We start from the raw sequence: 230,686 nt of genomic DNA on the forward strand, positions 1-230,686 counted from the left end.
CCCATGAACAGCGCCGTGAAGCCCGATGCCACCCTGGACGCCGAGTACTTCGAATACAGCAAGGCCGCCAACCCCATCAGCGCCAAGCTGATCAGCCGCGTGCCCTACCACAGCTTCCCCGCCGCCCTGTGCACCGACGGCCCGTCGCGGGTGGTGCCGCTGGACCTCAGCGAGGCGCTGGGCTGCCAGGGGCCGGCCACCGGCCCCGGCCTGTGCGCCCATTTCATTCGCCTGAACGCCGGCGACAGCCTGCGCCTGGCGCCCACTGCCACCTCCCAGGTGCTGTACGTGATTGCCGGCGACGGCCAGTTGCAGCAGGGTGACAGCCAGTTCGCCTGGAACAGCGGCTGCTTCATCGCCCTGCCCGGCCTGCAGCCCACCGTGCTGACTGCACGCGCCGACAGCCGTTTCTATTACGTGCACGACGAACCGCTGCTGCGCTACCTGGGCGTGCGCCCGGCCGAGGACCGCTTCACCGCCACCCTGTACCCCGCCGAGGTGGCCAACGCCAAGCTGCGCGAGGCCGCCGATGACCCGCGCGCCCAGGACCGCAGCCGCATCAGCATCCTGCTGGGCAACCGCCACTTTCCCCAGACCCGCACCGTCACCCACGTGTTGTGGGCCATGTACGGCATCCTGCCGGCGGGCTCGGTGCAGAAGCCCCACCGCCACCAGTCCATCGCCCTGGATTTCATCATCGATGCGCCCCAAGGCTGCTACACCCTGGTGGGTACCGAGCTGGACGACGACGGCCAGATCCGCAACCCCACCCGCGTGGACTGGACCCCGGGCCTGGCCTTCGTCACCCCGCCCGGCTACTGGCACGCCCACTACAACGAATCGGGGCGCGAGGCCTACCTGATCCCGATCCAGGACGCCGGCCTGCAAACCCACCTGCGCGCCCTGGACATCCGCTTCAGCTGAGCCAGTACGGCGGCGTGCCGATGCGCTCGAGCATGAAGTCGATGAAGCTGCGCACCTTCGACGAGACGATGCGCTTGGGCGGGTAGACGAACCACAACGCCGCCTCGGCGTCGGCGACCTGCCAGTCTGGCAGCCAGCGTTGCAGGGTGCCGCTGCGCAGGCCGTCGGCGGCCAGCCACAGCGGCAGCAGGGCCATGCCCAGGCCTTGCTCGACGGCCAGGCGCCGGGCGTCCAGGTCATTAAGACGCAGCGCGCCTTGCAGGGTGACCGTCGCGTGCTGGTCGCCCTTGCGCAGCACCACTTCATCACTGCTGCCCAGTATCGCCGGGAAATCACTCAGGGCTGCCGGGGCTGTCGGTGGCGCGGCGAAGTCCTTGGCCGCACACAACACCCACTGCTGGTCGGCGATTCGGCGCGCCTTGAGGCCCGAGTCCGGTAGGGTGCCGATGCGAATCGCCAGGTCCATGCCGGCGTCGATCAGGTTGACCCGCGCCTCGTCCAGCACCAGCTCCACGCGAATGTCCGGGTAGGTTCGCAGGAAGTCGCCCAGCCACGGCAGCACATGGTGGCGGGAGAAGGCCGGTGGCACGCTGACCTTGAGCAGGCCGCGCGGCTGTTGGTTGAGCGCCGAGGTGGCGGCGCGCGCCTGGTCCAGTTCCGCCAGCACGCGGCGGGCGTGGTGCAGGAAGGTCTGGCCGCCCTCGGTCAGATGCAGGGTGCGGGTGGAGCGGTTGAACAGGGCAATGCCCAGGTCGTGCTCCAGCTCCTTGATGTAGCGCGACACCGTCGACGCCTTGATATTCAGGCGTTCGGCGGCGCGGGAGAAGTTGTTGCCTTCGGCAGCCTCGACGAAGGCGGTGAGTGCGGCGAAGTAATCCACGGGCAATTCCCATCAGCCGGGGTTGGCACCTGGATAATACACAACACGGACCCCGTAGCCGCTGCCGCCAGGCTGCGCTGGCCATCGTTTACGCTGCACATCTCCAGCGTGACGTGGGGCCAGCGCAGCCTGCGGCAGCGGCTACGAGATTGCGGTTGGTTCGGAATCAACGATTGCGGCGGCGCCAAACGACTATCAGGCCCAGCAGCACCAGCACCGCAATCACCATCGCCGGCACAATGAACGGCTGCACCACCGCCAGCAGCGGTTTCTCGCCGCCCTGGCGCGCAATCATCACGTCATGGGCGCTGATCTCGTGGGACGGGTTGCCGAAGTTGCGCAGCACGTAGTTGGCGATGTCGGCGACCTGCTGGTCGTTCAACTGCGCCACGTAGCTGACCTCGTCGAAACGCGGCATCAGCACGTGGTGCCCGGCCTCCTGGCGGTCGACGCCGTAGAGAATCGCCGCGATCAGGTTGGCCGAGTTGGCCATGCCGGTGGCGGTGTTGTGGAACAGCGACGGGTAGGCCTGGTTGGCACTGCCCTGCCCGCCCGGCTGGTGGCAGCTGGCGCAGTAGCCGCTGTACAGCTGGGCGCCGGTCTTCACGCTGTCATGGGCATTGGACGGGGCCGTGCCGCGCACCTGGTCTTCGCCGCTGTGCTTGGCGCCGAACTCGTAGGCGGGGCGCACTTCGCCTTCGCTGCGCACCGGCGCGGTGCTTTTCAGGTAGGCGGCGATGGCCGCCAGGTCGCTGTCGGGCAGGAACTGCAGGCTGTTCTGCACTGCTTCGGCCATGCCGCCGGCGGCCTGGTTCTTGCCCTCGGCGTGGCCGGTGCGCAGGTACTGCACCAGCTCGTCGTTGCTCCAGCCGCCGATGCCGCTGACCTTGTCGGAGGTGATGTTAGGCGCGTACCAAGGCCCCACCATGCCGCCGGACAGGGCCTTGTCCTTGATCTCGGCCATCAGCGGGTTGCGCGGGGTGTGGCAGGCGCCGCAGTGCTCCAGGGTGTTGGTCAGGTACTCGCCGCGCACCAGTTCCGGGGTGGGCATGGGTGCTGGCGTGGCGGTGCGGCTGTCGAGGAACAGCAGGTTCCAGCCGGCCATGGACAGGCGAATGTTGAACGGGAAGTTCAGCGCCGTGGTCGGCGCCGGGGTGTCCACCGGCTGCACCGCGTGCATGAAGTAGGCATAAAGGGCCGCCACGTCACTGTCGCTCATGTGCACGTAGGAGGTGTACGGCATGGCCGGGTACAGGTAGCTGCCATCGGCGCGCACGCCGTCGCGCACCGCATGGGCGAACTGCGCCTCGGTGTAGTGGCCGATGCCGGCCGTTTTCGACGGCGTGATGTTGGTGGAGTAGATCGAGCCGAACGGCGAGTTGATCGCGTAGCCGCCGGCGAACGATTTGCCGCTGTCGGGCACGGTGTGGCAGGCCATGCAGTCGCCGGCCACCGCCAGGCGGCGGCCCTGCTCTTCCTGGGACAGCACGCCGCCCACCGGCGTGACTGCCGGCGCCGGTACGGTTTCTTCAGCCTGGGCCAGGCCACTGGCCGCCAGCAATGCCACCAGCAGGTGGGCTTTGATCGAGAAAGTCATTCGCTCAACCCCGCGCCAGTGCTTTGCTCATGTCGTCGGCGGCCTTGATCGCCAGCGCCGCCATGGTCAGGGTGGTGTTGACGACGCTGGCCGAGGCCATGGCGCCGCCACCGGGCAGCCACAGGTTGGCGTGGTCGTGGGTGCGGCAGTCGCCGTTCACCACCGAATCGCGCGGGTCCTTGCCCATGATGGTGCCGCCCATGATGTGGTTGTTGGCGTTGAGGCTGGTGGTGATGTTGAACTCGGTGGCGCCGAACAGGCTGCCGATGTGTTCCAGCTGCGCATGCGCCGCTTCCGCGCCCTTGCGCACGTAGTCGCCGACGTCGTAGTAGATGTCCGGGCAGGCCAGGCCGTGGGGGTCCTTGCGGGTGGTGCTCAGGGTCAGGCGGTTGTTGGGGTCCGGCAACGGCTCCAGGCTGATCGACAGGTCGACGCCATGGGTGGAACGGCGGCGGATCTCGGCCTCCAGCGCCTTGCCCACCAGGCCCATGGCCAGGGCCTGCTCGGTGGCCTTGGCGACCTGGGTGATGTTGTTGAGGATCATCTTGTTGGCCGAGTACTTGGCGCGGAACTCGCCGTCACGCGGGCCGACGATGCAGCTGCTCTGCGCCGGGCCGCGGCCGATCCACAGCGGCTCGTTGGCAATGAACGAGCAGTGGAAACCGGAGTGGTCCATCATGTTGCGCCCCACCTGGTCGGAGGAGTTGGCAATGCCGTGGGGGTTGCGTTCGTTGGCTGCCAGCAGCAACAGGCGCGGGGTTTCCAGGGCGTTGCAGGCCAGGGCGAAGACCTTGCCGCTGGCCTTGTGGGACTTGCCGTCGGGGCTCAGCCAGTGCACGGCGGTGACGCGGTTGCCCTCGTCGGTGTCGATCTTGTAGACCACTGCCTCGGTCAGTGCCAGGGCGCCGTTGCGCTCGGCTTCCTCGATGGTGTGGATGGCGTTGTACATGGCGCCGATCGGGCAGATCGGCTGGCAGTTGTTGTTGCCACAGCAGGTCGGCCGGCCTTTCCACGGGCGCGTGCTGCGGCCCTGGGGAATGGGGATGTGCTTGTAGCCGTGGGCGTTGACCACTTCGGCGAAACGCTTGTCGCCGTAGCCCCACGGCACCATGTCCATGGGGTATGGCTGGCTGCGCTCGCGCGGGCTCTGCATGTCCGGGTCGCTGGGGCCGGCCACGCCCATGGCTTCCTCGGCGCGGCAGTAATAGGGTTCCAGCTCGTCGTAGCTGATGGGCCAGTCGCGGCCCACGCCGTATTCAGACTGCATGCGCATGTCCACCGGCAGGTGGCGCCAGCACGACGCCGCCCAGTGCCAGGTGGTGCCGCCCAGGGTGCGCAGGTAGCCCTGCTGGAAGCTGCTGCCGCTCGGGCCGCTGAGGCCCACGTAGTTGTTCTTCGGGAAGTACAGCGGCGCCGGCGCGTGCTCGGCCTGCGGGTACAGGCCCTGGAAGTCGGAGCCGATGCGGTTGTCGAACGGCATGTTGCGCCAGTTCTCCACGGCCTGGGCGCGCTGGATGCGCAGGCCGGCCTCAAGGATCAGCACCGAGTGCCCTTCGGCCACCAGCTGATTGGCGATCAGCGCCCCGGCCACGCCGGAACCTACCACCACCACGTCGGCGGTCACGTCGCCATTGGCGTCAAATACGGGCTTTCTCATGCTGCGTTCCTCGGGCCATAGATGGATGCGTTCGCGTCAGGTACAGCGGCGGTCCACCACAGCGGGCCGTTGCCGCAGTAGGTGGGCACGATCAGCCCGTCACTGGCGGGGCGGTACATCAGCGCATCCTTGTAAGTGATCAGCACCGCGTCCTGGCCATGGCCAACGGTGCCCTTGAACCAGGCAGCCACCACGGCCAGCGCGGCGTCACCCTCGTTGATCCCCTTCGCCGCGGCCAGCAGCGCCTCGGCGCTGTCACGGTTGGCCGGCACGGCGGCCAGCTTGCACAACGCCGCCAGCGAACCGGCCATGGCCGGCTGCCTGGCAATCAACGCGCGGGCAATGCGCCCGGCAATCAGCGCGTCGAGGTCGTCGTAACCGGTCAGCACCTGGGACAAGGTGAAGAAGCCTTGCGCGTCCACGTCCGGCCCATCGGCCAGCGCCAGCGGCGACCAGCCTAGGGTGCTGGCCATGCCGGCCTGCACGGCGGCCACCGCCAGGGCGGTGAGCACGGTGCGGCGTTTGAGCGGCGCATGCCACGGGGAAGGTTGCGAAGGATCGGGATCAAGGGGTTGCATGGTTTTTTTCCTGTCAGGCAGTGCACGGCTGCGTCGAGCTCTGTTTTATCTGGTCTGAAACCGGTTTCAGACACACACCAAAAAAAACCTGCACGGGTCTCCGGGCAGGTCGTCCTTGGGGTGTGAGGTGGCATCCAGCCAGCTGCCGCGCGGTTGTGTGCGGCAGAGTGTCGCGAGTGTATAGGAAAGTGCCATCAGGCCAGGAAAGATTTGGTTACACATCCTGTAAAACATTGTTTTCAAAGGCGTAACAATTGCCCCCCTTCGGTCTTAGGCCATGCGCCAAGGCCACCAACGCCGATCCATCAGGCCATGGCACGTTGCAACAAATGTAGATGCTGCCGCCAGGCTGCGTCGCGCCGCGCGGGCGGCGCTCGATCTCAAGCACGCCAAAACACCCAAGACATGCACCTGCACGCCACACCGCAGTCACGTAGCTGCTGCCTTCGTGTGCACTGGAGATCTACAGCGAGGCGCAGGGCCAGCGCAGCCTGACGGCAGCGGCTACGCGGACTTTTGCGGGGGGCCCCGGCGGCCTGTCGCAAGATTGCATCAAGGCCACCAGGCGCATGCCATTGCCTCTCCGGCGCCCTCAAGACCGAGCGCCGCCCACGCGGCGCGACGCAGCCTGGCGGCAGCATCTACATCTGTTGCAACGTGCCATGGCCTGTGGGATCGGTGTCGCCAGCCTTGGTGTATGGCGGTAGATGAGTAGCGCAGCTAAAAGGCAACAACCCCTGCCTAGGAAACATCCCACAAAGTCTGCGATAATCACCCTACAGCATTGAAATACTTACAAAATATTTCAAATTCGCCGATACATTTCGCCGCTTGTACTGGACCACTGCTACTCCTACTCTCCGCTCGCCGCTGCCTTCAGCGGCCGGGTTTAGTAGCCCGAGCGACTTCAGTGCAAATGCCTCCGCGTCATGGTGGCTGTGCGCAGGGCACCTCGTGTGCGCTGGGTTCCTGAAGTATCCCCGGTCTACTAACCTGTCGCACAGCCGCCACCCTTCGTTTAGTAGCGAAGGAGGACGGCTCTGATACTTCAGGAGTTGTAGATGCTCAAGCCGCCGTTGAATTCACCACAGACCACCACTGACCATCTCTTCGCGCCCTGCCCAGGAGACGCACCGATATTTACTGTGCGCGCAGGCATGCCGCTGGATGAGGCTCTCACCCAGGCCAGCGAATACTTGAGGGGAGCTAGCGCGGTTGCGGAGGAGTTGGTCGAGAACTCCTCGACCCATTTGCGTGCATTGGCACGGAATGTCGAACATACGATTGAGATTGCCAAAGCTTTGGTGGATGCTTCGGTGGCTGGACTGGCCAGGGAAGCTGTGACGGATGAGGCCTGGACTCGCAGGGCACCCCATCCGCAGCAAGAGGACTGAAATATCGCTCTCAGCCTCAGAATCGTCCTACATTTTTAATCGCGACAGTTGAATAGCCTGAGCGGCCCTTCCTTCCGGACCGCTCACTATGGCCCCAATCGAACTACGCCCCATCCCCCACCAAACAATTCCACGCTCCTCGCAACGCTTCAAGCGCGCTGGCGGGGTTGCCCCATGAGGCCGCTCACCCCGGAAGACCAGGGCAGCAATCTTGAATCCTGGGAAATTTCACGGGCCGCGGGCTCCCTGACAAACCAGGCTTGCACTGTCAGCGACAAGCATCTGCAAGACGGTATTCTCCGCCTGCAATTCAATCGGGAGGTGGCCGATTACGTTGCAATGATCGTAAACGACTACAAGCAAGGCAAGATAACTCCGGACCGAACGTTGCGCCTGCTCAAGGATGAGCAGACCAGCCTCATCAATCAATCGATGGAGCTAACCCAAAAAGGAATTGGTGTGATTGCAGGAATTGCTCAAATCGCAAGCGGGGCAAGTGTCTGTTATGCCTCTGCGGGGACGCTATGCGCCTTTTTTGGGGTTCCTCTGATTGCGCGTGGCAGCAACAACATCTATGAAAACGGCCGCAATTTTATCGAAGGGCGATCCGATACACAGGGCCCTGTAAGGCAAGCCTACCACGCAGCCTCCAGTGCCATGGGGGGCGGCGAACGCGAAGCAAATCTTGCGTACGGCGCTATAGACTTAAGCATTTCCGCATATGGGCTAGGCAGAATGATGCTCAAGCCTGATTCATGGCGTCTGTTTCGATACATCAGGAGTGACTATGTGCGCGCTTACTCCAAGCTCGGCAAGGGGGCACTGACTCTAGAAGCACTGTCGAACGGATTGACCATGAATGCCTTGCGGCAGGAGTTCGAGAAACGTGACAAGCAGTGAACTCATCACGGCAGCCTTCTACCTGACTCTATCTATCACAGGATTCGCAGCCTGCCGGTGGCTCTCGATTGTGCTGTCAGGCCCCAAAGCCTCCACCGGATGGTACTGGCTGAGTATAAGCGTCACGTTTTTCTGGGGCATGGTTCAGCTCAACACCGCGCGCAACGGATCGATTTTGTTCCTTGACCCTACCGGCGATACCTTCCTGGCAAATGAGCCCGTGAGGTGGTCAGCTTTTGTTGGCAGCTTGCTGCAAGCGCTCTGTATTCCCCACGCAGAAAAACCGAGGCGGTGGTATTGGTTCTAGGCACGTTGGGATCGGCGTTGGCAGCCTTTGGCGCATGGCGAAGGAATCGCGCGGCCCACCGGCGGCAATCCCTGTTCGGCAACGGCCAGCTTCTGCCGCCCCACTTGGCGGTTCGCATGCCCGTTGCGCAAGCGCAAGCCCCGTATTCATTGGCCTTTGCGCCCAGCCCCAGCCCCTGGCACCCATCTTGCTGTAAATCCCCACCACCTACACTCAACAGGAGGTGAACGGTGATTATCAACAGTACCAACCGCACCACCGCAACAACCGTCACGCCGGCCATTGCGTCGCTGTCGTCGCAGCAGCCGGATCAATACACCACGATCGCCACCTCGGCCACGCCGGTAGCGGCGACGTCGAGCAGCACCGATTCGTCGTCGCAGTCCAGCACCGACAGCTCTTCGTACGACGAAGCCTTCGCCCGGATGATGGTGAATCTGAAGGCAGCGATGGCCAGCACCGTCGACGACGCCACCGCCACCCAGGCGGCGACGGCGTCGGTGGCTTCGGCCGTGGCGGCAGCGGACAACAGCGGCACGGCGACCACCACCGCCGCCACGTCGGACTCGCAGGCCAATTCGGCCAGCGTGGCCATTGCCGCCTCCGACCTGTCGGGCAGCAGCACCACCACCGCGTCCTCCGCCGCCCAGGAGTTCTCGGACTACATGAGCCAGAGCGACGCCGAAAAAGCCCGCCAGCAGCTGACCGGGGTGACCAAGGAAGAGTACGACGCCATGACGCCGGAGCAAAAAGCCGAAGTCGACAAGAAGGTGGCGGACCTGACCAAGGAAAAGGCCCAAGTAGCCCAGGAAAACATCAACACCAAGATCGCCATGATCAAGTCCGAACTGGCGTGACCCCGTGCGCGGCGGCCGGGCAGTTCAGGCCCGCCGCGCCTCCGCGTGCTCGCGGATCACCTGGATCAGCGCGCGCAGCCCCGCCGGCGCATGCCGCCGCCCCGGGTAGTACAGGCACAGGCCATCGAGCGGTGGCGTCCTCTCTTTTAGCACCCGCACCAGCGTACCGGCCGCCAGCTCTGCTAGCGCCTGGATGAATGCGCGCGGCTGATCGCCCGTCCTGGACTCGCCGCCCCGTAGCAGCGGCCGCCAGGCCGCGTCAGCGGTGTGCCTGGAGAACCGCAGCGCGCAGGACGCGCCCTTCGGGCGCTGCTACGGAATTTTCTGTGTACCCTACAACTAATTTCCCACGCAACTGTCACTGTTTGACTAATAATCAGTGCGGCGCACGGCGCCCACCGAAAAGAAAAAACCATTCTGGAGCACATGGACATGGCAGCACTGCAGCAACGTACCCTCGACGCACTCAACAAGGCTCACGCCGAGCTGCTGGCCCAGTGGTTCAGCGAACAGGAAGCCAGCGGCGCGACGCGCAATCTCAAGGACGAGGACGTGCGCCAGCAGCAGGGCGAATTCCTCAGCCTGCTGGTCAGCGGTTCGCAGAACGGCGACTCGAAAAACCTCGGCGCCGGCAACTGGGAAGCCACCCGCCAGTTCCTCGAAAAACTTTCCCACACCCGCGCCATGGCCGGGCAGGACTCGCAGCAGACCGCCACCTTCATCTTCGCCCTCAAGGGCCCACTGTTCGCCCTGCTGCAGCGGGAATACGAAGCCAGCCCCGCCACCCTCGCCGAGCAGACCTGGGAAATCTCGCAGCTGCTGGACGGCCTGGGCCTGCACACCATCCGCACCTTCCAGAAGTCCCGCGAGGCGGTGATCAAGCGCCAGCAGGAAGAACTGCTGGAGCTGTCCACCCCAGTGGTCAAGCTGTGGGAAGGCGTGCTGGCCCTGCCGATGATCGGCACCCTGGACAGCCAGCGCACCCAGGTGGTGATGGAATCGCTGCTGCAGCGCATCGTCGACACCGGTTCGGAAATCGCCATCATCGACATCACCGGCGTGCCCACCGTGGACACCCTGGTGGCCCAGCACCTGCTGAAAACCGTGACCGCCATCCGCCTGATGGGCGCCGACTGCATCATCAGCGGCGTGCGCCCGCAAATTGCCCAGACCATCGTGCACCTGGGCCTGGACCTGCAAGGCGTGGTCACCAAGGCCAACCTGGCGGACGCCCTGGCCCTGGCCCTGCGCCGCCTGGGCATGACCGTCAGCAAGGCGGTATAAGCCCATGGAGCGCATTCCCATCCTGCAAATGGGCAACTGCCTGCTGGTGACCATCCAGGTCGACATGCATGACCAACTGGCCCTGACCCTGCAAGACGACCTCTCCGAGCGCATCAGCCGCACCTCGGCGCGCGGTGTGCTGATCGACATCTCGGCGCTGGACATCGTCGATTCGTTCATTGGCCGCATGATCGGCACCATCTCCGGCCTGTCGCGCATCATGGACGCCGAGACCGTGCTGGTGGGCATGCAACCGGCCGTCGCCATCACCCTGGTGGAACTGGGCCTGACCCTGCCCGGGGTGAGCACCGCCCTCAACGTGGAACGCGGCATGAAGCTGTTGCGCGAACGAGTGGACCTGCAATGACCCAGCTCAGCAGCGGTACCCAACCGGTTCGCATCGAGCAAGACGTGGTATTGGCGCGCCAGACCGCGCGCAAGCTGGCCCAGGACTGCGGCATGCGCCTGATCGACCTGACCAAGCTGGTGACGGCGGTCAGCGAGCTGGCGCGCAACACCATGGTCTACGGCGGTGGCGGCGACATGGACTGGGAAATCGTCGAAGAGAACCACCGCACCGGCCTGCGCCTGGTGTTTCGCGACGAAGGCCCGGGCATTGCCGACATCAAGCTGGCCATGACCGACGGCTGGACCTCAGGCAGCGGCCTGGGCCTGGGGTTGACCGGGGCCAAGCGCCTGGTGGACGACTTCGAGCTGGACACCGCGCCAGGCAAGGGCACACGGGTGACCATCACGCGATGGACCTGACCTTCCCGAGTTCGATCACTCAAGTGTTACTGATCGAAGACAGCAGCCAGATCGGCCACGCCCGCCGCACCGCCCAGAAGCTCGCCGAGCGCCTGGGCTTCGACGACGCCGACGCCGGCCGCGTGGCGCTGGTGGTGACCGAGCTGTGCAGCAACATCCTCAAGCACGCCAGCCATGGCGAGCTGCACCTGCGCACCCTGCCCCGGCCCGAAGGCCAGGGCCTGGAGGCCATTGCCGTGGACCGCGGCAACGGCTTCGACGTGCACGCCTGCCTCACCGACGGCTACTCCACCGGCGGCACCCAAGGCATTGGCCTGGGCGCCGTGGCGCGCCAGGCCGAGGTGTTCGACGTGCACGCCGACAGCCGCGGCGCGGTGCTGCTGGCGCGCTTCTTCCGCCGGGGCGACAAGGCCCGCGACCTGGCCGTGGGCGTCACCCAGCACTCGCTGCACAACGACCCCGCCTGCGGCGACGCCTTCCAGGTCAACATCGGTGAACAGGGCATCAGCGCCCTGGTCATCGACGGCCTGGGCCACGGCGAGGACGCCGAACGCGCCGCCCGCGCCGGGGTGCGCGCCTTCGCCCTGGCGCCGTTCGCCAGCCCGACGCTGCTGATGGACGACCTGCACCAGGCCATGACCGGCAGCCGCGGCGGCGCCGTGGCCGTGGCGCAGTTCAACCCGGGCGCCGACCGCCTGGCCTTCATCGGCATCGGCAACATCGGTGCCAGCCTGCTCAGCCGCAGCCATGACCGCAGCCGCGGCCTGGCCTCGCACCCGGGCATCGTCGGCGCCCAGTTCCGCAAGGCACAGAGCTTCGACTATGCTCAGGTCAGCGGCCATATCCTGATTCTGTATAGCGACGGCCTGCAATCGCGCTGGAACCTGCACGATTACCCGGGCCTGATTTTCCGCCACCCCGCCGTGATTGCCACGGTGCTGCACCGTGACTTCTGCCGCGGCAGAGACGACGTCACCGTGCTGGTCATAGACCTGGAGATGCCCCATGCCTGACCTCACCTCCCTGGCCGCCAACGCCCAGGCCGCGCGCGTGGCGCAGCTGGAACGCGAAGCCGAGGCCCTGCGGGTCGAGCTGGAAGAGACCAACCAGGGCGTGCTGGCGTTGTATGCGGAGCTGGACAACCAGGCCGAGCAACTGCGCCAGGCCTCGGACCTGAAAAGCCGCTTCCTGTCGTACATGAGCCACGAGTTCCGCACGCCCCTGGGCTCGATCCTGAGCATCACCAGCCTGCTCAAGGACGAACTCGACGGCCCGCTGAGCGCCGAGCAGCACAAGCAGGTGGCCTTCGTCAGCGGCGCCGCCCGCGAGCTCAGCGACATGGTCGATGACCTGCTGGACCTGGCCAAGATCGAAGCCGGGCGCATCACCATCTCGCCCGCCTGGTTCGACATGTTCGACCTGTTCTCGGCCCTGCGCGGCATGTTCCGCCCCATCGTCGACGCCACCGCGGTGGACCTGGTGTTCGAGGAGCCGGTGGGCCTGCCACGGCTGTACAGCGACGACAAGAAGCTGGCGCAGATCCTGCGCAACTTCATCTCCAACTCGCTGAAATTCACCCAGCGCGGCCATGTGCGGGTGTCGGCCAGCCTGGAGAACGAGCACGAGATACGCTTCGCCGTGAACGACACCGGTATCGGCATTCCCGCGGAAATGCACGGCACCCTGTTCGAAGACTTCAGCCAGGTCGACTCGCCGCTGCAGAAACGCCTGCGCGGCACCGGCCTGGGCCTGTCACTGTGCAAGCGCTTCGCCGAGCTGCTGGGCGGGCGCGTGGGCGTTGCCAGCGAGCCGGGCGTGGGCTCGACCTTCTACGTGATCATCCCATTGGCCTTGGCCCAGGACACCCCCGATGAAGGCTGACAGCTGCCTGCTGATCGTCGATGACAACGCGGCCACCCGCTACGCCCTGCGCCGGCGCCTGGAGCGCCACGGCTACCGCATCCTTGAAGCCGGCACCGGCACCGAGGGCCTGGCGCTGCTGGCCGAGCAGTTGTTCGACGCGGCGATCCTGGACGTCAACCTGCCGGACATGAGTGGCTTCGACATCGTTCGCCAGCTCCGCGCCGAACCGCGCACCGCGCTGCTGCCGGTGATCCACGTGTCGGCGGCGTCGATCCAGACCGGCGACATCATCACCGGCCTCGACAACGGCGCCGATGCCTACCTGACCCACCCGGTGGACCCGGACGTGCTGCTGGCCACCCTGCGCACCCTGCTGCGGGTGCGTGACACCGAGCACGCGCTGCGCGAGAGCGAGGCGCGCTTCCGCGAGATCTTCCTCAACATCGGCGCGCCCATCGCGGTGATGGACACGGCGCTGAACGTGATCGAATGCAACCAGGCCTTCACTGACCTGGTGCAGGACAACCGCACCAACGAACAGCTGCAGGGCTGCTTCGCTCCTGACCAGGAAGGGGTGCTGGCCGAACTGCGCCTGCGCCTGGCCATCGGCGAGCGCTGGCGCGGCACCCTGAACATGTTGGTGGAGGGCGTGCTGCGCGAGACCGAATGGCAGATCTCGCCGTACCGCACCCCAGGCCACAGCCTGGTGTTCATCGAGGACGTCACCGAGCACCGCCAGCGCGAACGCTCGCACCGCCAGGAACTGGACAGCGCCAACGACCAGCTGGCCAAGGAGGTGGCCGAACGCGCACGCACCGAGGCGCAGCTGCTGCAGGCGCAGAAGATGGACGCCCTGGGCAAGCTCACCGGCGGCATCGCCCACGACTTCAATAACCTGCTGACCGGCATCATCACCGGCCTTGAGCTCATCAAGAAACGCGTCAGCGAAGGCCGCAGCGACGCCGTGCTGCGCTACACCGACGCCGCCCTGGGCTCGGCCACCAGCGCTGCTTCGCTGACCCACCGGCTGCTGGCCTTCGCCCGCCAGCAGCCGCTGGACACCCGCCCCACCGACGTCAACGAGCACATCCTGTCGCTGGAAGACCTGCTGCGGCGCACCATCGGCGAGCGGGTGCAGTTGACCCTGGAGCTGACCAGCAAGGCCGCCATCGCCCTCGTCGACCCCATCCAGCTGGAAAGCGCGGTGCTCAACCTGGTGATCAACGCCCGCGACGCGCTGCCCCAGGGCGGGCACATCCGCCTGAGCACCTTCGCCGCCCACTCCCACGGCGACATGAAACTGGCCGACGGTGCCTACGTGGTGCTGAGCGTGCAGGACGACGGCGTGGGCATCGAACATGGGGTGATCGGCAAGGTCTTCGACCCGTTCTTCACCACCAAGCCGCTGGGCCAGGGTACCGGGCTGGGGTTGTCGACCATTTATGGTTTTGCCCGCCAGTCGGGGGGCGACGCGCGGATTCGCAGCGTGGTCGGCCATGGCACCGAGGTCACCCTGCTGCTGCCGGCCGGCCTGGCCAACCAGCACCCCGACCTGCCGGCGCTGCTGCCGACGCGGCCGGGCAGTGGCGAGCACATCCTGATCGTCGAAGACATGCCGGCCGTGCGCCTGTTCGTCACCGAGGTGCTGGAAGACAACGGCTACCGCTGCACCCAGGCCGACGACGTGCACCACGCCGTGAGCCTGTTGCAGGAGGATGGCAGCATCGACCTGCTGCTCACCGATGTCGGCCTGCCACAGATGAACGGCCGCGACCTGGCCGACATCGCCCGCCGCTACCGCGCCGAGTTGCCGGTGCTGTTCATGACCGGCTACGCCGAGGACGCCGTCAGCCGCCAGGATTTCCTCGGCGAGCGCATGGACATGGTGATCAAGCCGTTCCAGATCAGCGACCTGGTGGGCAAGGTACAGCGCATGATCGACACCCGCCCCTGACCCGGACGCAGCCTTCGGCAGCTGCTACGCCGCAACCCCCGTAGCAGCGGCCGCAGGCCGCGTCCAAGGACGCCGCGCCATTCCACCGACACTGCGTTGGCGCCGGACGCCCCCCCGTAGCAGCGGCCGGAGGCCGCGTCCGAGGGCACCGCGGCGTCAGGGCTTACGGCTTGAGCAGCTGCATCTGCTGCCGGTAATCGTCGGTCACCTGCCGGGCCTGGCTGTTGCTGGTGACCACGCGCGGGGTGATCAGCACCAGCAGTTCGGTGCGATCCTTCGACTTGGTGGTGCTGCCGAACAGCCAGCGCAGGCCCGGAATGCGGCCCAGGTAGGGAACGCTGGAGGCCGTTTCGCTGTTGTCCTGCTTGATCAAGCCCCCCAGCAACACTGTCTGGCCACTTTGCACGGCCACCTGGGTCGACACCGAACGCGTCGAGATATTCGGGTTGGTCTGGGTCGTGGTCTCGCTGCTGGTGTCCGCATCGCTGACCTGCTGCTGCACATCCAGGTACACCAGGCCGCCCGGATTGATACGCGGGGTCACGTCAAGGATCACGCCCGTCTGCACGTATTCAACGCTGCTCAGGGTGGTGTCCGAGGTGCTGGTGTTCACGGTGGTCTGGCTGATGGGAATGTTGTCGCCCACCTGAATCTGCGCCTGCTGGTTGTTCATCACCACCAGCGACGGCGCCGACAGCACCTGGGTGCGGCCGTTGGTTTCCAGCGCATGCAGCGCCACCTGGAAGTTGCTGCTGACGAAGGAATAAAACGCCGTGTCCGTGGACCCCAGCCCAGCCCCGCCGCTGCCCAGCGCACCCTGGCTGCCCTTGGTGTTGGCCACGGTGGTGCTGGAGGAGTTGCCTGCCAGCTTGCCCAGGTACCACTGCACGCCCAGGTCCAGCTCGCCGCTGAGTTTCACTTCCAGAATGCGCGTCTCGATCTGCACCTGCATGGGCGGGTTGTCGAGGCGCTTGATGGCCGATTCGATCTCTTTCCATTGCGCCGGGCGCGTGCGCACCAGCAGCTGGTTGCTGGCCTTCTGCGCGGTGATGCGGGTGCTGTCGTCCAGGCTCTTCTGCTGGCCGCCGCTGGCGCTGCCGGTGCCGCCGGTGTCGTCCGCGCCCTCGTCGCTGTCCTCGTCAGGGCTTTGCAGGGAGTTGTTGTTCAGCGAGTTGCCGCCGCTCAGGCCTTGGGTGCCGGTGCTGGACAGCCCGGTGGTACCAGTGCTGCCGATACCCGAACTGTTGCTGCCATTGAGCGACGATAGCGTGGTGGTGCGCAACCCGGGCGCGACCTTGGCGGCGCTGTCGTCCTTGATCTGGCCGTTGCCGTAGATCTGCCGCAGGTACTTGGCCAGGTCCGTGGCCTTCATGTTGCGCACGTCGTACACGTACATCTGCGGTTCGTTGCCGCCGCCCTCGTCGATGGTCCTGATCCAGTCACCCACCTCACGCAGGTACTCGGGCTGGGCCGAGATGGCGACCACCGAGTTGGTGCGTTCGTTGGGCAGGAATTTGACCATGCCCGCCAACGGCATGCCGCTGTCGGGACCGAACATCTTCTGCAGCTGCGGCATCAGCTCGGCCACCGAGGCGCGCTGCAGGCCGTACACGCCAATGGACATGCCCTTCAACCAGTCGACGTCAAAGGTGTCGATGGTGTCCTGATAGTTGGCCAGTTCCTCGGGGGTGCCGGACATGCTCAACACGTTGCGCGACGGGTCCACCAGCAGGAAGGCGTTGTCACGGGCGAAAGGCTTGAGCAGCTTCTGCATCTCGGTGGCCGAGATGTACTTGAGCGGGTACAGCCGCGCCGACAGGCCGTTGGACGGCTGCGACACGGTCATCTCCGGCACCAGCTTGCCGGCCACCGCCTGGCTGGCGGGCAGGATCACGTAGCGGTTGCCCTGGCGGATCATGGCGTTGTTGGTCCAGGACAGCAGGGTCTCCAGAATCGACAACGCTTCTTTCTTGTTCACCGGCTTGGAGGTGGAGAAGCTGACGTCGCCGCTCACGCCCTGGGCGATGCTGTAGTTCTCGTGCAGCAGGTCACCCATCACCGTGTTGATCACCGCCTCGATGGGCTGGTTGGTGAAGTTGAAGACGATGTCGCCGCTGCCCTGTTCATCCTCGCCCTTGACCGGCGCCGGCGGCCGTACGAAGCGCTGGTTGCCGCTGATGATCTGCCGCTTGGGCATCACCGCGGCGTTGCTGCTGGCAGGCTGCGCCACCGGCGCCTCGGCCACGGGCTGGCGCTGGTCGCCGGTGCCGTTGAGGGCCTCGTGCATCAGCGCCGGGTCATTTTCAAAGGTGTGGGGCGCGGTCGCACAGCCGCCGAGGGCGACGGCGGTGGCCAGGCAGAGCAAGGGGGTGCGCAACGGTGTGACTCCAGGGAACAGTGTTTTCAAGGTTCGGTTACCGGCGGCAGCGTGAGCATGGCCGCGCGTGAAGGGGCTGGAAGACGCGGCGCCGGCAAGCGCAGGCTGCGGGTTTGGCCCTGGTAGGCGAACTGCGCCTCCAGGGGAGAAAGCTGTTGCAGGGTCCAGCCGTTGGGCAGGGCCTGGCCCTGGTGGACGCGCAGGGGGTGGCCGCTGGCGTCGCGCAGCAGCGCCAGCTTGAGGTCGCCGTTGACCACCACGCCGGTCAGCACCAGGCCGGCCAGGTCGGCGCTGGGCCCCTGGGCGCTCTGGTCCGGGGCGCGGTTGGGGCTGAACAGCGGCGTGTGCCAGGCGGCGTCGAGGCTGTCGAGGCTCACCTGCGGCAGCTCGCTGGCCGCCACATGGGCTGTCGCCAACGGGTGCGCGGGCCCAGGGGGCAGCCAGCCCGGCGCGCTGCCCAGGCCGCTGGCAATGCCGACGGCGGTGGCGGCCAGGGTGCCGGCGCACAGCAGCAGCGCCGCGCGCAGGGGCGTGAGGCGCAGCTTCATGGCGCTTCCCCTTGCGCCGCAGCCGCCTTGGCCAGGTAGCCGCGCACCAGCAGGTGCACGGTCAGCCGCCCCGCGCCGCCCGTGGCCGGCGCGCTGCTGGCGCGGCGCACGCTGAGGTTGTCGACGAACAGGAACGGCCGGTGGAATTCCAGGGTGTGCAGCAGCGCCATCAGCGGCTCGATGCTGCATTCCAGGGTCAGGCTGACCTTGATCTGCCGGTACGGCTGGGCGCTGTCCTGCTCGGGGGTGATGGGCATGCGCTGGGTCAGCGCACAGCCGGCGCCATCGTCGGCCTTGGCCTTGATCAGGTCGGCGATGCGCTGCATCAGGTCGGCGGCCACGGCGCTGGGGTCGCTGCCAGGCAGCAGGCTGAGGCTGCTGGCAGGGTCATGGCGGGCGGCGGCCAGCTGCTTGTCGAGCAACGGCCGTTGGGCCAGCTGGCCGGCGTAGCGCTGCTGCTGTTCGCGCAGTTGCTCGATCTGCGTGTTCACCTCGCCCAGCGGGCCGGTGAACCAGCTCTGTACCAGCAGCCAGTACAGCGCCGCCAGCATCAGCGCCAGGGCGATCAGCGCGGCGCCACGGCGCTCACGTTCAGTCAGCGGACGAGCCATGGGCGGCCTCCTGATGCAGGTGGGCGCGCAGGCTGAAATGGTCCTTGCCGGTGTCGCCGTCGGGCTGGATCACGCCCTGGAACTGCGGGTCGTCCAGGCTGTGGCAGGTCTTCAGCTGGCCGATCAGGGCGCTGGCCTGGGTGCTCTGGCCGGTCAGCGTGACCTGGCCGCCGTCGTCCACTTCCAGCTGTTCCAGCCAGGTGCCCTCGGGCAGGCAGTGACTGAGGTCGGCGATGACGCTGGCCAGCGCCGGCTGCGCGGCCTTGCGCTGGATCAGGTAGCGCGCCGCGCCCTGGGTATTGGCCAGGGTCTCGCGCACCTGCTGCAACTGGCCGATCTGCGCCTGCTGCTGGCGCACCTGGGCCTGCATTTCGATCAACAGCGCCTCGCGCGATTGCAGCCACATGACCATCACCGTCAGCAGCAGGCCGGCGCAGGTCAGCAGCAAGCCACGGTTGAGGCGCCCGCCGCTGCTGGCTTGCGGCCGCAAGGCATCGGGCAGCAGGTTGATGCCCAGGCGCTCGCCGTCGCGCACGTCGACGCCGTGCAGGGTGAAGCCGGCGCAGGCGGCGAGGATCTGCTCCAGGCGCTCACGCACGATCACCACCAGGCGCACCTTGATGGTGCTGCCGCCCTGCCCCAGCACCTGGGCGCAGAAGCTCACCTGCTCGGCGCGGTAGGGGGTGTATTTGTCCAGCTCGAAACCCAGCACGTTGTGCAGGTCGCGGGCTGCCGCCGCCGGCAAGCTCAAGGTCTGCACCAGCACCTCGCTGCGCGGCAGCACCAGCACCCGCGGCGGCGTGGTGTCAGCCGGCTCGTCCAGCGGCCAGTGCAGCACCTGCAACGGCGCACCGCCCGCCAGCCGTGCGCGCCAGCGTGGCGGCAACAGGCCCAGCAACTCGGCCAGCCAGGCCTGCCACAGGCGCTGGGCGCCGCTGCCGCGCCAGTGCCGCTGCAAGGCGGCGCGCCCTTGGGCGTAATAGGTGTTCAGGTTCATTCTTGCCAATGCAGGACCCGATATGGTCGGGCCCCCTCCGTGGAAGGGTTGAGAAGCAGGGTCACGACCAGCGTTGCGTTGAAGCCGCCAGGCAACTGCGCGACGCTGGCCAGGGTTAGGATGGGGCCGGGGTCGGCGCCGCTGACTTTGAGGCTGGGCAGGCTCAGCAACCGCCGCAGCAGCGGCGTGGCGAACGCCGGGTCGGGCTGCTCCTGGCCGCTCCACAAGGTGACCTGCGGGGCGGCGCAGGCGAACACGCTGCGGTTCATGCCGGGCAGCTGGCGCAGTTCCTCCACCACCCGCAGCGGTGGCTGGCCGTTGCCACGGCGCTGGTCCAGGGCCGCTGCCACGCCGCGCGCGCCGCCGCACGCCTGCATCAGCCGGGCGATGTCGGCGGTGCTGGCGCTGTTGAGGTCGAGCTTGCCGCGTTCGCTGAACAGGCTTACCTGCACGGTGGCGCGCTCGAAGGCCAGCGCGTGGGGACGACCGTCGGCGGGCCAGGCGTTTTTCTGCGCCGGGTCGCTGAGGGCCGCCACTGTCAGGTTGATGCCAGCCTCGGCGGCCAACAGCGCCTCGGTGTGCTGGCGCTGCCACAGGGCCTGGCGGCTTTCCAGCTGCACCCAGCCGGCCAACCCGGCCAGCAGAATGCTCAGCAGCGCCAGCACCCACAGCACCAGCAGCAACGCCACGCCTTGTTGTTGCTTCATTGGCCCGCCACCGTCGACAGGTCCAGGCGCAGGGTCACGCTTTCCGCGGTCCACGGCACCGGGCCGCCCAGCTGCGCGTCGATCTGCACCGTGCGTGGCAGCCGCCCCGGCCACGGCCAGGTGGCCAGCCAGGTGCTCAGCTCGCCCTTGGGCGAATAGCCGCGGTAAGTGAATTGCAGGCTGCGCACCTGGTGCAGCAGCACTTGGGGTTCGCCCCAGGGCTGGCCGCCCTGGCTCAACGCCACTTCCAGGCGCCGGCCGTGCAGGGCCAGGCTATGCAGCACGATGCCGCCGCCGAGGTTGGCCGACAGCGGTGCCATGAACGCCATGGCCTGGGCGCCGCCGACGAATACCCGCTGCTGGCCGTCGTCCAGCGGCAGCGCCTGGCCGATGGCGCGGCGCAGGAAGTCCTGCGCCGCGCGCACTTCGTCCAGGCGCTCGGTGTAGTGCTGGGCCTTGGCCACCGCGCGGTTGGCGCCCAGGATCGCCCCGCCCACCAGCGCCAGCAGCACGCCCAGCAGGCTCAGCACCAGGAGGATTTCCAGCAGCGTGAAGCCGCCCTGGCGCCGGCTCATGGCTGCGCCCCCCGCACGGTCAGCGTGGCGAAGTGCGCCTGGCGCTGGTCTTCGCGCACGCGCAGGTCCAGCTGGAACAGACGCAGGTGGTTGGCCGCCGGCAGCTGGCGCACGTCCAGGTGCCAGCGGATACCCGCCCAGGTGCCGTCGCGGCTGCCCGGCTGCAAATCGCCGTCAGCCTGCTGGTCGAGAATGGAGCGGCCGGCGGCGGTCAGCCGGTCGCTGGCCTGCACCTGCTTGAGCGAGCGCGCCGCCTGCCCGAAGGCCATCAGCAGCACGGCGCTGCACACGGCCAAAATGGTCAGTGCAGCGAGCATTTCCAGCAGCGTGAAGCCCTGCTGCGCCTTCATCGCAGCGCCTGCAGGTTGACCGTGCCGGTCAGCCACGACACGTCGATGCGCCAGCGCTGGCCGCCATCGCTGAGCAGCAGGTGGCCGCCGCTGGCACCGCCATCGGGGTAGAACTCGAACGCCGAGCCCAGTTCTGCAGCGGTATGCAGTTGCACCTGCAGGTCCGCCGGCCATGCCTCCACGGCTTTGCCCGGTGCCTGGAAACGCCGCGCCGCGAGGTCGAATTGGGTGCGCGCCGGCTGCCCGGTGACGATGGCGCGCACGCGGGTGGCGCGCAGGGCCTCCACCACTTGCACCACCGCCTTGCGCTCGCCGGCGCTGTGCAACCCACGCTGCAAGCCATAGCCCACCAGCCCCGCGGCCACGCCGATGAGCACGATGACCACGAGCATTTCCAGCAGGGTGAAGCCGCGGGCGCGCTGCATGGTTATTCCCAGTTGCCCAGGTCGGCGTTGTAGCCTTCGCCGCCTGGCTGGCCGTCCTGGCCGTAGAAGATCAGGTCGAAGCTGCCGTGTTCGCCGGGGAAGCGGTAGCCGAACGGATGGCCGAACGGGTCTTTCAAATCCGACGGCTTGGCGTAGGGGCCGGCCCAGTTGCCCGCCGTGGAAGGCTTGGTCACCAGCTGGTTGAGGTTGGCCGGTGGCGCGCCCATGTCCAGGGCGTAGCTCTCGACCTTCATGCTCAGGCTGGCCAGCTGCGCCTTGCCGGCGCCGTACTTGCCCTTGTCGACGTTGCCGCCAACTTGACGCACGACGATGGTGGCGACGATGCCCAGCAGCACGATCACCGCGAGCATTTCCAGCAAGGTGAAACCGCCTTGGCGGCGGCCCGTGTTCATGGTTTTCATGGGGTGTGGTCCTTTAAATGTTACTGGTGAGGCTCATCAGCGGCAGCATGATGGCGAGCATGATCACGGCGACCATCGCCGCCATGACCACCGTGAGCGTGGGCACGAGCGCTGCGAGCAGGCGGTCGATGCCGCGCTTGGCTTCGACGTCGAACACCTCGGCGACTTTCAGCAGCATGCCGTCCAGCTCGCCGGCCTGTTCGCCGACGTCGATCATCTGGATGGCCAATTCGGGCAACAGCAATTGCGACCTGCCTTGTGGGAGCTGGCTTGCCAGCGAGCTTTGGGGCCCTGAAAGGCTCGCTGGCAAGCCAGCTCCCACAGACAGCTCCTGGCTCAGGCCGCTGGCCAGGGTGCCGCCGCCCTTGACCCAGTCGGTGGCCTGTTCCACCTGGGCGACGATGGCGCGGTTGCTGCACACCTGGCGCACGATCAGCAGCGCCTGCAACAGCGCCACGCCGTTGCTCAGCAGGGTGCCGAGGGTGCGCGCCAGGCGCGCGGCCTCGATGCGTTGCAGCAGCGGGCCGATGATTTTTATCTTCAGCAGGCGCAGGTCATTGCGCTGGCGCCGGGCCGGGTCGCGCAGGGCGATGGCGCTGCCCCAGATGACGACGATGAGGCCGGCTAGAACGACCAGCCCCCAGGCGCTGAGAAACTCGCCCATGGCCAGGATCACCTGGGTAATCAGCGGAATCGGCACGCCAAGGTCGCGGAAAATCGGCACGAACTGCGGCACCACGTAGGCCAGCAGCAGGGCCAGCGAACCCAACACGCCAACCACCAGAAACGCCGGGTAGATCAGCGCGTTGATGACCTCGCCGCGCAGGGTCTGGCTGCGTTCGAGATAGTCGCTGAGCTGCCTCAAGGTGTTCTCTAAAGCACCGCCCGCCTCGCCGGCGCGGACCATGCTGATGTACAGCGTGGAGAACTGCCCGCCCTCTTCTTCCAGGGCCTGGGACAGCGGCTTGCCGGCCTTGACCTGTTCGCGGATGCGTTCGATCAGGGCGCGGGCCTTGGCTTCCTGGGTCTGCTTGAGCAGGATGCCCAGCGAACGTTCCAGCGGCTGGCCGGCGCCCAGCAGGGTCGCCAGTTGTTGGGTGAAGCTGACCAGGGCTGCGCCGTTCAACGCCCCGCGGTTCAGCGCCCGGCGCAGGCCCGGCCCGCCCAGTGCTTCCACCTGCAGAATCAGCAGGCCACGCTTTTGCAGCAGCGCGACGGCGGCCTGCTGGTCGCTGGCCTCGATGCTGCCCTGCTGGCTGGCACCCTCGGCGTCGAGCGCGCGGTATTTGAAATAGGCCATGGGTTATTCGCCGCGCGTCACGCGCAGCACCTCCTCTAGCGAGGTGATGCCGGCCACCGCCTGGCGCAGGCCCTCTTCGTACAAGGTGCGCAGGCCGCCACGGCGGGCCGCCTGTTCCAACGTCGAGGCATCGGCCTGGCGCATCAGCAGGCTGCGCAGCTCTTCGTTCATCACCAGCAGCTCGGTGATGGCGCTGCGGCCGAAATAGCCGCTGCCGGTGGCGGACGCCGCAGGTTGGTAGAGGATGATCGGGCGCTGCTCGGTGAAGCGGTCGAGGCCGTGTTCGGCGATCAGTTCCGGCGGCGCTTCAAAGGGAATGCGCGTGGCCGGGTCGAGGCGCCGCACCAGGCGCTGGGCGAGAATGCCCTTCACCGTCGAGGCGATCAGGTAACTCTCCACGCCCATGTCCAGCAGCCGGGTGATACTGGCCGCGGCGCTGTTGGTGTGCAGGGTCGATAGCACCAGGTGGCCGGTGAGCGAGGACTGGATGGCAATGCGGCAGGTTTCCAGGTCGCGCATCTCGCCGATCATGATCACGTCCGGGTCCTGGCGCACGATGGAGCGCAGCGCGCCGGCGAAGTCCAGGCCGATGGCCGGCTTGACCTGGATCTGGTTGATGCCTTCCAGCTGGTACTCCACCGGGTCTTCGACGGTGATGATCTTGCGCTCGGCGGTATTGAGCCGCGACAGCGCGGTGTACAGGGTGGTGGTCTTGCCCGAGCCCGTGGGCCCGGTCACCAGCAAAATGCCGTGGGGGTTTTCCAGCACGTCGAGGAAGCCTTCCAGGCGCTCGCCATCGAAGCCCAGGCTCTGGAAGTCGAAGCTCACGGTCTGGCGGTCGAGCAGGCGCATCACCACCGATTCGCCGAAGCTGGTGGGCACGGTGGACACCCGCAGGTCCAGCTCCTTGCCCTGGATGCGCAGCATGATGCGGCCGTCCTGGGGCAGGCGCCGCTCGGCGATGTCCAGGCGCGCCATGATCTTCACCCGGCTGACCACCGCTGCCGACGAACTGGCCGGCGGCGCCTCGGCCTCGTGCAGCACGCCGTCGATGCGGTAGCGCACCTTGAGCTGGCTTTCGAACGGCTCGATATGAATGTCGGAGGCGCGCTGTTCCACCGCGCGCTGCAGGATCAGGTTGACCAGGCGGATCACCGGCGCCTCGGACGCCAGGTCCTTGAGGTGCTCGATGTCTTCCAGCGCGCCACTGTCTTCGTCCAGGGTCTCGATCAGGCTGCCCATGGCCGAACGCCCTTGGCCGTAATAGCGCTCGATCAGGCTGTCGACCTCGTTGCCCGGGCCGATGGCCAGGCGCACCGGCGCGTCGCAGGCGTGGGCCACGGCTTCGAAGGGGTACGGGTCGCCGGGGTTGGCGGTCAGCAGGTGCACGCCCGCCTCGTCCCAGGCCACCGGCACCACGCGGTAATGGCGCAGAAAACGTTCGGTCAGGGGCGGCACGCGGTCCAGCGATGCCGGCGCCTGTTCGGCCAGCAGCAGCGGCACGTCCATCAGCGCCGACCAGGCGCGCGCCAGTTCCAGTTCCGAGACCAGGCCCAGGCGCGTCAGCAGCGCCGGCAGTTCGCTGTCGTCGTCTTCGGCGGCCAGGCGCCGGGCACGGTCGAGGTCCACCGGCTTGAGGCCGGAATGGCGCATCAGCCATTGGCAGACCAGGGCGTCGTCGGGGGCAGTGAGGGGAGTATCGGGCACGGTGCGCTACTACATGAACCGGGGAAAGGGCATCAGGCGATGCCCTTTCCGGGGTGAAGCCTGAGAAGGATCAGTTGGCGGTTTTCTTCGCCGTGGTGCTCAGCGGGCGGCCGCCCTTTTTCGATTCGTTCTTGTGCTTCTGGGTGGCCTTGGCGTCGTGGCTCTGGGTCATGACGGTGGAGTCGCTGGCGCCCGAGGCGGTGTCGGTGGCATCAGCGGCAAAGGTGGCGCCGGCGAACGACAGGCTCAGGGCGGCGCAGGCGGCCGCGAAAGACAGTTTCATCACAAGTAACTCCATCAACGGGAAAGTTTGAAAGTTCAAATTGCCATCACTTTAAAGATGCCTGCGACAATAGCGCACAGCGGATGACAATTTAACTTGCGAACCCGGCACAGGGGCCAGAATTCGCTAAACCCATCGACCAGTAGGTTTTGCAAAGGTTCACACATCCGGACACAAAATCGCAAAAACGCGCGAAAAAAACCTTTCGATTGACAAGTTCAGGCAACAATTGTCTTAATTTGGCCGCTTATCGCCGCCCCATCCTGGTACAAACGATAGCGTAATAATGGCACCTCCTATATAGACAGAACAAACTTTCACGATAATTAAACGTGATTGAAACATGGCCATCAGTTAGCCGTTACTGCAACTAAGCAGTTTCGGCCACGGCCAACTTTTGTCTGGAGAAAAGTACGCGGCAGCCTGCCGTGTACCGCCGCAAATGGACCACCATTGGCTGTTGGAGTAACACATGAACACACGTAGACACCTGGGTGCGCAGTCGGCGCTCGCCCTGCTGGCCCTGGCCATTTCGCAAGTGCATGCGGCCGACTCGGTTCAGCAACAACAGGCCCGGCAGCAGGCCCTGGAAGCCAAGGCCGACAAGGCGGCCCAACAGACCCTGGCGAAGATGACCCAGGAAGAGAAACTCAACTACCTGGCCGGCACCGGCGGCTGGGACCTCAAGCCCCTGACCCAGTACGGCGTGCCGGAAATCTACGGTGCCGACGGCGGCGCCGGGGTGCGCTACACCAGCAACGGCAACGACCAGGGCGTGGTCTACCCCGCCGGCCCCAACATCGCCGCCACCTGGAACCCGCGCCGCGCCATGGACTACGGCCGCGCCCTGGGCTATGACACCGCCAGCGGTGGCTACCAGTACGTCACCGGCCCGGGCATGAACCTGTACCGCACCCCGTACGGCGGCCGCGCGTTCGAATACCTGTCCGGCGAAGACCCGTTCCTGGGCGCCAGCCTGGGCCCGGCCTTGATCAACGGCATCCAGTCCCGTGGCGTGTGGGCCGAGGCCAAGCACTTCGCCGCCAACGACCAGGAAACCAACCGTTTCACCCTCAACGAGACCATCCCCGAGCGCGTGCTGCGCGAGATGACCCTGCCTACCTTCGAATCGGCGTCGAAGAACGGCAACGTGGCGATGATGATGTGCTCGTTCCAGAAGGTGAACGGTGACTACGCCTGCGAAAGCAAGCACATGATCGCCCAGATCCTGAAGAAGGAATGGGGCTACAAGGGCTTCGTGCAGAGCGACTACAACGCCATCATCACCGGGCTCACGGCCGCCAACGCCGGCACCGACCTGGACATGATGGGCTACCAGATGAACGCCACCGCCCTGACCCCGTACGTGGAAAGCGGCGCGCTGAGCATGACCACCGTCGACGAAAAAGTGCGCCGCATGCTGCGCCAGGTGTACCTGTTCCAGTTCGACAGCAAGACCCCGTCCACCGCCCACGACATGAACAGCGCCGCCAGCAACAAGACCGCGCTGAACGTCGCCCGCGAAGGCATCGTGCTGCTGAAGAACAAGGGCGGCCTGCTGCCGCTGGACGCAAAGAAGGTGAAGAAGATCGCCGTGGTCGGCGACCTGGCCAAGTACGCCCCGCCTACCGGTTTCGGCAGCGCCAACGTCGAGGCCACCCAGTACATCAGCGAGCTGTCGGGCATCGCCCAGACCGCGCCGAACGCCAAGGTCGAGTTCCTCGACGGCCTGTCCCTGGACCCGACCGCCTCGGTCTGGACCCACACCGACAGCAGCACCGGCAAGAGCTCCGCGGGCCTGACCGCCGAGTTCTTCACCAACGCCACCTGGTCGGGCACCGCGGCCGCCACCCGCACCGACACCCACGTGAACATGGACTGGTCCAGCGACACCGACCTGCCCACCAACGGTGACACCGCCAACACCTCCGTGCGCTGGACCGGCCAGGTCACGCCCACCACCAGCGGCGACCAGGTGTTCAAGGTGCGTGCCGACGGCGCCGTGCGCCTGTGGGTCAACGGCCAGGAGATCATCAACAACGGCGACGGCACGCACCTGCCCGACAACAGCATCCCGCCGACCATTCCGGTGTCGGGCAAGATCAAGCTGGAAGCCGGCAAGGCGTATGACGTGAAGCTCGAGTACTCGCGCCGCGACGGCTACCTGTCGACCATGGGCGGCATGGTCGGCGTGCAGATGGCCTGGGCCTCGCTGGCGGCGCCGCAGGACCTGTCCAAGTACGACGCGGTGGTGGTCGCCGTGGGCAACAGCAACGAATACGAAGGCGAAGGGTTCGACCACAGCTTCGACCTGCCCGAGTACCAGAACGAGCTGATCAACAGCATCGCCAAGGTCAACCCCAACACCGTGGTGGCCATGCACGGCGGCACCGCGCTGAAGATGGCTGACTGGGTGGACAACGTCGGCGCCGCACTGCACGCCTTCTACCCGGGCCAGAACGGCGGCCAGGCGCTGGGCGAGATTCTGTTCGGCAAGGTCAACCCGTCGGCCAAGCTGCCGATCAGCATCGAGCGCAGCATTCAGGACAACCCGCTGTACGCGGACTTCCCGAACTACGACAACAACGGCTCGTTGACCGAGATCAGCTACAAGGACGACCTGTTCCTGGGCTACCGCGGCTACGACAAGAAGCACACGCAGCCGCTGTTCCCGTTCGGCTTCGGCCTGTCGTACACCACCTTCGGCTACAGCAACATCAAGGTCACCCCGGGGACCGCGGTGGGCAATGTGCCGATCAAGGTGTCGTTCGACCTGACCAACACCGGCAAGCGCGCCGGCGCCGAAGTGGCCGAGCTGTACGTGGGCCAGCAGCACCCGCACGTGGACCGCGCGGTGAAGGAGTTGAAGGGGTACAAGAAGGTGTTCCTGCAGCCGGGTGAGCACAAGCGCGTGACCATTGAGCTGAACGATCGCTCGCTGGCCTACTTCGATGAGAAGAGCAAGCAGTGGGTGGTCGATGCCGACACCTTCGACTTGTCGCTGGGCGCCTCGTCCCAGGACATCCGCCTGCACGCCAAGCTGGTCAACCCGTTCCGCCAGGAGCTGTCGACCACCACCAGCAACCCGCTGCCCCGTGCGGCGCTGAAGGCCACGCAAGTGACCGAGTCGACCGTCAACACAGGCGGCCTGTACGACCAGGCCAGCAGTGACGACAGCGACACCAGCGACAGCGGTGACTACGGCACCACGTCGACCACCACCCAGGGGTCGGCGAGCGGTAACTGACGCTTTACACCCGCCCCTGACGCGGCCTGCGGCCGCTGCTACGAAGGTCAGCGTTATGCCCTTCCGTAGCAGCGGCCGCAGGCCGCGTCAGGGCTTGGTCACTCCTTCCAACCACCCCCCAGCGCCTTGTACAGGTTCACTTCGGCCGTCAATTGCGACAGCCGGTCGGTGATCGCCGACTGCTGGGCGCTGAACAGCGAGCGCTGGGCGTCGAGGAAGGTCAGGTTGCTGTCGATGCCGGTGCGGTAGCGGCGCTCGGCCAGGCGGTAGTAGTCCTGGTTGGCTTGCACCAGGTCCTTCTGCGCCTGCAACTGCTGCTTGTAGGTCTGGCGCGCGGCCAGGCCGTCGGCAACTTCCTGGAAGCCGGTCTGAATGGCTTTCTCGTAGCTGGCCACGTCCACGTCCTTCTCGATCTTCGCGTAGTCCAGGCTGGCCTTCAGGCTGCCGGCGTTGAAGATCGGAATGTTGATGCTCGGCGCGAACGTCCACGTACCCTGCCCGCCCTTGAACAGATGGCCCATGTCGGCGCTCTCCGAACCGGCACTGGCCGTGAGGGTGATGCTGGGGAAGAACGCTGCGCGCGCCGCGCCGATGTTGGCGTTGGCGGCCTTGAGGGTGTGTTCGGCCTCAAGGATATCCGGGCGCCGCTGCAACAGGTCGGACGGCAGGCCCGCCGGCACTTCGGCCACCAGGTCGTTGGCCAGCGGTTGCGCCGCCGGCAGGTTGTCCGGCAGGTGCGTGCCCAGCAGCAACACCAGGTTGTCCATGTCCTGGGCCACGGCGCGCTGGTACTTGGCCAGGCTGACCTTGGCGGTTTCCACCGAAATGCGCGCGGTGCTGACGTCCAACGCGGTGGAGATACCCACCTCGCCGCTGTGGGCGGTGAGCTTGTAGCTCTGCTCGTACGTGGCCAGGGTGTCCTGGGTCAGCTTCAGCAATTCCTTGTCCGACTCCAGGGTGAACCAGGCATTGGCGACGCTGGCCACCAGGCTGATCTGCGTGGAACGGCGACCTTCATCGCTGGCCAGGTAGGTTTCCAGGGCCTCCTTGCTGAGGCTGCGCACGCGGCCCCACAGGTCCAGTTCATAGGCGCTGACGCCGAGGGTGGCGGTGTATTCGCCGCCCACGGTGGTCTTGCCGGTGGTGCTCAGGTCAGCCGGGGTGCGCGTGCGCTCGGCGGTGCCGCCGGCGGTCACCGCCGGGAACAGGTCAGCCCGCTGGATGCGGTACTGGGCACGGTAAGCCTCGACGTTCAGGGCCGCCACGCGCAGGTCGCGGTTGTTGTCCAGGGCGGTGTGGATCACCGCCTGCAGCGCCGGGTCACGGAACACCTGTTTCCAGCCCTGCTCGGCGGCGGCCTGGGCGGCCGCCTCCTGCGCCGGGGCGTAGGCCGCCCCTTGGGGAAATTGCGCGGCCACCGGGGCGGCCGGGCGGTCATAGTGCGGGATAAGCGAGCAGCCGCCGAGCATGAACGCCGCCAGGGCCAGGCACGTCAGGGGACGGATCATTGTGCGGTCTCCTCTTCAATGGCAGGTGCGGGCTCGTCCTTGGCCTTGCGCTTGTCGCCAAACAGCGACGAGATGGTGACGAAGAACAACGGCACCCAGAACACGGCCAGGGTGGTGGCGGTGAGCATGCCGCCGATCACGCCGGTACCAATGGCGTGCTGGCTGCCGGCGCCCGCGCCGTGGGAAATGGCCAGGGGCACCACGCCGAGGATGAACGCCAGCGAGGTCATGATGATCGGCCGCAGACGAATCCGGCAGGCCTCGATGGCCGCCTCGGTGTAGCTGCGGCCCTGCTCGTGCAGCTCCTTGGCGAATTCGACGATAAGGATGGCGTTCTTCGCCGCCAGGCCGATGGTGGTCAACAGGCCCACCTGGAAGTACACGTCGTTGGACAGCCCGCGCAGGGTGGTGGCCAGCAGCGCACCGATGATCCCCAGAGGCACCACCAGCATCACCGCGATCGGGATCGACCAGCTTTCATACAGCGCCGCCAGGCACAGGAACACCATTAGCATGGAGATCGCATACAAGGCCGGCGCCTGGGAGCCGGACAACTTCTCTTCATACGACAGGCCGGTCCAGGAGTAGCCGATGCCGCTTGGCAGGGTGGCAGCGATGCGCGCCACTTCGGCCATGGCCTCACCGGTACTGTGGCCCGGGGCCGGGGCACCGAGGATTTCCACCGCCGACACGCCGTTGAAGCGCGACAGCTTCGGCGAGCCATACACCCACTTGCCGCTGGCGAAGGCCGAGAACGGCACCATGGTGCCGGCGCTGTTGCGCACGTACCACTTGTTCAGGTCTTCAGGGTTCATGCGCGAGTCGGCCTTGCCCTGGATGTACACCTTCTTCACCCGGCCACGGTCGATGAAGTCGTTGACGTAGCTGCCACCGAAGGCATACGACAGGGTGTCGTTGACGTCGGCGACAGTGACGCCCAGCGCCTCGGTGCGCTCATCGTCCAGCACCAGCTGGTACTGCGGCTCGTCGTCCAGGCCGTTCGGGCGCACCTGGGACAGGATCGGGCTCTTGGCCGCGGCGGCGAGGAACTTGTTGCGCGCCTCCATCAGCTTGGCGTGGCCGACGCCGGAACGGTCCTGCAGGTACACGTCGAAGCCGGTGGCGTTGCCCAGTTCCATCACCGCTGGCGGCGCGAAGGCGAACACCATGGCGTCGCGGAAGCTGGCGAAGTGTTTCTGCGCACGGGCGGCCAGGGCGCTGACGCTGTTGGAGGCGTCGCGCTGGTCCCACGGCTTGAGCATGACGAAGCCCATGCCCGAGTTCTGGCTGCGGCCGGCGAAGTTGAAGCCGGTCACGGTGAATACCGAGCTGACAGCGCCCGATTCATCCTTGAGCATGTAGTCGCGCATGCGGTCGATGACCTGCTGCGTACGCTGGGCCGGGGTGCCCGGTGGCGTGGTGACCTGGGAGAACAGCACGCCCTGGTCTTCCTCGGGCAGGAACGAGGACGGAATGCGCGTGAACAGGAAAATCATGCCGCCGACGATCAGCGCGTAGGCCAGCAGGTACGGCACCTTGTGGCGCAGGATGCTGATCACGCCCTGCTCGTAACGGTGCACGCCACGGTCGAAGGTGCGGTTGAACCAGCCGAAGAAACCGGTGGTCTTGCCGTGGCTGCCCTTGGCAATCGGCTTGAGGATGGTGGAACACAGGGCCGGGGTGAAGATCAGCGCCACCAGCACCGACAGGGCCATGGCCGAGACGATGGTGATGGAGAACTGGCGGTAGATCACGCCGGTGGAACCGCCGAAGAAGGCCATGGGCAGCAACACGGCCGACAGCACCATGGCGATACCCACCAGGGCGCCCTGGATCTGGCCCATGGATTTTTTCGTGGCCTCTTTCGGTGACAGGCCCTCCTCGGCCATCACCCGCTCGACGTTTTCCACGACGACGATGGCGTCGTCGACCAATAGCCCGATCGCCAGCACCATGCCGAACATGGTCAGGGTGTTGATGCTGAAACCGGCGGCGGCAAGGATGCCGAAGGTGCCCAGCAGTACCACGGGCACGGCCATGGTGGTGATCAGGGTGGCGCGGATGTTCTGCAGGAACAGCAGCATCACCAGGAACACCAGGATGATGGCTTCCACCAGGGTCTCGACCACGCCGTGGATGGAGCCGGTGATCACCGGGGTGGTGTCATACGGGTACACCACCTTCACGCCTTGCGGGAAGAACGGTTGCAGCTGGTTGACGGTTTCGCGGATGGCCTTGGCGGTGTCCAGGGCGTTGGCGCCGGTGGCCAGCTTGATGGCCATGCCCGAGGCGGGCTTGCCGTTGTACTCGGAGCTGATGCTGTAGCTTTCGCCACCCAGGCCCACGTCGGCGACGTCGCCGATGCGCACTTGCGAGCCGTCGGTGTTGACCTTGAGGAGGATTTTCTTGAACTGCTCGGCGGTCTGCAGGCGGGTCTTGCCGATGATGGTGGCGTTGAGTTCCTGGTGCGCCACCGACGGCAGGCCGCCCAGTTGCCCCGAGGACACCTGCACGTTCTGGTTGGTGATGGCGGTGGAGACGTCGGCCGGGGTCAGCGCGTACTTGTTGAGCTTGGCCGGGTCCAGCCAGATACGCATGGCGTACTGGGCACCGAACACCTGGAAGTCACCGACGCCGCTGGTGCGCGAGATCGGGTCCTGCATGTTGGAGACGATGTAGTTGGCCAGGTCATCCTTGGTCATGCTGCCATCGGTGGACACCAGGCCGATCACCATCAGGAAGTTCTTCACCCCCTTGGTCACGCGGATACCCTGGTTCTGCACTTCCTGGGGCAGCAACGGGGTGGCCAGGTTGAGCTTGTTCTGCACCTGCACCTGGGCCATGTCCGGGTTGGTGCCCTGGTTGAAGGTGGCCTCGATGGTCATCGAGCCGTCGGAGTTGCTGTCCGAGGAGATGTAGCGCAGGTTGTCGATGCCGTTGAGCTGCTGCTCGATCACCTGCACCACGGTGTCCTGCACGGTCTGCGCCGAGGCGCCCGGGTAGGTCACGGTGATGTCGATGGCCGGCGGCGCGATGCTGGGGTACTGGTTGACCGGCAGGTTGAGGATCGACAAGGCGCCGACCAGCATGATCACCAGGGCGATTACCCAGGCGAAGATGGGCCGGTCGATAAAGAATCTGGACATGGGTTACTCCCCTTTCGCCGCGACGCTGGCCTGGGCGTTCGCCGGGGCCTCGACGTTGCTGGCCGCGGTGACTTTCACCGTGTCACCCGGGTGCACGTACTGCAGGCCCTCGGTAATGATGCGGTCGCCGTCGTGCAGGCCGTCCTGGATCAGCCAGTCGTTGCCGGCGGTGCGGTCGGCCTTCAGCTCACGCAACTCGACCTTGTTGTCGGCGTTCACCACCAGCGCGGTCGGCGTGCCCTTGAGGTCGTGGGTCACGCCCTGCTGTGGCGCCAGGATGGCAGTGGCGGCGACGCCGGCCTGCAGCTGCGCATGCACGAACATGCCCGGCAGCAGGGTGTGGTCGGGGTTGGCGAACTTGGCACGCAGGGTCACCGAACCGGTGCTTTCATCCACCGACACTTCGGAGAATTCCAGGGTGCCGTCCTGGTTGAAGCTGCTGCCGTCTTCCAGGGTCAGCTTGACCTTGGCGGCGTTGTCGCCGGCCTTCTGCAGTTGCCCGCTGGCCAGCTCCTTGCGCAGTTTCAGCAGGTTGGCCGAGGACTCGGTGACGTCGACGTAGATGGGGTCCAGCTGCTGGATGGTGGCCATGGCGTCGGTCTGCGCGCTGGTCACCAGCGCGCCTTCGGTGACGCTGGAGCGGCCGATGCGGCCATCGATCGGCGCCAGCACCTTGGTGTAGCGCATGTTGATCTGCGCGGTCATCAGCGCGGCTTCGTCCTGCAGCTCGGTGGCCTTGGCGTTGTCGTATTCCTGGCGGCTGACGGCCTGCTCGGCGATCAGCTGCTTGTAGCGGTCCGCCAGGGACTTGGCCGAAGCCAGGCTGGCCTTGGCGCTGGCCAGGGTGGCCTCGTACACCGACGGGTCGATCTGGTACAGCTGCTCCCCGGCCTTGACGTCGCTGCCCTCCTTGAACAGTCGCTTGAGGATGACCCCATCAACCTGCGGGCGCACTTCGGCGACGCGGAACGCGGTGACGCGGCCGGGTACTTCGGTGGTCAGGGCGTAGGGCTGCGGGTGAAGGGTCACCACGCCGACCTGGGGCGTCTGCTGGGCGGGTGCGGCCGCCTCTTTGTTACAGCCGGCGAGCAGGCAGGCAAGGGCCGCCGCCGAGACCAGTGTGGTCACGCAAGGCTTGAGTTTCATGAAAGGTCCTCGTTGCGACTAGATAGATAGCTTGCTAACAAATATACTTACATCCATGAACGTATGTAAAGTACGAATCCGAATCAAAATCACTACAGAGCAGCGTTTTGTGTCGAAAAAACATAAAGATGCAGCGAACATGAGGAATTTTTAATGGTTCGCAAAACCCGGGAAGAAGCGCTCCTCACCCGTGCGCAGATCCTTGACGCTGCGGAATGCGTCTTCCATGAGAAAGGCCTGGCCACCACCTCGATGCTGGACATTGCCCAGCACGCGGGGCTGTCCCGCGGTGCCATCTACTGGCACTTCAAGGACAAGACCGGCCTGGTGCAGGCCCTGCTGGATTCGCTGGACGAACCCATCGACCACCTGCTGGCTGCTTCGGCCGATACCCGCCGCGACAACCCCCTGGGTTGCCTGCGGACCCTGCTGGTGGCGCTGCTGCAGCGAGTGGCCAGCGACGCCCGGACCCAGCGGATATTTGAAATCCTATTGCACAAATGTGAACTGACTGTGGAGAGTTGCGATTTGCGTGCGCAGCGTTGCGCGCGCCAGCGCGAGGCGCAGCGCAAGCTGGAAGGGTTGCTTGAAGAGGCCAGGCTCAAGGGCCAACTGGCGCCCGGCACGCCCCTGCCCCTGGCGGCCAGTAGCCTGATTGCCTGCGTGGAAGGCACCATCAGCCATTGGCTGCTCAACCCCGACAGCTACGCCTTGAAGGTGGAAGCACCGCGGCTGGCCGATGCGATGTTGCGGCTGCTGGCACCTGCGACGTGATGTCAGGACGGTAAGCGGCGTCGTACCCAGTGCTACACGAAATTCTTGAACCCTGCGGGCTAGAGCGGTTCTCAGGGGTTGCCAGTATCACAAGGAGTGAGCGATGAACCTTCCGGCCTTTTTTCTCAATGCAGTGGTTTGCACGACGCCGGCCCACGACAATTGCATGCCTGCCCAGTTTCTGTGGATGGCGCCCAAGTTCCTCAATGACGAAGCCCGGGCGCAGAAGTGCGCAGCGCGGGCAGGCGAACTGAACAAGGCGCAGACCGACCCGACCATTTTTTACCGCTGCGATGTGCGGCGCGGCGCTTGAAGTTGTGGGAGCTGGCTTGCCAGCGAGTTTTTTGGGCCCACCAAAAGCTCGCTGGCAAGCCAGCTCCCACAAAAAACGTCACACCGCCAGCTGGGCCTCGATGGCCTGCAGCAAGCGCGGATCATCCGCCGCCACGTCCGGGGCAAAACGCCCGACCACCTCGCCCGTGCGGCTGACCAGGAACTTCTCGAAATTCCACTGCACCTCCGGCACCGGGTTCACCGGGATGCCCTTGCCGGTCAGGCGCTCGCGCCAGGGGCCCTCGCCGGTGGCAGCGGGAATGGCCTGGGTCAGCGCCTGGTACAGCGGGTGCTTGTCGTCGCCGGCCACCGAGATCTTCGAGAACAGCGGGAACTGCACGTCATAGGTCAGGCTGCAGAACGCCTTGATCTCTTCATCAGTGCCCGGCTCCTGGGCCTTGAAGTTGTTGGCGGGAAAGCCCAGCACTTCCAGGCCCTGGGCGCGGTGGGCTTCATAGAGCTTTTCCAGGCCTTCGTACTGCGGGGTCAGGCCGCACTTGGAGGCGACGTTGACCACCAGCAGCACCTTGCCGGCATAGGCCTGGAGGGTCTGTGGCTGGCCGTCGATGGTGGTGACGGGGATGGATTGAACGTTACTCATGACAGGGCTCCTGAGCCAGATGGGCGGTGCATAGACTCTACCACCGCCACTGGCCATCATCCTGGTTGATAGCAACCATCAATAACGACATGTTCCCTGACCCGGGAATCAGGTTCACCATGATTGCACCTGATGAAGCCCTGGGAGTCACGCATCATGAAAGGTCAAAACGCTGCCCTGCTCGCCCTTGTCATCACCCTGGCCGGTTGCTCGGTCCCCGGCGCCCCGCGCTACAGTGACAACCCCGACGGCATGCTGCGACCGGCCACCCAGGTGTCCACCCTCACCCTCAAGCACTCGCAACGCGTGGCGGTGATCTTCAACGCCAACACCCAGGCCGACCTTGCCTACCTGGCAGCCTACAACGCCCAGGCCCGCAACGGCCTGGAACAGAACCAGCTGCAGGCGCCGATCCAGCAGGCCTATATCGACAGCTCCAACCCACGCCTGGCCATCGACACGGTGCGCAGTTCGCTGCAGCAACAGTTCGCCTCGGTGGCGTTCTACCCCAACCTGGATGCAGCCATGGCAGCCCGGCCGGAGGTGATCATGGTGCTGGACACCCGCAGCACCCTGGCCACCGAACGCAGCTCCGACGTGCAGGCCAGCGTGCGCGCGCAGTTCTATGACGCCAACCTCACCTACATTGGCGAGGCGCGCGGCATGGACGGCCGCAACATGACCCCGGTGTGGACCCACACCAAGCGTGCGCCGGAAATCGCCGACCAGGTGAACGCCCAGCGCCAGGTGCAGGTCAACGCGCTGCAACGCTTCGATGCCTCGCTGAAGGCGTTGGTGGCCAGCAACCCGTAGCCGCTGCCGGTCATCACCCCGGTCAATAGCGACCATTGACAATCACAGGTTCCCTGACCCGGCGATCAGGTTCACCATGGCTTCACATCCAAGCATTCCAGGAGTACATGCCATGAAAGGTCCCCTCGCCGCCCTGCTCGCCCTCGTCCTGGCCACCGGCACTGCCATGGCCGCCGACGAAGGCATGTTCAGGCCGGCGACGCAGGTGTCGAACGTGGCGTTGCAGCATTCGCAATCGGTGGGGGTGATTCTCAACGAAACCACCCAGGCCGCCCTGATGCACCACGACGTCGCTACCCGCAAGGCGTTGGAAGCGGTGCGGGGCTCGTTGCAGCAGCAGTTTGCCTCGGTGCAGTTCTACCCCAGCCTGGACCGGGTAATGATGGCCCGCCCACAGGTGATCGTGGTGCTCAAGACCGCGTCGCGCAGCGGCGGCGTGGTGCAGGCGCAGTTCTTCGACGCCAACCTGACCTACATCACTCAGCTGCACGCTCCGGACGCCCAGTTCGACGCCTCGCTGAAGGCGCTGGTCGTCGCCAATCCGTAACGGCTAGGTCAGCAGCCCCGGGGCGTTGCCCTTGCGGTATTCGTCCGGGGTGGAGCCGGTCATGCGCCGGAACATGCTGATGAACGCCGAGGCGCTGCTGTAGCCCAGGTCCAGGCCGATGGCTTCCACGGTGTGGCCCTGTTCCAGTTGCGCCAGCGCCTCCACCACCTTGAGGCGCTGGCGCCATTCCGCGAACGACATCCCCAGGTCACGCTGGCAGCGCCGCACCAGCGTGCGCTCGGTGGTGTTCACCGTGCGCGCCAGTTCCGGCAGCGAGCGCGGGTCCGCCGGGTTGGCTTCCAGCGCCCGCAGCACCGGGCCCAGCAGCGCGTCGCTGGAACCGGGCAGGTAGCTGCCGGCATGGGGCGCGCGGGCCAGGCGGTCCACCAGCACCTGCAGCAGGCGCTCCTGCTCGGGGGTCTGCGGCAAGCCCGGCGGCTCATGGCGCAACTCCTCCAGCAACGCGCGAATCAGCGGCCCCAAGGTCAGCGCGCAATGCCGCACCGGCATCCGCGCGCACAGCTGCGGCGCCACGTACACCGAGCAATGGCAGGCCTCGTGGCGGTTGAAGCCCATGTGCTCGACGTCCGGCGGCAGCCAGATGCCGTACTGCGGCGGCGCCAGGTAGTGGTGGTTGTCGATCTCGATTTCCATCACGCCGCTGAACGAATAGACGAACTCCCCCCAGGCGTGGCTATGCCGCGGGTAGGTGGCGTGCGCCGGCATGCACGCGGTGCGGAAAAACACCGGCGCCGGCAACGCGTAGTCGAACGGCGCCAGTTGCAGGTGTTGGGCAATGTCGCGCTTCATGATGGCAACCTGGCAAGACGTGGCGGAGTACAGCTATAGGCTGTCAGATAAAAACTATATCAATAAAACCCGCCAGCCTCATAATGCCCACCATTACTTCCGACGACAGGGGAAACTCCATGCAACAGCGCAGCGCGCTGGACGGCCGGGCCAGCGGCATGATGCTGATATTGTGCGCGATCTGGGGCTTGCAGCAGGTGGCCATCAAGGCGATTGCCAGCGACATCGCGCCCATCCTGCAGATTGGCGTGCGCTCCGGCGTAGCCGCGCTGCTGGTGGCCGCCGTGATGTTCTGGCGCCGCGAACAGCCCAAGGCCGGGCAGACCGCGTGGCTGCCGGGCCTGGCCATCGGCGGCCTGTTCGGCCTGGAATACCTGCTGGTGGGCGAAGGCCTGCGCCACACCAGCGCCTCGCACATGGTGATTTTCCTCTACACCTCGCCAATCTTCGCCGCCCTGGGCCTGCACTGGAAGCTGCCCGCCGAGCGCCTGAAACCGGCGCAATGGGGCGGCATCGCGGTGGCGTTCCTGGGCATTGTGGTGGCCTTCAGCGGCCATGGCGGCGCCAGCACCCTGCTCGGCGACGCCCTGGGCCTGGCCGCGGGCGCGGCCTGGGGCGCCACCACGGTGGTGGTGCGCACCACACGGCTGTCCAGCGCGCCAGCCAGCCAGACCCTGCTCTACCAACTGGTGGGCGCCTGCGTGCTGCTGGTAGCCGCGGCACTGGTGCTGCACCAGGCCAGCGTCAATGTCACCCCCACGGTCATCGCCAACCTGACCTACCAGGTGCTGGTCATGTCGTTCGCCAGCCTGCTCGCCTGGTTCTGGCTGCTGCGCAACTACCTGGCCTCGCGCCTGGGGGTGCTGGCGTTCCTCACGCCGCTGTACGGCATCGGCTTCGGCGTATGGCTGCTGGACGAGCCGCTGGAGGCCAACTTCCTGATCGGCGCGGCGCTGGTCACCGCCGGCATCCTCTGCGTCAGCGGCTATGAATGGTTCAGCCAGCGCCAGGCCAGGGCTGCGAAAGCCTGACACGGGGCTTGCAGCGCGCGCGATAAACCCCGAAGCTCAAGGCCAACCATGCTTTCAGGAGAAACCGCCTTGGATTGGCCTACCCTGCTCAACCGCGAACGCCTTGGCAAGATCCTCCACAGCCCCGAGGAGCTGGGCCGCAGCCCCTTCCACAAGGACCACGACCGGGTCATCTTCTCGGGCGCCTTCCGCCGCCTGGGGCGCAAGACCCAGGTGCACCCGGTCACCAGCAACGACCACATCCACACGCGCCTCACCCACTCGCTGGAAGTCAGCTGCGTGGGCCGTTCCCTGGGCATGCGCGTGGGCGAGACCCTGCGCGAGCGCCTGCCGGCCTGGTGCGAGCCCAGCGACCTGGGCATGGTGGTGCAGTCGGCGTGCCTGGCCCACGACATCGGCAACCCGCCCTTCGGCCACTCCGGCGAAGACGCCATTCGCCACTGGTTCCAGCAGGCCGCCGGGCGCGGCTGGCTGGACGGCATGACCGCGGCGCAGCAGCAGGACTTCCTCAACTTCGAAGGCAACGCCCAGGGCTTCCGCGTGCTCACCCAGCTGGAATACCACCAGTTCGACGGCGGCATGCGCCTGACCTATGCCACCCTGGGCACCTACCTCAAGTACCCCTGGACCGCGCGCCACGCCGACTCCCTGGGCTACAAGAAGCACAAGTTCGGCTGTTACCAGAGCGAATTGCCGCTGCTGGAGCAGATCGCCCACAAGCTGGGCCTGCCGCAGCTGGAAGAACAGCGCTGGGCGCGCCACCCGCTGGTGTACCTGATGGAGGCCGCGGACGACATCTGCTACGCGCTGATCGACCTGGAAGACGGCCTGGAGATGGAGCTGCTGGACTACGCCGAGGTGGAGTCGCTGCTGCTGGGGCTGGTGGGCGACGACCTGCCGGAGACCTACCGCCAGCTGGGCCGCGAGGACTCGCGCCGGCGCAAGCTGGCGATCCTGCGCGGCAAGGCCATCGAGCACCTGACCAACGCCGCCGCGCGCGCCTTCGTCGAGCAGCAGGACGCGCTGCTGGCCGGCACCCTGCACGGCGACCTGGTGGAGCACATGCATGGCCCGGCCAAGCGCTGCGTGCTCAGCGCAAAGGACATGGCGCGCAAGAAGATCTTCCAGGACAAGCGCAAGACCCTGCAGGAAATCGGCGCCTACACCACCCTGGAAATTCTCCTCAACGCCCTGTGTGGCGCAGCGCTGGAGCAGCATGGCGGCAAGACCCCGTCGTTCAAGAACCGGCGCATCCTCGACCTGCTGGGCAACAGCGCCCCCGACCCGGCGGGCTCGCTGCACGGCTCGTTCATGCGCATGATCGACTTCATCGCCGGCATGACCGACAGCTACGCCAGCGAAATGGCCCGGGAAATGACCGGCCGCTCCGCACCGCTGTAAACCTGGGGGCCCACCGTAGCAGCGGCCGCCAGGCCGCGTCACGGCCCCTGCGGTGCAACTGCGGGCGCCGGACGCCGCCTGGCGGCAGCTGCTACGGGTTGGGTGGCTCGGAAAAAGCCTACAAGACTTTCGGAATCGTCTGCTCCCCACCAACTGCCGGTTAGGGGAATAATCATCTGCACCTGTAAGGAAAGTTACCCAAACAGTGTAAGAAGCATTAAAGCCGTATATTAATTATCATCACAACCACCCCTAAATACATACTTTCAAACTGCAACAAGACGAACCAATGACGCCCTTGACACTTCACAAACTCATAAACTGGCGTATCCTAAAACTTCAATCTCTGTAGGAAATTTCCTATATAGCGCGGATGGCGCGGTTGCTTATATGCCACCCCCAGCAACTGGGCTAATGTGCGCCTTTTCTTCATCGCCTGTATGGGAAGTTATATATGAGCACTGCCTTTATAGTTGACGACCACCCGGTCATACGCCTCGCCGTTCGCTTTATCCTGGAAAAGCAGGGCTACACCGTGATCGGTGAATGCAACAACGGCGTCGATGCCATGCAGATGATCCGCGAGAACCCGCCGGACCTGATCATCCTCGACATCAGCATTCCAAGGCTGGACGGCCTGGAAGTGCTGGCGCGCTTCCAGACCATGAACATCGGCTCGCGGATCCTGGTGCTCACCGCCCAGACCCCGCCGCTGTTCACCCACCGCTGCATGCAGTCGGGGGCTGCCGGCTATGTGTGCAAGCGCGAGGCGCTGGCAGAATTGAAAAGCGCCGTGGCCGCCGTCATGACCGGGTACAGTTATTTCCCCAGCACCGTGCTCAGCTCACCCAAGGTCGAAGACGGCCAGCGCGACGAAATTGAATTATTCAAAGGGGTGAATGACCGCGAGTTGATGGTGCTGCAACTTTTTGCCCAGGGCCACTCCAACAAGGAAATCGCGAAAGGCATGTTCCTCAGCAACAAGACCGTCAGCACTTATAAAAAGCGCCTGATGCAAAAACTGCAGGTGGCCTCGCTCGTCGACCTGATCGATATTGCCAAGCGTAATTACCTGGTATGAATGCCCTGCCCCGTCGCCTGGCCGTGATCGGCATGTTGTGCTGCCTCGCCACCGGGGCTGCGGCGCAGGACACCCAACGGCTGGTGCTGCTCGATCACAATGACGTGCGCCTGGGGCCTGCGCTGCCTAACAACGAGGGGACGCCCCTGCGCCTGGGTGTGTCCGCCCCTGACTACCCACCGTTCGATATCAGCAACGCCCAGGAATACCAAGGGCTGAGCGCCGACTACGCCGCCCTGGTGGCCCAGGGCCTGCGCCGCCCGCTGACGGTGCAGCGCTACTCCAGCCGCGAGCAGGCCATCCAGGCGCTAAGCGAAGGGCGCATCGACCTGCTGGCCAGCGCCAACGGCTACGAAGCGGTCCGCAGCGGGCTGGCGCTGTCCACCGCCTACGCGCTGGACCGCCCGGTGCTGGTGACCCGCGTGGACGACGACCGCCCGCTGGACGAACAGTTGGCGGGGCGGCGCCTGAGCGTGGTCAACCACTACCTGCCGGCCAGCTACATCCAGGCGCATTACCCCAAGGCCCAGGTGCAGTATTTCCCCTCCTACCAGAACGCCCTGAACGCGGTGTCGTTCGAGCAGGCGGACGTGTTCCTGGGCGATACCATCTCCACCCACTACCAGATGGACCAGGGGCTGCTGAACAACCTGCGCATGGCCAACTTCAGCCGCGACGAACCCACGGGCTTCAGCTTCGCCTTGCGCGGCAACGACCAAACGCTGCGAAACCAGGTCAACAGCGCCCTGGCCGCCATCAGCCTGGAGCAGCGCCAAAGCATTTTCCAGCGCTGGAGCGGAGCCAGCGACCTGCTGCTCACCGACCGCAAGCTGCAGCTCAGCCCCCGCGAGGAGCGCTGGCTGGCGGCCCACCCCAGCGTGCGGGTGGTGGTGGATGAATCCTTCGCACCGCTGACCTTTTTCGACCGCCACGGCAACCTGCGCGGCATCAGCGCCGACGTCCTGGAACTGATCCGCCTGCGCACCGGGCTGCAGTTCGAGATCCAGCGTGCCACCGGCGTGGGTGACATGCTCGAGCGGGTGCGCCAGGGCCGCGCCGACATCATCGCCGCCATCATCCCCAGTGACGAGCGCGAGCAGGCCGTGCAGTTCAGCCGTCCGTACCTGAGCAATTCCTATGTGCTGGTGACGCCCGCCAACGCCAAGGGCCCCTTTGAGCTGGGCGCCTTCACCGGGCGCCTGGCCATTACCCGCGGCAACCCGCTGGTGCCCTGGCTGCGCCAGCATTACCCGCAGGCCAGCCTGGTGCAGACCGACGACGCCTTCAGCAGTCTCGACCTGCTGGCCCAGGGGCAGGCCGAGGCCGCGGTCAGCGCCCTGGTGGTGGCCCGCCACCTGCTGGCCTCGCCGCTGTTCCAGGACCGCCTGGCCATGCGCAGCACCGTCGGCACGGTGCCCGCCACCTTCAGCCTGGCCACGGCACTGGATGCGCACGAACTGGGCAGCATCCTCGACAAGGCCCTGCTGGGCATCGGCCCGGCGGAGATGACCGCCATCACCGCGCGCTGGCGCAACGCGCAGCCGGCCGGCAATGGCTACTGGCGCAACTACCACCGCCTGATCCTGCAGATTGTCGCGGCGGCGGGCGGGCTGCTGGCCCTGTCCCTGCTGTGGATTCTCTACATGCGCCGGCAGATCCGCCAGCGCGTGGCCGCCGAACGGGCCCTGGGCGACCAGTTCCAGTTCATGCGCGCGCTGGTCGACGGCACCCCGCACCCCATCTACGTGCGCGACCGCGACGGGCGCCTGCTCAGTTGCAACGACAGCTACCTGCAGACCTTCGACGCCCGGCGTGAAGACGTCATCGGCAAGACCGTGGAGCAAGGCGTGCTGCTGGACGCCGAGCAGGCCCGGGCCTACCAGCTTGACTACCTGCAGGTGATGGCCCAGGGCAAGCCGCTGCTGATGGACCGGCCGCTGCGCCTGGGCGAACGCACCCTGAGCATCTACCACTGGATACTGCCGTACCGTGATTCGGCAGGCCAGGTACAGGGCGTGATCGGCGGCTGGATAGACATCAGCGAGCGCCGCCAACTGCTCGACGACCTGAGCCAGGCCAAGGACCAGGCCGACCAGGCCAACCGTGCCAAGAGCACCTTCCTGACCACCATGAGCCACGAGATCCGCACGCCCATGAATGCCCTGATCGGCATGTTGGAGCTGGCGTTGCGCCGCGCCGAGCACAACCAGCTGGACCGCGGCGCCATCGAGGTGGCCTACGGTTCGGCCCGTGACCTGCTGGCGCTGATCGGCGACATTCTCGACGTGTCGCGCATCGAGGCCGGGCACCTGGAGCTCAACCTTGCGCGCGCCCAGCCCATGCGCCTGGTCAGCGACGTGGCGCGGGTGTTCGAGGGCCTGGCACGCGACAAGGGCCTGCAACTGTTGGTGCAGGTGCCGGCGGGCGAGCAGCCGGATGTCACCCTCGACCCGCTGCGCTTCAAGCAGGTGCTGTCGAACCTGGTGAGCAACGCCATCAAGTTCACCGACCGCGGCCAGGTGACCATCGACCTGCGCATGGACCCCGGCCCCCGCCCCGGCACCCGCCAGGTGCAGGTGCTGGTCAGCGACACCGGCATCGGCATCGCCGCCGCCGACCTGAAGCGGCTGTTCCAGCCCTTCGTGCAGGTGGACCCCGGCAGCCGCCGGGCCCGCAGCGGCACCGGCCTGGGGCTGATGATCAGCAAGAGCCTCGGCGAACTGATGGGCGCCAGCCTCACCCTCGACAGCCAGCCAGGCCAGGGCACCCAGGTGCGCCTGACCCTGGTGGCCGAACAGCTGCCCGCGCTGGCCAGCGCCCCGGCACCTACCCCGGCACCGGCCGCCCAACTGCACGGCCTGCGCGTGCTGGTGGTGGACGACCACCCCGCCAACCGCCTGCTGATGACCCAGCAGCTGGACTTCCTGGGCCTAAGCGCCACCACCGCCGACAACGGCGAAGCCGGCCTGCAGGCCGCCCTGGCCAGCGCGTTCGACGTGCTGCTGGTGGACTGCAACATGCCCGGCATGGACGGCTACGAGCTGACCCGGCGCCTGCGCCAGCACGAGCAGAGCCACGGCCAGCACCCGCGGGTGATCCTGGGCTATACCGCCAGCGCCCAGCACCAGGAGCGCGAACGCTGCCTGGCCGCCGGCATGGATGACTGCCTGTTCAAGCCCATCAGCCTCACCGACCTTTCCCACGCACTGGAAACCATGACCGTGAACGCCCGAGACCACATCATCGACCTGAGCCAACTGGCTTCCCTGACTGGCGGCGACCCTGCCATGGAGCGGCGCCTGCTCGAGCAGGTGCGGCGCAGCTGCATCGACGACCGCGAGGCCCTGCTGGCCGCCAAGGGCAACGCCGCGCTGTTCGACCTGGCGCACCGCATCAAGGGCGCCGCGCGAATAGTTGCCGCCAGCGCCCTCACCCAGGCCTGCGAAGCCCTGGAAGCGGCGTGCAAGCACCGCGACCCGCACGTTTCGCCGAACCAGGTGATACGGGCCATGGACATGCTCGAAAAGGCCCTCGCGCACCATTTGGCCAACCCGTCACAGCGCTGACGCGCCGGGCTTGTAAAGCGTTATCCGGTTCGCCATTATCGGCTCGCAAGGGCTGCGGTGATCAGGCTCTGCACACCGCCGTGCCTCGGCTGCCGGGCACGCGGTGCACGCATCCTCAAGGAGTGATTCATGATGCCCAGGCTCACAGACCGCCGCTTCCCGCTGCACGTGCACATCAGCGCCATGTTCACCCTGCTGCTGGTGCTGACCGGCACCGTGCTGGGCCTGTTCAACTACCGGCAAACCTCGCAGATCATCCTGGCCAGCAGCCAGGCGCTGTTCTCGCGCATCGACCAGGACGTGCGCCTGGACATCGACCACACCTACCTGCCGATCCGCCACCTGCTCAGCCTGCTGGCCCTCAACGACGCGGCGCAGACGCCCACCCTGGAACAGCGCCTGGCGCTGCTCGAGCCCATGGCCCAGTCGCTGGTCGACAACCCCAACCTGGCGTCGCTGTACATCGGCTACGGCAACGGCGACTTCTTCATGGTGCGGCCGCTGCGCACCGACACCCTGCGCCAGCACTTCGCCGCTCCGCCCGACGCCCTGTACCAGGTGTGGAGCATCGAGCACGACGGCACCGGCGCCACCCACTCGCAGTCACTGATGTTCGACCGCGCGCTGAACCTGATCAGCCGCCACGACATCGCCGACGACCCGTACGACCCGCGCAGCCGCGACTGGTTTGGCCGGGCGCTGACCGACCGCGCGCAGATCACCACCGACCCCTACGTGTTTTTCTCCAGCCACGCCGTGGGCACCACCCTGGCGCTGCGGGTCAACGACCACGCGGTGATCGGCGCCGACCTGACCCTGGACGACCTCAGCGCCACCCTGGCCAAGCACCGGGTCACGCCGCACACCCAGATCGCGCTGTTCGACCATGAAGGCAACGCCGTCGCCTACCCCGACAACCAGCGCCTGATCACCCAGAGCGGCACCGCCCAGCTGGTCAAGGTCGCCGACCTGGACCCGGCCCTGGCGGCGCTGCTGGCCAACGGCAGCGGCACCGGCAACCGCCTGCACGCCAGTGGCCGCGACTGGGTGGTGGCGCGCAGCAGCATCGACCAAGGTGCGCCCGACGGCCTGCAACTGGCCCTGCTGGTGCCCGAGGACGAGCTGCTGGCCGACGCCTATCGCCTGCGCTGGCAGGGCGCGCTGGTGACCCTGACGATTCTGCTGCTGTGCCTGCCGGTGGGCTGGCTGACCTCGCGGTTGCTGGTGAAACCGCTGTACGCGCTGGTCAAGGAAGCCGACGCCATCCGCCGTTTCGATTTCAAGCGCCCACCGCCGCGCCGCTCGCCAGTGCTGGAGGTGGACCAGCTGACCGATTCCATGCACCGCATGAAGCAGACCCTGGCCAGCTTCTTCGAGATCACCGCCAGCCTGTCCGCCGAGACCCGCTTCGAGCCGCTGCTCAAGCGCGTGCTGCAGGAAACCGTGAGCCTGAGCAGCGCCCAGGCCGGCATCATCTACCTGTATGACAACGCCAGCGGCGAGGTGCGCCCCAGCGGCCTGATCATCAACGACAAGCGCCGCAACCTGGCCAACTACGGCCTCGGCGCCCACGCCCTTGCCGCCGACGACACCCCCGAATGGCTGCGCACCCTGGGCAGCGAGCGCGACAGCGTGGTGACCTCCATCGGCTTCGACCAGGCCGGCGAGCTCAAGCAGGTCATGCTCAAGCTCGACAGCCCGCGCCTGGACCTGATCAGCGTGCGCCTGCACAACCGCCGCGGCGAGACCATTGGCGTGCTGGTGCTGCTGCACCGCGACACCGGCAGCCGCAGCGACCTGGCCAAGTTCAGCCCCGACCGCATCGCCTTCATCCAGGCCGTGTCGGGGGTGGCCGCCGCCAGCATCGAGGGCCAGCGCCAGCAGGTGCACCAGCAGCAGTTGCTCGACGCGTTCATCCAGATCATCGCCGGCGCCATCGACGCCAAGAGCCCCTACACCGGCGGCCACTGCCAGCGCGTGCCGGTGCTGACCAAGATGCTCGCCCGCGCCGCCGCCGACAGCCAGGCCGAGCCGTTCGCCGCCTACCAGCCCAGCGAGGAAGAGTGGGAGGCGCTGCACATCGCCGCCTGGCTGCACGACTGCGGCAAGGTCACCACGCCCGAGTACGTGGTGGACAAGGCCACCAAGCTGGAGACCCTGTACGACCGCATCCACGAGATCCGCACCCGCTTCGAGGTGCTCAAGCGCGATGCCTGGGTCAGCTACTGGCAACAACGCGCCGAGGGTGGCGACGAACTCGTGCTGGCCAGCGCCCGCGACGCCGAGCTGCAGGCGCTGGACGATGATTTTGCCTTTGTCGCCCGCTGCAACCTGGGCGGTGAGTTCATGGACGCCGCCAGCCTGGAACGCCTGGCGCGCATCGCCCAGCGCAGCTGGTTGCGCACCCTGGACGACCGCCTGGGCGTGTCCTGGGAAGAAAACCACCGCCAGGCGCGCAGCCCGGCGCCTGTGCTGCCGGTACTCGAGACGCTGCTGGCCGACCGCCCCGAGCACCTGTTCGAGCGCCCGGAGGCCGAACGCATGCCCGCCGACAACCCCTGGGGCTTCAACATGCAGGTGCCGGCCTACAAGTTCAACCGCGGCGAACTGTACAACCTGAGCATCGGCCGCGGCACGCTGACTGCCGAGGAGCGCTACATCATCAACCACCACATGGTGCAGACCATCCTCATGCTCGGCCGCTTGCCCTTCCCCAGCCACCTGCAGCACGTGGTGGAAATGGCCGGCGGGCACCACGAGAAAATGGACGGCAGCGGCTACCCGCGCGGCCTCACCCGCGAGCAGATGAGCCTGCCGGCGCGGGTCATGGCCATCGCCGACATCTTCGAAGCCCTGACCGCGGCCGACCGCCCCTACAAAAAGGGCAAGACCCTGGGCGAGGCGCTGAACATCATGGCCTTCATGTGCCGCGACGCGCACATCGACCCGGAGCTGTTCGAGCTGTTCCTGCGCAGCGGCGTGTACCTGGACTACGCCCGCGAATACCTGCCGGCGCAGCAGCTGGACAGCGTCGACATCGAGCAGATCTTGGCCAAGGCCGCGTCCAAGGCGCCGCGCTGAACCCGGACGCCGCCTACGGCAGCTGCTACGCAAAACGCCTGTAGCAGCGGCCGCAGGCCGCGTCCAAGACGCTGCGGTGAACCCGGACGCCGCCTGGCGTGTACCCCGTCGCGGCCAAGGGCAGGCAAACGCCAGGCACAAAAAAGCCGCTGGCTGGCAGCGGCTTTTTCGTTGACTCGGATCAGGCGACCGGATTGATCGGCTTTTCCGGGTACCAGGCGTCCAGCAGCGGGCTGACTTCAATGGTGGTCAGCTCGTCGCGGCCCTTGAGCCAGGCTTCAACGGCAGCGCGTTGCTCTTCGTTGACCGAGCCACGCTGAACGGTGCATACCAGGCCCACGTCATCGGTACCGACGTAGTCCAGGCCGTTGGCGTCCATGGCTTCAGCCAGGAAGGCGTCGAGGAAAGCGTCGATTGCCTGGTCGTCCAGGTCTTCCTTGAAGCCCAGGTTCAGTTCGAAACCCAGCTCCTGGAATTCATCCACGCAGAGTTTTTTGCGCAGACGGCGGGAACGGTTAGTGGCCATGAAACAATCCTCTTGAGTATTAACGCGCGGCACTTTACCAGTTTCGGCAGCCGCCTGCCCCGTTTCCTGCGGCCAAACCCGCCCAAGCGTCGAAAAAAACATGAATTAGCGGTCAGCCCGGGCCAACGCACTAAAACCTTGGGGCATAATGCCGACACTTTTATGTCCGGGGGCCTTCATCTTTTCCTGCCCTCATTTTTTTCACCCCTCGCCCGCAGGGTCTTTTTCGTCATGATCAAATCGTTCCGCCCCCTTCTGCTCGCAGGTCTCATGCTGCCCCTGGCCCTGCCCGCCCACGCCGCCGCGCTCAACACCACTCTGCCGCCCAAGGTGGCCCAGGCGTTGAAGACCAGCAAGATCGGCGACAACTCGCTGTCGCTGGTGATGGTGCCGCTCAACGGCCCTGGCACCCCCACGGTGTTCAACGCCGACGTGTCGGTGAACCCGGCCTCCACCATGAAGACCATCACCACCTTCGCCGCCCTGGAACTGCTGGGTCCCAACTACCAGTGGAAGACCGAGTTCTACACCGACGGCACCCTGAGCAACGGCGTGCTGCACGGCAACCTGTACCTCAAGGGCGGCGGCGACCCCAAGCTGAACATGGAAAAGCTCTGGCTGCTGATGCGTGACCTGCGCGCCAACGGCGTGCAGCAGGTCACCGGCGACCTGGTGCTGGACCGCAGCTACTTCATCCAGCCGACCCTGCCGGTGTTCGACGACGACGGCGGCGACGAGAACGCGCCGTTCCTGGTGCGCCCGGACGCGCTGATGGTCAACCTCAAGGCCCTGCGCTTCGTGGCCCGCAACGACGGCGGCAAGGTGTCGGTGTCGGTGGAACCGCCGATCGCCAGCATCCACGTCGACAATCAGGTCAAGGCCCTGGCCAGCAAGGACTGCGGCGGCGACGTACGCTACAACCCGGTGACCGCGCCGGACGGCATCAGCGTGGTGGTCAGCGGCAACCTGGGCGAAGGCTGCAGCTCGCAGACCTACCTGTCGCTGCTCGACCACCCCACCTACACCGCCGGCGCCGTGCGCGCCATCTGGAACGAGCTGGGCGGCAGCATCGCCGGCCGCGACCGCGAGGCCGTGGTGCCCAAGGATGCCAAGCTGCTGGCCCGGGCGTTCTCGCCGGACCTGGCGGAGATCATTCGCGACATCAACAAATACAGCAACAACACCATGGCCCAGCAGCTGTTCCTGACCATCGGCGCGCGCTACCGCACCGATGCCGACGCTGACGACGCCAAGGCCGCCCAACGCGTGATTCGCGCCTGGATGGCGCGCAAGGGCATCCCCGCCAGCCACCTGGTGATGGAGAACGGCTCGGGCCTGTCCCGTGGCGAGCGCGTCAGCGCCCGCGAGCTGGCGACCATGCTGCAAGTGGCCTGGAAAAGCCCCTACGCCGCCGAGTTCATGAGCTCGCTGCCGATCATCGGCACCGACGGCACCATGCGCAAGCGCCTGAAAACCACCGCGCTGGCCGGCGAAGGCCACGTCAAGACCGGCACCCTGAACACCGTGCGCGCCATCGCCGGCTTCAGCCGCGACGACAACGGCAACACCTGGGCAGTCGTCGCCATCCTCAATGACCCGAAACCCTGGGGCGCGTCCTCGGTGCTGGACCAGGCGCTGCTGGACCTGTATCGCCAGCCCAAGGGCGCCAGCCAGGGTGTCTCGCTGAACCCCTGAGCGTGAACGACGCGCCGCACTGCTACGCTTGATTCCATAAAGGAGGCCCAGGCGATGTGCGGACGTTTCTCACAGGCAGCACGGATGGACCAGTACCTGCTGGAACTGGAATTCATCACCCGCGCCGTGCACGGCGACCCGCCGGCCACGGCGCGCTACAACGTGGCGCCCACCACCCGGGTGCCACTGCTGCGCGCCGACGGGCAAGGGCTGCACATCGATACTGCCCGCTGGGGCTGGTCCCCGGCCTGGGCAGCCGACAAGCGCCCCGCCCCTATCAATGCCCGCGTCGAGACCGTCGCGAGCAGCCGCTTCTTCAAGGCCCTGTGGCCATCCGGCCGCGTGCTGGTGCCCGCCGACGGCTGGTACGAATGGGTGAAAAACCCCGCGCAACCCAAGCTCAAGGAACCCTGGTTCATCCGCCTGAACAACGGCGCGCCGCTGTTTTTCGCCGGCCTTGCGCAGGTGAGCGGCGACCATGACGGCTTCGTCATCATCACCGACGCCAGCGACCAGGGCATGGTCGACATCCACGACCGCCGCCCCGTGGTGCTGGCCCCCGACGCCGCCCGCGCCTGGCTCGACCCCCGGCTCGACGCCGCCCAGGCCGAGGCCCTGCTGCGCCACGAAGGCCGCCCCGTGGCTGACTTCCAGTGGTACCGCGTGGGCCGCGAGGTAGGCAACGTGCGCAACGAAGGCCCCGGGCTGATTGCACCGTTGAGCACGCCCGACTCGGCAGGCGACCTCTTTATGTGAGAAAATCAGCATTGATTTCAAATGCTTGGAGAAACACGGTTTGGTTACACACTACTCACCGAACGGCAGCGACATCGCCTGTGGCCGCAACACCCCCAACGTCGTCAGCTGCGCGAACCCTGAGGAAGTTTCCTGCAAATCCTGCCTGAAATCCCTGGGCAAGACCGATGCAGCGCCCAAGGCGGCGAAGAACACCACCCCCTCGCTGGCCGAGATCCGCCAGCAGCGCATGCAGGCCCAGGCCGCCGCCAAGGCCCAGCCCAAGCCCGGCTTCTGCTTCCACGCCAACTGGCGCCAGCGCCTGACCGCCCTGCCCAACACCTGCCGCCTGCCGCGCGGCAGCGCGAACGCCCAGCCGTTCGTCTGAGGCCTGCGTGCTGGACGCGGCCTGCGGCCGCTGCTACAGGTTTTTTGCAGCAGCGGCCGCCAGGCCGCGTCACGGCCAAGACCATCTAAACTCTGGCTATCACCTTGCAATAAAATGAGTGACCAGACGTGTCGTGGCGCGGCAATCGCGTTGACACTACCCCTCAGTCATCCATAATCGCGGTCCAGCCCTACGGATACCCCAGGAGCCAACGATGAATCCGGCAAACCACCACCCACTGGCTTATGCGCTCTCTACCGCAGAGCTCATGGGCGCCGGAGCGGTGCGTTCACTGGACCTGCTCCGGGTCATCGATGGCACCCTCGACAGCCTCCTGCACCACACTCGGCTGTTCGAAACGGCCCAGCAGGCGTTCACGAACATCACCCATGCGATCCAGTCGGGAAGCTCGGAAAACGTCATTCCCGAAGCAGAGCTCATCCCCGTGCTGGAAAAACTGCAGAACAGCCTCGTCGCGTCGCATGCCGATTGCACACGCAAGATGAAGGCTGCGATATCGGACCCGCGACTCTGTGACGACGATGGCGTTGCCGACGCGTACGCCGCCCTGCTCCAAGCGCTTGACGCCCTTAATAGCGCCACCGAAACGCTGCGCTGGAGCGTGCTGGAGAGCAACGCAGAGGCTGAAAAGGGTCATACCCCCAAGGTGCTCAGTAAACCTGAGGAAATAGACAGTTTTCTCGACTCGCTGTGAGGCTGAACATCACCGCCATTGACGTCGGCCGGACATCATTCCAGAACTCCTACCGCAGGCTTCCGGATGACGTAAAAGCAGCATTCAAGCAAGCCTATCGGCAATTGATGACCGACCCGCAGCCCAAAAAGCTTCGGCTTGAAAAGCTTTCCGGCCTGAAACGGCCAGGCATCTACACCATCCACATCACCGCGAATCACAGCCACAAGCTCAGCTTCGAGTTGGTCGGAACGACGGCCGAGCTGCGGCGAATCGGCACCCACAAGGAAATTGACCGCTGCCCGTGAGTTGATCCGCGCTTCACGTCCGGCACATTTGCGCTCGGCAGGCGCTGCGCTGACGCCCCAGCTATGAGACAATGGCCGCAACGTCCGGTATGACTCCCGCACTCCTCTCCCCGCAGCTCGGCCCCACGGCCTGATGCTGCTGTTGACGTTTGCGCCCCAAGTTATTGATAGGTAAGTCTTTTGATCTCCACAGCCAACATCACCATGCAGTTCGGCGCCAAGCCGCTGTTCGAGAACGTCTCGGTCAAATTCAACAACGGCAACCGCTACGGCCTGATCGGCGCCAACGGGTGCGGCAAGTCGACCTTCATGAAAATCCTCGGTGGCGACCTGGAGCCGTCGGCTGGCCAGGTGATGCTGGAGCCGAACGTGCGCCTGGGTAAACTGCGCCAGGACCAGTTCGCCTACGAGCAATTCACCGTGATCGACACTGTGATCATGGGCCACGAGGAGCTGTGGAAGGTCAAGGCCGAGCGCGATCGCATCTACTCGCTGCCGGAAATGAGCGAAGAAGACGGCATGGCCGTCGCCGAGCTGGAAACCGAGTTCGCCGAGATGGACGGCTACACCGCCGAATCCCGTGCCGGTGAACTGCTGCTGGGCCTGGGCATTCCCCTGGAACAGCATTTCGGCCCGATGACCGAAGTGGCGCCAGGCTGGAAGCTGCGCGTGCTGCTGGCCCAGGCGCTGTTCTCGGACCCTGAAGTGCTGCTGCTCGACGAACCGACCAACCACCTGGACATCAACACCATCCGCTGGCTGGAAACGATTCTCACGGCGCGCAACAGCACCATGATCATCATTTCCCACGACCGTCACTTCCTCAACAGCGTGTGCACCCACATGGCTGACCTGGACTACGGTGAGCTGCGCCTGTTCCCGGGCAACTACGACGAATACATGACCGCGGCCACCCAGTCGCGCGAGCAGCTGCTGGCCGACAACGCCAAGAAGAAGGCGCAGATCTCCGAGCTGCAGACCTTCGTCAGCCGCTTCTCGGCCAACGCCTCGAAAGCCAAGCAGGCCACCTCCCGCGCCAAGCAGATCGACAAGATCCAGCTGGCCGAGGTCAAGCCATCGAGCCGCGTGAGCCCGTTCATCCGCTTCGAGCAGACCAAGAAGCTGCACCGCCAGGCCGTGACCCTGGAACACGTGTCCAAGGGCTTCGACGGCAAGACCCTGTTCAAGAACTTCAGCTTCACCGTCGAAGCCGGCGAGCGCGTGGCCATCATCGGCCCGAACGGCATCGGCAAGACCACCCTGCTGCGTACCCTGGTGGGCGAGCTGGCCCCGGACGCCGGCACCGTGAAATGGACTGAAAGCGCGGAGCTGGGCTACTACGCCCAGGACCACGCCCACGACTTCGAAGCCGACGTCACACTGTTCGACTGGATGGGCCAGTGGACCCAGGGCGAGCAGATGATCCGTGGCACCCTGGGCCGCATGCTGTTCTCCAACGACGAGATCCAGAAGTCGGTGAAGGTGATCTCCGGTGGTGAGCAAGGCCGCATGCTGTTCGGCAAGCTGATCCTGCAGAAGCCGAACGTGCTGATCATGGACGAACCGACCAACCACCTGGACATGGAATCCATCGAGGCGCTGAACCTGGCGCTGGAGAACTACCCGGGCACGCTGATTTTCGTCAGCCACGACCGCGAGTTCGTGTCGTCCCTGGCCACCCGCATCATCGAGCTGAGCGACAGCGGCGTGGTGGACTTCAGCGGCACCTACGACGACTACCTGCGCAGCCAGGGCGTGACCTTCTAAGCCGTTTGTGGGAGCTGGCTTGCCAGCGAGTTTTTTGGGCCACCCCAAAAGCTCGCTGGCAAGCCAGCTCCCACACTGCTTGATTCGTTAGCCTGCTTCCATTTCCTGCCCCACCCCGCCATCATGAGCCAACTCTCCAACCGCCCGCCCGCGAACGAGTTGCCATGACTGCCGCCGAACCGCTCCCGCCCGCCAGCAACCTCAGCATCACCCTCAAGATCGTCTCGATCGTGTTCTACACCTTCATCGCCTTCCTCTGCATCGGCCTGCCGATCGCGGTGCTGCCCGGCTATGTCCACGATCAGCTGGGCTTCAGCGCCGTGGTGGCCGGCCTGACCATTGGCTCGCAGTACCTGGCCACCCTGCTTAGCCGGCCCATGGCCGGGCGTGCTGCCGATGGCCTGGGCACCAAGCGCGCCATCGTGCTGGGGCTGGGCGGCATTGCCGTCAGCGGGCTGCTGACCCTGGTGTCGACGCTAATGCAGGCCCTGCCCCTGGCCAGCCTCGGCATCCTGGTGCTGGCGCGGGTGCTGCTGGGTATCGCCCAGGGACTGATTGGCGTGGGCACCATCAGCTGGGGCATCGGCCAGGTGGGCAGCGAGCAGACGGCGCGGGTGATTTCCTGGAACGGCATCGCCTCCTACGGCGCCATCGCCCTGGGCGCGCCGCTGGGGGTGTGGATGGTCGACATCGGCGGTTTCAATACCCTGGGCGTGGCCTTGTCGGCGCTGGCGGTGCTGGCCCTGCTGTGCATTCGCCGCAAGCCCTCGGTGCCGGTAGTGCGCGGCGAGCGCCTGCCGTTCTGGGCGGCGTTCGGCCGGGTGGCGCCGTATGGGGTAAGCCTGACCCTGGCGTCCATCGGCTACGGCACCCTGACCACCTTCATCACCCTGTACTACCTGGACCGCGGCTGGACCGGCGCCGCCTATTGCCTGAGCGCCTTCGGCTTGAGTTTTATCGTGTCGCGGCTGGTGTTCATCAACGCCATCAACCGCCTGGGCGGGTTTACCGTGGCGGTCACCTGCATGGCCATCGAGACCCTGGGCCTGGCCCTGGTGTGGCTGGCGCCATCGACGACGGTCACCTTGCTGGGTGCTTGCCTGGCCGGGTTCGGCCTGTCGCTGGTGTACCCGGCCCTGGGCGTATTGGCCATCAGCCAGGTGCCCAGCAACAGCCGAGGGGCCGGGCTGAGCGCGTTCGCGGTGTTCTTCGACCTGGCCCTGGCGCTGGCCGGGCCCTTGATGGGCATGATCGCCCTGCACCTGGGCTACCCGTGGATCTTCTGCTGCGCAGCGCTGCTGTCGCTGGGCGGCCTGGGCCTGGTGCTGTTGCTGGCGCGCCGTTCAGCGGCTCACTGATCGGCGGTCTGCATGCCGGCGTGGCTCGGTTCGTTCAGGGTCTGGCTGAAGAACTGCCCGGCCTGGCGCACCAGGTCGCGGTGGATGTCCACGCGGTTGACGCCCTCGGCGTCGTTGCACAGGCCTGGCATGCGCGCCTTCTGCTCGTCATCGCAGGGCGCCATGAAGACAAAATGCCCAGCCCCGGCCAACAGCTTGTAGTCCGACACCTTGGGCAGCTTGCGCGCCAGGGCGGCGGCGTTCTTGTCCAGGGCCAGCAGCTTGTCGCTGTCGCCGCTGTAGATCAGCGTGGGCACCTGCACCTGGGACAGCGCCTGGCGGTTGAACATCAGGCCCAGCGGCGCCATCAGCAACAGCGCCTTCACCCGCGGGTCGGCGGCGGCGTGCAGGTCGTCGCGGTCCACCACCAGCTCGCCATGGGTCTGGCAGGCGTCGGCGTCGTTGGGAAATTCGGCGCAGTATTTGCGCAGGCGGTCGAGGTTGGGCTGGGCACCGGAGAGGATCAACGCAGTCTCGCCACCTGCCGAGTAGCCGATCACACCGATCTGGGCCGGGTCGATGAAGGGCGACAGCATCGGCGCCGACAGCGCCGAGGTGATGGCCTCGGAGATCTGCAGCGGCCGGCCGTACAGGTTGCTCACCGCGCCCAGGCGGCTGTGGTCCTTGTAGTTGTCACCGGGGTGGTAGACGGCCACCACCACGAAGCCCTTGCGGGTCAGCGCAGTGATCAGGTCATGCAGCGCCAGCGGCGTGCCGGCGTTGCCATGGGAGAGCATCAGCAGCGGGTAACGCCCCATGGCGATGCGCGCATCCTCCGTGGCCTCGACCTTGTAGCCCTCGATGGCCGTGACCTGCTCGCGCTGGTTCGAGGGGTAGAAGGCCAGCGCCTGCATGGGCTTGTGGTCCAGCGGGTCGAGGAACGTGAGGCGATGGAAGCCCACGCTCCAATGCACAGGAGGGGCCGCGGACACTTGCACCGAAACCAGGCCAATGGCCAGGCACATGAGAAGATTTGCACAAAGACGCATCATGGGATGCCCACCTTTGCTACCCGCCTGATAGGAACCTTTCGCAGTGATCACAGTGTACGTCCAGTCTGGGCCGCCACCGAATGAAAGGTTAGTCAGCTATGCACAAGCATAACCCGGGCCAAAAGCCGCGCATCATACGCGAATGCCGCGCAAAACAAAGCGCCCGTGGTGCTTTGAGCAGCCACGGGCGCCGGGGTTCAGCGTGTTTCGTTGTAATCAGGCAGCGAACAATTTCGAATCGATCTTGGCCTGGGCACCGGCCAGGGCCTTGGTGCGAACTTCGTCACCGTAGGCCAGGCCTTCGGCGCGAACGATTTCGATGTCGGTGATGCCGATGAAGCCCAGCAGCACTTTCAGGAACTCTTCGTGGGCCACGCCCGATGGCTGGCCAGCGTGGATGCCGCCCGACGTGGAGACGATCACCACTTTCTTGCCACCGCACAGGCCTTCAGGGCCGGCTTCGGTGTAACGGAAAGTTGTGCCGGCCACACAGATGCGGTCGATCCAGGCTTTCAGCTGGGTAGGAATGGAGAAGTTGTACATCGGCGCGCCGATCACAACCACGTCGGCAGCCAGGAACTCGCCCAGGGTGTCAGCCGACAGCTTGGCTTCCACTTCGCCGCCAGCCAGGGTAGCGGACGAGAAGTGAGTCAGGGCTTCGGCAGCCAGGTCACGGTAGGTGACTTCAGCGCCTTCGAAGGACTGGACCACGGCGCGGCTCAGCTGACGGGAAGCGGAATTGTCGCCGAGAATGCTGGAATCGATGTGCAACAGTTTCATGGAAATCTCCTGTCTATGAAGCCGCCGTGGCAGCTGGAATGGTGATCATCCTACCGGGAAGTGGAATAGATGATTAGTCCATTGATATGCGTTAGATTGTCCCACACATGAGACAGTCGGGAAAACGCTCCATGCAAGATCTCAACGACCTGTACTACTTCGCCAAGGTGGTGGAGGCCGGCGGTTTCGCCGCCGCCGGGCGCCAGCTGGGCGTGCCCAAGTCGCGCCTGTCGCGGCGCATCGCCGAACTGGAGGAGCGCCTGGGCGCGCGACTGCTGCAACGCACCACGCGGCAACTCAAGCTCACCAGCGTGGGCGAGCGCTACCTGCGCCATTGCCAGGCCATGCTGCTGGAGGCGGAGATGGCCGACGAGGTGGTGGCCAGCCTGTCCAGCGAGCCGCGCGGGCGCCTGCGGGTGTCGTGCCCGGTGGGCCTGGCCCACGAGTTCCTGCCCAAGGTGATCAGCAGCTTTCTGCAGGAATACCCCCACGTGCAGCTGGACATGGTGCTGCTCAACCGCCGGGTCGACCTGATCACCGAGGGCATCGACGTGGCCCTGCGCGTGCGCGAGCCGTGGGACGAAGACCCGGGGCTGGTCACCCGGCGCCTGCGCGAGGCCCGCGCCATACTGGTGGCCAGCCCGGCGCTGCTGGCCGGCAACACCATCGCCAGCCCCGACGACCTGGTGGTGCTGCCGGTGATGGGCGCGCTGGAGGCCGACCGCATGGTCCATTTGCGCCTGCTGGACGAACAGGGCAACAAGCGCGACCTGGTGCTGGAGGCGCGGCTGGGCATCGAGGACTTCGTGGTGCGCAAGGCCACCGCTATCGCCGGCCTGGGCTTTACCATGCTGCCGCTGATGCACTGCGAGGCGGAGCTGGCCAGCGGCGAGCTGGTGCAACTGCTGCCCGACTGGTCGCTGGGCGGTGGCTGGCTGCAGGCGGTGTACCCGCACCGGCGCGGCGTGCTGCCGGCGGTAAGGGCGTGGATCGACCACCTGGTGAAGACACTCGAGGAATGTGGGGAGCGCTTCATATGATGAACGAGCAACAGCTGGCCGCGTATTGCCTGGGCCTGCCCGGCGCGCAGGAAGACTACAAATGGGGCGGCATTCGCGTGCTGTCGGTGGCCGGCAACAAGATGTTCGCGGTGTTCGGCCTGGCCGGTGAGAGCCTGTCGTTGAAGGTGGGCAAGGAGCTGTTCCTGGGCTATGTCGACCGCCCCGGCTTTCGCCCGGCGCCCTACCTGGCACGGGCACACTGGGTGAGCCTGGCGCTGCCGCTGGCAGTCAGCGACGACGAGGTGCGCGAGCTGCTGCGCCGCTCGCACCAGCTGGTGGTGCGGCGGTTGCCGAAGAAGACGCAGGTGGGGTTGTTGTTGGACCTGTGACGCGGCGGCGCCTGGGACGCGGCCTGCGGCCGCTGCTACGGGGCGGCGTCACAGCGCGTGCTGGGTGAATACGTACAACCAGCCAAGCTCATGGGCCGCCACGATCAGCCAGAACACCACCTGGTAGCTGACCTTGCGCGTCTTGTGCCGGAACGCTTGCTGCGCCAGCAGCGCACCGGGCCAGCCGCCCAGCAGCTCGGCGGCATGCAGCAGCTTTTCCGGGGTGCGCTGGCCTTCGCGGCGGGCCTGGTGCTTGTCGCGCCAGTACAGGCCGAAGGTCATCAGGCTCATTACCAGGTACACCAACAGTACCACCGGCCGGCCACCGCGCAGCCACTGCATCACCACGCCGCTGGCCGGCAGTGCACACAGCACCACCAGCGCCAGCAGCTTCAACTTGAGGTAACGCACCCCAGGCCCCTTCACCGGTTGCGACGCCCGTTGGGCGCCGGCGCTACGGCTGGACATGGTCCCAATCGATCCAGCCGAACCACCAGGTGGCCAGGATCAGCATGCCGAAACCGATGCGGTACCAGGCGAACAGGTCGTAGGTGTGGTTGGCGATGAACTTCAACAGGCCTTTCACCGCGACCATCGCGAACACGAACGCAGTGACGAAGCCCAGGGCGAACACTGGCAGGTCACTGGCCTGGAACAGGTGGCGGTACTTGAACCCCGAATACACCGCCGCGCCGACCATGGTGGGCATGGCCAGGAAGAACGAAAACTCGGTGGCCGCCTTGCGCGACAGGCCGAACACCAGGCCGCCGATGATGGTGGAGCCGGAACGCGAGGTGCCGGGGATCATCGCCAGGCACTGGGCGAAACCGATTTTCAGGGCGTCGTGCCAGCGCATGTCGTCCACGTGCTCCACGCGCACCACGTGTTCGCGCTCTTCGGCCCACAGCATGACGATGCCCCCCACTACCAGGGCCACCGCCACGGTCACCGGGTTGAACAGGTACTGGTGGATGGCGTCGGCGAAGATCACCCCAAGCACCACCGCCGGCAGGAAGGCAATCAGCAGGTTGGCGGTGAAGCGCCGCGCCTGGGGCCGGGTGGGCAGGCCGGTGACGATCTCGATGATCTTCTGGCGAAACTCCCAGACCACCGCCAGGATGGCACCCAACTGGATAATGATGTTGAAGGCCATGGCCCGCTCACCACCAAAGTTCAGCAGGTCAGCGACAATGATCTGGTGCCCGGTGCTGGAAATGGGCAAAAACTCCGTGAGCCCCTCGACTATCCCTAGAATCAATGCCTGTGCGGCGGTCCATAAATCCATCAATTCCCCCAAATGGACGCCTGCTCATGGGCAGGTTCCTGATTTTCTTTATAAGTGAAACAACACGCCGAAAAAGCGGCGAAATGCTATCAGAAGACAGTAGCCCACTCCGCTGACAAATCGATGAAAACCGCTCTATTGCCGCACTTTCGTGTATCAAGGTGCGAGCAAAGCCTGCCTCGTTGGCCCGGCCACGGTTACAATCGCCACGTTTGTCCCACGGAATCGGTAAATGTTCCCCACCCCACGCCCGCGCCGGCCCGCCGGCCCATGAAAATCCTGGTACTGACCGGCCCCGAATCCACCGGCAAGAGCGTGCTGGCCCAGGCCCTGCAGGCCAGGTTCGGCGGCCTGGTGGTGGGCGAATACGTGCGCCACTTCATCGACAGCCAGGGCGGCCGCGACACCTGCCTGGCCGATATCACCGCCATCGCCCGTGGCCAGCTGGCCTGGGAGGATGCCGCCCGTGCCCAGCAACCGTCGCTGCTGATCCTCGACACGCACCTGCTCAGCAACCTGCTGTGGAGCCACACCCTGTTCGGCGCTTGCCCGGCCTGGATCGAACCCGCGCTGCTGGAGCGCGACTACCACCTGCACCTGTTGCTGTCGCCCCGGGGCGCCACCTGGGTGGATGATGGGCAGCGCTGTCAGCCTGACCTGGAGCAGCGCCTGGCGTTTTTCGCCGACTGCCAGCAGTGGCTGGAAGCTCACCAGCGTCCCTACGCCGTCATCGAGGGAGACTGGCCACAACGGCTGGCCGCCGCCAGTGCCCGAGTGGAAAGATTGCTGGGCTGACGGCAACAAGTGTCCACTTCTGAAACACATGCCGCAGGTGCAAGGCCCGCCGGCAGCGGTTGCAGCGAAACGCCAGCCCACTTGTTAGGCCAGCGTTACACCCAGGTGTGGGGGGAACAACGGCCACTGGCCATTGTCTGAGACCGCTTTTCATTTGGAACTGTCTCAGCGCTGTTACAGCAAAAATCCGGCACTGCCCGCTTAAAAGGCCAACACCTTGATTTAACAGCCATTCTCAAAACTGGCACACGCCCTGCTCTCTTCCTCGCAACGCCAACAAGGCCGGCGCACACAAGAAGAGGGATGGCCATGATCGGGACTACCAAACAAGGCATTGCCTGCCTGCTCCTGCTGGGATGCTGCTACAACCTGGCGGCCCAGGCCGCTGGCGACGGCGTCATCGTCATCCAGCGCGAAGTACAGCCACGCATCGCCACACGCCCGACCATGCGCCCCGACCCCAACCCGGTCACCGTCAACACCAACATGTCCCGCGAAGTGAACGCCGCGGTCAACACCGAGTTGAGCGACGGCGACATCGCCGGCATCAACACCGGCAGCAGCGTCACCCGCCTGATGATGCCCGATGGCAACCTGCGCGGCCTCAGCGCAGTCACCGGCAGCGCCCTGCCAGGCGTCTCCGCAGGCCACTCCGGCGGCGCTGGCGGCGGTATCTCCAACACCGTGAACTCGGCGCTCAGCCAGGGCCTGGCCCCGCTGCAGATGATGACCGGAGGCAAGTGAGATGAAACCTACCCTGCTCTTCATCGCCCTGCTGGGCTGCGCCAGCGCCTTCGCCGACAGCAGCGTGCCCGTGGTCAACAACGCCGTGATCAGCAATGCCGGCGTCGGCTACAACGGCAACATGGCCGTCAACCAGGCCGCCGGCGACCAGCAACAACAGGCCAACGCCCGGGCCATCGCCAACGGCACCCAGGCCAGCGCCACCACGCACATCAAGCAGGTTTCCAAGGCCGTGGTCGACCCGGTGATGAACGCCCGGTCGTCGATACAAGGCAACTCGTTCAGCAACGGCAACGGCGCCCTGGGCATCAACCAGACCGCCGGTGCCAACAACCAGCAAGCCAACGCCATGCGCCTGACCACCAGTGCGCAGCCGCTCAGCGTTGACGACAGCGCCCTGTCACAACAGAACGTGGCGCTGGCAAGAGGCTCCGACTCAGCAGGTTCACTCGGCTCCCGCCAGGTCAACACCGATGACCAGGCCTTCACCGGAAGCCGTGGACTGATCCAGCTGAACCAGAGCGCCGGGGTGGGGAACCGCATGGGCAACACCCTGAGCGTAAGGGTCGCTGACTGACCCTCCAAGACAGAAACAACACTTAACTAAAATAAAATAAGTACGGAGAAACACCATGAAACCTACAATGGCCCTCAAGCCTCTGGTCTTCGCCCTTGCTGCCGTCATGGCCGTCGCCGCTCACGCGGGCGACGATCGCAACCAAGGTGGGCATGGCGATCCGCACCATGGTGGTCATCAGCAGCAACCCGATCCCATGCTGCAAATCCAGCTGACCGCTGGTGCTGCCGCCGTGGTGTCCGACGCACAAACCAGCTCGGGCAACGCCGTAGTCAACGAAGGCACCAAGAACTCGGCCTCGGTGAATAACTCTGCTGGCAGCTCCAACGGCAACCTGGGCGTCAACGTGGCTGGCGGCGACGCCAACCAACAAGACAACGCCGCTGCCATCGCCACCGCCGACGAAAGCTTCATCTTCGGCAGCGCCTACTCGCAAACCTCGGCCACTCAAAGCAACACCGGCAACGCCGTGGCCAACTACTCCACCAGCACCAACACCAGCCTCAACGGTACCGCCAACGGCAGCTCGGGCAACATTGGCATCAACGTGACCTCGGGCGACTACAACCAACAGAAAAACAACCTGGCCATTGCCGTCTCCGGCGGTCGTGTAGCCGGCGCCAGCGCCTCGGCCAACCAGACTTCGACTGGCACCGTGGTGGCCAACGCCGCCGACCGTACCTACACCAAGGACACCCTCACCGCCTCCTTCCGTGCCACTGGCTCCTACAAAGGCACCGGCACCGGCACCGTGGGCGACGACTCCCATGGTGGCTGGGACAACCGCGGCGGCAGAGACCACGACAAGGTCGAGCCTCTGAAATTCAAGGAAAGCGGCAGCTTCGAGCTGGGCGGCGTAGCCTCCTATCAAGTGCTGACCCCAAGCGGCTGGGCCAACCCTGTGACCAACACCGCTTCGCTGAACAACTCGCTGAACAACGTGTCCGGCAACGTCGGCGCCAACGTCTCGGCAGGTATCGGCAACCAACAAAGCAACTCGCTGTCGATTGCTGCCGGCAAAACCAGCATGTAATCACGACGGTCTCGAGGGCCCCCGCAAGGGGGCTCTTTTTCAGCTCCACCAAGCAAGGCGACTCGACCATGCGCACTTCTGCCCTCCTGACACTGCTGCTGTTGGCTGGCCCTGCCTGGGCCTCGAACATGTCCATACCCGCCCTGCCTGGCGGTACGGTGATTCACAAGTCGATCCAGAGCATGCGTGAGCGGCACTTTTCCGACCTGGTCCAGCAGAAGACCGACTTCAGTTGCGGCGCCGCCGCCCTGGCCACGGTCCTGCGCCAAGCGTACTGGCTGGACGTCGACGAGAAACAGGTGATCGAAGGCATGCTCGCCCATTCCGACCAGGACACCGTCAAGGTGCAGGGCTTCTCCATGCTGGACATGAAGAAGTATGTGGAAAGCATCGGCATGCGTGCCCGTGGCTACCGCATACCCGCCGACAGCCTGGACAAGGTCAACATTCCCGTCGTGGTGCTGATGGACATTCGTGGCTACAAGCATTTCGTTGTGATGCAGCGCGTGCAACGCGACTGGGTCTACGTCGGCGACCCGGTGCTGGGCCACAAGCGCTACGCCCGTGAAGACTTCGTGAAAGGCTGGAACGGGATCATTTTCGCCGTCATTGGCCAGGGCTACGACAAGACCAACACCTTGCTCACCCCGCCCGTGCCACTGACCGCCAAGGGCCAGCTGGATCAGTTCAAGCCCGTGCAAGACGCGGATCTCATGGACTTCGGCTTCATCCAGAGTGATTTCTTCTAAATAAATAGGGGCATGAAGCTCCAGGAGCACCCGATGAATACTCAACAGTGGCTGCTGGCCGTGTGCCTGGCTGCCAGTGTGCCGGTGCACGCCGCGCCGGCATTCCAACCGATAGAGGTCAAGGACTCCGAGCTTTCCACCTTGCGCGGCCGCTTTGTCATGCCCGGGCGCATCATCAGCTTCGGCGTGGTGATGTCCACCACCTGGCAGAACGCCAACGGCGACATGCTGGGCGCGCGGGCGAACATGCAGGTGCAGTCCACCACCATCACCCCGCAGTTCTACGTGCAAACCTTCAATAGCAAGGGCAGCGGCACCGCTGACCTGGCGCAGAACCCCGGCACCGGCATAGTCACCGGCGGCGCCGGCCTGACCACCACCCAGGGCGTGACCCAGTCGGTGCGCGCCGCAGGCGATAACAACAGCGCCTATAACAACGTCGACATCAACGTCTCCCAAGCGAGCGCCGCCCCCACCCCGGCGGCGCCGCAAGGGCAGGTCCTGGCCCCGGGCAGCACCATTACCGGCACCAATGGGGCGGGCAGCCTGACCGTGGCCAGCAATGGCAGCGGCGTGCAGATGTCGATCCAGGCCAACAACAACCAGGGCACCACCAGCCAAGCCCTGGGCCAGGGCGGCCTGTCGCAACTGACTACCCTGCTGGGGGGCTCCAACCAGGTCAGCAACCTGACCCAGCTCAACGTGGTGATGCGTAACAACGTGCCCGCCAGCGGCAATATCGACTCGGGCCTGAGCCAGCTCAGAGGCCTGCGTAACATGGGGTACTGACCTACGCTGCATGAAAATCTGGACTACGCTTCGTCTCAAAATAATGCAGTCAACAGGGACGGCTCACCATGCAACGATCGTTTTCGTTCAATGCGGTTGTCTGCTTAAGCGCTCTGCTTCCCGCAACGCTTTTGCAGGCAGCCCCCGACCCCCAGGTCGAGGAACTCAAGGCAGAACTGCTGCAACTCAAGCAACGTTACGATCAACAGCAACAGGCACTGATGGTGCTGGAACAACGGGTCAAGCAGGTCGAGGAAACCCCGGGCACGCCACCGCCCAAGCGCCTGAGCAAGTCGCCGGCCGAGCCCAGCAAGGCCCAGACCATCGCCACCGGCGCCCCGGGCACCAGCAGTGGTGGTGCCGCAGGCGGCGCCTCGTACGGCCAGTCGCTCAAGGACGACTCCACGCCGGCGCAGAGCGTCAACAACCTGTACGATGAGAACACCGGCTTCTTCGGCGGCGGCAAGTTCAGCCTCGAGACCGGCATCACCTATTCGCACTACGACACCCGGCAACTGGTGCTCAACGGCTTCCTGGCCCTGGACTCGATCTTCCTCGGCAACATCAACATCGACCGCATCAAGGCCGACAGCTGGACCCTGGACGTGACCGGCCGCTACAACATCAACAACCGCTGGCAGTTCGACGTCAACGTGCCGGTCATCTACCGCGATTCCACCTTCCAGTCCGCAGGCGCAGGCGGTTCCACCACTGCCATCTCCCAGGAATCGGTCAGCCGCGACCCCACCATCGGCGACATCAACGCCGGCGTCGCCTACAAATTCATGGACGAGGGCCCCTACCGCCCCGACGCGGTATTCAGCGTGCGGGTGAAAGCACCTACCGGCAAGGACCCATACGGCATCAAACTGGTAAAATCGGCGAACAACGACAACCTTGCCGTGCCAGACTCACTGCCCACCGGCAACGGCATGTGGTCGGTCACCCCGGGCATCTCGCTGATCAAGAGCTTCGACCCGGCCGTGCTGTTCGGCAGCTTCTCCTACACCCACAACTTCGTGAACAGCTTCGGCGACATCGACCCCAACGTCGGCACCAGCATCGGCGGCAAGGTGGACCTGGGCGACAGCTTCCAGGTAGGCATGGGCGTGGCGTTCGCCTTGAACGAGAAGATGAGCATGTCGTTCTCGCTGTCCGACCTGATCCAGCGCCGCGCCAAGATCAAGCAGGACGGTGGCGACTGGCAGGGCGTGCCCTCCAGCGACGCCAACGCCGGGTACTTCAACATCGGCATGACCATCGCGGCCACCGATGCGCTGACCATCGTGCCGAACCTGTCCATCGGCATGACCGATGACGCGCCGGACTTCACCTTCAGCCTGAAATTCCCGTATTACTTCTGATGGTAATGGACGCGGCCTGTGGCCGCTGCTACGAAACCCCGTAGCAGCGGCCATAGGCCGCGTCCCGGCACACTCAACGAATCTGGTGCTTGTGCAGCAACCGGTAAAACGTCGGCCGCGAGATGCCCAGCACCCGCGCGGCAATGCTGAGGTTGTCGGAATGGCGGTTCAGCACGTCGCACAAGGCCTGCCGCTCGGCACGGTGCTTGTAGTCCTCCAGCGTGCCCATGGGCACCACCACCGCGGTCTGGCTGGCCAACCCCAGGTCCTGGGCCTCGATCTGCCGCCCCTCGGCCAGCACCAACCCACGGCGCACGCGGTTGGCCAGCTCGCGCACGTTGCCCGGCCAGTCATGCTTGCCCATGGCAATCAGCGCGTCCTCGCTGAAGCTGCGCGGCCGCCGGCCGGTTTCCTGGCTGTAGAAGTGGGCGAAGTGGTTGGCCAGCATCGCCAGGTCGCCATGGCGCTCGCGCAGCGGCGCAGTCACCACCTGCAACACGTTCAGACGGTAGTACAGGTCTTCGCGGAAACGCCCGGCGCTGATGGCCGACTCCAGGTTGACGTGGGTCGCCGCCAGCACCCGCACGTCCACGGCGATGGGCTGGCTGCCGCCCACCCGTTCGATGTGTTTTTCCTGCAGGAAGCGCAGCAAGTTCGCCTGCAGTTCCAGCGGCAGGTCGCCGATTTCATCGAGGAACAGCGTGCCGCCGTTGGCCGCCTCGATGCGCCCGACCTTGCGCTGGTGGGCGCCGGTGAACGCGCCCTTCTCGTGGCCGAACAGCTCCGACTGGATCAGGTGCTCGGGAATCGCCCCGCAGTTGATCGCCACGAACGGCTTGGCATGGCGCTGGGACTGGCGGTGCAGGGTGCGCGCCACCAGCTCCTTGCCGGTGCCGCTCTCGCCGCGGATCAACACCGGCGACTCGGTGGGCGCCAGCTTGCTCAGCAGCTTGCGCAGGTCGCGGATCGGGCGGCTGTCGCCCAACAGCTCGTGCTCGGGCTGGTTGACGTGCACCGCCCCCTGCCCGCGCAGCCGCGCCATGCCGAACGCGCGGCCCAGGGTGACCTGCACCCGCGACACGTCGAACGGCAGGGTATGGAAGTCGAAGAACCACTCGCAGACGAAATCACCGACGTTCTGCATGCGCAGCACGTCCTGGTTGAGCACCGCGATCCACTCGGTGTTGCTGCGGCTGATCAGCTCCTTGACCGCCTCCGGGCGCTCCAGGTGAAAGGGTTGCAGGCGCAGCAAGCCCACGTCGCAAGGGTGGTCGCAGGCCTGGTCAAGCTCGCAGCTGTCCACCTCCCAGCCCACGGTGCGCAGGCCGGGCAACAACTGATGGCAGTCGTCGCAAGGGTCGACAATTAGCAGGCGTCGCGTGTTTGCCATATCGAGCATGACCGGCTCCTTGGCGCCAATAATATAAAAGTTATTAGAAACAGCGAGTTGGCGACCCCGTCTGTAACAGTAGCAATTAACTTGACGGTGCCAAGGACCGTTGGTCTACAAAACTGTTACACGTTTTTACGATCGGGAATTTCGTTGATTTTTCAACGTCAAAACGAACGCTAAAAAGGCCATGAGCAAAAAAGTTTGATCATTTTCCTGCCCGCGTGTGACTTGTTGCCCGGTTGGCAGCATCAGTACAGACAAGCAGACGCAATCGGTAATGACCTTGCCGCCGCCCTGCATACTTTTTCGGGCACACTAGAGAGACTGACCCCATGAACGCCCCACTGCGTGTCAACGAAGCACTTCTGATTGCCGGCCACGCCTTCGAACCCTTCCAGTGCGTGGCCTGGGCCCCACAGGATGGCAACGGCGAACTGAGCCTGACCGTGGTAGATCGCACCCGCAACAGCATTGGTCGCAAGCAAGTACCGAGCAGCACTTATTCGGACCCTGCGCAATGGGCCCACCTGCTCGAAGAAGTACGCGCCGAACTGCGCCAGGACGGTTACGACCTGCAACCCTGGAGCATGCCACAACAATAAGTGGCACTTTGCACCGTGGCAGTTGTGGCAACTACGGATAGCTGGCTAATTAATTAAAATCCGAGTTGCCTTGCCTGCGGCATAACAGCGCAGCACTTATAAAGTGCCTGGCAAACTGTCTATATGTCGATACTCCGCGCCTAGCTGTTTCGCCAATTCAACGGCACGGCCCAGGCGAATCGCCCCCCTTTCCATATCGATCAGCAGCGCCGGGCACGGCAGCGGCTCGATGCCCTCTGCGCGCTTGATCCGCCCGTCGGTGATCACCAGGCAGCGCTGCTGCTCATGGGGGAAGGCCTTGGCCCGGCGCGCCAGGAACTCGCCCGCCTGGGCCAGCGCGGCCACCAGCGGCGTGCCGCCGCCAGCGCCCAGGGCCTGCAACCAGGGCTGCAAGGCCTGGGAAGCTTTCAGGCCATGGCGCTGCCAGTGCGGCTGCTCGCCGCTGGCGGTGAGCAGGGCCAGCCGGGCGCGGCGGCGGTAGGCCTGGTCGAACAGCTCGGCCAGCAGGCCCTTGGCGTCGGCGAGGGCCCGGTGCTTGCGGGTGGACGCCGAGGCGTCGACGACCACCAGCCACAGCTCATGGGCGCTGGCCCGGCGCTGCTGCCAGCGCAGGTCGACAGCCTTGCGTGGCCGCCCCTGCAACAGCGTGGCGGCCCAGTCCACCCGGCCGAAAGCCGCAGCCCGCGCGGCGCCACGGCGCCCCTGCTGCTGCCCGGCCTGGGGTCTGGCACCCGCCCCGGGGCGCGGGCGAATGCTCAGGGCTTTTTTGGCCAGCTCGGCACGTCACGCCGCGCGCCCATGGGCGTGGCCTGGGGCGGCAGGCCGCCCCACTGGCCTTCGCCGCTGGCGGCCTGGGGCGCTTGCGCGCCGGCAGGCGGCGGCTCACCCTGGGGCGCCTCGGGGGGCTGGCGACGGCGATGGCGCAGGGCGAACTCGGCCACTGCATCGATATCCATGGCCTCGATACCCAGGGCCCCGCGCCAGGCGGCGTGGGCCCGTGCCGCGCGCAGCCACACCAGGTCCGCGCGCATGCCGTCGACGCCGGCGGCGAAACAGCGTTCGGTGATGACGGCCAGCGCCTGGTCGTCCAGCGGCACCTCCTCCAACACCTCCCGCGCCAGCTGGCAGCGCTGGCGCAGGGCGTCCTGGCGGCTGGCCCACTCGTCACAGAACGCGTAAGGGTCGGCGTCGAACGCCAGGCGCCGACGAATGATCTGGCTGCGCTCCTCTGGCGCCGGCTGGCCGTCCAGGGCCACGTTGAGGCCGAAGCGGTCGAGCAGCTGCGGGCGCAGTTCGCCCTCCTCCGGGTTCATGGTGCCGATCAGCACGAAACGTGCGCTGTGGCGGTGGGAAATGCCGTCGCGCTCCACGCGGTTGACGCCGCTGGCGGCCACGTCCAGCAGCAGGTCCACCAGGTGGTCGGGCAGCAGGTTGACCTCGTCCACGTACAGCACGCCGCCGTCGGCCTTGGCCAGCACGCCAGGGGAAAACTGCGCGCGGCCCTCGCCCAGCGCCGCGTCCAGGTCCAGGGTGCCCACCAGGCGTTCCTCGGTGGTGCCCAGGGGCAAGGTGACGAACTGGCCGCTGGCGAGCAGGTCGGCCAGGCCACGGGCCAAAGTGCTCTTGGCCATGCCGCGCGGGCCTTCAATCAGCACGCCGCCGATTTTCGGATCGATGGCGCTCAGGCACAGGGCCAGTTTCAGCGAGTCGGCGCCAACCACGGCAGCCAGGGGAAAATGCGGGGTATCGCGCATGTCAGGCATCTTCTTCTATATCCAGCAGCAGTTCTTCCAGGGCCTGGCGGTAGTCGCCCGGTTCGCCCCACAGGCCGCGTTGCTGGGCCTCCAGCAGGCGCTCGGTGATGTCGCGCAGGGCATGGGGGTTGTGCTGCTGCATGAAACCTCGGGTGTCGGCGTCCAGCACGTAGGCATCGGCGAGCAAGGCGTACTGGTGGTCGTCGATCAAATGGGTGGTGGCGTCGAAGGCGAACAGGTTGTCCACCGTCGCGGCCAGCTCGAACGCTCCTTTATAACCGTGGCGCTTGGCGCCGTCGATCCATTTGGGGTTCACCGCACGGGCGCGCACCACGCGGTTGAGTTCTTCCTTCAAGGTGCGAATGCGCGGCAGGTCGGGCTGGCTGTGGTCGCCGTGGTAGCTGGCGGCCGCCTTGCCGGCCAGGGTTTCGGCAGCCGCGAGCATGCCACCCTGGAACTGGTAGTAGTCGTTGGAATCGAGCAGGTCGTGCTCGCGGTTGTCCTGGTTCTGCACCACGGCCTGCACCTGGCCCAGGCGCTGGGCGAACTGCGCCCGCGCCGGCGTGCCGTCGTCGGTGCCGCCGTAGGCGTAGCCGCCCCAGTTCAGGTAAGCCTCGGCCAGGTCTTCGCGGGTCTGCCACAGGCGGCCGTCGATGGCGCCCTGCACACCGGCGCCGTAGCTGCCGGGCTTGGCGCCGAAAATGCGCCAGCCGGCTTCGCGGCGCGCCTGTTCGGCGGCGATGCCCTGGGCCAGCAGGGCCTGCTGCTCGCTGCGCACCTTGGCCGCCAGCGGGTTGAGGTCGTCCGGTTCGTCCAGCGCGGCCACCGCCTGCACGGCGGCGTCGAACAGGCGCAGCAGGTTGGCGAAAGCGTCGCGGAAGAAGCCCGACACCCGCAGGGTCACGTCCACCCGCGGGCGGTCGAGCAGGCTCAGCGGCAGAATCTCGAAGTCGTCGACGCGCTGGCTGCCAGTGGCCCACACCGGGCGCACGCCCATCAGCGCCATGGCCTGGGCGATGTCGTCACCGCCGGTGCGCATGGTGGCGGTGCCCCACACCGACAGGCCCAGCTGGCGCAGGTGGTCGCCGTGGTCTTGCAGGTGGCGTTCGAGGATCAGGTTGGCCGAGGCGAAACCGATGCGCCAGGCGGTGGTGGTGGGCAGGTTGCGCACGTCCACCGAGAAGAAGTTGCGCCCGGTGGGCAGCACGTCCAGGCGGCCCCGGCTGGGCGCGCCGCTGGCGCCAGCAGGCACGAAGCGCCCGCCCAGGGCCGCCAGCAGGCCGCCGATCTCGGCCGGGCCGCACGCGTCCAGGCGTGGCGCCACGGTGTCGCGCAGGCTGTCGAGAATCAGGTCGACGTCAGCCCAACCAGTGGCGGCAGGCGTGTGCAGCGCCTGTTCGATCAGTTGCGCGGCATACAGCTCCAGGCGTTCGCGGGTGTCACCGGCGGTGCGCCAGCTGTCCGCGCTGACCGCCTGCAGGCAGGCCGGGCGGGCGCCGTCCCAGCTGTCGCCAAGGTTGCAGTCCAGCGGGTCGAAGCCCAGCTGCAGCGCCCGCCCGAGGGTGCGGATCAGACTGGCGTGGGCGCCGCGGCCATCGCCACGCGGGATGCGCAACAGCGACGCCAGGGTGTCGATGCGCAGGCGCCCGGTGGGCGACTCGCCGAAAATGTGCAGGCCGTCGCGGATCTGCGATTCCTTCAGGTCGCACAGGTAGGTGTCCAGGCGCGGCAGCCACAGCGCAGCGTCGGCGTCGCTGTCCCAGCCGGCATCCAGTTGCAGCTCGCGGTCGATCTGCGCGTCGCGCACCAGCGCCAGGATCTCGCGTTGCAGCTCGCGGGCGCGGCGCGGGTCCAGCAGCTGGGCGTCGTAGTATTCGTCGGCCAGGCGCTCCAGGTCGCGCAGCGGGCCATAGGTTTCGGCACGGGTCAGCGGTGGCATCAGGTGGTCGATGATCACCGCCTGGGTGCGGCGCTTGGCCTGGGCGCCCTCGCCCGGGTCATTGACGATGAACGGGTAGACGTTGGGCATCGGCCCCAGCAGCGCGTCCGGCCAGCAGTGCTCGGATAGGCCCACGCCCTTGCCCGGCAGCCACTCCAGGTTGCCGTGCTTGCCCACGTGCACCACGGCGTCGGCGCCATAGGCGTGGCGCAGCCAGAAATAGAACGCCAGGTAGCCGTGGGGCGGCACCAGGTCGGGGTCGTGGTACACGGCGCTGGGGTCCAGCTGGTAGCCACGAGCCGGCTGGATGCCGACGAAGGTCAGGCCAAGGCGAAGGCCGGCGACCATCATGCGGCCGCTGCGGCACATGGGGTCGGCGCTTGGCTCGCCCCAACGCTCGCGCACCGCCTGCTGGTTGGCCAGCGGCAGGCGCGCGAACGCCGCCAGGTAGTCGTCCATGGCCATGCTCTGGGCGCAGGGGCGCAGGTCGAGGCTGTCGAGGTCGTTGCTGACGCCACCCAGCAACTGCTGGATCAGCGCCGTGCCGCTGGCGGGCAGGCCCTGCACTGGGTAGCCCTCGACGTGCAGGGCACGCAGGATGTTCAGCGCCGCCGCCGGGGTGTCCAGGCCCACGCCGTTGCCGATGCGGCCGTCGCGGGTCGGGTAGTTGGCCAGAATCAGCGCGATGCGCTTCTGGTCGTTGGGCAGGCGCGCCAGCTCGGCCCAGCGCCGCGCCAGTTCGGCGACAAAATCCATGCGCTCGGGGTGCGCGCGGTAGCAGACCACGTCGGACTGGCTGCGCTCGCTGCGCCAGGCCAGGTCCTTGAAGCTGATGGGGCGGCTGATGATGCGCCCGTCCAGCTCCGGCAGGGCGATGTGCATGGCCAGGTCGCGCGGGCCCAGGCCCTGCTCGCTGGCTTCCCAGCCGGGCTGGTTGTCCTGGGCGCAGATGGCCTGGATCACCGGGATGTCGCGGCGGAACGGCCGCAGGTGCGGCGCTTCCGGGCTGGACTGGGCAAAGCCGGTGGTGTTGAGAATCACCGCCGCGCCGACTTCGTCCATCCAGGCCTGCACCTGGCTCAGGCAGCCGGCCTCCTTGAGGCTGGCCACGGCCATGGGCAGCGGGTTCAGGCCGGCCGCCAGCAGGCGCTGACAGAACACGTCGACGAAACCGGTGTTGGCCGCCTGCAGGTGCGAGCGGTAGAAAATCAGCGGCACCACGGCCTGGCCGGGTTGCCAGTCGGCCTGCCAATGGGCCAGGCCGGCATCGTGGTGGGCCGGGTGATAGATGGCGGTGCGCGGCAGCGCCTGGGGCTCTGCCCAGGCGTAGTCGCGACCGAGAAACTGGCTGGCCAGGCAGTTGAACAACGACAACGCGTTGCCCATGCCGCCCTGGCGCAGGAAGTGCCACAGGCGTTCGCCCGCCTCGCGGCCCACGGTGCCCAGGTCACTGAGCTCGGGGTCGGGGCGGTCGTCGCCGGGCACCAGAATCAGCTGCACGCCGCGTTCCGCCAGCGCCACCAGCTGCTCGACGCCGTAGCGCCAGTAGCCGATGCCGCCGTGCAGGGAAATCAGGATGACCTTGGCGTGGCGCAACACCTCGTCCACGTACAGGTCCACGGAGGCGTGGTTCTGTACCTGCATGGGGTTGGCCAGGCGCAGGCTGGGGAAATCGTCCGGCAGTTGCCGGGCGGCCTCGGCCAGCAGCGCCAGGTGCGAGTCACCGCTGCAGAGAATCACCAGCTCGGCCGGTGTCTGGCCCAGGTCGGCGATGCTGTCGTCCGGCACGAAACCGCCGGGCTGGGTTCTCAGCAGGTGCATGGCTTAACCGTTCAGGGCAGCGCGCAGCTGGCTTTCCAGCAGGGCCGCGTCCAGCTCCTGGCCGATCAGCACCAGGCGCGTGCTACGCGCTTCTTCGGCGCGCCAGGCGCGGTCGAAGTGCTTGTCGAAGCGGGTGCCCACGCCCTGGATCAGCAGGCGCATCGGCTTGCCCGGAATGGCCGCGAAGCCCTTGACCCGCAGGATGCCGTGCTTGACCACCAGGGTGGTCAGGGCGTCGAGCAGCTGGGCTTCCGGCGCTTCGGGCAGCTCGATGGAGATGGAGTCGAAGGCATCGTGGTCGTGGTCGTCGTGATCATCGTCGTCGTGGTGATGATCATGGTGGGTCAAGCGGCCGTCGATGTGTTCTTCCGACTCGGCGCCCAGGCCCAGCAGCACGTCCAGCGGCAGGCGGCCGCTGCTGGCTTCGATGACCTTGACCGCCGGCGGCAGTTCCTCGGCCACTTCGCGGCGCACGGCGGCCAGGGCCTCGGGCTCGATCAGGTCGGCCTTGTTGAGGATCACCAGGTCGGCGCTGGCCAGTTGGTCGGCGAACAGCTCGTGCAGCGGCGATTCGTGGTCCAGGTTGGGGTCCAGCTTGCGCTGGGCGTCGACCTGGTCCGGGAAGGCGGCGAAGGTGCCGGCGGCCACGGCCGGGCTGTCGACCACGGTGATCACCGCGTCGACGGTGCAGGCGCTGCGGATTTCCGGCCACTGGAAGGCTTGCACCAGCGGTTTTGGCAGGGCCAGGCCGCTGGTCTCGATGAGGATGTGGTCGAGGTCGCCACGGCGGGCCACCAGTTCGCGCATCACCGGGAAGAATTCTTCCTGCACGGTGCAGCACAGGCAGCCATTGGCCAGTTCGTAGACGCGGCCGGTGGCCTCTTCCTCGGTGCAGCCGATGGTGCACTGCTTGAGGATTTCGCCGTCGATGCCCAGCTCGCCGAACTCGTTGACGATGACCGCGATGCGGCGGCCCTGGGCGTTGTCCAGCATGTGGCGCAGCAAGGTAGTCTTGCCCGAGCCCAGGAAGCCGGTGACGATGGTGACGGGAAGCTTGGCCAGTGTTTTCATCGGATGCCCTTGGCAATATGGCGGGCAAACGGGACGAGAACCGCGGGTGCCGGGCACGCGGGGGCATTCGCCACCGGATCACCCCGCCCGGTTGTAGTGGAAGTCTGTCGAGGCAGGTCTCCTGGCTTGCGGCGTGGGCTCGAAAGCCGACCCTGGCGCCTTCCCGCGTGGAACGCAGTGGCATTGCCGGGGTGCGCACCGCTTACAGTTGCGGGGGCAGCTGCGGCTTGGACCGCATTCCCATCTTGGCTCCGCGTGGCGGAGAACCTCGAAGTTGCAAGGCTACGCAGTGTGGGGGGGAAGGTCAACATCGCCCCGTAGCCGCTACCTGCGGCAGCGGCTACGGGTATAGTGGTGGCTTGCAATGTGCGGACGCCTCCCATGCCTGACCTCTACGCCGGCTTCGGCTGCCAGCGCGGCTGCCCCGCCAGCGTGCTGGCCGACCTGCTCGACACCACCCTCGCCCACCACGGCCTGAGCCGCGGCGACGTGACGGGCGTGGCGAGCATTGACCTGAAGGCCGACGAGGCCGGGCTGCTGGAACTGGCGCAGGCGCTGGACGTGCCATTGACGCTTTTCAGCGCCGCGCAGCTCGCGCCTTTCGAGCCCCGGCTGACCCACCGCTCCGCCGTCGCCTTCAGCCACACCGGCTGCCACGGCGTGGCCGAAAGCGCCGCGCTGGCACTGGCCGGGGCCGGCAGCCAGCTGCGCGTCAGCCGGCAAAAAAACGCCAAAGCCACCCTGGCGTTGGCACAAGCGGGCCCGATTCCCGGATAATCACCGCCTCGCACTTGAATTTCGCTCAAGCAGCATTCGTTTTCTTCAGGATTTGCACATGACCGTCTACTTCATCGGCGCCGGCCCCGGCGACCCGGAACTGATCACCGTCAAGGGCCAGCGGCTGATCCGCCAGTGTCCGGTGATCATCTACGCCGGCTCCCTGGTGCCCGCCGCCGTGCTCGAAGGCCACCAGGCCGAACAGGTGGTCAACAGCGCCGAGCTGCACCTGGAGCAGATCATCGACCTGCTGGCCGCCGCCCATGCCCGCGGCCAGGACGTGGCGCGGGTGCATTCGGGCGACCCGAGCCTGTACGGCGCCATCGGCGAGCAGATCCGCTGCCTGCGCGCACGCGGCATTCCCTTCGAGATCATCCCTGGCGTCACCGCCACTGCCGCCTGCGCAGCCCTGCTGGGCGCCGAGCTGACGCTGCCGGGGGTGTCGCAGACAGTGATCCTGACCCGTTATGCCGACAAGTCGCCGATGCCTGAAGGCGAAGCCCTGCACGACCTGGCGCGGCACGGCGCGACCATGGCCATTCACCTGGGCGTGCAGCATTTGTCGAAAATCGTGCTGGAACTGCTGCCCCACTATGGTGCCGACTGCCCCATCGCCGTGATCCACAAGGCCAGCTGGCCGGACCAGGATTGGGTGACCGGTAGCCTGGCGGACATTGAAGCCAAGGTAGCGGCGAAGGGTTTCCGCCGCACGGCGCTGATCCTGGTCGGGCGGGTGCTGGACACGGACTGTTTCGGCGAGTCGGCGCTCTACCGCGCCGGCCACGCGCACCTTTACAGACAACCCCTGTAGCAGCGGCCGCAGGCCGCGTCCCCCCAGGTGCACCGCGTTGACCCGGACGCGGCCTGTGGCCGCTGCTACGGGAATCACCAGGAGTTTTTATGCGCCGGATTGCCTGTTTGATTTATCCCGAGGTGATGAGCCTGGACGTCACCGGGCCGATGCAGGTGTTCGCCTCGGCCAACGAGGAGCTGGCGCGCCTGGGCCGGGCGCCCGCCTACACCCTGCTGATGCTGGGGGAACAGGCCGGCCCGGTGGCGACCTCGGCAGGTTTCAGCCTGTATGCCGAGCAGCGCTACCACGACACCGACCCCGCCAGCCTCGACACCCTGCTGGTGCCCGGCGGGCGCGGCGAGGCGGCGCAATTCGCCAACCAGCCGCTGCTGGACTGGCTCAGCCGCGCCGCCGCGCAGGTGCAACGCCTGGGCTCGGTGTGCTCCGGCGCGCTGATCCTGGCCCACGCCGGCCTGCTGGATGGCCACCGCGCCACCACCCATTGGGCCGACGTGGAAGCGCTCAAGGCCTTCCCGGCCATCGATGTACAGGGCGAACGCCTGCACACTTACAGCCGCGCCAGCCGCCAGCGCTTTACCTCGGCGGGGGTCACGGCCGGCATCGACCTGGCGCTGGCCCTGGTGGAAGACGACCTCGGCCGGCCCATCGCCCTGGCCGTGGCCCGGCGCCTGGTGATGTTCCTCAAGCGCCCCGGCGACCAGGCGCAGTTCAGCCCGCACCTGGCGCCCCAGGCCTGCCGCGCGCCGCGCCTGGGCGCGCTGCTGGAGTGGATACCCGGGCAGCTGGGCGGCGACCTGTCGCTGGAAGCCCTGGCGGCACGGGCGTACATGGCCCCGCGCACCCTGTACCGGGTGTTCATGGCCGAACTGGGGGTCACCCCGGCGCGCTACGTCGAGCAGGTGCGGCTGGAATCAGCCCGCGCCCTGCTGCAAGGCGGCCAGGCCTCGGTGCAGAGCGTGGCGCGGCTGTGCGGCTTCGGCCACCCCGAGAGCATGCGCCGCAGCTTTCACAAGGCCCTGGGCGTCAGCCCGCAGGATTACGCCGAGCGCTTCGGCGTGCAGGCATAAAAAAACGGCGCTCACGGGGCGCCGTTTTTCGGGTGCGCAGCGTACGCCTTAGTAGTAGGCGTTTTCTTTCTGCGAGTGGTCGGTCACGTCGCGTACGCCCTTGAGTTCCGGGATGCGCTCGAGCAGGGTGCGCTCGATGCCTTCCTTCAGGGTCACATCGGCCTGGCCGCAGCCCTGGCAGCCGCCACCGAACTGCAGCACGGCGATGCCGTCCTCGACCACTTCGATCAGCGTCACCTGGCCGCCGTGGCTGGCCAGGCCGGGGTTGATCTCGGTCTGCAGGTAGTAGTTGATGCGCTCGTTGATCGGGCTGTCTTCATTGACCATCGGCACCTTGGCGTTCGGCGCCTTGATGGTCAGCTGGCCACCCATGCGGTCGGTGGCGTAGTCCACCACGGCATCTTCCAGGAACGGCACGCTGACCGCGTCCAGCCAGGCCGTGAAGTTCTTCAGGCCGATGGCGGTGTCTTCCGGCTTCTCTTCGCCCGGCTTGCAGTAGGCAATGCAAGTCTCGGCGTAGGTGGTGCCCGGCTGGGTGATGAAAATGCGAATGCCGATACCCGGGGTGTTCTGCTTTTCCAGCAGATCGGCCAGGTAATCGTGTGCCGCGTCGGTAATCGTTATGGCGCTCATGTAAGTTCCTCACAGACTTGCCGGCAGTTTACGCCAAACCGGGCGCGGCACAAAGTCCCAGTATTTTTGTCAGGTTATGGATGGGCGCTCCACCGGCGCCAGGCGCGCCTCCGCCCAGCCCTTCATGCGGCGGTACAGGCGGGTCTCGATCCACACGTAACTGGCCCACGAAGCCAGGGCGATGACCGGCACGCAAACGGCGAAAACCAGGTACGGGTTGATGTTCAGGCGCTCGCTGGCGAACCAGCCGGTGTACAGCACCATCACGTGAATCAGGTACACCGAGTAGCTGCAGTCGCCCAGGGTCTTGAGCACGCGATTGCCCTTGAACCACGGCTCCATGGCCACGCAGGCCAGCACGATCAAGGCACTGGGCACACCCCAGTTCAACAGCCGGTCGCTGGCCGGCAGGTTGTAGATGGCCACCAGCGAGGCGCCGATCACCAGCAGCGGCACCCACAGCGCCTGGGCGATCCAGCCACGACGGTAGGCCCAGCCGATGGCGATGCCGAGCAGGAATTCATAGATGATGTTGTTGGCGTAGAAGCGGCTCAGCACCCCATAGTGGCCGACCATTTCGCACACCGCGAACAGCGCCAGGCCTACGACTAAAGGACGATGCCGCTTGGGCACCACGAACACCAGCGAGAACATCAGGTAGAAGAACATTTCGTAGTTTAGGGTCCAGCCGACGTTCAGGGTGGGGTACAGGCCGTAGCCGCCGGGGTTCTCCGATGGGATGAACAGCAGCGACAGAATGAAATGCGGCAGGTCCACCACCTGGTGCGGCATCTGCTGGCCGACGGCGACGATCATCAGTCCCATCAGCAGGGTGTAGAACCAGTACGCGGGCACGATACGGATGGCGCGGTTGAGGAGGAAACGCCCGGCGGGCATGTCCTTGTCCTGGGTGGAGAGGTAGATCACCAGGCCGCTGATGACGAAGAAAATGTCCACGCCGACGGCGCCGCGATCAACGAAGAATTGGCCGATGGGGCCGCTGGCATGGAAGTCGAAGAAGATCTGCATGAAGTGATGGCAGACAACCGTCCAGGCTGCCAGTGCCCGGAGGGCTTGAAGCGAAATCAGCATTGTTTACCGCCTTTTTTGGAACCTGACCGTGCGCACTTTCGGTGCACTCTCAAAGGGTCGGACTTCAAAAAGGGGGCAAAGGTCATCCGGATTGACGGGCGGTGGTGCGGCCACGGGGATATGGGGGAATCCGTAGCAGCTGCCGAAGGCTGCGTCGCCCTTGGACGCAGCCTGCGGCAGCTGCTACGGAATTGCGATATTCCCCGGTAGCTTGTAGTTACAGGTTCTCGTAGCGGTTCATGTCCAGCACCCCCGCCTCCACCGGCTCGGTCTCCTGGATGTAGCGCGTCAGGTCATGGAAGAAATCCCAGAACTGCGGGTTGGTGCGGCGCACGCCCCAGCGCTCGACGATCTTGTCGAAGCTGGCCTGGTCCCTGGACTGCTGCATGGCATCGACGAACGCCGGCACCTGGTCGGCCGGCACGTTGAACATGAAGTTGGGGTAGCTGCTCAGCACGCCGGGCCACAGGGTCAGGGTGTCCAGCCCCGGGATGTAGCGGTAGGCCTCGCCCAGCAGGAACGCCACGTTGGTATGGGCGCGGTTGCGCAGCAGGCTATAGACCATGCGCCCGCTCTTGCCCTGGATGCGCAACATGGTGGCCTCGGGCATGCGCTCGATCACCGGCAGGCCGGCCTCGGGGCGCGAGACCAGGCGGCTCAGCGACTGCTCGACGTTCTTGAACTCCTCGCTGATGCCATCGCGCGAGCAGTAGGCGCCGGTGCAACGGTTGATCGGGTCGGGGCTGGCGTTGAGGCTGCCGGCGCGCTGGATCAGCTTGAGGCCGAAATCACGCTTGGGGTCGTGCTCGCTGAGCTTCATGGTGCTAGGCGTGCTGGTGTCGATCTTCTGGTAATCGAGCCACATCTTCACCTTGCCGCTGTTCTGGTACCAGCTGTCCAGCAGCTTTCCGCGCTTGTCGGCCGGCATCAGGCGCAGGAAGTTGATTTCCGCGCCGTTGCGGATCAGGTCGAAGTACAGCCGGGTCTGCGCCTGGTGGGCGACGTTGCCGTAGACGTCGAAGTTCACCGCCAGCTGGTAATAGGTGCGCTCCAGCAGCGGGTAGTCGAACAGCCACATGGTGGTCGGCACGTCGCCGATCAGGCCCTTGTTCACCGAAGCGCTGTCGAAGTGGCGGAAGATGGTCAGCAGCGCGTTGTCGTTGCCGGCCCACAGGGTCGACCAGCTGGGCGGCGGCATGTCGGCGTAGGCGTCGCGGCGCAGGTCTTCATAGGCGTTGCGCTTGTCGCGGTAGGCCAGCCACAGCGACAGGATGCTGCCGACGTTGTCGTCCTGGCCCGGCATCTCCAGCAACGGCGTGGCCTTGGCGCGGTACACGGCGTCGGTGACGTAGCGGTCGTGGGCCGGCTCCTGGAACAGCGCCCAGAAGTGGTCGCGGATCACGTCGGTGGCGATCTGCCCGCGGCACACCGGGCCACGGATGAAGGTGCGCACGAAGTATTCGGCGTTATCCAGCATGAACTGGTAGCGCGCCACCGCCGGAATGGCCTGGAAGGTCTCGAACGGGTTGGCGCGGTGGCGCGGGCCGTAGCCAGGCAGCGAGGTGGCGTGCCAGTCGCCGCTGTAGAACAGCTGCTTGACCCGCGCCAGCTTGGCCGGGCCCATGGGGTAAGTGATGTGGGTCTTGTGCACGATCACGCCCTGCACCGCCATCAGCCGGTAATAGAAGACGGCGCCGGGGTCGTCGTCGGGGCGGCGGGTGGCGATCAGGTCGATGGGCTTGCCGCTGGGCGTGCGCGAGCGCACCCACTGGAAGTAGTGACCAGGCTCGCCGCCAACGAAATAGATGTGCGCCAGGAACAGGTGTTCATACAGCCAGCGGGCCACCAGGGCCTCGGTGGACCCAGGGCGGTTGAGCAGCGCTTCCCACTCGGCGATCTGCGCGGCCTCTTTCGGGCTGGCCTTCACGGCCTGCTGGTCGACCGGCGCGCCGGCGGCGATCCAGCGCTGCACGGTGGCGTACTGGGCATCGGTGAGGCCGGTGACACCCAGGGGCATGCCTTCGTGCACGTGGGCAGCGGCGTAGGCGTCGAACTCGCCGGGCATGGGGCACATGTTGGTGCGGTTCAGGCCCAGCATGATGTTGTCCGGCAGCTTGGAATTGGCCGGCAGCGGGTTCTTGTGCCCCAGTTCCAGCATGCGCGCCATCAGCGCGGCCTGGCTGCCCTGGGCGTCGAGCACCGAATAGAAGCCCTTGCGGCGCCACTCTTCCTCGCCCTGGGCGTCATAGAAGATCCGCGACGGCGCCACGGCCGTGCTGCGGTCGCCCTGGTACACCGGCACCTTGCTGGCGCCACGGGTGGCCCCTTCGGCGCTGCCCAGGTTGAGCTGGCAGGCGGCGTCGTTGCAGGCGTGGCAGGCCACGCACTTTTCGGTGAGGATAGGCTGGATGTCACGGGTGTACGAAATCGCCGGGCTGGCGACGGGGGCTTGCGCGTGGGCAGTCAGGCAGGCAAAAAAGATGACTGCGGCGGCAAGGAGGCGATGCACCATGTGGCGGTGTCCTGATTGTGTAATAGCAGTGGCAATTCTACCTGTGGCGGCGCCCCTTCAACATGAGCCGAATTCATGTAAAAGGTAGAAGCGTTTAAAAGCGCGCAGGTTTGTTATGATTTCGCACCTTATCTATCCGCTTTCTTTTTGTTTTTGTCCTGACAGGTAGCCCTATGTCTGACCGCAGCGCTCGTCTCCAAGCACTTCAGCAAGCCCTCAAAGAGCGCATCCTGATTCTCGATGGCGGCATGGGCACTATGATCCAAAGCTACCGCCTGGAGGAATCCGACTATCGTGGCACGCGCTTCGCCGACTGGCCCAGCGACGTCAAGGGCAACAACGACCTGCTGCTGCTGAGCCGCCCGGACGTGATCGCCGCCATCGAGAAGGCCTACCTGGACGCCGGCGCCGACATCCTCGAGACCAACACCTTCAACGCCACCCAAGTGTCCCAGGCCGACTACGGCATGGAATCGCTGGTGTACGAGCTGAACGTGGAAGGCGCGCGCATCGCCCGTGAAGTGGCCGACGCCAAGACCCTGGAAACCCCGCACAAGCCGCGCTTCGTCGCCGGCGTGCTCGGCCCTACCAGCCGCACCTGCTCGATTTCCCCGGACGTGAATGACCCCGGCTACCGCAACGTCACCTTCGACGAGCTGGTGGAAAACTACACCGAGGCCACCGAAGGCCTGATCGAGGGCGGCGCCGACCTGATCCTGATCGAGACCATCTTCGACACCCTCAACGCCAAGGCGGCGATCTTCGCCGTGCAGGGCGTGTTCGAGAAAATCGGCTTTGAACTGCCGATCATGATCTCCGGCACCATCACCGACGCTTCGGGCCGTACCCTGTCGGGCCAGACCACCGAGGCCTTCTGGAACTCGGTGCGCCACGCCAACCCGATCTCGGTGGGCCTGAACTGCGCCCTGGGCGCCAAGGACTTGCGGCCGTACCTGGAAGAGCTGTCGACCAAGGCCGGCACCCACGTCTCCGCGCACCCCAACGCCGGCCTGCCGAACGCCTTCGGCGAGTACGACGAGACCCCGGCCGAGATGGCCGTGGTGGTCGAGGAGTTCGCTGCCAGCGGCTTCCTGAACATCATCGGCGGTTGCTGCGGCACCACCCCGGGCCATATCCAGGCCATCGCCGAGGCCGTGGCCAAGCACAAGCCGCGCGCCATTCCGGACATCCCGCGGGCCTGCCGCCTGTCGGGCCTGGAGCCGTTCACCATCGATCGCAACTCGCTGTTCGTCAACGTCGGCGAGCGCACCAACATCACCGGCTCCGCCAAGTTCGCCCGCCTGATCCGCGAAGAAAACTACACCGAGGCGCTGGAAGTGGCCCTGCAGCAGGTCGAAGCCGGCGCCCAGGTGATCGACATCAACATGGACGAGGGCATGCTGGACTCGAAGAAGGCCATGGTCACCTTCCTCAACATGATCGCCGGCGAGCCGGACATCTCCCGCGTGCCGATCATGATCGACTCCTCGAAGTGGGAAGTGATCGAAGCCGGCCTCAAGTGCATCCAGGGCAAGGGCATCGTCAACTCCATCAGCATGAAGGAAGGCGAAGAGGCCTTCATTCATCACGCCAAGCTGTGCAAGCGCTACGGCGCCGCCGTGGTGGTGATGGCCTTCGACGAAGCCGGCCAGGCCGACACCGAAGCGCGCAAGAAAGAGATCTGCAAGCGCAGCTACGACATCCTGGTGGATGTGGTGGGCTTCCCGCCGGAAGACATCATCTTCGACCCGAACATCTTCGCGGTGGCCACCGGCATCGAGGAGCACAACAACTACGCCGTCGACTTCATCAACGCCTGCGCCTTCATTCGTGACGAGCTGCCCTATGCCTTGAGCAGCGGCGGCGTGTCCAACGTGTCGTTCTCGTTCCGCGGCAACAACCCGGTGCGCGAGGCGATTCACTCGGTGTTCCTGCTGTACGCGATCCGCAACGGCCTGACCATGGGTATCGTCAACGCCGGCCAGCTGGAAATCTACGACCAGATCCCGCAGGAACTGCGCGACGCCGTGGAAGACGTGGTGCTCAACCGCACCCCGGAAGGCACCGACGCCCTGCTGGCCATCGCCGACAAGTACAAGGGCGACGGCAGCGTCAAGGAAGCCGAGACCGAAGAGTGGCGCACCTGGGACGTCAACAAGCGCCTGGAACACGCGCTGGTCAAGGGCATCACCACCCACATCGTCGAAGACACCGAGTTGTCGCGCCAGTCGTTCAAGCGCCCGATCGAGGTAATCGAAGGCCCGCTGATGTCGGGCATGAACATCGTCGGCGACCTGTTCGGCTCGGGCAAGATGTTCCTGCCGCAGGTGGTCAAGTCCGCCCGCGTGATGAAACAGGCGGTGGCGCACCTGATCCCGTTCATCGAAGCGGAAAAGGGCGACAAGCCCGAGGCCAAGGGCAAGATCCTGATGGCCACGGTGAAGGGCGACGTGCACGACATCGGCAAGAATATCGTCGGCGTGGTGCTGGGTTGCAACGGCTATGACATCGTCGACCTGGGCGTGATGGTGCCGGCAGAACGCATTCTGCAGGTGGCCAAGGAAGAGAAGTGCGACATCATCGGCCTGTCCGGGCTGATCACGCCGTCGCTGGACGAGATGGTCCACGTGGCCCGCGAGATGCAGCGCCAGGGCTTCCACCTGCCGCTGATGATTGGTGGCGCCACCACTTCCAAGGCGCACACGGCGGTGAAGATCGAGCCCAAGTACAGCAACGACGCCGTGGTCTACGTCACCGACGCCTCGCGCGCCGTGGGCGTGGCCACCCAGCTGCTGTCCAAGGAACTCAAGCCCGGCTTCGTCGAGCGCACCCGCCTGGACTACGTGGACGTGCGCGAGCGCACCGCCAACCGCAGCGCCCGCACCGAGCGCCTGAGCTATGAACAGGCCATCGCAGCCAAGGCCACCTTCGACTGGGCCAGCTACCAGCCGGTCAAGCCGACCTTCACCGGTGCCAAGGTGCTGGATGACATCGACCTCAACGTGCTGGCCGAGTACATCGACTGGACGCCGTTCTTCATCTCCTGGGACCTGGCCGGCAAGTTCCCGCGCATCCTCACCGACGAGGTGGTGGGCGAAGCGGCCACGGCCCTGTATGAAGACGCCAAGGTGATGCTGCGCAAGCTGATCGACGAGAAGCTGATCAGCGCCCGCGCGGTGTTCGGCTTCTGGCCGGCCAACCAGGTGGACCACGACGACATCGAAGTGTACGCCGACGACGGCCGCGCCCTGGCGCGCCTGCACCACCTGCGCCAGCAGACCATCAAGCCCGACGGCAAGCCGAACTTCAGCCTGGCTGACTTCGTCGCGCCCAAGGACAGCGGCGTGACCGACTACGTGGGGGGCTTCATCACCACCGCCGGCATCGGCGCCGAGGAAGTGGCCAAGGCCTACCAGGACAAGGGCGACGACTACAACTCGATCATGGTCAAGGCCTTGGCCGACCGCCTGGCCGAGGCCTGCGCCGAGTGGCTGCACCAGCAGGTGCGCAAGGAGCACTGGGGCTACGACAAGGACGAGGCGCTGGACAACGAGGCGCTGATCAAGGAGCAGTACAAGGGTATCCGCCCTGCCCCGGGTTACCCGGCCTGCCCGGATCACACCGAGAAAGGCACCCTGTTCGAGCTGCTGGACCACAACGGCCAGAGCGGCGTGACACTGACCGAGCACTTCGCCATGTTCCCGGCGGCGGCCGTCAGCGGCTGGTACTTCGCCCACCCGCAGGCGCAGTACTTCGCCGTGGGCAAGGTCGACAAGGACCAGGTGCAGGCGTACAGCGCCCGCAAGCGCCAGGACCTGACCATCAGCGAACGCTGGCTGTCGCCGAACCTGGGCTACGACGCCTAACTCCCCCTGTAGCAGCGGCCGCAGGCCGCGTCACACCGCCCGGTGGATCACCTGATCCACCGCGCGCGCCCGACGCAGCCTGCGGCAGCTGCTACGCTTGGGCATATCCGTCCGGAAATGCCCGTCATGGCCGACTCCAAGCCCCCTACCCTCTGGCAGATGCTGCACAGCATCATCGCTGCCGCCTTCGGCGTGCAGAGCCACAAGAACCGCGAACGCGACTTCACCCACGGCAAGCCTGCGCACTTCATTGCGCTGGGCATCCTCTGCACGGCGGTGTTCGCATTGGCGTTGTTCGGCCTGGTAAAGCTGGTCATCCACCTGGCCACGTAGCAGCGGCCGCCAGGCCGCGTCCGGGGCCTGACGCCGCCTGGCGGCAGCTGCTACGGGGAAGTTACTGGTGGCTTACCCAGAACACGGCGGCAGAAACAACGAGGATAATCAAAAACAGAATCGCCCAGGCATCGACGCTGCTGTCGGGTTTGCGGCTTTTCACGGGGTTGCTCATGGTGCGTTCGCCTCTTTATGATTTTTATCAGGACGCTTGTGCAGTAAAGTTCAGCCTTGCCCCCACGGCAAGTAAGGACTTGAGACTAAAGTACTAAGGTTAGTACTTTTGGTTCTTTCCTTATATTCAAACATCACTTTTGCGCATAACCCGAAACTGGTATCTTTCGTCGGCTCCGCTGGGAGTGCGCGGCCGTGCGCGCAGATTTGCTGTAAGCAGCCTGAGAACAGGACACCTATGTACGTTTACGACGAGTACGATCAACGGATCATCGAGGACCGCGTCAAGCAGTTCCGTGACCAGACCCGACGCTACCTGGCCGGGGAGCTCAGCGAAGAAGAGTTCCGCCCGCTGCGCCTGCAAAATGGCCTCTATATCCAACGCTTCGCGCCCATGCTGCGGGTGGCCGTGCCTTACGGCCAGCTGACCTCGCGCCAGACGCGCATGATGGCCAAGATCGCCCGCGACTACGACAAGGGCTACGCCCACATCAGTACTCGCCAGAACGTGCAGTTCAACTGGCCGGCGGTGGAAGACATCCCCGACATCCTGGCCGAGCTGGCCACCGTGCAGATGCACGCCATCCAGACCAGCGGCAACTGCCTGCGCAACGTCACCACCGACCAGTTCGCCGGCGTCGCCGCGGACGAGGTGATCGACCCGCGCCCATGGTGTGAAATCGTCCGCCAGTGGACCACCTTCCACCCTGAATTCGCCTACTTGCCGCGCAAGTTCAAGATCGCCGTCAACGGCGCCAGCAGCGACCGCGCCGCCATCGAAGTGCACGACATCGGCCTTGAGCCGGTGCACAACGAAGCCGGCGAACTGGGCTTCCGCGTGCTGGTGGGTGGCGGCCTGGGCCGTACCCCGGTGGTGGGTTCGTTCATCAACGAATTCCTGCCCTGGCAAGACCTGCTCAGCTACCTGGACGCCATCCTGCGCGTGTACAACCGCTATGGCCGCCGGGACAACAAGTACAAGGCGCGCATCAAGATCCTGGTCAAGGCCCTCACCCCCGAGGTGTTTGCCCAGAAGGTCGATGCCGAAATGGAACACTTGCGCGGCGGCAGCACCACGCTGACCGAAGCCGAGCTGCAACGCGTGGCCAAGCACTTCGTCGACCCCGAGTACAAGGCCTTGCCTGACTTCGCCGCCGAACTGAGCGCCCTCGACGCCGAGCACCCAGGTTTTGCCCGCTGGCGCGTACGCAACACCCTGGCGCACAAGAAGCCCGGCTACGTGGCCGTGACCCTGTCGCTCAAGCCTACCGGCGTTGCCCCTGGCGACCTGACCGACAAGCAGCTGGACGCCGTCGCCGACCTGGCCGACCGCTACAGCTTCGGCCAGCTGCGCACCTCCCACGAGCAGAACATCATCCTCGCCGACGTCGAGCAGAGCCGTCTGCACGCGCTGTGGCTGGAACTGCGCGAAGGTGGTTTCGCCACGCCGAACATCGGCCTGCTGACCGACATCATCTGCTGCCCGGGCGGCGACTTCTGCTCGCTGGCCAACGCCAAGTCGATCCCGATCGCCGAATCCATCCAGCGCCGCTTCGACGACCTGGACTACCTGTTCGACATCGGTGAGCTGGACCTGAACATCTCCGGCTGCATGAACGCCTGTGGCCACCACCACGTGGGCCACATCGGCATCCTGGGCGTGGACAAGAAAGGCGAGGAGTTCTACCAGGTGTCCCTGGGTGGCAGCGCCAGCCGCGACGCCAGCCTGGGCAAGATCCTCGGCCCTTCGTTCGCCCAGGAAGCCATGCCCGACGTGATCAGCAAGCTGATCGACGTCTACATCGAACAACGCACTGAAGATGAACGCTTCATCGACACCTACCAGCGCATCGGTATCGATCTGTTCAAGGAACGCGTCTATGCAGCGAATCATTAAGAACAACGCCGTCGTCGACGAAACCTGGCACCTGCTGCCCAAGGACGCGACGCTGGACGGCATCAGCAACTGCGACGACCTGATCGTGCCGCTGGCCCTGTGGCGCGAGCACGCTCACGCCCTCAAGGCCCGCGACGGCGGCCTGGGCGTGTGGCTGGACAGCGATGAAGAAGCCGAGGAAATCGGCGAGGACGTCGACCAGTTCCAGGTCATTGCCCTGAACTTCCCGGCCTTCACCGACGGGCGCAACTACTCCAACGCGCGCCTGCTGCGTGACCGCTACCAGTTCAAGGGCGAGCTGCGCGCCATTGGCGACGTGCTGCGCGACCAGTTGTTCTACCTGGCCCGTTGCGGCTTCGATGCCTTCGCCCTGCGCGCGGACAAAGACCCGTACGAGGCGCTGGAAAGCCTGAAAGACTTCTCGGTGACCTACCAGGCCGCCACTGACGAACCGCTGCCGCTGTTCCGTCGTCGCTGACCGCAACACCCCCGGTAGGAGCCGGCCTTCGCCGCGATGACGCCCGTAAGCGCACATCGCGGCCAAGGCCGGCTTTACCACAAGCGGACGCTTACCAGAACCGCTGCTGGCCGACCTTCTCCCACACCTTCCCCGCCACGTGCTCGACCGAATGGCTCGCCGCCAGGCCTACGCGTTCCTGCAGGCTTTTGCGCTCGGCGTAGTGCAGGTGGAACACCTCGGCCTGCTTGGCGCGCTCGGCCAGGTATTCGTCGCTGGTCTTGAGTTCGTCCACCAGCTGTTTCTCCAGCGCCGCCACGCCCAGCCACACTTCACCGGTGGCCACTTCGTCGATAGGCAACTGCGGGCGGTAACGGGCCACGAAGTTCTTGAACAGGCGGTGGGTGATGTCCAGGTCTTCCTGGAACTTCTCCCGGCCCTTCTCGGTGTTTTCGCCAAACACGGTCAGGGTGCGCTTGTATTCGCCGGCAGTCAGCACTTCGAAGTCGATGTCATGCTTCTTCAGCAGCTTGTTGACGTTGGGCAACTGCGCCACCACGCCAATCGAGCCGAGGATGGCGAACGGCGCGCTGATGATCTTCTCGCCGATGCACGCCATCATGTAGCCGCCGCTGGCGGCCACCTTGTCGATGCACACGGTTAACGGCACGCCGGCCTGGCGGATGCGCGCCAGTTGCGAGCTGGCCAGGCCATAGCTGTGCACCATGCCGCCGCCGCTTTCCAGGCGCAGCACCACTTCGTCCTTGGCCGTGGCCAGGGTCAGCAGCGCGGTGATCTCGTGGCGCAGGCTCTCGGTGGCGGAGGCCTTGATGTCGCCGTCGAAGTCCAGCACGAACACCCGCGGCTTGGCCTCGGCTTTCTTCTTGCCCTTTTTCTCGGCCTTGGCTTCCTGCTTGCGCAGGGCCTTGAGCTGGTCCTTGTCCAGCAGGGTCGATTCCAGGCGCTCGCGCAGGCCCTTGTAGAAATCGTTGAGCTTGCTTACCTGCAACTGGCCGGCTGTCTTGCGGCGCCCCTTGCCGCGCTGGGCGGCGATGGCGGTCAACACCACGATGATCGCCAGGACCAGGGTGACGGTCTTGGCGAGAAAACTCGCGTACTCGGAGAGAAACTCCACGGTGACTCCTTACATGCATTGCGCCCCTCGTGAGTGAAGGGCCAGGACAGACTTCCAGCATACCGGTGCGCCCCTGCGGCTACCAGCCTAGGTGACTTACAGGTCATGTCAGGCAATTCAAACAAGCGTATGTTTTTTCATTGACAGGCCCCCGGCATCCTCATAACCTCCAAGGCACTTTCAACGTACCGGGACGACGCGGACGTGGGCAGCATCTATCTGATTCGACATGGCCAGGCCAGCTTCGGCGCCGATGACTACGACGTGCTGTCGCCGCTGGGCATGCGCCAGGCGCAGGTCCTGGGCGCGCACCTGGCCGACCTGGGCCTGCACCTGGACCGCTGCGTGGCTGGCAGCCTGCGGCGCCAGCAGGCCACCGCGCACCTGGCGCTGGAAGCCATGGGCGTGGCCGACCTGGTGGTGGAGACCGACCCGGCCTTCAACGAATTCGACGCCGAGGCGGTGATCCGCGCGCTGCTGCCCGACCTGTTGCCCGACGAGCCCGAGGCGCTGCACATCCTGCGCAACGCGGCGCACAACCGCGGCGAGTTCCAGCGCCTGTTCGCGCTGCTGATGGGCCGCTGGCACGGCGGCCAGCATCCCACCCCGGAAACCGAAAGCTGGGCCGCCTTCGTCGCCCGCGTCGAGGCCGGCCTGCAGCGCCTGCTGGCCCAGGCCGGCAGCGGCACCAACATCGCCGTGTTCACCTCGGGCGGCACCATCGCCGCCCTGCTGCACCTGATTACCGGCGTCTCTGCCGCCCAGGCTTTCGAGCTGAACTGGCAGATCGTCAACACCTCGCTCAGCCAGCTGAAATTCCGCGGCCGCGAGGTAGCCCTGGCTTCCTTCAACAGTCACACTCACCTGCAACTGCTGAAGGCGCCGGAGTTCATCACCTACCGATGAGCCCGGCCCACTGCAATACCTGTCGTTAGCCCCATTGAGAAAAAGGATCGAAGCATGAGCACCCTAGAGAAAGCCCAAGAAGCAATGCAGGCCAAGTTCGACCCGTCCGCCGCTGCCGGCCTGGACCTGGTCTTCGGCTTCCGCATCGACGACACCAAGAACTTCTCGCTGGTGGTGAAGGACAAAACCTGCCAACTGCTGCAGGGCGAAAACCCTGACGCCCAGGTGACCCTGGTGATGGACGAGGAAACCCTGAAGGGCATCGTCAGCGGCGAGACCGACGGCATGCAGGCCTTCATGGGCGGCAAGCTGCGCGCCGAAGGCGACATGATGCTGGCGATGAAGCTGAGCGAACTGTTTCCAGGCTGATACATCTCTGGTAACAAAAAAGCACCCGGCTCAATAGCCGGGTTCTTTTTGCCTGTCACAACCGCGTAGCAGCTGCCGCAGGCTGCGTCACTCTCCAGCACTCCACCCCGATATTTCGGGCATGAAAAACAGCGGACGCCACCTGGCGGCAGCTGTTACGAGGCGCATTTCAATGCAAGGGCTTTGCCAATTGCGGAGATAAATTTTCGGGGAAAACTATCCAAAATGATGGCCCCTGTATTCAATAATAAGTCTCATTATGTTACAAGTTAGCATCCTTCTTAAGATTGTGGTGCGAAGTGCTGGTTCCATTTTTGATCATGCTGCGCGAAGGGATTGAAGCCGCGCTCATCGTTGGCATCATTGCCAGTTACCTGAAGCAGACCGGTCGCGGTCAGTGGATGCCTGCCGTGTGGATCGGCGTGTTCCTGGCGGCCGCCCTGGCGCTGCTGGTCGGCGGCGGCCTGGAAATGGTCAGCGCCGAGTTCCCGCAGAAGCAGCAGGAACTGTTCGAAGGCGTGGTCGGCCTGGTGGCCGTGGCCATCCTCAGCTCCATGGTGTTCTGGATGCGCAAGGTGGCCCGCTCCATCAAGCACGCCCTGCACGAGTCCCTGGACCAGGCCCTGGCCGGCTCCAACAACCAGGTCTTCGCCCTGATCGCCATGGTGTTCTTCGCCGTGGCGCGCGAATCGCTGGAAACCGTGTTCTTCCTGTTGGCCGTGTTCCAGCAGAGCGAAGGCGCCGGCGCGCCACTGGGCGCCCTGCTGGGCCTGATCGTCGCCGTGGCCGTGGGCATGGCCATCTATAGCGGCAGCATGCGCCTGAACCTGGCCATGTTCTTCCGCTGGACCGGCCTGTTCATCCTGGTGGTGGCCGCCGGCATCCTCGCCAACTCGGTGCGCTCGCTGCACGAGGCCGGCCTGTGGAACCACCTGCAGGACGTGGTGTTCGACATCAGCGCCATCCTGCCCATGGACGGCCCGACCGGCTCGGTGCTGGCCGGCATGTTCGGCTACCAGGACGCGCCAACCGTCAGCGTGCTGGGCGCCTACCTGTTCTACCTGGTCTTCGCCCTGGTGATCTTCTTCCTGCCGGCCAGCGCCCCCGTGGGCCGCAAGCCAGCTCCCGCTACTCACTCCTAAGGCTTTTTCAGTCAATGTCCAATCAAGCCCCAGGCCTGTCGCCGCGCGTCCTGCGCGCGGCCGTGGCCGGCTCCGTGGTGGTGATGCTCGCCGCCGGCGCACTGTTCTACTACGCCTCCCAGGTGGCCTCGTCCAAGCGCCAGGCCAACCATGACGAAATCGTCGTCAACATTCACCCGCACAGCTGCGAGCCCAACGCCCTGACCGTGCCGGCCGGCCGCGCCAGCTTCCGCATCGTCAACAAGTCGGAACGCGCCGTGGAATGGGAAATCCTCGACGGCGTGCTGGTGGTGGAAGAGCGCGAGAACATCACCCCGGGCATGAGCCAGGTGATCAACGCCAACCTGGCGCCCGGCGACTACGCCATCACCTGCGGCCTGCTGAGCAACCCGCGCGGCACCCTCAAGGTCACCCCTACCGCCGAGTCCGACGCCAACGCCAAGGCCCGCCCGTCGATGGTGGCGTTCGTCGGCCCGCTGTCTGAATTCCGCGTGTACCTGAGCCTGCAGGGCAGCGCCCTGGTGCGCGCCGTGGACACCCTGAACCAGGCCATTACCGCCGGTGACCTGGCCGCGGCCCGCGCCGCCTACGTGCCGGCCCGCGTTGCCTACCAGGGCCTGGCTGCCGCCTCCCAGCGCTTCTCCGAGCTGGACAACGGCATCAACGCTCGCGCCGACTACTACGAGAAACGCGAGCAGGACCCAGGCTTCGGCGGCTTCCACCGCATTGAATACGGCCTGTTCCAGCAGCAGAGCCTGGACGGCCTGGCGCCGGTGGCGCAGAAGCTGGCCAGCGACGTCGCCGAGCTGAAAACCCAGCTGCTGGCGCAGAACCTGCCGCCAGAGCAGCTTGTCGGCATCGTCGCCCGCAACCTGCACAGCCTGGCCGACGTGCGCACCAACGGCGAGGAAGAGCGCTACAGCCACGCCGACCTGAACGGTTTCGCCGCCAACCTGACTGCCGCCCGCAAGGTGGTCGACCTGCTGCGCCCGGTGCTGGCCAAGTCCGCCGCCGACCTGCTGGTGAAGATTGACGCCGCTTCTGCTGACCTGGACAGCCAGCTGGCCAGCCTGCGCGACGGCGACAGCTACCTCTCGTATGACAAGGTCGGCCCGGATCAGCGCAAGCAGATCGCCGACAAGGCCAAGGCACTGGCCGACGCACTCGACGGAATCGATCCCGCCCTCGGCCTTTCGGCCCTGTAAAGACAGACGACGACACTGATGAGCGATACCAAGAACAGCAACACCCCGGTCGACGCGCAACGCCGTCGCGTGCTGATGGGCATGGGCGCCGCCGGCGTCGCCCTGGCCGGCAGCGCCCTGAGCTGCCCGGCCATGGCCGCCGCCCAGGCGCAGGTGGCCGAAGCGCCGAAAAGCGAAAAAACCCAGGACCGCCACGACTACCATGGCCAGCACCAGAGCGGCATCGTCACGCCGCGCCCGGCAGCCGGCATGATGGTGGCCTTCGACGTGCTGGCCAGCGACCGCAAGGACCTGGAGCGGATGTTCAAGCTGCTGGACAGCCGCATCAAGTTCCTGATGACCGGCGGCGAAGTCGAGCAGGTAGACCCCAAGCTGCCGCCGGTGGACTCGGGCATCCTCGGCCCGGTCGTGACCCCGGACAACCTGACCATCACCGTGTCGGTGGGCGCCTCGCTGTTCGACGAGCGCTTCGGCCTGGAACATGCCAAGCCCAAGCACCTGATCCAGATGGTCGGTTTCCCCAACGACGCCCTGGAGCCGGGCCTGTGCCACGGCGACCTGACCCTGCAGTTCTGCTCCAACACGCCGGACACCAACATCCACGCCCTGCGTGACATCGTCAAGAACATGCCCGACCTGCTGCTGGTGCGCTGGAAGCAGGAAGGCACCGTGCCTGCGCAGGCGCCGAAGAAGGCCGACGCGCCCGCCGAGAGCGCGCGCAACTTCCTCGGTTTCCGCGACGGCTCGGCCAACCCCGACTCCAACGACAACAAGGCCATGGACGCCATTGTCTGGGTGCAACCGGGCAGCGAAGAGCCGGCCTGGGCCGCCAACGGCAGCTACCAGGCCGTGCGCCTGATCCGCAACTTCGTCGAGCGCTGGGACCGCACCCCGCTGCAGGAACAGGAAAGCATCTTCGGCCGCAAGAAGACCACCGGTGCACCGTTCGACGGCGCCACCGAGCACGACGTGCCCGACTACCACAAGGACCCGGCCGGCAAGCTCACGCGCCTGGACTCGCACATCCGCCTGGCCAACCCGCGCACCCCCGAGTCCCAGGCCAACCTGATCCTGCGTCGCCCGTTCAACTACTCCAACGGCGTGAACAAGAACGGCCAGCTGGACATGGGCCTGCTGTTCATCTGTTACCAGGCCAACCTGGAAAAAGGTTTCATCACCGTGCAGACCCGCCTCAACGGCGAGCCGCTGGAGGAATACCTCAAGCCCATGGGCGGCGGTTATTTCTTCACCCTGCCGGGGGTAAAAGACGACCAGGACTACATCGGTCGTTCGCTGCTGCAAGCTACCAAAACCAAAAACGCTTAAGTCTTTGACACCATCGGGGATCCCTTTCATGAAGAAGTCGCCACTCGCTTTGCTGCTGTCGCTTGGCCTGCTCCACGCACCGGTCTCGGCCTTCGCCGCCGACAACTCCCCGCTGGACCTGGTTCAGCCGATCTCGGACTACAAGATCTACGTGACCGAAGAGCTGGACAAACTGGGCGCCGAAACCCAGAAGTTCACCGACGCCATCAAGAAAGGCGACCTGGAAACGGCCAAGAAGCTGTACGCCCCGACTCGCGTGCACTATGAGTCCATCGAGCCGATTGCCGAGCTGTTCAGCGACCTCGACGCCTCGATCGACTCCCGCGTCGACGACCACGAGAAAGGCGTGACCGCCGAAGACTTCACCGGCTTCCACCGCCTGGAATACAGCCTGTACTCGGAAAAGACCACCAAGGGCCTGGAAGGCCTGGCCGACAAGCTGAACACCGACGTCAAGGACCTGCAGGCCCGTGTGGCCGGCCTGACCTTCCCGCCTGAGAAAGTCGTGGGCGGCGCTGCCGCACTGATGGAAGAAGTGGCAGCCACCAAGGTGTCCGGCGAAGAAGACCGTTACAGCCACACCGACCTGTACGACTTCCAGGGCAACGTTGACGGCGCGAAGAAAATCTTCGACCTGTTCCGCCCACAAGTAGCCAAGAAAGACGCGGCCTTCGTGAGCAAGGTCGACAAGAACTTCGCCACCGTGGACAAGATCCTGGCCAAGTACAAGACCAAGGACGGCGGCTACGAGACCTATGACAAGGTCAAGGACGCTGACCGCAAGGCGCTGATCGGCCCGGTCAACACCCTGGCCGAAGACCTGTCCACCCTGCGTGGCAAGCTGGGCCTGAACTAAGCCCTGCACCGGCCCCTCCCTCTGGGCAGGGGCCATTGTGGGAGCTGGCTTGCCAGCGAGCTTTTAGTTGACCCTGAAAAGCTCGCTGGCAAGCCAGCTCCCACAATCTGCCTTACTGATCCCCCTGCAACACCCCCGCCTATAACGCCCTCCTCCCCTTGTCCGCTGCCCTGCCGCGCATTAGATTGTTCAATGATCTGACGCCTCCAGAATAAGCAAAAGGGATAACCATGGCGCTTACCGACCAGTCCACTGCCGTGCGCAGCGGTGAAGAGCTCGATGCCGCACGTATCGACCCGTACCTCAAGGCGCACATCCCCGGCCTTGCCGGCACACCGGTGATCAGCCAGTTCCCCGGTGGCGCGTCGAACCTGACGTACCTGGTGAAATACCCCGAACAGGAATTCGTCCTGCGCCGGCCGCCGTTCGGCCACAAGGCCAAGTCGGCCCACGACATGGGCCGCGAGTACCGCATCCTCAACCAGCTCAACGCCGGCTTCCCGTACTGCCCCAAGGCCTACGTGCACTGCACCGACGAGGCAGTGATCGGCGCCGAGTTCTATGTGATGGAGCGGGTCAACGGCATCATCCTGCGCTCGGAGATCCCCGCCGAACTGGGCCTGGACGCCGGCAAGACCCGCGTCCTTTGCCACAGTTTCATCGACAAGTTCGTCGACCTGCACCAGGTGGACTACCAGGCCTGCGGCCTGGGTGACCTGGGCAAGCCCGAGGGCTACGTGGCCCGCCAGATCAGCGGCTGGAGCGACCGCTACGACAAGGCCCGCACCCCCGACGCGCCAGCCTGGGACACGGTCAAGGCCTGGCTGGCCGACAAGCAGCCGGCCGACCACGCCAAGCCGGCCATCGTCCACAACGACTACCGCTTCGACAACGTCATCCTCGACGCCCGCGACCCGATGCAGATCATCGGCGTGCTGGACTGGGAACTGACCACCCTCGGCGACCCGCTGATGGACCTGGGCAACACCCTGGCCTACTGGATGCAGGCCGACGACCCGGCGCCGGTGCAACTGATGCGCCGCCAGCCCAGCCACGCGCCGGGCATGCTCACCCGCCGCGAGTTCGTCGACTACTACGCCGAGCGTGCGGGCATCCGCATCGACAACTTCGACTTCTACTACACCTATGGCCTGTTCCGCCTGGCCGGCATCGTGCAACAGATCTACTACCGCTTCTTCCACGGCCAGACCCAGGACAAGCGCTTCGCCCAGTTCATCCACATGAACAAGCTGCTGGAACAGATGAGCCTGAACGTCATCAAGCACTCCACCCTGTAAGGAAACCGAGATGTCCAAGACGCAATTGTTCGACCTCGACGGCAAGATCGCCTTCGTTTCCGGCGCCAGCCGCGGCATCGGCGAGGCCATCGCCAAACTGCTGGCCCAACAGGGCGCCCATGTCATCGTCTCCAGCCGCAAGCTGGACGGCTGCCAGCAGGTGGCGGACGCCATCATCGCCGACGGCGGCAAGGCCACCGCCATCGCCTGCCACATCGGCGAGATGGAGCAGATCCACCAGGTGTTCAGCCGCATCCGCGAAGAGTTCGGCCGCCTGGACATCCTGGTCAACAACGCGGCCACCAACCCGCAGTTCTGCAACGTGCTGGACACCGACCTGGGCGCGTTCCAGAAGACCGTGGACGTCAACATCCGCGGCTACTTCTTCATGTCGGTGGAAGCCGGCAAGCTGATGCGCGAGCACGGCGGTGGCAGCATCATCAACGTCGCCTCCATCAACGGCGTGTCGCCGGGCGTGTTCCAGGGCATCTACTCGGTCACCAAGGCGGCGGTCATCAACATGACCAAGGTGTTCGCCAAGGAATGCGCGCCGTTCGGCATCCGCTGCAACGCGTTGCTGCCGGGCCTCACCGACACCAAGTTCGCCTCGGCGCTGGTGAAGAACGACGCCATCCTCAACACCGCCCTGGCGCAGATCCCGCTCAAGCGCGTGGCCACCCCCAGCGAAATGGCCGGCACCGTGCTGTACCTGGCCAGCGACGCCTCCAGCTACACCACCGGCGTGGCGCTGAACGTGGACGGCGGCTTCCTGGCCTGACCCCAACAGCTCGCTGGCAAGCCAGCTCCCACATGGGCGCACTGCCAGCGAGCGCTTCACATCAAACTGGCAGGCTGCACTGGCCTTGGTAAGAGAGCTATCCTGCGAGCCAGCCATTCACACTAGACCAGCAGGCTGCACTGGCCCTTGTGGGAGCTGGCTTGCCAGCGAGCTCTTAAACCCACACCGCGTCCCACAGCGGGTAGTCCCCAACGCGACTCACGAGCCCCGCCCGCACTGGATTTCGGACAATGTACCGTGCCAAAGCCAGCAGATCTTCCTCCTTGCGAATAGCCCGATCATGAAACCCCTGCTGCCAAAGTTGCCCCGAGCGACCCAGCAATCGATTTACAGCCTGGCTTGATCGTGACTTGGTCCTGCGCATGACTGCCGCCAAACTGCCTGTACGCAATTGAACCAGCCAATGAAAATGGTCCGGCATCACCACCCATGCCAAAGAATCCAGCCACGCTTCTTCCTCGGTTCGCATCAGCTCACGCACTACCAGTCGCCCCACCCGCCAATCAGCGAAGAACGCTTCGCGGTCAAAGGTATTGGTAGTCAAGACGTAGATTTGCCCCTCTCCTGAAAAGCGGCCTTTGCGTAATATCACTGAACAAGGCATTCCATTGCCTCCTTGGGAAAAATGGCAACGGTAACCACAGGTGCCCGGTGCGGGAAACATCGGTTGTGCTTCAGATTGTTAAAGCTCGCTGGCAAGCCAGCTCCCACAAAGGTGGGAGCTGGCTTGCCAGCGAGCTTTTTGGGACTCAAAGGGCTAAAATGCGCGCCCTGCCAAAAACAACGATCTGCCCCATGCCTTTCGAACTGAGCACCGACCCCACCACCCTCGCCATCCTTGCCGTGGTTGCCTTCGTGGCCGGCTTCATCGACGCCATCGCCGGCGGCGGCGGGCTGCTGACCACCCCGGCCCTGCTGACCGCCGGCCTGCCGCCGCACCTGGTGCTGGGCACCAACAAGCTGAGCTCCACCTTCGGCTCGGCCACCGCCAGCTTCACCTTCATCCGCCGCAAGCTGTTCCACCCCAAGGAATGGTGGCCTGCCATCATCTTCACCCTGGTGGGCTCGCTGCTGGGCGCCGTGGCGGCGCACTACATGCCCTCGGAATGGCTGAACAAAATGCTGCCGGTCATTGTGTTCGCCTGCGGTGTGTACCTGCTGTTCGGCGGCACGCCCAAGGGGCCGGTGGACAGCCACGCGCAGATCAAGCAGAAACGCCAGGTGCCCCAAGGCCTGGCGCTGGGCTTCTACGACGGCGTGGCGGGCCCGGGCACGGGCGCGTTCTGGACGGTCAGCTCGATGCTGATGTACCCCATCGACCTGGTCCGCGCCAGCGGCGTGGCGCGCACCATGAACTTCGTCAGCAACGCGGCGGCGCTGGCGGTGTTCATCATCAATGGCAGCGTGGACTGGCTGATCGGCCTGAGCATGGGCACCTGCCTGATGGTCGGTGCCTTCTTCGGCGCGCGCAGCGCCATCAGCGGTGGGGCGAAGTTCATTCGCCCGGTGTTCATTACCGTAGTGCTGGGGCTGACCGTGCGCCTAGCCTGGCAGCACTGGTTCAGCCAGGCCTAAACGCTCTGCCACGTAGTGGTCGATCAAGTACCGCGCGATCGACCGCGACGCCGGCAACGGCGGCAGTTCATGCACGTTGAACCACTGGGCGTCCTCGATCTCGTCGACCTGGGGCACGATCTCGCCGCTTTCATACTCGGCGTGGAAGCCCAGCATCATCGAGTGCGGGAACGGCCAGCACTGGCTGCCCAGGTAGCGGATGTTCCGAACCTTGACCTGCACCTCTTCCATCACCTCGCGGCGCACGCAATCCTCGGCCGACTCGCCCGGCTCGGCGAAGCCTGCCAGGGTGCTGTAGACGCCGGTGACGAAGCGCGGTGAGCGCGCCAGCAGGATCTCGTCGCCACGGGTGATCAGCACGATCATGCTCGGCGAGATGCGCGGGTAGCTGCGCAGGTCGCACGGCTGGCAGTACATGGCGCGTTCCCAGTGGATCTGGCTCATCGGCTGGCCGCAGCTGCCGCAGAAGCGGTGCTCGCGGGCCCAGGTGCCGATCTGCGCAGCGTAGGCCAGCAGCTTGTAGGTGTCGAAGTCGCCCTGCAGCATGAATTGGCGCAGGCCCTGCCACTGCACGCCGTCGATGTCGGCGGGGCCGTGCAGCTCCAGCAGGTACACCGGCTCGCCGTCGAAGTGGCCGATGCCGTGCTCGGCCAGCACGTCCAGCCCCTGTTTCTTCAGCCATTCACGGGGGAACAGCACGCCGTTGGCGTCGAAGGCAAAGCCCTGGGCGCAGCGGGCCACGGCCCAGCCCCCGGGCAGGCTGGTATCCAGTACAGCGGTGGTCCAGCGTTGAGACATCAGGGGCTCCTTATCGAATGTCAGTCATCGAACTGCGGTGTCTGTTTGCTCATGCTCGCGGCCATGGCCACGCGCAGGTCAGTGCTCTGCAGCATCGCCGCGTTCCAGGTGGCGATGTATTCCAGGCCGTCGGCAATGCTGTGATCGCGCATGTAGCCGATCATGGTCTTGGTGCCGGCGATGGCGATCGGCGACTTGCCGGCGATGTCGGCAGCGATGGCAAATACGCCATCGAGCAGGCTCGCGGTGTCGGGGTACACGCGGTTGACCAGGCCGATGCTGCGCGCTTCCTCGGCATCGACCTTGCGCCCGGTGTAGGCCAATTCCCTGAGGATGCCATCACCGATGATGCGTGGCAAACGTTGCAGCGTACCGACGTCGGCGGCCATGCCCATGTCCACCTCCTTGATCGAGAAGTGCGCGTCGGCGGCGGCGTAGCGCATGTCGCAGGCGGCGATCAGGTCGATGGCGCCACCGATGCAGTAGCCCTGCACCGCCGCCAGCACCGGCTTGCGGCAGCGGTCCACGGCGTTGAACGAGGCCTGCATCTCGAGGATCTTGCGCCGCAGGGCGCGGGCGTTGCGGCCGGTGTCCTTGCCCAGTTCGCTGGCCACCGAGGCCAGCAGGCTCAGGTCGATGCCCGCGGAGAAATGCTTGCCGGCGCCGCTGAGCACCACCACGCGCACGGCCTCGGTGTCGTCCACCCACTGGAAGATCTCGATGATCTCGCGCCAGAACGCCGCGTTCATGGCGTTGACCTTGTCGGGGCGGTTGATCTGCACGTGGGCGACGTGGCCCTTGAGTTCGACGTGGAAGGCCTGGTACTCGGTCATGGCGGGCGTCCTTTGTTATTGATGGGTAGGACTATACCAAGACAATGCGTCAGGAAAAGCGCGCTCCACAGGTTGGCCGAAATGCCCTGTTGTGGGAGCTGGCTTGCCAGCGAGCTTTTGAATGCCTCAACAGCTCGCTGGCAAGCCAGCTCCCACATTTGGGCTCATGAGGCCTTGGCGCGCTCCTGGGCCGGGCATTGGGCACGGTGCAGGTTGAGCGCCGTATTGATAATGCCGATGTGGCTGAACGCCTGGGGGAAGTTGCCCAGCATGCGCCCGCCATGGGGGTCGTACTGCTCGGCCAGCAGGCCCAGGTCGTTGCACAGGCCGCTGAGGCGTGCGAACAGCGCCTGGGCGTCGTCCATGCGGCCGAGCATGGCGTAGACGTCGGCCAACCAGAACGAACAGACCAGGAAGGTCCCCTCGCCCGGCTCCAGGCCGTCGCAGCCGGTGGCGGTGTCGTAGCGCAGCAGCAGGCCATTGCGCATCAGCCGCTGTTCGATCTGCGCCAGGGTGGCCAGGAAGCGCGGGTCGTCCACCGGCAGGAAGCCGGTCAGGGCGATCTGCAACAGGCTGGCATCGGTCTGGCCGGAGCCGTAGGCCTGCACGAAGCCGCCGTGCCGCGGGTCCACGCCCTTGGCGCAGACGTCGGCATGTATGCGGTCGGCCACCGCCCGGTAGTGCTGGCTGCGCTCGGCATCGCCGCCGTCACCGGCCTGCAGCTTCGCCGAGCGGTCGAACGCCACCCAGGCCATGACCTTGGAGTGCACGAAGTGCTGCGGCTCGCCGCGGATCTCCCACAGGCCTTCGTCGGGCTGCTGCCAGATGCTTTCCAGGTACGGCATCACCACCTGGAAAATCGCCCGGCTGCGCGGGTGCCGTGGCAGGCCGCCACGAATGGCCTGGGTCAAGGCATCAGCTACCTCGCCGTACACGTCCAGCTGCAGCTGGGTGGCCGCCGCGTTGCCGATGCGCACCGGCTGCGAGCCTTCATAGCCGCTCAGCCATGGCAGGGTGTATTCGGGCAGGCGGCGCTCGCCGCCCAGGCCGTACATGATCTGCATCTGCTCCGGGTTGCCGGCCACCGAGCGCATCAGCCATTCGCGCCAGGCGCTGGCCTCCTCGAAATAGCCCAGGTTCATGAACGCCAGCAACGTCATGGTGGCGTCGCGCAGCCAGCAGAAACGGTAGTCCCAGTTGCGCTCGCCGCCCAGGAACTCCGGCAGCGAGGTGGTGACGGCGGCGACGATGCCGCCGGTGGGCTCGAAGGTCAGCGCCTTGAGCACAATCAGCGAGCGCTTGACCTGCTCGGTGTAGGGCCCCACGTCGGGGCAGCGTTCGGAGAACGCGCGCCAGAACGCCTCGGTCTCCGCCAGCGCCGCCTCGCCGTCGAAGGCCTCGCGCACCGGCAGGATCGAGTCCTGATAGGTCAGCACGAACACCCGGCGCTCGCCAGGGGCCACGCTGAAGCGGCTGCCGGTGGCGTGGTCCACCGCCTCCAGAGCCGTGGCGCTGTGCAGCACGAGCATTTCCGGGCCGGCCACGGCGGTGAGAATCTGCGCGTGGGCCTGCTCCACCCACGGCACGCTGCTGCCGTAGTCGAAGCGGATGATCAGCTCCATGTCGAATGCCACCTCGCCGCTCAGCCCTTCGACAATGCGCACCACGCTGCTGTGCTCGCCCGGCGGCATGAAATCGATCAGCCGCGCCTGGCCGTTGGCAGTGGTGAAGGTGGTGTCCAGCACCAGGGTGCCGTCGCGGTAGGCGCGGCTGGCCTCGAACGGCTCGCTGGGCGCCAGGCGCCAGCGGCCGTTGTGCTCATCGCCCAGCAGCGCGGCGAAGCAGGCCGGGGCGTCGAAACGGGGGAAACACAACCAGTCCAGCGAGCCCTGCTTGTCGACCAGCGCGGCAGTCCTGCAATTGCCGAGCAAGGCATAGTCTTCAATCAATGCGGCCATGGTGGGGTCAACCTTGTGCGGGAGAATTCAGCGGGTGTGCGGCGCCCTCGGCAGGATCAGGTCACGGATGGCGTCGGCCACCCCCTGCTCGCGGTTGCTGGCGGTGACGTGGTCGGCGTGGGCCTTGACCGCGTCCTCGGCCTGGCCCATGGCAACGGACAGCCCGGCGCGCTTGAACATCGCCACGTCGTTGCCGCCATCACCCAGCACCGCCGTCTGCGCCAGCGGCACCTTGAGGTGCTCGGCCAGTTCGGCCAGGGCCTCGCCCTTGTTGGCCAGCAGCGCGGTCACGTCCAGGTAGTAGTTCTGCGAGCGGGCGGCCAGGGCCTGGCCCTTGATCAGCCCGCTGAGCTGCTGCTCCAGCCGCGCCAGCAGGTCGAAGTCGGCGCAGGTGGCGACGATCTTGTCGACGCGGTCCAGGTACGGGGTGAAGTCATCGACCTGCACGTAGCCATAGCCCAGGGCATCGAGTTCCTTGCCCAGGTACTGGGTGTCGGGGTTGGTCAGGTACCACTCGTCGTCAGCGAACAGCCACACCGCCACCGGGTGCTGGGCGAACAGCGCCAGGCTGGTCTCCACGGCGCGGCGGTCCACGCAGTGCTGCGCCACCACGCTGCCGTCGGGGTTGGCCAAGGTGCCGCCGTTGAACGCGGCGAACGGCACGTCGATGCCCAACTGCTGGACGATCGCCAGCATGGCCCGCGGCGGCCGCGCACTGGCCAGGCTGAAGGCAACGCCCGCCTCGCGCAGTTGCCGGACGGCGGCCAGCACGCGGTCGCCGACGCTGTGGTCGGGCAGCAACAGGGTGCCGTCCATGTCGCTGAGCACCAGGCGGATGAGGTCGTTCGGCGCGTCACTCATCCCAGGCTATGCCAGGAGCGGCCATCACGGGCCAGCAGTTCCTCGGCCGACTCCGGGCCGTCCTCGCCGGCAGCGTAGGTGTCGATCTTGCCGCCGTCGCGCCAGGCGTCCAGGAACGGCTGCACCGCACGCCAGCCGTTCTCGATGTTGTCGGCGCGCTGGAACAGGGTCTGGTCGCCGGTCAGGCAGTCGTAGATCAGCGTCTCGTAGCCGGTCGACGGCTGCATCTGGAAGAAGTCCTTGTAGGCGAAGCCCAGCTCGACGTTCTCCATCACCAGCGCCGGCCCGGGCCGCTTGGCCATCAGGTCGAACCACATGCCCTCGTTGGGCTGGATCTGGATGCGCAGGTAGTTGGGCGCCAGGCGCTCCACCTCGGTATCGCGGAACTGCGCGTAGGGCGCCTGCTTGAAACAGATGGCGATCTCGGTGTCGCGCACGCTCATGCGCTTGCCGGTGCGCAGGTAGAACGGCACGCCCACCCAGCGCCAGTTGTCGATCATCACCTTGAGGGCGACGAAGGTCTCGGTGCGGCTTTCCGGGTCGACCTTGGGTTCCTGGCGGTAGCCGGGCTTGCCGCCCTCGCCCGCCGTGTACTGGCCGCGCACCGAGTTCTTCAGCGCGTCGGCCTTGGACCAGGGGCGGATGGCACCCACCACCTTGGCCTTCTCGCCACGCACCGCATCGGCGCCAAAGGCGGCCGGCGGTTCCATGGCGACCATGGCCAGCAGCTGGAACAGGTGGTTGGGCACCATGTCGCGCAGGGCGCCGGTGCTGTCGTAGAAATTGCCCCGTGTTTCCACCCCGACGGTCTCCGCCGCGGTGATCTGCACGTGGTCAATGTAGTGATTGTTCCAGAAGGCCTCGAAGATGCCGTTGGAAAAACGGCTGATGAGGATGTTCTGGACGGTTTCCTTGCCCAGGTAGTGGTCGATCCGGTAGATCTGCTTCTCGCTCATGACGCTCAACAGGCAGGCGTTGAGGGCCTCGGCGGTGGGCAGGTCGGAACCGAAGGGTTTTTCGATCACCACGCGGCGGAAGGCGTCGGGCTGCTCCTGGAGCAACCCGGCATGGCCCAGCCGCTGCGCCACTTCACTGAAGAAGCGCGGCGAGGTGGCCAAGTAGAACACGGCATTGCCGGTGCGGTTGGCGGCTATGCGCTCGCCAATCGCCTGGTAGGTGCCATCGTCGAGAAAATCGCCACTGATGTAGCTGATGCGCTTGGCAAGCTTGGCCCACAGCACCGGGTCGAGGGCCTTGTCGGCCCCCTCCGGGTTTTTCGCGCGGGCCTGCTCGATGATGAAATCGTGCAGCTTGGCAGCGAAGTCAGCATCGCTGACCTCGTTGTGGTCGACACCGACGATATGCAGGCCATTGTCCAGCAGACCGTCGCGACTCAGGTTGTACAGCGCCGGCATGAGCAGGCGCTTGACCAGGTCGCCATGGGCGCCAAAGAGAAACAGCGTGGTGGGGGGTGCTGCGTCTACCTTGGACTTTGCCCGTGTCATTTAGGAACCTCGATATGACCGCCGAAACCAAAGCGCATCGCCGACAGCAGCTTGTCGCCGTAGGTGCTTTCCTGGCGGGAACGGAAACGTGCGAACAGCGAACCTGCCAGCACCGGTACCGGTACTGCCTGCTCCACTGCCGCGTCAATGGTCCAGCGACCTTCACCGCTGTCCGACACCGAGCCCGAGTAGCCGTCCAGCGCCGGGTCACCGACCAGCGCGTCGGCGGTCAGGTCCAGCAGCCAGGAGGAGACCACGCTGCCGCGGCGCCAGACTTCGGCGATCTCGGCCAGGTTCAGGTCAAAGCGCTGGTCTTCCGGCAGCGCGGTGCTGTTCTTGGTCTTCAGAATGTCGAAGCCTTCGGCGAAGGCTTGCATCATGCCGTATTCGATGCCGTTGTGGATCATCTTCACGAAGTGGCCGGAACCGGCCGGGCCTGCGTGGATGTAGCCATGTTCGGCGTTGTTGTGCTCACCTTCGCGACCCTTGGTGCGCAGGATGTCGCCCACGCCGGGGGCCAGGCAGGCGAACAGCGGGTCCAGGCGCTGGAAGATCGCGGCTTCGCCACCGATCATCATGCAGAAGCCACGGTCCAGGCCCCACACGCCGCCGGAGGTGCCGACGTCGACGTAGTGCAGCTGGCGCTCGGCCAATTGCTTGGCGCGACGGATGTCGTCCTTGTAGAAGGTGTTGCCGCCGTCGATGATCACGTCATCGGGCTCCAGCAGGTCAGCCAGCTGCTGGATGGTGTCTTCGGTTGGCGCGCCCGCAGGCAGCATGACCCAGACTGCACGGGGTGCGTCCATCTGACGCACCAGGTCTGCCAGGTCAGTCGCCGTCACGGCGCCTTCTTCACCCAGTTTTGCCACGGAAGACTGATCGCGGTCCCAGACCACGGTCTGATGGCCTCCGCGCATCAGTCTTCTCGAAATATTGCCGCCCATGCGGCCCAGTCCCACGATTCCCAATTGCATGCCGGTGCTCCACTGATGCGTAAATAGGTGTGTCACACCTTCAAAGCGCTAATGGTCTCAAAGCTTAGTACAGGGTTGCCAGAGTTAGTTTCGACTTTAGCCGTTCGTCGCTGCACTTTTTTCTTCAAACCCACTGTCATCAAGCGTTCTTCAACGTCTGCGGGCACTTGCCGGCACATGAAGAAAAAGACACGCCGACCATGAAAAATAAAAAAGTTCCCTTGGCGCGTGAAAGAAATCAGAATCCGCGCCGACAGAGGTACAGACAGGCCTGGCAAACGCTCAAGGTCGGCTATCCTCACTGTGAGACATGCCATTTGCGAGGTGAGCAATGGGAACTTTACTGCCAGCAACACCCCCCCAAACCCTCTATGTCACGGTGCGTCGTGACGAACTGCGCGAATTGAAAGAAGAACGCGACCAGCTGCAGAAAAAGGTCGCCCACCTGACCATGATGCTCTTGCAGTCCCAGCAGGACACCGGCCTGGCCGGTGGCGCCCAGGCCAAGATCGCCTGATTCGCTGTCCCTCCCCGTCCCGGCAGGGTTTCGCCCTGCCGGCCAACGCTGGAACCCTTTCCCGCTACCCACCCTGCCTGCCCCGCACCTAGAGTGCCTGGCCCCGGCGCGCCGCATTCGGCGGCCGCCAGCTGCAGAGGATTGGTACGTGAAAGGATTCGCATTGGTTGCACTGCTGTTGACCCCGGTTGCTGCCCAGGCCTGCCAGACCGCCAGCGAGGCGGACGCTGCGCAGCTGTTCGAGCGCTGGAACAGCGCCCTGCAAAGCGGCGACCCTGGCCTGGTGGCTGCCACCTACCAGATCGACGCGGTGCTGCTGCCCACCCTGTCCAACCAGGTGCGCCTGACCCCGGCCGAACGGCTGGAGTACTTCCAGCAGTTCCTGCAGAAACGCCCCAGCGGCCGCGTCATCAGCCGCAGCGTGCGCAGCCAGTGCGACACGCTGCTGGACGCCGGGGTCTACGAGTTCACCTTCGCCGCCAGCGGCGAAACCGTGCAGGCGCGCTACAGCTACACCTGGGACTGGGACGGCAAGCAGTGGCTGATCGGCAGCCATCATTCGTCGCTGATGCCCCAGGGCTGATGTCTTTGTGGGAGCTGGCTTGCCAGCGAGCTTTTAGGGCCTCAACAGCTCGCTGGCAAGCCAGCTCCCACAACAACGTCGTACAACCCAACGTTCTGATGTGTTTCTAGAAATTTCATTCTAACCCCGCCACCCCGCCAAACCCGCGTATTTCAAGGCCCCGCCCCAACCGCTCCACCCCACAACAGCATCCCGACCTTCCGTCAGTCGTGCCGTGACCACGGAGTCTGAATTTTTTCCTACACTCAAAACTCAGCCCGCACACCGCTCGGGAGGCGCGACCGTAAAAAGTCGAAACTTCCGTATTAGCGGCAGGTCAGGTTAAAGGTAGGCCGCGGATATGGAGTGCATTTCAGCGGCTGGCCAACCCCACCCCGTCAATTCGCCACCGGCAGGATCGCCGGCGTGCGTCGCGCTTGTGCGCTTGGCCGTGGGGTCGCTGGATCAAAATCAGGTGCTTGCCACACATGCATTAATGCACGGGAGAGAACAATGATCAGTGCCGCTGTCGAAATCCATGGAGAGCGTTTTAAACAGCAGGAAAGCGAACCGACTGAACTGGCGCAGATCGCATCGACGGGCAAGGTACTTCTACCCGAAGCACGTCATGATTCTCAGCGCCAGAAAGTATTGTTCGTCACGTCGGAAATCGCTGATCTGGTCAAGACCGGTGGCCTGGGTGACGTTTCCCAGGCGCTACCCCGCGCCATGAGCCCCCTGCACGATGTGCGGGTGTTGATCCCCGGTTACCCGCAAGTGCTCAACAGTGACAACCCCATCCACATCGTCGGAGAACTGGGCGGCCACGCGGCCCTGCCGCCGTGCAAGATCGGGCGCATGGACCTCAAGGACGGGCTGGTCATCTACGTGCTGATCTGCCCCGAGCTGTACGAGCGCGACGGCACCCCCTACGGCGCCAACAACGGCCGCGACTGGCCGGACAACCATATCCGCTTCGCCCGCCTGGGCCTCGCCGCCGCCGACATCGCCGCCGGCCTGGGCATGGTGCACTGGAAGCCCGACCTGGTGCACGCCCACGACTGGCCCGCCGGCATGGCCCCTGCCTATATGCACTGGCGCGGCCTGAGCACCCCTACCCTGTTCACCATCCACAACCTGGCTTACCAGGGCGTGGTCAGCCGTGCCTGCTGCCCCGAGCTGGGCGTGCCCGAGCATGCGCTGCAGCAGGAAGGCATGGAGTTCTACGGCAAGCTGTCGTTCCTCAAGGCGGGCATGGCCTATTCCAGCCACATCACCACGGTCAGCGCCACCTACGCCGAGGAAATCACCACCCCGGAATTTGGCTGCGGCCTCGACGGCTTCCTCAGCAGCAAAGCCTACCAGGGCCTGCTGGGCGGCATTCCCAACGGCATCGACGACAGCTGGGACTCGGCCACCGACCCGCACCTGATCTGCCCCTTCAGCCTCAATGACTGGGAAGGCAAGCAGGTCAACGCCGACCACGTGCGCCAGCTGTTCGAGCTGGACGACTCCGACGGCCCGCTGTTCGCCGTGGTCTCGCGCCTGGTGTACCAGAAAGGCCTGGACCTGACCCAGGGCGTGGCCGAGTACATCGTCAACCAGGGTGGCCAGATCGCGATCATCGGCCGCGGCGAGCCGGAAGAGGAACAGGCCATGCGCGAACTGGCCCAACGCTTCCCGGGCAAGATCAGCGTGCGCATCGGCTTCAACGAGACCGACGCCCGGCGCATGTTCGCCGGCAGCGACTTCCTGCTGATGCCTTCGCGCTACGAGCCCTGCGGCCTGAGCCAGATGTACGCCCAGCGCTACGGCTCGCTGCCGGTGGCGCGCAACACCGGCGGCCTGGCCGACACCATCGAGGACGGCGTCACCGGCTTCCTGTTCAACGAGTCCACCGTGGCCAGCTACGAAGAAGCCCTGAGCCGGGCCTTCTACGTGTTCAGCAAGCCCGACCTGCTCAACGCCATGCGCTGCCTGTCCATGACCCAGCCGTTCAACTGGAGCCAGGCGGTGGAACCCTACGCCAAGCTTTACTCGGAACTCGTGCACAAATCGGTGGCCGTATCAGGTAGACACTAACGGAAGAGGTTTCATCGATGCCGCTACCGACACCTGAAACCTGGTCACATGGTGCACTGCTTCTGGATTCGGGCCTCACGCGCTTCGCGCTGTGGGCGCCCGACGCCTTCCACGTCAGCGTCGAACTGGGGGATGGGCAGTCACTGCCCATGCTGCCCCAGGACGACGGCTGGTTCGTGATCAAGGCGCATTGCCCACCCGGCACGGCCTACCAGTACCAGATCGACGGCGAACTGCGCGTGCCCGACCCGGCGTCCCGCGCCCAGCAGGGCGACGTGCACGGCCCCAGCCTGGTGGTCGACCCCAACGCCTACCCCTGGCAATTCACCGAGTGGGCCGGCCGCCCCTGGCACGAGGCGGTGATCTACGAACTGCACGTGGGCGCCCTGGGCGGCTTTGGCGGCGTGGAGAAACACCTGGCGCGCCTGGCCGAGCTGGGCGTGACCGCCATCGAACTGATGCCCCTGGCGCAGTTCCCCGGCACCCGCAACTGGGGCTATGACGGCGTGCTGCCCTACGCGCCGCAGTCCTCCTACGGCACGCCCGAACAGCTCAAGCACCTGATCGACGCCGCCCACGGCCATGGCCTGATGGTGATCCTCGACGTGGTGTACAACCACTTCGGCCCCGACGGCAATTACCTGGGCCGTTATGCCAAGGGCTTCTTCCGCCACGACCAGAAGACCCCGTGGGGCGACGCCATCGACTTCCGCCGCCCGCAGGTGCGTGACTTCTTCATCGACAACGCGCTGATGTGGCTGCTGGAATACCGCTTCGACGGCCTGCGCTTCGACGCCGTGCACGCCATCGAAGACCCCGATTTCCTCAAGCAGATGGCCGCGCGCATTCGCCAGCAGGTCGACGCCCCGCGCCACGTGTGGCTGACTCTGGAGAACGAGCTGAACCAGGCGCACCTGTTGGAAGAAGGCTACGACGCGCAGTGGAACGACGACGGCCACAACGCCCTGCACGTGCTGCTGACCGGCGAGACCGAGGCCTATTACGGCGACTTCGCCGAGCAGCCCACGCAGAAACTGGCGCGCTGCCTCAGCGAGGGCTTCATCTACCAGGGCGAGCGCAACCGCCACGGCGAGCCGCGTGGCGAGCCCAGCGGCCACCTGCCGCCCAACGCCTTCGTGCTGTTCCTGCAGAACCACGACCAGGTCGGCAACCGCGCCTTCGGCGAACGCCTGTCGCAGCTGTGCAGCAGCGACGCCCTGCGCGCGGCCACCACCCTGCTGTTGCTGTCGCCCATGGTGCCGCTGCTGTTCATGGGCGACGAAGGCGCGGCCAGCGAGCCGTTCCTGTTCTTCACCGACCACCACGGCGAGCTGGCCAAGGCCGTGCGCGAAGGGCGGCGCAACGAGTTCGCCAGCTTCGCGGTATTCGCCGACGAAGAAAAACGCGAACACATCCCCGACCCCAACGCCGAACAGACCTTCGCCGCCTCGCGCCCCAGCGTCCCCGACGCGGACGCGCCCTGGCCGGTGCTCCACCGGACCCTGCTGGGCCTGCGCCGCGAGTACCTCACCGAGCACCTGCCCGGCAGCCGCTCGCTGGGCGCGCAGGTGCTCGCCGAAGGCGCGGTCAGCGCGCGCTGGCAGCTCAACGATGGCAGCGAACTGCGCATCGACCTCAACCTGAGCGCCGAGCCCGTGGCCGCCGAACTGCCCGCCCCACGCCATCGCCTGTTCGACAGCCGCCTGGCAGCCGCCGAATCGGCCCCGGCACACCGCCTTCCCCCTTATAGCGCCCTGGTCAGCCTGACCCCTGCCGGAGATGATGCATGACTGATGAGCGACTGCGGACATTGGCGCAACACGCTGGCCTGGCCGTGCACTGGACCGACGCCAACGGCCGGCCACAGACCGTGGCCGACCCGGTGCTGCGCAAGGTGCTGGCCGGCCTCGGCCACCCTGCCGACACCGACGAGGCCGTGGCGGCCAGCCTTGAAGACCTGAACCGGGTGCGCCGCGACACCCACCTGCCGCCGCTGCTGACCGTGGACCACGGCCAGCCCCTGGACCTGGGCCGCTACTTCCCGGCCCACACCCCGTGCCAGGTGTTCCTGGAGGACGGCGCCACACTGGACCTGCGCCTGGACGCCCACGCCGCCCTGCCCGGCCTGCTGCCGCCCGGCTACCAGGACGTGCGCATCGAAGGCCAGCAGTTCACCCTGGCCGTGGCCCCGCAGCGCTGCTACAGCGTCGGCGACGCCGTGGGCGAAGCCGCGCCGCGGGCCTGGGGCCTCAGCGTGCAGCTGTACAGCCTGCGGCGCAGCGGCGACGGCGGCTTCGGCGACACCCAGGCACTGGAAGCCTTTGCCCGCAGCGCTGGCGAGCGCGGTTGCGACGCCCTGGCCATCAGCCCCATGCACGCCATGTTCAGCAGCGACGCCCACCGCTACAGCCCCTATTCGCCGTCCAGCCGGCTGTTCCTCAACTGCCTGTACGCGGCGCCCGGCGCCATTCTGGGCGAGCGCGCGCTGCGCGTGGCGCTGGATGACACCGGCCTGGCGGAAACCCTCGGCCACCTCGAGCAGCTGCCGCTGGTGGACTGGCCGGCGGCCGCCGATGCCAAGTTTGCCCTGCTGCGGTCGCTGTACAACGGTTTCAGCCACGGCGACCACCCGCTGACCGCCGACTTCGCCAGCTTCCGCCACGCTGGCGGCGAAGCCCTGGAAAACCACTGCCGGTTCGAGGCCCTGCAAGCCGACTGCGCCGCGCGCGGTGCCAGCCAGGACTGGCGCCAGTGGCCCGCCGAGTGGCACGACCCACAAAACCCCGCCATCGCCGAGTTCGCCCGCGAGCACAGCGACCAGGTCAGTTTCTACGCCTTCTGCCAATGGCTGGTGGCGCGCAGCCTGGAGCGCGCGCAAAACGCCGCCAGGGCCAGCGGCATGCGCATCGGCCTGATCGCCGACCTGGCCGTGGGTGCCGACGGCGCCGGCAGCCAGGCCTGGAGCCGCCAGGACGAGCTGCTGGCCGACCTCACCGTGGGCGCGCCACCGGACATCCTCAACCGCTCCGGCCAGGGCTGGGGCATCTCCGCGTTCAGCCCCGAAGGCCTGGTGCGCAATGGCTTCCGCGCCTTCATCGAAATGCTGCGGGCCAACTTCGCCCACGCCGGCGGCCTGCGTATCGACCACGTCATGGGCCTGCAGCGCCTGTGGGTGATCCCCATGGGCTCGTTGCCCAGCGAGGGCGCGTACCTGCACTACCCCATCGACGACCTGCTGCGCCTGCTGACCCTGGAATCGCACCGCCACCAGGCCATCGTCCTCGGCGAAGACCTGGGCACCGTGCCCGACGGCCTGCGCGAAAAACTCAGCGCCCGGCACATGCTGGGCATGCGCGTGCTGCTGTTCGAACAGGCTCACCCCGGCCACTTCCACCCCGTGCTGCACTGGCCCGACAACGCCCTGGCCACCAGCACCACCCACGACCTGTCGACCCTGCATGGCTGGTGGAAGGCCCGTGACATCGACTGGAACCACAAGCTCAACCTCATCGACGAACACACCGAGCGCCACTGGCGCGAAACCCGCGAGCACGAGCGCCGCGGCCTGCGCCATGTGCTGGCGCAGGACAGCCAGAACTTCAGCGGTGAAGGCGAAGAAACCGACCAGGTCATCGACGCCTGCGTGCGCTTCCTCGGCCACACCCGCGCGCCGCTGGTGCTACTGCCGGTAGAGGACGCCCTGGGCGTGGAGGAACAGCCCAACCTGCCCGGCACCATCGACAGCCACCCCAACTGGCGCCGGCGTTTCAACGGCGACAGCCAGGCGCTGCTCGACGACGAAGACGCCGCCCGGCGCTTGGAGCTGCTGGCCTGCGCCCGCCAACAAGCCAGCGAGCGTGACCGATGAAGGCCATGACCGGCAGCATTCGCCTGCAGTTCCACAAGGACTTCACCCTGGACGACGCCGCGGCCCGGGTGCCGTATTTCAAGCAGCTGGGCATCAGCCACGTGTACGCCTCGCCCATCCTCAAGGCGCGGCCCGGCTCCATGCACGGCTACGACGTGGTCGACCCCACCCGCATCAACCCCGAGCTGGGTGGCGAGCCGGCGCTGCGGCGGCTGGTGCAGACCCTGCGCGCCCATGACATGGGCCTGGTGCTGGACATCGTCTCCAACCACATGGCCGTCGGCGGCGGCCACAACCCCTGGTGGCTGGACCTGCTGGAATGGGGCCGGCGCAGCCCCTACGCCGAGTTCTTCGACATCCAGTGGCACTCCCCCGACCCGCTGCTCGAAGGCCAGCTGCTGCTGCCGTTCCTGGGCAACGACTACGGCGCCTGCCTGCAGGCCGGCGAGATCCCGGTGCGCCTGGATGCCAGCGCGGGGCAGTTCTACATCGAGCACTACGAACACCGCTTCCCGGTGTCGCCGCCTGACTACGCCGACCTGCTCAGCCCCGCCGACGACCCGGTGCTGAGCAGCCTGGGCGGCCGCTTCGGCGCCCTGGAGCAAGACCCGCACGCCTACGACAAGGCCATCGAGCTGCGCGGCGAACTGGCGGCCCTGAGCCACAGCCACAAGGCCGCGCTGGACGCCCTGCTGCAACGCTTCGACGCCACCACCGAGGACGGCTTCAAGCGCCTGCACCGGCTGCTGGAGAAACAGCACTACCGCCTGGCCAGCTGGCGCACCGCCGCCGATGACATCAATTGGCGGCGCTTCTTCGACGTCAACGAGCTGGGCGGCCTGCGCGTGGAACGCGCGGCCGTGTTCGACGCCACCCACGCGAAAATCTTCGAACTGGTGCAGCAGGGCCTGATCGACGGCCTGCGCATCGACCACGTGGACGGCCTGGCCGACCCGCGCGGCTACTGCCGCAAGCTGCGCCGGCGGGTCGACGGGCTGCTGGCGGCGCGGCCGCCGGAGGCCGCCCTGGCGCACTTCCCCATCTACGTGGAGAAGATCCTCGGTGCCGACGAGCAGCTGCACCGCGACTGGCAGGTGGACGGCACCACCGGCTACGAATTCATGAACCAGGTCTCGCGCTTGCAACACGACCCGGCCGGCGCCGAGCCCCTGGCCGAGCTGTGGAGCAGCCTCAGCGGGCGCCCGGCGGTGTTCGAGGAAGAGGCCCACGCCGCCCGCCACCTGGTGATCAATGGCACCCTGGCCGGCGACTGCGAGTCGGTGGCCCAGGCCCTGCTGCAGGTCGCCCGTGGCGACCTGATGAGCCGCGACCTGACCCTGGGCGCCATCCGCCGCGCCCTGCAGGCGCTGGTGGTGCACTACCCGGTGTACCGCACCTACATCAACGCCTGCGGGCGCCCCGCACAGGACGAGGGTTTCTTCCAGCAGGCGCTGGAAGGCGCCCGCGCCAGCCTCAGCGAGGCCGACTGGCCGGTGCTCGACTACCTGGCGCGCTGGCTCGGCGGCGAACCCTGGCGCGACCTGCCGCCGGGGCGCCCACGCAAGCTGCTGCGCCATGCCTGCGTGCGCTTCCAGCAGCTGACCTCGCCCACCGCCGCCAAGGCCGTGGAAGACACCGCGTTCTATCGCTCCGCGGTGCTGCTGTCGCGCAACGACGTGGGCTTCGACGCCGAACACTTCAGCGCCCCGCCCCAGGTCTTCCACCAGGCCTGCGAGCAGCGCCTGGCGCACTTCCCCGACAACCTGCTGGCCACCGCCACCCACGACCACAAGCGCGGCGAAGACAGCCGCGCGCGCCTGGCCGTGCTCAGCGAGCGCAGCAGCTGGTACCCCGGCCGCGTCAACCACTGGCTGGAGCTGGCCGAACCGCTGCGTGGCAGCGTCGGCGACAACCCCGCGCCCAGCCCCGGCGACGAACTGATCCTGTTCCAGGCGCTGCTCGGCAGCTGGCCGCTGGGGCTCACTGCCGATGACCGTGAAGGCCTGGAGGCCTACGCCGAACGCCTGTTCCAGTGGCAGCAGAAAGCCCTGCGCGAGGCCAAGCTGGCCAGCAGCTGGAGCGCGCCCAACGAGCCCTACGAACAGGCCTGCAAGGCCTACCTGGAAACGCTCCTGCTGGACCCGCAATGCCAGCAGCTGCGCGCCTCGCTGGTGGCCGCAGTGCAGCGCATCAGCCCCGCCGGCGCCTTGAACAGCCTGGTGCAGACCCTGCTGCGCATGACCGTGCCGGGCATTCCCGACCTGTACCAGGGCGCCGAATTCTGGGACCTGAGCCTGGTGGACCCGGACAACCGCCGCCCGGTGGACTACGCTGCCCGTGAGCAGGCCCTGCAGGCCAACCCCAGCCCGGCGCAGCTGGTGCAGGAGTGGGCCAACGGCCATATCAAGCAGCAACTGATTGCCCGCACCCTGCGCCGCCGCGCCGAACACGTCGAGCTGTTCGCCCGCGGCCGTTACCAACCCTTGCCCGTGCAGGGCGAACAGGCCGACCGCGTGTTGGCCTTCGCCCGGATTCATGCCGGTGAACTGGCCATCGTCATCGTGCCACGCCTGGCCAGCGAGCTGCTGGGGGACACCGCCCAGCCGCTCATCGAGGCACCCAAGTGGGGAGATACCCGCGTGGTGCTACCGACTAACTACACTCTGCCTACATTTAAGGGACTTTTTTCGGACGTAGCAGTCACACCCAATAAGGAAGTGTGGCTGAACGCTGCGCTGAAGGATTTTCCGGTCAATCTCTTAGTACAAAGTGACTTGTGATCAGGAGCGTTGAAATGAGTGCTGACGACAAACGTATACGTGAATTCGCCTACCAGATATGGGAATCGGAAGGCAAACCCGAAGGGCATGAAGAGCGCCACTGGGAAATGGCCCGCAAGCTCGCCGAAGCCGAAGCCCTGGCCCCCACCAAGCCGGGCAAGGCCAAGGCCGCCACCGCCAAGCCCAAGGCTGGCAGCGCCACCGAGGCCAAGGCCAAGCCTGCTGCCGCGCCCAAGCCGGTCGCTGCAAAACCCGCTGCCGCCGCCGCGCCCAAAGCCAAGCCCGCGCCCGCGGTGAAGGCCGCCGCCGACAAGCCTGCGGCCGAGAAAAAGCCCCGGGCCGCGGCGAAAAAGCCGCCAGCCAGCTGATCCAGCCAACGCTCCCGGCCCCCGGCTAGCGCCCACGCGCTGCCCGGGGTGCCCGTGTGCATCACCTCTTCAACGCCCCCGTTCACCGGGCTCTGTACCGGCACGGCCCGCTATCGCCCTGAATTCGCAGTGCAAGGACCTTCTCATGACCCGCCAAAAAGCCTTTACCCCCGCCCCAGGCACCGACCCGACCCGCATTCGTGAAGGCCTGCCCTTCCCGCTCGGCGCCACCTGGGACGGCCTGGGGGTCAACTTCGCGCTGTTTTCGGCCAACGCCACCAAGGTCGAGCTTTGCTTGTTCGACTCCAGCGGCGAGCACGAGCTGGAACGCATCGAACTGCCCGAATACACCGACGAGATCTTCCACGGCTACCTGCCCGACGCCCACCCGGGGCTGACCTACGGCTACCGCGTGTATGGCCCGTACGACCCGGAAAACGGCCACCGCTTCAACCACAACAAACTGCTGATCGACCCCTACGCCAAGCAGATGGTCGGCGAGCTGAAATGGTCTGAATCGCTGTTCGGCTACACCATCGGCCACCCCGACGGTGACCTCAGCTTCGACGAACGCGACAGCGCGCCCTTCGTGCCCAAGTGCCGGGTCATCGACCCCGCCTACACCTGGGGCCGCGACCAGCGCGTCAACGTGCCGTGGGACAAGACCATCTTCTACGAGACCCACACCCGCGGCATCAGCATGCGCCACCCCTCGGTACCCGAGGACGTGCGCGGCACCTTCGCCGGCCTGATGGTGCCGGACGTGGTGGAGCACATCAAAAAGCTCGGCGTGACCTCCATCGAGCTGCTGCCCATCCACGGCTTCGTCAACGACCAGCACCTACTGCAGAAGGGCCTGAACAACTACTGGGGCTACAACACCATTACCTTCTTCGCCCCGCACCCGCGCTACCTGGCCAACGGCAAGATCGCCGAGTTCAAGGAGATGGTCGCGCACCTGCACGACGCCGGCCTGGAGGTGATCCTCGACGTGGTCTACAACCACACCGCCGAAGGCAACGAGCAGGGCCCGACGCTGTCCATGCGCGGCATCGACAACGCCAGCTACTACCGGCTGATGCCCGACAACAAGCGCTTCTACATCAACGACTCGGGCACCGGCAACACCCTGGACCTGAGCCACCCCTGCGTGTTGCAGATGGTCACCGACTCGCTGCGCTACTGGGCCACCGAGATGCACGTGGACGGCTTCCGCTTCGACCTGGCGACCATCCTGGGCCGCTACCACGAGGGCTTCGACGAACGCCACAGCTTCCTCGTGGCCTGCCGCCAGGACCCGGTGCTGCGCCAGGTCAAGCTGATCGCCGAGCCCTGGGACTGCGGCCCCGGCGGCTACCAGGTGGGCGGCTTCGCCCCCGGCTGGGCGGAATGGAACGACCGCTTCCGCGACACCGCCCGCGCCTTCTGGAAAGGCGACGACGGCCAGCTGGCTGATTTTGCCGGGCGCCTGACCGGTTCCGGCGAGCTGTTCAACCAGCGCGGCCGCCGCCCCTACACCTCGGTGAACTTCATCACCGCCCACGACGGCTTCACCCTGCGCGACCTGGTGTCGTACAACGACAAGCACAACGAAGACAACGACGAGAACAACCAGGACGGCAGCAACAACAACCTGTCCTGGAACCACGGCGTCGAAGGCCCCACCGACGACCGCGAGATCGTCGAGCTGCGCCTGCGGCAGATGCGCAACTTCTTCGCCACCCTGCTGTTCTCCCAGGGCACGCCGATGATCGTCGCCGGTGACGAATTCGCCCGCACCCAGAACGGCAACAACAACGCCTACTGCCAGGACAGCGAGATCGGCTGGGTGAACTGGGACCTGGATGAGGACGGCAAGGGCCTGCTGCGCTTCGTGCGCCGGCTGATCCGCTTGCGCATGTCCTACCCCATCCTGCGCCGCAACCGTTTCCTGGTGGGCACCTACAACGAGGACATCGGCGTCAAGGACGTCACCTGGCTGGCGCCCGACGCCAGCGAGATGACCACCGAGCAGTGGCACGACAGCCATGGCCGCTGCCTGGGCATGCTGCTCGACGGCCGCGCGCAACCCAGTGGCATCCGCAAGCCGGGGGCCGACGCCACCCTGCTGCTGATCGTCAACGCCCACCACGACGTGGTCAACTTCGTGCTGCCCGAGGTGCCGGAAGGGCAATACTGGACGTGCCTGATCGACACCAACCGCCCCGAACTGCGTGAGCGCGAGCAACTGCCGTTCGGCAGTGACTTCCTCGTCACCGGCCGCTCGCTGCTGCTGTTCGAACTGCACCGGGACGTGGAGGAATGAACCGGGTGCTGGCGGCGACGCTCAAGCGTCCGCCCGGGGGCTACCCCGACGCCAGTGCCCTGCACCACGCCCTCGCCGCCCTGGTGGCCGAGGGCCTCGACCAGCTGCCGCGCCCCGGCACGGGTCGCACCCTGGAGCGCTGGCGCTGCCTGGCCTGGGTGGCCGGGCAGGACCTGGGGCTGTGCAAGCTGTACGAAGGGCACACCGACGCCCTGGCGATCATGGCCGAGCTGGCGGCGCTGCAACCGGCGCCCAACACCACCTGGGGCATGTGGGCGGCGGAACCGCCGAGCGCGCGCCTGAGCGTGCGGCATCATCAGGGGCGCTATTGGCTGGACGGGCGCAAGGCCTGGTGCTCGGGCGCCAGCCAGCTCAGCCATGCGCTGCTCACGGCCTGGGACGAAGGCGGTGAACAGCAACTGGTGGCGGTGGCCCTCAGGCAACCGGGGGTCACCGTCACCGACTTGGGCTGGGACGCCGTGGGCATGGCCGCTACGGGTAGCGTCGAGGTGCTGTTCGAGCAGGCCGAGGGCACCCCGGTGGGCGCGCCCGGCCAATACATCGCCCGGCCGGGCTTCTGGCAGGGCGGCATCGGCATTGCCGCCTGCTGGTACGGCGCCGCGCAGCAACTGGCCCAGCGCCTGCACGGCCACTGCCTGCAACGCGATGACCCGCATGCCTTGGCGCACCTGGGTGCGGTGGACACGGCCCTGGCGGCCATGCGCGCGGTGCTGCAGCAGGCTGCCAGCACCATTGACACCGCTCCCACCGACGATTGCCAATGGCTGGCACGCCGCGCGCGCGCCGTCATCGAACACGGCTGCGAACAGGTGCTGGGCCATGTCGGCCGCGCCCTGGGCGCCAGCCCCTATTGCAAGGACGGCCACTTCGCCCGGCTGGCCGCCGACCTGCCGGTGTTCCTGCGCCAGAGCCACGCCGAACGTGACCTGGCGGCCCTGGGCGAACTGACCCGCCACGCCCTGTCCAGCGAGTGGAACCTATGAACGCCAATCCCATTGTCGGCCACGGCACGCCGCTGGCCGCCTGGCAGGCCTGCCCGCTGCTGGCACAACTGCCGCGCATCGAAGTGGACCGCCTGGTGCCGACCGGCGCGCGGGCCGTCATCGTCGCGCCGCACCCCGACGACGAAGTGCTGGGCAGCGGCGGCCTGCTGCAGCACCTGATCACCCTGGGCCGGCCGGTGCTGCTGGTCGCCGTCACCGACGGCACCGCCAGCCACCCCGGCTCGCAGCGCTGGCCGGTGGCCCGGCTGGGCACCGAGCGGCCGCTGGAAAGCGCCGAGGCCCTGCGCCGCCTGGGCGCCGACACTGAACAATTGAGCTGGCTGCGGGTGGGCCTGGACGACAGTCAGGTCCCCGCCGCCCGCGCTCAGCTGCAGGGCTTCCTGCAAGCGCACCTGCAACCCGACGACGTGGTGTTCGCCACCTGGCGCCACGACGGCCACTGCGACCACGAGGCCGTGGGCGAGGCCAGCCGCGCCGCCGCCGAGGCCGTGGGCGCCTGCTGCCACGAAGTGCCGATCTGGACCTGGCACTGGGCCCGCCCCCAGGACCCGCGAGTGCCCTGGCAACGGGCACGCAAGATCGCCCTGAGCCCGGCCATGGTCGCGCGCAAGCGCCACGCCGCCCAGGCGTTCACCAGCCAGCTGGAAGGCGACGCCGCCATCGGCCTGGCGCCGGTGCTGCCGCCCGACGTGCTGGAGCGCCTGCTGCAGCCCTTTGAAGTGGTGTTCCTGTGAGCGTCGACGACAGCGTCTTCGACCAGCTGTTCGCCGGCAACGACGACCCCTGGGCCATGCACCAGCGCTGGTACGAACAGCGCAAGCGCGCCCTGCTGGCCGCCTGCCTGCCACGCGCCCGCTACGCCAGCGTGTTCGAACCCGGCTGCGCCAACGGCGCCACCAGCCAGGTGCTGGCCGCCCGCTGCGATCGCCTGCTGTGCTGCGACACCGCCGCCCGCGCCGTGGCCCTCACCCGCCAGCAACTGGCCGACGCCCCCCACGCCCGCGTCGAACAATGGCGCCTGCCCGCCCAATGGCCCGCCCAGCGCTTTGACCTGATAGTGCTCAACGAGCTGTGCTACTACCTCGACCCGGCAGACCTTGCCCAACTGATCCGCGCCTGCCGCCACAGCCTCACCGCCGACGGCCAGCTGCTGGCCTGCCACTGGCGCGCCGCCATTGATGGCTGCAGCCTGGACGGCGACGGCGTGCACCGGCAGTTGGACGAGGGCTTGGGCATGACCGCGCTGCTGGAACACCGCGAAAAGGATTTCGTGCTGCAACTGTGGAGCCGCGACCCGTTGTCGGTGGCCGAGCACGAAGGCCTGCGATAACCCCGCAGGCCGCGTCCGCAGGCGCCGCATCACCCAGACACACCGCGGCCCCGCCCGGACGCAGCCTTCGGCAGCTGCTACGCGAATGCGGATACCCCATAGACCGCGTCGCCTGCATCGCGGCCAAGGCCGGCTCCTACCACGAATAGTGTAGGAGCCGACTTTAGTCGCGATGCAGACGACGCCATTTCAAGACAGTTGCTGCTACGCGCGTAAAACAACGCGATCCCGTAGCAGCGGCCGCAGGCCGCGTCCACAGCCGCCGCAGTCACCCAGACACACCGCGCCGCCGCCCGGACGCAGCCTGCGGCAGCTGCTACGCGGGTAAAACAACGCGGCCGCAGGCGCCGCGGTGCCGCGAGGGGAACCGAGCAGGAATCCCATCGGTCCCAACCAATAAGCCCCACCGATCCAAGGAGTGACCGTGACCGCCGACCCCACCGGCCAGGCCCGCCGCAACCGCCCCCCCGAGCAGCCGCTGGCGGTGCACCGGATGCGTATCCTGACCGTCAACACCCACAAGGGCTTCACCGCCTTCAACCGCCGTTTCATCCTGCCCGAGCTGCGCGAAGCGGTGCGCAGCACCGGCGCCGACCTGGTGTTCCTGCAGGAGGTGCTGGGCGAGCACGACGGCCACGCCGAGCGCCACCACAACTGGCCGCAGACCTCGCAGTACGAGTTCCTCGCCGACAGCATGTGGAGCGACTACGCCTACGGCCGCAACGCGGTGTACCCCGACGGCCACCACGGCAACGCGCTGCTGTCGAAATACCCGATTCTGCGCTACCGCAACCTCGACGTCTCGATCACCGGCCCCGAGCGCCGTGGCCTGCTGCACTGCGTGTTGCAGGTGCCCGGGCATGACGAGGTGCATGCGATCTGCGTGCACCTGTCGCTGCTGGAGAGCCATCGCCAGCAGCAGCTGGGGCTGTTGCGCCAGCTGCTCGACTCGCTACCCGAGGACGCGCCGGTGATCATCGCCGGCGACTTCAACGACTGGAAGCTGCGCGGCAACGCCACCCTCACCCGCGCCCAGGACCTCCACGAGGCGTTCGAGCAGCACCACGGCAGCCTGGCACGCACCTACCCGGCGCGCTTCCCGCTGCTGCGCCTGGACCGGGTGTACCTGCGCAACGCCACCAGCCATGAGCCGGTAATCCTGGGCAACAAGCCCTGGACGCATCTGTCCGATCATCTGCCATTGACGGTGGAAGTGCATCTGTAGGGATTGTTTTGGAATAGCGCGGCGCGCGCATAGATATTCAGCTGCTTAGCAATTTCAATAGCAGCTGTTTTTCAAACACTTGCCAGTGCTGATTAGCAGGCTAAGCAAAAACCCCGTTTTCTTGACGCTGGCCCCCTCCTCTCCTTAGCTACAGGTAACACAACACAACAAAAAAACACCGCCCCAAGCCTCTGTTCCGCGCCTTTCAGCGCGCCCAGCAGAGCCTGGGGCGCTGGCTTCGGCTGCCCTGCCCTTGATGCGACGCACACGGCGACTCCCCTGCCAGACCCACGACACTGGAGCCACGCCATGCACACCTTCCAACAGCGTTTCCTCTTCGCCGCCTGCGCCTCCCTGCTGCTGGCCGCCCCCGCCCGTGCGGTAGCGGCGGAGCCCGCAGAAGACCCGCTCGGGCCGCTGGACCTTAGCAATCGCACCTTCACCAGCACCGGCGTGTCGAACCCCGCCAGCAACGGCGGCCAGTACACCGTGTTCGCCAAGGGCATGGGCGTGGCCTGGAGCGTCAGCTCCCAGGTGCAGGACAGCGGCCGCCCGGACAACGCCCGCGCCATGGCCGTGGCCCTGGGCGGCACGGTGGCGTTCGTGCTGGGGGAAAACTGGTCGTTCGAGCCCCAGGCGCAGTTGATCAACCAGCAGCTGGTGCCAGGGGCCGCCGGGCAAGGGCCGCGGCTGCTGAGCGACGACAGCGAGCCCAGCTGGAGCGGCCGGGTAGGCGCGCGGCTTGCCGGCCACTACCAACTGGGCAGCACCAGCGTCGAGCCGTTCCTGCGCACCAGCCTGACCTACACCTTCAGCAACGACAGCCCGGTGGCCCTGGCGCCGGTGGACAAGATCACCAGCAGCCGCAACTCGTCCACCGTGGAAGTGGGCCTGGGGCTGGTGGCGCGGATGACGCCCACGGTGAGTTTCTTCGTGACGGCCGACTACAGCAGCCCCAGCGACCAGAATGACCTGAACGGGTTGATTGGTGACCTAGGGGTGAAGGTGCGCTGGTGACGCGGCCTGCGGCCGCTGCTACAAGGAGTCCGTAGCAGCTGCCGAAGGCTGCGTCCGCTTACGCCTGCGGACGCAGGATCAGCACCGCCAGCGGCGGCAAATTCAGCGACAGCGACAGCGGCTGCCCATGGCTGTGCACCGGCTCGGTGGCCACCGCGCCGCCGTTGCCGACGTTGGAACCGGCGTAGATCTCGGCGTCGCTGTTGAGCACCTCTTCCCAGCGCTCGGCAAACGGCACGCCGATGCGGTAGCCCTCGCGCGGCACCGGGGTGAAGTTGGCCACCACCAGCAGTGGCTCGCCCGACTTGCTCCAGCGCAACCAGGCAAACACACTGTTGGCCGCGTCGTCGCCAATCAGCCACTGGAAGCCCTGGGGCACGCAGTCCTGCTCGTGCAGCGCCGGGTACTCGCGGTACAGCCGGTTAAGATCGCCCACCAGTTTCTGCACCCCCAGGTGCTCGGTGTACTTGAGCAAGTACCAGTCCAGCTCGGTGTCGTGGTTCCACTCGCGCCACTGGCCGAACTCACAGCCCATGAACAGCAGCTTCTTGCCCGGGTGCGCCCACATGAACGTCAGGTAGGCGCGCAGGTTGGCGAATTTCTGCCAGCGGTCGCCGGGCATCTTGTCGATCAGCGAGTGCTTGCCGTGCACCACCTCGTCGTGGGAAATGGGCAGGATGAAATGCTCGGAATAGGCGTAGATCAGCCCGAAGCTCATTTCATTGTGGTGATGGGTACGGTGGATCGGGTCATTCTGGATGTAGTGCAGCGTGTCGTGCATCCAGCCCATGTTCCACTTGTAGGCAAAGCCCAAGCCGCCCTGCTGGGTCGGCTGGCTCACGCCCGGCCAGGCCGTGGACTCCTCGGCGATCACCAGGGCGCCGGGGGCCTCCAGGGCCACCACGTCGTTGAGGTGGCGCAGGAAGTCGATGGCTTCCAGGTTCTCGCGGCCACCGTAGCGGTTGGGAATCCACTCCCCGGCCTTGCGCGAATAGTCGCGGTACAGCATCGAGGCCACCGCGTCCACGCGCAGGCCGTCGACGTGGAAATGCTTGAGCCAGTGCAGCGCCGAGGCCAGCATGAAGCCGTGCACCTCGGTGCGGCCCAGGTTGTAGATCAGCGTGTCCCAGTCCTGGTGGAAGCCCTCCAGCGGGTTGTCGTATTCGTACAGTGCGGTGCCGTCGAAGCGCGCCAGGCCGTGGGTGTCGGTAGGGAAATGCGCCGGCACCCAGTCGAGGATTACCCCAATGCCACCCTTGTGGCAGGCGTCGATGAACGCAGCGAAGTCTTCCGGCGAGCCGTAGCGTGACGACGGCGCGAACTGCGACAGCGGCTGGTAGCCCCAGGAGCCGCCGAACGGGTGCTCCATGATCGGCATCAGCTCGATGTGGGTGAAGCCCAGCTGCTGCACGTAAGGCACCAGGCGCTCGGCCAGCTCGTGCCAGTTGTACGCACGGATGGCGCCCTCTTCGTTGACCTCGCACTGCCAGGAACCGGCGTGCAACTCGTAGATCGACAGCGGCTTGTTGACCCCATGGTGCTCGCCGCGGCGCTGCATCCAGTCGTCATCGCCCCAGTGGTAGCTGAGCGGGCGCGCCACCTTGGAAGCAGTGGACGGCGGCAGCTCGGTGGCCAGCGCCAGCGGGTCGGCCTTGAGCGGCAACACGCCGTCGTGGCCGAGCACCTCGTACTTGTAGGTCTCGCCCGGCTGCAGGCGCGGCACGAAAATCTCCCACACCCCGGACGGATGACGCAGGCGCATGGGGTGGCGGCGGCCGTCCCAGACGTTGAAGTCACCCACCACCGACACCCGCCGGGCGTTCGGCGCCCACACCGAAAAACGCACGCCATCGACGCCGTCCACGGTGACGCACTGGGCCCCCAGCGCACTGCTCAGATCACGGTGGTTGCCCTCGGCAAACAGGTACAGGTCCATCTCGCCCAACAGCTCGCCAAAGCTGTAGGGGTCCTCGGCGACCTGTTCACCGCCGGCCCACTGCACCTTCAGCAGGTACGGGCGCTGGTCGTGGAAATGGCCGACGAAGAACCCGGGCACCTCGCCCTGTTCCAGCGCGCCACGTTCCTGCTGACTGTCCTTGTCGAGCACTTGCACGCTAAGGGCATTAGGCAGGTAGGCACGGATATATTGCCCGCCCGCACCGTCCGGGTGCGGGCCCAGTACCGCGAACGGGTCGCGGTGGTCGGCACGGATCAGCGCCTCGATGTCCGCCTTGTGCGGAAAAGCCCCGACCTTGCCCTGTTCCTTGTGCGCGTTCATTGACTACTCTCCCCTGGTGCTCAGTAACCCGAATAGCCCATGCAAAGGCACGGCCAGCCAACTCGGGCGATTCTCGGCTTCGTATGCGATTTCGTAGCAGGCCTTCTCCAGGCTGAACAGCTCCAGCGCGGCGCGTTCGCCGTCGCTGTGCTGCCAGGCATGGGCAAGGCTGGCGGTAGCCAACCCATAGGCCTCGATAAAGGCGTGACGGGCTTCATGCAAATAACGCTTGGCGACGCGCTGGCGGGCCTGTTCGGCTTCCACCGAGTCGTCCACTTCCTCGGCACCGCGCATGGCCATGGCGGCAGCGTAGTCGAAGGAGCGCAGCACGCCACTGACGTCCTTGTAGGGGCTGTATTTGCCCCGGCGCTCTTCCAGCGGCCGCGCCGGTTCACCCTCGAAGTCGATCAGGTAGGCGTCGCCCTGCACTACCAGCACCTGGCCCAGGTGCAGGTCGCCATGCACGCGCATGATGAGGCCGCCCACGGCTTGCTGGCTGAGGTGCTCGATGTGCGCCAGCAGCGACTCACGCTGTTTGAGCAGGTCGTCCACCAGGCCGCGGTCGTCTTCCACCAATTCGTCGTAATGCTGCTCCAGCAGCTGCAGTGCTCGCTTCAACTGGCCGCCGACGCTGGCGTTCCAGGCCTGGCCGTCGGCCTTGCGGCTGGGGCTGGCCTTGAAGTCGAGGTTGTCGGTGGGCGCCGCCAGCACCTGGTGCATCTCGCCCAGGCGCTGGCCCAGCAGGCCGGCAAAGTCGGCCAGCTCGCCCAGGGCGTTGTAGTGCTGTTCCTGGTCGGAGCGGGCCATGGCCATGTCGTCGCGCACCGCGCGTTCCAGGTTGTTCTGGGTCCAGGCCCAGGCGTCGCCCTGGTTGTTCAGGTAGCCCTGGGCAATCATCAGCAGGTGCGGCAGGCCTTCCGGGTCCACGCGGCTGACCGAGCCCAGCAACGGCGAGATGTTGGCGAAGCCGGCGGCCGTCAGGTAGGCGCCCATCTCCAGTTCCGGGTGGATGCCGCCGCTGACCTTGCGGATCATCTTCAGCACCATGCTGCCGCCCACCACCACCGAGCTGTTGGACTGCTCGGCGGACAGGTAGCGAATCTCCGGCTCGTCCGCCAGGTTCAGGCGCGCCAGCTCCGGCGTCGGCACGAAGCGAATCTCGCCCTCGTCGCAGGTGAGCACGGTGTTGGCCTTGAGGCCGTGCACCACCGCGCGAATGAAGCTTTCCAGCACGAAGGCGTCGGTGATCAGCCCCACCTGGCGGTTGCGCCGCACCCGTGACAGCGCCAGCTGGTGCGGCAACGCGCTGCTGGGCTGGTCTTCGCCCAGCAGGCCGAAGGGGAACTGGTAACGGCTGACGGTGCCGGCGCTGCGCACTTCAATCTCGCTGAGCAATACCGGGGCGGAAGGCGTGCCGAAGCGCACGCCGTAAGCGATGCGGACCTGTTCGATGGCGCTGTCCTTGCCGGCGAACCAGCGGCGTTTAGGCAGGTATTGGGGCAGCGCGCTGGTTTCCAGGCTGCTGCGCGACGGTTCTTCCAGGAGCTCTTCCATACGTTTCTTCAACACCAGGGTGAGGAAATCGGGCAACGGCTGCGCCGGCTCCACATGCCAGCTGGGCATCTGCGCGGCGGACGCCAGCAAGAACCAGTAGAAACCATAGGGCGGCAACGTCAGCAGAAAGTTCAGTTGGCCGATGGGCGGGAATGCGCTGCCGCCGAGCATTTCCACCGGCACCATGCCGGCGTATTGGGACAGGTCCAGCTCAGCTGCCTGGGCAGCGCGCGAGACGTTGGCCACGCACAGGATCAGCTCGGTCTTGCCGTCGGGCCCGGTGTATTCGCGGATATAGGCCAGGATGCGGCGGTTGCTGGGCGACAGCATTTTCAACGTGCCGCGGCCAAAGGCCTTCTGCTGCTTGCGCACGGCCAGCAGGCGGCGGTGCCAGTTGAGCAGCGAATGAGGGTCGTTGGACTGGGTCTCGACGTTCACCGACTGGTAGCCGTACAGCGGGTCCATTATCGGCGGCAGCACCAGGCTGGCCGGGTCGGCGCGCGAGAAGCCGCCGTTGCGGTCGATGGACCACTGCATGGGCGTGCGCACGCCGTCGCGGTCGCCCAGGTAGATGTTGTCGCCCATGCCGATCTCGTCGCCGTAATACAGCGTCGGCGTGCCGGGCATGGACAGCAGCAGGCTGTTGAGCAGTTCGATGCGCCGCCGATCACGCTCCAGCAACGGTGCCAGGCGCCGGCGGATGCCCAGGTTTATGCGCGCGCGGCGGTCGGCGGCGTAGTAGTTCCACAGGTAGTCGCGCTCGCGGTCGGTGACCATTTCCAGGGTCAGTTCATCGTGGTTGCGCAGGAAGATCGCCCACTGGCAGTTGCGCGGAATTTCCGGGGTCTGGCGCAGGATGTCGGTGATGGGGAAACGGTCTTCCTGGGCCACGGCCATGTACATGCGCGGCATCAGCGGGAAGTGGAAGGCCATGTGGCATTCGTCGCCGTCGTCGCCCTTGACGTCGCCGAAGTACAGCTGGGTGTCCTCGGGCCACTGGTTGGCCTCGGCCAGCAGCATGCGGTCGGGGTAATTGGCGTCGATCTCGGCGCGGATCTGCTTGAGCACCTGGTGGGTCTCGGGCAGGTTCTCGTTGTTGGTGCCGTCGCGCTCGATCAGGTACGGAATGGCATCCAGGCGCAGGCCGTCGATGCCCATGTCCAGCCAGTAGCGCATCACCCCCAGCACTGCTTTCATCACCTGGGGGTTGTCGAAGTTGAGGTCCGGCTGGTGCGAGTAGAAGCGGTGCCAGAAGTACTGGCCGGCCACCGGGTCCCAGGTCCAGTTGGACTTTTCGGTGTCGAGGAAAATGATCCGGGTGCCGTCATACTTGTCGTCGGTGTCCGACCACACGTAGAAGTCCCGCGCCCGCGAGCCGGGCTTGGCGTGCCGGGCGCGCTGGAACCAGGGGTGCTGGTCGGAGGTATGGTTGATGACCAGCTCGGTGATCACCCGCAGGCCGCGCTCATGGGCCTCGGCGATAAAGCGCCGGGCGTCGGCCATGGTCCCGTAGTCGGGGCTCACGGCCTTGTATTCGGCGATGTCGTAGCCATCGTCACGGCGCGGCGAGGGGTAGAACGGCAGCAACCAGATGGTGTTCACGCCCAGCTCGGCGATGTAGTCGAGCTTCTCGATCAGGCCGGGAAAGTCGCCAATGCCGTCGTTGTTGGAGTCGAAGAACGACTTCACGTGCACCTGGTAGATCACCGCGTCCTTGTACCACAGGGGGTCGTTGATGAACGCGGCCGTGCGGGGTTTCTTCGCCATGGGTCAGGTCCTTTTCAGAGCGCCGCGCTGATGCGCCAGATGCCGAACGGCTGGTAGCCGGGGTCGATGCGCATCCATTGGGTCTTGCCGTACCAGGTCCAGCGGTGGCCGGTCATCAGGTCCTCGCCCGACGTGGCGGCGTTGTCGTCCAGGCCCAACTCCCACAGCGGCAGTTCGAAGTGCGCCTCCTGCACGTTGTACGGGTCGAGGCTGACCGCCACCAGGATGTAGTTGCGGCGGTCGGCGGTGCGCTTGGCGAAATAGAGGATGTTGTCGTTCCAGCACTGCAGCACCTGCAGGCCCAGGTGCGTCTGCAGCGCCGGGTTCTGCCGGCGGATGCGGTTGAGCTGGGCGATCTCGGCGATGATGTTGCCCGGCGCGGTGTAGTCGCGCGGGCGGATCTCGTACTTCTCCGAGTCCAGGTACTCTTCCTTGCCGGGAATGGGCGCCGACTCGCACAGCTCGAAGCCCGAATACATGCCCCACAGGCCCGAGCCCATGGTGGCCAGGGCGGCGCGGATAAGGAAGCCGGCGCGCCCGGATTCATGCAGGAAGAACGGGTTGATGTCCGGCGTGTTGACGAAGAAGTTCGGCCGGTAGCAGTCGGCCCACGGCGGCTGGTTGAGCTGGGTGAAGTACTCGGTCAGCTCGGCCTTGGTGTTGCGCCAGGTGAAGTAGGTGTAGCTCTGGGAGTAACCGACCTTGCCCAGGCGCGCCATCATCGCCGGCTTGGTGAACGCCTCGGCGAGGAACATCACCTCGGGATGGTCGCGGCGCACGTCCTCGATCAGCCATTGCCAGAACGGCAGCGGCTTGGTGTGCGGGTTGTCGACGCGGAAGATCTTCACGCCCTGCTCCACCCAGCCCACCACCACGTCGCGCAGGGCCAGCCACAGGCTGGGAATGGCGTCGGCGGCGTAGAAGTCGACGTTGACGATGTCCTGGTATTTCTTCGGCGGGTTTTCCGCGTAGCGAATGGTGCCGTCCGGGCGCCAGCTGAACCAGCCCGGGTGCTCCACCAGCCAGGGGTGGTCCTGGGAGCACTGGATGGCGAAGTCCAGGGCAATCTCCAGGCCGTGGTCGGCGGCAGCGGCCACCAGCCGGCGGAAGTCCTCGCGGCTGCCCAGCTGCGGGTGAATGGCGTCGTGGCCGCCGTCGGCGCTGCCGATCGCGTACGGGCTGCCGGGGTCGTCCGGGCCGGCCTCCAGGGAGTTGTTGCGGCCCTTGCGGTGCTTGCGGCCAATGGGGTGGATGGGCGGAAAATACAGCACGTCGAAGCCCATGTCGCGGATCATCGGCAGGCGTTCGTGGACGTCGTTGAAGGTCCCGTGGCGGGCCGGGTCATCGGTGATCGAGCGCGGGAACAGCTCGTACCAACTGGCGAACTGGGCGCGCTCGCGCTCCACTTCCACCGGGAACAGCTGGCTCTTGCTGAGGTAGGCCTGGGGGTCGGCCAGGCTCATCAGCGCGGCGGTGTCCTTCTGCAGCAGCAGCGCCACCTGGCCGTCCGGGTCCAGGCCCTGGAACTGATCGTGCAGGTGCAGCAGTTGGCGGCGCAGGCCCTCCTCGCTTTTCTCGGCGCTGTGCACCAGGTGCAGGCGGCCTTCTTCAAGCTCCAGGCCGATGGGCACGCCGGCGGCGTATTTCTTTTCCAGCTCGTAGCGGTAGCTGGCGAAGTGATCGATCCAGGCCTCGATGCTGAACACATGGCGGCCCACCTGGCCGACGCTGAAGTGGCCCTGCCAGCTGTCGTTGCCCAGGTCCGTCATGCCCACGCTGTGCCAGCTGTCCGAGCCCAGGGCGCGCCAGCGCAGCACCACGGCCAGCTTGTCGTGGCCGTCGGCGTAGACCTTGCTGTTCACCGTCAGGGTCTGGCCGGTGACGGCCTTCACCGCAAACTGGCCGCCGTCGATGGCGGGCGTGGTGTTTTCGATCACGATTCGTGGCAACAGCAGGGCCTGGGACAGGCTCAGCGCCTGTTCATTGCTCTGCTCGGCCGCCTGGCCGGTTTCGAAGGGTTGATCCGCGGTCATCGAGCATCTCCTCCACGCCCCAAGGACGCTCATCCATTACCGTTAACGCCGGCACAGGGGTGCCAACGCCTGACTTAAGTTCCGAGCCATGGGGGTGCTGAAAGTTCAGCAGCAGTGATGCCCGGGAGTCATCGGCGGCTACCTGCTGTCCAGATCCCTGAGTACCCCGAAAACTGCGAGGAACCCCATGAATATCCCTATCCCCGCCGAAACGCCGGACCCCAACATCGACGACCCGACCCTGCCGCCGCCCGACCCCAACGTGGACCCGGACGAGCTGCCGGTGAAACCCACCGTGCCGCCTACCGTGGGCGATCCACCGAGCCAGGAACCGCCGGCGCAACTATGAACGGACGTGAACGGATTTTTTCGCGATAGCGACTAGAGAGCATAGATGCGCCGGGAATAAGCGTGACTGTCAGGTCATGAAATTTTTCCCGACAACGCGCTCCCCCGCAGGCTGCGTCCTGTGGGAGCTGGCTTGCCAGCGAGCTGTTGGGGCCATAAAAGCTCGCTGGCAAGCCAGCTCCCACAAGACATTCCTGCTACGGGTCGCGGGGTGACGGGTCCTTGGCTTCAAAGCGCCCCACCACGATCGGCATGACTGCCAGCACGCCCAGCGCCAGCAGCGTGCTGAGCAACGCCGTGGCCTCGCGCCCCATGCCGGCGGCGACGCCGATGGCGGCAGTCATCCACAGGCCCGCCGCGGTGGTCAGGCCCTTCACGTGATGGGCATCCTCGGCATGGCCCTTGAGAATCGTCCCCGCGCCCAGAAAGCCGATGCCCGCCACCAGCCCCTGCACCACCCGGCTGATCGCCGCGGGGTCGGCACCGGCCATTTGCGGCACCAGGATGAACAGCGCGGCGCCCAGGGAGACCAGCATGTGCGTGCGCACCCCGGCCGCCTTGCCCTTGTGCTCGCGTTCAAAACCGAGAATGCCACCCAGCACCCCGGCCATCAGCAGGCGCACGGCGACGCGGGTCAGTTGCGAAGCGTCGGTGATGTCGGCGAATTCGGCGACCAGGGTGTTCCAGGCTTCATGCCACCAGGCGTTCATTGCAAGGGCCTTCACGGGGGAACTTGAGCTATTGACCCTCCCCCCGCCCGGGAAGTGCCCGTAGCAGCGGCCATAGGCCGCGTCACAGGCGCCGCCGCCGTGCCTGGCACACCCCGTTCAGCACGTGACGCGGCCTGCGGCCGCTGCTACGAAGGATGCGGCAGCTCCAGCAGAGACTTTTCCTACAGCGTTACAGGAAACGGCTGCTATCGCGGCAGCGGCTGCGGTTTCTACCCTGCGCCGTTCATTGCACAGGACGGGAAGCCTGCCCATGAGGCCATTGATCGAGCCGCACAAACGCCAGCACTGCGACTGCCTGGACGTAGCCCAGGCCGCGCGCCTGCTGGCCAGCCAGGCCTGCCTGCTGAGTGCCCGACACGTGAGGGACACCACCCTGCGACGCGGGTTTGACCGCGAGATGGCCGATCACGTCGACGATGTCGTTCGGCAGGTGAAGGCTGCAACAATCTCACCTGCGCAAGGCTTGCAGGTGCTGGAAGAAGAACAGCGCGATTTGCTGGCGCAGTCGAAGGTTATTGCGTTGAAAGGAGTGGGTGCGCTGGCGGGGGCGTTTCAGGTCGGTGCTGGTGCCGGTATATGTTATGCGTCAGCTGGGACATTGTGCCTGACTTTCGGGGTTCCGTTGATGCTCCATGGGGCCAACAATGTGTATGAGAACGGGCGGGACCTTATGCGGGGAAGGTCCGGGACGCAGGGGCCGGTGCGCAGGATCTATCATGAGGCAGCCCGTTTCATGGGTAGAGAGGATTTCGAGGCAGATATGGCCTACGGCGCCGCTGACGTAGGGCTTTCGGTGTACGGCGCCAGCAGGCTTATGGTGAGACCGGAAGCCTGGCGTCTTTTCCGATATGTGCGCAGCGACTACGTAAGGGGCTATCGACAATCCAGCGCCACAGCCCTGGCCGTCGACTCGATATCAGGAGTAGTGACATTGAAGTCCATGAAGGATGCACACCACAGATGAGCCCTGACCAATACCTGGTTTCCTTCCTGTTCTTGCTGGTGACTCTCCTGGGCTATCTGGTCTGCCGCGGTATCGCCCAATACTTTTCCGGTCCAGGGCTCAATATGAAGTCTTTCGTGCTTTGTTTCGCCATCATGCTGATATGGGGCGCTTCACAGCTGCAAATATCGAACAGTGGAACCCCCCTGTTTTTCGATTCTCCGCTGGAATATTTACGAGAGAACGAAGCCGTTAGCTGGGTGGCTTTCCTAAGCATATTTTTTCAAGGGACATGCCTGCCTCGGAGCGAGAAGATGACTTGGCCTTTCATCCGAAAGCAAAATCAATCCTGAGTAAACCGCCCCCCTGGCCTGGATGATGACTGGTGCACAGAAGCAGCACCATCACAAACTCACCCGTAGCAGCGGCCCAGAGGCCGCGTCACAAACGCCGCCACCATCCCTGGCACACCGCGTTCAGCCCCGGACGCGGCCTGCGGCCGCTGCTACAGGGTTGTGCTCCAACCGCCGCCGAGGGCTTTTACCAGCTGTACGTTGGCGCTCAACTGGCGTGTCTGCAGGTCGAGCACGCCGCTTTGCGCCTGCAAGGCGGCGGTCTGGGCCTCGACCACGTCGAGGTAGCCCACGGCGCCGTCCTTGTAGCGCGACAGGGCGAGGTTTTCCGAGTCGTGGGCCGCGCTGGCGGCGTCGCGCTGGTCCTGCAGGGCGCTGCCCAGGCCGGCGATCAGGGTGAGGTTGTCTTCTACCTGCTGGAAGGCGCCGAGCACGGTGCTGCGGTAGTGGCCGGCGGCTTCGTCGGTGGCGGCGCGGGCGGCGTCGACGCCGGCCTTGCGCTTGCCGCCATCGAGCAGGGTGGCCACCAGCGAGGGGCCGATGGACCAGAACAGGTTGGGCGCCGCCAGCAGGCCGGCGTACTGGTCGCTCTGGTAGCCGATTTGCGGGCTGAGGGTGATGGTGGGGAAATAGGCGGCGCGGGCGATACCGATCTTGGCGTTGGCCTCGGCCACCCGGCGTTCGGCCGCGGCGATGTCGGGGCGGCGTTGTAGCAGCGCCGACGGCACCCCCGCGGGCACCACCGGCAGCTCGATGCGCGCGGTGTCCACCGGCACGCTGAACTGGGCCGGCTGGGCGCCGACCAGGGCGGCGATGGCGTGCTCCATCAGCGCCCGCTGGGCCTGGTTCTGCGACAACTGCGACTTGGCCGACGACAGCTGGGTGCGCGCCCGCGCCACGTCCAGGCCGGAGACGATGCCGCCGCCATGCAGGCCTTCGGTGAGGTTCAGGGCCTTGGCGAAGGCGTCGGTGGTGGCGCGCAGCAGCTGGGTCTGCTGGTCCAGCCCGCGCAGGCGAATGTAGTCGTCGGTGAGCTGGGTCTGCAGGCTTAGCCGTGCCGACGCCAGGTCGGCAGCGGCGGCCTGGGCCTCGTCGGCGCCCGCGTCGACCGAGTTGCGCACCCGCCCCCACAGGTCGACCTCGTAGTCCAGCTCCACGCCCACGGTCACCGAGTTGTAGTCGCTGGGCCCACCGGTGGCGCGCAGTGGGCGGGTGTCGGATTGGCGGATACGCTGGGGATTGGCGAAGCCCTTGAGCGTGGGGAACAGGTCGGAGCGCACCTGGGCCAGGAATGCCTGGGCCTGGGCGTAGTGGGCGACGGCGGCGCTGAGGTCGGGGTTGTTGGCGGCCAGTTGCCGCTGCAGGGCGTTCAGGCGGCTGTCGTGGTAAATCGTCCACCAGCCGTCGCGGTTCATCTGGTCGGCCGGTTGCGCCGGCGCCCAGGGCCCTACGTTGCGGTACTGCGCCGCGGTGTCGATGGGTGGCACTTTATAAGGCGGCGCCAGCGAACAGGCACAGGGCAACACGGCCAGGCACAGGGCCGCAAGGCGCTTAACCATGGTTGCTGCCCTGCTGGGGCGGCGGGCTGATCTTCACCGCGTCGTTGTCGGCCAAGCCATCGGGCGGGGTGTCGATGACCCGGTCATTCGGCGCCAGACCCGAGCCGATCTCCACCGTGTCGCCGAAGTCGCGGGCGATGGTCACGGTCTTGAATTTGACATGGTCGTTGCCGTCCAGGGTGGCCACGCGCAGCCCCTGGTCATCAAACAGCAGCGCGCTGGCCGGCAGGCGCAGGGTGTCGGCCTGGGTCGGCAGGTCAAAATGCACGTTGGCGAACGCCCCCGGCATCAGCCGCGCGGCCTTGTTGTCGACCATCAGTTGCACCAGGGTGGCGCCGGACGCCGGGTTGATGGCGTCCGCACGGGCCACCACCTTGGCCTGGAAGCTGTCCTTGGGGTATTCGGGCACGGTGAGGCTGGCGCTGGTGCCTTCGCGCACCTGCGCGGCAAAGGCCTGGGGCACCTGCACGTACACGCGCAGGCGGCTGATGTCGGACACCGCGAACAGCTCCGGCCCGGTGCCGCCGCTGCCGGCGTTGATCAACGCGCCGACGTCGGTGGCGCGCGCGGTGACCACGCCGTCGAAGGGCGCCACCAGCCGCTGGAAGCCCTTGGTGGCCAGCAACCGGTCGACGTTGGCCTTGGCGGAGGCGACTTCGGCCTGTTTGGCCGCCAGGTCACCGACGCGCTGGTCGACGTCTTGGCGCGACACCGAATCGGACGCCAGCATCACCTGCCAGCGGTGGGCGGTGGTGGCCGCCAGTTGCGCATTGGCCTGGCTGGTGGCCAACTGGGCCCGGGCCTGCAGCAACTGCTGGTCCAGCTCCGGGGCATCGATCTCGGCCAGCAACTGCCCGGCCTTGACCTTGCCGCCAATGTCCACGGTCCAGGATTTCAGGTAGCCGCTGACCCGGGCGAAGATCGAGGCCCGCGACCAGGCTTCAAGGCGCCCCGGCAGGTTCAGCACCGGGCCCTTGTCCGGCCGGCTCGGCGCGATCAGCACCACCGTGGGCATGGCCTGGGTGTCGGTCCAGGCCTTGAGGTTGCGCGACTCGGTGGCGCGAGTGCTGACCCCGGCGACCACCACCACAATCACCAGCACCACCCCCCCGATCAGTGCCAGGCGGCCGCGCCGGGAGCTTGCCGAATGCTGCGCTGACATGTCAGGCCTCCTGGCCGCTGCGCTGGGCAACGGCCTCGCGCCCGTCACGGGCATGGACAATGCTGAAAATGGCCGGCACCAGGAACAGCGTGGCGCAGGTGGCGAAGGCCAGCCCACCGATCACCGCCCGGCCCAGGGGTGCGTTCTGCTCACCGCCCTCGCCCAGGCTCAGGGCCATCGGCGCCATGCCGATGATCATCGACAGGGCCGTCATCAAGACCGGCCGGAAGCGGGTGTAGCCGGCCTCCAGCGCGGCTTTCAGCGAGTCGCCATGTTCGTTGAGGCGCTCGCGGCAGAAGCTCACCACCAGGATCGAGTTGGCGGTGGCCACGCCCATGCACATGATGGCCCCGGTCAGCGCCGGCACCGACAGCGTGGTGTGGGTGGCGAACAGCATCCACACAATACCCGCCAGGGCCGCCGGCAGGGCGGTGATGATCACGAACGGGTCGAGCCAGGACTGGAAGTTGACCACGATCAGCAGATAGATCAGCACCACCGCCCCCAGCAGGCCGAAGAACATGCCGTTGAACGCGCTGTTCATGGTTTGCACCTGGCCCTGCAGCGTCGCCTTGGAGCCCTTGGGCAGGTCTTTGCCGTGGGCATCGATGACGGCCTGGATATCCGCCGCCACCGCGCCCAGGTCGCGCCCCTGGATCGACGCGTACACCTCCACCACCGGCTGGATGTCCGACTGGGTCAGCACCGAATTGCTCTGGCTGCGCTCGAACGTCGCCAGGCCGCCCAGCAGTTGCCCGTTGGCACCCTGCCCGCTGGCGCTCAGCGGCAGGTCATGCAGCGCGCCCAGGGTGTCCAGCTTGTACTGCGGCGTCTGCAGCACGATGGGGTAGGAAATGCCGTTCGCGTTGTTCAGCCAATAGGTGGGCGCCACCTGGCTGGAGCCGGCCAGGTTCACCACCAGGCTATTGGTGATGTCGCGCTCGGTGATGCCCACCAGTTGCGCGCGGGTACGGTCGACGTTGATCTTGAAGCTGGGCAATTGCCGAGACTGCTGCAGCCGCGCGTCCACCACCCCCGGCACCCGGCGAATCTCGCGCAGCACGCTGTTGGCGTAGGCGAAGTTGCCGGCCAGGTTAGCCCCCGACACCTGCAGGTCGATGGGCGCGGCCGAACCGAAGTTGAGGATCTGCCCGACGATGTCCGAGGGCGGGAACGAGAACACCACGCCGGGGAACGCCTGGGGCAGTTGCTCGCGCATCTGGCGGATGTAGTCGGCCGTGGCGCGGTGGCCCTCGTTCAACGAGATCTGCACGTCGCTGTCCTGGGAACCAACGGTGCCGGTGTTGTTGTAGGCGGTGTTGATGCCGCTCACCGACAGCCCGATGTTGTCCACCACCGCGCCCAGCTCCTCGGCGGGGACGATGCCCCGCACGGCCTGCTCGACGCGGTAGATCACCTGTGCGGTGTCTTCGATGCGGGTGCCCACCGGCACGCGGACGTGCATCAGGATCTGCCCGGAGTCGACGCTGGGGAAGAAGTCCCGCCCCAGGAACGGCGCCAGCCCGAACGACAGCAGCACGAAGGCGAAAAACGCCAGCAGGAACAATCCACGCCGGTGCAGCACCCGTTCGAGCAGGCCATGGTAGCCCTCGCGTATCTGTTCGAAACGCGCCTCGAAGCCTTGCTGGAAGCGTACCAACGGGTTGCGCGAGGGCTTTTTGTGCGCGCCTTCCTCGTGCGCTTCGTGGGGCTTGAGCAGGAAGTTGGCCATGGTCGGCACCAGGGTGCGCGACAGGATGAACGAGGCGATCATGGCGAACATCACCGCCTCGGCCATCGGCACGAACAGGAAGCGGGCGATGCCGTCGAGGAAAAACATCGGCACGAACACGATGCAGATGCACAGCAGCGACACGAACGCCGGGGTGACGATCTGCGCCGCGCCGTCGAGGATCGCTTCGCGCACCTGCTTGCCCTGCTCCAGGTGCCAGTTGATGTTTTCAATGGTCACCGTCGCATCGTCCACCAGGATGCCCACGGCCAGGGCCAGGCCGCCCAGGGTCATGATGTTCAGGGTTTCCCCCAGCGCCGCCAGGGTGGCGATGGAGGCCAGGATGGCCAAGGGGATCGACACGGCGATGATCACCGTCGAGCGCCAACTGCCCAGGAACAGCAAAATCATCAGGCTGGTCAGCGCTGCGGCGATCACCGCCTCGCGGGCCACGCTGCTGATGGCGGCGCGGACGAACAGTGACTGGTCACCGATGAAGTCGATCTTGAGGTTGTCGGGCAAGGCCGCCTTGGATTCGGCCAGTTTGTCCTTGATGCCGGCGATCACCCCCAGGGTGGACGCCGAACCGGTCTTGAGCACGGTGATCAGCACCGAGCGGCTGCCGTTGACGTGGACGATGTTGGTTTGCGGCGGCGCGCCGTCGCGCACGCTGGCCACGTCGCGCATCAGCACCGTGGTGCCGTCGGCGGCCTTGATGGGCAGGGCTTCCAGGTCGGCGATGGCCGAGGGCGCGTTGTTCAGCTGCATGACGTATTCGTAACGGCCGATTTTCTCGGTACCCACCGGCGTGATCAGGTTCTGCCCGGCCAGGGCGTTGGCCACGTCCTGGGCCGACAGGCCGCGGGCCTGCAGGGCAGCGGAGTCGATGTCGATCTGCACCTGGCGGCTCTTGCCGCCGAACGGGTACGGCATGGCGGCGCCGGCCACCGAGGTCAGCAGCAGGCGCACGCTGTTCAGGCCCAGGTCGCCCAGGCGCTGCTCGCTCAGGCCCTGGCCCGACAGCGCCAGCTGCACGATGGGCACGGTGGAAGCGCTGTAGTTGAGGATCAGCGGCGGCGTGGTACCCGGCGGCAGCTGCCGCAGGATCACCTGGGCTACCGAGGTCAGCTGGGCGTTGGCGGTGCTGATGTTGACGTTGGGCTGGAAGTACACCTTGACGATGCCGAAGCCGTTCAGCGACTCGGCGTCGATGTGGCGCACGTCGTTCACCGTGGTGGTCAGCACCCGCTCGAACGGCGAGGTGATGCGCCCGGCCATCTGGTCGGGCGGCAGGCCGGTGTATTGCCAGATCACGGCGATGACCGGAATGCGGATCTCCGGAAAAATGTCCGTAGGCGTCCGCCACGCCGCCAGGGGGCCGACGATGAGGATGAAAATGGCCAACACCACGAAGGTATAAGGCCGGTTCAGCGCGACACGCACAATTCCAAGCATCGGGTTTGTTCCGTACGCAGGACAGGACGCCACCACCAGGCACACGCCGGATCAGTGTAGGCCCGGCAAACGTTTGTGAGGAGTAGCCTGAAGAACCTTTAATCGGCCGACCGTTGATCAGCGCGAAGGGCCCGCGCCGCATGGCTGTTGTCCAACCCTTGAGTGCCCAACAGAACAAGGAGATGAGCCATGCCCGTGGAAATCAATGCCCAGACCCAACGTTGCACCCTGGTCGACGCCGACAGGCGTTGCGAAGGCCTGGCGACCGACGTGCGCATCACCACCGACGACCAGTTGCGCATGTCCATCGCCGAGCTCAATGGCCATCGCGTGCCCATCACCGAGGCCGAGGCCGACGCCCTCACCGTGGCCGGCGCAGTGGACGCCCGCCACCACGTCAAGGCCAGCGTGCCCGGTTCGGTCATCTAACCCCCGTAGCAGCTGCCGCAGGCTGCGTCCCCAGTCAACCGCGGCGCCCCTGACGCGGCCTGGCGGCCGCTGCTACAGGGAGCGCGTGCCGAAGGCTGCGTCAGCGTTGGATTTGCGAAGGCAGCACGCCAAGCAAATCGGGCAGCGCGGATTTCACCGTCTGCCAGACGATTTCGAGGTTAATGTCAAAATACCCATGAGCAATTCGGTTGCGCATCGTTCTCATGCTGCGCCAAGGAACGTTTGGATGTGCCGCAGCAAACTCAGGATATTTATCCATGACTTTGGTCGATGCTTCGCCAAGAATGACGAGGCTCATGATTACCGCCTGTTGCGTGCGCTTATCCTCGAGAAACTCTTCGATCTGAAGCCCTTCGACAAAGACCAGGGCATCCTGGGCAGCCTCGCGGATATGCGCCAGGTAGTCATCAAGCCGTTGCTCCATCATACCGGGCGCGCCTGAGCGACGACCCGCTCCCTGAATTTGATCGGAAGATCACCCGGCGTCAGCACATCGACCGCTACCCCCAACAGGTCTTCCAATTCGGCCTGCAGCCCACCCAAGTCAAACAGTGTTGCACCAGGCAACGCGTCTACCAGCAAGTCCAGGTCACTGCCATCCTGGTCGGTACCCTGCAGTACCGAGCCAAAAACCCGAGGATTGGCGGTGCGGAAGCGCCCCACGACCTCACGGACAGCAGCTTCCTTGTTAAGAAGGGCAACGGATGGGCGCATGACAATCGGTCCTTTGGTCGGCTCGGTATTGGCAGTCTACCATCCGTAACTGCCTCACTGCGGCAACTCCAGCAACTCCATCGCCATCGGCCGCGCAAAGTAATACCCCTGCGCCTGCGACGCGCCCATCTCCTTGAGCAGCTGCAAGGTGGCCTCGTCTTCCACGCCTTCGGCCACCACTGGCAGCCCCAGCGAGTCGGCCATGCGCACGATGGCGCGGACGATGGCGCGGCTGCGTTCGCTGGCGGTCAGTTCGAGGATGAAGGATTTGTCGATCTTCAGGCCGCTGAAGCGGTACTGGTGCACGTAGCTGAGCGACGAGAAGCCGGCGCCGAAGTCGTCGAGCATCACGCTCAGGCCGTGTTCGGCCAGTTGCTGCATGGTCTGCCGGGCGCGCTCGGGCTCGGCCACCAGGCCGCCTTCGGTCAGTTCCAGGCACAGGCGGTGGGCGTCGATGCCGTGGCGCTGCAGCAGCGCCAGCACTTCGCTGGCAAACTCGGGCCGGGTGATGCTGTAGCTGGAACAGTTGACGTGCACCGGCGGCCAGTGCGCGTGCTCGGGCCGGGCGAGGATTTCGGCAATGCGGTTGAGCATGTACAGGTCCAGCCGGCCAATCAGCCGCAGGCCTTCCAGCGCCGGCAGGAACTGCCCTGGCGCGGTGATGCGGCCGTCGGCCTGGCGCCAGCGGATCAGCGCTTCCAGCGCCACCACCGCACCGCTTTCGACGCTGACGATGGGCTGGAAATACGCCAGCAGCTCGTCGTCGCGCTTGAGCGCGTTGCGCAAGGCGCCCTCGCGCTCCATCTGGTCGGTGACCTCGCGGCGCACCTGCTGGTTGAACACCGCGAAACTGTCGCGGCCGGCGTTCTTGACCCGGTACATGGCGGTGTCGGCGTCACGCAACAGGTCCGCCGGCTCATGGTGGAACTGCCCGTCGGCGCTGACGATGCCGATGCTGCACGAGGAAAACACCCCGTGGCCGTCAATGTTGAACGGCAGGTCGAAGGCCAGCAGGATGCGCTCGGCGAGGTCCACCGCCACATCGAGGTCGGCGCTGGGTGCCAGCACCGCGAACTCGTCGCCGCCCAGGCGCGCCAGCAGGTCGTCCTGGCGCAGGCAGTTGCGCAGGCGCGTGGCGGCCTGGGTCAGCAGCAGGTCGCCGAAATGGTGGCCGAGGCTGTCGTTGACCATCTTGAAGCGGTCCAGGTCGATGAACATCACCACCAGCGGCCGTTGTTGCCGGCAGAAATCCTCCCAAGCCTGCTGCAGGCGTTGCTGCAGGTGGCTGCGGTTGGGCAGCCCGGTCAGGGCGTCGTGGGCGTTTTCATGCTGCAGCTTGGCGTTGGCGTGGTCCAGTTCGCGGGTGCGGCTCTGCACCCGCGCCTCGAGCATCAGGTTGGCGGCGTGCACCGCCTCGGCGGCGCTGCGCCGCGACAACGCGGTGTCGATGTGCCGGGAGACGAAGGTCAGCAACTCCTGGTCGCGCTGGCTATAGCGGATCATCGGCGAATAGCTCTGCACCACCAGCACGCCGCGCACCTGGGTGCCCTCGAACAGCGGGATGCCCAGCCACGACTGCGAGCGGATGGGCCCGGGGTTGTGGGTGATCTCGCCGCTGGCCATCAGCTCGGTAGCGTCGTCGTAGTCGATCAGGCAAGGCCGGCGCTGGCGGATCACGTACTCGGTCAGCCCACGGCGGCCACGGCGTGGCGGCGGCACGGCGGCGCTCTGTTCGTCGATGTAATAGGGGAAGGTCACCTCGCCGGTCATCACCTCGAACAGCGCGATGTAGAAATTGCGCGCGAACAGCAGGTCGCCGACGATGCTGTGCAGGCTCTGGAACAGCTCGGCCATGTCCCCAGGCTGGCTGGACAGCTCGGCAATCTGGAACAGCGCGCTGTGCAGGTGCTCGGCGCGCTCGCGCTCGACCACTTCCTGGCGCAGGGCATCGTTGAGCTCGGACAGCTCCTGGGTGCGCCGCGACACCGTCTCCTCCAGGTCGACCCGGTGCAGGATGCGGTCCAGGGCCATGGCCACGTGGCGGGCCACCACCAGGAACAGCTCGCGGTCCTCGGCGCTATAAATACGCGACACCTCGTAGACCTGCATGGCAAGCATGCCGAACACCTCGTCCGAGGCGTTCTTCAGCGGCGCGCCCATCCAGAACTCGGGGCGATGGCCCAGGGGGGCGAAGCGCCCTTCCTGCTCGGCGCGGCGCATGCCCACGGCGTCGACCATCAGCGGCTGGCCGCTGATCAGCACGTAGCCGGTCAGGGACAGGCACTCGGGGTCCAGGTATTCGTGGCTTTCGGCCTCGATGGCATCGACGTCGATGATGTCCACGTAATAAGGGTACGAGACCTTGCCGTGCTGGGGGTCGTACAGCGCCAGGTAGAAGTTCTCGGCGTCGATCAGCGTGGCCAGGTGCCGGTGCACGCCTTCGAGGAACGCCGCCCGGTCACGGGTGGAGCTGGCCAGGTAGGTGATTTCGTACAGCACCCGCTGGGTGATCTGCGCCCGCGCCAGGGCCTCGCTCTGCACCCGCGTGCCCAGCTCCCGGGCCAGCTCGGCCAACTGCAGGTTGTGCGCCTCGCTGCGTGGCGCCAGCAGCCAGCCCAGGGCACGCTCGCCCTGGCCGGTGGGCCAGCGATGCAAGCCCTCGGTGCGGCAAAACGCGTCGAGGTCGTCGGCTGCCAGTGTCGCAGGCCACTGGCAGAAGGCGCCGCCCTGGGCCGCCCGGTGCATGGGCTCGCCATCCCGGTACCACACCCACGCGCAAGCCTTGGGCCAGGCGCGCGCGCCGGCCAGCACCACTTCAATCGACGCGGCCGTCTGTTCGCCCGGCGGCAGGCGTGAGTCATCGGGCAAAACGGGGAAGTTCAAGAAGGTGCTCCAACAGAACGGACAGTCGCAGAACCCCTTATCGGCAGGGCCAGACGAAGATATAGCGCGGTGCCACTACTTCAGGCAAGCTCTGTCAGACCAACCGGGCGCCAACCCTTGCGCCAGACGCACCACTGATGCCATTCGCTGCACAAACTTTTTCACTGGTGTCATAATAATGACCGGCAATCGCACAGGTTCGCATGGGCCACCGGGTTGCCGTATTGACACAGATCATGGCGGCTGATATTTGTTAACTATCCAGTTAGTTTTGGTTTCGACCCCAGCTGACGGCCAGCGTTACCTAAAATGATATTGCTCTATAATAAAAACAACGGAGACACCCATGGATCAAGTATCCACCGAGTCCCACGGCTCAAAGCAGACCAAGAAAGCGACCGCCAGCGGCTGGATTGGCTCGGCGCTCGAGTACTATGACTTCTTTATCTACGCCCAGGCTGCGGCGCTGATATTCCCGCAAATCTTCTTCCCGTCCACCGACCCCAAGATCGCTATCGTCGCCTCGCTGGCTACTTATGGCGTGGGTTACATCGCCCGTCCGATCGGTGCTGCGTTCCTGGGCCACTGGGGTGACACCCGCGGCCGCAAGAACGTGCTGCTGTTGTGCATGTTCCTGATGGGCTTCGCGACCATGGCCGTGGGCCTGCTGCCTACCTATAGCCAGGTTGGCATGCTGGCGCCGGTCCTGCTGGTGGTGCTGCGCCTGATCCAGGGCTTCGCGGTAGCCGGCGAGATCTCCGGGGCCAGTTCCATGATCATGGAGCACGCGCCCTTCGGCAGAAGGGGCTACTACGCCAGCTACACCCTGCAGGGCGTGCAGGCAGGGCAGATCTTCGCCGCGGCGATCTTCCTGCCACTGGCCTACTTCATGCCTGACGATGCGTTCAACAGCTGGGGCTGGCGGATTCCGTTCCTGCTCAGCGCCATCGTGCTGATCGCCGGCTACATCATCCGTAAAGAGGTCCACGAGACCCCGGCCTTCGTCAAGGAAGAAGCCAGCACCGAACTGCCGAAAGCACCCATCGTCGAGGCCTTCCAGCACAACTGGCGCAACATGTGCCTGGTGACCTGCATGGCGCTGATGAACGTGATCCCGGTGGTGGCCACCATCTTCGGTGCGGCCTACGCGGTGCAGCCGGCCTACGGCATCGGCTTCTCGAAGAGCGTGTACCTGTGGATTCCGGTGATCGGCAACATCGTCGCCGTGGTGGTGATCCCGTTCGTGGGCAACTGGTCGGACAAGATCGGCCGTCGCCCGATGATCATGGGTGGCGCCCTGGGCTCGGGCCTGCTGGCCTTCGGTTACCTGTACGCGATCAGCATCCACAGCGTGCCCCTGGCCTTCACCATGTCGCTGCTGATGTGGGGTGTGGTCTACCAGGGCTACAACGCGATCTTCCCAAGCTTCTACCCGGAACTGTTCCAGACCCGCTACCGCGTGTCGGCCATGGCCATCTCGCAGAACGTGGGCACCATGATCACCGCGCTGCTGCCGGCCCTGTTCGCCGCCATCGCCCCGCCCGGCTCGGACAACATCCCGATGACCGTGGGTGCAATGGCGTTCGGCATCACCATCATCGCAGCCCTCGCGGCCTACGCGGCCAAGGAAACCTACCGGATTCCGATGGCGGACCTGGGCAAGCGTGATGCGAAGGAAGTGGACAAGAAGGATTACCTGCAGATGCGGATGCAGGCGGTGAAGTAACAGCAGCTGCAAGCTGCAAGAAAAAGCCCCGGCTTCGATGAGAACCCGGGGCTTTTTCGCATCCAACAGCTTTTGATCTGCTTTTGATCTGGCTTTTGATGTGCTTTTGATCTTGATCTGGCTTTTGACTTTGATCTTGGCCCCGTTAAGCGCCCGGGCCGACCGGAGGCGTTGATCAAGCGGGCCTCGGCGGAGCCGAGGGAGACGGAACCGGAGGCGCTTCTATTCCGGGCCGTCGTCCGCTTGAGCGACGCCGGAGGGAGGGGACCCGTAGCGCAGCGGAGGGCCCAAGCAGGGGCGAGCCCTTTTTGCTTCCTTTTTGGCTGGGCCGGCACACCGGGCGACTGCCAAAAAGGGAGTCGCCGTAAGGGCGAAACGGTCGGTGGTATCCCCGCGAAAATGGATATGTTCGAAATCGCCGAAGCGGGATTCCAAAGCCGTATGAATATCCAGCATTCAGGGTGATGCACTATCACCTTTCCGCCCTTACGGCGGGTCACTTTTTGACAAACGCCTCAAAAAGTAACCAAAAAAGGCTTGCCCCTGCTTGGTCCCTACGCTTCGCTGCGGGTCCCCTCCCTCCGGCGTCGCCCAAGCGGCCGACGGCCCGGAATAGAAGCGCCTCCGGTTCCGTCTTCCCCGGCTACGCCGTGGACCGCTTGAGCGCCGCCTCCAGTCGGCCCTGGCGCTTTACGGGGCACACAATCAAGATCAAAGGCCGCACGGAAGCAAGAGCAACAGCTGCCTCACTTGAGTTATGTAGCGGTAGCACGTCCCAGCGCAGCCTCGCGGCAGCGGCTACACCGGCAGCTCAGCGGCCGCCACCCAGGTCGAGGAAGCTGCCGGTGGTGTAGCTGGCCTGCTCCGAGGCCAACCACAGGATCGCCTCGGCCACCTCGTGGGGCTGCCCGCCCCGCCCCATGGGAATCCCCGGCTCCAGCTTGCTGACCCGATCCGGGTCGCCGCTCAGGGCATGGAACTCGGTATAGATGTACCCCGGCCGCACCGCGTTGACCCGCACGCTCTCGCCGGCCAGCTCCTTGGCCAGGCCCACAGTGAAGGTATCCAGCGCACCCTTGGACGCCGCGTAATCGACGTACTCGCCCGGCGAGCCCAAGCGCGCGGCCACCGAGGAGACGTTGACGATGCTGCCACCCTGCCCGCCATGGCGGGTGGACATGCGCAGGATGGCGTGCTTGGCACACAGGATCGGCCCGGCAACGTTGCTCTTGAGCAGCTTCAGCAGGCGGAATTCGGACATTTCGTCGACCCGCGAGGTGTGGCCCACAGTGGCGGCGTTGTTGACCAGCACGCTGACCGTGCCCAGCTCGGCGTCGACGCGGTTGAACAGGTGCACCACCTCGTCCTCGACGCTGACGTCGGCGCGCACGGCGATGGCCTGGGCGCCCAGCTCGCGCAGCTCGGCCAGGGTGGTCTGGGCGGCCTGTTCATCGGCCAGGTAGTTGATGCACACGCGGTAACCCTGGCGGGCGGCCAGGCGCGCAGTGGCGGCACCGATGCCACGGCTGCCGCCGGTGATGACGATAACTTTATCCATGGACCTCGGTACACTCCTCATGGGGATTGCAGGGTTGAAGGCTGGCTAATAGTACGAAATTCAGGCGCCCGACGCGCGCTGCAGATTTTCCGCCGCGTGAATATCGGCCATGAAGCGCTCCGCCGGCAAGGGGTGGCCCAACAGAAAACCCTGCAGCGAGTCACAGCCCAGGCGGGTCAGGAAGTTCTGCTGGTTATCGGTCTCCACGCCCTCGGCGACGATACGCAGGCCCAGGGCCTGGCCCAGGGCGACAATGGCCGAGACGATGGCGGCGTCGTCGCTGTCCTGCTCCAGGTCACGGACGAAGCCGCGGTCGATCTTCAGCTCGTTGGCCGGCAGGCGCTTGAGGTACATCAGGCTGGAGTAGCCGGTGCCGAAGTCATCGATGGACAGGTCCACGCCCATGTCCGACAGCTGGCGCAGCACGCTCATGCTGGCGTCGGCGTCGTTCATGGCGGTGGTCTCGGTGATCTCCAGGGTCAGGTTGTTCGCCGCCAGCTGGTGCCGTTCAAGCGCCGCCGCGACGCTGGCCACCAGGCCCACGTGGCAGAATTGCAGCGCCGACAGGTTCACCGCTATGCGCCAGTGGCCGTAGCCCTGCAACGCCCACTCGCGCATCTGCCGGCACGCCTCGTCCAGCACCCAGTCGCCGATGCCGATGATCAGCCCGGTCTTCTCCGCCAGGTCAATGAAACGGTCCGGCGCCAGCAAGCCCATGTCCGGGTGCTGCCAGCGCAGCAGCGCCTCGGCGCCCACCGGCTGGCCAGTGCTGGCCTCGAACTTGGGCTGGTAGTGCAGGCGCAGCTGGCCGCGCTCCACCGCCATGCGCAGGTCCTGCAACAGTTGCAGTTGCTTGCGCGCGTTGGTGTTCATGGAGCCGTCGAAGAAGCTGTAGCAGTTCTTGCCCGCGCTCTTGGCGTGGTACATGGCGGCGTCGGCGTTCATCAGCAGGCTGTGCTGGTCAGTGCCGTTGCCGGGGTACAGGGCGATGCCAATGCTGGCGGAGATCTGCAGGTTCTGCTCGGCCACCCGGAACGGCTGGGCGATCAGGGCGACCTGGCGGGCGGCCACGGTGGGCACGTCGTCCGGCTCGTCGAGGGCCACCAGCAGCACGAACTCGTCGCCACCGATGCGCGCCAGGGTGTCCTGGCCCTGCAGGTTGCCACGCAGGCGCAGGGCCACGGCGCGCAGCAGCTCGTCGCCGGTGAAGTGGCCGAAGGCGTCGTTCACCGGCTTGAAGCCGTCCAGGTCGATGAACATCAGCGCGAAGCAGCCGCCCTTCTCGTCCACCATCTGGATCGCCTGCTCGATGCGGTCGGCCAGCAGCATGCGGTTGGGCAGGCCGGTGAGGTTGTCGTGCAGGGCCAGCTGCGTCAGCTCGCGGTTGGCCAGGCGCAGGGAGTTGGCCAGGTCAGCGGTGCGTGCCTCCATGCGCGCGTCCAGCACCGAGGTCAGCAGGGTGATGCCCAGCACCGCCAGGCTGGTGATCAGCACCATGTAGTCCAGGCCCTTGCCGGTCAGGCCACCGCCCAGGGCGCCACAGGCGCTGCCCTCGGGGAACATGGCTGCGGCCATGCCGGTGTAGTGCATGCCCACTATGGCCACGCCCATCACCACCGAGGCCACGCCGCGCGCCAGCACCACGTGGGGCGCGGCATGGCGCAGGCGGAACGCTATGTAGAGGGCGGCCGCCGAGGCGCCGATGGCAATGATGATGGAATCGATGAACAGCACGGGGTCGTACTGGATCCCCGGAGTCATGCGCATGGCGGCCATGCCGGTGTAGTGCATGGTGGCGATGCCGCTGCCCATGATCAGCGCGCCGAAGGCCAGTTGCCCGAACGGCAGCCGCGGCTGGCTCACCAGCCACAGGGCGAAGCCCGAGGACAGCACGGCGATCAACAGCGACAGCGCGGTCAGCTTGAGGTCATACCCCAGGGCGATGGGCAGGCTGAAGGCGAGCATGCCGATAAAGTGCATCGACCACACGCCGACGCCCATGGACAGCGAGCCACCGGCCATCCAGAAATACACCGCGCGCCCCTTCGCGGTGGCGATGCGGCCAACCAGGTCGAGCGCCGTATAGGACGCCAGCATGGCCACGCACAGTGAAATGACAACCAGGGAGGGGGAATAACTACCAATCAGCATGCGACTCTCGAAACCGGCAAATACGACGCGTTCCCTGCGAAAAATCTGCCCGGGATTGTACGCAATTAAACGTTTGTTTGCTTGCGAAGAGCGCCTGAATACGGGGGCTTGGCGGGATATCGCTTTGCCATCACCGAATCCAGCTTCTACAAGGGTCCGGCCGCTGTACAGCGTTGTACAGGGCCGGTGCTGACCTTAACCTTTCAGACGAACGGCATCAAGGCGCGCGGCTCAATTCCAGCTGCCCATCCCAGCCGCCGCCCAGCGCGGCGATCAGTTGCACGCTGGCCACCAGGCGGCTCTGCAGCACGTTGAGCACGCTGCGCTCGTTGCTCAACGCCGTGGCCTGCACCGTCACCACGTCCAGGTAGGCGATGAGGCCGGCCTTGTACTGGTTGGTGGTCAGGCGCAGGGACTCGCGCGCCGACTCCAGCGCCTGCTCGCGCACCTGGGCCTCGTCTTCGTACACCTTGAGCTGGACCATGTAGTTTTCCACCTCCTGGAAGCCGTTGAGCACGGTCTGCCGGTACTGGGCCACGGTCTGGTCGTAGACCGCCTCGGTGCGGTCCACCTCGGCCGAACGCTGGCCGCCGTCGAACAGCGTGCCGGCCAGTTGCGGGCCCACCGACCAGAAGCGGTTGGGCAGGCTCAGCCAGTTGGCGAAGGTGCTGCTGCTGTAGCCACCCGACAGGCTCAGGGTCAGGTCCGGGTAATAGGCGCTCTTGGCCACGCCGATGTTGGCGTTGGCGGCCATCACCGAACGCTCGGCGGCGGCGATGTCGGGGCGCCGCTCCAGCCACTGCGACGGCACCTGCACGGGGATCTGCGGCAGCGCCGGGATGGCCTGGCTCTCGGCCAGGTTGAAATCGGCCGGCGGCACGCCCATCAGCACGGCGATGGCGTTCTCGTACTGGGCGCGCTGCCAGCGCAGGTCCACCAGGTCGGCCTGGGTGGTGCGCAGCTGGGTCTGCGCCTGGGCCACCGCATCGGCGCCCGAGACGCCGACCTTGTACTGGTTCTGGGTCATGGTCAGCGAGCGCTCGTAGGCCTGCACCGTGGCCTCAAGCAGGCGCTTCTGCTGGTCAATGACCCGCAGTTGCAGGTAGTTCTGCACCAGCTCCGACTGCAGGCTCAGGCGCATAGACGCAAGGTCGGCGAGGCTGGCCTGGGCGCTGCCCTTGTCGGCTTCCAGGCCGCGGCGCAGCTTGCCCCACACGTCGGCTTCCCAGCTGACGTTGGCCTGGGCCGAGTAGCTGTTGCGAATGCCGCTGCCGGCACTGCCCAGGCTGGTGTTGCTGTTGCTGCTGCCGGCGCCCTGGCCGGAGCGGGTCTTGCTGGCGCTGAGGTCGACGGTGGGGAAGAACGCGCCACGCGCGCTCTTCACCAGCGCCTGGGCCTGGCGGTACTGGGCTTCATATTGCGCCACGGTCTGGTTGGCGTGGTTCAGGCGCTCCACCAGGCCGTTGAGCTGGGTGTCGCCGTACACTTCCCACCAGGCACCGCGGGCCAGGGCGTCGCTGGGCTGCGCCTGGCGCCAGCCCTGGGCTTCCTTGAACTGCGCCGGCGCGGCCACGTCCGGGCGCTTGTAGTCAGGCCCCACGGCACAGCCGCCCAGCAGCAGGCCAGTGAGCATCAGCGCGCTCAGGCCCAGGTTGAGCAGGCGCGAGCCGCGGGCGGTGGCCATCTGGCAGGTCAAGGGGCGCAGCAGCACGGTCGGCTTGTTCATAGCGGGGTTTCCAGGGATGCATCGGTACGCACGCCGCGCCAGCGGTTGACCCGGTGGCGCAGGCGATCGAGGTAGAGGTAGACCACCGGGGTGGTGTACAGGGTCAGGATCTGGCTGAAGATCAGCCCGCCGATGATGGCCAGGCCCAGCGGCTGGCGCATCTCCGCGCCCTCGGTGCCGCCGATCAGCAGCGGCAGCGCGCCAAGGATGGCCGCCAGCGTGGTCATCAGGATCGGCCGCAGGCGTTGCAGGCAGGCCTGGCGAATCGAGTCGAACGGGCCCATGCCCTGCTCGCGTTCCAGCTGCAGCGCCAGGTCGATCATCAGAATGGCGTTCTTCTTCACCACGCCGATCAGCAGGAACAGCCCCAGCAGCGAGATCAGGCTGAACTCGCCGCCGGTGACGTAGATGCTCAGCAGCGCGCCCACCCCCGCCGACGGCAGCGTGGAAAGAATGGTCAGCGGGTGCACGTAGCTCTCGTAGAGGATACCCAGCACCAGGTACACCAGCACCAGCGAGCCGAGAATCATCCACGGCTGGCTCTTCTGCGCCGCGGCGAAGGCGTCACCGGTGCCGGCCACCTTGACGATGATGTCCTCGGGCAGCCCCAAGGAAGCAATGGCGCGCTCGATGGCGGCGGTGGCACGGTCCAGTGGCACGCCCTCGGCGAGGTCGAAGGAGATGCTCTCCGAGGCGAACTGGCCCTCGTGGCTGACGCTGTCGTCGGCCAGGCTGTTCTCGTAGTGGGCGATGCTCGACAGCGGCACCCGCGCGCCGGCGGAGTTGATCACCTGCACCTGGTCGAGGGTAACCGGGTCCTGGGCGTACTTGGGGTTGATCTCCATCACCACTTCGTACTGGTTGAGGCTGTCGTAGATGGTGGAGATCTGCCGCTGGCTGTAGGCGTTGTTGAGCACCCCGGTGACGGTGCTCATGTCGATGCCCAGGCGCTTGGCCTGGTCGCGGTCCACCACCAGGGTCACCTGGGGTGCGCCACGGCCTTCGCGGGCATCGATGGAGGTCAGCTCCGGCAGGCGCTTGAACGCCTCGGTGATCTTCGGGTACCAGGTGCGCAGCGCGGCCAGGTCGCCGCTCTGGATGATGTACTGGTACTGGTTGGTGGTCTGGTCGCGGGCGCCGCCGAACTGCAGGTCCTGGTCGGCCATCAGCATCAGCCGTGCGCCAGGCACCTTGGGCAGGTTCTTGCGCAGGCGCTCGATGACCTGCTGGGCGTTGACGTCGCGCTCCTTGATGGGCTTGAGGCGCACCAGGATGGTGGCGTTGTTGGTGCCGTTGTTGCCGCCGATGAAGCCGGCGACGCTGAGCACCGCCGGGTCGGCGATGATGGCGCGGCGGAAGGCTTCCATCTTCGGCTGCATGACGGTGAACGACAGGCCGTCGTCGCCGCGCACGAAGCCCATCAGCTGGCCGGTGTCCTGCTGGGGCATGAAGGTCTTGGGCACCACCACGTACAGGGCGATGTTGACGCCGATGGTGACCACCAGGCTGATCAGGGTCAGCCGCCGGTGCGCCAGGGCCCAGCCCAGGGTGCGGTCGTAGCCGCGCACCATGGCCTCGTGCACGCGGTTGCTCCAGCGCTGCAGGCGGGTTTCGTGGCCGTGGTCGTGGGGCTTGAGCCAGCGCGCGCAGAGCATGGGGGTGAGGGTCAGCGACACCAGCAGCGACACCACGATGGCCGCCGAGAGGGTGATGGAAAATTCGCGGAACAGCTTCTCGATGATGCCGCCCATGAACAGGATCGACATGAACACCGCCACCAGCGAGGCGTTCATCGCCAGCAGGGTGAAGCCCACTTCCCGGGCGCCCTGGTAGGCGGCCTTCATGGGCGCCATGCCGGCGTTGATGTGCCGCGCGATGTTCTCCAGCACCACGATGGCGTCGTCCACCACCAGCCCCGTGGCCAGGATCAGCGCCATCAGCGACAGGTTGTTCAGCGAGAAGCCCCACAGGTACATGATGGCGAAGGTGCCCACCAGCGACACCGGCACCGCCAGGGTGGGAATCAGCGAGGCGCGCCAGTCGGCCAGGAACAGGTACACCACCAGCACCACCAGGGCCACGGCGATCAGCAGGGTGCTCTCGGCCTCGTGCAGGGTGGCGGTGATCACCGGCGAGCGGTCCATGGCGATGTTCAGCCGCACGCTGGCCGGCAACACCGCTTGCAGGGCCGGCAGCTGCGCCTTGATTTGCGCCACGGTCTTGATGATGTTGGCGCCGGCCTGGCGGTTGATCACCAGCAGCACCGCCGCGTCGTCGTTGAAGAAGCCGGCGTTGTAGCGGTCTTCCACGCCGTCGGTGAGCTTGGCCACGTCGCTCAGGCGCAGGGCCGAGCCGTTCTGGTAGCGAATGATCAGCGGGCCATAGTCCTTGGCCTTTTCCAGCTGGTCGTTGGCCTGCACCTGCCAGTTGTGCTCGCCGCTTTCGACGAAGCCCTTGGGCCGGCGCACGTTGGCGTTGGCGATGGTGGTGCGCACCTCGTCCAGGGCCACGCCGTACTGGTTGAGCAGGTTGGGCTCGACCTCCACGCGCACCGCCGGCAGCGAGCTGCCGCCGATCTGCACCTCCCCTACCCCGTCCACCTGGGACAGGCTCTGGGACAGGATGGTGGATGCCAGGTCGTACAGCTGGCCCTTCTGCAGCACGTCGGAGGTCAGCGACAGCACCATGATCGGTGCCTGCGCCGGGTTGACCTTCTTGTAGGTGGGCATGCTGCGCATGCCGCTGGGCAGCAGCGGCCGCGAGGCGTTGATGGCCGCCTGCACCTCGCGGGCGGCGCCGTTGATGTCGCGGTCCATGTCGAACTGCAGGATCACCCGCGTCGAGCCCTGGCTGGAGCGGCTGTTCATGTTGCTGACGCCGGAGATGCTGCCGAAGGCGCGCTCCAGCGGCGTGGCCACGGTGGAGGCCATGACCTCGGGGCTGGCGCCGGCCAGGTTGGCCGACACCACGATCACCGGGAAGTCCATCTGCGGCAGCGGCGACACCGGCAGCAGGCCGAAGCTGACGCCGCCCAGCAGCATCACCGCGACGCTGAGCAGCATGGTCGCCACCGAGCGGCGAATGAAGGGGGCCGACAGGTTCATGCCGACGCCTGCGGTTCAGCGGCCGGTGCCTTGCGCCAGCGGCGCCCCAGGCGGTCGAAGTACAGGTAGATCACCGGGGTGGTGAACAGCGTCAGCACCTGGCTCACCAGCAGCCCGCCCACCATCACCAGGCCCAGCGGCTGGCGCAGTTCGGCGCCCGAGCCACCGGCCAGCATCAGCGGCACGGCGCCGAACAGCGCGGCCATGGTGGTCATCAGGATCGGCCGGAAGCGCAGCAGCGCCGCCTGGTAGATGGCGGTCTGCGGGTCCAGCCCCTGGTTGCGCTCGGCGTCCAGGGCGAAGTCGATCATCATGATCGCGTTCTTCTTGACGATGCCGATCAGCAGGATGATGCCGATGATGGCGATCATCCCCAGGTCATTGCCGCTCAACAGTAGCGCCAGCAAGGCGCCCACCGCCGCCGAGGGCAGCGTGGAGAGGATGGTGATGGGGTGGATGTAGCTCTCGTAGAGAATGCCCAGCACGATGTACATGGTCACCACCGCCGCCAGAATCAGCAGCAGCGTGCTCGACAGCGACGCCTGGAACGCCTGCGCGGCGCCCTGGAACTGGGTCTGCACGCCAATCGGCATGCCGATGTCCTTCTGCACCTGCTCGATCAGTGCCACCGCCTGGCCCAGGGCCACGCCCGGCGCCAGGTTGAACGAGACCATCACCGCCGGGAACTGGCCGATGTGCGAGATGGCCAGCTGCGCCTGGCGCTGCTCGATGTGCGCCAGGCTCGACAGGCGCACCTGGGTGCTGTTGGTCACCGGCAACGACGAGCTGGCACCGGTGAGGGTGCTGGACACGGTCTGGTTGATGGCGCTGTCGCTGGGTGTGCTCTTGACGTAGATCTGCTCCAGCGCCTGCGGGCCGATCACCGAGGCGTTGGCCGCCTGCAGCACCACGCGGTACTGGCTGGCCTGGGTGTAGATGGTGGAAATCTGCCGTTGGCCGAAGGCGTCGTACAGGGCGTTGGTGATGTCGGCGACGTTGACGCCCAGGCGCTTGGCCTGGTCGCGGTCGATCACCAGGTACACCTGCAGGCCCTTGTCCTGCAGGTCGCTGGCCACGTCGGTGAGCTGCGGCTGCTGGCGCAGGGCATCCACCAGCTTGCCGCTCCACTGGCTGAGCAGGTCGGCATCGGGCGACGACAGGCTGAACTGGTACTGGGTGCGGCTGACCCGGTCCTCGATGGTCAGGTCCTGCACCGGCTGCATGAACAGGCGCATGCCCACCAGCTTGTCGGCTTCCGGCTGGATGTTGGCGATGACTTCACTGGCGGTGTGGCTGCGCTGGCCCAGGGGCTTGAGGTTGATCAGCATGCGCCCGCTGTTGAGCGTGGCGTTGTCGCCGTCCACGCCGATATAGGAAGACAGGCTCTCGACGTCCGGGTCCTGCAGCACGATGGCCGCCAGGTCCTGCTGGCGCTGGCTCATGGCACTGAAGGAGATCGACTGCGGCGCCTCGGTGATGCCCTGGATCACCCCGGTGTCCTGCACCGGAAAGAAGCCCTTGGGCACCACCATATAAAGGAACACGGTGAGGCCCAGGGTGGCCAAGGCCACCAGCAGGGTCAGCGGCTGGTGGCGCAGCACCCACTGCAGCTTGCGGCCGTAGGCCTCGATCAGCCAGTCGATCCAGGCGCCGCTGGCGCGGTAGAAGCGCGTCTGTTCCTCGGGCTTGGGCTCGCGCTTGAGCAGGCGTGCGCACATCATCGGCGTCAGCGTCAGCGAGACCACCAGCGAAATCAGGATGGCCACCGCCAGGGTGATGGCGAACTCGCGGAACAGCCGCCCCACCACGTCGGCCATGAACAGCAGCGGGATCAGCACGGCGATCAGCGAGAAGGTCAGCGACAGCAGCGTGAAGCCGATCTGCCGGGCGCCCTTGAGCGCCGCCTGCAGCGGCGTCTCGCCCTCCTCGATGTGCCGGGAGATGTTCTCCAGCATGACGATGGCGTCGTCCACCACGAAACCGGTGGCGATGGTCATGGCCATCAGCGTCAGGTTGTTGATGGAGAAACCGGCCAGGTACATGACGCCGAACGTGCCGATCAGCGACAGCGGCACGGCCACCGACGGAATGATCGTGGCGCTGAAACGGCGCAGGAACAGGAAGGTCACCAGCACCACCAGGGCGATGGAGAACAGCAGCTCGTGCTGCACGTCGGCCACCGAGGCGCGGATGGTCTGGGTGCGGTCGGTGAGTACCGCCACGTCCAGGCCCGCCGGCAGGTTGTCGGTGATCGACGGCAGCACCGCCTTGATGCGGTCCACCACTTCAATCACGTTGGCACCGGGCTGGCGCTGGATGTTCAGCAGCACCGCCTGGTTGTTGTTGGCCCAGGCCGCCAGGCGCTCGTTCTCGGCGCCGTTGACGATGGTCGACACGTCCTTCAGGCGCAGCGGCGCGCCGTTGCGGTAGCTGAGGATGAGGTTGGCGTATTCCTCGGGCGAGACCATCTGGTCGTTGGCGTCGAGCATCGACACCCGCGTCGGGCCGTCGAAGTTGCCCTTGGGCTGGTTGACGTTGGAGGCGGCGATCAGCGTGCGCACGTCGGCCAGGTTCAGGCCGTTAGCGGCCAGCGCCTCGGGGTTGACCTTGATGCGCACCGCCTGGCGCTGGCCGCCGGCGATGGAGACCATGCCGACGCCGGTGATCTGGGCGATTTTCTGCGCCATGCGCGTGTCGACCAGGTCGTTGAGCTTGGGCAGCAGCATGGTTTTCGAGCTGATAGCAAGGGTCAGCACCGGGGTGTCGGCCGGGTTGACCTTGTTGTACACCGGCGGTGCCGGCAGGTCGGTGGGCAGCAGGTTGGTGGCGGCGTTGATGGCCGCCTGCACCTGCTGCTCGGCGACGTCCATGTTGATGTCGAGGCTGAAGCGCAGGGTCAGCACCGAGGCGCCGCCGGAACTGGTGGAGGCCATCTGGGTGAGCCCGGGCATCTGCCCGAACTGGCGCTCCAGCGGCGCGGTCACGGCGCTGGTCATCACTTGCGGGCTCGCGCCGGGGTACAGGGTCATGACCCGGATGGTCGGGTAGTCGACCTGGGGCAACGCCGACACCGGCAGCAGGCGGTAGGCGATCAGGCCGGCCAGGATAATGGCCAGCATGCTCAGGGTAGTGGCTACCGGACGCAGGATGAACAGCCGCGACAGATTCATACGCCCGCCTTGCTCCGGTGGCCGTTGCCGGCCTGCTTGCCGGCGGCGTCTTCACCCTTGAGGTGCTCGCCTGGCGTGGTGGGCACCTGGCCTGGGTCATTGACCACTTCCACGCTGCTGCCGTCGCGCAGGCGGTCGGTGCCTTCCAGCACCACGCGGTCGCCCTTGGCCAGGCCGTCCTCGACCACCGTGACGGTGCCGTCGGAGGCGCCGATCTTCAGTTGGCGAATGCGCACCTTGTCGTTGCCGTCCATGGCGTAGACGAAGGTGCCGTTGGTGCCGAACTGCACGGCGGCCGAGGGCGCCAGCACCACGTCCTTGAGGGTGTCGGACAGCAGGTGGACGTTGACGAACTGGTTGGGGAACAGCGCCAGGTCCTTGTTATCGAAGTAGGCCTTGAACTTCAGGGTGCCGGTGGTGGTGTCGATCTGGTTGTCGATGCTGTGCAGCACGCCCGTGGCCTGCTGGGCGCGGTCGCCGCGGTCCCAGGCTTCCACCGGCAGGGTGGCGCCGCTGCGCACGCGGGCCAGCACCGGGTCGAGGGTGGTCTCGGGCAGGGTGAAGATCACGCTGATGGGCTGCACCTGGGTGATCACCGCCAGGGCGGTGGTGTCGTTGGCAGCCACCAGGTTGCCCACGTCCAGCTGGCGCAGGCCCACGCGGCCGCTGATGGGCGCGCGGATCTGGGTGAATTCCAGATTGAGCTTGGCATTATTGACGTTGGCCTGGTCGGTGAGCAGCGTGCCCTGGTACTGGCCCACCAGCGCCTCCGCGGTGTCCAGGGTCTGCTTGGCGATGCTGTCCTGGGCGAACAGCTCTTTATAGCGTTGCAGGTCGCGCTGGGCGTTCTTCAACTGCGACTGGTCCTGGGCCAGGGTGCCCTGGGCCTGCTGCAGGGCAATTTCATACGGGCGCGGGTCGATCACCGCCAGCAGGTCGCCGGCCTTGACCATCTGCCCTTCCTGGAACGCCACCTTCACCAGCTCCCCGGCCACGCGGCTGCGCACGCTGATGGTGTTGGTGGCAGTCACCGTGCCCAGGGCTTTCAAATAGACCGGGAAGTCGCCCACGGTAGCCGGGGCCACCCGCACCGGCGTCGGCCCACTGGCCGGGCCGAAGCCTGGGCGCATGGGGTTGCCGCCCGGCCGCCCGCCATGGGGCCGGCCTTTCTCGGGCGGGCCGCCGGCTTCATGCTGCTGGGCCGGCGAATGCTGCGCACGCCAGTACAGGCCCGCGGCAATCAGCAGGATCAAGATCAGCAGGCCGAACAGCCAACGGGGAAAGGTGCGGGAACCGGCGGGTTGCATGGAATGATCGACCATTATTGAAAGTGGGTGTGTCGGGAGGCTGGAACGATAATCATTGTTGCGAATATTGCAAAGTGCCTTTACCCGCTATTTACGTAGGACGCGTTTATGCCGTGTTTCGTCCAGAAAAGAAAACGGCCTGGGGGATGCCAGGCCGTTTCTTTATTACTGCATGTAACACAGACCATTGGACGCTATCCATCCCGTAGCCGCTGCCGCAGGCTGCGCTGGCCCTCGCCTACACTGGAAATCTCCAGCGTACTGAGGGCCAGCGCAGCCTGGCGGCAGCGGCTACAGGCGAAGTGCCTGGTCCTGGGTGTTACTTCAATACTGCCAGGGCAGCATCGTAGTTCGGCTCTTCGGCGATTTCGCCGACCAGCTCGGTGTGCAGCACGTTGTCGTTCTCGTCCAGCACCACCACGGCACGGGCAGTCAGGCCAGCCAGCGGGCCGTCGGCCAGGGCAACGCCGTAGGCTTCCTTGAACTCGGCGCCACGCAGGGTCGACAGGTTCTGCACGTTTTCCAGGCCTTCGGCGCCGCAGAAGCGGGCCTGGGCGAATGGCAGGTCGGCGGAAATGCACAGCACCACGGTGTTGGCCAGTTCGCTGGCCTGGGCGTTGAACTTGCGTACCGAGGTAGCGCAGGTCGGGGTGTCAACGCTTGGGAAGATGTTCAGCACTTTGCGCTTGCCGGCAAAGCTTGCCAGGGTCACGTCGGCCAGGTTGCCGGCAACCAGCGAGAACGCAGGCGCCTTGGCGCCGACTTTCGGCAGTTCGCCCTTGACCTGGACCGGGTTGCCTTTGAGCGTCACTTGAGCCATGAACGGAATCCTTCTGCGATATGGAATAAAGACAGGGAGTTAACCATGAATCCCTGCAAACTAAAACTGTGGGAGCTGGCTTGCCAGCGAGCTTTTGGCAATACCTCAAAGCTCGCCGGCAAGCCGGCTCCCACAGTGCGTTTACCCCATCGTCACCGCGCAGCTGTTACCAGAGCGGCATCACGTAGCTGACGTAGAAGCGGTTCTCGTCCTGGTGGGTCTGGCCGGTCATCTCGGGGTTGGCCTGGGCGTTCTTCCAGGTCACGCCGAGGCCCTTCAGGGTACCGTCCGGCACCACGTAGCTCAGCGCCAGGTCGCGTTCCCATTCGCTGTCGCCACCGCTGGCCACCTTGACCTGGTCACCGTGGGCGTACAGGGCCGAGAAGCCCAGGCCCTTGAGGCCCAGCTGGCCGAAGTCATACTTGTACAGGGCCAGGAAGGTACGCTCGCCGGCGTGCTGGAACTTGTTCAGTTGCAGGTTGGTGAGCGCCGGGGTGTCCGCGCCGCTGCCAGGGCCCTGGCGGGCATCGCCGCTGTTGAGGCCCGAGTCCAGGTACGGGAAGTCGCTGTCGCCGGTGTTCTTCTGCGCGCCCAGGCCGAAGGTGTGACCCATCAGGCTGTAGCTTTCCATGATGCTGAAGGTCGACTGGTTGATGCGGCCCTTGGTGGTGGTGCCACCGTAGTAGCCGGCTGCGCCGTATTCGCTGTCGCCGTCGCCGTTGCCGCCGGTCCCCAGGCTGCGGTAGGCACGCAGGTCGGTGGCCAGGCTGCCCACTGGCAGTTGGTCGGTGTGCTTGAGGCCCAGGTAGAACTGTTGGTAGTAGTCGGCCAGGTTCGAGTACCAGCCGCTCAGGGTGGTGTCCTTGATGCCGGTGTAGTCGGCGCCACCGTAGCTGAAGCGGTTGCTGCCCTTGGCGCCGCCGCCGGTGATCATGTCCTGGTCGCCGGTTTCGTTGCGGATCTTGGTCTGGGTAATGTTACCCAAGGTGAAAACATAGTTATCCAGGTCCTTCGACACCAGTTGCGCGCCGGTGTTGGTCTGCTGATACAGACGACCGTCGGTGTTGGCCAGCATCGGGTTGTTCTGGGTCAGGGTGCCGACGCGCAGTTCATCCTTGAGGAAGCGCATCTTGAAGGTCGGACTCAGCACGCCGAAGTCGTTGGCCGACTTGCCGTCGTCCAGCGGGAACATGCTGCCCTGCTGGGAATTGGAGTCCAGCTTGACGCCGTAGAAGGCCGTCAGGTCTAGGCCGAAGCCGACGGTGCCTTCGGTGTAGCCGGACTTGAAGTTGAATTCGAAGCCCTGGCCCCAGTCGCGCACGCTGTTGGCCTTCTTGTTGCTGCCAACCACGTCGCTGCCCTGTTGGTTCAGGTAGCGGTTGAGCAGCGTCAGGTCTGCATGGCTGTCATCGATGAAGTCGGCGTGTGCACCCAGGGCGGCAGTGCCCAGCATGGCGCCTACCAGGGGACGGACTATCTTCTTGATCATCACGGGTCTCGTTGGAGTCAGTTAAAAAACTGACGCCATTACGGATCCGTTACATGACATTTCAGAGACAAGTTCCATGAAACTACATGAAACAAATTTTAGGTAACTGGCGGAACGCCAGTATTGGCCCGGCGCCGCTGGGCGGCGCCGGCAAGGCCCTCAGCTGGCAAGCGCGTGAGGGAAGGTGTGGCGATTGTGCTCAAGATCATGGCGCAGCTCGGCGATCAGGTCGGAAATAGCCCGACTGCTGCTGAGCCGATCGGTCGAAATACCGGTGACCATCAGTTGCACCTGGCCGGTGACGGGGTCAGTGACCTGGACCGTCAGCGACTGGTCCGGGGCCACCGTGCAGGTGCAGTGGGCCGGCAGAAAAGCACATTCGATGATATTGCGTAGTTCCAGCGAACAAAGTCCCAGTGTCATCATCTTTGGCATCCTCGCTCAGGCAGTTCGGGCGCGCAGACATGCGCTTGAAATATTGTGTATATACCCTGTCGCAGAGCCTTGCAACGAGTTGGCGACGAGAGTGCCAACCAGCATTTACCCCCCCGTAGCAGCGGCCCCAGGCCGCGTCCCGCGACCTACCGCCCCCCATCGCCGTACTAAAATTTTCACATTCCATTCACCAGCCCTTAACCTGGCCGCCCCTATAGTCCCGGCACTTTCGTAGCTCCATGGAGCCATCATGCCGGTAGCCTCTGTCGCCCTCCCCTTGCCGCCACGGCGTTTCGCCCTGCGTCGCCGCGTTGTCGTCATGGGCCTGCTGGCAGTAGTGGCGGCTTCGGCGCTAGGCGGTTGGGCGCTGCGCCCAAGCGGCCCGGCCGACCTGGGTGATGGCAAGACCCTGCGCCACTCGGGCCTGCAGGCCGCCTGGAAGGCCGGCAACGTAGCGGTGCTGGTGCGCCACGGCGAGCGCTGCGACCGTTCCGACGGTGCCTGCCTGGGCGACGCCGATGGCATCACCCTGGCCGGCAGCCGCGTGGCCAGCGAAGTGGGCAACAGCCTGCAGGCGCTGGGCATGGCCCAGGCGCAGGTGTTCACCAGCCCCCTGACCCGCACCCGCCAGACCGCCATGTTCATGTTCGGCCAGGCCGCCACGCCCCAGGACTGGCTGATCAACTGCCGGCAGACCATGCTCCAGGACGTGGTGGCGCACAAGCAGCCCGGCCACAACCTGGTGCTGGTCACCCACAGCGAGTGCATCAACGCCCTGGAGAAACAGGCCGGTATTCATGGCGGCAGCGGCCCGGGCTACGCCAGCGCGCTGTTCGTGAGCGTCGACCCGGTCACCGGCACCCCCCATGTGCTGGGCGCCCTGAACCCCAACCAGTGGCCGCGCACGCTGCACCGCCTGAAAGGCTAGACCGCCGCCAGGCGCACCTCGAAGCAGCAACCGTGGGGCTCGCGGCTGGTCAGGGTCACTGACCAGCCCTCGTTCACGCAGATTCGCTGCACCAGCGACAAGCCCAGCCCCAGGCCCTCGCCGCGCTGCTCGTCGCCGCGCACGAACGGCTGGAACATCTCCAGGCGCTTTTCCTCCGGAATGCCGATGCCGCTGTCCTCCACCTTGAAGCCGCCCGGCAACAGGGTCAGGCGGATGAAGCCGTGGTCGGTGTAGTGCCAGGCGTTGCGCAGCAGGTTGCCCATCACCGCACCCAGGAAGGTCTGGTTGAACACCCCTTCCCCCGCGTCTTCCGGCAGGTAGATCAGCTCCAGGCCCTTGTGCTCGATGGGCGTGCGCCAGGTCTCCACCAGCTCCTGCGCCACCTGCACCATGCCGGCGGCCGGGCCGCGGCCGCCCTCGGCGTTTTCCGCCCGGGCCAGCAGCAGGAAGGTGTCCACCAGCTGGCGCATGGCGGCGCTGGCGCGGGCAATGCGCGACACCTGCTCACGCGCACGGGGATCCAGGCCGGGGTTTTCCAGCAACAGCTCGCTGGAGCTGGCCAGCACCATCAACGGCGTGCGCAATTCGTGGCTGACGTCACCGGTGAACAGCTTCTCGCGCACCAGCGCCGAGCGAAGGCGCCCCAGGGTGTCGTCGAAGGAACGGGCCAGGGTGCCGACCTCGTCGGCGGCGTAGTCGGGCGCCAGGGGCGGCGCCAGGTCCAGCAGCTGGTCGCGGTGGCGCACCTGGCCGGCCAGGCGGATCACCGGCGCCATGACCTTGCGCGACAACAGCCAGCCCAGCAGGATCGAGCCCAGCAGGCTCAGCACGAAGCCGGTGATGACCACGCCGAACAGCAGCCGCTCGCGCTCCTCGAAACCTTGCTGGTCGCGCAGCAGGATGTACTTGCGGCCGTTGACCACCCGCACCATGGCGTACCAGCTGCGCTCCAGGCGCCTGACCTCGTGGAAGCCCGGTTCCAGGGCCTGCAGGTCCGGGGGCATGGCCAGGTCGCCCTGGCCGTCGTCGGCGAAGAACAGCTCGTCCTTTTCCGGGCGGTGGGTCCAGTCGTCGCGGTTTTCCATCATCAGCATGCGGTGCAGGTTGCCGCCCAGCCCCGTGGTGGTGAGCTTTTTCTCCACCACATGCACGGTTGCGACAATTCCCACGGCAAAAACGCCAGCCACCAACGTGGTCATCAGCGCGAAGACTACAATGATGCGTTGGGCCAGGCTTTGTCGGGAGTGCTTGGTGCGCCAGCGGGCGACGATCGAATTCATGGGCGGGGGCAGCTCAGCGTCATGCTAGGGGTCTGGAGGGCCAGGCAGTTTATCAGCCCTTGTACCGCAGCCCATGTCAAAGACTTGTGATGAACGGAAAAGCTGGCACCGGGACAGCATTTTCATCTGTCACTCACTCTTTTTTGACACATGAAAATGCACCTTTGACGTATTGAACCATCGGCAGTTTTTCACAGTGGCATTTTCTACGAGCATCTTCAGACATTTCCTACAGACACGTGGGCATTCGTCGACTTCAATGCCTGCCAGGCCTGACTACCCCGATTTTTGTATCAAACAGCAATTGATTCGTTCAGCAAGCGTTCGTTCAGCTTGCGGCGGTAATAATCTCCCTCTATAACGGATGGCCCTGCGACTAAAGTGGGGCATGTATGACGCACGAAGCGCATAAGCCTGTCAGATTCCGAGGATGCCATGAATCAGAGTTTTCTCCCCTTTTCCCGTCCCAGCATGGGTGACCAGGAGATCGCAGCAGTAGAGCAGGTATTGCGCAGCGGTTGGATCACCACCGGCCCCAAGGCCCAGGAGCTGGAGCAGGAATTCGCTCGCCGCGTGGGCTGCGCCCATGCCGTGGCCCTGTCGTCCGCCACCGGCGCCATGCACATCGCGTTGCTGGCCCTGGGCATCGGCCCGGGCGACGAAGTCATCACCCCGTCCCAGACCTGGGTGTCCACCGCCAACATGATCTGCCTGCTGGGTGCTACCCCGGTATTCGTCGACATCGACCGTGACACCCTGATGTGCAGCGTGGCCGACATCGAGGCCGCCATCACCCCGCGCACCAAGGCGATCATCCCCGTGCACTACGCCGGCGCCGCCTTCGACCTCGACCCGCTGTACGCCCTGGCCGAGCGCCACGGCATCCGCGTCATCGAGGACGCCGCCCACGCCGTGGGTACCCGCTACCGCGGCCGCGAGATCGGCGCCCAAGGCACCGCGATCTTCTCGTTCCACGCCATCAAGAACATGACCTGCGCCGAAGGCGGGATGTTCGTCAGCGATGACGAAGCCTTCGCCAACCGCGTGCGCATGCTCAAGTTCCACGGCCTGGGCGTGGACGCCTACGACCGCATGACCCACGGCCGCAAGCCACAGGCCATGGTCCAGGAGCCGGGCTTCAAGTACAACCTGGCCGACATCAACGCCGCCATTGCCCTGGTGCAACTGGAGCGCGTCGACGCCATCAATGCCAAGCGCGAGCAGCTGGCCCAGGCGTACCTCGAACGCCTCAAGCACCTGCCGGTGCTGCCACTGTCGCAACCGGCCTGGCCGCAACAGCACGCCTGGCACCTGTTCATCCTGCGCATCGACCCGGAACGTTGCGGCATTGATCGTGAAACCTTCATGAAAGGTCTTCAAGATCAAGGCATTGGCACCGGCATCCACTTCATTGCCACGCACTTGCACACCTGGTACCGCCAGAAGTTCCCGGACGTGCAGCTGCCCAACACTGAGTGGAACTCGGCCCGCCTGTGCTCCATCCCGCTGTTCCCCGACATGACCCTCGACGATGTCGAGCGCGTTGCCTGCGCCATTGAGAAAACCCTGGAACACCGCCCGTGAGACCTTATCCGATCAACACCGTGTCCATCGTGATACCGGTGTACAACGAAGAGCAGAGCCTGCCGGAGCTGCTGCGCCGCACCGAAGCTGCGTGTGCGCAACTGACGCAGAAATATGAAATCGTGCTGGTGGACGACGGCAGCCGCGACGCCTCGGCCGACATCCTCCAGGACGCCGCCGAACGCCCGGGCAGCCCGGTGGTGGCGGTGATCCTGAACCGCAACTACGGCCAGCACGCGGCGATCATGGCCGGTTTCGAGCAGTGCATCGGTGACCTGGTGATCACCCTCGACGCCGACCTGCAGAACCCGCCAGAAGAGATCCCCAACCTGGTCGCCCAGGCTTCGCTGGGCTACGACGTGGTCGGCACCGTGCGCAACAACCGCCAGGACTCGGCCCTGCGCCGCTGGCCGTCGAAGCTGATCAACCTGGCCGTGCAGCGCTCCACCGGCGTGGCCATGAGCGACTACGGCTGCATGCTGCGCGCCTACCGCCGCAGCGTGGTCGACGCGATGCTGGCCTGCCGCGAGCGCAGCACCTTCATCCCGATCCTGGCCAACAGCTTCGCCCGCCACACCACCGAGGTGCTGGTGCAGCACGCCGAGCGCGAGCACGGCGACTCCAAGTACAGCCCCATGCGCCTGATCAGCCTGATGTTCGACCTGGTCACCTGCATGACTACCACGCCGCTGCGCCTGCTCAGCGTGGTCGGCATCGGCATGGCCGCCCTGGGCGTGCTGTTCGCCGTCGCGCTGATCCTGCTGCGCATGATCTACGGCGCCGCCTGGTCGGGCCACGGCACCTTCGTGCTGTTCGCCGTGCTGTTCGTGTTCACCGGTGCGCAGTTCATCGGCATGGGCCTGTTGGGTGAATACCTGGGCCGCATGTACAGCGACGTCCGCGCCCGGCCGCGGTTCTTCATCGAAAAGGTGCTGCGCAGCAACGAACCGGCTGGCGGCAACACCGAACCTCACCCTGAAACCTCGATTTCCATTTCTTCCAGCAAGGCTGCCTCATGAACCAGAAAGCTGTTGTCTTCGCCTACCACGATATCGGCTGCGCCGGCATCAACGCCCTGCTTGAGGCAGGCTACGACATCGCCGCCGTATTCACCCACGCCGACGATCCCAAGGAAAACAACTTCTACGGCTCGGTGGCGCAACTGTGCGCACGCAAAGGCATCCCGGTGCACGCCCCGGAAGACGCCAACCACCCGATCTGGATCGAGCGCATCGCCAAGCTCGACGCCGACTTCATCTTCTCGTTCTACTACCGCAACCTGCTGAGCGAGGCCGTGCTGGCCTGCGCCAAGCAAGGTGCGTTCAACCTGCACGGCTCGCTGCTGCCACGCTACCGCGGCCGCGCACCGGCCAACTGGGTACTGGTCAAGGGCGAAACCGAGACCGGCGTTACCCTGCACCGCATGGTCAAGCGTGCCGACGCTGGCGCCATCATTGCCCAGCAACGCGTGGCCATCGAGCGTTCCGACACCGGCCTGAGCCTGCACGCCAAGCTGCGTGACGCCGCCACCGCGCTGCTGAACGAAACCCTGCCGCTGCTGGCCAAGGGCGAAGTCACCGAGACCGCCCAGGACGAGAGCCAGGCCACCACCTTCGGCCGCCGCACCCCTGCCGACGGCCTGCTGGACTGGAGCCGCCCGGCCGAAGAGCTGTTCAACCTGGTGCGCGCTGTCACCCAGCCATACCCGGGCGCGTTCTGCGCCGTGGGCGAGCACAAGCTGATTGTCTGGAGCGCCGAAGTGGTCGCCGGCAACCAGGGCTTCGAGCCAGGCCACGTGATCAGCGTCGAACCGCTGCGCATCGCCTGCGGCACCGACGCCCTGCAAATCACCGCCGGCCAGCGCAACAACGACGGCCTGTACCTGAGCGGCCCGCAACTGGCCCGTGAACTGGGCCTGGTGGAAGGCTCCAAGCTGATCGGCAAGGCCGCCGGCCGCCCTGTGCGCCGCACCCGCGTGCTGATCCTGGGCGTCAACGGTTTCATCGGCAACCACCTGTCCGAGCGCCTGCTGCGCGACGACCGCTATGAAATCTACGGCCTGGACATCGGTTCGGACGCCATCGAGCACCTGCGCGGCAACCCGCGCTTCCACTTCGTGGAAGGTGACATCAGCATCCACTCCGAGTGGATCGAATACCACATCAAGAAGTGCGACGTGGTGCTGCCGCTGGTCGCCATCGCCACCCCGATCGAATACACCCGCAACCCGCTGCGCGTATTCGAACTGGACTTCGAAGAAAACCTGAAAATCGTCCGTCACTGCGTGAAGTACAACAAGCGCGTGATCTTCCCGTCGACCTCGGAAGTCTATGGCATGTGCCAGGACAGCCACTTCGACGAGAACACCTCGAACCTGATCGTCGGCCCGATCAACAAGCAGCGCTGGATCTACTCGGTTTCCAAGCAACTGCTGGACCGCGTGATCTGGGCCTACGGCGACAAGGGCCTGAAGTTCACCCTGTTCCGTCCGTTCAACTGGATGGGTCCACGCCTGGACCGCCTGGATTCGGCCCGTATCGGCAGCTCGCGCGCCATTACCCAGCTGATCCTGCACCTGGTGGAAGGCACCCCGATCCGCCTGGTGGACGGTGGCGAGCAGAAGCGCACCTTCACCGACGTCGACGACGGCATCGAAGCCCTGGCACGCATCATCGAGAACCGCGATGGCAAGTGCGACGGCGAGATCATCAACATCGGCAACCCGACCAACGAAGCCAGCATCCGCCAGCTGGGCGAAGAGCTGCTGCGCCAGTTCGAAGCTCACCCGCTGCGTGGCAACTTCCCACCGTTCGCCGGCTTCCGTGAAATCGAGAGCAAGGCGTTCTACGGCAACGGCTACCAGGACGTGACCCACCGCACCCCGAGCATCGAGAACGCCCGCCGCCTGATCGACTGGACCCCGACCATCGAGCTGAGCGAAACCATCGGCAAGACCCTGGACTTCTTCCTGCGCGAAGCCATGGTTGAAATCGAGAGCAAGCGTTAATGCAGGCAGGTCTGCGCATCGACGTCGACACCTACCGAGGCACCCGTGAAGGGGTGCCGCGGTTGCTCGAACTGCTCGACGAAGCCCAGGTGAAAGCGACGTTCTTCTTCAGCGTCGGGCCGGACAACATGGGGCGCCACCTGTGGCGCCTGATCCGCCCGCAGTTCCTGTGGAAGATGTTGCGTTCCAATGCCGCAGGCCTGTACGGCTGGGATATCTTGCTGGCCGGCACCGCCTGGCCCGGGAAGCCGATCGGTCGCGACCTGGGGCACCTGATGCGCCAGGCCCGCGACGCCGGCCACGAGGTTGGCCTGCACGCCTGGGATCACCATGGCTGGCAGGCCAACACCGGTCGCTGGAGCGACGCGCAACTGCACGAGCAGATCCGCCGGGGCGTGGAAACCCTGAACGATATCCTCGGGCAGCGTATCGACTGCTCCGCTGCGGCCGGCTGGCGCGCCGACGAACGCGTGGTACAGGCCAAGGAAGACTTCGGTTTCCGCTACAACAGCGATTGCCGTGGCACCCACCTGTTCCAGCCACGCCTGGCCGATGGTTCGGCCGGTACCGTGCAAATCCCCGTGGACCTGCCCACCTTCGACGAGGTGGTGGGACCAACGGTGAGCGCCCAAGGCTTCAACGACTACATCCTGGAACGCTTCAAGCCTGGAGGCTTGAACAACTACACCATTCACGCCGAGGTTGAAGGGATTCTGATGGCTGACGATTTCCGCCGCTTGCTGGCAACGGCACGCGAGCGACAGATACAGTTCCAACCCCTGGGGCAACTGCTGCCCGCGGACACCACCGCCCTGCCGGTGGAACAACTGACCCGCGGCGCCCTGGAAGGACGCGAAGGCTGGCTTGGGGTTCAACGACCATGATCCAGCGCTGGACCCTGCCCGTCTTGCTGCTTGCATTCGGGCTCTTCTACCTGCTGCCACTGCCCTTCCACGGGCTGTGGATTCCCGATGAAACCCGCTACGCGCAAATGAGCCAGGAAATGCTGCTGACCGGCAAATGGGCCGCGCCGCATTTCATGGGCTTGCGTTACTTTGAAAAACCCGCCGCCGGCTATTGGCTGATCGCCATCGGCCAGTGGCTGTTCGGCCAGAACCTGTTCGGCGTGCGCGTGGCCTCGGCCCTGAGCCTGGGCCTGAGCGTGCTGCTGACTTACCTTGTGGCCAACCGCCTGTGGGCCGACAAGCGCCAGAGCGTGATCTGCGCGGTGCTGTACATGAGCTTCGGCCTGGTGGCCGGCCAGGCCGGCTACGCCAACCTCGACCCGCAATTCACCCTGTGGGTGAACCTGAGCCTGGTGGCCCTGTGGTTCGCCATCGACAGCCGCACCACCAGCGCGCGCCTGCTGCACTGGGGCCTGCTGGGCGTGGCCTGTGGCATGGGCTTCATGACCAAGGGTTTCCTGGCCTGGGTATTCCCGGTGCTGATCGCGGCGCCGTGGATGATCTGGCAGAAACGCTTCGGCGAGCTGGTGCGCTTCGGCCTGTTCGGCGTGCTGGTGGCAGTGCTGGTGTCGGCGCCGTGGGCGCTGATGGTCAACCAGCAGGAGTCTGACTTCTGGTCGTTCTTCTTCTGGCACGAGCACATCCGTCGCTTCGCCGGCGACGACGCCCAGCACGCCCAGCCAATCTGGTTCTACCTGCCGCTGCTGGCCGCCTCGAGCCTGCCCTGGGCGCTGCTGTTGCCGGCTACCGTGCGCCAGGCCTGGGCCACCCGCCGAGACCCGAAGGTGCTGTTCGTGCTGTTGTGGCTGCTGCTGCCCCTGGCCTTCCTGAGCCTGAGCCGCGGCAAGCTGCCGACCTACATCCTGCCGTGCATGCTGCCCCTGGCGCTGCTGTTGGGCCACCTGCTGAACCAGGCGCTGGCCCAGGGCAAGACCCTGATGTTGCGCAGCAACGCCGTGCTCAACCTGGCCATGGGCGTCATCGGCCTGGCCGCCATCGCCTGGCTGCAGCACAAAAAGCCGGTGTACGTGGACGAGCCCCAGCACCTAGCGCTGATCGTCGTGGCCCTGGGCGGCGTGGTGCTCGCCAACGTACTGGCGCTGCTCAAGCCATTGCGCTGCTGGGCTGCCCCGGCCGTGGGCATGGGCGTGCTGATTGCCCTGCTGCCCGCCGCGTTGCCGGACTCCATCGTCAACAACAAGACCCCGGACGCGTTCATCGCCGAACACAGCGACGAGCTGCGCCAGACCCACACGCTGCTGGCCAACGACCTGGGCGCTGCCTCGGCCCTGGCCTGGCACACCGCGCAACCCACCGTGTACCTGTACAACACCGTGGGCGAGACCAAGTATGGCCTCAGCTACGCCGACTCCAGCGCCCGCGAGGTGCAGCTGGAACAGGTGCAGGCGTGGATGACCGAGGCCCGTCGCCAGGGTTCGGTGGGCGTGGTGATGCGGGTCAAGAGTGATGACGAGCTGCATGAGGTCGACCTGCTGCCCAAGGACGGCAAGCGCTTCGTGCAAGGCAGCCTGATGATCTTCATTTTCGACCAGACGCCGCCATGATCTTCCTTCTGTTGCTGGCGGCCTGCACCCTCACCTGCCTGGGCCAGATCGCGCAAAAACTGGCGGTCGAGTCCTGGCGCGACGCCCCGGCCGGCGGCGCCCTGGCCAAGTTGGCCACGCCGTGGCTGTGGCTGGCGCTGCTGTGCCTGGGCCTGGGCCTGCTGCTGTGGCTGCTGGTGCTACAACACCTGGAGGTAGGCATTGCCTACCCCATGCTCAGCCTCAATTTCGTGCTGATCACCCTGGTGGCGCGCTTTGTCTTCCGCGAACACGTGGACGTGCGCCACTGGCTGGGCGTGGGCGTGGTCATGGCCGGCGTGCTGCTGTTGGGGTGGCAGGCATGAGCCGCGCCCAGGGCTTTGCCCTGGCGGGCGGCAGCGTGCTGCTGGTCAGCGGTGCGCAACTGGGCATGCGCTGGAGCATGACCCGGCTGCCGGTGCCGGCGCAGTGGCTCGACACCCTGCTCAACGGCCCGGTGCCGTGGCTGGCGCTGGGCGTGGTGATGGCGGCGATCTTCGCCTACGCCCTGTCCATGCTGTGCTGGCTCGGCGCGCTGCAGCACCTGCCCCTGGGGCGCGCCTATTCGCTGCTGAGCATCAGCTACGCCCTGGTCTACCTGCTGGCAGCCTGCCTGCCGGCGTTCAATGAACATTTTTCGCTGTTGAAAAGCCTCGGGGTGACGCTGGTCGTGCTCGGGGTGCTGATCATCAACTCGCGACGTACACACGGCAACAAGTCCATAGGATCTGCGCAATGAAAATCAGTGTTATCGGTAGTGGTTACGTAGGTCTGGTGCAAGCCACCGTGCTGGCCGAAGTGGGTCATGACGTGATCTGCATGGACATCGACCAACACAAGGTCGACCAACTGTCCAAGGGCCACGTGACCATTTTCGAGCCGGGCCTGTCGGCGCTGGTGCGGGAAAACCTGGACAACGGTCGCCTGCACTTCACCAGCGACGAAAAGCTGGCCATCGAGCACGGCGAAGTGCTGTTCATCGCCGTCGGCACGCCCTCGGGCGATGACGGCTCGGCCGACCTCAAGTACGTGTTCTCGGTGGGCGACGCCATTGCCCGCCACCGCGTGGAGCCGCTGATCGTCGCGGAGAAATCCACCGTGCCCGTGGGCACCGGCGACGCCCTGCAGAAGCACATCAACGACGCCCTGGCGAAAGCCGGCCGCACCCTGCAGTTCGATATCGTCTCCAACCCCGAATTCCTCAAGGAAGGCTCGGCGGTGCGTGACTGCCGCCGCCCGGACCGTATCGTCATCGGCTGCGAGCGCGAGGAAGTGCGCGACGTGATGCGCGACCTGTATGCGCCGTTCAACCGCAACCACGACCGCATCCTGTTCATGGACCTGCGCAGCGCCGAGCTGACCAAATACGCCGCCAACTGCATGCTGGCCACCAAGATCAGCTTCATCAACCAGATCGCCGAGCTGGCCGAGCACCTGGGTGCCGACATCGAGGCCATCCGCCTGGGCATGGGCGCCGACCCGCGCATCGGCTACGACTTCATCTACGCAGGCTGTGGCTACGGCGGCTCGTGCTTCCCCAAGGACATGCGCGCGCTGATCCACACCGCCGAGGCCGCCAACTGCTCCAACGACCTGCTGCAGGCCGTGGAAGCCATCAACGAGCGCCAGAAACACAAGCTGTTCGAGCGGGTGAAAGCCTACTTCAAGGGTGACCTGAAAGGCCGCACCTTCGCGGTCTGGGGCCTGGCGTTCAAGCCCAACACCGACGACATGCGCGACGCCCCGAGCCGCGAGCTGATGGAAGCCCTGTGGGCCGCCGGCGCCCAGGTGCGTGCGTTCGACCCCGAGGCCATGCAGCAGACCCAACTGCTGTACGGCGAGCAGCCGAACCTGATGCTGATGGGCACCCCGGAAGCCACCCTGAACGGTGCCGACGCGCTGATCATCTGCACCGAATGGCAACAGTTCAAGGCCCCGGACTTCGACCTGATCCAGAAGCGCCTGGCGCAGCCGGTGATCTTCGACGGCCGCAACCTGTACGACGTGGACCGCCTGGCGCAGAAAGGCATCACCTACTTCCCGATTGGCCGCGGCGAATCCTGCAGCCTGCCGATCCCGCACCAGAAGTGGGTGTAACCCCCTAGGACGCCGCCTTCGGCAGCTGCTACGCGAATGCGGATACCCCATGGACAGCGTCGCCTGCATCGCGGCCAAGGCCGGCTCCTACCACGAATAGGGTAGGAGCCGACTTTAGTCGCGATGCAGACGACGCCGTTTCACGACAGTTGCTGCTACATTCTGTGGGAGCTGGCTTGCCAGCGAGCTGTTGGGGCCATAAAAGCTCGCTGGCAAGCCAGCTCCCACAAGACAGTTGCTGCTACGTGCAATCTGCGTAGCAGCGGCCAAAGGCCGCGTCTTTGCTACAAGGCGGGCTGGCCCAGGAAGTAATAGGCCCGGTCCCCCACCACCACCTTGCGCAACACCTCCACCCCCGCCTCCGGCGCTGTCTCGCGCTCCATGACCGCCACGTTGCCCGGCGCCTGCGCCAGGAACTGGGTCATCGCCTGCTCGCTGGCCAGCGCCGGCAACAGGCTGCGGCTGTAGAACACCCCTGCCCCTGCCAACCGCTCGCTGGGCGTGGCCAACGCCACGTGGCGGCCTTGCGCCTGGTAGTCGCGGATCTGCTCGGCCAGGGGCACGAAGGACTCGGCACGGTCAGCGCGCGGCAACACCCAGATCGCCACGCCCAGGTAGGCCACCACCACCAGCCCCATCACGCCTGCGGCCGCACGCTGCCAATGAGCGGCCGGGCGCCAGGCCAGCAGCACCCGCGCATATTCCGCGGCGATCACCGCGGCAGCCGGCGCCAGGGGCATCAGGTAGACCATGCGCTTGCTCGAGGCAAGGGTCAGCAGCGCGAACTGCGCCAGCAGCCACAGGCTGCAGAACATCAGGTGCGGCTGCACGCGCCATTGTTTGCGCAAATGCCACAGGCCCAGGTACACCAGCAGGTTCCACGGCAGGAAGGCTTCAGGCAACTTGCCCAGGTAGTAATAGAAGGGTTCGAAGTGCCCGGCCTCGCTGAACGAGCCACTGAAGCGCCCGACGCTGTTGGCCCACAGCAGCTCCTTGAGTGCCTGGCCGCCGCCCTGCTGGTAGAGGAAGCCCAGCCACACCAGCAACGGCAGCAGGCCCACCAGGGTCAGCGCCGCCGGCCATAGCCAGCGCCCCAGCGCCAGGCGCCGTTGCTGCACGGTCTCGGCCAGCAGCCAGGCGAAGATCACCACGCCCGGCAAGGCCAGGCCCAGCACGCCCTTGCTCAGGGTGGCAATGGCAATGCCGGCGCTGAACAGCAGCGCGCTGGCCAGGCTGCGCCGCTGGCTGGCCTGGTAGAACGCCAGCAGCGCCAGGCTCACGCCCAGGGTCAGCAGCGAGTCTTCGCCCACCTGGCGCACGTTGCCCCAGAAGCTGGCGGTGGTGGCGAGCATCAGCCCGGCGGTGACAGCAACTGCCACCGGCCGGCCATTACGCCGCAGGAACCCGTACAGCAGCAGCACGCTGCATAAGCCGGCCAGCGCCGACGCCAGGCGCACCGACCAGGCGCTGGGGCCGAACAGGCTCATGGCGGCGCTGTCGAGCCACAGGCTCAGGGGCGGCTTTTCCAGGAACGGCTCGCCGTTGAGGCGCGGCGTCACCCAGTCGCCCTGCAGGTGCATCTCCATGGCGATGCCGCCCACGCGCGGCTCGGTGGAACCTTGCAACTGATGGTTGCCCAGGGCAACGAAAAACAGCAGGCCGGTGATCAACAGCAACAGCAGGAAGGGGCGTTTCGACGTCATGTACGGGTCATCCAGCGGTGAGCGGGGGTATCGGGGCAGTGTGCGGGGCCACGGGTCAAAAGCAGGTGAAAGCAGGGCCTGTGACGCAGGATTTCATGTCGATGATGACCGTAGTGCCATCAACGGTTTTTTCTCATTGTGGTCACGCAAACGCAACGGTTGGTGCACTAGGTTTGACCCGCCCGGTGGATGGACCTCCGGGCCTTCGATCCTATGTGGCTGAACATGACTGACACCCTGTACCGATACTTCCGCTCCGAGCGCGGCGCCCTGGTGCTGCTGCTCGGCGTTGCTGCCATCGCCCTGTTGCTGGGCCTGGGCCAGCGCGAGCTGTGGGGGGCCGAGACGCGCTGGGCTAACATCGCCCTGCAGATGCTGCAGAGCGGCGACTACTTCGACCCCTACCTCAAGGGCGGCGCCTATTACGACAAGCCCCTGCCCTCCTACTGGCTGATCACCGCCACCGCCGGCCTGATGGGCGGCCTGGATCACTGGTCGCTGCGCCTGCCGTCGGTGCTTGCCGCGTGGCTGAGCGTCTGGCTGGTGTACCTGCTGGGCGAACAGCTGTTTCGCAAGGGCACCGGGCTGATCGCCGGCTGGCTGCTGACGACCACGTTCTACTTCCTGGTCTGGTCGCGGGTGGCCACCGCCGACGTGCTCACCGTGTTCGGCGTACTCGCGGCGGTCTGGTGGTACTGGCGCGACCCGCTGGACACGCGCTTTTCACGCTACGCGGCGTTCTTCCTGATACTGGCGCTGACCTCGCTGCTCAAGGGCCTGATCGGCTTTATCCTGCCAGGCCTGATGCTGCTGCCACACCTGCTGGCCGAGGGGCGCTGGAAGCGCCACCTGAACCTGCGGCTGCTGGCAGCGCTGGTGGTGGCCGGCGCGGTGTACATGATCCCCTTCGTGCTGTCGCACTTCTACGGCCAGCCAACCTACGGCGAGAGCGGCCTGGGCCTGGTGGTGCGCGAGAACGTGGTGCGCTTCTTCAAGCCGTTCGACAACTTCGGCCCGATCTACACCTACCTGCTCTACCTGCCGGTGTACACCCTGCCCTGGGCGCCCTGCTGGCTCATCGGCCTGTGGCTGGCCGTGCGGCACTGGCGCAGCACGGACGCCAACACCCGTTGGCTGGTGCTGGGGCTGGGGCTGATGTTCGCGTTCTTCACCGCCTGCGGCAGCCGGCGCAGCTATTACGTGCTGCCGCTGGTGCCGTTCGCCCAGCTGCTGGGCGCCGCCTGGCTGCGCGGCTACCTGGCCAACCGCCCGGCCAGCGCACGCCGTTGGCAGCGTGGCATCGGCATCGCCGCGGCGCTGATGATCCTGGTGATTGGCGTGGCCTACCCCTGGACCAATGGCAACGGCGGCATCATCCGCTTCGGCCAGGACGTGGAGGCCCGTGCCAGCGAGCAGGCGCCGTGGAACCAGTGGCACCTGGTGATGGTGGAGGTCGACAACAAGCTGCCGCTGTACGTGCAGAACCACGCCGGGCCGTTTACCTACATCGGTGAGGACGAGGACTACCCGCGCGACGGCACCAGCGCCGACTTCATGGCCTGGCTGGCGCACCGCACCGGCACCGCGTGGAACCCGGCACGCACCATTGTCTTCGCCCAGTACCCGACCCTCAAGGACCTGCCGCTGCGCTACCTGGCCGAGGACCACGACCTGGTGCTGACCCAGCCGGACAACGGCGCCCGCCTGTTCCATGCCCATGACAACCAGAGCGTGGCGTTCATTCCAAAACCGTGAGAGGGGGGCCTTTGTGGGAGCTGGCTTGCCAGGGTGTGAACCGGATACATCCTTTACGTTTTAAACCGGAGACATCGTTTACAGGTTATTAACCATGGTCAGGAGGTCCTGACCATGCCCTGGAATCGAGAATCCGTGATGGATCAAAAAATCACTCTGGTTGCCGAATGGCATTCCGGCCTTTACTCAAAAACCCAGCTTGCCGCTCGCCATGGCTTGTCACGGCCGACATTGGACAAGTGGCTTGCTCGTTACGCCGAGCAGGGTGTCGACGGCCTCAAGGAGGCTTCTCGGCGCCCCTCTTCCTGTCCCGCGCAGACCAGCGACCACCTCCTTCAACTTCTTCTTGAACAGAAGCGCCAGCATCCAACGTGGGGCCCTAAAAAGCTGGTTGCCCTGCTTCAGCGTGAGCATCCTGAAATGACGGTGCCGGCGCCTAGTACAGCTGGGGAGTGGCTGAGGAAATTTGGCTTGGTGAAGGCCAGGCGGCAGTTCAACAGGCCTTCCACAGGCCCCAAGACCATGCGGCCAGCAGACGAGCCGAATCAGACCTGGGCAGCGGACTTCAAGGGCAGCTTCAAGCTCAAAGGCGGGCAGCGCTGCCATCCCCTGACGATCACTGACCATGCCAGCCGCTTTTTGCTGTTATGCAAGGCCCAGCCTGACGTCAGCAATGCACGTGAAGGCTTTGAGTGGGCGTTTCACGAATTCGGCTTGCCTGATGTTATTCGCACCGACAATGGGTCGCCGTTTGCCTCGACAGGCTTTTCTCGCCTTTCGTCGCTGTCAGTCTGGTGGATTCGTCTTGGTATTTTTCCAGAGCTCATACAGCTTGGAAGGCCTGATCAAAATGGGCGCCATGAGCGTATGCACCGTACCCTGAAAGATGACCTTTTGTGCGCTCCTGAAACCACATTGATCCAGCAGCAACTGGCCTTTGAGCGTTTCCGGGAAGAGTTCAACTACGTCAGGCCGCACGAAGCACTGGACATGATGACTCCTGCCCGAATCTACACACCCTCGGTTAGGCAATACCATGGCAAGGTTCCTGCGTTCGACTACTCGTCGGAGGATGTCGTCAGACGGGTGCGATTGAACGGGCACATAAAATGGAAGGGGAAATCGCTATTCCTGAGCGAGGCCTTGATCGGGGAAGCGGTTGGGATGCGGGAAGTTGATGATGAGGTGTGGGATCTGTATCTGTGCAATCATCGTTTAGGCAGGCTTGAGCGCGGTGCAAAGCGCTTCTCAAGCCTGTAAAGATGTAAACGATGTCTCCGGTTTATTTTGTAAAGGATGTCCCGCTCGCACCCAGCGAGCTTTTAGGGCCTCAACAGCTCGCTGGCAAGCCAGCTCCCACAGACCTCAGTGGGCTTACGCCAGTTTGCGCGCCATCAGCCGTTCGAGCACGCGCAGCGGCGCGCGCTCGACCGATTGCATGGCGTCCACCGGCAACAGGAAGGTCTGCTCCAGGGCGCAGGCGCCACGGGTGGCGGCGTGGGAGACCTGGTCGGTGAAGACCATCCAGGTGGTGCCCGCCGGGAAGTCCCAGACGCTTTGCGGGGCGCTCTGCTGGTAGGAAAGGTCCGCCTTCATGCGGTCGTGCAGGTGCAGCATGTAGTGGTCGTAGGCGCTGCGCGGCGCCTTGGTGATGCCCAGGGCGTTGAGCACCGCGGCCGAACCCCACACCGGCTTGGGCAGCGCCTTGGCGTAGCGGTCGGCCAGTTGCTCGAACGGCTCGCCCAGGCGCCAGCAGCGCGGCTCGCCCGCCGGGTTGATGTTGGCGAACACCCGCAGGATACGGTTGCCACGGGTGGGCGAGGACGGAAAATTGTCCACGTGCAGGCGCGTGTCGTCCTTGCGCCAGGAGCTCTGGCGCCCGGCGATCTCTTCGGGACGGAAGCTGGTGCGGGCACGCTGCAGGGCGCCGGCGTAGGGCTTGAGCAGGGTACGGGCGAGGTTTTCGGCGTAATCGGCGTAGCGCCCGACCATGGCCTGCATCTGCCGGGCCCGGGCTTCGTCGCCTTCCACGCCCTTGAGCGCGTCGCCCTTGGGCGACAGGCTGATGTTCTTGCTCTTGCCGTCCACCCGTGGGGTCAGCAGGTCGCGTTCATGTTCACCGACTTCAAAGCGCAGGCCCGGGAAAGCCAGGACGTTGCCGGCCTCCAGGGCTGCGATACCGCGGGCTTGAACCTCTGCGTCAATATCGGTGTTCCAGGCAGTAAGGGGCAAGCTGACAACTTCAGTCATATGGTTCGCCTACGTAGATCCATGTACAGCACATGCGTGTGTGCCCGCTTCCTGCGGTAAGCGAGCATTGGTGGAATATTTACAAAATATTTCCAGTTATAGCTCAGCCGACAACTTACAACGTGAAAATTTCGGTGAAACGTGCGCGCCGGGGCAATCTGTCGCGCTCAAGCGTCGGCGTCATCCTCGGCAATCGGTTCCACCCCTTTATAAACCATCTGGTAGCCGATGCCATGAATGGTGTGCACCAGCGGCACGCCGAACGGCTTGTCGACCATGCGCCGCAACAGGTGCAGGTTGCTGCGCAGGCTGTCGCTGTTGGGGGTGTATTCGCCCCACACGGTTTCTTCCAGCTCCCGTCGGGTGACCACCGCCGGGCTGCGGCGCATCAGCAGTTCGAGCATCTTCAGGTTAGTCGGGTTGAGGCGCAGCGCCACCCCGCCCCGGCTGATGTCCAGGGTGTCGAGGTCGTAGGACAGGTCGTGGACCTTGAGGGTGCGCGAGCTCTTGCGCTTGAACCGCCACACCAGGGCCTCGATGCGCGCCATCAGCTCCGACAGCGCGAACGGCTTGATCAGGTAATCGTCGGCGCCAGCCTTGAAGCCGTCCAGGCGGTCGGACAGGGCGTCGCGCGCGGTCAGCATGATCACCGGGGTGTCGGCCCGCGAGCTTTCGCGCAGCCGCTGGCACACCTGGGTGCCGGTCATGCCCGGCAGCATCACGTCGAGGATCACCATGTCGAACGAACGGGTGGCCGCCAGGTGCAGGCCGCTCAGGCCGTCCTCGGCGCGGGTTACCTCGCAGCCGCGCAGCTGCAGGTACTCGGTCACGTTATCGAGGATATCGCGATTGTCCTCAACCACCAGAATTTGCATACATCCCCCAGCTTCTTTTTGTACTTTCCATGCGCGCCGCGGCTGCCAATGTGTGCAAAAACAGGCGCGGCGCAGAATCCAGGAAGGCGTATAGCATCACGACCGTCAAAATCGCGTTACATTGTCGTCCACGGAATATCACGACCGCGCCAAGGCTCAAAGCGATTTCATCCCGGTGCCTTCGGCGCGTGCCCGCGCCAGCAGGCTTTCCACCAGCTCGCGCATCTCGCGGCTGGAACGGGCGATGCTGGCGACCTGCTCGCGCTGCTCGGCGCTCAGGCGCGGGTTTTCCAGCAGCAGCTCGCTGGAGGTGGCCAGCACCATCAGCGGCGTGCGCAGCTCGTGGCTGACGTCGCCGGTGAACAGTTTTTCGCGCATCAGCGCCACGCGCAGGCGGCCCAGGGTCAGGTCGAAGGAACGCGCCAGCTCGCCCACCTCGTCCAGGGCATAGCCCGGCGCCAGCGGCGGTGCCAGGTCCAGCAGCTGGTCACGGTGGCGCACCTGGCGGGCCAGGCGCGTCACCGGCACCATCACCCGGCGCGCCAGCGCGCGGCCCAGCAACAGCGCCGCGGCCAGGCTGAGCACGAAGCCGATGATGACCACCGCGAACAGCACCTGCTCGCGCTGGTCGAAGCCCTGCTGGTCACGCAGCAGCACGTACTTGCGGCCGTTCACCTCCTGCACCATCACGTACCAGGCCCTGCCCTCGCGCACCAGCTCGCTGAACCCTGGCCGCAGGCCTTGCAGGTCGGCCGGCAGGGCCAGCTCGCCATGGCCCTCCTGGGCGTAGAAGCGCTCGTCGCGCTCGGGCTTGGGCCGCCAGGCGGCCATGTCGTCCATCAGCAGGATGCGCTGCAGGGTGCCGCCCAGGCTGGTGGTGACCAGGCGCTTCTCGACCACGTGCACGGTGGCGACGATGCCGATGGCGAACGCGCCGGCCACCACCGTGGTCATGATGGCGAAAACGATGACAATCCGTTGGGTGAGGCTGTGTCGAAATTCCATGTTCTTCTGCCCTGTGTCCTCCGTCACGCGGCCACTGCTTCCCGGCGCGCCGCCTTGCGCGTACGCAGGCGTTCGAACCAAAGATAGACCACGGGGGTGGTATACAGGGTCAGCACCTGGGACACCAGCAGGCCGCCGACAATCGCCACGCCCAGGGGCTGGCGCAGCTCGGAACCAGGGCCGTGGCCGAACGCCAGGGGGATGGCGCCCAGCAGCGCCGCCAGCGAGGTCATCAGGATGGGGCGCAGGCGCAGCAGGCAGGCCTCACGCACCGCCTCCTGGGGCGTGCGCCCCTCGGCCTGGGCCTGCAGGGTGAAGTCGACGATCATGATCGCGTTCTTCTTGACGATGCCGATCAGCAGGATGATGCCGATCATGCCCAGCACCGACAGGTCCAGCCCGCCCAGCATCAGCGCCACCAGCGCGCCGAAACCGGCCGACGGCAGGGTCGAGATGATGGTCAGCGGGTGAATGGCGTTCTCGTACAGCACGCCCAGCACGATGTACACCGTGATGATCGCCGCCAGGATCAGCCACGGCTGCGACTTCAGCGAGTCCTGGAACGCCTGGGCGGTGCCCTGGAAGCTGCCCTGCACGCTGTCGGGCAGGCCCGCCGCCTGGGTGGTCTGGTTGATGGCGTTGACCGCATCGCTCAGCGCCATGCCCGAAGCCAGGTCGAACGACAGGGTGATGGCCGGGAAGATGCCCTGGTGGTTGATGGCGATCGGCACCAGTTCACGCTTGAGGTGGGTGAGCATGTTCAGCGGCACCATGGCGCCACTGGTGGAGCGCACGTACAGGTGCTCCAGGGTAGTGAGCGACACCTGCCAGGCCGGGTCCAGTTCCAGGATCACATGGTTCTGGTCCAGCTGGGTGAACATGGTCGCCACCTGGCGCTGGCCAAAGGCGTCGTACAGCACGTCGTCGATGGCCTGCACCGACACGCCCAGGCGCGAGGCCGAGTCGCGGTCGATGTCGAGGGTGGCCTGGGGTATGCCGCTCTGCTGGTCCGAGGTCACGTGCTGCAGCTGCGGCAACGCCTGCATGCGCTTGAGCAGCAGGTCGGCCCAATGGTTGAGCTCTGCCGTGTTGGGGTCTTGCAGGGTGTACTGGTACTGGGTCTTGGCCGCACGGCCACCGATGACGATGTCCTGGTTGGGCTGCATGAACAGCTTGATGCCCGGCACCTGGGCCAGCGGCGCCTGCAGGCGGGCAATGACCTGGCTGGCGCTGGCGCTGCGCTGGGCGAACGGCTTCAACGCCACCATCATTTTCGCCTGGCTGATGGTGGGGTTGGGGCCGACCCAGAAGTACACCTTGTCCACGGCCGGGTCCTGGCCGACGATATCGGCCAGCTTGCCCACCTGGGCGCGCATGGCCAGCGGCGAGATGTCCGGCGCCGCCTCGGCCACCGCAGTGATCAGGCCGGTGTCCTGCTGCGGGAAGAAGCCCTTGGGAATGTTGGCGTAGAGCACGCCGGTGACCGCCACCGTGGCGATGGCCACCGCCAGGGTCAGGCGCTGGTGGCCCAGCACCCAGTCGAGGCTGCGCTGGTAGCCGTTCTGCACCGCCATGAACGCGCGCTCGCAGGCGCTGGCGAAGCGGCCCTCGGGCTCGTCCTCGGCGTGGGGCTTGAGCAGCCAGGCGCAGAGCATCGGGGTGATGGTCAGCGAGACGATGCACGACATGATGATGGCGACGCTGACGGTCACGGCAAACTCGCGCATCAGCCGGCCGACGATGCCGCTCATCAGCAGGATGGGCAGGAACACCGCGATCAGCGACACGGTCATGGAGACGATGGTGAAGCCCACCTCGCGCAGGCCCTCCACCGCCGCCTGCAGCCGCGACTTGCCCATCTCCAGGTGGCGCACGATGTTTTCCATCACCACGATGGCGTCGTCCACCACGAAGCCCACGGCGATGGCCAGGCCCATGATCGACAGGTTGTCGAGGCTGTAGCCCAGCACGTACATCACCGCGAAGGTGGCCACCAGCGACAGCGGGATGGTCATGGCCGGGATCAGCGTGGCCGTGGCCTTGCGCAGGAACAGGAAGATCACCACCACGACCAGGGCGATGGACAGCAGCAGGGTGAACTGCACGTCGTCGATGGAGGCGCTGATGGTCTGGGTGCGGTCGCCGACGATGTGCACCTGCACGTCGGCCGGCAGCTGCGCCATCAACGACGGCAGGCGCGCCTTGATGTTGTCGATGGTGGCCAGCACGTTGTAGCCGGGCTGCTTGTGAATATCGGCGATCACCGTCGGCTGGCCGTTCAGGGCCGCCGACTGCTCGGTGTCCTCGGCGCCGGCGACCACGTCGCCAATGTCGCTGACCTTGATCGGCACGCCGCTCTTGTAAGCCACCACCTGGTCGCGGTAGTGGGCCGCGTCCAGCAGCTGGTCGGTGGCGCCCAGGGTGATGGTGCGGCTGGTGCCGTCGAGGTTGCCCTTGGGCTGGTCGAGGGTGCTGATGCCGATGATGCTGCGCACGTCTTCCAGGGTCAGGCCACGGGCCGCCAGGCGGTCCGGGTCGATGCGGATGCGCATGGCCGGCTTCTGCTGGCCGTGGAAGTCGATCATGCCCACGCCCGGCATCTGCGACAGCTGCTGGGCCATGTAGTTGTCGACGTACTGGTTGAGCTCCGGCAGCGTGCGCACCGGCGAGGTCAGGGCGATGGACAGCACCGTGGCCTCGGCCGGGTTGACCTTGTTGAAGGTCGGCTGGCTGGTCATGGTCTTGGGCAGGTTGGAGGCCGCGGCGTTGATGGCGGTCTGCACGTCCTGGGCGGCGCCGTCGATGTTGCGCGACAGGTCGAACTGCAGGACGATCTGGGTCTTGCCGGCGGCGCTGGCCGAGGTCATGGAGGTGACCTGGGGCACGGCGGCAAAGGCCCGTTCCAGGGGCGTTGCCACGGAGCTGGCCATGGTCTCGGCGTTGGCACCCGACAGCAGCGCGGTGACCTGGATGGTGGGGAAGTCCACGGTCGGCAACGCCGCCACCGGCAGTTTGAAGTAGGCGAACACGCCCAGCAGCATCACGCCGATGGCGAGCATGCTCAGGCCCACGCGGCGTGGAATCAGGCTGGCCAGGGCGTTCATGGTTGCACCTGGCTGGCGTTGGCGGCCACGGCCTGCTCATTGATCGCCGCAACCTTGACGCCCGGCGCAACCCGGGATTGACCGACGGTGACCACGCTTTCGCCAGGCGCAAGCCCTTCGCGAATCCACTGCTTGCCATCCACCACAATGCTCGACGCCTTGACCTGGCGTGGTTCCACCTGCTGCTGGGCGTTGACCACGTACACGTAGTCGCCGTCGCGGCCCAGTTGCACGGCGCTGGCCGGCACCACGGTGGCGGCGCGCTGGGTGTTGATCAGCAGGCGCGCGCTGACCAGCTCGCCCGGCCACAGCTGGCGCTTGCCGTTGTCGAATTGCGCCTTGAGCTGCACCTGGCCGCTGGCGGTGGCCACCTGGCTGTCGATGAAGGTCAGCTGGCCGCGGGCGATCTCATGGCTGCCGTCGCGACTCATGGCCACCACTTGCAGTGGCTGCCTGGCGTTCTGCTCGAGGATTTGCGCCAGCTCGTCCTGGGACACGGCGAAGGCCACCGAGATCGGGTCCATCTGCGTCAGGGTGACCAGGCCCGTGGCCTCGGCACCGTGCACGATGGAGCCGACATCCAGCAGGCGCTGGCCGGTGCGCCCGGTGAACGGCGCGCGCACCTCGGTGAAGCCCAGTTGCAGGCGCGCGTTGTCGAGGGCGGCCTGGTCGGCCTGCACGGTGGCCTGTTGCGCGGCCAGTTGCGCCTTGTAGGTGTCGACGTCCTGGGTCGGGCCGGCCTTGGCGGCGGCCAGGTTGCTGGCGCGCTGCAGGTTGACCCGCAGGTTGGCCAACTGCGCCTGGTCCTTGGCCACCTGGGCCTGGGCCTGGGCGACCTGGGCCTGGTAGGTGCGCGGGTCGATCTGCGCCAGCAGGCTGCCGGCCTGCACCATCTGGCCTTCGTTGAACAGCACCTGGGTCAGCTCGCCATCGGCGCGCACCCGCACGTTGACGCTGTTGAGCGGCTGCACGTTGCCGATGGCCGACAGCCACACCGGCACGTCCATCTGGCTGGCCTGGGACACGTGCACCGGCACGGCGGCGGCAGCCTTGGGCGCGGCGGCGGCCTGGGCGTGGTCGAGCCAGCTGTAGCGGCCAACGCCGGCAACGGCCATCACGGCGACGGCCAGGGCTGCCAGGCGCAGGCGACGGGGGGAAGACGAGAGGCTCATGGCTGGGCGTCCTTGGTAACGGGGTTGGAGGCAAGAGTGGGGGCCGCGCCGAAGTCACCGCCCAGGGCGCGGAACAACCCGACGGCGGCCTGCAGGTGTTGCAGGCGCACTTGCAGCAGGGTGTCTTCGGCCTGGTATTGGGTGCGTTCGACGATCAGCAGCGTCTGGAAATCGGTGGAGCCCAGGCGGTAGCGCACCTGGGCCAGGCGCGCGGCTTCGCGGGCTGAGTCCACGGCGGCCTGGTTGAGGGCGGCGCTCTTGTCCAGCTCGCGGCTGGCGCTGAGCTGGGTCTGCACGTCCTGCAGGCCTTCGATCACCGTCTCGCGGTAGGTGGCCACCAGCTCCTTGACGTGGGCCTTGTCCAGGGTGAGCTGGCCCTTGAGCTGGCCGCCCTGGAACAGTGGCTGGCTGAGGGTGCCGATGGCGCTCCAGATCTGCCCGCCGGCCAGGGTGTCGATACCACCCAGCAGGTTCAGCGACAGGTTGGGGAAAAACGCCGCGCGGGCCACGCCCACGTCGAAATTGGCCGAGCGCAGGCGCGCCTCGGCGGCCTGGATGTCGGGGCGCTGGCGCAGCAGGCTCACCGGCATGCCGGCGCTGGCCGTGGGCAGGGCGATGCCCTGCAGCCCGCTGGCCTCAAGGGTGAAGCCCTGGGGCGCAGCGCCTACCAGCACGGCCAATTGGTACAGCGCCTGGTCGCGCTGCTGGCGCAGCGGCGGCATGGCGGCCTGGAAGGTCTGCAGGGCGTTGCGCTGCTGGGCCACTTCCAGGTTCGAGACCGCGCCCTGGCTGGCCTGCACCTGCACCAGGTCGAGCACCTGCTGGGCGTCGTCGGCAATCGACTGGGCCAGCTTCAGGCGCTCGTCCAGGGACAGCACCTGGAAGTAGCTGTTGGCGATGTTGGCGCCCAAGGTCATGCGCAGGGTCTGGGCGTCGAAGGCGCTGGCGTCGGCCAGGGCGCTGGCCGAGTCGGCGGTGGCGCGCTGCTTGCCCCAGAAGTCCACTTCATAACTGGCGCCCAGGCCCACGCTGCGCTTGGCGGTGGTGCCGTAGTTGTTCTCGCGCTGGAAATTGCCGTCCAGGGACAGCTGCGGGTATTGCAGCGCGCCGGCGACCTGGGCGCTGGCACGGGCCTGCTCGATGCGCTGCCGGGCCGCCTCCAGGGTGTAATTGCCCGTCAGGCCACGAGCCACCAGGGCGTCCAGCTCGGGGCTATGGAACTCCTGCCACCACGCGCCCCCGGCTGCCGGCGCGGCAGACAGCGGTTGCGCGGCAGTCCAGGGGCCGTCGACCGGCGCGCTGGGCGTGTGGTACGCCGGCACCAGCGAACAGCCGCCCAGCAGCACGGCCAGGCACAGGGGCCACAAGCGGAAGAAAGAAGGTGCAGCAGCGGGCATGGGTACTCCGTCGAGCCTTGGGTGGACGGGGGGTCCACGAATGGTTGCGACGGTATAGGGAGGGGGCTGGCAGGGCGTTCGCCTGGAAATAAACTTTTGTTTAAGAACGCGTGCCTGGGACGCGGCCTGCGGCCGCTGCTACATGCCCCCGTAGCAGCTGCCGCAGGCGGCGTCTGCTTCACGCGGTATGCGGGTTATTCGAGCACATACCCCGCACCCATCACGGTACGGATCAACGAGGTATCAAAGCCCTCGTCCAATTTCCGGCGCAACCGATAGATATGCTTGTCGATCACGTTGTCATTGGGGTCGAAGGCATAATCCCAGGCGCTTTCCAGCAGCATGTCGCGGGTGACGATCTCGCCGCTGTGGCGCATCAGCTTGGCCAGCAGCAGCGACTCACGGTACTGCAGGCGGATTTCCCGGCCCTGGCGGCGCGCGGTGCGGGCCGCGCAGTCGAGTTCCAGCTCGCCGACCTTCAGGTGCTCGCCGCTGCCCGGCGCCTGCCCGGCAGTGCGCAGCAGCGCGTGCAGGCGCGCCACCACCTCGACGAAGGCGTAGGGCTTGACCAGGTAGTCGTCGCAGCCGGCGCGCAGGCCTTCCACGCGCTGCTCGGTGGAGGCCAGGGCGCTGAGCATCAGCACCGGCAGTTGCAGGCCTTCGGCGCGCAGCTGGCGCACCACTTCAAGACCATCGAGCAGCGGCAACTTGCGGTCGACGATCAACGCGTCGTAGATACCTTCCAGTGCCATTTCCAGGCCATCGCGGCCGTTGTCGGCGCTGTCGGCCACGTGGCCGCTTTCGGCCAGGCCGCGCACCAGGTAGCCGGCGGCGGTGGCATCGTCCTCGATCACCAGTATGCGCACTGCCGGACCTCCTCAATCGTTACCTAAACTAAAATTTAGCTGGCGGCGACCTGCCGTTTGCCCAAGCATGCGCACACTATGCCAGCCGGGGCCCTGTGTTGTCCCTGCCCTCGCCCATTGCCTGCCGGAGCGACACTGCCCATGACCCACGTACTGGTCGTCGAAGACGATCCCACCACCGCACGCGAAATAGAAGCGGCGCTGCATGACCATGGCTACACCGTGACCCTGGCCGGCGATGGCCGCCAGGGCATCGTCCAGGCCCTGAGCAACCCGTTCGACCTGATCGTGCTGGACCGCATGCTGCCCGGCAGCACCGACGGCCTGGGCGTGCTGACCGCCCTGCGCAGCGCCGGCGTGGCCACCCCGGTGCTGATCCTCAGCGCCTTGAGCGCGCTGGATGAGCGCGTGCGCGGCCTGCGCGCCGGTGGCGATGACTACCTGACCAAGCCGTTCGAATTCATCGAGCTGACCGCACGCCTGGACGCCCTGCTGCGCCGCGGCGGCGCGCCGGTGGCCAACGAGCAGACCAACCGCCTGCAAGTGGGCGAACTGACTATCGACCTGCTGCGCCGCAGCGTGCACCGCGGCCAGCGCGAAGTGGACCTGCTGCCGCGCGAATACGCCCTGCTGGAGCACCTGGCCCGCCATGCCGGCGAGGTGGTGACCCGCACCATGCTGTTCGAGGCGGTGTGGAACTACAGTTACGACGAGCGCACCAACGTCATCGAAGTGCACATCGGCCGCCTGCGCCGCAAGATCGACGCCGACGGCGAAGCGCCCATGCTGCAGACCATTCGGGGAGCCGGCTATGTCCTCCGTGCGCCTGAGTGAGATCCCCCGCACCAGCGGCTTCCGCATCGGCGTGCTGTTCCTGGCGCTGTTTGGCTGTTCGTTCCTGGCGCTGTTCGGCTACCTGTACTGGCAGACGGCGGTGTACCTGAAGGCCGAGGCCGACGCCAACCTCTACCGCCAGGTGGACAACCGCAGCCAGCAGGCGCCGGACCTGCGCCTGGCGGAAATCCGCAAGCACGCCCAACAGGACGCCGACGGCCGCCTGCCCCACGCGCTGTTCGACGCCAACGGCCATTACCTGGCCGGCGCCATTCATCGCCTGCCGGCCATCAACGGCTACGACAAACCCCAGGAGTTTCGCTGGCTGAAAGCCAACGGTCACCACCGGCCGATCCGTTTCATCGTCCACCGCCTGGAAGACGGCACGCAGCTGCTGGTGGCCCAGGACGTGCACGACATCCATGAATTCGACGAACTGCTGGTCAACGCCCTGATCTCCGGCGGCGTACTACTGCTGGTGGTGGGCCTGCTAGGCGCGATCTGGCTGGGCAACTCCACGCGCCTGCGCCTGAACGCCCTGGGCAACGCCATCCGCGGCATTGTCGAGGGCGACCTCAGCCAGCGCCTGCCGGTGCGCGGCAGCCACGACGACATCGACCGTATCGCGCGAGTGGTCAACGGCATGCTCGACGAGCTGGAACGGTTGATGAGCGAGGTGAAAGGCGTGTGCGACGACATCGCCCATGACCTGCGCACCCCGCTCACCCGCCTGATCGCCGGGCTGGAACGCGCCCAGCGGCGCGGCCTGCGCGAAGAAGAATACGCGCAGACCATCGACTCGGCCCTGGGCGAGGCCAAGGGCCTGCTGATGACCTTCCGCGCCCTGCTGCGCATTTCCGAGATCGAGGACAGCGCCCGCCGCAGCCACTTCGCGCCGGTGGACCTGAACCGCATCGGCGCCGACGCCGTGGAGTTCTTCGAGCCCCTGGCCGAGGAGCGCGGCATCGAGCTTACGCTATTGGAAAGCGACGGCCCGGCCATGCTTGCCGGCGATGCGCAGCTGCTGTTCGACGCCACCTGCAACCTGCTGGACAACGCCATCAAGTTCTCCCCCGACGGCGCCCGTGTGGTGGTGGCGCTGTCCCAGAGCAGCGACAGCGTGGCGTTGCAGGTCAGCGACACCGGCCCGGGCATTCCCGAAGCCGAGCGCGAAGCGGTGTTCCGCCGCCTGTACCGCTCCGAAAGCAGCCGCCACACCGTGGGCAACGGCCTGGGCCTGAGCATGGTGGCCGCGGTGGCCCGCCTGCACGACTTGCACCTGCAGGTGCGGGACGGGGCGCCGGGGTGCATCATCGAACTGGCTGGCAAACCGCTCCATCTGTCGGCATTTGCGCGGGCTGACAGCTCCGGTATAGGTCGGCAGTGAGAGGCTGTTCACGAATTTTCGATATTTTCACAACGTTTTCACGGCCAGGGCACTTTCTGGCCAATAGTGTCCAATACTCTTTGCACGCTTCTTCGGAATTCGGCCATGACGGTACCCCCGCAGCGCAAGCTGATGCGCAAGCTTCTGATCGGTACTGCCATCGCGGTGGTACCGGCCCTGATCGCCGGTTTCGTCCTGTGGCCACGCTCGCCGCTGGACCTGGGCGAGCCTGGCAACCTCGCGGCTGCCGGGGTGCAGCAGCATTGGGCGGCCGGGGACGTGATCGTGCTGGTGCGCCATGCGGAGCGTTGCGACCGCTCGGACGCGGCCTGCATGAACGCCGCCGACGGCATTACCCATGACGGCCAGGCCATGGCCACGCGCATCGGCGACGGTTTTCGCACCCTGGGCATGGCCAACACCGACGTCATCAGCAGCCCCACCACGCGCACCGCGCAGACCGGCCAGGGCATGTTCGGCGCGGCCAACCAGAGCCAGGAATGGCTACGGGTGTGCAACCGCAAGACCCTGCTGCAGGACGCCCTGGCGCACAAGCAGGCGCACCGCAACCTGGTGTTGGTCACCCACAGTGACTGCATCAGCAAGCTGGAAGCGCAGCTGGACTTCGAACACGCCGAGGCCAGCGACTACGGCACCGCGTTCTTCGTCGCCATCGACGCCCACAACCAGGCAAGCTCCCTGGGCGTGATGAACGCCGATGGCTGGGACGTGGCGCTCAAGCGCTAACCACCGCGAACCCGGATTCCCCCCGTAGCAGCGGCCAAAGGCCGCGTCCCAGACCCCGCGTTTCTCCCGGCACACCGCAGCGAACCAGACGCCGCCTGCGGCAGCTGCTACGTGGGGTGGGGTCGCGTCATGGCGTGCGCAGCAGCACGTAGTCATCCTTGTCGAAACTGCCGGCCAGCACCGGGGCCTGGATGCCCAGGGGCGTGCCCTTGAGCAGCTCGCGGTCCTTGGCTTCCATCATCACCCAGGTACCGCTCGGCAGGGCAGCCAGTTGCGCCGGGCTGTCGGTGAACTGCGGCAGCAGGTCGCGATCGATGTTGACCATGAACTTGATCGCCTTGGCGTCCTTGCCCATGCCATGCAGCACCAGCGGCGCCGGGTCGTGCTGCACGGCCTGGTCCACGGCCTGGCTGAAGGTGCGGGTGTCATACATCACCTGCTCCACCGGCTCGAACACCAGGATGTAGCTGGACCACAGCGCCAGCACCGCGCAAAACGCCAGGCCCACCGCACGGCCGTTGGCGCGCAGCAGCCAAGCCACGGCCACCGCCTGCAACAGGCCCAGCACCACAGCCGGCGCGGTGACGTGGGGCAACCATTGCGGGAAGCGATGATGCGCCACCAGCACCCCGGCCAGCAGCAGGCCGGGCATGACCAGCCACAGCCCCTGCATCAGCCCGCGCAGCCAGGCGAACACGCGCCCGCCCAGGCGGTGGAAGGGATAACCGGCGATCACCGCCGCCATGGGCAGCATCGGCAGCACATAGCGGGCCTTCTTCGCCTGGGGCACCGACAGCCCCAGCAACACGATCAGCCCCGCCACCGCGCAGCACTTGAGCAGCTGCAGCCCCGGTCCCTGGCGCGCCGGCCCGGCGAACCAGGCACCGGCCAGCACCAGCAGCGCCAGCGGGTACGCCAGGGCGTAGTTGCCCAGGGAACTGATGAAGTAGTACAGCGGGCCGCTGGCGCCTTCGCTGCCGTCGATACGCCCGCCCACCTGCATGTGGATCACGTCGGCGACAAAGGCGTCGCCCCCACTCAGGCGTGCCAGCCACAGCAGCAGGCCCACGCACAGGCCCAAAAGCGCCAGGGCGCTGAAACCGAAGGCGAACAGACGCTTCCACTGGCCGTGGAGCAGGTAATAACTGCACAGCATGCCGGTGGGCACCACCAGGCCGATCGGCCCGCGAATGGCGAAGCCCAGCACCACCAGCGCCAGCAGCGCCCACAGGCGCCGGGGGGTGTGGAAATGGTCATGGGCGTAGCCCAGGTAGAACACCGCCAGGCTCACCGCCGCCAACATCAGGTCCTGGGACACCGCCCGGGTTTCCATGACGAAGGTGCCGCTCAGTGCCATCAGGGCGATGCTGATCAGCGCCCAGCGTCGCGAATACGGGGCCACCAGCCGGTACAGCAGGGCCACGGTGACCGCGGCGGCAATGCCGCTGGGCAGCCAGGCGCTGAAGCTGGTGACCTCGCCGAACGGCCGCGAGAACAGGTAGATGAAGAACGTCGAGGTGGCCGAGTAGTCGGCGTACGGCTCGCCATAGGTGGTGGGGAAGAACGTCAGGCCATGGCGCAGCATTTCCTCGGCGAACATGACGAAGCGCGAATCGAAACCGATGGGGGCCATGCCCCACGCGCCGGCCATGAACAGCACCAGGGCGACCAACCCGGCCCACCAGGCCTGGCGGGCGATTCCACGTGAAGCGTTGGCAGGCAACTCAAGCATTGGCTATTCCTGTAAGCGTCAGGAACACAAGGCCGGTGATGGTAATGAACGACAGCAGCTGGACCAATCGGGTACCCATCGAAGCAATTCCGTTTATTGTTGGGAGCGCGCACAGTATCAGTGAGAAGTTATGAAATTTGTGTCATCGCGCAGTCAATGACGCGGGCTGCAATCATTACAGGTTACGACAAGGAAGATCATGACAATCGAAGCCTTCGACGTGCTCATCGTCGGTGCCGGGCTGTCGGGCATCGGCGCCGCCTGGCGCCTGCAGGCCCAGTGCCCCGGCCGCCGCTACGCGATGCTGGAAGCCCGCGATACGTTGGGCGGCACCTGGGACCTGTTCCGCTACCCCGGCATCCGTTCGGACTCGGACATGTTCACCCTCAGCTACCCCTTCCGGCCCTGGCAGGGGCCGGCGTCGATCGCCGACGGCGCGGCCATCCATGCCTACCTGCGTGACACCGCCCGCGAGGGTGACATCGACCGGCATATCCGCTTCGGCCAGCGGGTGCTGGGCGCCGCCTGGGATTCACAGGCGGCGCGCTGGACCCTGGAGGTCGAGGTGGCCGGCGTCACGCGGCAGTATCACTGCAACTTCCTGTACCTGTGCTGTGGCTACTACGACTACGCCCAGGGCCATCGCCCCGCCTTCCCCGGCGAGGCGCAATTCCGCGGCCGTTGGGTGCACCCGCAGCAGTGGCCGGCCGACCTGGACTGCAGCCACCGCGACGTGGTGGTGATCGGCAGCGGCGCCACCGCCGTGACCCTGGTGCCAGCGCTGGCGGCCAGCGCGCGGCAGGTGACGCTGCTGCAACGCTCGCCCAGCTATGTGCTGGCCCTGCCCGCCCGCGACCTGCTGGCCAACTGGCTGCGCCGCGCCCTGCCCGCACGGCTGGCCGGCAGCCTGGCGCGCTGGAAAAATGCCCTGGCCGGGCAGGCGCTGTTCCAGCTGTGCCGGCGCTTGCCCAACCTGTCGAGCCGGCTGTTGCGCCTGGGAGTCAAGCGCGCCCTGCCCCGCGGCTATGCCGTGGACACCCACTTCAAGCCCCGCTACGCGCCCTGGGACCAGCGCCTGTGCATCGTGCCCGACGGCGACCTGTTCCGCGCCATCGCCAGCGGCAAGGCGCAGGTGGTCACCGACACCATCGCCAGCGTCGAGGCCGACGGCCTGCTGTTGGCCTCCGGCAAGCGCCTGCCCGCCGACATCATCATTACCGCCACTGGCCTTAAGTTGCAGGCCTGCGGCGGCATGCAGCTGAACGTCGACGGCCAGCCGGTGGACCTGGGCCAGCGCCTGGCGTGGCAGGGGCTGCTGCTGGACGGGGTGCCGAACCTGGCGTTCTGCGTGGGCTACACCAACGCGTCCTGGACCCTGCGCGCCGACCTGTCGTCACGCCAGGTGTGCCGGCTGCTCAACCACATGCAGCGCCATGGCTACCGTGAGTGCCGCGCGCAGCTGGCCGATGCCGGCGGCGAGCGCCGGCCGCTGCTGAACATCAATTCAGGCTACGTGCTGCGCGCCCTCGACGGCCTGCCCAAACAAGGCGCGCGGGCGCCCTGGCGGCTGCGGCAGAACTACCTGGCCGACTACCTGGCGTTCCGCCTGGGCGGCATGAATGCCCAGGGCCTGGTGTTCCACTAGGCCACTTCGCCCAGCCCCAGCTCCCGCACGCCATTGGGCTGCCAGGCGTCGAAATGCAACGCCACCAGGCGCTCGCCCTTGACCTTGCGCGCCTCGCCCAGGCGCGCCTGGACCACGCCATTGCGCTGGAAATAGCGCTCCAGCGACGCCGTGGTCACCGCCACCACGGCCTTGGCACCCAGCTCCCAGGCAGCATGCAGGGTGGTCCAGAACACGCGCATGGCCAGGCGCGGGTCCTGGTCGGCCTGGGCGGCGAACCGCGAGATCTCCCAGGTGCCGCGGTTGGCCGGCGGGGTTTCGTCGCACAGGTAGTCGAACACCTCGCCCAGCAGGTAGGGCTCCAGGGTGGGCAGCAGGCGTGCGCAGCCACGCACCTGGCCATGTTCGTCGAGAGCAATGATGTAGCGCGTGCCGGGATGGTCGAACTGGTCGAACTCGCGCCCCGCCAGCGGCGAGGTGCTGCGCACGTCCCAGCCCATCTGCTCGATGAACACCCGGTGGCGGTAACGCCCCAGGGCGTCGCGCAGCGGCGCCGACAGTTCGCTGTAGCGTTTGCTGATTATCTGCACCATCAAGTGTGATTTCCTTGTCTTAAAGCAGCCCCAGCATGGCGGCATGCGCCGCGGCCAGGGTCTTGCTGGTCGCCTTGAATTTTTTCAGGATGGCCTTGAGGTGAAAGTTGACGGTATTGATCGAGATGTCGAGGATCAGCGCGATTTCGCCGGAGCTCTTGCCGTCGGCGGTCCATTGCAGCACCTCGCGCTCGCGCTGGCTGAGGCTGATGGACGGCTGCGAGAGCATGGGGTGGCCCAGCTCGGCGAGGCGCTGCATGGTCTGCTCGATCAGGTAGCGCAGGTGCAGGCGCACCACTTCGCTTTCCACCTCGCCGATCTTCTCGTCGTGACGGGCTACCGACAGCACGCTCAAGGTCTGGTTGGTGGTGCGCAGCGGCAAGGTGGCGCCGACCCGCAAGCCGTTGTCACGAGCCTCGCCCCACAGCTGGCGGCACTCGCGAAACAGCGCGTCGCCCCACACCACCATGTCGCTGGAACGCAGGCCATGCAGGATCGAGGGGTCGACCCGCGCATAGTCCTGCGCCTGGTAATGCTCCAGCCAGTCATCGGGGTAGGAACCGATGACCTCGGTGGTCGGTCGCGTGAACGGCACCAGGTGACGGATGCCGCAGGCGTAATAGTCGAAGCCCAATCGATGCACCTCACGGTCCAGCACCGTCAGCACCTGCCAGATGTGCTGTTGTGCGAGCATCTCGGCGCGGAGCTCGTTCGCCCATCGCACCAGATCGCTGTCCTTGCCCATGACTCTGCTCTCGATTTCCCATCCTTGCAGGGAATCTAACGCACCGTCGCTCTGTGTCAATGAAATGTCTGATTACAATACGTCAATAATCCGCCACCTCAGCCCGCTTGTGACAATGCACGGGCGCTGTAGCGGCCGTGGCATTCTTCAATCAGTTCCACGGCTTGCGCGCAGGCATCGCTGGCCACCGAGCGCTGGTGGGCGAGCACGCAGGCGCGGCGGATGGCCGGGTCGCTGCGCACGTGCAGCAGCGCTTCGAGCAGGTCATGCTCGCCCAGCGGCAGCTTCAGCCTTACCCCGGCGCCCAGGCGCACCAGGCGCTCGGCGTTGTCGAACTGGTCGTGGGCCACGGGCAGCACCACCTGGGGAATGCCCGCCGCCAACGCCAGGCTCATGGCCCCGACGCCCGCCGGGTGCACCAGCGCCGCGCAATGGGGCAGCAAGGTGGACATCGGCGCGTAGCGGCACTGCAGCACGCTGGCGGGCAGGTCGCTGATGGCCTCGCGGTCACCGGTGAGGAAAATGCCGCGGGCACCCAGCTTGGCCAGCGCGCTGATGGCCAGGCGGTAGAAACGCTGGTCGAGATGCGTGGTCGAGCCCTGGGTGAACACCACCGGCGCCGGCCCGGCCGCCAGGAACGCCTGCACCTGCGGGTCCAGCTCGCCCCCCTGGCTGCCGTCGTACAGCGGGAAGCCGACCATGTTCAGCGGGCGTGGCCAATCCGGCTGCGGTGCGGCGAACCAGTCGGGAAACAGGCACAGCACGCCTTGGGGCGCGTGCAGCCACTGGCTGAACACCCGCTGCACGGTGCCGGTCAGGCCGACCTTGTGGCGCAGCGCGTCAATGGCCGGCGCGCAGGTGCGGTCCAGGCTCAGGTATTCGATGCCCCGCCACAGCCATTTGCGCAGCGACAGCGGCATGCGCGGCGAGACGTTGAACTTGGGGTGCACCGGCGGCACGTGGGCCGACAGCAGCGTCGACGGCGACACTTGCACCGACAGGTAGGGAATGCCGTAGCGTTCGTGGGCAATGCGCGCGCCCAGCGCCCACAGCGAGCCCACCACCACGATGTCCTCGAAACGCCGCGAGGCCACGTAGCGGTACACCGGCTCCAGCATGCCGGCGATGGCCTGCCACAGGGTGCCGAACGAGGTCTTGGGCTCCCACAGGCGCGGGTCGTCCATGGCCTGGCGGTAGGTCTGCTCGTCGCACACCGGGACGAACTCCAGCCCCTGCTGCTCGATGGCCGCCTGGAACGCCGGCATGCTGCACAAGGTCACCCCGTGGCCCTGTTCGACCAGGGCCTTGCCCAGGCCAATGAAGGGATAAACGTCACCGGCCGAACCGATGGCCACCATGATTACCTGCATGGGCATACCTCACTCGAAAAAACGTTCACTCAGGCGTACCGCGCCTGGGCCACCATGGGCTTCCACGGCACCGACAGCAGATGGCCCATCAGCGCGCGGTGCACGCGGGCAGCCGCCAGGCGCGACTCCAGGTCGAGGAAATGGCCGGTGCCTTCGAGCACAGCGAAGCTGCAGCTGGGCACGTGCTTGGCGAAATTCAGCGCATCGGCCGGGCTGGTGTACTCGTCCCACAGGCCGTTGATGAAATGCACGTGGCTGTTGATGCTGCCCAGGCGCTCCAGATAGCCACCGCCACCCAGCTGCAGCACCTGCTCGATGTGGAACTTGGCCTGGTGGTATTCGCCGGTGGCCAGCGACGCCATGTGCTGGTGGTTGCTGGCCTTGAGGCGCGGCGGCAAGTAGCGGCCCACGGTGTCGTTGAGCAGGTGGCCGATGTCGGACTTGCTGTCGCTTTCAATCAGCAGGCGGGCCTTGTTGACGTAGTCGAGCATGGCCTTGTTCAGGGTCGGCGCGAAGGCCATCACCACCGAGCTGTCGATGGACTCGGGGTTGTGGCTGAGCGCCAGCAGCGTCGAGATGCCGCCCCACGAGGCCGAGGCCAGGTGGTGGATCTCGAAGCGCTCGATCAGCGCCAGCAGCAGCTGCACCTCGTCGTCCTTGGTCACCAGGTGCTGCTGGCAGTTGTGCTCGCGGGAGCGGCCGGCGAACGGCAGGTCGAACAGGAACACGTTGAAGTGCTCGGCCATCACCTTCGCCGCGCGGGTGAAGGAGGTGGTGGTGGCCATGGCGCCGTTGACGCACAGCACGTTCTTGCGCCGCGGGTCGTTGCCCAGGCGTTCGACGTAGACCTTGTAATCCTTGTACAGCCCCTCGACCACGAAATTGTCGTGTCGCATGTCATTACCTCTCACGTGAATCATCCATTTGCGTGCATAGAAGCCCGACGCGCCCCCGGTTACAGGCGCAGCGGGCAAAGGTTCGTCCTTGTTGTTGTGAGACGGCGAGGGCTTTGCAAAGCAGGCGGGCAGCGCAAACACTGGCTGCCAATGGAAGTGATTCTCGGCGTGATGGCGCAATGGAACAACTACCTGATCAGGTAGGTGGGGGGCGAAAGATTGAACTTTTGGAAGGTTAGGAATATCATCTCCCAAAACGGGAGAACCGCCACAGTGCGAATTATCGCAAAAGGAACCTTGCGCCAGTTCTGGGAAATGAATCCTGCTTACACGGATGCCATGGTTCCGCTTACGGAATGGTTCAGGCACATGGAGAAAGCTGCTTACCGCACTCCCCAGGAGCTGAAGGCGCAGTTACGCACTGCGAGTGTCCTCAAAGGCGGCAGGGTAGTTTTCAACATTGGCGGCAATAAATATCGAGTTATCCTGGCCATCGACTTCGAACGCCAGATCGGTTTCATCCGGTTCGTCGGCACCCACGTCCAGTACGATGCAATCAACGCGGAGACTGTCTAATGAACATCAAGCCCATTCACTCCGACGACGACCTTGCCCAAGCCCTCGCCCGTGTTGAACATCTGTGGAATGCACCGGTGGGCTCGCCTGAAGGCGACGAGCTGGAAATCCTGACCCTGCTCATCGAGAAATATGAAGGGGTGCGCTTCCCCATGCCGCCTTCCAATCCAATCGAAGCCATCAAGTTCCGCATGGAACAGCAGGGGCTCACGCCACGGGACCTGGAAGCGTACATCGGTCCCAGTGGCCGGGTTTCAGAAGTGTTGAACGGCAAACGGCCGCTGAGCCTGCGAATGATCAAAAGGCTACACGATGGCCTGCGCATCCCTTACGAGAGCCTGCTGCAAGGCGTAGTCTGACCACACGATCTCCCTGTAGCAGCGGCCGCCAGGCCGCGTCCTAGCGGCGCATCAGCAACGCCGCCACCGCGCACCCCGCCAGTGCCACGAACGCCACGTAGAACGCATCGCTGTAGGCCATCAGGTACGCCTGGTGGCGCACGCTGGCCAGCATCAGCGCCAGGGTCTGCTGCTGTTCGGGCAGCGACGGGTCGAGCAGGCCGCCCAGGCGTTCCTGCACGGGCGCGGCGAACACGTTCAGGGCCTCGCCGATGCGCTCGCTGTGCACCCGCTCGCGCACGTCCACGGCCTGGGCCAGGGCGGCGGTGACCACGGCGCCGCCCAGGTTGCGCAGCATCGAGAACAGCGCCGACGCCGAGCCGGCCTCGGCCTTGCTCAGCCCCGCCACCGCCAGCACCGACAGCGCCACCATGATCAGCGGCTGGCCAATGCCGCGCACCACCACCGACGGCACGATCACGTTGGCGGCGCTGTCGGCGTCCAGGAACGCGCCCAGGTAACAGCCCAGGGCCATGATCAGGAAGCCCCCGGCCACCATCAGCTTGGGGTTGAGCACGCGCATCAGCGCCGGCATCAGCGGCGCCAGCAGCAACTGCACCAGGCCATACAGGATCAGGCTGACGCCGATCTCGCTGGCGTTGTAGCCCTGCTGCTGGGACAGGTAGTTGGGCACCAGGAAGACCAGGCCGAAGGTCATGCCACCGAAGATGAACATGGCCACGCTGGCCACGCCGAAGTTGTAGCCCTTGAGCAGCCGCAGGTTGATGAACGCGCGGCTGCCGTACAACTGCGACCAGACAAAATACACCAGCGCCAGCCCCGACACCCAGCTCATGGCGACGATGAAGTCCGAGCCGAACCAGTCCTCGCGACCGCCCTCCTCCAGCACGATCTGCAGGCCGCCCAGGCCGATGATCATCGCCGCGATGCCGAACCAGTCGCCGCGCTTGAGCAGCGCCAGCTTCATGGGGCTGGCGTCGATGGCCCAGGCGATGGCCATCAGCAGCAACACCCCCGGGACCAGTTGCAGGTAGAAGATCCAGCGCCAGCTGTAGGCGTCGGTCAGCCAGCCGCCAATGGACGGCCCCGCCGCCTGGGCCACGCTGTTGGCCAGGCTGAACAGGGCCATGCCCATGGGCACCTTGCTCGCCGGCAACTGGGTGATGATCAGCTGGAACGACAGCGGGATCAGCACCGCGCCCGCCGCGCCCTGCACCACGCGGATGGCGATCATCACCGCCAGGTTCGGCGCCAGCGAGCAGGCCACCGAGGCCAGCAGGAAAATGAACGCACCCACCAGCATCACCCGCCGCAGGGAGAACACCTCCACCAGCCAGGCCGTCAACGGGATCATCACGATTTCTGCCACCAGGTAGGCGGTGGAAATCCACGAGCCCTCCTGGAAGGTGGCGCCCAGCGCACCTTCGATTTCCGGCAGGGCGGCGCTGGTGACGTGCACGTTCATGCCGGCCATGAAGCAGCCGAACAGCCCGCCGATCACCGCCACCCAGGCGCGCAGGGAGACCGCCTGTTCAGCGCTCATCGCGGGTGTCCACCGTGGCCACTACCGACATGCCCGGCAGGATCGGCGCGCCATCCGCGGCCTTGTCCAGCAGGATGCGCACCGGGAAGCGCTGGACAATCTTGGTGAAGTTGCCGGTGGCGTTGTCCGACGGCAGCAGCGCGAACACCGCCCCCGAGCCGGGCGAGAAGCTCGCCACGTGGCCGTGCAGGCGCTGGCCGCCGAAGCTGTCCACGCGCAGCTCCACCGGCTGCCCGGGGCGCATGTGCTGCAGCTGGGTTTCCTTGAAGTTGGCCACCACATAGGCCTGCTGCACCGGCACCACCGCCAGCAATGGCAGGCCGGGGGCCAGGTACTGGCGTTCGCGCACCTTGCGCTGGCCGACCACGCCGTCGATGGGCGCGCGCACCAGCGTGTCCTCCAGGGCATTGCGCGCCAACGCCAGCTGCGCCTGGGCCTGGGCTTGGCGCGCCAGCTGTTGCCGTACGGCGGCCTGGGCCAGCTGTTCACGGCTGCGGGCGACGTTCAGCGCCAGGTCCTGCTGATGCTGCCGGGCCTGGGCCGCCTGCAGCGCGGCACGGGCCTGGGCGAAGCTCGACTCGGCGCTTTCCAGGCGCTGGGCGCTGGCCGCCTGGTCGCGCACCAGGCCCTGGTAGCGCTGGCGGTCGAGGCCGGCGCGGCGGGCTTCGGCGCTGGCGCCCTCGGCCAGCGCCGCCGCCTGGGCGATGGCCGCCTGCTGTTCGGCCACCCGCTCGTGGGCCACCGTCAGGCTGGCCTGGGCGGCCTGCACCGAAGCGTCGGCTTCGGCGACGCTGGCGGTAGCGGCGGCCAGGCGCGCCTGGTAGTCGCGGTCGTCGATGCGCACCAGCACGTCGCCGGCCTTGACCGGCTGATCGTCGGCCACCAGCACCTGGGCAACATAGCCGTTGATGCGCGCGCTTACCGGCACCCAGTCGGCACGCACGTAGGCGTCGTCGGTGCTTTCCAGGTAACGCCCGGTCAGCCACCAATAACCGCCGTAGCCCACGGCCAGGCATAGCCCCAGCACCCCGGCGCCCAGCTGCAACTGTCGGCGGCGCGCCGCCCGGCGGGCCAGCAGTTGCTGTTCACGGTGGTTGATGTCGTCGGCGGCAATGTTCATCGGGTGATTCCATCGGCAGTGGCAGGAAGAGTGTCAGGGCGTTGCCAGCCGCCACCCAAGGCGGCGAACAGGGTGATCTGGCGTTGCAGCAGTTGGCCGTCGGCGTCGGCGACCTGGGCCTGCAGGGCTACCAGTTCGCGCTCGCTGTCGAGCACGTCGAGAAAATCCAGGGCACCGGCGCGGTAGTTGCGCTGGGCCAGCTCGAAGGCGCGCTGGCTGTCGGCCAGGGCCTGGGCCAGCGCGGCATGGCGCTGGCGTTCACCGTCGTACAGGGCCAGGGCCTGGCGCACCTGTTGCAGCGCCAGCAGCACTTGGCCGTCGAAGCGCGCCAGGCTGCCCTGCTCCAGGGCCTTGGCCTGTTCGACGCGGGCGCGGTTGGCGGCACGGTTGGGGAACTGCCAGCTGATCAGCGGGCCGATGCCGAACATCACCGCCTGGCTGCTGCCCAGCTCGTTCAGCGGGTGACTGGACGAGGTCAGCGAGGCGCCGAAGCTGACCTTGGGGTAAAGGTCGGCCTGGGTGATGCCCACTTGCAGGCCGGCGGCCTGCAGCTCGCGGCGGGCCTGGCGGATGTCCGGGCGCCGGGCCAGCCACTGCCAGCCGTCGCCCACCGGCAGGTCGGCGTCAAGCCGCGGTACCTGCTGGCAGCTGAGCGGATCGGGGTTGCTGTTGCCGGTCAGCGTCGCCAGCTCGAACACTGCGGCCTGGCGCCGTGCCTCCAGCATCGGCAGCAGCGCCTGGGTCTGGCCCTGCAAGGCCTGCATGCGCGACACCTCGAAATCGGTGACCACCCCGCCCCGGCGCTGGCGTTGCAGCAGGCGCACGCTGTCACCCAACACCTGCAACGACTGGCGTTGCACGGCCGCACGAACCCCCAGGGCGCAGGCGTTGACATAGGCGCGGGTAGTCTGCGCGGCCACGGTGACACGCAGCTGGTCCTCGGCGGCCGCGGCGGCCTCGGCGCTGGCCTGGGCGCGCTCAATGGCCTGGCGCACCTGGCCCCACACGTCCACCTGGTAGGCCAGCTCCAGCCCCGGGTTGAACTCCCACTGGGCCGGCGCGTGGCTGCCGGTAGCCCTGGCCAGGGTCTGGTCATCGGCGGTCTTGCCATAACTGGCGCCCAGCTGCACGTCGGTGCTCGGCCACCGCTGCGCATCGGCCTCATGCAGGCCACCCAGCAGCGCCTGCACATGGGCCTGGGCGGCGGCCAGGTCGCGGTTATGGGCCAAAGCCTGCTGCACCAGGCCGTTTAGGCGCGGGTCGTGGTACAGCTGCCACCATCGGGATGGCAGGGGCTGGTCGGAGACCTGAGCCGGCAGCTGCTGCAATGGATTGACGCCTGCCAGGGTCGAGCGTGCAGGCTCATGGTGGGTCCATGAGCTGCAGGCGGGCAGCGTGGCCATCAACAGCCACAGGAAGGGACGAAACCGGGGAGCGAACATCTGCAGCCTTCATCGCGGGGGACAAGGCTTGCAGGTTATTGGATCCTAAGGAGCCGACGCCCGCGCGTTCGAGACAACCGTCGTTTCAATTCGGACATTCAGCCTTGAGGCCCCACTGCATCGCCCTCCGCCAGGAAAATTCGCGGCGGCAAACTGAAGCCGCGCAGCGTGAGCAGCGCCAGCGGCCCTGCGCCCAGTTCCGTGCGCAAATGCCAGGTCAGCGGGATGCCGTCCGGGGCTTTCAGCACCAGGCGAAAGCGCGTGTCGCTGTCGTCCAGCGCCGTCACCTGGGCCTGCTCCAGCAGGCGGATCAGGCCCCAGGCGCCGTCGTAGGCACCGAACAGCCGTTCGCCGGTGGCAACGCTGGTCCAGCTCAGGCTGGCGCCGGGGTAGTCGCTGGCGCCGGGCCAGTGAAAGCGTTTCCAGCTTGGCTTCTGGTTGAAGTAATGCAGGCGTTCGCCGTTGAGGATGAAGGTGGTCTGCACCAGCTCGGGCAGCGCCTTGGCCTGCAGCTCGAAGCCCAGGCCCATGCCGCCGTCGGTGTACAGCACGTCCGCCAGGCGGCCCAGGCGGTTGACCGCCGCCAGGAACGCCGGATTCACCCGCAGGCCCTGGCTGTGCCGCGGGTCGACAACCCAGCGGTTGCCCTCCTTGCGCAGCACGCCGCCCAGTTCCTGCTGCAGGAATTGGTCGATGCGCCCGGTGCCGGCGCGGATCATCTGCCCCAGCATCGGCAAGGAGGCGTCGCTGCCGGTGGCGGCGAACGGGTAGCGGCCGCTGAAAGCGCCGTCCCAGTGCTCGACGATCGCCCGCTGCCACTGCGCGTTCAGCGCTGCGGCGGAGGGTTGCAGCACCTGCTGCCAGGCCTGGGCCAGGGGTTTGACGAACAGGTTCTGGCCAAAGCCGCTCCATTGCCCGCCCAGGCTGGCGGCGATCAGGCTGCCGTACTCGCGGCTGTCGCCAAGGTCCAGGGTGCGGCCCTGGAACACTGACTGGGCCAGGGCCTGGGACATCGCCTGGGGGTCGCTGGCGTCGTCGATCTGCTGGAGCTGCAGGCGCACGCGGGTGACGCGGGTCAGGTAGCTGTGCAGGCTCAGCGGGCTGTTGTCCTTGGCCAGCAGTTGCAGCAACGGGGCGAAGGTGGCGTCCAGCGGGCCTTGTGGCATGGGCGTATCGATGGTTTGCTGCGCCGTGTTGATCAGCGCTTTGCCGCCGGTTCCGGCCTGGTAGGCTACGGTGGTGATCAGGGCCAGCAGCGGCGATTGCTGCGGGTCGCTTATCAGGGCGAGCTGATCGACCGCCTCGCCCAGGTCCTTGGCCTGGCGCCAGCGCACGCTGTTGAGGAAGCTCAGCCAGGCGCTGCCGAAGTCCTTGAAGTAGCGGGCCGTGAGTCTGGCCTTGAGGGCTTCAGGAGACAGCTCGCTATCGACGTTCGCTGCCTGGTCACTGAGCACCCAATCGATTTTCGCCCTACGCGCCTCGGCAATGTCATCGATGGCGGCCCGTATCTGCCCGTCCCACGCCTGGCGGGTGAAGATCCCCGGCACGCTGCGGGGCGCGCCAAACAGCGCCGACGCCTGGGTGTCGCCAAGCATCTGCGCCAGCGCCATCGGCGGAAAATGATTGCCCGCGCGGTCCAGCACCTGCTGGTACAGGCTGGCCTCGGCGTTGCGCTGGCCCAGCTCGCCGAGCAGGACCTGCCGCACCTGGGCGATCAGGCGTGGGTTGGCGTCGATGCGCCACTCGGGATGGCTGGGGAGTTGTTGGAGGTAGAACGACCATTGGCCGGGCAGATCAGGCACGCGCGCCAGCAGCAGTTTTTCCAGGAACGCCGGATCGGCTTTTTCCGGGTGCGCGAGCATCAGGTAGGCCTTGAGCGGCTCGTAGGCGCCACCAGCCATCGCCGTGCGCGCCTTGCTGCCGGCGGGCTGCGCCACCAGGGTCCACAGCGTCTGCTCCAGGCTGGCCACGGCCTTGTCACGCAGCAGTGCATGGGTGGCCTGCACGTAGCGCGGCCAGAGCGAGTCGAGCAGCGCCTGGCTGTGGCTCAGGCCGAAGCCCAGGTACCAGGGCTCGCCGTGGACGCGGCGGTACTCCAGGCGGTCCACCTCGCGGGTCAGGTTGCTGAGGGTGGTGAGAGTGGTAATCGGCTGCGCGGCGATCTGCGCCAGGTGCACCGCTTGGTTGCGGTTGGCCACGAAGGACAGCAACACACCAGCCGTCAGCACGCCTGTGGCGGCCAACGTGGCCACGTACAGCACGCGCCGCACATGCCAGCCGCGCCGCCGCGGACGAGTCTTGCGGTCCGCCAGCAGCGCCGTCCAGGCGCCGTCGAGCTGCAGCAGGTGCTCGGTGCCCGGCACCGGGCCGTCGGTGCGCGCCAGGCTGAAGTGCAGGCCGCGCAGCGGCGTACTGCGGGCAAACTCAGGCAGCAGCGGCGCCAGCGCCTGGGGCCAGTGGGCGGCGCCGTGGGTGTGCAGGTGGTGGCCGAGGTAGAAGAGGAAACAGTGGGTGCGGTGCACCTGGATATGGGCCATGCCCTGCTGGTTCAGGGGTTCGATCAGCTGTTGCAGGGCAGCGCCCAGGTCATCGGCCGGGGCCAGCAGGCAGCCTACCGGCTGGGCGGGTTCGAAAGGTTTGATCCAGGCTTGGGGGCAGACTTCCCAAAGGTACAGGGGCAGCTGCCAGCCGAGGGCCTGGGACAGGTCGCGCAGGTAGCGGCTGCCGGTGGCCATGGCTTTGGGGTCGTGGCTTTGGGGGGTGGTGAGGGTCCAGAGGATGGCGTCGAGGGGGCGCCAGCGGCACAGGCGCTGGAGCGTTTCAAGGCTATCGTTGGTCAGCGCTTCCTGGCCGCTGCCGCCCCACAGCAAGACCGTGCCGTCACCCTCCAACCACCGCTGTTCCGTGAGCCCAGGTGCAATCGCGTCGACCTGCTCAGCCTCTCCCACCACCCACAACAGCCGCACTTTACGGCGCCAGAACAGGCCGTAGTGGTCACGCAGGTGGTTGCGCAGGATGGCCGCGCGCTGCACAACCTCCGCGCCCGGCTCAGGCGACACTACAGGCCGGGGCTGTGCGGAATCGTTCCCCGTATCGGCAGCGCGGCCAATTTGCCGCCCCAGCCAGGTAAACGCGCCGAGCACCAACACGATCAATCCGGTGATCACGGGCACCACCTTCAGCGCCTGTGCCTGCCGGTCACCATCGTCACGCAGCCCCAGCCATTGCGGGTAATACCACAGCATCACGGACAGCAGTGCCCCTGCCAGCAACAGCACGCCAGCAAGGCCTCCTGCTTGTACAACGCGTCGAATCTGCATTCTGTATCCCTACGTCAACAGCGGCGGCGCAGGCATCAACACCGTGCACCAAAGCCCCGTCTTGACGGAGCTGTTGCCACTGAAAATGAATTGCGGGCAGCGCCGCGCTTGATTGCTTTTGCTGCCGTTGGTTGAGATGCGCTCGTCCAACCGACGGTCCACCGCCGCCAAGCCATCGCTTTCGACCACTGCCCCAGGCGCGGCTCGCCTGGCCGAATAGCCAAGGGGACAAGGTGGTCCAGTCTCACCGGCATGGTCAGCTGGCAGTCACGGCGGGCATTGAGGACACCAGCGTGCAGCCGCATGCACAGGCGTGCCCGTGGAAAGCAACAGGAACCCCGTGGTCGCAAAAATGCGGATGGGCCTCGGCAATGACAGTGCGACCATGACCGGGGATGGGGCAATCCACGGCATCGCCCTGGCGGGCGACGCCGATACCGTCGAATATCATGGAGGAAGAGCCGGTAATTACGGTGCCACCACCGGAGGTTTTATCGCCTATACGGATAATGTTTTTCATTGAAAAGTCCTATAGTTAAATCAATTATTCAATCGCGGATTTGGCGTGCTTATCGAGTCACGTTTATTCATCCAATTAGCCCCCACTCAACCGCCTCTTCGCGAAAGGTAGTCTTGTCACGCAGCGGCCACGGGCGCGGGTGGTAACGCTCCACCGTTTGCAGCGGAAAAATATCGCCTTCATCGAAGTAACGGATCACCTCTTTCGGCCTGATGTTGCGCAGCGACGGCCAAATGACTTTCCAGTGTCCGGCCTGTGGGCAGGTTTCGCCGGGGTAGCAGATTTGCTGCGGGAAGTTGGCCTGGGTGAAGTCGGGTGAACTGGGGAGTGGCTTGCCGGTGGCCGGATCGAGCTTTTTGGCGTTGGCCAGGCGCAGGATCAGCTCCTCGCTAGGCTTGGGTGGCGGGATGTTGGCTTTGCGTTCCTTGACCCATCGAAGTTTGCCATCCCACTCGGGGAGTTCTGCGGGCGGCAGGGGGACGATTTCGTTGACATCAGGGACTGTGGGATGGGCATAGGAGAAGCCACTGAGGCGCGCGCCTATTTCTTCATAACGCTTGGCCCGCTCCACGTCTTTCTCAAGGCCTAGATAATAAAGCTTATCCTCCGGAGGGGGACCTTTGAACCCTTCCTCCAAAAATGACGCCGCAGTAGGACTCCCTGCGGCCACACCCAATTGAAATATTTCAAGGGCCTTATCGTAATGCCCATTTGTAGCAAAATTAATTGCCAAACCTACGGCGGCCTCGCCGTTACCTTGCTCCGCCGCGCAGCGACGCAGTTGCCGGGCAATCTCCGGGGCAATATCAATGGGCGCGAGCAGGTCCGCTATATATTGCTGAGCCTGGGCGCTGCCCTTATCCGCGGCCTTGCGATAATAGCGTAGCGCCATTTCAGGGTCTTCCCTGAGCCCAAACGCACCATGTTTGACGAAGCGCGCGACAAAATAGTAGCCCGTCGCAACATCTGCATCGATAAGCTCCTGACTGAACCGCTGATACTCTTCACCTTTCAACTTGAATTGACGACGCATGGCGCCATTTTGCAAATTAATCTTGGCCTTATAATGACCGCTTTCTGCGGCAATCCGATAAAGGCGCTCGATCTCCACATTCTTTTCGGGCTCTCGTTTTAGCTCGTTGTTTTTCTGCAGCCAACGCGCATATTTAAAAACCAGATCAGCCTCATCGGATGATGCAGGGATAACTTCATGCGTGCAGTTAAACCTCAACCCAGCCTGCAACTCAGCAATCGGATTCAGAGGCACATCCTCAACATCATAATCCAACGAATTATGATTACAGGCCGCCAACCCCAAAAACGAAAACATAAATAACTTTCGCGTCGCTAACCTGGCCGCGCGGGCCCTCTCTGGCAGGCATTGCCAGGTGCTCACGACAAACGTTGAGGAACTACTGCTCATCCAATTAGCCCCCACTCAACCGCCTCTTCGCGAAAGGTAGTCTTGTCACGCAGCGGCCACGGGCGCAGGTGGTAACGCTCCACCGTTTGCAGCGGAAAAATATCGCCTTCATCGAAGTAACGGATCACCTCTTTCGGCCTGATGTTGCGCAGCGACGGCCAAATGACTTTCCAGTGTCCGGCCTGTGGGCAGGTTTCGCCCGGGTAGCAGATTTGCTGCGGGAAGTTGGCCTGGGTGAAGTCGGGTGAACTGGGGAGTGGCTTGCCGGTGGCCGGATCGAGCTTTTTGGCGTTGGCCAGGCGCAGGATCAGTTCATCGCTGGGCTTGGGTGGCGGGATGTTGGCCTTGCGTTCTTTGACCCATTGAAGTTTGCCATCCCACTCGGGGAGTTCCGCGGGCGGTAGGGGCACGATTTCATTGACATCAGGGACGGTGGGATGGGCATAGGAGAAGCCACTGAGGCGCGCGCCTATTTCTTTGTAACGCTTGGCCCGCTCCAAGTCCTTCTCAAGGCCTAAATAATAAAGCTTGTCCTCGGGAGGGGGGCCGTTAAACGCCCCCGCCAAAAATGACGCCGCATTCGGACTCCCTGCAGCCACACCCAATTGAAATACTTCAACAGCCTTCTCGTAGTGGCCATTTATAGCAAAATTAATTGCCAGATCCACCGCTGCATCACCGTTCCCTTGCTCCGCAGCGCAGCGGCGCAGTTGCCGGGCAACCTCCGGGGCAATATCAATGGGCGCGAGCAGGTCCGCTATATATTGCTGGGCCTGGGCGCTGCCCTTATCCGCGGCCTTGCGGTAATAGCGTAGTGCCATTTCAGGGTCTTCCCTGAGCCCGAACGCACCATGTTTGACGAAGCGCGCGACAAAATAGTAGCCCGTCGCAACATCTGCATTGATAAGTTCCTGACTAAAACGCTCATACTCTTCACCTTTCAACTTGAATTGACGGCGCATAGCGCCGTTCTGCAAATTAATCTTGGCCTTATAATGACCGCTCTCTGCTGCAATCCGATAAAGGCGCTCGATCTCCACATTCTTTTCGGGCTCTCGTTTTAGCTCGTTATTTTTCTGCAGCCAACGCGCATATTTAAAAACCAGATCTGCCTCATCGGAGGATGCAGGAATAGCTTCATGAACGCAATTAAACTTCAACCCAGCCTTTAACTCAGCAATTGGACTCATAGGAACATCCTCCACGTTATAATTCAACGAATTATGATTACAGGCTGCCAAACCAAAAAACGGAAGCATCAATAATTTACGCATCAGTCAAGATCCACAAGCGTTTCTTTATCATAAAAAAACTCCACCAACGGCGCATACGGCGCCTTACCCGCGAGCCTTAACGCTTTATTTTCTTTAATCACATCTCCCCAACTACTGAAAGCTTCGCCCGCATCATCCTGAGCCCCACGCATCCCAGTATGCATCCCCCACAACCTTCGCCTCAGCGCCTTAGTCACACTTACCCACTCATGGGCAATATTCAATTCACTATCCACTTGCATGCTTCGAGTATTGACATTCGCCGAACCATGCGTCGTGAAAGCGTCATCAACAATCATCAACTTGGAATGGATATACACCGGCATCCACTCCGTGCCGTCCGGGGTGTCGGGCGCTACCAGCGAACACACGTGAACTTTCAGGCCAGGAATCTCCTCGATTTCCAGCTTGTGGTCTTTTATTGCCTCGACCTGTTTGTCCAGCGAGGCCTGCCATTCCTTGAGTTCGCGTTGGCCAAGCGAGTCGCGCAGGTCCGGCCTTGGCTTGGGTGGCGCGTTGTCCCGCGCTGCCTTGATGCGCCGCAGTTGGGTGACCTTGGGAATGGTGTCTGCGCGCCCCAGGCTTTCGAGCATCCGCTGCGTATTCAACGCACCCGGCCCTATGCCCTCTTCACTGGCGTTGGTGACAACGAAAAGGTGAACAACCCCGTGTTCATCCGGATTGCGCCCATCCCTCACCTGGTTGGCCGCTGCGGCCTTGATCACCTCTGCCAACGGCGGCCAGCGGAAGTACTGGTTTTCGATGTAGATAAACTGCGCGGCGTTGTTGGCGGCCTGCAGGTAGGCTTCCTGAATTTCCTTGCGGCTTTCCGTGTCGGGGTTCGCGGGGTCTCTCTGGGGCTGGGTCACCAGCATCTGGGCCATTTGCCGGGTAACGCCATGCCGATACCTGAGTGTCGGTTTTATCTGCGCCGCATTCCGGGCGACGAGCAGGTCTTCGCCGGTTTCCTTGAACCAGGCCGTGGCGAAGTTATGGTGCAGGTCGGCCAATACCGGGCCGCTGATTCGGCTGGAAATGTCTTGCCTAGGGGTATTTCCCCGCGCGCCACGATTCGGCGCAGGTTTGGTTGCCGGGGTACGGTTGAGCCCGGAGTGCTTTTCGGTGTCCCAGTACTCGTCGAGCATGTTGTGGCCCATGACGAACCCGACCGCGACTTCCGGTTCCTCGAAATCAACGATGACGCTTTTTTGATGGTGGCTCGGCGCTGCCGCATGCGCGAGCCGAGTGCCTTTGCTGATATCAGCATCCAGGCTGTTGTTTTTGACATCCGCGAAGATTTCCCGCCGCTCCCGCAGGCTGAAACCGCGGCTGACCAACACCGGAACACCCCGCGCAACTTCGTGTATCGCGCGGCCATCGGCGACTGCATAAGCATCGAACCAGGCCCGGTCTTCTGCATACTGTGCAGGCGTGGAACTTTGCATGGCGTGGCTGCCAACCCTGAACTTGCCCTTGCCAGGCAAGTTGGCCTCGCCGCCCAGGCCTGCCAGGTTGAGCGGCATTTCCCAGGCCAGTACACGTACTTGTACGCCTTGCGCCGCTTTCGCCTTTAGCAGTTCACCGATGCTGGGGGCCTGCCCATCCCTGATGAAATACATGGAGGGCTGGAAACCCCAGCAAATGATGTCAATGCTCTGGACAGCCTCGGCAATGGCCCGGTGGACAGCGCCAAACGCCTCCTCACCATTGACCAGCGGCTCAAACGTGGCCCTGGCAGGGTTGTATTCGGTGCTCTTGATGTACCAACCTGGCGTGCAGGTCGCGGTGTTCGTGTGTTCGAACGCGACCGGCACGATAACTTCCGGATGTTTCATGGTTTAGTTCCTTCTTCAAGGTCAGGGGCATCCATAATCGAGGCGTACTCCGAACGATGCTCCGTATGCGGCGCGGCCTTGGCCGTGTGGTTGTGAACACCCCGATTGGCAATGTGCGCCTGCTCGGGGTTGCGGTATTGCGCGGGGATGGGGATCCCGAAGCTCCAGCCGGAGGTCGTTTCAATCCGGTAGTCGCGGGTAACCACCTGGTGATCAACTTGAATCTGCCCGGACTTGTCCAGAATGCCTCGCTGAAGCTCAATGCCATCCGCGTAGAGGGTGTAGGGCATGCCGACATACCCTTGGCCGCCAGCACCGCCAGAGTTGGCGGCGATCGGCAGCTGAAGACTCAACCGCTCCTTGGAAAGCCCCACCGGATACTCCGGATGCGCCGCCTTCATGCTCGCCGCCCCGCTGTAATTGAAATGCGCCGACTTGACGAAACAGTCACCCTCCGTGCCTGCCTCAATGCGCGACGGGTCCAGGGTGATGTAACTACCCCCGGCGTTCAGGGTGATCTTCTTTTTCGCGGTGATATGGATTTCGTCTTCGGTGCTGGTGATGTCCAGGCCATGGCGGGCCATGAGTTCCAGCCGGTCGTTCTGGGCCTGGACGCTGACCGGGCCCTGGTTGGCGATCAGCTTGACGCCGACTTTGCGCACGAACACGCTAAGGCCCTGCCCTACCCCCATGAACAGGCGCTTGACCACGCTGATATCGGCGTTGGCGCCGGCGTTGGCCATCAGGTTGGCGTGCGCGGCCAGTTGCAGGTGTTTGCCGCTGGTCAGGGCAATACCCTTGGGCGCACTGACCAGTACGGTGGCCGCCTTGAGTTGCTCCAGTTCGTCGCGCAGCAAGTTGAGCTGCGCCTGCAGATCGGCTGGGGTTGCCTTGGCAGCTTCGGCATCGCTGGAGAGCGATTGCAATTGCTCACCGGCTTGTTGCAGTCGACCGATGGCTGACGCCATCTCCAACACCTCCCCCTGCGCCTTCCCCTGCTCATCCGCACTGATCAACACCCCCTTCCCCGCCCGCAGCGCCCCATGCGCGTCGGTGCGCAGCTCGAAGCCGCCGCCACGCACCTTGTTCTGCGCGTCCACCACATGCCCCAGGTTCAGCTGGCTCTTGCCGCCAAACTCGCTGGCCAGCTTCACGTGCTCCTGGCCGCGGGTGTCGTCCATGCGCAGTTTGTTGTTGGCCGGGGTGCGCAGTACGTTGCGTTTGTGGTTGCGCAGGGTGACCGGGTCGGGGTGTTCGCTGTCGTGCAGGGCGTGGGCGATGTAGGGGCGGTCGGGGTCGCCGTGTTCGAAGGCGATGGCCACTTCGGTGCCCGGTATCAACGGCAGGTGCAGGCCGTGGGTGGCGCCGGCGTAGGGCCGGGCCAGGCGCAGCCACAGGCTTTCCCGGCCCAGGGGCCAGGTGTCGCGGTCGAACAGGAAGTTGACGCTGTAGCGGCCCTCGAGGTCGATGTGGCTGTAGGGGTCGTTGGCCTTGTAGCTGGTGACGCGCGCGGCGACGGTGCCGGCCATGATGGGCTTGGGCGGAAGCGGCGGGCGGAAGCTGCCGGCCTCTATGTAGGGGATGGCCTGGAAATGGGCGATGTAGCTGCTGTCGCGGGCGGCGCTGGCGCGCAGTTCGGTGATGACGATGCGCGGCTTGAACGCCTGCGGCGCGTCGCCGTTGATGGTCAGCACCTGCCGGGGCGCCAGGGTCGGGCTGCTGGTGGTGCCGCTCAGGCAGGCCTGCTGGGTGAGGTAGCGCTCGTGGTGCATGCGCGCGTAGAAGATGCCGGTTTCGGCGGGCAGGTCGTCGTCGTAGACGTGGCGGTTGCCGAGGGTGTCGTAGGGGTCGCCGAAGTGGTAGGCCTCGCCGTAGGTGGTGCGGGTGGTGGCGCGGGTCTGGTCGACCTCGGCGTCGAGCAAGGCGCGGACGTCGCGGTGGCGGTAGGTGCGCACGTCGATGTGCTGCTCCACCACCTGGTGGCGGCTTTGCAGGGCCCAGACGCTGTCCTGGCCGCGGTTGGCCAGGCCGGACGGCGGGGTGTACGGCAGTTCGACGCCGAACTGGTAGCCGCGACGATGATCATGGAACTCCAGCACGGTGATGTCGACGCGCACGTCGTCGAAGAAGCAGTACCAGATGCCCACTTCGGCCAGCAGCCGCTCGATGAACGCCAGGTCGCTTTCGCCGAACTGCATCACCTGCTCGCGGCGGGGAAACTCGCGCACCATCTGGGTGTGGAATTCATAGCCCTCGAACGCGTGGCGACGCAGGACGCTCTCGACGATCTCCGGCACGCTCTGCTGCTGGTAGATGCGGTACTGCTTGCCGCGCGCCAGCAGCGCCAGCTTGGGTTGCAGGGTGATTTCGTAGCGCGCCTCGTCGCGCGAGCCGGACAGGCGCCGGAAGCTGGTGACCACCCCGCGCAGGCTGCGCAGCGGCTTGGCCGGCGGCACCACGTGGCCGCGGTACAGGGGCTTGGTCGGCAGCGGGAACAGGCGGAAGGTGGCGCCGCGGCGCAGCACCTGCTCGGCGGTGATGTCCTGGGCAGTGCTGGTGAATTCGATGCGGTAGGTGAAGCACTGGCTCAGGCGCTCCTCGCCTTCGAAGGCCAGCACGTCGAGGGGCGCCTCCAGTTGGCTGATGCTGAGGCGGTGGCGGGTGTGGTCGAAGAGGATGCGGGGGGCTTCAGCCATGGTCAGGCCTCCTGGGGCAAGTGAATTGCAGTGCGGATGCAGTTTTCGAATACTTCGGCGCAGCAGATACGGGCACACACGCCTATAAAATGCGTCGACCTATACATGGGTTCACGAACAGGAATTGCTGCACACCGGCTATAGCGGGTGCAATTACTAAAGTGTTCAACTGTGTATCTGTTACGCCGCTCGAAATGCGGGCAAGACCCCACAGCAGGCGGGCCAAATGACAGAGCCAACGCTTGATGAATGCGCAGCAAAAAAGTAGGGCAGGATGGCGGTAATTACTACCCTACGCCGTCACTAGAGAGACATCCCACAGAACGAGTTGACATTTCCTACAGATAACGCCCATAGACTTTACGAGTTACAAGCCGCAATAGGCGAAAAACAAGTAGCAATAGTTGAGTAACATATTGAAACCAAATATCGCACTGGGGTATTTAAAATACAAAAACAACAGAGCGACGTAACCGGCAATCCTGCATCAAGGCAATACGCGGCGTACGTAATGGCCAGCGCAGCCTGGCGGCAGCGGCTACGCCGGCGGCAGGTCAGGCAGGCTGGTAATGACTCGGCGCATGCCCCAGCTCGCGCTTGAACATGGCGCTGAACGCGCTGGGGCTCTGGTAGCCGTGCTCCAGCGCCACTTCGAGGATGGACTTGCCCGAGGCCAGGCGCTGCAGGCTGAGGATCAGCCGGGTACGGGTGCGCCATTCGCCGAAGGTCATGCCCAGTTCGCGCTGGAACAGCCGCGCCAGGGTGCGCGAGCTCATGCTGCTCTGGTCGGCCCAGTCCTGCAGGCAGGACTCGCGCGACGGGTCGGCGACGAAGGCTTCGCACAAGGCCTTGAGCCGTGGCTGGCTGGGCAGGCGCACGTGGGCGGCCAGCGGTGGCGCCACCTGCAACTCGGCGAACAACAGGCCCAGCAGGCAGTGGTCGCGCCCCTCGCGCTGGGCCTGGCCGAGGCTGCCGATGGCGGCCAGGATCAGCTCGCGCACCAGCGCCGTCACCTGCACCACCTGGCACGCGGGCACCGCGAAGCCCAGCCCCGCGGGGTCGATGAACAGCGTGCGCATGCGCACCTCGCCGGTCATGCGAATGTCGTGTTCCACCGCCGCCGGCACCCACAGCCCATGGCCCGGCGGCACCACCCAGCTGCCTTGGGCGGTGGTGACGCGCATCACCCCGCTGATGGCGTGGATGAACTGGATCTGCGCGTGGCAATGGGGGGCGATGACCTCGCCGTGAACATAGTCGTCGGCGCAGGCCTGCACGGGGTAGCGGTCGAACATGCTGGCGTCAGTCCCGATGCGGCCGAGGGATCAGCGCCTGCAGCTGCTGCGCCAGGTAGTCGGCGGTCAGCGCGTGGGTCTCGGCTTCCTTGGCGCCCCGGTCCTTGCGCCACTGCCAGTCGGCGGACGGCGGTGTGCACACCAGGCTGATGCTGCCGTAGCGGTCCGAGGTAAGCCCCATCACCGCCAGCGAGATCACGCCCTTGGCGCCCATCACCTCGGGCACGAACTCAACGCTGCGCAGCGCCAGGGTGATGCTCAATTTATGGCTGGCGAACGGCGACAGCGGCGCCGGGAAGCTGGCGTTGGCGGCCAGGTAGGGCTCGCGGCTGATCTCCACCAGGCCCTCTTCGCGCAGCGGCTGCAGCCATTGCTCGATGCGCTCGTAGAGGGCGTTGATGCCCTGGGTCCAGTGGCTGCACTGGGTCTCGAACAGCTGCTTCTTGTGCTCTTCACTCAGGGCGTATTGCTTGAGCATTTCGCCCAATTGCCGGACTTCGTCCATTGCCGTGTGTCTCCTCAAGGTGCCGATGCCAGGTGCCGGCGCAAATCGCCAACCGCCTGTTCGACCGTAGCACTGTACCCTGCCCAGCTGGCCGCCAGCATCAAATTGCGCGGCAGGTTGAAATCTTCCACCGCGAACCCCTGGGCGTCATAGCCCTGGACGTCGTGGGGCACCTGTTCGCGCAGGCTGTGGTCGGGGTCGAAATAGGCCCACACCGGCTTGCCCAGGGCCACCGCCAGGCCCACTTCGAAGGCCGTGCCGGAGTCGGGCTCCTGGCCGCGGAACACATTGAGATTAGCCAGCACCGCGTCGCAACGGCGGATCATGTCGATGTTCTGCGTGCAGATCCAGCGCGCCGCCGCCACCCCCGCGAGCCCTGCGGGCAGGTCGTTGTCGAAGGGGTAAAGGCCGTCCAGGCCCTGGTCGGCGCACAGGGCCTTGAGGTACTGCCCTCGGGCTACCGCATCGCGGCGGAACACATCGAAACCGGCCAGGTACACCGGCCTGCGCGGGGTCATGAAAAGCCTCCTGAACATCAGTACACCAACCGGATGGCGTTCACCGCCTGGTAGGTGCCGGGTGAGCCCTGGCGGCCCGGCTGCATGCGCGCGTACACCGTGTAGGTGCGGCTGGCGCTGGCGTGGGCGGCCAGGGTGTAGCTGGCGCTGGCGAACGCCTGGCTGGCCAGGATCGGCTGCCGGCCGTTGGCCGTGTACATCTGATACTGGGCCGTGCCGCTGCCGTTGCGCAAGCTTTGGCTGGTGCTGCCGTCGGTGTCGATGTACAGGCTGTAGCCGACGCTGGCGGCACTGGCGCCGGCCTCGCAGGTGACCGTGACGCTGGCGGTGCTGGCGTGGCTCTGCTCGGCGATGCCGGCGACGCTGCCGAACAGCAGTGGCGTCGACGCCACTGAACAGCTGTAGGCCAGGGCGGCGGGGCTCAGGGGTAACAACACCAGCAATAACAGATGGCGCATGGCATGGGGTCCTCAATGGCAGGTCAGGGGGCCGATGTCGGGGATGCGCCCCGGCTCGGCGTGGTAGTCGAAGGTGGCGCTGCAGGCCGGGCGGCCCGGTGCCTGCACGCGCACCTGGTCGTGGGCGGCCACCTGCTGGAAAAACACTTCGCCGTCGTAACCCACCAGCGCCTGCTCGCCGCTGCCTTGCAGGGTGGCGGTGGCGCCCACGGGCAGCGGCTGCTGGCTGGTATCGCGCAGGTGCAAGGTGGCGCTGTGGCTGCGGTGCACGGCGAAATGGGCGCGCACGGCGCTGCGGTCGCCGGGGGTCAGGTGCATCTGGTCGGTGCCCAGTTCGACGTCCAGCGGCACGTCGCCCGGCTCGATGGACAGGTGGTTGTCCTCGAAGGCGCGCAGCTGGTCGACGAACAGCAGGCCGTTGCGGTCGGTGCGGCCCAGGTCGCGGTTTTCCTGGCGCACGGTGACGTTGGCGAGGCCGTCGGTGTCCACCAGGGCGAAGGCGTCATCGATGGTGTTGGAGGCGAACAGGTGGCCGCCCAGCAGGGTTACCGCGCCCTGGGCGCCAGCGCGCCAGTCGGTGCTGGCGCCGGTGCGCTCGGTCTCGCCGCTGACCAGTCCGTAGGGCGATTTGTAGCTCAGGGCCAGGTCGTCGCGGTCCAGGTCGCCGGTCTCGCGGGACACCCGCCAGCCCAGGTCGCCACGCTCCACCGCCGGGCGCTCGGCCTGCACGGTCTGGTAGCTGCTATTGCCGCTGCGGTTGCTGCTGGCGCTCAAGGTGGCACCGTCGCCGAAGGGTATCGACAGGCCCAGAAACAGGCCGTTGCCAGTGGTGCCGGTGTAGTCGTGCAAGGCGGTGATCGAGCCGTAGGCGCCCCAGGGCAGCGGCCGGGAATAGGTGACCGAAAGGGCCGTGGTCTGCACGCTGCTGGAGGTCAGGGTGGCGTCGTCGTAGATGTTCACGCGTTTTTTTGTGAACACCACGCCCAACGAGCCCAGCCCCGGCAGCGACCAGCCCAGGTTGGCGCGCAGGCTGGTGCCGGGGCGGTCGTCACCGTTGGCCGAGGCCAGGTCGTTGAAGGCGTGGTCGGCGCGCAGCACGCTGAACCCTGCGTTGAACACGCGGCTGGCATGGCTGAAGCCGACGCCATACTGCTGGCCGGCCTGGCCCTGGTACTGGCTGCCAGCCAGGGACAGGTTGAGCACGCCCACCTGGCCCACCAGCCAGTCCAGCCCTGCGCCACCCATGGCCAGGGTGTCGCTGGCTTCCAGGTGGCCTTCCCAGGTCAGGTGGTCGCTGGCGCCGTGCCGCCAACTGAACGACGCCGCGCCCTGGGCGTAGTCGGCGGACTGGCTGGCGTAGTGTTTGCGCACGCTGCCGGCTTCCACTGACACCGCGTCCAGGCCGGGGCTGAGCAGCAGGCTGCTGGTGTAGAACGGCAGGGTCTGGGTGGTCTGCCGGCCGCTGGCGTCCTTGACCACCACGGCGATGTCGCCGCTGCCCGTGGCCACCGGCAGTTGGCTGGCCTCGAAGGGGCCGGGCTCGACCTGGCCGCTGAGCTGGTGCAGGCCGTTGACGTAGATGTCCACCGACGACGGCACCGCCACGCTGGAACTGATGCCGGGGCGCGGGTAGGTAACCAGGTCCGGACGCAGGCCGAAGTTGGTGGCCATCTGCACCCCGGCCAGGCGCACCGGGCGGGTCCAGCCGAGGCCGCCGTTGACCACGTCGCCGACCTTCCAGCTGCGCAGGTGATCGAGGTCGGCCAGGCTCCAGGTGGTGTCCAGCCGCACCGTGCTGTCCAGGGTCGGGCTGCGGGTCTGCAGGCTGCTGGTTTCCAGCACGCCGGGGCCGCCCAGCAGGCGCAGGCTCGCCAGGGTGCTGGTGCTGGCCTGGCCGCTGGCGCGGGTGTACTGGGTGTCGTAGTTGAGCACCGCCGCCGGGTCGCTGCGCAGGCCACTGGCGTCGGGGCGCGCGGGGTCGTGGCGCAGTTCCTGGGCCACCAGGTCGCGGTCGGGCAGGTCCAGGTAGAGGCGCTGGGCGGCCTGGTCGTAACGGCAATGGCCGCCGGGCAGCTGGGCCAGGTCGACCTGCGCTTCAACGTGGGCCGGCGTGCGGATACCCAGCGCCGCCAACTGGTCGGCGGCCACCAGCAGGCGCCCGGCCTGCTCGTCCACTTCCTGGGCGGCGGCGCGGCTGCGGCCGTTCACCAGCACTTCCAGCAGCAGGGTGTCCGCGTGGGCCGGCAGGGGGCTGGCCAGTGCCAGCATCAGCAGCAGGCACCGGTAGGGCGGCGGGTTCAACGGCCCTGGTCAAGGGTCAGCCAGCTGTCCATTGCGCTGCCGCGGCCGCTGGTGGTCAGGTGCAGGCGCGTGCCGGCCTGCAGCGCCTGGACCGGGGCCTTGATCAGCCAGCGGCCATCCTGGCCGGCCAGCAAGTAAGGCAACGCCGGGCGGCTGAGCGTCAGCGCGTGGCCGTCGGCGGCTGCCAGGGTCAGGTTGGCCAACTGCGCGTGGGCCTGCCCGGCGTTGTGCGCCAGCAGGTACCACTGGCCGTGGTCCTCCACGGTGCGCCAGTGCACGTCGGCCTTGGCCCGCGCCGCTGGGCTGGCAAACACCGGCACGGTCAGGCGGAACGCCAGGGCCACCTGGCTGGGGTCGGCGTCGGGCAGTTGGTCGAACACCACGCGGTAGGCCTGCTCGGCGTCAGCGGACGGCCCGCGCAGCAGAATGCGGATGGTCTGCGACTGGCCGGGGGCGATGCTGGCGAACGGTGGGCTGACCAGCAGCGCCTGGGTGGGCGCCAGCACGTCGGTGTTGCCTGCCTGGGTCCACTGGAAGCTGCGCACCTGCACGCGGGTGGGGCGGGTGCTGCGGTTGCTGAGGGTGAAGCTGGCCGTGTGCTGGCCGGCGTCCAGCGCCTGGGCGATGGGGATGATGTCCAGTGCCTGGGCCCGGGCCTGCGGCGCGAGCGCGCACAGGCCGGCCAGTGCACAGGCCATGGAAAGGCGTGTGACAGGGTTCATGAGGGGCTCGTTGACGGCTCAGTAGTTGACGGTGACAACCACGGTGTCGGAGTAGGAGCCGGTGCTGGCGGTCAGCTGGTCGGCAGCGATCTTGCCGTACACGGTGATGGCCTGCGCCGCGCCCGTGCCGGTGCCCGCCAGGGTGTCGGTGCCAGTGGTGTCGCCCCAGCTGGTGGCGTAGCTGCTGTCCTGGTACAGGCCGTAGCTCAGGGTGGAGCTGCTGTCCGAGGCGTTGGTCAGCAGGCGTGCCGAGGTGGTGGCGTCGGTGCCGCTGCCCGCGCCCAGGGCGATGGTGTAAGGCGCGTCGTTGGTGCAGGTCACCGACAGGGCGGCGCTGGAGGTGACGGCGGTGCCCGAGTAGGAGCCGAACGCCAGGGCACCGGCGGACACCGAGCAGGAGGCGACCACAGTGGCGCTGACGCTCATGTCGGCGGTGGCGGTGGAGGCGCTGGCGTTGTTGGCAAAGGCGATGCCCAGGCCGATCAGGGCGACGGCCCCGGCCTTGAGGAACTTGGAGTCGAACATTAGGGGAATTTCCTGCAAAAAGCGTTGCGTAAGTGTGTGGGTCCCAAGCGTCTGGAATGCCGCCTGGTGACCTTTTTCAGCTTACGTGTCGAGCCCTTTGCAGGGGCGGCCAAACCGTTGCACATCCGGCCACAAGCGCGGCAGATCCGGCCAATTCAGCCTTGCCAGCTGCAGATCCACACCACCCGGCCGATGACGCTCAGTTCCGCCTGGCGTTTCTGCGGCAGGTGCAGGTCGCGGAATTGCTCGTTGATGGCCAGCAGCATGAGCGAGCCATCGCACTGGAACTGCACGCGCTGCACTCGCACCACGCCGCCCAGTTCCAGCAGGTACAGGCCATCGCCGGCCAGCCCCGGCGCACCCCGGTCGATCAGCACCGTGCCGCCCTCGCCCAGCGGCGCGCAGCCCTGGCCACGCGGCACCTGCACCGCCAGCAGGCGGTGTTCGGCCAGCCCGCGCTGCTGCAGTTCGACCCGGCCCAGGGCCAAAGGTTCGATGGCCGCCACGCTGCCCGGCCACGGCAGGCCGGCGGCGCAGGCCTGCGCCGGGTAGCGCTGCACCAGCACGCTGTGGTCGTTACTGGCAGGCAGCGGCGCCTGGCCGGCGATCAGCCAGTCCAGGCTCACCCCCGCCGCCCGCGCCATGGCCACGCACACCGCCAGGCTGGGGGCACTGCCGCCACGAATGTATTTGTACAGCTGGGTCTCGTGCACGCCGGACTGGCGCGCCAGGTTGCGCTTGCCCCCTAGCGATTCAGCTATATCGGAGATTCTCTGACCCAGATCGTCCAGGGACACGCCCGTGGCCTCGATCACTGTCAATCCTTTGGCATCCACCAGGGAGGTAGCGCCGGCCGACGGCTCCATTTTCATGCGGTTGAACTCTCAAGATGCATAGCTTTAAGGCTTGACCCTCTATAGCTAACTGACTATATTTTGACGTCTATGTTTTGACGGCGCGCCAATATCCCGTGTCGGCGCCAAAAGCGCGACCCGTAGATGACAGCCAATGGCCACATTTCTTCGCGGCCGCAGAAAATATTTCTGCCTTGAAGGTATTAACGGCACAGTTGGCCGGGGCTTGATTTTTTTGCACACCATCACCCACTCCCCCTCCCCCGCGCCGCGTGCGAACGCGCCTGGCGCCAGCCTCGCCGTGGTGCGCGAAATCGCCATCCTCAGCTACCCGGGCTGCTACGTGGGGGACGTGATCAAGCTGCTGGAAACCCTGCACGCCCTGGACCTGCGGCCCTGCTGCAGCCTGCGCCGCGGCGCCAGCCTGCGGGCGCGGGTGTATTCACTGGATGGCGCGCCGCTGCGCTCGCCGGGCATGCCCTGGGTCAGCGTGCAGACCCAGGCCCTGGACGCACAATTGCCGCCGGCACCCGACACGCTGATCATCGCCCACGGTCCGGCGCAGACTCTGGACAGCCCGTCGGCGCCGCTGCTGCAGTGGCTGCGCCAGGTGCAGCCGCGCGCGCGGCGGGTGGTGGCGCTGGGCGCGGGGGTGTTCTGGCTGGCGGCGGCGCGGCTGCTGGACGGGCGCCAGGTCACCACCCACAGCGCCCTGGTCGCCCTGCTGGGGCAGCGCTACCCGACGTTGCAGGTGCAGCCCCGCGGCAGCCTGCAGATCGACGGCCCGTTCTACACCACCAGCGAACGCATGAGCGCCAGTGACATGGCCCTGCTGTTGTTGCGCGACCACTGCGCCGCCGTGCGCGGCCAGCCCTGCCCTCCCGGCGCGGATGACCGCCAGGGCCCCGCCCGCGACGGCCCGGCCTTGCGCCTGTGCCGCTGGTGGCTGCCGCGCCTGGACCAGCCGCTGAACATCGCCCAGGCGGCCGCCCACCTGCACACCAGCGAGCGCACCCTGCGCCGGCTGCTGCGCCAGGACTGCGGCTGTTCCCCCTATGGGTTGCTGGTGCTGTTGCGCCTGGACATGGCGCGCCAGGCGCTGCTGGACAGCGACCTGCCGGTGGACAAGATCGCCCGCCGTGGCGGCCTGGGCGACGGCCAGCAGCTGGCGCGGGCGTTCCGCAAATACCTGGGCGTGGCGCCCGGTGAATACCGGCGCACGCGCACCCCGGCGCGGCTGCACCCGGACTACGGAAGGTTGTTTGATGGGCTGCGGCAGCCAGGGTGGCTGCTGCAGCTGCGCTAACCCACTTGCCCGTAGCAGCGGCCGCCAGGCCGCGTCACGGCTGGACGCAGCCTTCGGCGGCTGCTACGGGTGGGTGTGCGCTTAGAGGGTGTAGACCAGCGCCGAGATGGCCACCAGGCCGACAATCACCACGAACAGGTTCGACAGCTTGCCGGCGTATTGGCGCATGGCCGGCACGCGGCGGATGGCGTACATCGGCATCAGGAACAGGATGGCGGCGATCACCGGGCCACCCAGGGTCTCGATCATGCCCAGGATGCTCGGGTTCAGGGTTGCCACCAGCCAGCACACCACCAGCATGAAGGCGGCGACCAGGCGGTCCATGGTCTTCGCGGCCGGGCGGCGGCCACTCTTGACGATCAGGCCCTTGAGGCCTTCGCTGGCACCGATGTAGTGGCCCAGGAACGACTTGGCAATGGCCACGAAGGCAATCAACGGCGCGGCGAAGGCGATGGTCGGGTTGCTGAAGTGGTTGGCCAGGTACGACAGGATCGACAGGTTCTGCGCCTTGGCTTCCGCCAGTTGCTCGGGCGACAGGGTCAGCACGCAGCTGAACACGAAGAACAGCACCATCACCACCATCAGGCCGTGGGCGCGCGCCAGGATCTGCGAGCTGCGCTGTTCGGCGTTGGCGCCATAGCGGCGCTTCTGGTCAACGGCAAAGGCCGAGATGATCGGCGAATGGTTGAACGAGAACACCATCACCGGAATCGCCAGCCACAGGGTGTGCAGGAAGGCCGACGGCTCCGGCACGTTGCTGGCGGTGGTGAGGATGCCACCGGTCCAGTGCGGCACCAGGAACAGCGCCAGCAGCAACAGCGCGACGATGAACGGGTACACCATCAGGCTCATGGCCTTGACGATGAAGCGCTCGCCGCAGCGCACCACGGCCAGCAGGCCGACGATCAGCACCAGCGCCAGCAGCGCACGTGGTGGCGGTTGTTGGTGCAACTGGTTCTCGATGAAGCTGCCCACGGTGTTGGTCAGCGCCACGCTGTAGATCAGCAGGATGGGGAAGATGGCGAAGAAATACAGCAGGGTGATCAGCGCCCCGGCCTTGGCGCCGAAATGCTCCTCCACCACGTCGGTGATGTCGGCGCCTTCACGCCCCGACAGCACGAAACGAGTGAGGCCGCGGTGGGCATAGAACGTCATCGGGAAGGCCAGCAAGGCCAGGATCAGCAGGGGCCAGAAACCGCCAAGGCCTGCGTTGATCGGCAGGAACAGGGTTCCGGCGCCGATAGCCGTGCCGAACAGGCCCAGCATCCAGGTTGTGTCGTGACGGTTCCAACGGCTCAGCGTCGCTTGTGGCGCCGCATAGTGTTGGTCGAGGCTGTTGGCCTGTTCATTCATCCGGTCGAATCTCCGCTTGCCGGTTATTCATACGTGGCCGAGACGGGATGAAACATGAAGCAGGCAGCGCCCCGGCCATAAAAGGGGGGGGCGATTGTCCGGGATTGTGCTTGAGAAGCAAAGACTTAGCTGAGCAACGGTCGCAAATGCGAGGGGTTTTCGGCGTGGCAGTTTGCCACACCTGCCAGGCTGCAAGCCCCGTCGCCGTTGCCGCACGCTGCACTGGCCGCTTCATTCGCAACCTTGATGGCCCAGATGCCCACTGCACAGGGACGCCGGCGGCAAGTGGCCGTTTTCTGCCGCACTCACCGATACATTCGTGAAATCAACGCGACACAACCGGGCGCGATGCTGGCTGCTCGGATCTATCCGGCCCAAGAGCCCCCGCATGTCCAGCTTTCGTCTGCCGCGCTTCGCCAACTCCCTGTTTGCCCGCCTGTTTGGTATTTCGGTGATTGCTATCGTGCTCGCCCATTGCCTGGCGTTCGTGTGGTTCCAGGCCTATGGCAAGCAGCAGGAGGACGCGCGCTTCCACGCCATGGAGCTGCGCGAGCTGGACCTGGACGAGCCGTTGCCGCCGCCCCCGCCGCGCACACCCTTCGACGGGCCGATCGTGCCGCTGGTGATTCAGATCAGCACCCTGGTGGTGGCGGCCTGGTACTGCTCCAAGCTGTTGTCGCGGCCCATCCGCCACTTCAGTGCCGCGGCCGAGCGCCTAAGCGACGACCTCGACAGCCCGCCACTGCCGGTGCTGGAGTACGGCCTGCTGGAAGCCCGGCAGGCCACCCAGACCTTCAACCGCATGCAGTGGCGCATCCGCGAGCAACTGCGCCAGCGCGGCTACCTGCTGGGCGCGGTGTCCCACGACCTGCGCACGCCGCTGTCGCGGCTCAAGCTGCGCCTGGAATTGCACGATGAGGCGCGCCAGCACATGGACATGCGCCAGGACATCGACGAGATGGTGAAGCTGCTGGACGCAACCTTGGCGTTGGTGCATGAGCGGCCGCAGCGCCCTTCGCTTTAATCGCGGCGTCGCCTGACGCAGCCTGCGGCAGCTGCTACGTAGCAGCTGCCGCAGGCGGCGTCCTGGGCCCCACGTCGAACTATTTAGAACTCACCGCCACCGCCACGGTCATCTGAAGACCTGCCCCTTGCGCGGTGAACCCCATGGACACCTACAACCTCCAGCGTTTCGTCGAAGCCCAGCGCCCGGTGTTCGAGCAGGCCCTGCACGAACTGCAGGGCGGCCAGAAGCGCACCCACTGGATGTGGTTCATATTCCCGCAGATCCAGGGCCTGGGCCGCACCGACATGGCCCGCCAGTTCGCCATCAGCGGCGCCGGCGAGGCGCTGGCCTACCTGCAGCATCCGCTGCTGGGCCCGCGCCTGCTGCAGGCCAGCGCCGCCGTGGCAGCGCTGAAAGGACGAGCGGTCGGGCAGATCTTCGCCCCGCCCGATGACCTCAAGCTACGCTCGTGCATGACCCTGTTTGCCAACGCTGCCGACGACCCCAGCCCGTTCAACCGGGTGCTGGAGGCCTTTTTCGACGGCCAGCCCGACCCCAAGACCCTCGATGCCCTGGGCCTGTAGGCCGCTTGCCGGGCAGTCACCTCGCCAACTCACGTCGCCATCGACGCAGCCGCGGAGCCTTGACTGATGAACCTGATGCCACGCCACGCACTGGAAACCCTGCCCACCCTGGCCGATGAGCGGCTGCAGCGCTACCGCCAGGTGCGCCGCCATAGCGAGCGCCTGGCCAGCCCGTTGACCCCGGAGGACATGGTGGCCCAGTCGATGCCCGACGCCAGCCCCACCAAGTGGCACCTGGCGCACATCACCTGGTTCTTCGAGACCTTCCTGCTGGTGCCCAACCTGCCCGAATACCGGCCGTTCGATCCCAGCTTCGTCTACCTGTTCAACTCCTACTACGAGGCCGTGGGGCCGCGCCAGCCGCGGCCCCAGCGCGGGCTGATGACGCGCCCGGCGCTGGACCAGGTGATGGCGTACCGGCAATACGTAGACCTGCACATGGGCAGCCTGCTGGCCATGGACCTGGACGCCGCCACCCTGGCCCTGGTGGACCTGGGCCTGGCCCATGAACAGCAGCACCAGGAACTGCTGCTGATGGACATCCTCCACCTGTTCAGCCTCTCGGCGCTCAAGCCTGCCTACGACCCGGCCTGGCCGGCCGATGCCGGCGGCCGCGAAGGCCAGTTCAAGGCACTGGACGGTGGCCTGGTGGACATCGGCCACGACGGCGACGGCTTTGCCTTCGACAACGAAGGCCCGCGCCACAAGGCGTACCTGGCGCCGTTCGAGATCAGCGACCGGCTAGTGACCAACGGCCAATGGCTGCGCTTCATGGCCGCCGGCGGCTATGCCACGGTGGGCCTGTGGCTGTCCGACGGCTGGGCCGTGGCCCGCGAGCAGGACTGGCAGGCACCGTTGTATTGGCAACGGGACGGCGAGCACTGGCAAGTGATGACCCTGGCTGGCCTGGTGCCCGTGGACCCCGATGCCCCCGTCACCCACATCAGCTACTACGAGGCCTGCGCCTTCGCCACCTGGGCCGAGGCGCGCCTGCCCACCGAGGCCGAATGGGAGCTGGCGGCCACCACCGGCCTGCTCGAGCAGGTGGATGACGTGGCCTGGCAATGGACCCAGAGCGCCTACTGCCCCTACCCCGGCTTCCACCCGGCGCCCTCGGCGGTGGGCGAGTACAACGGCAAGTTCATGGTCAACCAGATGGTGCTGCGCGGGGGCGCCAGCATCACCAGCCCCGAGCACTGCCGGCCCAGCTACCGCAACTTCTTCACCCCCGGCCTGCGCTGGATGTTCTGCGGCCTGCGCCTGGCCCGCGACGTGTGCCAGGACGGCCTGCACAACAGCGAGTTCGCCCGCGACGTGATCGCCGGCCTGTCGGCGCCGCACAAGAGCCTGTCGCCCAAGTACTTCTACGATGCCGCCGGCTCGCAGCTGTTCGAGGCCATCTGCACCACCCCCGAGTATTACCCCACGCGCGCCGAAACCCGGCTGCTCACCGACGTGGCGGCGCAGATCGGTGCGGTGATTCCCGAGGGCGCGGCGCTGGTGGAGTTCGGCAGCGGTGCCTGCGACAAGATCCGCCTGGTGCTGGACGCCGCGCCCCAGGTCAGCGTCTACGTGCCCATCGACATCTGCCAGGACGCCCTGGACAACGCCGCCAGCCACCTGCGCGATCGCTACCCGCAGCTGCAAATAGCGCCCCAGGTGGACGACTTCACCCGCGCCCTGCACCTGCCGGAGGCGGTGAAGGGCAAGCCACGGGTGGGCTTCTTCCCGGGCTCCACCATCGGCAACTTCACCCGCCCGCAGGCGGTGCAGTTCCTGCGTTCGGCGCACACGCTGCTGGGGCGCAACGCCTGGTTCATCGTCGGCGTGGACATGGTCAAGGAGCCGGCCATCCTGGAAGCCGCCTATGACGATGCCGCCGGCGTCACCGCGGCGTTCAACCTCAACCTGCTCAAGCGCATGAACCGCGAGCTGAACGGCAACTTCGTGATCGACGACTTCCGCCACCTGGCGCTGTGGAACGCCGAATTGCAGCGCATGGAAATGCACCTGGTGAGCCAGCGCGAACAAGTGGTGCAAGTGGCCGGCCAGGCCTTCCACTTTGCCGAGGGCGAGCGCCTGCACACCGAGAACTCACACAAGTTCACCGTCGAGTCTTTCACCGAGATGGCCGCGCTGGGCGGCTGGCGCGTGTGCCACCAGTGGATCAGCGATGAGCCGCAGGTGGCGTTGTTCTGCCTGTGCTGACAGCCCATGCAGGAGACGGGCGGCGCAACAGTCGTTTTGGCACTAAATATTCAAGCCAAAAACACTAAGACCGCCCGTCTCGCCTTTCTATAATCAATAAACTTTTATCGGCTTTGCCTTTCACAGTTAATGCAGGGCCACTGGCCTTGCACATCCGATAAAACAGAGGAAGAGAATCATGGCTAACACAGGCAAGTCGAACCCAGGAAACTTCTCCAATGATCGTGAAAAAGCCTCCGAAGCCGGCAAAAAAGGCGGACAGGCATCTTCCGGCTCGACTGCAGGCAAAATGCCAAACGACCGGAGCAAAGCAACTCCCGATAGCAGCAAAAAAGGCGGTCAAGGCAGCCACGGTGGCGGCCGCAGCTAATCGCTGAGTCAGGGCCGGGGCAGCGTCCCCGGCCTGCATACCCCGCAACGACAAGGACATGACGGTGAGCCAGCACATTGTTCATTTCCATTGCCAGATCGACCAGAGTACCCACGAACGCCTGCGTGACCGCTGCCTTGAAGCGCTGAAGGCCGGCGCCGAGTCGCTGTGGCTGAACATGTCGTCCTCGGGCGGCAGCACCAACTTCGGTTTTACCATCTACACCTTCATCAAGTCCTTGGGCATTCCGGTGCGCACCATCAACTCCGGCAACATCGAGTCCATGGGCATCATCGTCTACCTGGCCGGCACCGAACGCATCGCCGCGCCACAATCACGTTTCCTCATCCACCCCATGAACTGGTACTTCAGCCAGAATTCGGTGGACCATTCGCGCCTGCGCGAATACCTCTCCAGCCTCAACAACGACCTGGAGCGCTACGTGACTATCTTCAAGGACGAGACCGCAGACGCCGAGCAGAAACTGGATATCTTCAAATGCCTGTCGGCCGAAGAGAAGGTCATCGCCGCCGACGACTCGCTGACCTGCGGCATCGCCCACCGCCTGGAGCAGGTGGTGTTCCCCAAGGATGCGGTGCACTGGACGGTCAGTGGCGAATAGACCGGCTGTCCAACAATCCGACTGAATTTTTTCCCCACCCTGGACTCACTAAAACTGTCACAGGGAGGAACTTCAGTTTTATGAACAGCGCAAAACTCTACGTCATTGACTACACGCTTCATGGCGTACCGAAATCGTTCATCATCCGCGCGCACACCATGGACAACGGTGAGGCGTGGCATTGGGCAAGTTGTGACGCCGGGGTGGGCCGCATTGGCCGCTTCGGCCGCGAACGAGTGAAAAAGACCAGCAAACCGCTGGCAGAAAAATTTGGCATCGAAGGGGTGAATTGGCGACCGGCATAAGTTCCCGTCGCTGGCAAAAAAATAAAGGTCGATCACACTCTATTCGAACGAGGGTGATCGGCCTATATTTTATGGGGGCTTTAATGCCTACACCTGGACCTCAATGAAAAGGAGTGACTAGATCATGCGGATTTTGATCGTGGGGGCCGGTGCCGTCGGCGGCTATTTTGGCGGGCGCCTGCTGGCGGCCGGGCGCGACGTCACCTTCCTGGTGCGCGCGGCGCGCGGCCAGCAACTGGATGAACACGGCCTGCGCGTGCGCAGCCCGCTGGGCGACATTGACCTGCCCCGGGTGCCGTGGGTGCAGGCACGGGACATCGACCGCCCGTTCGCGTTGATCCTGCTCAGCTGCAAGGCCGGGCAACTGGACGCCGTCATGGCCGACATCGCACCGGCGGTGGGCCCCGATACCCTGATACTGCCGCTGCTCAACGGCATGCGCCACCTGGAGCTGCTGGACGCCCGTTTCGGTGCCGACAAGGTGCTGGGCGGCAAGTGCTTCGTGTCGCTGGACAAGCGTGCCGACGGCACCATCGTGCACTTCAACCAGCGCGACGACCTGGCGTTCGGTGCGCGCGTGGGCCAGGACGGCGCTCGTGTGCAGGCGGCGTTCGAGGCGCTGGACAACGCCGGCTTTGCCGCCCAGTTGAGCCCGGACATCACCCAGGAAATGTGGGAGAAATGGCTGTTCATCGCCACCGGCGGCGGCATCACCTGCCTGATGCGCGCCAGCGTCGGCGACGTGGTGGCCGCAGGCGGCGAAGACCTGATCTGCGACCTGTTCGAGGAATGCTCGGCCATTGCCCGACGCGCCGGCTACCCGCCGCGCGAGCCGGTGCGCGAGGCGTTCCTGCAGGTGCTGACCGAGCCCGGCTCGGCGCTGACCGCCTCGATGCTGCGCGACGTCGAGCGCGGCGACGGCACCGAGGCCGATCATGTGCTGGGCGACCTGCTGCGCCGGCGCCCGGCCGAAGACGTCGAGACCCCGGACCGCTCGGTGCTGCGCCTGGCCTACACGCACCTGCTGGCCTACGCGGCGCGCCGCGCCCGCGAACAATGACCTGCCCCTTATCTGTTCAAGCAACGCCGAGATCATCATGCCCCGCGTATCCCGCCAACAAACCGAACGCAACCGTGAAATCATCCTGCAGGTGGCCACCCGCCTGTTCCGCGAGCGCGGCCTCAAGGGCCTGAGCGTGGCCGACGTAATGAGCGCCGCCGGCCTCACCCACGGTGGCTTCTATGGCCATTTCGAGTCCAAGGAAGCCCTCGCCGCCCAAGCCTGCCGCCAGGCCTTCGAACAGTCGGTGCAACGCTGGGCCGAGCGCACCGAACCGACCCGCGACCGCAAGGGCGCGCGCCGGGTGCTGATCGACCATTACCTGGCCGACAGCAACCGCGACGCCCCCGGCGACGGCTGCCCCACCGTCGGCTTTGCCGGCGATGTGTGCCGCGAGCCCGAGGGCAGCCCGCTGCGCCAGGCCTACACCGACGGCGTCGGCGCGTTGCTGGACGACTACGAGGCGGTGATGGGCCAGGAACAGCCCGAGCAGCGCCGCCACGCGGCGCTGATGGAGTTCACCCTAATGGTCGGCGCCATCACCCTGGCGCGGGCGACCGAGGGCCACCCGCTGTCGGACGAGATCCTGCAGGCGGCGCGGGAGTACCTGGCATGATTGCCTTCGTGCCCATCCTCGCCACCAGCGCCGAGGTGCAGGAGCGCGTGCGCCAACTGCGCAACCAACCGCAGGTGCGCAAGTACATGTACACCGACCACGAGATCAGCCTGGACGAACACCAGGCCTGGCTCGCCAGCCTGGCCGGCAACGCCCGCCAGGCGGTGTTCGTGGTGATGGTCGACGACGTGCCCCGTGGCCTGGTGTCGCTGAACGCCATCAACCCCCTGCACCGCAGTGCGGACTGGGCGTTTTACCTGGACAGCGAACTGCAGGGCAAAGGGCTGGGCAGCCAGGTCGAGTGCTGGCTGCTGGACCATGCGTTCGACGAGGTGGGCCTGGCCAAGCTCAATTGCGAGGTGCTGGCCAGCAACCCGGCGGTGGTGCGCCTGCACCAGAAGTTCGGGTTCGTGCTGGAGGGCGTGCGCCGCCAGCACGTGTGCAAGGACGGCGAGCGGCTGGACGTGATGCTGCTGGGGATCACTGCCCAGGAGTGGCGCGCACAACGGCCGTCGATCGTCGAGCGCCTGGCGCGGTTGCAGGGGTAAGGCCACAGGCCGCGTCACCACTCACTGGGCGACACGCCGAACTGCCGGCGGAACATGGCGCTGAAAGCGCTGGGGGTGTTGTAGCCGACCTCCAGCGCCACTTCCAGCACGCTGTGGCCCAGGGCCAGGCGCTGCAGGGCGGTCAGCAGCCGCGCCTGCTGGCGCCATTTGCCGAAGGTCATGCCGGTGTCGCGCACGAACCAGCGCTGCAAGGTCTTGGGGTTCACGCCGAGCTGCCCGGCCCAGTCGTTGAGTTCCAATTCCAGGCCCTGGCCCTGCAGAATCTGCTCGCTCAACGGCTGCAACGCCGGGTGCCGCAGGTGCGGCAGGTGCAGCGGCAACGGCTGCTGCTGGTTCAGCTCATCGAGCATCAGCGCCATGACCCGGCCATCGCGGCTATCCGCGGCCGGCGGGGTGCGGATGGCCACCGCCGCCAGGATCAGCTCGCGCAGCAGCGCCGGCACCCCCAGCACGCAGCAACTGCCCGGCAGGTGCGCGGGCACCTGCGCAGGCTCGATGTACAGGGTGCGCACCCGCACCGCGCCAACCATGCGCGTCCAGTGCGCCACCCCCGGCGGTATCCACAACCCGCGGTCGCTGGGCACCAGCCAGTGGCCCTCGGCGGTGCCCACCACCAGCACGCCCTGGGTGGCGTAGAGCAGCTGCGCGTTGTGGTGGCGATGGGTGGCCACCCAGTGGCCGTCGTCGAAGTCCAGGGCCACGGCAGCCACGCCGCGAGCGTCGGTCGGTTCGCCGTGGTCGACAATGTCCGTTTTACGCATGCAGGCGCCCTTTTATCGTTAGACGCACACTTTGCCCTATCCCTAAGCTTGTGCCCAGCCATCCCTGCACTGTGATACCACCATGTCCATGACCGTTGACAGCTCTGCCCTGCTCGCCCAACTCGAACGCATCGCCAACAGCCTGGAGCGCGCGTTCCCGCCCGACCAGGCGCTGGTGTTCGACAGCAACGCCATCGCCTTCCAATGGCACTACCGGCGCGTGCGCGGCGTGGAACAGCCAGTGCTGGCGGCGGTCAAGCAGCCCAGCCTGATCAGTTTCGACGCGCTGCAGAACATCGACCGGCAGAAGCGCCTGATCGAACAGAACACCCGCCAGTTCGTCGAAGGCCGCCCGGCCAACAACGTGCTGCTGACCGGCGCCCGTGGCACCGGCAAGTCATCGCTGGTCAAGGCCTGCCTGGAACGCTTCCACGGCCAGGGCCTGCGCCTGATCGAGGTGGACAAGGCGCACATCGGCGACCTGCCGCAGATC

General features: G+C 66.0%; 191 protein-coding genes, 2 pseudogenes and 1 riboswitch (1 of these 194 cut by a window edge). Of the genes and pseudogenes, 99 read left to right on the top strand and 94 right to left on the bottom strand.

Annotated features, from left to right (window positions below; all coding sequences use genetic code 11):
• Positions 1–3 precede the first annotated feature (3 nt).
• Positions 4–924 carry a cupin gene (locus AC0J42_RS19690; RefSeq protein WP_473003235.1) on the top strand — a complete coding sequence of 307 codons (921 nt, stop codon included), beginning with the start codon at positions 4–6 and terminating at the stop codon, positions 922–924.
• Here the strand turns inward: AC0J42_RS19690 and AC0J42_RS19695 are convergent.
• The 4 genes from AC0J42_RS19695 to AC0J42_RS19710 form a co-directional block, all read right to left on the bottom strand.
• Positions 917–1,804, bottom strand: coding sequence for a LysR family transcriptional regulator (locus AC0J42_RS19695; RefSeq protein ID WP_473003236.1), 888 nt, complete (start codon positions 1,802–1,804; stop codon positions 917–919). The two genes, AC0J42_RS19690 and AC0J42_RS19695, sit on opposite strands and share 8 nt — an antisense overlap.
• A 166-nt stretch (positions 1,805–1,970) precedes the next feature.
• Positions 1,971–3,401, bottom strand: a complete 1,431-nt coding sequence (locus AC0J42_RS19700; RefSeq protein ID WP_473003237.1) for a c-type cytochrome — start codon at positions 3,399–3,401, stop codon at positions 1,971–1,973.
• Between the two features lie 4 nt (positions 3,402–3,405).
• Positions 3,406–5,058, bottom strand: a complete 1,653-nt coding sequence (locus tag AC0J42_RS19705) for a GMC family oxidoreductase (protein WP_416425337.1) — start codon at positions 5,056–5,058, stop codon at positions 3,406–3,408.
• Entirely contained in the window at positions 5,055–5,636 is a 582-nt protein-coding gene (locus AC0J42_RS19710; RefSeq protein WP_473003239.1) for a sugar dehydrogenase complex small subunit, read from the bottom strand. Before AC0J42_RS19710 ends, AC0J42_RS19705 begins: the two co-directional genes overlap by 4 nt.
• A 1,061-nt stretch (positions 5,637–6,697) precedes the next feature.
• Between AC0J42_RS19710 and AC0J42_RS19715 the strand changes: the two genes are divergently transcribed.
• From AC0J42_RS19715 to AC0J42_RS19755, 9 genes are all read left to right on the top strand, one after another.
• Positions 6,698–7,030 (top strand): DUF6124 family protein, encoded by a 333-nt coding sequence (locus AC0J42_RS19715; protein ID WP_473003241.1) that lies wholly within the window; start codon positions 6,698–6,700, stop codon positions 7,028–7,030.
• A 174-nt stretch (positions 7,031–7,204) separates the two neighbouring features.
• Positions 7,205–7,930: a DUF4225 domain-containing protein gene (locus AC0J42_RS19720; RefSeq protein ID WP_473003242.1), complete on the top strand. Its 726-nt coding sequence runs from the start codon at positions 7,205–7,207 to the stop codon at positions 7,928–7,930.
• A gap of 537 nt (positions 7,931–8,467) precedes the next feature.
• Positions 8,468–9,094 (top strand): hypothetical protein, encoded by a 627-nt coding sequence (locus tag AC0J42_RS19725; protein WP_473003244.1) that lies wholly within the window; start codon positions 8,468–8,470, stop codon positions 9,092–9,094.
• 432 nt (positions 9,095–9,526) lie between these two features.
• A complete protein-coding gene (locus AC0J42_RS19730; protein ID WP_473003245.1) occupies positions 9,527–10,378 on the top strand; it encodes an STAS domain-containing protein in 852 nt (283 codons plus the stop codon).
• 4 nt (positions 10,379–10,382) lie between these two features.
• Positions 10,383–10,745 carry an STAS domain-containing protein gene (locus AC0J42_RS19735; RefSeq protein WP_416425343.1) on the top strand — a complete coding sequence of 121 codons (363 nt, stop codon included), beginning with the start codon at positions 10,383–10,385 and terminating at the stop codon, positions 10,743–10,745.
• Positions 10,742–11,146 carry an ATP-binding protein gene (locus tag AC0J42_RS19740; RefSeq protein WP_416425344.1) on the top strand — a complete coding sequence of 135 codons (405 nt, stop codon included), beginning with the start codon at positions 10,742–10,744 and terminating at the stop codon, positions 11,144–11,146. The genes AC0J42_RS19735 and AC0J42_RS19740 overlap by 4 nt, the downstream gene beginning before the upstream one ends.
• A complete protein-coding gene (locus tag AC0J42_RS19745; protein ID WP_473003248.1) occupies positions 11,137–12,159 on the top strand; it encodes an ATP-binding protein in 1,023 nt (340 codons plus the stop codon). Before AC0J42_RS19740 ends, AC0J42_RS19745 begins: the two co-directional genes overlap by 10 nt.
• On the top strand, positions 12,152–13,027 hold the full coding sequence (locus AC0J42_RS19750; RefSeq protein ID WP_416425346.1) for a sensor histidine kinase: 876 nt from the start codon (positions 12,152–12,154) through the stop codon (positions 13,025–13,027). Before AC0J42_RS19745 ends, AC0J42_RS19750 begins: the two co-directional genes overlap by 8 nt.
• On the top strand, positions 13,017–14,963 hold the full coding sequence (locus AC0J42_RS19755) for a response regulator (protein ID WP_473003251.1): 1,947 nt from the start codon (positions 13,017–13,019) through the stop codon (positions 14,961–14,963). Before AC0J42_RS19750 ends, AC0J42_RS19755 begins: the two co-directional genes overlap by 11 nt.
• A gap of 163 nt (positions 14,964–15,126) precedes the next feature.
• Here the strand turns inward: AC0J42_RS19755 and gspD are convergent, their stop codons facing one another.
• The 12 genes from gspD to AC0J42_RS19815 all read right to left on the bottom strand — a co-directional run bounded on the left by gspD (position 15,127) and on the right by AC0J42_RS19815 (position 25,265).
• Entirely contained in the window at positions 15,127–17,370 is a 2,244-nt protein-coding gene (gspD, locus tag AC0J42_RS19760) for a type II secretion system secretin GspD (protein ID WP_473003254.1), read from the bottom strand.
• The gene (locus tag AC0J42_RS19765) at positions 17,367–17,888 is read right to left on the bottom strand and encodes a hypothetical protein (RefSeq protein WP_473003256.1); all 522 of its coding nucleotides are present in this window, start codon (positions 17,886–17,888) and stop codon (positions 17,367–17,369) included. The genes gspD and AC0J42_RS19765 overlap by 4 nt, the downstream gene beginning before the upstream one ends.
• On the bottom strand, positions 17,885–18,499 hold the full coding sequence (gene gspM, locus AC0J42_RS19770; RefSeq protein ID WP_473003257.1) for a type II secretion system protein GspM: 615 nt from the start codon (positions 18,497–18,499) through the stop codon (positions 17,885–17,887). Before gspM ends, AC0J42_RS19765 begins: the two co-directional genes overlap by 4 nt.
• Complete coding sequence (locus tag AC0J42_RS19775; protein ID WP_473003258.1) at positions 18,480–19,496, bottom strand: PilN domain-containing protein; 1,017 nt, start codon at positions 19,494–19,496, stop codon at positions 18,480–18,482. Before AC0J42_RS19775 ends, gspM begins: the two co-directional genes overlap by 20 nt.
• Positions 19,493–20,203, bottom strand: coding sequence for a type II secretion system minor pseudopilin GspK (locus tag AC0J42_RS19780; protein WP_416425352.1), 711 nt, complete (start codon positions 20,201–20,203; stop codon positions 19,493–19,495). The genes AC0J42_RS19775 and AC0J42_RS19780 overlap by 4 nt, the downstream gene beginning before the upstream one ends.
• Positions 20,200–20,778, bottom strand: coding sequence for a prepilin-type N-terminal cleavage/methylation domain-containing protein (locus AC0J42_RS19785; protein ID WP_473003259.1), 579 nt, complete (start codon positions 20,776–20,778; stop codon positions 20,200–20,202). The genes AC0J42_RS19780 and AC0J42_RS19785 overlap by 4 nt, the downstream gene beginning before the upstream one ends.
• Positions 20,775–21,128, bottom strand: a complete 354-nt coding sequence (locus AC0J42_RS19790; RefSeq protein WP_473003260.1) for a type II secretion system protein — start codon at positions 21,126–21,128, stop codon at positions 20,775–20,777. The genes AC0J42_RS19785 and AC0J42_RS19790 overlap by 4 nt, the downstream gene beginning before the upstream one ends.
• Entirely contained in the window at positions 21,125–21,553 is a 429-nt protein-coding gene (locus AC0J42_RS19795) for a prepilin-type N-terminal cleavage/methylation domain-containing protein (RefSeq protein WP_473003262.1), read from the bottom strand. The genes AC0J42_RS19790 and AC0J42_RS19795 overlap by 4 nt, the downstream gene beginning before the upstream one ends.
• A gap of 2 nt (positions 21,554–21,555) precedes the next feature.
• The gene (gspG, locus tag AC0J42_RS19800) at positions 21,556–21,966 is read right to left on the bottom strand and encodes a type II secretion system major pseudopilin GspG (RefSeq protein WP_416427423.1); all 411 of its coding nucleotides are present in this window, start codon (positions 21,964–21,966) and stop codon (positions 21,556–21,558) included.
• Between the two features lie 22 nt (positions 21,967–21,988).
• Complete coding sequence (locus tag AC0J42_RS19805; RefSeq protein WP_473003264.1) at positions 21,989–23,275, bottom strand: type II secretion system F family protein; 1,287 nt, start codon at positions 23,273–23,275, stop codon at positions 21,989–21,991.
• A 3-nt stretch (positions 23,276–23,278) separates the two neighbouring features.
• Complete coding sequence (gene gspE, locus AC0J42_RS19810) at positions 23,279–24,928, bottom strand: type II secretion system ATPase GspE (RefSeq protein ID WP_473006885.1); 1,650 nt, start codon at positions 24,926–24,928, stop codon at positions 23,279–23,281.
• Between the two features lie 124 nt (positions 24,929–25,052).
• The gene (locus tag AC0J42_RS19815; RefSeq protein WP_416425357.1) at positions 25,053–25,265 is read right to left on the bottom strand and encodes a hypothetical protein; all 213 of its coding nucleotides are present in this window, start codon (positions 25,263–25,265) and stop codon (positions 25,053–25,055) included.
• Positions 25,266–25,737: 472 nt separating this feature from the next.
• On the opposite strand from AC0J42_RS19815, the gene AC0J42_RS19820 reads away from it, so the two are divergent.
• Complete coding sequence (locus tag AC0J42_RS19820) at positions 25,738–28,512, top strand: beta-glucosidase (RefSeq protein WP_473003265.1); 2,775 nt, start codon at positions 25,738–25,740, stop codon at positions 28,510–28,512.
• A 98-nt stretch (positions 28,513–28,610) separates the two neighbouring features.
• Here AC0J42_RS19820 and adeC read toward each other — a convergent pair whose 3' ends face one another.
• From adeC to AC0J42_RS19835, 3 genes are read right to left on the bottom strand one after another with little or no spacing between them, the layout of a single operon-like run.
• The gene (gene adeC / locus AC0J42_RS19825) at positions 28,611–30,020 is read right to left on the bottom strand and encodes an AdeC/AdeK/OprM family multidrug efflux complex outer membrane factor (protein WP_473003266.1); all 1,410 of its coding nucleotides are present in this window, start codon (positions 30,018–30,020) and stop codon (positions 28,611–28,613) included.
• Entirely contained in the window at positions 30,017–33,166 is a 3,150-nt protein-coding gene (locus tag AC0J42_RS19830) for an efflux RND transporter permease subunit (protein WP_473003269.1), read from the bottom strand. The genes adeC and AC0J42_RS19830 overlap by 4 nt, the downstream gene beginning before the upstream one ends.
• Before the next feature lie 3 nt (positions 33,167–33,169).
• A complete protein-coding gene (locus tag AC0J42_RS19835; protein WP_473003270.1) occupies positions 33,170–34,312 on the bottom strand; it encodes an efflux RND transporter periplasmic adaptor subunit in 1,143 nt (380 codons plus the stop codon).
• A 153-nt stretch (positions 34,313–34,465) separates the two neighbouring features.
• On the opposite strand from AC0J42_RS19835, the gene AC0J42_RS19840 reads away from it, so the two are divergent.
• Positions 34,466–35,086 (top strand): TetR family transcriptional regulator, encoded by a 621-nt coding sequence (locus AC0J42_RS19840; protein ID WP_473003272.1) that lies wholly within the window; start codon positions 34,466–34,468, stop codon positions 35,084–35,086.
• A gap of 103 nt (positions 35,087–35,189) precedes the next feature.
• On the top strand, positions 35,190–35,399 hold the full coding sequence (locus AC0J42_RS19845) for a hypothetical protein (RefSeq protein WP_473003274.1): 210 nt from the start codon (positions 35,190–35,192) through the stop codon (positions 35,397–35,399).
• Between the two features lie 78 nt (positions 35,400–35,477).
• Here the strand turns inward: AC0J42_RS19845 and AC0J42_RS19850 are convergent, their stop codons facing one another.
• Entirely contained in the window at positions 35,478–36,020 is a 543-nt protein-coding gene (locus tag AC0J42_RS19850) for a glutathione peroxidase (protein ID WP_473003276.1), read from the bottom strand.
• A 156-nt stretch (positions 36,021–36,176) separates the two neighbouring features.
• On the opposite strand from AC0J42_RS19850, the gene AC0J42_RS19855 reads away from it, so the two are divergent.
• Both AC0J42_RS19855 and AC0J42_RS19860 read left to right on the top strand, forming a co-directional pair.
• On the top strand, positions 36,177–36,833 hold the full coding sequence (locus AC0J42_RS19855; RefSeq protein WP_473003278.1) for an ATPase: 657 nt from the start codon (positions 36,177–36,179) through the stop codon (positions 36,831–36,833).
• 112 nt (positions 36,834–36,945) lie between these two features.
• Positions 36,946–37,380 carry a hypothetical protein gene (locus tag AC0J42_RS19860; protein ID WP_473003280.1) on the top strand — a complete coding sequence of 145 codons (435 nt, stop codon included), beginning with the start codon at positions 36,946–36,948 and terminating at the stop codon, positions 37,378–37,380.
• A gap of 3 nt (positions 37,381–37,383) precedes the next feature.
• Here the strand turns inward: AC0J42_RS19860 and AC0J42_RS19865 are convergent, their stop codons facing one another.
• Entirely contained in the window at positions 37,384–38,190 is an 807-nt protein-coding gene (locus AC0J42_RS19865; protein ID WP_473003282.1) for an AraC family ligand binding domain-containing protein, read from the bottom strand.
• 119 nt (positions 38,191–38,309) lie between these two features.
• On the opposite strand from AC0J42_RS19865, the gene AC0J42_RS19870 reads away from it, so the two are divergent.
• From AC0J42_RS19870 to AC0J42_RS19890, 5 genes are all read left to right on the top strand, one after another.
• Positions 38,310–39,221, top strand: a complete 912-nt coding sequence (locus tag AC0J42_RS19870) for a DMT family transporter (RefSeq protein ID WP_473003284.1) — start codon at positions 38,310–38,312, stop codon at positions 39,219–39,221.
• Between the two features lie 69 nt (positions 39,222–39,290).
• A complete protein-coding gene (locus tag AC0J42_RS19875; RefSeq protein ID WP_473003287.1) occupies positions 39,291–40,622 on the top strand; it encodes a deoxyguanosinetriphosphate triphosphohydrolase in 1,332 nt (443 codons plus the stop codon).
• Between the two features lie 454 nt (positions 40,623–41,076).
• On the top strand, positions 41,077–41,703 hold the full coding sequence (locus AC0J42_RS19880; protein WP_473003289.1) for a response regulator: 627 nt from the start codon (positions 41,077–41,079) through the stop codon (positions 41,701–41,703).
• The gene (locus AC0J42_RS19885) at positions 41,700–45,269 is read left to right on the top strand and encodes a transporter substrate-binding domain-containing protein (RefSeq protein ID WP_473003291.1); all 3,570 of its coding nucleotides are present in this window, start codon (positions 41,700–41,702) and stop codon (positions 45,267–45,269) included. Before AC0J42_RS19880 ends, AC0J42_RS19885 begins: the two co-directional genes overlap by 4 nt.
• Positions 45,270–45,401: 132 nt before the next feature.
• Positions 45,402–48,350: an HD domain-containing phosphohydrolase gene (locus AC0J42_RS19890; RefSeq protein ID WP_473003293.1), complete on the top strand. Its 2,949-nt coding sequence runs from the start codon at positions 45,402–45,404 to the stop codon at positions 48,348–48,350.
• 181 nt (positions 48,351–48,531) lie between these two features.
• Here AC0J42_RS19890 and AC0J42_RS19895 read toward each other — a convergent pair whose 3' ends face one another.
• Positions 48,532–48,876: a YggL family protein gene (locus tag AC0J42_RS19895; RefSeq protein ID WP_473003295.1), complete on the bottom strand. Its 345-nt coding sequence runs from the start codon at positions 48,874–48,876 to the stop codon at positions 48,532–48,534.
• Between the two features lie 231 nt (positions 48,877–49,107).
• Between AC0J42_RS19895 and dacB the strand changes: the two genes are divergently transcribed.
• The 7 genes from dacB (at position 49,108) to AC0J42_RS19930 (ending at position 55,821) form a co-directional block, all read left to right on the top strand.
• Positions 49,108–50,571, top strand: coding sequence for a D-alanyl-D-alanine carboxypeptidase/D-alanyl-D-alanine endopeptidase (dacB, locus tag AC0J42_RS19900; RefSeq protein WP_416425373.1), 1,464 nt, complete (start codon positions 49,108–49,110; stop codon positions 50,569–50,571).
• A 54-nt stretch (positions 50,572–50,625) separates the two neighbouring features.
• Entirely contained in the window at positions 50,626–51,327 is a 702-nt protein-coding gene (locus tag AC0J42_RS19905) for an SOS response-associated peptidase (RefSeq protein ID WP_473003297.1), read from the top strand.
• Between the two features lie 40 nt (positions 51,328–51,367).
• Positions 51,368–51,694: a hypothetical protein gene (locus tag AC0J42_RS19910; protein WP_416425375.1), complete on the top strand. Its 327-nt coding sequence runs from the start codon at positions 51,368–51,370 to the stop codon at positions 51,692–51,694.
• Positions 51,695–51,908: 214 nt separating this feature from the next.
• Positions 51,909–52,409, top strand: coding sequence for a hypothetical protein (locus AC0J42_RS19915; protein ID WP_473003299.1), 501 nt, complete (start codon positions 51,909–51,911; stop codon positions 52,407–52,409).
• Positions 52,406–52,696, top strand: coding sequence for a hypothetical protein (locus AC0J42_RS19920; protein WP_473003301.1), 291 nt, complete (start codon positions 52,406–52,408; stop codon positions 52,694–52,696). The genes AC0J42_RS19915 and AC0J42_RS19920 overlap by 4 nt, the downstream gene beginning before the upstream one ends.
• Before the next feature lie 180 nt (positions 52,697–52,876).
• Positions 52,877–54,463 carry an ABC-F family ATPase gene (locus AC0J42_RS19925; RefSeq protein ID WP_416425390.1) on the top strand — a complete coding sequence of 529 codons (1,587 nt, stop codon included), beginning with the start codon at positions 52,877–52,879 and terminating at the stop codon, positions 54,461–54,463.
• Between the two features lie 164 nt (positions 54,464–54,627).
• Positions 54,628–55,821, top strand: a complete 1,194-nt coding sequence (locus AC0J42_RS19930) for an MFS transporter (protein WP_473003305.1) — start codon at positions 54,628–54,630, stop codon at positions 55,819–55,821.
• On the opposite strand, the gene AC0J42_RS19935 is transcribed toward AC0J42_RS19930, so the two are convergent.
• Both AC0J42_RS19935 and AC0J42_RS19940 read right to left on the bottom strand, forming a co-directional pair.
• Positions 55,815–56,852, bottom strand: coding sequence for an alpha/beta hydrolase family protein (locus AC0J42_RS19935; protein WP_416425392.1), 1,038 nt, complete (start codon positions 56,850–56,852; stop codon positions 55,815–55,817). The genes AC0J42_RS19930 and AC0J42_RS19935 overlap by 7 nt on opposite strands.
• 216 nt (positions 56,853–57,068) lie before the next feature.
• The gene (locus AC0J42_RS19940; protein WP_416425393.1) at positions 57,069–57,632 is read right to left on the bottom strand and encodes an FMN-dependent NADH-azoreductase; all 564 of its coding nucleotides are present in this window, start codon (positions 57,630–57,632) and stop codon (positions 57,069–57,071) included.
• A gap of 131 nt (positions 57,633–57,763) precedes the next feature.
• On the opposite strand from AC0J42_RS19940, the gene AC0J42_RS19945 reads away from it, so the two are divergent.
• Together AC0J42_RS19945 and AC0J42_RS19950 are read left to right on the top strand one after the other, a co-directional pair.
• Positions 57,764–58,672 carry a LysR substrate-binding domain-containing protein gene (locus AC0J42_RS19945; protein WP_416425394.1) on the top strand — a complete coding sequence of 303 codons (909 nt, stop codon included), beginning with the start codon at positions 57,764–57,766 and terminating at the stop codon, positions 58,670–58,672.
• Positions 58,672–59,022 (top strand): MmcQ/YjbR family DNA-binding protein, encoded by a 351-nt coding sequence (locus AC0J42_RS19950; RefSeq protein ID WP_473006886.1) that lies wholly within the window; start codon positions 58,672–58,674, stop codon positions 59,020–59,022. Before AC0J42_RS19945 ends, AC0J42_RS19950 begins: the two co-directional genes overlap by 1 nt.
• A 48-nt stretch (positions 59,023–59,070) precedes the next feature.
• Here AC0J42_RS19950 and AC0J42_RS19955 read toward each other — a convergent pair whose 3' ends face one another.
• Complete coding sequence (locus AC0J42_RS19955) at positions 59,071–59,490, bottom strand: DUF1294 domain-containing protein (protein WP_473003307.1); 420 nt, start codon at positions 59,488–59,490, stop codon at positions 59,071–59,073.
• A complete protein-coding gene (locus AC0J42_RS19960) occupies positions 59,477–60,307 on the bottom strand; it encodes an undecaprenyl-diphosphate phosphatase (RefSeq protein WP_473003309.1) in 831 nt (276 codons plus the stop codon). Before AC0J42_RS19960 ends, AC0J42_RS19955 begins: the two co-directional genes overlap by 14 nt.
• Before the next feature lie 270 nt (positions 60,308–60,577).
• On the opposite strand from AC0J42_RS19960, the gene AC0J42_RS19965 reads away from it, so the two are divergent.
• From AC0J42_RS19965 to AC0J42_RS19995, 7 genes are all read left to right on the top strand, one after another.
• Entirely contained in the window at positions 60,578–61,102 is a 525-nt protein-coding gene (locus tag AC0J42_RS19965) for an AAA family ATPase (protein WP_473003311.1), read from the top strand.
• Positions 61,103–61,411: 309 nt separating this feature from the next.
• Positions 61,412–61,846, top strand: a complete 435-nt coding sequence (locus tag AC0J42_RS19970) for a hypothetical protein (protein WP_416425398.1) — start codon at positions 61,412–61,414, stop codon at positions 61,844–61,846.
• A gap of 1 nt (position 61,847) precedes the next feature.
• Positions 61,848–62,423 carry an adhesin gene (locus AC0J42_RS19975; protein ID WP_473003314.1) on the top strand — a complete coding sequence of 192 codons (576 nt, stop codon included), beginning with the start codon at positions 61,848–61,850 and terminating at the stop codon, positions 62,421–62,423.
• Positions 62,424–62,478: 55 nt separating this feature from the next.
• Positions 62,479–63,456, top strand: a complete 978-nt coding sequence (locus AC0J42_RS19980; RefSeq protein WP_473003316.1) for a heme utilization protein — start codon at positions 62,479–62,481, stop codon at positions 63,454–63,456.
• Positions 63,457–63,524: 68 nt separating this feature from the next.
• Entirely contained in the window at positions 63,525–64,205 is a 681-nt protein-coding gene (locus tag AC0J42_RS19985) for a C39 family peptidase (RefSeq protein WP_416425401.1), read from the top strand.
• A 33-nt stretch (positions 64,206–64,238) separates the two neighbouring features.
• Complete coding sequence (locus tag AC0J42_RS19990; protein ID WP_473003319.1) at positions 64,239–64,994, top strand: hypothetical protein; 756 nt, start codon at positions 64,239–64,241, stop codon at positions 64,992–64,994.
• Between the two features lie 68 nt (positions 64,995–65,062).
• Positions 65,063–66,358, top strand: coding sequence for a coiled-coil domain-containing protein (locus AC0J42_RS19995; protein ID WP_416425403.1), 1,296 nt, complete (start codon positions 65,063–65,065; stop codon positions 66,356–66,358).
• 73 nt (positions 66,359–66,431) lie between these two features.
• On the opposite strand, the gene AC0J42_RS20000 is transcribed toward AC0J42_RS19995, so the two are convergent.
• Positions 66,432–67,757 carry a sigma-54 dependent transcriptional regulator gene (locus AC0J42_RS20000; RefSeq protein ID WP_416425404.1) on the bottom strand — a complete coding sequence of 442 codons (1,326 nt, stop codon included), beginning with the start codon at positions 67,755–67,757 and terminating at the stop codon, positions 66,432–66,434.
• A gap of 326 nt (positions 67,758–68,083) precedes the next feature.
• Here AC0J42_RS20000 and AC0J42_RS20005 point away from each other — a divergent pair, with 326 nt between their 5' ends.
• The gene (locus tag AC0J42_RS20005) at positions 68,084–68,353 is read left to right on the top strand and encodes a hypothetical protein (RefSeq protein ID WP_416425405.1); all 270 of its coding nucleotides are present in this window, start codon (positions 68,084–68,086) and stop codon (positions 68,351–68,353) included.
• A 96-nt stretch (positions 68,354–68,449) separates the two neighbouring features.
• Here the strand turns inward: AC0J42_RS20005 and AC0J42_RS20010 are convergent, their stop codons facing one another.
• From AC0J42_RS20010 to cobW, 4 genes are read right to left on the bottom strand one after another with little or no spacing between them, the layout of a single operon-like run.
• Positions 68,450–69,127: a vWA domain-containing protein gene (locus AC0J42_RS20010; RefSeq protein ID WP_473006887.1), complete on the bottom strand. Its 678-nt coding sequence runs from the start codon at positions 69,125–69,127 to the stop codon at positions 68,450–68,452.
• Positions 69,109–70,107: a magnesium chelatase ATPase subunit I gene (locus AC0J42_RS20015; protein WP_473003321.1), complete on the bottom strand. Its 999-nt coding sequence runs from the start codon at positions 70,105–70,107 to the stop codon at positions 69,109–69,111. The genes AC0J42_RS20010 and AC0J42_RS20015 overlap by 19 nt, the downstream gene beginning before the upstream one ends.
• 1 nt (position 70,108) lies before the next feature.
• Positions 70,109–73,867: a cobaltochelatase subunit CobN gene (gene cobN / locus AC0J42_RS20020; RefSeq protein ID WP_473003323.1), complete on the bottom strand. Its 3,759-nt coding sequence runs from the start codon at positions 73,865–73,867 to the stop codon at positions 70,109–70,111.
• A 3-nt stretch (positions 73,868–73,870) separates the two neighbouring features.
• Positions 73,871–74,938: a cobalamin biosynthesis protein CobW gene (cobW, locus tag AC0J42_RS20025; protein ID WP_416425408.1), complete on the bottom strand. Its 1,068-nt coding sequence runs from the start codon at positions 74,936–74,938 to the stop codon at positions 73,871–73,873.
• Between the two features lie 94 nt (positions 74,939–75,032).
• A riboswitch (cobalamin riboswitch) is annotated at positions 75,033–75,224 on the bottom strand.
• 95 nt (positions 75,225–75,319) lie between these two features.
• Here cobW and AC0J42_RS20030 point away from each other — a divergent pair.
• From AC0J42_RS20030 to AC0J42_RS20040, 3 genes are all read left to right on the top strand, one after another.
• A complete protein-coding gene (locus AC0J42_RS20030; protein WP_416425409.1) occupies positions 75,320–75,715 on the top strand; it encodes a cobalamin biosynthesis protein in 396 nt (131 codons plus the stop codon).
• Positions 75,716–75,773: 58 nt separating this feature from the next.
• Positions 75,774–76,526, top strand: a complete 753-nt coding sequence (gene cobM / locus AC0J42_RS20035) for a precorrin-4 C(11)-methyltransferase (RefSeq protein WP_473003325.1) — start codon at positions 75,774–75,776, stop codon at positions 76,524–76,526.
• Positions 76,527–76,615: 89 nt separating this feature from the next.
• Positions 76,616–77,596 carry a GlxA family transcriptional regulator gene (locus tag AC0J42_RS20040; protein ID WP_473003327.1) on the top strand — a complete coding sequence of 327 codons (981 nt, stop codon included), beginning with the start codon at positions 76,616–76,618 and terminating at the stop codon, positions 77,594–77,596.
• Between the two features lie 48 nt (positions 77,597–77,644).
• On the opposite strand, the gene nfuA is transcribed toward AC0J42_RS20040, so the two are convergent.
• From nfuA to AC0J42_RS20055, 3 genes are all read right to left on the bottom strand, one after another.
• Complete coding sequence (gene nfuA / locus AC0J42_RS20045; protein ID WP_416425412.1) at positions 77,645–78,229, bottom strand: Fe-S biogenesis protein NfuA; 585 nt, start codon at positions 78,227–78,229, stop codon at positions 77,645–77,647.
• A gap of 69 nt (positions 78,230–78,298) precedes the next feature.
• Complete coding sequence (locus tag AC0J42_RS20050) at positions 78,299–79,321, bottom strand: acyltransferase family protein (protein ID WP_473003328.1); 1,023 nt, start codon at positions 79,319–79,321, stop codon at positions 78,299–78,301.
• Between the two features lie 217 nt (positions 79,322–79,538).
• Positions 79,539–81,833, bottom strand: coding sequence for a fatty acid cis/trans isomerase (locus AC0J42_RS20055; protein ID WP_473003329.1), 2,295 nt, complete (start codon positions 81,831–81,833; stop codon positions 79,539–79,541).
• A gap of 173 nt (positions 81,834–82,006) precedes the next feature.
• Here AC0J42_RS20055 and metH point away from each other — a divergent pair, with 173 nt between their 5' ends.
• From metH to AC0J42_RS20075, 4 genes are all read left to right on the top strand, one after another.
• Positions 82,007–85,699, top strand: coding sequence for a methionine synthase (gene metH / locus AC0J42_RS20060; protein WP_416425415.1), 3,693 nt, complete (start codon positions 82,007–82,009; stop codon positions 85,697–85,699).
• Positions 85,700–85,825: 126 nt separating this feature from the next.
• On the top strand, positions 85,826–86,032 hold the full coding sequence (locus AC0J42_RS20065; RefSeq protein ID WP_473003331.1) for a DUF2970 domain-containing protein: 207 nt from the start codon (positions 85,826–85,828) through the stop codon (positions 86,030–86,032).
• A 412-nt stretch (positions 86,033–86,444) separates the two neighbouring features.
• Positions 86,445–88,103 (top strand): nitrite/sulfite reductase, encoded by a 1,659-nt coding sequence (locus AC0J42_RS20070; RefSeq protein WP_416425417.1) that lies wholly within the window; start codon positions 86,445–86,447, stop codon positions 88,101–88,103.
• Entirely contained in the window at positions 88,087–88,581 is a 495-nt protein-coding gene (locus tag AC0J42_RS20075) for a DUF934 domain-containing protein (protein ID WP_473003333.1), read from the top strand. Before AC0J42_RS20070 ends, AC0J42_RS20075 begins: the two co-directional genes overlap by 17 nt.
• A 91-nt stretch (positions 88,582–88,672) precedes the next feature.
• Here the strand turns inward: AC0J42_RS20075 and sohB are convergent, their stop codons facing one another.
• Positions 88,673–89,695 (bottom strand): protease SohB, encoded by a 1,023-nt coding sequence (gene sohB, locus AC0J42_RS20080; RefSeq protein WP_473003335.1) that lies wholly within the window; start codon positions 89,693–89,695, stop codon positions 88,673–88,675.
• 204 nt (positions 89,696–89,899) lie between these two features.
• Between sohB and AC0J42_RS20085 the strand changes: the two genes are divergently transcribed.
• From AC0J42_RS20085 to AC0J42_RS20120, 8 genes are all read left to right on the top strand, one after another.
• Positions 89,900–90,601 carry a histidine phosphatase family protein gene (locus tag AC0J42_RS20085; RefSeq protein WP_473003336.1) on the top strand — a complete coding sequence of 234 codons (702 nt, stop codon included), beginning with the start codon at positions 89,900–89,902 and terminating at the stop codon, positions 90,599–90,601.
• Between the two features lie 54 nt (positions 90,602–90,655).
• Positions 90,656–90,970 (top strand): SCP2 sterol-binding domain-containing protein, encoded by a 315-nt coding sequence (locus AC0J42_RS20090; RefSeq protein ID WP_416425421.1) that lies wholly within the window; start codon positions 90,656–90,658, stop codon positions 90,968–90,970.
• A 299-nt stretch (positions 90,971–91,269) separates the two neighbouring features.
• On the top strand, positions 91,270–92,112 hold the full coding sequence (gene efeU / locus AC0J42_RS20095) for an iron uptake transporter permease EfeU (protein WP_416425422.1): 843 nt from the start codon (positions 91,270–91,272) through the stop codon (positions 92,110–92,112).
• A gap of 14 nt (positions 92,113–92,126) precedes the next feature.
• On the top strand, positions 92,127–93,317 hold the full coding sequence (efeO, locus tag AC0J42_RS20100) for an iron uptake system protein EfeO (protein ID WP_473003338.1): 1,191 nt from the start codon (positions 92,127–92,129) through the stop codon (positions 93,315–93,317).
• A gap of 18 nt (positions 93,318–93,335) precedes the next feature.
• The gene (efeB, locus tag AC0J42_RS20105; RefSeq protein ID WP_416425424.1) at positions 93,336–94,643 is read left to right on the top strand and encodes an iron uptake transporter deferrochelatase/peroxidase subunit; all 1,308 of its coding nucleotides are present in this window, start codon (positions 93,336–93,338) and stop codon (positions 94,641–94,643) included.
• Between the two features lie 28 nt (positions 94,644–94,671).
• Positions 94,672–95,499 carry an iron uptake system protein EfeO gene (efeO, locus tag AC0J42_RS20110; protein ID WP_416425425.1) on the top strand — a complete coding sequence of 276 codons (828 nt, stop codon included), beginning with the start codon at positions 94,672–94,674 and terminating at the stop codon, positions 95,497–95,499.
• A 230-nt stretch (positions 95,500–95,729) separates the two neighbouring features.
• Entirely contained in the window at positions 95,730–96,797 is a 1,068-nt protein-coding gene (locus tag AC0J42_RS20115) for a phosphotransferase family protein (protein ID WP_473003341.1), read from the top strand.
• Between the two features lie 10 nt (positions 96,798–96,807).
• Positions 96,808–97,575: an SDR family oxidoreductase gene (locus tag AC0J42_RS20120; RefSeq protein ID WP_473003343.1), complete on the top strand. Its 768-nt coding sequence runs from the start codon at positions 96,808–96,810 to the stop codon at positions 97,573–97,575.
• Between the two features lie 175 nt (positions 97,576–97,750).
• Here the strand turns inward: AC0J42_RS20120 and AC0J42_RS20125 are convergent, their stop codons facing one another.
• On the bottom strand, positions 97,751–98,200 hold the full coding sequence (locus tag AC0J42_RS20125) for an REP-associated tyrosine transposase (RefSeq protein ID WP_416425428.1): 450 nt from the start codon (positions 98,198–98,200) through the stop codon (positions 97,751–97,753).
• Positions 98,201–98,391: 191 nt separating this feature from the next.
• Between AC0J42_RS20125 and AC0J42_RS20130 the strand changes: the two genes are divergently transcribed.
• Positions 98,392–99,171 carry a TSUP family transporter gene (locus AC0J42_RS20130; RefSeq protein WP_416425429.1) on the top strand — a complete coding sequence of 260 codons (780 nt, stop codon included), beginning with the start codon at positions 98,392–98,394 and terminating at the stop codon, positions 99,169–99,171.
• Here the strand turns inward: AC0J42_RS20130 and nudC are convergent.
• From nudC to gnd, 6 genes are all read right to left on the bottom strand, one after another.
• Positions 99,139–99,969, bottom strand: a complete 831-nt coding sequence (gene nudC, locus AC0J42_RS20135; protein WP_473003345.1) for an NAD(+) diphosphatase — start codon at positions 99,967–99,969, stop codon at positions 99,139–99,141. The genes AC0J42_RS20130 and nudC overlap by 33 nt on opposite strands.
• A gap of 20 nt (positions 99,970–99,989) precedes the next feature.
• Positions 99,990–100,802, bottom strand: a complete 813-nt coding sequence (locus AC0J42_RS20140) for a crotonase/enoyl-CoA hydratase family protein (protein ID WP_416425431.1) — start codon at positions 100,800–100,802, stop codon at positions 99,990–99,992.
• A gap of 164 nt (positions 100,803–100,966) precedes the next feature.
• The gene (locus AC0J42_RS20145; protein WP_473003347.1) at positions 100,967–102,760 is read right to left on the bottom strand and encodes a glycoside hydrolase family 15 protein; all 1,794 of its coding nucleotides are present in this window, start codon (positions 102,758–102,760) and stop codon (positions 100,967–100,969) included.
• A 27-nt stretch (positions 102,761–102,787) separates the two neighbouring features.
• Positions 102,788–103,621: an HAD family hydrolase gene (locus AC0J42_RS20150; protein ID WP_473003349.1), complete on the bottom strand. Its 834-nt coding sequence runs from the start codon at positions 103,619–103,621 to the stop codon at positions 102,788–102,790.
• Complete coding sequence (gene zwf, locus AC0J42_RS20155; RefSeq protein WP_473003350.1) at positions 103,618–105,126, bottom strand: glucose-6-phosphate dehydrogenase; 1,509 nt, start codon at positions 105,124–105,126, stop codon at positions 103,618–103,620. The genes AC0J42_RS20150 and zwf overlap by 4 nt, the downstream gene beginning before the upstream one ends.
• Positions 105,123–106,100 (bottom strand): phosphogluconate dehydrogenase (NAD(+)-dependent, decarboxylating), encoded by a 978-nt coding sequence (gene gnd / locus AC0J42_RS20160; protein ID WP_473003353.1) that lies wholly within the window; start codon positions 106,098–106,100, stop codon positions 105,123–105,125. The genes zwf and gnd overlap by 4 nt, the downstream gene beginning before the upstream one ends.
• 331 nt (positions 106,101–106,431) lie before the next feature.
• Here gnd and AC0J42_RS20165 point away from each other — a divergent pair, with 331 nt between their 5' ends.
• From AC0J42_RS20165 to AC0J42_RS20225, 13 genes are all read left to right on the top strand, one after another.
• Entirely contained in the window at positions 106,432–106,617 is a 186-nt protein-coding gene (locus AC0J42_RS20165; RefSeq protein WP_416425436.1) for a DUF6026 family protein, read from the top strand.
• 148 nt (positions 106,618–106,765) lie between these two features.
• Positions 106,766–107,200, top strand: a complete 435-nt coding sequence (locus tag AC0J42_RS20170) for a DUF4440 domain-containing protein (protein ID WP_473003356.1) — start codon at positions 106,766–106,768, stop codon at positions 107,198–107,200.
• Positions 107,201–107,692: 492 nt separating this feature from the next.
• Positions 107,693–109,261 (top strand): glycogen synthase GlgA, encoded by a 1,569-nt coding sequence (glgA, locus tag AC0J42_RS20175; protein ID WP_416425438.1) that lies wholly within the window; start codon positions 107,693–107,695, stop codon positions 109,259–109,261.
• Between the two features lie 17 nt (positions 109,262–109,278).
• Positions 109,279–111,051 carry a malto-oligosyltrehalose trehalohydrolase gene (treZ, locus tag AC0J42_RS20180; protein WP_473003359.1) on the top strand — a complete coding sequence of 591 codons (1,773 nt, stop codon included), beginning with the start codon at positions 109,279–109,281 and terminating at the stop codon, positions 111,049–111,051.
• The gene (gene malQ, locus AC0J42_RS20185; protein WP_473003361.1) at positions 111,048–113,129 is read left to right on the top strand and encodes a 4-alpha-glucanotransferase; all 2,082 of its coding nucleotides are present in this window, start codon (positions 111,048–111,050) and stop codon (positions 113,127–113,129) included. Before treZ ends, malQ begins: the two co-directional genes overlap by 4 nt.
• Complete coding sequence (locus AC0J42_RS20190) at positions 113,126–115,909, top strand: malto-oligosyltrehalose synthase (protein WP_473003363.1); 2,784 nt, start codon at positions 113,126–113,128, stop codon at positions 115,907–115,909. Before malQ ends, AC0J42_RS20190 begins: the two co-directional genes overlap by 4 nt.
• Before the next feature lie 14 nt (positions 115,910–115,923).
• Complete coding sequence (locus AC0J42_RS20195) at positions 115,924–116,277, top strand: DUF2934 domain-containing protein (protein WP_416425442.1); 354 nt, start codon at positions 115,924–115,926, stop codon at positions 116,275–116,277.
• Between the two features lie 145 nt (positions 116,278–116,422).
• Positions 116,423–118,582, top strand: coding sequence for a glycogen debranching protein GlgX (gene glgX, locus AC0J42_RS20200; protein WP_416425443.1), 2,160 nt, complete (start codon positions 116,423–116,425; stop codon positions 118,580–118,582).
• Positions 118,579–119,586 carry an acyl-CoA dehydrogenase gene (locus AC0J42_RS20205; RefSeq protein ID WP_473003365.1) on the top strand — a complete coding sequence of 336 codons (1,008 nt, stop codon included), beginning with the start codon at positions 118,579–118,581 and terminating at the stop codon, positions 119,584–119,586. Before glgX ends, AC0J42_RS20205 begins: the two co-directional genes overlap by 4 nt.
• Positions 119,583–120,341: a PIG-L deacetylase family protein gene (locus AC0J42_RS20210; protein WP_473003368.1), complete on the top strand. Its 759-nt coding sequence runs from the start codon at positions 119,583–119,585 to the stop codon at positions 120,339–120,341. Before AC0J42_RS20205 ends, AC0J42_RS20210 begins: the two co-directional genes overlap by 4 nt.
• Complete coding sequence (locus tag AC0J42_RS20215) at positions 120,338–120,937, top strand: SAM-dependent methyltransferase (RefSeq protein WP_473003371.1); 600 nt, start codon at positions 120,338–120,340, stop codon at positions 120,935–120,937. The genes AC0J42_RS20210 and AC0J42_RS20215 overlap by 4 nt, the downstream gene beginning before the upstream one ends.
• A gap of 493 nt (positions 120,938–121,430) precedes the next feature.
• A complete protein-coding gene (locus tag AC0J42_RS20220) occupies positions 121,431–122,162 on the top strand; it encodes an endonuclease/exonuclease/phosphatase family protein (RefSeq protein ID WP_416427428.1) in 732 nt (243 codons plus the stop codon).
• Between the two features lie 309 nt (positions 122,163–122,471).
• Positions 122,472–123,179 carry an autotransporter domain-containing protein gene (locus AC0J42_RS20225; protein ID WP_473003374.1) on the top strand — a complete coding sequence of 236 codons (708 nt, stop codon included), beginning with the start codon at positions 122,472–122,474 and terminating at the stop codon, positions 123,177–123,179.
• A gap of 58 nt (positions 123,180–123,237) precedes the next feature.
• Here the strand turns inward: AC0J42_RS20225 and glgB are convergent, their stop codons facing one another.
• From glgB to AC0J42_RS20240, 3 genes are read right to left on the bottom strand one after another with little or no spacing between them, the layout of a single operon-like run.
• Positions 123,238–125,457, bottom strand: a complete 2,220-nt coding sequence (gene glgB, locus AC0J42_RS20230) for a 1,4-alpha-glucan branching protein GlgB (RefSeq protein WP_473003376.1) — start codon at positions 125,455–125,457, stop codon at positions 123,238–123,240.
• Between the two features lie 3 nt (positions 125,458–125,460).
• The gene (gene treS / locus AC0J42_RS20235) at positions 125,461–128,778 is read right to left on the bottom strand and encodes a maltose alpha-D-glucosyltransferase (protein ID WP_473003379.1); all 3,318 of its coding nucleotides are present in this window, start codon (positions 128,776–128,778) and stop codon (positions 125,461–125,463) included.
• A gap of 14 nt (positions 128,779–128,792) precedes the next feature.
• Positions 128,793–130,811: an alpha-1,4-glucan--maltose-1-phosphate maltosyltransferase gene (locus tag AC0J42_RS20240; RefSeq protein ID WP_473003380.1), complete on the bottom strand. Its 2,019-nt coding sequence runs from the start codon at positions 130,809–130,811 to the stop codon at positions 128,793–128,795.
• Between the two features lie 187 nt (positions 130,812–130,998).
• Here AC0J42_RS20240 and AC0J42_RS20245 point away from each other — a divergent pair, with 187 nt between their 5' ends.
• A complete protein-coding gene (locus AC0J42_RS20245; protein WP_416425451.1) occupies positions 130,999–131,160 on the top strand; it encodes a hypothetical protein in 162 nt (53 codons plus the stop codon).
• Between the two features lie 196 nt (positions 131,161–131,356).
• Here AC0J42_RS20245 and AC0J42_RS20250 read toward each other — a convergent pair whose 3' ends face one another.
• Entirely contained in the window at positions 131,357–131,869 is a 513-nt protein-coding gene (locus AC0J42_RS20250; protein WP_416425452.1) for an MgtC/SapB family protein, read from the bottom strand.
• Positions 131,870–132,140: 271 nt separating this feature from the next.
• On the opposite strand from AC0J42_RS20250, the gene AC0J42_RS20255 reads away from it, so the two are divergent.
• Both AC0J42_RS20255 and AC0J42_RS20260 read left to right on the top strand, forming a co-directional pair.
• Complete coding sequence (locus AC0J42_RS20255) at positions 132,141–132,854, top strand: DUF4225 domain-containing protein (RefSeq protein ID WP_473003382.1); 714 nt, start codon at positions 132,141–132,143, stop codon at positions 132,852–132,854.
• Positions 132,851–133,186 carry a hypothetical protein gene (locus tag AC0J42_RS20260; protein ID WP_473003383.1) on the top strand — a complete coding sequence of 112 codons (336 nt, stop codon included), beginning with the start codon at positions 132,851–132,853 and terminating at the stop codon, positions 133,184–133,186. Before AC0J42_RS20255 ends, AC0J42_RS20260 begins: the two co-directional genes overlap by 4 nt.
• A gap of 152 nt (positions 133,187–133,338) precedes the next feature.
• Here the strand turns inward: AC0J42_RS20260 and AC0J42_RS20265 are convergent, their stop codons facing one another.
• From AC0J42_RS20265 to AC0J42_RS20275, 3 genes are read right to left on the bottom strand one after another with little or no spacing between them, the layout of a single operon-like run.
• Positions 133,339–134,745, bottom strand: coding sequence for an efflux transporter outer membrane subunit (locus AC0J42_RS20265; protein ID WP_473003384.1), 1,407 nt, complete (start codon positions 134,743–134,745; stop codon positions 133,339–133,341).
• Positions 134,738–135,907 (bottom strand): efflux RND transporter periplasmic adaptor subunit, encoded by a 1,170-nt coding sequence (locus AC0J42_RS20270; RefSeq protein WP_473003386.1) that lies wholly within the window; start codon positions 135,905–135,907, stop codon positions 134,738–134,740. Before AC0J42_RS20270 ends, AC0J42_RS20265 begins: the two co-directional genes overlap by 8 nt.
• A gap of 1 nt (position 135,908) precedes the next feature.
• Positions 135,909–139,094: an efflux RND transporter permease subunit gene (locus AC0J42_RS20275; RefSeq protein WP_416425455.1), complete on the bottom strand. Its 3,186-nt coding sequence runs from the start codon at positions 139,092–139,094 to the stop codon at positions 135,909–135,911.
• A gap of 189 nt (positions 139,095–139,283) precedes the next feature.
• On the opposite strand from AC0J42_RS20275, the gene AC0J42_RS20280 reads away from it, so the two are divergent.
• Positions 139,284–139,523: a DUF3203 family protein gene (locus tag AC0J42_RS20280; protein ID WP_416425456.1), complete on the top strand. Its 240-nt coding sequence runs from the start codon at positions 139,284–139,286 to the stop codon at positions 139,521–139,523.
• Between the two features lie 100 nt (positions 139,524–139,623).
• On the opposite strand, the gene AC0J42_RS20285 is transcribed toward AC0J42_RS20280, so the two are convergent.
• From AC0J42_RS20285 to AC0J42_RS20295, 3 genes are read right to left on the bottom strand one after another with little or no spacing between them, the layout of a single operon-like run.
• Positions 139,624–139,971, bottom strand: a complete 348-nt coding sequence (locus tag AC0J42_RS20285; RefSeq protein WP_473003389.1) for a HepT-like ribonuclease domain-containing protein — start codon at positions 139,969–139,971, stop codon at positions 139,624–139,626.
• Positions 139,968–140,258, bottom strand: coding sequence for a nucleotidyltransferase family protein (locus AC0J42_RS20290; RefSeq protein ID WP_416425457.1), 291 nt, complete (start codon positions 140,256–140,258; stop codon positions 139,968–139,970). Before AC0J42_RS20290 ends, AC0J42_RS20285 begins: the two co-directional genes overlap by 4 nt.
• 54 nt (positions 140,259–140,312) lie before the next feature.
• Positions 140,313–143,141: a bifunctional diguanylate cyclase/phosphodiesterase gene (locus tag AC0J42_RS20295; RefSeq protein ID WP_473003392.1), complete on the bottom strand. Its 2,829-nt coding sequence runs from the start codon at positions 143,139–143,141 to the stop codon at positions 140,313–140,315.
• A 346-nt stretch (positions 143,142–143,487) separates the two neighbouring features.
• Here AC0J42_RS20295 and AC0J42_RS20300 point away from each other — a divergent pair, with 346 nt between their 5' ends.
• Entirely contained in the window at positions 143,488–144,867 is a 1,380-nt protein-coding gene (locus tag AC0J42_RS20300; protein ID WP_416425459.1) for an MFS transporter, read from the top strand.
• A gap of 811 nt (positions 144,868–145,678) precedes the next feature.
• Here the strand turns inward: AC0J42_RS20300 and AC0J42_RS20305 are convergent.
• The 9 genes from AC0J42_RS20305 to AC0J42_RS20345 form a co-directional block, all read right to left on the bottom strand.
• Positions 145,679–146,425: an SDR family oxidoreductase gene (locus tag AC0J42_RS20305; RefSeq protein WP_473003393.1), complete on the bottom strand. Its 747-nt coding sequence runs from the start codon at positions 146,423–146,425 to the stop codon at positions 145,679–145,681.
• A 60-nt stretch (positions 146,426–146,485) separates the two neighbouring features.
• Positions 146,486–148,576, bottom strand: coding sequence for a putative bifunctional diguanylate cyclase/phosphodiesterase (locus tag AC0J42_RS20310; RefSeq protein WP_473003394.1), 2,091 nt, complete (start codon positions 148,574–148,576; stop codon positions 146,486–146,488).
• 217 nt (positions 148,577–148,793) lie between these two features.
• Entirely contained in the window at positions 148,794–150,302 is a 1,509-nt protein-coding gene (locus tag AC0J42_RS20315; protein ID WP_473003396.1) for an efflux transporter outer membrane subunit, read from the bottom strand.
• Positions 150,299–153,406, bottom strand: coding sequence for an efflux RND transporter permease subunit (locus AC0J42_RS20320; RefSeq protein ID WP_473003397.1), 3,108 nt, complete (start codon positions 153,404–153,406; stop codon positions 150,299–150,301). Before AC0J42_RS20320 ends, AC0J42_RS20315 begins: the two co-directional genes overlap by 4 nt.
• Complete coding sequence (locus AC0J42_RS20325) at positions 153,403–156,576, bottom strand: MdtB/MuxB family multidrug efflux RND transporter permease subunit (protein WP_473003399.1); 3,174 nt, start codon at positions 156,574–156,576, stop codon at positions 153,403–153,405. The genes AC0J42_RS20320 and AC0J42_RS20325 overlap by 4 nt, the downstream gene beginning before the upstream one ends.
• Positions 156,573–157,898 carry an MdtA/MuxA family multidrug efflux RND transporter periplasmic adaptor subunit gene (locus AC0J42_RS20330; RefSeq protein WP_416425465.1) on the bottom strand — a complete coding sequence of 442 codons (1,326 nt, stop codon included), beginning with the start codon at positions 157,896–157,898 and terminating at the stop codon, positions 156,573–156,575. Before AC0J42_RS20330 ends, AC0J42_RS20325 begins: the two co-directional genes overlap by 4 nt.
• A gap of 304 nt (positions 157,899–158,202) precedes the next feature.
• Entirely contained in the window at positions 158,203–158,703 is a 501-nt protein-coding gene (tpx, locus tag AC0J42_RS20335; RefSeq protein ID WP_473003401.1) for a thiol peroxidase, read from the bottom strand.
• A 166-nt stretch (positions 158,704–158,869) separates the two neighbouring features.
• Entirely contained in the window at positions 158,870–160,192 is a 1,323-nt protein-coding gene (locus AC0J42_RS20340; RefSeq protein WP_473003403.1) for an OprD family outer membrane porin, read from the bottom strand.
• A 159-nt stretch (positions 160,193–160,351) separates the two neighbouring features.
• On the bottom strand, positions 160,352–160,618 hold the full coding sequence (locus AC0J42_RS20345) for a DUF1652 domain-containing protein (RefSeq protein WP_416425468.1): 267 nt from the start codon (positions 160,616–160,618) through the stop codon (positions 160,352–160,354).
• A gap of 259 nt (positions 160,619–160,877) precedes the next feature.
• On the opposite strand from AC0J42_RS20345, the gene pmrG (AC0J42_RS20350) reads away from it, so the two are divergent.
• A complete protein-coding gene (gene pmrG, locus AC0J42_RS20350) occupies positions 160,878–161,555 on the top strand; it encodes a lipopolysaccharide core heptose(II)-phosphate phosphatase PmrG (protein ID WP_416425469.1) in 678 nt (225 codons plus the stop codon).
• Here pmrG (AC0J42_RS20350) and AC0J42_RS20355 read toward each other — a convergent pair.
• Positions 161,552–162,856 carry a sensor histidine kinase gene (locus AC0J42_RS20355; protein ID WP_473003405.1) on the bottom strand — a complete coding sequence of 435 codons (1,305 nt, stop codon included), beginning with the start codon at positions 162,854–162,856 and terminating at the stop codon, positions 161,552–161,554. The two genes, pmrG (AC0J42_RS20350) and AC0J42_RS20355, sit on opposite strands and share 4 nt — an antisense overlap.
• A 435-nt stretch (positions 162,857–163,291) precedes the next feature.
• Between AC0J42_RS20355 and arnB the strand changes: the two genes are divergently transcribed.
• The 8 genes from arnB to AC0J42_RS20395 are packed head-to-tail and all read left to right on the top strand — an operon-like array spanning position 163,292 to position 172,092.
• Positions 163,292–164,440, top strand: coding sequence for a UDP-4-amino-4-deoxy-L-arabinose aminotransferase (arnB, locus tag AC0J42_RS20360; protein WP_416425471.1), 1,149 nt, complete (start codon positions 163,292–163,294; stop codon positions 164,438–164,440).
• A complete protein-coding gene (arnC, locus tag AC0J42_RS20365; protein WP_473003407.1) occupies positions 164,437–165,459 on the top strand; it encodes an undecaprenyl-phosphate 4-deoxy-4-formamido-L-arabinose transferase in 1,023 nt (340 codons plus the stop codon). The genes arnB and arnC overlap by 4 nt, the downstream gene beginning before the upstream one ends.
• On the top strand, positions 165,456–167,447 hold the full coding sequence (arnA, locus tag AC0J42_RS20370; RefSeq protein ID WP_473003410.1) for a bifunctional UDP-4-amino-4-deoxy-L-arabinose formyltransferase/UDP-glucuronic acid oxidase ArnA: 1,992 nt from the start codon (positions 165,456–165,458) through the stop codon (positions 167,445–167,447). The genes arnC and arnA overlap by 4 nt, the downstream gene beginning before the upstream one ends.
• Positions 167,447–168,331: a 4-deoxy-4-formamido-L-arabinose-phosphoundecaprenol deformylase gene (arnD, locus tag AC0J42_RS20375; protein WP_416425474.1), complete on the top strand. Its 885-nt coding sequence runs from the start codon at positions 167,447–167,449 to the stop codon at positions 168,329–168,331. The genes arnA and arnD overlap by 1 nt, the downstream gene beginning before the upstream one ends.
• Positions 168,328–169,977, top strand: coding sequence for a lipid IV(A) 4-amino-4-deoxy-L-arabinosyltransferase (gene arnT / locus AC0J42_RS20380; RefSeq protein WP_416425475.1), 1,650 nt, complete (start codon positions 168,328–168,330; stop codon positions 169,975–169,977). The genes arnD and arnT overlap by 4 nt, the downstream gene beginning before the upstream one ends.
• Positions 169,974–170,321: a 4-amino-4-deoxy-L-arabinose-phosphoundecaprenol flippase subunit ArnE gene (arnE, locus tag AC0J42_RS20385; protein ID WP_473003411.1), complete on the top strand. Its 348-nt coding sequence runs from the start codon at positions 169,974–169,976 to the stop codon at positions 170,319–170,321. Before arnT ends, arnE begins: the two co-directional genes overlap by 4 nt.
• The gene (gene arnF / locus AC0J42_RS20390) at positions 170,318–170,734 is read left to right on the top strand and encodes a 4-amino-4-deoxy-L-arabinose-phosphoundecaprenol flippase subunit ArnF (protein WP_416425477.1); all 417 of its coding nucleotides are present in this window, start codon (positions 170,318–170,320) and stop codon (positions 170,732–170,734) included. The genes arnE and arnF overlap by 4 nt, the downstream gene beginning before the upstream one ends.
• A complete protein-coding gene (locus AC0J42_RS20395) occupies positions 170,731–172,092 on the top strand; it encodes a UDP-glucose dehydrogenase family protein (RefSeq protein ID WP_416425478.1) in 1,362 nt (453 codons plus the stop codon). The genes arnF and AC0J42_RS20395 overlap by 4 nt, the downstream gene beginning before the upstream one ends.
• A gap of 284 nt (positions 172,093–172,376) precedes the next feature.
• On the opposite strand, the gene AC0J42_RS20400 is transcribed toward AC0J42_RS20395, so the two are convergent.
• A complete protein-coding gene (locus AC0J42_RS20400; protein WP_473003414.1) occupies positions 172,377–173,795 on the bottom strand; it encodes an ArnT family glycosyltransferase in 1,419 nt (472 codons plus the stop codon).
• Between the two features lie 225 nt (positions 173,796–174,020).
• Between AC0J42_RS20400 and AC0J42_RS20405 the strand changes: the two genes are divergently transcribed.
• Positions 174,021–175,550, top strand: coding sequence for an ArnT family glycosyltransferase (locus tag AC0J42_RS20405; RefSeq protein ID WP_473003417.1), 1,530 nt, complete (start codon positions 174,021–174,023; stop codon positions 175,548–175,550).
• 114 nt (positions 175,551–175,664) lie between these two features.
• A complete protein-coding gene (locus AC0J42_RS20410) occupies positions 175,665–176,810 on the top strand; it encodes an integrase core domain-containing protein (protein WP_473003419.1) in 1,146 nt (381 codons plus the stop codon).
• A gap of 114 nt (positions 176,811–176,924) precedes the next feature.
• Here AC0J42_RS20410 and AC0J42_RS20415 read toward each other — a convergent pair whose 3' ends face one another.
• The 7 genes and pseudogenes from AC0J42_RS20415 to AC0J42_RS20445 form a co-directional block, all read right to left on the bottom strand.
• Entirely contained in the window at positions 176,925–177,800 is an 876-nt protein-coding gene (locus AC0J42_RS20415; RefSeq protein WP_416425481.1) for a Kdo hydroxylase family protein, read from the bottom strand.
• A 167-nt stretch (positions 177,801–177,967) separates the two neighbouring features.
• Positions 177,968–178,675: a response regulator transcription factor gene (locus AC0J42_RS20420; RefSeq protein WP_416425482.1), complete on the bottom strand. Its 708-nt coding sequence runs from the start codon at positions 178,673–178,675 to the stop codon at positions 177,968–177,970.
• Between the two features lie 180 nt (positions 178,676–178,855).
• Positions 178,856–179,680, bottom strand: a pseudogene (locus tag AC0J42_RS20425) (sensor histidine kinase); the annotation flags it as partial.
• A gap of 23 nt (positions 179,681–179,703) precedes the next feature.
• Positions 179,704–182,784 (bottom strand): efflux RND transporter permease subunit, encoded by a 3,081-nt coding sequence (locus AC0J42_RS20430; protein ID WP_473003421.1) that lies wholly within the window; start codon positions 182,782–182,784, stop codon positions 179,704–179,706.
• Positions 182,781–183,956: an efflux RND transporter periplasmic adaptor subunit gene (locus tag AC0J42_RS20435; RefSeq protein WP_416425484.1), complete on the bottom strand. Its 1,176-nt coding sequence runs from the start codon at positions 183,954–183,956 to the stop codon at positions 182,781–182,783. Before AC0J42_RS20435 ends, AC0J42_RS20430 begins: the two co-directional genes overlap by 4 nt.
• Positions 183,953–185,353 carry an efflux transporter outer membrane subunit gene (locus AC0J42_RS20440; protein WP_473003423.1) on the bottom strand — a complete coding sequence of 467 codons (1,401 nt, stop codon included), beginning with the start codon at positions 185,351–185,353 and terminating at the stop codon, positions 183,953–183,955. Before AC0J42_RS20440 ends, AC0J42_RS20435 begins: the two co-directional genes overlap by 4 nt.
• 194 nt (positions 185,354–185,547) lie before the next feature.
• Entirely contained in the window at positions 185,548–186,219 is a 672-nt protein-coding gene (locus AC0J42_RS20445; RefSeq protein ID WP_416425486.1) for a response regulator transcription factor, read from the bottom strand.
• A gap of 141 nt (positions 186,220–186,360) precedes the next feature.
• Between AC0J42_RS20445 and AC0J42_RS20450 the strand changes: the two genes are divergently transcribed.
• The 3 genes from AC0J42_RS20450 to pmrG (AC0J42_RS20460) all read left to right on the top strand — a co-directional run bounded on the left by AC0J42_RS20450 (position 186,361) and on the right by pmrG (AC0J42_RS20460) (position 189,187).
• Positions 186,361–187,053 (top strand): response regulator transcription factor, encoded by a 693-nt coding sequence (locus AC0J42_RS20450; RefSeq protein ID WP_416425487.1) that lies wholly within the window; start codon positions 186,361–186,363, stop codon positions 187,051–187,053.
• Entirely contained in the window at positions 187,031–188,440 is a 1,410-nt protein-coding gene (locus tag AC0J42_RS20455) for a sensor histidine kinase (RefSeq protein WP_473003425.1), read from the top strand. The genes AC0J42_RS20450 and AC0J42_RS20455 overlap by 23 nt, the downstream gene beginning before the upstream one ends.
• 105 nt (positions 188,441–188,545) lie before the next feature.
• Positions 188,546–189,187 (top strand): lipopolysaccharide core heptose(II)-phosphate phosphatase PmrG, encoded by a 642-nt coding sequence (pmrG, locus tag AC0J42_RS20460; RefSeq protein WP_473003426.1) that lies wholly within the window; start codon positions 188,546–188,548, stop codon positions 189,185–189,187.
• Between the two features lie 127 nt (positions 189,188–189,314).
• Here the strand turns inward: pmrG (AC0J42_RS20460) and AC0J42_RS20465 are convergent, their stop codons facing one another.
• Positions 189,315–190,919 (bottom strand): ArnT family glycosyltransferase, encoded by a 1,605-nt coding sequence (locus AC0J42_RS20465; protein WP_473003429.1) that lies wholly within the window; start codon positions 190,917–190,919, stop codon positions 189,315–189,317.
• Positions 190,920–191,118: 199 nt separating this feature from the next.
• On the opposite strand from AC0J42_RS20465, the gene AC0J42_RS20470 reads away from it, so the two are divergent.
• Positions 191,119–192,564 carry a flavin-containing monooxygenase gene (locus AC0J42_RS20470; RefSeq protein ID WP_473003431.1) on the top strand — a complete coding sequence of 482 codons (1,446 nt, stop codon included), beginning with the start codon at positions 191,119–191,121 and terminating at the stop codon, positions 192,562–192,564.
• Here the strand turns inward: AC0J42_RS20470 and AC0J42_RS20475 are convergent.
• The 4 genes from AC0J42_RS20475 to AC0J42_RS20490 all read right to left on the bottom strand — a co-directional run bounded on the left by AC0J42_RS20475 (position 192,561) and on the right by AC0J42_RS20490 (position 196,147).
• Positions 192,561–193,136 (bottom strand): acyl-homoserine-lactone synthase, encoded by a 576-nt coding sequence (locus tag AC0J42_RS20475; RefSeq protein WP_416427429.1) that lies wholly within the window; start codon positions 193,134–193,136, stop codon positions 192,561–192,563. The two genes, AC0J42_RS20470 and AC0J42_RS20475, sit on opposite strands and share 4 nt — an antisense overlap.
• A 19-nt stretch (positions 193,137–193,155) precedes the next feature.
• Positions 193,156–193,881, bottom strand: a complete 726-nt coding sequence (locus tag AC0J42_RS20480) for an autoinducer binding domain-containing protein (protein WP_473003432.1) — start codon at positions 193,879–193,881, stop codon at positions 193,156–193,158.
• Positions 193,882–193,979: 98 nt separating this feature from the next.
• Positions 193,980–195,251, bottom strand: coding sequence for a glycosyltransferase (locus AC0J42_RS20485; RefSeq protein WP_473003434.1), 1,272 nt, complete (start codon positions 195,249–195,251; stop codon positions 193,980–193,982).
• A 29-nt stretch (positions 195,252–195,280) separates the two neighbouring features.
• Positions 195,281–196,147, bottom strand: coding sequence for an alpha/beta fold hydrolase (locus AC0J42_RS20490; protein ID WP_416425494.1), 867 nt, complete (start codon positions 196,145–196,147; stop codon positions 195,281–195,283).
• Positions 196,148–196,420: 273 nt separating this feature from the next.
• On the opposite strand from AC0J42_RS20490, the gene AC0J42_RS20495 reads away from it, so the two are divergent.
• Together AC0J42_RS20495 and AC0J42_RS20500 are read left to right on the top strand one after the other, a co-directional pair.
• The gene (locus AC0J42_RS20495) at positions 196,421–196,723 is read left to right on the top strand and encodes a type II toxin-antitoxin system HigB family toxin (RefSeq protein WP_473003437.1); all 303 of its coding nucleotides are present in this window, start codon (positions 196,421–196,423) and stop codon (positions 196,721–196,723) included.
• On the top strand, positions 196,723–197,082 hold the full coding sequence (locus AC0J42_RS20500; RefSeq protein ID WP_416425496.1) for a helix-turn-helix domain-containing protein: 360 nt from the start codon (positions 196,723–196,725) through the stop codon (positions 197,080–197,082). The genes AC0J42_RS20495 and AC0J42_RS20500 overlap by 1 nt, the downstream gene beginning before the upstream one ends.
• A 40-nt stretch (positions 197,083–197,122) precedes the next feature.
• Here AC0J42_RS20500 and AC0J42_RS20505 read toward each other — a convergent pair whose 3' ends face one another.
• The 17 genes from AC0J42_RS20505 to AC0J42_RS20585 form a co-directional block, all read right to left on the bottom strand.
• The gene (locus AC0J42_RS20505; protein WP_473003441.1) at positions 197,123–198,625 is read right to left on the bottom strand and encodes an MDR family MFS transporter; all 1,503 of its coding nucleotides are present in this window, start codon (positions 198,623–198,625) and stop codon (positions 197,123–197,125) included.
• Entirely contained in the window at positions 198,615–199,745 is a 1,131-nt protein-coding gene (locus AC0J42_RS20510) for an HlyD family secretion protein (protein WP_473003442.1), read from the bottom strand. The genes AC0J42_RS20505 and AC0J42_RS20510 overlap by 11 nt, the downstream gene beginning before the upstream one ends.
• Positions 199,742–201,187 carry an efflux transporter outer membrane subunit gene (locus AC0J42_RS20515; protein ID WP_473003444.1) on the bottom strand — a complete coding sequence of 482 codons (1,446 nt, stop codon included), beginning with the start codon at positions 201,185–201,187 and terminating at the stop codon, positions 199,742–199,744. Before AC0J42_RS20515 ends, AC0J42_RS20510 begins: the two co-directional genes overlap by 4 nt.
• 98 nt (positions 201,188–201,285) lie before the next feature.
• Positions 201,286–204,507, bottom strand: a complete 3,222-nt coding sequence (locus tag AC0J42_RS20520) for an ImcF-related family protein (protein WP_473003446.1) — start codon at positions 204,505–204,507, stop codon at positions 201,286–201,288.
• A gap of 256 nt (positions 204,508–204,763) precedes the next feature.
• A complete protein-coding gene (locus tag AC0J42_RS20525) occupies positions 204,764–205,027 on the bottom strand; it encodes a PAAR domain-containing protein (RefSeq protein WP_416424649.1) in 264 nt (87 codons plus the stop codon).
• Between the two features lie 67 nt (positions 205,028–205,094).
• On the bottom strand, positions 205,095–206,357 hold the full coding sequence (locus AC0J42_RS20530; RefSeq protein WP_473003447.1) for an SEL1-like repeat protein: 1,263 nt from the start codon (positions 206,355–206,357) through the stop codon (positions 205,095–205,097).
• An 89-nt stretch (positions 206,358–206,446) separates the two neighbouring features.
• The gene (locus AC0J42_RS20535) at positions 206,447–207,724 is read right to left on the bottom strand and encodes an SEL1-like repeat protein (protein WP_473003448.1); all 1,278 of its coding nucleotides are present in this window, start codon (positions 207,722–207,724) and stop codon (positions 206,447–206,449) included.
• The gene (locus tag AC0J42_RS20540) at positions 207,724–209,559 is read right to left on the bottom strand and encodes a phospholipase D-like domain-containing protein (protein WP_473003450.1); all 1,836 of its coding nucleotides are present in this window, start codon (positions 209,557–209,559) and stop codon (positions 207,724–207,726) included. The genes AC0J42_RS20535 and AC0J42_RS20540 overlap by 1 nt, the downstream gene beginning before the upstream one ends.
• Entirely contained in the window at positions 209,556–212,255 is a 2,700-nt protein-coding gene (locus AC0J42_RS20545; protein ID WP_473003453.1) for a type VI secretion system Vgr family protein, read from the bottom strand. The genes AC0J42_RS20540 and AC0J42_RS20545 overlap by 4 nt, the downstream gene beginning before the upstream one ends.
• 554 nt (positions 212,256–212,809) lie before the next feature.
• A complete protein-coding gene (locus AC0J42_RS20550; RefSeq protein ID WP_473003455.1) occupies positions 212,810–213,550 on the bottom strand; it encodes an AraC family transcriptional regulator in 741 nt (246 codons plus the stop codon).
• A gap of 7 nt (positions 213,551–213,557) precedes the next feature.
• Positions 213,558–214,055 (bottom strand): hypothetical protein, encoded by a 498-nt coding sequence (locus tag AC0J42_RS20555; RefSeq protein ID WP_416425506.1) that lies wholly within the window; start codon positions 214,053–214,055, stop codon positions 213,558–213,560.
• A 14-nt stretch (positions 214,056–214,069) separates the two neighbouring features.
• Positions 214,070–214,573 carry a nucleoside 2-deoxyribosyltransferase gene (locus tag AC0J42_RS20560; protein ID WP_473003457.1) on the bottom strand — a complete coding sequence of 168 codons (504 nt, stop codon included), beginning with the start codon at positions 214,571–214,573 and terminating at the stop codon, positions 214,070–214,072.
• 17 nt (positions 214,574–214,590) lie between these two features.
• On the bottom strand, positions 214,591–215,031 hold the full coding sequence (locus tag AC0J42_RS20565) for a spore coat protein U domain-containing protein (RefSeq protein ID WP_473003458.1): 441 nt from the start codon (positions 215,029–215,031) through the stop codon (positions 214,591–214,593).
• Positions 215,032–215,043: 12 nt separating this feature from the next.
• On the bottom strand, positions 215,044–217,332 hold the full coding sequence (locus AC0J42_RS20570; RefSeq protein ID WP_473003460.1) for a fimbria/pilus outer membrane usher protein: 2,289 nt from the start codon (positions 217,330–217,332) through the stop codon (positions 215,044–215,046).
• A complete protein-coding gene (locus AC0J42_RS20575) occupies positions 217,329–218,054 on the bottom strand; it encodes a fimbrial biogenesis chaperone (RefSeq protein ID WP_473003462.1) in 726 nt (241 codons plus the stop codon). Before AC0J42_RS20575 ends, AC0J42_RS20570 begins: the two co-directional genes overlap by 4 nt.
• Before the next feature lie 18 nt (positions 218,055–218,072).
• Complete coding sequence (locus AC0J42_RS20580; RefSeq protein ID WP_473003463.1) at positions 218,073–218,579, bottom strand: Csu type fimbrial protein; 507 nt, start codon at positions 218,577–218,579, stop codon at positions 218,073–218,075.
• Between the two features lie 155 nt (positions 218,580–218,734).
• Entirely contained in the window at positions 218,735–219,451 is a 717-nt protein-coding gene (locus tag AC0J42_RS20585; protein ID WP_473003465.1) for a LexA family transcriptional regulator, read from the bottom strand.
• A 208-nt stretch (positions 219,452–219,659) separates the two neighbouring features.
• Between AC0J42_RS20585 and AC0J42_RS20590 the strand changes: the two genes are divergently transcribed.
• Positions 219,660–220,739, top strand: coding sequence for a GlxA family transcriptional regulator (locus AC0J42_RS20590; RefSeq protein WP_473003466.1), 1,080 nt, complete (start codon positions 219,660–219,662; stop codon positions 220,737–220,739).
• Between the two features lie 81 nt (positions 220,740–220,820).
• On the opposite strand, the gene AC0J42_RS20595 is transcribed toward AC0J42_RS20590, so the two are convergent.
• Positions 220,821–222,092, bottom strand: coding sequence for a serine/threonine transporter (locus AC0J42_RS20595; protein WP_416425514.1), 1,272 nt, complete (start codon positions 222,090–222,092; stop codon positions 220,821–220,823).
• Between the two features lie 388 nt (positions 222,093–222,480).
• On the opposite strand from AC0J42_RS20595, the pseudogene AC0J42_RS20600 reads away from it, so the two are divergent.
• From AC0J42_RS20600 to pseH, 9 genes and pseudogenes are all read left to right on the top strand, one after another.
• Positions 222,481–223,095, top strand: a pseudogene (locus AC0J42_RS20600) (histidine kinase dimerization/phospho-acceptor domain-containing protein); the annotation flags it as partial.
• 164 nt (positions 223,096–223,259) lie between these two features.
• Positions 223,260–223,682, top strand: coding sequence for a DUF1810 domain-containing protein (locus AC0J42_RS20605; protein ID WP_416425516.1), 423 nt, complete (start codon positions 223,260–223,262; stop codon positions 223,680–223,682).
• A 66-nt stretch (positions 223,683–223,748) separates the two neighbouring features.
• Positions 223,749–225,890, top strand: a complete 2,142-nt coding sequence (gene egtB / locus AC0J42_RS20610) for an ergothioneine biosynthesis protein EgtB (RefSeq protein ID WP_473003468.1) — start codon at positions 223,749–223,751, stop codon at positions 225,888–225,890.
• Positions 225,891–226,068: 178 nt separating this feature from the next.
• Positions 226,069–226,260 (top strand): con-10 family general stress protein, encoded by a 192-nt coding sequence (locus AC0J42_RS20615; protein WP_268140763.1) that lies wholly within the window; start codon positions 226,069–226,071, stop codon positions 226,258–226,260.
• Between the two features lie 64 nt (positions 226,261–226,324).
• Positions 226,325–226,882, top strand: coding sequence for an ATP-dependent Clp protease proteolytic subunit (locus AC0J42_RS20620; protein WP_416425518.1), 558 nt, complete (start codon positions 226,325–226,327; stop codon positions 226,880–226,882).
• Between the two features lie 80 nt (positions 226,883–226,962).
• The gene (locus AC0J42_RS20625) at positions 226,963–227,187 is read left to right on the top strand and encodes a DUF6555 family protein (RefSeq protein WP_416425519.1); all 225 of its coding nucleotides are present in this window, start codon (positions 226,963–226,965) and stop codon (positions 227,185–227,187) included.
• Positions 227,188–227,311: 124 nt separating this feature from the next.
• Positions 227,312–228,247: a 2-dehydropantoate 2-reductase gene (gene panE / locus AC0J42_RS20630; protein ID WP_473003470.1), complete on the top strand. Its 936-nt coding sequence runs from the start codon at positions 227,312–227,314 to the stop codon at positions 228,245–228,247.
• Positions 228,248–228,284: 37 nt separating this feature from the next.
• Positions 228,285–228,863, top strand: a complete 579-nt coding sequence (locus AC0J42_RS20635) for a TetR/AcrR family transcriptional regulator (RefSeq protein ID WP_416425521.1) — start codon at positions 228,285–228,287, stop codon at positions 228,861–228,863.
• A complete protein-coding gene (gene pseH / locus AC0J42_RS20640) occupies positions 228,860–229,411 on the top strand; it encodes a UDP-4-amino-4,6-dideoxy-N-acetyl-beta-L-altrosamine N-acetyltransferase (protein WP_473003472.1) in 552 nt (183 codons plus the stop codon). The genes AC0J42_RS20635 and pseH overlap by 4 nt, the downstream gene beginning before the upstream one ends.
• A 14-nt stretch (positions 229,412–229,425) precedes the next feature.
• Here the strand turns inward: pseH and AC0J42_RS20645 are convergent, their stop codons facing one another.
• Entirely contained in the window at positions 229,426–230,193 is a 768-nt protein-coding gene (locus AC0J42_RS20645) for an AraC family transcriptional regulator (protein ID WP_473003474.1), read from the bottom strand.
• Positions 230,194–230,275: 82 nt separating this feature from the next.
• Here AC0J42_RS20645 and AC0J42_RS20650 point away from each other — a divergent pair, with 82 nt between their 5' ends.
• Positions 230,276–230,686, top strand: partial view of an ATP-binding protein gene (locus AC0J42_RS20650; RefSeq protein WP_473003476.1) — the start only. It continues 483 nt past the right edge of the window; the window shows 411 of its 894 coding nt (coding positions 1–411); its start codon is at positions 230,276–230,278; its stop codon lies beyond the right edge, outside the window.

This window comes from Pseudomonas sp. Tav-5-1A (assembly GCF_055755055.1).

Excerpts from the sequence above, each read along its gene's own strand:
- malQ (WP_473003361.1), top strand. The coding sequence starts at position 111,048 with ATGACTGATGAGCGACTGCGGACATTGGCGCAACACGCTGGCCTGGCC.
- AC0J42_RS20530 (WP_473003447.1), bottom strand. The coding sequence starts at position 206,357 with ATGTTTTCGTTTTTGGGGTTGGCGGCCTGTAATCATAATTCGTTGGAT.
- AC0J42_RS19940 (WP_416425393.1), bottom strand. The coding sequence starts at position 57,632 with ATGAAACTGTTGCACATCGATTCCAGCATTCTCGGCGACAATTCCGCT.
- AC0J42_RS19840 (WP_473003272.1), top strand. The coding sequence starts at position 34,466 with ATGGTTCGCAAAACCCGGGAAGAAGCGCTCCTCACCCGTGCGCAGATC.
- AC0J42_RS20270 (WP_473003386.1), bottom strand. The coding sequence starts at position 135,907 with ATGTCAGCGCAGCATTCGGCAAGCTCCCGGCGCGGCCGCCTGGCACTG.
- gspG (WP_416427423.1), bottom strand. The coding sequence starts at position 21,966 with ATGAACACGGGCCGCCGCCAAGGCGGTTTCACCTTGCTGGAAATGCTC.
- AC0J42_RS20395 (WP_416425478.1), top strand. The coding sequence starts at position 170,731 with ATGAAAATCAGTGTTATCGGTAGTGGTTACGTAGGTCTGGTGCAAGCC.
- AC0J42_RS20465 (WP_473003429.1), bottom strand. The coding sequence starts at position 190,919 with ATGCTTGAGTTGCCTGCCAACGCTTCACGTGGAATCGCCCGCCAGGCC.
- AC0J42_RS20605 (WP_416425516.1), top strand. The coding sequence starts at position 223,260 with ATGGACACCTACAACCTCCAGCGTTTCGTCGAAGCCCAGCGCCCGGTG.
- AC0J42_RS19970 (WP_416425398.1), top strand. The coding sequence starts at position 61,412 with ATGATCGGGACTACCAAACAAGGCATTGCCTGCCTGCTCCTGCTGGGA.
- AC0J42_RS19745 (WP_473003248.1), top strand. The coding sequence starts at position 11,137 with ATGGACCTGACCTTCCCGAGTTCGATCACTCAAGTGTTACTGATCGAA.
- AC0J42_RS20560 (WP_473003457.1), bottom strand. The coding sequence starts at position 214,573 with ATGACCCCGCGCAGGCCGGTGTACCTGGCCGGTTTCGATGTGTTCCGC.
- AC0J42_RS19790 (WP_473003260.1), bottom strand. The coding sequence starts at position 21,128 with ATGAAGGCGCAGCAGGGCTTCACGCTGCTGGAAATGCTCGCTGCACTG.
- arnT (WP_416425475.1), top strand. The coding sequence starts at position 168,328 with ATGATCCAGCGCTGGACCCTGCCCGTCTTGCTGCTTGCATTCGGGCTC.
- efeO (WP_473003338.1), top strand. The coding sequence starts at position 92,127 with ATGTCCAATCAAGCCCCAGGCCTGTCGCCGCGCGTCCTGCGCGCGGCC.
- AC0J42_RS19845 (WP_473003274.1), top strand. The coding sequence starts at position 35,190 with ATGAACCTTCCGGCCTTTTTTCTCAATGCAGTGGTTTGCACGACGCCG.
- AC0J42_RS20415 (WP_416425481.1), bottom strand. The coding sequence starts at position 177,800 with ATGACTGAAGTTGTCAGCTTGCCCCTTACTGCCTGGAACACCGATATT.
- cobW (WP_416425408.1), bottom strand. The coding sequence starts at position 74,938 with ATGAAAACACTGGCCAAGCTTCCCGTCACCATCGTCACCGGCTTCCTG.
- AC0J42_RS20585 (WP_473003465.1), bottom strand. The coding sequence starts at position 219,451 with ATGAAAATGGAGCCGTCGGCCGGCGCTACCTCCCTGGTGGATGCCAAA.
- dacB (WP_416425373.1), top strand. The coding sequence starts at position 49,108 with ATGATCAAATCGTTCCGCCCCCTTCTGCTCGCAGGTCTCATGCTGCCC.
- AC0J42_RS19985 (WP_416425401.1), top strand. The coding sequence starts at position 63,525 with ATGCGCACTTCTGCCCTCCTGACACTGCTGCTGTTGGCTGGCCCTGCC.
- AC0J42_RS19705 (WP_416425337.1), bottom strand. The coding sequence starts at position 5,058 with ATGAGAAAGCCCGTATTTGACGCCAATGGCGACGTGACCGCCGACGTG.
- AC0J42_RS20195 (WP_416425442.1), top strand. The coding sequence starts at position 115,924 with ATGAGTGCTGACGACAAACGTATACGTGAATTCGCCTACCAGATATGG.
- glgB (WP_473003376.1), bottom strand. The coding sequence starts at position 125,457 with ATGAACGCGCACAAGGAACAGGGCAAGGTCGGGGCTTTTCCGCACAAG.
- AC0J42_RS19950 (WP_473006886.1), top strand. The coding sequence starts at position 58,672 with ATGAACGAGCAACAGCTGGCCGCGTATTGCCTGGGCCTGCCCGGCGCG.
- AC0J42_RS19785 (WP_473003259.1), bottom strand. The coding sequence starts at position 20,778 with ATGAGCCGGCGCCAGGGCGGCTTCACGCTGCTGGAAATCCTCCTGGTG.
- AC0J42_RS20255 (WP_473003382.1), top strand. The coding sequence starts at position 132,141 with ATGAGGCCATTGATCGAGCCGCACAAACGCCAGCACTGCGACTGCCTG.
- gspM (WP_473003257.1), bottom strand. The coding sequence starts at position 18,499 with ATGGCTCGTCCGCTGACTGAACGTGAGCGCCGTGGCGCCGCGCTGATC.
- AC0J42_RS19870 (WP_473003284.1), top strand. The coding sequence starts at position 38,310 with ATGCAACAGCGCAGCGCGCTGGACGGCCGGGCCAGCGGCATGATGCTG.
- AC0J42_RS19730 (WP_473003245.1), top strand. The coding sequence starts at position 9,527 with ATGGCAGCACTGCAGCAACGTACCCTCGACGCACTCAACAAGGCTCAC.
- AC0J42_RS19860 (WP_473003280.1), top strand. The coding sequence starts at position 36,946 with ATGAAAGGTCCCCTCGCCGCCCTGCTCGCCCTCGTCCTGGCCACCGGC.
- AC0J42_RS20545 (WP_473003453.1), bottom strand. The coding sequence starts at position 212,255 with ATGGCTGAAGCCCCCCGCATCCTCTTCGACCACACCCGCCACCGCCTC.
- AC0J42_RS19740 (WP_416425344.1), top strand. The coding sequence starts at position 10,742 with ATGACCCAGCTCAGCAGCGGTACCCAACCGGTTCGCATCGAGCAAGAC.
- AC0J42_RS19715 (WP_473003241.1), top strand. The coding sequence starts at position 6,698 with ATGCTCAAGCCGCCGTTGAATTCACCACAGACCACCACTGACCATCTC.
- AC0J42_RS20635 (WP_416425521.1), top strand. The coding sequence starts at position 228,285 with ATGCCCCGCGTATCCCGCCAACAAACCGAACGCAACCGTGAAATCATC.
- pseH (WP_473003472.1), top strand. The coding sequence starts at position 228,860 with ATGATTGCCTTCGTGCCCATCCTCGCCACCAGCGCCGAGGTGCAGGAG.
- AC0J42_RS19780 (WP_416425352.1), bottom strand. The coding sequence starts at position 20,203 with ATGAAGCAACAACAAGGCGTGGCGTTGCTGCTGGTGCTGTGGGTGCTG.
- AC0J42_RS19930 (WP_473003305.1), top strand. The coding sequence starts at position 54,628 with ATGACTGCCGCCGAACCGCTCCCGCCCGCCAGCAACCTCAGCATCACC.
- AC0J42_RS20430 (WP_473003421.1), bottom strand. The coding sequence starts at position 182,784 with ATGAACGCCCTGGCCAGCCTGATTCCACGCCGCGTGGGCCTGAGCATG.
- AC0J42_RS20285 (WP_473003389.1), bottom strand. The coding sequence starts at position 139,971 with ATGATGGAGCAACGGCTTGATGACTACCTGGCGCATATCCGCGAGGCT.
- AC0J42_RS19775 (WP_473003258.1), bottom strand. The coding sequence starts at position 19,496 with ATGAACCTGAACACCTATTACGCCCAAGGGCGCGCCGCCTTGCAGCGG.
- AC0J42_RS19885 (WP_473003291.1), top strand. The coding sequence starts at position 41,700 with ATGAATGCCCTGCCCCGTCGCCTGGCCGTGATCGGCATGTTGTGCTGC.
- AC0J42_RS20320 (WP_473003397.1), bottom strand. The coding sequence starts at position 153,406 with ATGAACCTGTCGGCCCCCTTCATTCGCCGCTCGGTGGCGACCATGCTG.
- AC0J42_RS20485 (WP_473003434.1), bottom strand. The coding sequence starts at position 195,251 with ATGCAGGTAATCATGGTGGCCATCGGTTCGGCCGGTGACGTTTATCCC.
- AC0J42_RS20245 (WP_416425451.1), top strand. The coding sequence starts at position 130,999 with ATGAATATCCCTATCCCCGCCGAAACGCCGGACCCCAACATCGACGAC.
- glgA (WP_416425438.1), top strand. The coding sequence starts at position 107,693 with ATGATCAGTGCCGCTGTCGAAATCCATGGAGAGCGTTTTAAACAGCAG.
- AC0J42_RS20625 (WP_416425519.1), top strand. The coding sequence starts at position 226,963 with ATGAACAGCGCAAAACTCTACGTCATTGACTACACGCTTCATGGCGTA.
- AC0J42_RS19805 (WP_473003264.1), bottom strand. The coding sequence starts at position 23,275 with ATGGCCTATTTCAAATACCGCGCGCTCGACGCCGAGGGTGCCAGCCAG.
- AC0J42_RS19895 (WP_473003295.1), bottom strand. The coding sequence starts at position 48,876 with ATGGCCACTAACCGTTCCCGCCGTCTGCGCAAAAAACTCTGCGTGGAT.
- AC0J42_RS19835 (WP_473003270.1), bottom strand. The coding sequence starts at position 34,312 with ATGAAACTCAAGCCTTGCGTGACCACACTGGTCTCGGCGGCGGCCCTT.
- AC0J42_RS19905 (WP_473003297.1), top strand. The coding sequence starts at position 50,626 with ATGTGCGGACGTTTCTCACAGGCAGCACGGATGGACCAGTACCTGCTG.
- AC0J42_RS20265 (WP_473003384.1), bottom strand. The coding sequence starts at position 134,745 with ATGGTTAAGCGCCTTGCGGCCCTGTGCCTGGCCGTGTTGCCCTGTGCC.
- AC0J42_RS20290 (WP_416425457.1), bottom strand. The coding sequence starts at position 140,258 with ATGCGCCCATCCGTTGCCCTTCTTAACAAGGAAGCTGCTGTCCGTGAG.
- AC0J42_RS20615 (WP_268140763.1), top strand. The coding sequence starts at position 226,069 with ATGGCTAACACAGGCAAGTCGAACCCAGGAAACTTCTCCAATGATCGT.
- AC0J42_RS20515 (WP_473003444.1), bottom strand. The coding sequence starts at position 201,187 with ATGTTCGCTCCCCGGTTTCGTCCCTTCCTGTGGCTGTTGATGGCCACG.
- pmrG (WP_473003426.1), top strand. The coding sequence starts at position 188,546 with ATGACGGTACCCCCGCAGCGCAAGCTGATGCGCAAGCTTCTGATCGGT.
- AC0J42_RS20070 (WP_416425417.1), top strand. The coding sequence starts at position 86,445 with ATGTACGTTTACGACGAGTACGATCAACGGATCATCGAGGACCGCGTC.
- AC0J42_RS20250 (WP_416425452.1), bottom strand. The coding sequence starts at position 131,869 with ATGAACGCCTGGTGGCATGAAGCCTGGAACACCCTGGTCGCCGAATTC.
- cobN (WP_473003323.1), bottom strand. The coding sequence starts at position 73,867 with ATGCACCTGCTGAGAACCCAGCCCGGCGGTTTCGTGCCGGACGACAGC.
- AC0J42_RS20015 (WP_473003321.1), bottom strand. The coding sequence starts at position 70,107 with ATGCGCGATACCCCGCATTTTCCCCTGGCTGCCGTGGTTGGCGCCGAC.
- AC0J42_RS20140 (WP_416425431.1), bottom strand. The coding sequence starts at position 100,802 with ATGACCGAGTACCAGGCCTTCCACGTCGAACTCAAGGGCCACGTCGCC.
- AC0J42_RS20535 (WP_473003448.1), bottom strand. The coding sequence starts at position 207,724 with ATGCGTAAATTATTGATGCTTCCGTTTTTTGGTTTGGCAGCCTGTAAT.
- AC0J42_RS19755 (WP_473003251.1), top strand. The coding sequence starts at position 13,017 with ATGAAGGCTGACAGCTGCCTGCTGATCGTCGATGACAACGCGGCCACC.
- AC0J42_RS20480 (WP_473003432.1), bottom strand. The coding sequence starts at position 193,881 with ATGGGCAAGGACAGCGATCTGGTGCGATGGGCGAACGAGCTCCGCGCC.
- AC0J42_RS20490 (WP_416425494.1), bottom strand. The coding sequence starts at position 196,147 with ATGCGACACGACAATTTCGTGGTCGAGGGGCTGTACAAGGATTACAAG.
- arnE (WP_473003411.1), top strand. The coding sequence starts at position 169,974 with ATGATCTTCCTTCTGTTGCTGGCGGCCTGCACCCTCACCTGCCTGGGC.
- AC0J42_RS20030 (WP_416425409.1), top strand. The coding sequence starts at position 75,320 with ATGCCTGACCTCTACGCCGGCTTCGGCTGCCAGCGCGGCTGCCCCGCC.
- treZ (WP_473003359.1), top strand. The coding sequence starts at position 109,279 with ATGCCGCTACCGACACCTGAAACCTGGTCACATGGTGCACTGCTTCTG.
- AC0J42_RS19830 (WP_473003269.1), bottom strand. The coding sequence starts at position 33,166 with ATGTCCAGATTCTTTATCGACCGGCCCATCTTCGCCTGGGTAATCGCC.
- AC0J42_RS19965 (WP_473003311.1), top strand. The coding sequence starts at position 60,578 with ATGAAAATCCTGGTACTGACCGGCCCCGAATCCACCGGCAAGAGCGTG.
- AC0J42_RS20050 (WP_473003328.1), bottom strand. The coding sequence starts at position 79,321 with ATGCTGATTTCGCTTCAAGCCCTCCGGGCACTGGCAGCCTGGACGGTT.
- AC0J42_RS20075 (WP_473003333.1), top strand. The coding sequence starts at position 88,087 with ATGCAGCGAATCATTAAGAACAACGCCGTCGTCGACGAAACCTGGCAC.
- AC0J42_RS20000 (WP_416425404.1), bottom strand. The coding sequence starts at position 67,757 with ATGCTCGATATGGCAAACACGCGACGCCTGCTAATTGTCGACCCTTGC.
- AC0J42_RS20145 (WP_473003347.1), bottom strand. The coding sequence starts at position 102,760 with ATGGCCGCATTGATTGAAGACTATGCCTTGCTCGGCAATTGCAGGACT.
- AC0J42_RS20450 (WP_416425487.1), top strand. The coding sequence starts at position 186,361 with ATGACCCACGTACTGGTCGTCGAAGACGATCCCACCACCGCACGCGAA.
- AC0J42_RS19990 (WP_473003319.1), top strand. The coding sequence starts at position 64,239 with ATGAATACTCAACAGTGGCTGCTGGCCGTGTGCCTGGCTGCCAGTGTG.
- AC0J42_RS20420 (WP_416425482.1), bottom strand. The coding sequence starts at position 178,675 with ATGCAAATTCTGGTGGTTGAGGACAATCGCGATATCCTCGATAACGTG.
- AC0J42_RS19980 (WP_473003316.1), top strand. The coding sequence starts at position 62,479 with ATGAAACCTACAATGGCCCTCAAGCCTCTGGTCTTCGCCCTTGCTGCC.
- AC0J42_RS20165 (WP_416425436.1), top strand. The coding sequence starts at position 106,432 with ATGGGAACTTTACTGCCAGCAACACCCCCCCAAACCCTCTATGTCACG.
- AC0J42_RS19735 (WP_416425343.1), top strand. The coding sequence starts at position 10,383 with ATGGAGCGCATTCCCATCCTGCAAATGGGCAACTGCCTGCTGGTGACC.
- AC0J42_RS20065 (WP_473003331.1), top strand. The coding sequence starts at position 85,826 with ATGGCCGACTCCAAGCCCCCTACCCTCTGGCAGATGCTGCACAGCATC.
- AC0J42_RS20505 (WP_473003441.1), bottom strand. The coding sequence starts at position 198,625 with ATGAGCGCTGAACAGGCGGTCTCCCTGCGCGCCTGGGTGGCGGTGATC.
- AC0J42_RS19945 (WP_416425394.1), top strand. The coding sequence starts at position 57,764 with ATGCAAGATCTCAACGACCTGTACTACTTCGCCAAGGTGGTGGAGGCC.
- AC0J42_RS20260 (WP_473003383.1), top strand. The coding sequence starts at position 132,851 with ATGAGCCCTGACCAATACCTGGTTTCCTTCCTGTTCTTGCTGGTGACT.
- AC0J42_RS20555 (WP_416425506.1), bottom strand. The coding sequence starts at position 214,055 with ATGGACGAAGTCCGGCAATTGGGCGAAATGCTCAAGCAATACGCCCTG.
- panE (WP_473003470.1), top strand. The coding sequence starts at position 227,312 with ATGCGGATTTTGATCGTGGGGGCCGGTGCCGTCGGCGGCTATTTTGGC.
- AC0J42_RS19815 (WP_416425357.1), bottom strand. The coding sequence starts at position 25,265 with ATGAAACTGTCTTTCGCGGCCGCCTGCGCCGCCCTGAGCCTGTCGTTC.
- AC0J42_RS19890 (WP_473003293.1), top strand. The coding sequence starts at position 45,402 with ATGCCCAGGCTCACAGACCGCCGCTTCCCGCTGCACGTGCACATCAGC.
- AC0J42_RS20645 (WP_473003474.1), bottom strand. The coding sequence starts at position 230,193 with ATGCGTAAAACGGACATTGTCGACCACGGCGAACCGACCGACGCTCGC.
- AC0J42_RS19960 (WP_473003309.1), bottom strand. The coding sequence starts at position 60,307 with ATGGATTTATGGACCGCCGCACAGGCATTGATTCTAGGGATAGTCGAG.
- AC0J42_RS20005 (WP_416425405.1), top strand. The coding sequence starts at position 68,084 with ATGAACGCCCCACTGCGTGTCAACGAAGCACTTCTGATTGCCGGCCAC.
- AC0J42_RS19710 (WP_473003239.1), bottom strand. The coding sequence starts at position 5,636 with ATGCAACCCCTTGATCCCGATCCTTCGCAACCTTCCCCGTGGCATGCG.
- AC0J42_RS20090 (WP_416425421.1), top strand. The coding sequence starts at position 90,656 with ATGAGCACCCTAGAGAAAGCCCAAGAAGCAATGCAGGCCAAGTTCGAC.
- zwf (WP_473003350.1), bottom strand. The coding sequence starts at position 105,126 with ATGACACGGGCAAAGTCCAAGGTAGACGCAGCACCCCCCACCACGCTG.
- tpx (WP_473003401.1), bottom strand. The coding sequence starts at position 158,703 with ATGGCTCAAGTGACGCTCAAAGGCAACCCGGTCCAGGTCAAGGGCGAA.
- AC0J42_RS20440 (WP_473003423.1), bottom strand. The coding sequence starts at position 185,353 with ATGCCCGCTGCTGCACCTTCTTTCTTCCGCTTGTGGCCCCTGTGCCTG.
- AC0J42_RS20210 (WP_473003368.1), top strand. The coding sequence starts at position 119,583 with ATGAACGCCAATCCCATTGTCGGCCACGGCACGCCGCTGGCCGCCTGG.
- AC0J42_RS19765 (WP_473003256.1), bottom strand. The coding sequence starts at position 17,888 with ATGAAGCTGCGCCTCACGCCCCTGCGCGCGGCGCTGCTGCTGTGCGCC.
- glgX (WP_416425443.1), top strand. The coding sequence starts at position 116,423 with ATGACCCGCCAAAAAGCCTTTACCCCCGCCCCAGGCACCGACCCGACC.
- cobM (WP_473003325.1), top strand. The coding sequence starts at position 75,774 with ATGACCGTCTACTTCATCGGCGCCGGCCCCGGCGACCCGGAACTGATC.
- AC0J42_RS20190 (WP_473003363.1), top strand. The coding sequence starts at position 113,126 with ATGAAGGCCATGACCGGCAGCATTCGCCTGCAGTTCCACAAGGACTTC.
- AC0J42_RS19915 (WP_473003299.1), top strand. The coding sequence starts at position 51,909 with ATGAATCCGGCAAACCACCACCCACTGGCTTATGCGCTCTCTACCGCA.
- gnd (WP_473003353.1), bottom strand. The coding sequence starts at position 106,100 with ATGCAATTGGGAATCGTGGGACTGGGCCGCATGGGCGGCAATATTTCG.
- AC0J42_RS20540 (WP_473003450.1), bottom strand. The coding sequence starts at position 209,559 with ATGAAACATCCGGAAGTTATCGTGCCGGTCGCGTTCGAACACACGAAC.
- AC0J42_RS20565 (WP_473003458.1), bottom strand. The coding sequence starts at position 215,031 with ATGCGCCATCTGTTATTGCTGGTGTTGTTACCCCTGAGCCCCGCCGCC.
- AC0J42_RS19995 (WP_416425403.1), top strand. The coding sequence starts at position 65,063 with ATGCAACGATCGTTTTCGTTCAATGCGGTTGTCTGCTTAAGCGCTCTG.
- AC0J42_RS19850 (WP_473003276.1), bottom strand. The coding sequence starts at position 36,020 with ATGAGTAACGTTCAATCCATCCCCGTCACCACCATCGACGGCCAGCCA.
- AC0J42_RS20520 (WP_473003446.1), bottom strand. The coding sequence starts at position 204,507 with ATGCAGATTCGACGCGTTGTACAAGCAGGAGGCCTTGCTGGCGTGCTG.
- AC0J42_RS20550 (WP_473003455.1), bottom strand. The coding sequence starts at position 213,550 with ATGTTCGACCGCTACCCCGTGCAGGCCTGCGCCGACGACTATGTTCAC.
- AC0J42_RS20330 (WP_416425465.1), bottom strand. The coding sequence starts at position 157,898 with ATGGTCGATCATTCCATGCAACCCGCCGGTTCCCGCACCTTTCCCCGT.
- AC0J42_RS19855 (WP_473003278.1), top strand. The coding sequence starts at position 36,177 with ATGAAAGGTCAAAACGCTGCCCTGCTCGCCCTTGTCATCACCCTGGCC.
- metH (WP_416425415.1), top strand. The coding sequence starts at position 82,007 with ATGTCTGACCGCAGCGCTCGTCTCCAAGCACTTCAGCAAGCCCTCAAA.
- AC0J42_RS19720 (WP_473003242.1), top strand. The coding sequence starts at position 7,205 with ATGAGGCCGCTCACCCCGGAAGACCAGGGCAGCAATCTTGAATCCTGG.
- AC0J42_RS19690 (WP_473003235.1), top strand. The coding sequence starts at position 4 with ATGAACAGCGCCGTGAAGCCCGATGCCACCCTGGACGCCGAGTACTTC.
- AC0J42_RS20525 (WP_416424649.1), bottom strand. The coding sequence starts at position 205,027 with ATGAAAAACATTATCCGTATAGGCGATAAAACCTCCGGTGGTGGCACC.
- arnD (WP_416425474.1), top strand. The coding sequence starts at position 167,447 with ATGCAGGCAGGTCTGCGCATCGACGTCGACACCTACCGAGGCACCCGT.
- AC0J42_RS20150 (WP_473003349.1), bottom strand. The coding sequence starts at position 103,621 with ATGAGTGACGCGCCGAACGACCTCATCCGCCTGGTGCTCAGCGACATG.
- arnA (WP_473003410.1), top strand. The coding sequence starts at position 165,456 with ATGAACCAGAAAGCTGTTGTCTTCGCCTACCACGATATCGGCTGCGCC.
- AC0J42_RS20475 (WP_416427429.1), bottom strand. The coding sequence starts at position 193,136 with ATGGTGCAGATAATCAGCAAACGCTACAGCGAACTGTCGGCGCCGCTG.
- AC0J42_RS20055 (WP_473003329.1), bottom strand. The coding sequence starts at position 81,833 with ATGGTGCATCGCCTCCTTGCCGCCGCAGTCATCTTTTTTGCCTGCCTG.
- gspE (WP_473006885.1), bottom strand. The coding sequence starts at position 24,928 with ATGCGCCATTCCGGCCTCAAGCCGGTGGACCTCGACCGTGCCCGGCGC.
- AC0J42_RS20130 (WP_416425429.1), top strand. The coding sequence starts at position 98,392 with ATGCCTTTCGAACTGAGCACCGACCCCACCACCCTCGCCATCCTTGCC.
- AC0J42_RS20500 (WP_416425496.1), top strand. The coding sequence starts at position 196,723 with ATGAACATCAAGCCCATTCACTCCGACGACGACCTTGCCCAAGCCCTC.
- AC0J42_RS19700 (WP_473003237.1), bottom strand. The coding sequence starts at position 3,401 with ATGACTTTCTCGATCAAAGCCCACCTGCTGGTGGCATTGCTGGCGGCC.
- AC0J42_RS20575 (WP_473003462.1), bottom strand. The coding sequence starts at position 218,054 with ATGAACCCTGTCACACGCCTTTCCATGGCCTGTGCACTGGCCGGCCTG.
- nfuA (WP_416425412.1), bottom strand. The coding sequence starts at position 78,229 with ATGAGCGCCATAACGATTACCGACGCGGCACACGATTACCTGGCCGAT.
- nudC (WP_473003345.1), bottom strand. The coding sequence starts at position 99,969 with ATGTCTCAACGCTGGACCACCGCTGTACTGGATACCAGCCTGCCCGGG.
- AC0J42_RS20325 (WP_473003399.1), bottom strand. The coding sequence starts at position 156,576 with ATGAATCTGTCGCGGCTGTTCATCCTGCGTCCGGTAGCCACTACCCTG.
- AC0J42_RS20220 (WP_416427428.1), top strand. The coding sequence starts at position 121,431 with ATGCGTATCCTGACCGTCAACACCCACAAGGGCTTCACCGCCTTCAAC.
- AC0J42_RS20040 (WP_473003327.1), top strand. The coding sequence starts at position 76,616 with ATGCGCCGGATTGCCTGTTTGATTTATCCCGAGGTGATGAGCCTGGAC.
- AC0J42_RS20580 (WP_473003463.1), bottom strand. The coding sequence starts at position 218,579 with ATGTTCGACTCCAAGTTCCTCAAGGCCGGGGCCGTCGCCCTGATCGGC.
- AC0J42_RS20510 (WP_473003442.1), bottom strand. The coding sequence starts at position 199,745 with ATGAACATTGCCGCCGACGACATCAACCACCGTGAACAGCAACTGCTG.
- arnF (WP_416425477.1), top strand. The coding sequence starts at position 170,318 with ATGAGCCGCGCCCAGGGCTTTGCCCTGGCGGGCGGCAGCGTGCTGCTG.
- AC0J42_RS20280 (WP_416425456.1), top strand. The coding sequence starts at position 139,284 with ATGCCCGTGGAAATCAATGCCCAGACCCAACGTTGCACCCTGGTCGAC.
- AC0J42_RS20405 (WP_473003417.1), top strand. The coding sequence starts at position 174,021 with ATGACTGACACCCTGTACCGATACTTCCGCTCCGAGCGCGGCGCCCTG.
- efeO (WP_416425425.1), top strand. The coding sequence starts at position 94,672 with ATGAAGAAGTCGCCACTCGCTTTGCTGCTGTCGCTTGGCCTGCTCCAC.
- AC0J42_RS20470 (WP_473003431.1), top strand. The coding sequence starts at position 191,119 with ATGACAATCGAAGCCTTCGACGTGCTCATCGTCGGTGCCGGGCTGTCG.
- AC0J42_RS20355 (WP_473003405.1), bottom strand. The coding sequence starts at position 162,856 with ATGAATTCGATCGTCGCCCGCTGGCGCACCAAGCACTCCCGACAAAGC.
- AC0J42_RS20275 (WP_416425455.1), bottom strand. The coding sequence starts at position 139,094 with ATGCTTGGAATTGTGCGTGTCGCGCTGAACCGGCCTTATACCTTCGTG.
- AC0J42_RS20345 (WP_416425468.1), bottom strand. The coding sequence starts at position 160,618 with ATGATGACACTGGGACTTTGTTCGCTGGAACTACGCAATATCATCGAA.
- AC0J42_RS20455 (WP_473003425.1), top strand. The coding sequence starts at position 187,031 with ATGTCCTCCGTGCGCCTGAGTGAGATCCCCCGCACCAGCGGCTTCCGC.
- AC0J42_RS20595 (WP_416425514.1), bottom strand. The coding sequence starts at position 222,092 with ATGAATGAACAGGCCAACAGCCTCGACCAACACTATGCGGCGCCACAA.
- AC0J42_RS19880 (WP_473003289.1), top strand. The coding sequence starts at position 41,077 with ATGAGCACTGCCTTTATAGTTGACGACCACCCGGTCATACGCCTCGCC.
- AC0J42_RS19865 (WP_473003282.1), bottom strand. The coding sequence starts at position 38,190 with ATGAAGCGCGACATTGCCCAACACCTGCAACTGGCGCCGTTCGACTAC.
- AC0J42_RS20305 (WP_473003393.1), bottom strand. The coding sequence starts at position 146,425 with ATGGATAAAGTTATCGTCATCACCGGCGGCAGCCGTGGCATCGGTGCC.
- AC0J42_RS20310 (WP_473003394.1), bottom strand. The coding sequence starts at position 148,576 with ATGCTGATTGGTAGTTATTCCCCCTCCCTGGTTGTCATTTCACTGTGC.
- AC0J42_RS19820 (WP_473003265.1), top strand. The coding sequence starts at position 25,738 with ATGAACACACGTAGACACCTGGGTGCGCAGTCGGCGCTCGCCCTGCTG.
- egtB (WP_473003468.1), top strand. The coding sequence starts at position 223,749 with ATGAACCTGATGCCACGCCACGCACTGGAAACCCTGCCCACCCTGGCC.
- AC0J42_RS20315 (WP_473003396.1), bottom strand. The coding sequence starts at position 150,302 with ATGAACAAGCCGACCGTGCTGCTGCGCCCCTTGACCTGCCAGATGGCC.
- AC0J42_RS20125 (WP_416425428.1), bottom strand. The coding sequence starts at position 98,200 with ATGCCTTGTTCAGTGATATTACGCAAAGGCCGCTTTTCAGGAGAGGGG.
- AC0J42_RS20115 (WP_473003341.1), top strand. The coding sequence starts at position 95,730 with ATGGCGCTTACCGACCAGTCCACTGCCGTGCGCAGCGGTGAAGAGCTC.
- pmrG (WP_416425469.1), top strand. The coding sequence starts at position 160,878 with ATGCCGGTAGCCTCTGTCGCCCTCCCCTTGCCGCCACGGCGTTTCGCC.
- AC0J42_RS20400 (WP_473003414.1), bottom strand. The coding sequence starts at position 173,795 with ATGACGTCGAAACGCCCCTTCCTGCTGTTGCTGTTGATCACCGGCCTG.
- efeB (WP_416425424.1), top strand. The coding sequence starts at position 93,336 with ATGAGCGATACCAAGAACAGCAACACCCCGGTCGACGCGCAACGCCGT.
- adeC (WP_473003266.1), bottom strand. The coding sequence starts at position 30,020 with ATGATCCGTCCCCTGACGTGCCTGGCCCTGGCGGCGTTCATGCTCGGC.
- AC0J42_RS19750 (WP_416425346.1), top strand. The coding sequence starts at position 12,152 with ATGCCTGACCTCACCTCCCTGGCCGCCAACGCCCAGGCCGCGCGCGTG.
- AC0J42_RS20240 (WP_473003380.1), bottom strand. The coding sequence starts at position 130,811 with ATGACCGCGGATCAACCCTTCGAAACCGGCCAGGCGGCCGAGCAGAGC.
- AC0J42_RS20300 (WP_416425459.1), top strand. The coding sequence starts at position 143,488 with ATGGATCAAGTATCCACCGAGTCCCACGGCTCAAAGCAGACCAAGAAA.
- AC0J42_RS20225 (WP_473003374.1), top strand. The coding sequence starts at position 122,472 with ATGCACACCTTCCAACAGCGTTTCCTCTTCGCCGCCTGCGCCTCCCTG.
- AC0J42_RS19955 (WP_473003307.1), bottom strand. The coding sequence starts at position 59,490 with ATGTCCAGCCGTAGCGCCGGCGCCCAACGGGCGTCGCAACCGGTGAAG.
- arnB (WP_416425471.1), top strand. The coding sequence starts at position 163,292 with ATGAATCAGAGTTTTCTCCCCTTTTCCCGTCCCAGCATGGGTGACCAG.
- AC0J42_RS20410 (WP_473003419.1), top strand. The coding sequence starts at position 175,665 with ATGCCCTGGAATCGAGAATCCGTGATGGATCAAAAAATCACTCTGGTT.
- AC0J42_RS20435 (WP_416425484.1), bottom strand. The coding sequence starts at position 183,956 with ATGAGCCTCTCGTCTTCCCCCCGTCGCCTGCGCCTGGCAGCCCTGGCC.
- AC0J42_RS19975 (WP_473003314.1), top strand. The coding sequence starts at position 61,848 with ATGAAACCTACCCTGCTCTTCATCGCCCTGCTGGGCTGCGCCAGCGCC.
- AC0J42_RS20205 (WP_473003365.1), top strand. The coding sequence starts at position 118,579 with ATGAACCGGGTGCTGGCGGCGACGCTCAAGCGTCCGCCCGGGGGCTAC.
- AC0J42_RS20120 (WP_473003343.1), top strand. The coding sequence starts at position 96,808 with ATGTCCAAGACGCAATTGTTCGACCTCGACGGCAAGATCGCCTTCGTT.
- AC0J42_RS19935 (WP_416425392.1), bottom strand. The coding sequence starts at position 56,852 with ATGATGCGTCTTTGTGCAAATCTTCTCATGTGCCTGGCCATTGGCCTG.
- AC0J42_RS19795 (WP_473003262.1), bottom strand. The coding sequence starts at position 21,553 with ATGCAGCGCGCCCGCGGCTTCACCCTGCTGGAAATGCTCGTGGTCATC.
- treS (WP_473003379.1), bottom strand. The coding sequence starts at position 128,778 with ATGGCGAAGAAACCCCGCACGGCCGCGTTCATCAACGACCCCCTGTGG.
- AC0J42_RS20340 (WP_473003403.1), bottom strand. The coding sequence starts at position 160,192 with ATGATCAAGAAGATAGTCCGTCCCCTGGTAGGCGCCATGCTGGGCACT.